This is a genomic window from Aeromonas bestiarum (assembly GCF_028751155.1).
GTDB lineage: Bacteria > Pseudomonadota > Gammaproteobacteria > Enterobacterales > Aeromonadaceae > Aeromonas > Aeromonas bestiarum.
In genome coordinates this window covers 387076-615341 of record NZ_CP064746.1, presented here as the reverse complement: position 1 = coordinate 615341, position 228266 = coordinate 387076, and the positions used below count along the sequence as shown (strand labels likewise).

Below are 228266 nucleotides of genomic sequence, written 5' to 3'. Positions count from 1 at the left end.
CCTGCGGCGGCGTATTGACCTTCACCCGCCGGATCCGGCCCATAAAAAAACAGCCCCGACCTGAGTCGAGGCTGTCTGTATGGTGCGCCCGGGAGGATTCGAACCTCCGACCACCTGGTTCGTAGCCAGGTACTCTATCCAGCTGAGCTACGGGCGCTCATCAACTTTTGGTACTGCTAAAATGGTGCGCCCGGGAGGATTCGAACCTCCGACCACCTGGTTCGTAGCCAGGTACTCTATCCAGCTGAGCTACGGGCGCTCACAAACTTTTGGTACTGCTCAAAATGGTGCGCCCGGGAGGATTCGAACCTCCGACCACCTGGTTCGTAGCCAGGTACTCTATCCAGCTGAGCTACGGGCGCTCATAAACTTGTATTGTTGCTTTAAATGGTGCGCCCGGGAGGATTCGAACCTCCGACCACCTGGTTCGTAGCCAGGTACTCTATCCAGCTGAGCTACGGGCGCCCTGATTTAAAACGATAAAAAAAGCTTACTTATCAGTAAGCCTTTTCCAAAGTGTCGACTTGCTGATGGTCAACACATGACTCTTGCTTGAGTCGTAATATGGTGCGCCCGGGAGGATTCGAACCTCCGACCACCTGGTTCGTAGCCAGGTACTCTATCCAGCTGAGCTACGGGCGCAAATGGCGGAGAAGGGGGGATTCGAACCCCCGATGCGGGTATAAGCCGCATACTCCCTTAGCAGGGGAGCGCCTTCAGCCTCTCGGCCACCTCTCCGTTTGCGGGGCTGATAATACTTCACAGGGATTTTTAGTCAAACACTTTTTTGGAGAAAAAAGCGTGTTCGCTCAGCATTTGGCCAAAGCGTGGAATATTCAAACAATATCGGTACTTATCCCGCAGTTTAGTGCCTTGCAGGGCGATTTCCGGGGCACGGAAAAACAAAAGGCGACACAGAGGTGTCGCCTTCAAGCAGCTATCGATGCGGCTTAGAAATTCGGTTGGCCCGGAACTTTCTCGGCCTGTATCCGCATGTAGATCTCTTCGCGGTGCACGGAGACCTCTTTCGGTGCGTTCACACCGATACGAACCTGATTGCCTTTAACGCCCAGTACGGTGACAGTCACTTCGTCACCAATCATCAGGGTTTCCCCTACACGACGAGTCAAAATAAGCATTCGCTTGCTCCTGTATCCTGTTTTGTATTTATATCGATATGCGACATTATCTTACAAAGATACCGATATGGTAAATGGTTGAAACTAAATCAATCAGGGATTGTTCCCCAAGGGCTGCTCATGAGGCTCATTATCCAGCCCGAAAGCGGCGTGCAACGCGCGCACCGCCAGCTCCAGGTACTTCTCGTCAATCACCACGGATATTTTGATTTCAGAGGTGGAAATCAACTGCATGTTGATCCCCTCCTCGCCCAATACCTTGAACATGGTGCGGGCGACGCCAGGATGATTCCACATGCCGACGCCGACGATGGACACCTTGGCTATCTCGCCATTGCCCTGCACGCAGGCGGCCCCCAGCTCGCTGGCAGTCTCCTCCAGCAGGGCGCGCGCCCGGCGATAGTCATCGCGATTCACCGTGAAGGTAAAATCGGCGGTGCCATCACCCAGGGTGTTCTGCACTATCATGTCGACATCAATGTTGGCATCGCTGATCGGATTCAGGATCTGCGCCGCCACCGTGGGCCGGTCCGGCACACCCAGAATAGTCAGGCTCGCCTCGTTGCGATTGAACGCAATCCCGGATACCAAGGGAGCTTCCATCCTCTCACCTCCATATGTGATTAAGGTTCCCTCTCCATCGACAAAGCTCGACAGCACCCTTAGTGGCACGCGGTACTTGCCCGCGAACTCCACCGAACGGATCTGCAGCACCTTGGCCCCCAGGCTCGCCATCTCCAGCATCTCCTCGAAGGTGATGGTGGAGAGACGACGGGCCTTGGGCTCGATGCGCGGATCCGTGGTATAGACCCCATCCACATCGGTAAAGATCTGGCATTCATCGGCCTTGATGGCAGCCGCCACCGCCACTGCCGTGGTATCCGACCCACCGCGCCCCAGCGTTGTGATGGCGTTGTGCGCATCACGGCCCTGGAATCCGGCGATCACCACCACCTTGCCCGCGCCCAGTTCAGCCTGAACCTGCTCGGTGTCTATGTGGCTGATGCGCGCCTTGCCATAGGCGGAGTCGGTATGAATGCGTACCTGATCGCCGGTCATCGAGACTGCGGGACAACCGCGTTTGTTCAACGCGATCGCCAGCAGCGCTATGGTGACCTGCTCACCGGTGGAAACCAGCACATCCATCTCGCGCCGGTTGGCATCCGGATCCAGCTGCTGGGCCATGCCCAGCAACCGGTTGGTTTCGCCCGACATGGCGGAGACAACCACCACCACATCGTGTCCCTGGGCGCGGGTCAGTTGAACCCGCTCAGCCACCGCCTCGATCCGCTCCAGCGTGCCGACCGAGGTGCCGCCGTACTTCTGTACATAGAGTGCCACAGATCACCTCGCCCGATTACAGGCGCTCTTCCAGCCAGGAGTGAACAGATTGCAGCGCCGCAGGCACGGCTTCCGGCTGGGTACCACCCGCCTGCGCCATGTCGGGACGACCACCGCCCTTGCCGCCCACCTGCTGGGCCACCAGATTGACCAGCTCACCGGCCTTGACCTTGCCGGTCAAATCGCTGGTCACACCGGCGATCAGGTTGACCTTGTCATCGCTGCTGGTTGCCAGCAGCACGACACCGGACTTCATCTGGTTCTTCAGCTCGTCCAGCATGCCGCGCAGTGACTTGGGATCGGCCCCTTCCAGCGCCGCGATCAGCACCTTCCGGCCATTGATCTCGATCACCTGACTCAGCAGGTCGCTGCCGGCCTGAGCCGCGAGCTTGGCCTTGAGCTGCTCCAGCTCACGCTCCATCATCTTGGACTTGTCCAGCATCTGGCGCACTTTGTCGGCGATGGAGAACTGATCCCCCTTCACCAGAGCCGCAGCCTCTTCGATCTGCTCACCCAGCTGGTGCATGAAATCGATGGCACCCTTACCGGTCACGGCTTCGATACGACGCACGCCGGCGGCAATGCCGCTCTCGGCGATGATCTTGAAGAAGCCGATGTCACCGGTGCGCTTGGCGTGAGTACCGCCACACAGCTCGGTGGAGTAGTCGCCCATGCGCACCACGCGCACGTCGTCTTCGTATTTTTCGCCAAACAGCGCCATGGCACCGGCCGACTTGGCCGTTTCCAGATCCATCACCTGGGTGTTGACGTCATGGTTGGCACGGATCTGGGCATTGACCAGCTCTTCGACCCGGCGAATGGTCGCCATGGTCAGGCCTTCGAAGTGGGAGAAGTCAAAGCGCATGCGCTCGGCGCCCACCAGAGACCCTTTCTGGGTCACGTGATCACCCAGCGCCTGACGCAGGGCGGCGTGCAGCAGGTGAGTCACCGAGTGGTTCAGAGCCACGGCCTGACGGCGCTCGCCATCGACCACGGCTTCGACCTCGGCGCCCTTCTCCAGGGTGCCCAGCTCCAGATATCCCTTGTGAATGATGGCCTTGCCCGCTTTCTGGGTATCGGTCACGGCAAAGATGCCGTCATCCACCTTGAGGATGCCGCTGTCACCCACCTGACCGCCGGACTCGGCGTAGAAGGGGGTTTCGGCCAGCACGACCACGGCTTCTTCACCTGAGATGAGGCCGTTCACTTCGACGCCATCCTTGTAGATGCCGACGACGGTCGTCTTCTGACTCAGCTGCTTGTACCCGGTGAACGGAGTCTCGAAGTCGAGCTTGAGCACCTCGTTGTAGTTCACACCGAAGCTGGAGGCCTCTTTCGCGCGGGCGCGCTGCTTCTCCATCTCGGCATTGAAGCCCTCTTCGTCGATACCGATCTCGCGCTCGCGCACCACATCGGCGGTGAGATCTGCCGGGAAGCCATAGGTGTCATACAGCTTGAACACCACCTCGCCCGGGATGATCTTGGCATCGCCCAGATTGGTCAGCACGTCTTCCAGCAGCAGCAGGCCGCGATCCAGGGTACGGACGAACTGCTCCTCCTCGATGCGCAGCACGCGCTCGACCAGCGGCAGCTGGGCGATCAGCTCGGCCGCCACGTCTTTCATCTGCACGGCCAGTTCGGCGGCCAGCTTGTAGAAGAAGACGTCGGTGGCACCCAGCTTGCGACCGTGGCGCACGGCGCGTCGAATGATGCGACGCAGCACATAGCCACGCCCTTCGTTGGATGGCATGACGCCGTCCGCCACCAGGAAGGCGCAGGAGCGAATGTGATCGGCGATGACCCGCAGGGACTGGTTGTTCAGATCCGTGGTGCCGACTATCTCGGCCGCTTTCTTGATCAACGCCTGGAAGATGTCGATTTCATAGTTGGAGTGCACACCCTGCATGATGGCGGAGATACGCTCCAGCCCCATGCCGGTATCCACGGACGGACGGGGCAGCGGTTCCATGGTGCCGTCGACCTGACGGTTGAACTGCATGAAGACCACGTTCCAGATCTCGATGAAACGGTCACCATCCTCTTCCGGTGAACCGGGAGGGCCACCCCAGAGGTGATCGCCGTGGTCATAGAAGATCTCGGTGCAGGGGCCGCACGGACCTGTATCACCCATCTGCCAGAAGTTATCGGAAGCAAACGGAGCGCCCTTGTTGTCGCCGATGCGCACTATGCGCTCGACCGGCACACCCATTTCCTTTGCCCAGATGTCGAAGGCTTCATCATCCGTTTCATACACGGTTACCAGCAAGCGCTCTTTGGGCAGCTTGAGGGTCCCGGTCAGGAATTCCCAGGCAAAACGGATGGCGTCCTGCTTGAAGTAGTCACCGAAGCTGAAGTTGCCCAGCATCTCGAAGAAGGTGTGGTGACGTGCGGTATAGCCGACGTTTTCCAGGTCATTGTGCTTGCCGCCAGCCCGCACGCAACGCTGGGCCGTGGTGGCGCGGTTGTAGGCACGCTTGTCGGCGCCAAGGAATACATCCTTGAACTGGTTCATGCCTGCGTTGGTGAACAACAGGGTCGGGTCGTTATGCGGCACCAGCGAGCTGGAGGAGACAACCTGGTGCCCCTGGGAGCGGAAATACTCGAGGAACGCTGAGCGTAACTCTGACGTGGACATATACATGGAAAATCCTGCTTGATTCGAATACGGACTTTTAACCGCATTAATGTAAGTTTTCTGCGGGGTAAAGTAAAACGTACCAGCCCGTGACGGGTGAAAAAGCGCGCATAACGCCGTGTTGGCAGACAAGGGAGGCAAACCTGCCGTTTTTAGCGGGGAAATGCGGTCAGCAGCGGGAGAATTTTCAGGCTTAAATCCGGGGGACTATCACCCGGTGGCATGTCGGCGATTTGGCCAGCCATGGCTAAATCGCAAGCGAATGACGCTAGGCGGCACGGCCGATGGCATTCATGGCCCTTGCGGGCCAGATCGCTGGCAAGGAGCCAGTGCAATGCAAACCCAGTAAAAGAAAAAGCGCTCACCTAGGGGCGTTCAGGAGAAGCGCTGGGCGGCGAAGGCCATGGGGCGGCAATCCTCTCCACCGCCAGAGTGGTGAAGCCAGGCGCGATGACCATGACAAAGAGCCGCTCAGACCCCCTCTTCAAGCCGTTTCCCTGGCGACCCATTCAACCGTCAGTGGCAAACGCCACGCTAGGCACTCTGCTCCATCATGGCTGCGATGGCATAACGGGCCTGATCCTGGTTGAATCCGCGACCCAGCAGATACTTGATCCACTTCATCCGCAGCTTGAAATCCCCCAGATCACTGACCCTGGCCCGTCGTTGCAGCAACGCAAATGCCAGCTCGAACCAGTCCAGCTCGGGCTGTTCGAAGGCGGCCTCTATCTGTGCATCACTCAGTCCCTTGCGGCGCAGATCGAAGCGGATCTTGATGGGCCCCTGCCCCTTGGTCGCACCGGCTCGTACCGCCATGGCGCCATAACGCTCGTCATCGACCCAGTTGTAGCCGCGACAGTAGTCGAGCACCGCCTCGATCACTTCATCATTGAAACCCTGCTTGCGCAGCCGGTTGGCCAGCTCGGACTCGGCACTCTCCCGGCGCGCCAGGCTGCGCATGGCAAAGGCGCGGGCCGCGGCAAACATCTCTTCGAATGAGGGTTCTTCTGGGGGGACTGGGGTATCGGCAGGTTCTGACATGGATTCATCGACCATAAATGACAAGGCCGGGGGTTAGCCCGGCCTTTCTGTTACTCGAGTTCTTCGCCTTCAGGCTCAAACTCGTCGGCCTCGATAGCGGCAGGCTTGTCGTCCACCGGGGCGGCGCCCGAGAGCAGCAGCTCACGCAGTCTGGCTTCGACCTCGGCCGCCATCGCCTTGTTCTCGGAGAAGAGCTTCATCACGTTGGCTTTGCCCTGACCGATCTTCTCGCCGTTGTAGCTGTACCAGGCACCGGCCTTGTCGATCAGCTTGTGCTTGACGCCCAGATCCACCAGCTCGCCCTCCTTGGAGATACCGACACCGTAGAAGATCTGGAATTCAGCCTGCTTGAAGGGAGGGGCAACCTTGTTCTTGACCACCTTGACGCGGGTCTCGTTACCGACCACTTCGTCACCTTCCTTGATGGCGCCGATGCGACGGATATCCAGACGCACGGAGGCGTAGAACTTGAGCGCGTTACCACCGGTAGTGGTTTCCGGGCTGCCGAACATGACGCCGATCTTCATCCGGATCTGGTTGATAAAGATGCACAGGCAGTTAGCGTTCTTGATGTTGGCGGTCAGTTTGCGCAGTGCCTGGGACATCAGACGAGCCTGCAGGCCGACGTGGGAATCCCCCATCTCGCCTTCGATTTCCGCTTTCGGGGTCAGGGCCGCCACCGAGTCGACTATGATGACGTCAACCGCGTTGGAGCGCACCAGCATGTCGCAGATTTCCAGCGCCTGCTCACCCGTATCCGGCTGGGAAATCAGCAGGTCATCGACGTTGACGCCCAGCTTGGCCGCATAGATGGGGTCGAGGGCGTGTTCCGCATCGATGAAGGCACAGACCTTGCCTTTCTTCTGGGCTTCCGCAATCACCTGCAAGGTGAGGGTGGTTTTACCGGAAGATTCCGGGCCGTAGATCTCGACGATACGACCACACGGCAGGCCGCCGATGCCCAGCGCCACGTCCAGAGAGAGGGAACCGGTAGAGATGGCTTCGATATCCATGGTCTTGCTGTCGCCCAGACGCATGATGGAACCTTTGCCGAACTGCTTTTCAATCTGACCCAGCGCAGCCGCCAGTGCCTTCTGTTTGTTCTGATCCATGCCAATCTCCGCTGGAAATCGTGAGTAAGAAGTGAAGTTGGGCTAAGTATACTGTCTATTCATACAGTATCAAGCCCAATTTATCTGAGCAGAGCCAACAGACCAGCCAGGGCCTGCCTGACCGCCTGCTGGCGTACCTGTCGCCGGTCCCCGTCGAACCGGGCCAGCAGGGAGTGATGGCGACCACTGCGATCCGCCCAGGCGAACCAGACGGTGCCGACCGGTTTGCCCTCTGTGGCGCCGCCGGGGCCCGCGATGCCGCTGATGGCCACGCTGATGGCAGCCGACGAGTTCGCCAGCGCGCCACGGGCCATCTCCAGCACCACGGCCTCGCTCACGGCGCCCTGTTCCCGCAGGCTCTGGTCGCTCACCCACAGCATCTGCTGCTTGGCCTCATTGGTATAGGTGACAAAACCGCGATCGAACCAGCCGGAGCTGCCGGCTATGTCGGTGATGGCCGTGGCCACCCCGCCACCGGTACAGGATTCGGCGGTAGCCGCCAGCCAGCCACGCTGGCTCAGGGCCAGGCCCAGCTCGGTGGCGATCTGCTCTATTTCGGCATCCAGTTTCATCCCGGCTCCTTCTGATCCGCTCAAGAGGCACATTATGCGATCCCGATCCTGTCGCCCGCAACCGCGGCAGGGCAGAACCCGACCGCCCCCGTCGCGGCACTGCTGTGCAACTCTGGGGCCCAGTGGTGCAGGCGCCGCCTGCAAGGGCTTGCCGACTGAACCCGGGCCATGCTGACAGCGCCATGGAAGCCATGCCTCCACTGCGGCGGCGCTTATGTGTAGAATGGCCTCCATTCGTTCAGAGCCCATCACCGCAGACCCAGGCCCGCAGAGGCCCCTTCTGGAATAGAACATGACAGCACAATACCAAGCCAGCGGCGCCAACCTGAGCGCCCACACGCCCATGATGCAGCAGTACCTTGGCCTCAAGGCCGAGAACCCGGAGATACTGCTGTTCTACCGGATGGGCGACTTCTACGAGCTGTTCTACGACGATGCCCGCAAGGCCTCCCAGTTGCTCGACATCTCCCTGACCAAGCGCGGCCAGTCGGCGGGCAACCCCATCCCCATGGCGGGGGTGCCCTATCACGCCATCGAGGGCTACCTGGCCAAGCTGATACAGCTCGGTGAATCCGCCGCCATCTGCGAACAGGTGGGGGATCCCGCCACCAGCAAGGGGCCGGTGGAACGCAAGGTCATTCGCATCATCACCCCAGGCACAGTCTCCGACGAGGCGCTGCTCTCGGAGCGACAGGATAACCTGATCGCCGCCGTCTATCACGATGGCCGCCGTTTCGGCTACGGCACCATGGACATAGGCTCGGGCCGCTTCTTCATCAACCAGTTCGACAAGGAAGAGACGCTGCTGGCGGAGCTGCAACGCACCAACCCGGCCGAGCTGCTCTATCCCGAATCCTTCGCGTTTTTGCAGCACGTCGAGGGTCGCCGTGGCCTGCGTCGTCGCCCCGAGTGGGAGTTCGAGATCGCTACAGCCCGCACCCTCTTGTGCCAGCAGTTCGGTACTCAGGATCTGGTGGGCTTTGGGGTCGACCAGAGCGAAACAGCCCTGTGCGCCGCCGGTTGCCTGATGCAGTACGTCAAGGACACCCAGCGTACCGCCCTGCCCCACATCCGCAGCGTGCGCCTCGAACAGCCCGATCACGCCGTCATCATGGATGCCGCCACCCGCCGCAACCTGGAGCTCACCCAGAATCTGGCTGGCGGCCATGAGAATACTCTGAGCGATGTGCTGGATCGCACCGCCACCCCCATGGGCAGTCGCCTGCTCAAGCGCTGGATCCACCAGCCGATCCGGGATCGGGTGATCCTCAAGGGGCGCCAGAGCACCATCAAGGAGTTGATCGAGCAGAACCTGTACGACGAGCTGGGCAACCTGCTGCGTCAGGTAGGCGACGTGGAACGCGTCTTGGCTCGCCTAGCCTTGCGTTCCGCCCGCCCGCGCGACCTCACCCGGCTGCGGCAGGCATTCGCCCAGCTGCCCGAGTTGCAGCGCCTGCTGGCGAACAACCAGCACGAGGCGGTGCAGCAACTGGCCGAGCGCGCCAGCACCTTCCCCGAATTGCTGAGCCTGCTGGAGCGCGCCGTGATGGAGGTGCCGCCGGTGCTGATCCGCGATGGCGGCGTCATCCGTGACGGCTTCAATCAGGAGCTGGACGAGTTGCGGGATCTGGCCAACGGCGCCACCGCCAGCCTGGCCCGCATCGAGGAGCGCGAGAAGCAGCTGACCGGCATCAACACCCTCAAGGTGGGCTACAACAGGGTGCACGGCTTCTATATCGAGGTGAGCCGGGCCAACAGCCATCTGGTGCCAGCCCACTACATACGCCGCCAGACCCTCAAGAACAACGAACGCTACATCATAGACGAACTGAAAAAGTACGAGGACAAGGTGCTCACCGCCCAGGCTCAGGCGCTGGCGCTGGAGAAACGGCTCTACGAGGAGCTGCTCGACACCCTGCTGCCCCATCTCGGCGATCTGCAGGAGTCGGCGTCCGCGCTGGCGGAGCTGGACGTGCTGGCCAACCTGGCGGAGCGGGCCGAGACCCTGGACTACCGTTGCCCCACCCTGATCGACGAGGATCAGATCATCATCGAAGGGGGCCGCCACCCCGTGGTGGAGCAGGTGATGAGCGATCCCTTTATCGCCAACCCCATCCGGCTTGAGCGGAAGCGCCGGATGCTGATCATCACGGGTCCCAACATGGGCGGTAAATCCACCTACATGCGCCAGACCGCACTGATCGTGTTGCTGGCCCATATCGGTGCCTTCGTGCCCGCCGACAGCGCCCGCATCGGCCCCATAGACCGCATCTTCACCCGTATCGGGGCGTCGGATGATCTCGCCTCCGGCCGTTCCACCTTTATGGTGGAGATGACAGAGACCGCCAATATCCTCAACAACGCCACCGCCCGCAGTCTGGTGCTGATGGACGAGATTGGCCGCGGCACCAGCACCTACGACGGCCTCTCTCTGGCCTGGGCCTGCGCCGAACAGCTGGCGAGCAAGATTGGCGCCTACACCCTGTTCGCCACCCACTACTTCGAGCTGACCCGGCTGCCGGAGCTGATCGAGGGGCTGGCCAACGTCCATCTGGACGCTGTTGAACATGGGGAGACTATCGCCTTTATGCACGCTGTGCAGGAGGGGGCGGCCAGCCGCTCCTACGGCCTGCAGGTCGCGGCGCTGGCGGGAGTGCCGAAATCGGTGATCCATCAGGCCCGCCACAAGCTGGCGGAGCTCGAAAGCGCCACGCCTCCGGCCGCAGGTGAAACACGCCCGACGCCGGTGACGCAGGCCCCCCAGTCCCATCCTGTGGTGGATGAGCTGGAGGCGGTGCGCCCGGATGAGCTCACCCCCCGTCAGGCGCTGGATCTGCTCTATCGCCTCAAGCAGATGCTGTGATCGGCCGCTGAGCACAGGAAAGAGTAATGAAAAAGGGGAACCTCGCGGTTCCCCTTTCGTTTTGCACTCTTTGCCACTGCATGGTCAGGCCGGGCCTATGCGATCCAGCAGGCTCAGGTTGACCGAGCCGGGATGACGCTTGAGCTTCTCCCGGTACTCGAACTGGTGCTGGCTCTCCTGCTTGAGCCCCAGCATCAGCGAGTAGCACATGGCCAGCATGATCAGCGAGAAGGGCAGCGCGGCTATGATGCTGGCCGCCTGCAGGGCCGCCAGTCCGCCGGAGACCAGCAGGATGGCCGCCACCAGCCCCTGCCCCAGACCCCAGATGGCGCGGTGCAGCACGGGGGGATCCTGATCGCCGATGGAGAGCAGGGTCGTGATGACGAGCGTGCCCGAGTCGCTGGAGGTGATGAAGTAGGTGCAGATCAGCAAGGTCAGCACCCCCTTGGCAATCCAGCCGAAGGTCTCCCAATGCAGTAGTTCCACCGTCTGGTAGAGCGCCAGAGTCACATCTTTATTGACCGCCGCCACCACGCCGCCGCCGCCAAACAGCTCCAGATTCATGGCCGTGCCGCCGAACACGGTCAGCCAGAACATGCCGAGCAGGGAGGGCACCAGCAGCACGCCGAGCACGAACTCACGTATAGTGCGCCCCTTGGAGATGCGGGCGATGAACATGCCGACAAACGGCGCCCAGGCGATCCACCAGCCCCAGTAAAACGCCGTCCAGCTCGATTGCCAGGCCGAGGTGCCGTTGGCCTCGGTGTTGGTCCAGAAGCTGAGTTTGACGATGTTTTGCAGGTAGTCGCCGATGTTCTGCACATAGGCGTTGAGGATATAGGTGGTCGGCCCCAGCACCAGGAAGAGGCCGAGCACGAACACGCTCAGCCAGATGTTGAGCTCGGAGAGCAGCTTGACCCCGCGCCCCACGCCTGAGACCGCCGACAGGGTCGCGATCAGGCTGATGCCGCCGATGAGCCAGAGCTGATTGGACTGCGACACTGCCATGCCGAACATCTGGTTGAGGCCGGTATTCATCTGGGAGACGCCGAGGCCGAGGGAGGTCGCCACCCCGAACACAGTGCCGAACACCGCCAGCACGTCGGCAGCATGGCCCCAGAAGCCGTAGATCCGCTCGCCGAGAATGGGATAGAGCACGGAGCGAATGGCCAGCGGCAACTTGCGGCGATAACTGAAGAAAGCCAGCGACAGGCCGACGATCACATAGATGGCCCAGGGGTGTAGGCCCCAGTGGAAGAAGGTGAGGCGCATGGCGATCTGGGCCGCCTCCGGGGTCATGCCTTCGGTGATGAAGGGATTGCCCTGCAGGTGGTTCATGGGCTCGGCTATGCTCCAGAACACCAGCCCTATGCCCATGCCGGCGCTGAACAGCATGGAGAACCAGGCAAAGTAGCCGAACTCCGGTACCTGGTCGTCGTCACCCAGCCGTATGCTGCCGAAACGGCTGAACATCAGATAGACGGCGAAGAACAGGAACAGGGCGACCACCAGAATGTAGTACCACTTGAACCCGGCGATGATCTGATCCTTGGCGCCGACGAACCAGGCGGCGGCCGTTTCGGGCACGAATACGCCGAACAGCAGGAACAGGGTGATGACGGTGAGCGCCGTCATGGCCATGGTCGGGTTGAGGCCTTTCAATAGCCCTTTGGTTGCTCTCATCGGGCCTCCTTAGTCGTTGTTGAAAAAGTCTTCGCCCACATGCTCACCGGCACCGCCGATGGCGCGATAAACCATGCGGCCCGCGGCCAGTTCACGATGGTCCACCAGGGTGACGGAAGGCTGGCCATTCACGGCGTGGCGCTTGCCGAGGAAGATGGCCATGGGCACACCCAGATTGGAGATGCCGCTGGTGATCCAGAGCCGGTTGAAGTCATAGGAACCACCGATGAACTCCAGCTGGGCCAGGCCGGTATCCAGACCGGTCAGGTAGAAGTTCATGGCGCTCTCGTCCGGGAAGAGGTGAACCAGCACATAGGCATAACGTAATTCGTTCACCAACTCCTTTAGGTTGAAAGCACCAGTCTCGCTGCAGGAGAGGGGAAGCTCACCATCATAGTGGTGCACCTTGAGGGTGTTGGGGTCTTCGTCATAGGCGGGCTGATAACGCACGAAAGCCGAGGTATCAGGCAGTTCGTAACGCACTCTGACCACCCGTAGCTCGGCAACCAGAGACTTGATGTCCAGATCGTTATTCATCATCTCGCTCCTCAAATATCGGGTTAAAATCCGGAAAACGGCGGACAACCTAACACAAAAACCATTAGAGCAGAAATCATTAGACCAAAAACCATATTGACCTGATGAGGAATTAGGCGGAGAATTTTGCGCCTCTCAACAGCCCCCCAATGACTCAGATCCCATGGAAAAACATGATGAAGTGCTGGTCGCACTGCGCCAGATTATTCGTGCCATCGATATGCACTCCAAGCGCTTGATCAAGGAAGCCGGGCTGACATCGCCGCAGCTCTTGCTGCTCAAGGGGATCAACGAGCTGGGGCAGATCTCCATGCGTCAGCTGGCGGATCACACCAACATGAGCCAGGCTACCGCGACCACCATCATGGACCGTCTCGAGAGCCGCCAGCTGGTGCAGCGCATTCGCAGTGAAACCGACAAGCGCAAGGTCCACGCGACACTCACTGACGCAGGCCGCGCCCTGCTGGCCCAGGCGCCGACCCCGCTGCAAGAGAGCTTCATCCAGCGTTTTCAGGCGCTGGAAATCTGGGAGCAAGGCCTGTTGCTCTCCTCCCTGCAGCGTATCTCGGCCATGATGAATGCCGATGGCATAGATGCCGCCCCCGTGCTGAGCGTCAGACCGCTCACCGAAGAACGGGCATGAGAAGGGAGCAGGCATAAAAAAAGCTCCCGCCGGGAGCTTTTTTCTATGGGGACTTTTTCGACAGATCCCGTGCGATGTCACTCGTCCAGGCTGATGCCTATGTTGGAAACACCGTCCTGGGCCGCAAATACCCTGATCGCCAGGATGCGGTCGCTGTCACGCTCGTGGGCCACCCGTTTGAGCAGCTCGACCTGAAACTCCAGCTCGGCCTCGATGTACTCGTGCTCGTAGAGTTCCTCTTCGGTCATGTCGCGCTCTTCCAGCATCTCGATGAAACCGGCCACGGTTCCCACTGAGGCATGGCTGGCGTCTTCGGCTTCTTCGCCGACCCGGCAGATCACCGAGTTGTAGGCACACCCCAGCGCCACGCAGGCGTCCAGCGCCGGATAGGCACCGTAGGATTCAAACTTGCCTGGCTCCGGAATGTAGACTTCAAACGCCTCCAGGATGGCCCCCAGATTGACGCGGGATCCCTTTACCGTCAGGTAGTTCCACATCTGATCCAGCGCGTTGCGAAACGCCTTGGCATCGCCGAAGCCGGATGCCTGGGCAAACAGCGCATAGTTGGGGTACATGCGCTCCGCCAGCGCCAGGGTGTAGACGGTCTGTTGCCAAGGCTGTAGCTCGGCCAGTCGCTTATAAAACTTGTCACCAAACACTGGAGTCGGATCCTTTGCAAAATGTGGGGCAGATTGTAGCCCACGAGGGGCCGCGCGAAAACGAATAAAGCGGCCCGGTCGACTATCTTGCCCGATCAACTCGGGTAAGATAAACACAGAGCGGCCTCTCTCCCGCGCCGCAAATCTGATAAGGAACAAGAGTATGAGTCAACGTACCCTTCTTTTGCTCAGCCAGGACAACGCGCACTACGAGCGCCTGCTCAAGGCGGCCCATCTCCCCCATTTGCGCATTCTGAGAGCCGACAGCCAGAGCGATGCCGAGAAACTGATCGGAGAGGCTCACATACTGATGGCCGAGCCGGCGCGGGCCAAGCCGCTGCTGGCCAGGGCCAACAAGCTGAGCTGGTTCCAGTCCACCTATGCCGGCGTCGACGTGCTGCTGGATGCCAGCTGCCGCCGCGATTATCAACTTACCAATGTACGCGGCATCTTCGGCCCGCTGATGAGCGAGTATGTATTCGGCCACCTGCTCAGCCTGATGCGCCAGCTGCCGCTCTACCGGGAGCAGCAGAAGCAGCGGCTGTGGCAGAGCCACCCGTATCAGGGGCTAAAGGGACGCACCCTGCTGATCCTGGGGACCGGCAGCATAGGCCAGCACCTGGCCCACACCGGCAAGCATTTTGGCATGAAGGTGCTCGGCGTCAGCCGCAGCGGCCGTGAGCGGGCCGGTTTCGATCAGGTGTATCAGCTGCCGGCGCTGAACAAGATGCTGGCCCAGGCCGACGTCATCGTCAGCGTCCTGCCCGCCACCCGCGAGACCCATCATCTGTTTACCGCCTCCCGTTTCGAACATTGCAAGCCGGGCGCCATCCTGTTCAACGTCGGTCGCGGCAATGCCATCAACGAAGGCGATCTGCTGACCGCCCTGCGTACCGGCAAGCTGGGCATGGCGGTGCTGGACGTGTTCGAGCAGGAACCTCTGCCCGCCGACAGTCCGCTCTGGGGCCAGCCCAACCTCATCATCACCCCGCACAACAGCGCCTACAGCTTCCCCGATGATGTGGCCCAGATCTTCGTGCGCAACTACATCCGCTTCATCGACGGTCAGCCGCTGGACGGCAAGATAGACTTCGACAAGGGTTACTGATCCGCCCATGGCGCCAACGAAAAGGCCCCGCCAATGTGGCGGGGCCTTTTTCTATTCGGCTGGAAACCGGCCTCAGCCTGCCTCCATCTCCTTGCGATAGCTCTTCACCTTGGCGAGGAACTGGCGCTTGGCCTTGCCGGAGAGCGGCTCCGCCATCGGCAGCTTGACCTTCATGGCATCGACCGGGCGGTTGTTGATCCGCACCTCGTAGTGCAGGTGGGCACCGGTGGAACGGCCCGTGTTGCCGGAGAGCGCAATCTTGTCGCCCATCTTCACCTTCTGGCCGGTTTTCACCAGCAACTTGCTCAGGTGCAGATAACGGGTCATCAGGGTACGACCGTGCTTGATCACCACATAGGTACCGGCCAGCGGGTGACTGGTGGCCTTGAGCACGACACCGTCACCGGTAGCCAATACAGGCGTGCCCACCGGCAGGGCAAAGTCGGTGCCCTCGTGAGGGCGAACCTGACCGGTAATCGGGTGGCGACGATTCGGGTTGAAGCTGGAGCTGACCCGATAACGGCTGTGGGTCGGATAGCGGCGGAAACCGCGCTCCAGGCTGTTGCCCTGGCCGTCATAATAGTTGCCATCTTCCGACAACCAGGCCGAGACGCCCTGCCCCTGATTGAACACCTCGACCCCCAGCAGCTGGGTGTTGCCCGTGCTCTTGCCCTCGACCGTCTCCTGACGGACCAGCACCTTGAACTTGTCGCCCTTTTTCAGATCCTTGGCGAAATTCAACCGCCACTGGAACAGGTTGGCAATCTTCTGGATGTGGTTGGCCGGGATCCCCGCATTGCGGGCACTGACATAGAAGCTGCCGTTGATGACGCCGTCATAACTCTTCTGCTGCCACTGCACCTCTTCATTGAGCATGCTGGCGCTGTAGGTGTCATCGGTGCGCTCCAGGATCAGGGTCTGCTTGATGTTCAGACGAATCTTCATCTGTTGCAGTATGTTGTCCTGATCGATCAGCAACTCTATGGTCTGACCGGGTTTGAGACGGGCCAGATTGTTTTTGCCATCCGCATCCAACACCTTGTAGAGGGTGGTGGTCGAGAGCCCCAGGTTGTTGAAGATGGTGGTCAGGTTTTCACCGTTGCGCACCCTGTAGTCCTGCCACTGGGGAGTGGCATCGGTCGGGATGTCATCTTCCGGGGTCGCGGCTTCCACCAGCTCATGATCCGGGATGTCGTTAAAATCCGTATTGTCTTCGTTGGTTGCCGTGCCGTTGGTGGCAATGGGCAACTCCAGACGCAATGGCCGCTCCAGGATGTCACCTGGTGCCGGCAATATGGCTACCGCTGACAGCGTCATGGCCGTGAGCAGTAACATGGCGTAAAAATGCTTGCGGGGAACCGGGGGTTCCCAATTGGCAGCCTGTGCTACCAAGGGACGGAGACGTTTCATCCGCTATCCTGTCATTAGATCCAAGGGTGTTAGTGGTCAGTCTGTTTGCTATAGAACCGTATAAAACTGATTGTTTGACCTAAATACTCACAATTAGTTCATAGCAATCTGCATGAACCTCACATTTTATGCATAACATTCCGCTATGGGCAGAAATGATCGTCTTTTTTAACCATTTTTTTCCTATTTTTAAGAACCGGGTCCGATTGTGTTTGACCCAAGGTTTCATGATGTTGCGATAACTTTTCCATGGAGTGGATATGTCGTTAGCAAAACTGTTAAACCGAATCATCCTGATCCTGTTCGTTATCGGTGCCGCCCTGTTGTTCATGCTGGAGGTCACCACGGTACGTCAGTCCATCCTCGACCAGATGTCGGCCAACCTGGAAACGGCCATCACGGCCCTCGGCCTGGTGCTGCAAGGCACCCTGCTCAACGATGACAAGGTGCTGGCCGAAACCATAGTCAACGCCATGTTCGACGGTGGCTTTGTCAGCTCGGTCACCCTGCTGGACCCCGACGGTCAACTGCTGTTCCAGAAGGTCTTTCACACAGCCCAGCAGAATGTGCCGAGCTGGCTCCCTTTCGTTATCGACATGCCGCCGGTCAAAATTGAGCAGGAGTTGACCGATGGCTGGCGCATGCTGGGCACCCTCACGCTCGAGGGACACAAAGGCTACGCCTATCAGCACCTGTGGAATGCCATCAGCCGCACCGGCCTGGCCCTGCTCGCCGGCCTGCTGGTGTTTACTCTGGTGATCTCCTGGGTATGCGGCCGCCTGCTGCGCCCCCTCGAACTCATCAACCAGCAACTGGTCAGGATCCGCAAACGCCAGTTCAGCGGCAATCTGGATTCTCCCTGGCTGCAGGATCTCAAGGAGCTGGTCATCTCGGTCAACCAGCTGGTCTCGGAGCGCAAGCGGGATCTGCTGCAACAGCGGCTCAAGATCACCCAGCTCGGCAAGCAGCAGACGACGACAGCCCCTCAGCCCCTGCAGGGCTTGACCGAGGGGGGAGACGGCCTGCAACAACAGCATTTCTTCTCCACCCAGGGCAGCATCCGCCTCTACAGCCGCCTCATCCCCACCCTCTCTCCCTCGCAGGAGAGCTCGCCGGACGAGCTCCAGCACCTGCTCGACCTCTGGCTGCATCATCCGGTGGAGGGACTGCAACTGCCCCTCAGCCTGCTCAATCATGCTGACTGGGCGCAATTCGCCCCGCTGCTTGCCAAGGGCAGAGGCAAGACCCTCGACTGGCGCTGGGATCTGGCAAACTTCCCGCCCCTCGGGGCAGAACGGCTCGCCACCTTGCAGGAGCAGGGCGTCGAGATGGCGTTCAGCGCCATTCCCATGACCAACGACACCTTCAATCAGCTCGACCCCATCAATCCCGTCTTCATCAGCTGCCAGCCAACCCAGGCTCCTCTTTACTGGAATCTGGTGGCCCAATGCCTGCACAGTGCGGGCTACACCCTGCTGGCAGAAGCCAGCGAGATCCAGGATATCGACACCCTGCGCAGCTGGGGCATAGACGGTTACGCCAGCAAGGAGATCTCATGAACAGACTCGGGTTGTTGCTCGCCCTGCTGTGGCCGCTGCCGCTGCTGGCCAGCCCCATGATCATCGCCACCGGCGGTGAGCAGGGGATCTATCATCAGGTCGCCAAAGAGTTCTGCCGGCTGGCCAACAAGAGTGACCCCGAGCTGCAATGCAAGCTGCAGGCCACCTCAGGTTCCATCGAGAATCTGCGCCAGTTGCAGGCAGGGCAGATACCCTATGCCCTGGTGCAATCGGACTGGCTCTATCAGGCCAGCCGAGGCCTGGGGCCTTATGCCAGTCGGCCGCAACCCGAACTGAGAGCCCTATTCGCCACCCACGCCGAGCCTTTCACCATAGTGGTGCGGGCGGATGGCGACATCACCACGCTGGCGCAGCTCAAGCTGGCGCCCATCGACATGGGGCTGAAGAGCTCGGGCACTCGCCAGACGGCCCTGGCCCTGTTCAACCTGTTGGGAGCAAAGGAGCAGGATCTCGATCTGAAGAGCGCAGGCAATCTGGCGGAGGCACTCTGCAGCAAACAGATAGATGCCTACGGTCTGGTGATGGGACACCCGAACCGGATAGTGCTCGATACCACCAAGCGCTGCGCCATCCGCTTTCTGCCCATCGAGGGAGAGATTCGGGACCAACTGCTCAAGGGGGTCAAGTACTACCAGCGCAGCCAGGTGCCTGCCCGCATCTATCCCGGCAATCTGAAGGCGACCCCCACCTTTGCCATCGCGGCCACCCTGGTGACCAATGCCGCCACGCCGGAGGCGGACGTCTACCGGCTGACCCGGGCCATGTTGACCCAGCAGACCAGCTTCAACGAGCAGACCTATGGTTATGCCAACCTGTTTCACAAGGCGCGCAACAAAACAGGCCCGGTGCTGAGCATCGAACAGCATCCGGGCGCGGCAAAATATTTCGCGGAGTTGAAAGCGGCGGGAAAACTATAGCTGGCGACGGGGGGAGCGCAGTTGCTCGCTGGAGAAACGGGTCTTCATCGATGTCCACTGCGCCAACCGATCGGCACTGCCCGCCAGCGTGCCTTCACGGCGCGACTTCATGATCCAGATGCTCTTGGCATCGAAGCTGTAAACGGGAATGAGATCGGTTCGCTGGCTGCCGGGCAGGATCCGGCTGTTGATGTTATCGAGCACCAGCGGATCGGATTTGGGCGTTGGAAAATAAAGCGTCACCATATGAAACTGGTTGTATTTCACCGCCTTGACGTAAGCCAGCCGCAGCTTTTTCTCATCCACCCCCAGCTCCATCAGGGTGTAGTACTTGGAGATGCTGTAATCCTCGCAATCCCCGCCCCGGGCACCGATAAACTCCAGCGGATTGGCCCAATAGTCCTCATCCCCCCACAGTCTGGGATCATCGCTGTAGGTCAGGTTGTTGAAGTAGGTGTTCACCAGCGTGATCTTCTGCTGATCCGTGGTGCCCGCCCGGGGCGTAAGCAGGCGGGAAAACGCCTCGGCCCGCTGGATCGCCCTGCCGCCATAGACCTCCTGCAACTTGGCCCTCAACTCGGGACTGGCGATGTATTCGGAGAGGCGAGAGGCCTGCACGCTGGCACAGAGCAGTGCCAACGTGCAGGTGGGAATGAGCAGCCATTTCATACTTAACCCTCCATGTCAGATGCTGGAGGTCAGTATAGTTGGCGCAGGCAACCCCATGGGATGAGCCAGGGGTGGCTCAGCGGCACTGGGCGAAGGCGTCGGCCAGCTGTTGCATGAACTGGGGATAACCATCCGGTCCGAGCGGCACCTGCTCGCCCACCTCGTCCAGCAGCAATACCTTGGCGCCGGTGTTGCGGGCCACCGACTCAATCACGGCAGGGGAGAATTGCGGCTCGGCGTAGATGCAGCTCGCCTGTTTCTCCTGCAGCGCCTTGCGGATCTCCACCAGCGTCTTGGCGCCGGGACGGCGTTCCGGGCTCACGGTAAAGTGCCCCTTGGAGCTCATGCCGTAGTGACGTTCCCAGTAGCCATAAGCCTCGTGAAACACGAAGTAGCCCTTCTGGTTCACCGCCTTCATCTGTTCGGCGATGAGCTTGTCCTTGGCATCCACCTTGGCCTTGAAGGTCAGCAGGTTGGCGCGATAACGTTCGGCATTGGCGGGATCCTGGGCACTCAGTGTCTCGCTCAGCGCATTGGCGATGACCAGTGCCTGGGTCGGCCCCAGCCAGATGTGCGGATCCACCCCTTCGTGATGATGCCCCTCGTGTCCATCGTGATCATGACCCTCATCGGCATGCTCTTCGTGCCCTGCCTGCTTGGCATAGTCGAACAGCGGCATCCCCTCAACCCGGGTAAGCGTCAGCACATGGGGATGCTTGGCCAGCGGCTTGGCCATGAAGCCTTCCAGCTCGGGACCGACCCATACCACCAGGTCGGCATCCTGAATACTGCGAATATCGGAGGGGCGCAGGGAGAAGTCGTGGGGAGAGGCGCCGGTCGGCAGCAACACCTTGGGTTCACTCACGCCATCGGTGATCGCGGCCGCGATAAAGCCGAGGGGCTTGATGGTGGTCAGCACCTCGAGGGCACGGACAGGCAGGCTCACTGCCAGCAGGGCAGTGATCAGTGTAAGAATTCGCATAGAGATCTCGTCAGGAAGTGAGTGTGTGATAATATAACAAACCAACACTGTTGTTATATTATAACTCTCACAGGCTGTAAACCCCGGAGCTGTCATGACCCAACTGGTGGAGCTGAAAGAGGTCTGTCTTTCGTTCGACGGACGACTCGTGCTCGACAAGGTCTCCTTTACCCTGAATAAAGGCAAAATCACTACCCTGGTCGGCCCCAACGGGGCGGGCAAGAGCACCCTGAGCAAGCTGGTGCTGGGCCTGCTCACCCCGGATACCGGCGAGATCCTGCGCCGTCGCGATCTGCGGGTCGGCTATGTGCCGCAACGCCTCTATCTGGATCCCACCCTGCCGCTGACTGTGCGCCGTTTCCTGCAGCTCGGCAAGAATGGCCGTCTCTCCATCGAGGAGGCGCTCAACCGGGTTGGCGCCCAGGGGCTGCTGGACAACCGGATGCAGAAGCTCTCCGGCGGCGAGATGCAGCGCGTGCTGCTGGCCCGCGCCCTGCTGGTCAAGCCCGAGCTGCTGGTGCTCGACGAGCCTGTGCAGGGGGTGGACATCAACGGTCAGATCGAGCTCTATGCCCTCATCAGCAAGCTGGCGGCCGAGTTCAACTGCGCCGTGCTGATGGTCTCCCACGACCTGCACCTGGTGATGGCCAGCACCCATGAGGTGATCTGCCTCAATCGTCACGTCTGCTGTCACGGCGAGCCGGAAAGCGTGGCACGCCACCCCGAATTTGCCCGCCTGTTCGGGCGCCCCGAGCAGGAGGTGCTGGCGGTCTATACCCACCATCATCACTGCGACGGCGAACACCATCATCACGATGAGCAGGCCCCCGTCATCCGCCTGCCGTCTCGCAATCAATAAGCGCAGCTAAGGACATTCAAGTGGACAGCTTTCTGTTATATGCCCTCGCGGCCGGCCTCGGCATAGCCCTGCTGGCCGGGCCCCTCGGCAGCTTCGTGGTGTGGCGCAAGATGGCCTATTTTGGCGACACCCTCTCCCACGCCTGCCTGTTCGGCATAGCACTCGGCATACTGCTGCAGGTGGATCTCACCCTGGCGGTGGTGGTCTGCTGCCTCGCCATGGCCATGCTGCTGGTGATCATGAGCCGCAACCAGCAGGTGGCGACCGATACCCTGCTCGGCATCCTGGCCCACAGCGCCCTGTCGCTCGGCCTGGTCACCTTGAGTTTTATGGATAACGTGCGGGTGGATCTGATGGCCTACCTGTTCGGTGACCTGCTCTCGGTCCAACCGGTGGATCTGCTCTGGATCTACGGCGGCGGCGCTCTGGTGCTGCTCACCCTGTGGCGCCTGTGGGATCCCCTGCTCTCCATGACCATCTCGGAAGAGCTGGCACGGGTGGAAGGGATCCGGGTCGATGTGCTGCGCTGCGTGCTGATGCTGCTGATCGGGCTGGTGATCGCCGTGGCCATGAAGTTTGTCGGCGCGCTGATCATCACCTCCTTGCTGATCATTCCGGCCGCCACCGCACGCCGCTTCAGCCAGACGCCGGAGCAGATGGCCGGCTTTGCCGCGCTGATCGGCTGTCTGGCGGTATTGGGCGGGCTCAGCCTCTCCTGGTATCAAGACACGCCGGCTGGCCCTTCCGTGGTGGTCTGTGCCACCAGCCTGTTTATCCTGAGCCAGTTCAAGAAAGCCTGATAGCCCAAGCGGTTATAGTGCCATGCTCTGGCGCGTCTCCATCATCAGCCATTGACGCAACCGGCTGATGGCGGGCTCATGGGCCCGGGAGCGCTTGCAGGTAAAGTAGAAGGCATCCCCCGTCTCCAGCTGGTGTACCGGCAAGGCCACCAGCTGGGGATCATCCGGCCGCAGCATGTAGTCGTTCACAAACGCCACCCCCTGATCCCAGGCCGCCGCCTCCATCGCCAGCAGCACATGACTGAAGTGGTGCATCCGCGCCTCGTCCGGAATGACCAGGCCGCCCGCCTTGGCCCAGCGCTGCCAATCCTCCCCCCGCGCCTTGTAGATGGACTGCACCGACAAGAGCGGCAGTTGCCAGATGGCCTGTGGCCACTCCCCCTCCAGCTGTTGCAGCAGCCGCCTACTGCAGACCGGGAACAGCCGCTCCCGGTAGATGAGATCGTGGCAATAACCTCGGCCGTGGGGCGAGACTGTGATGAAACAGTCAGCCACCCGATCGGAGAGCTCGGGATCTTCCGCCACCATCTCCAGGCTCAAATCCAGCTCGGGATAGAGCTGACGCAACCCCGCCAAACGCGGGATCAGCCACTTCACCGCGAACGAGCTGTAGACCGCGAGCCGCAGCCGCATCTCGCCACCGCCGCGCAGCTGCTCGCTGCTCTGGGCGATCTGGCCGAGCCCGGCCGCTATGCCTTCGAAGTAAACCTCCCCCTGGGCGGTCAGTGACAACAGCCGCCCCTGGCGCAGCAGCAAGCGCTCACCCAGAAAATCTTCCAGCAGGCGGATCTGGTGGCTGACCGCACTCTGGCTGACGTTCAGCTCGAGGGCCGCACGGGAAAAGCTGAGCAGGCGGGCGACCGCTTCGAAATATTGAACGGCGCGCAGGGGAGGCAGCTTCATTATCCAAAATTCTCATAGATGGTGATTTTTTATCATTTTACTGGATAACTGACCCCGCGCTACCCTGCCCTCATCTGATATGGGAGGTGATATGAATGCAGTCGGGATCGGTATCCTCTATCTGGTGCTGGGCAACATGGTGGCGGTCTTTTCCGATGCGCTGGTCAAGGTGCTGGAGCCGAGCCAGCCGGTGTTCCAGTTTGTCTTCTTTCGCCAGCTCTCCGCCGCCCTCTTGCTGATGCCCTGGCTGCTCTGGTCCTGGCGTCGCAACCCGCCGGTGGCGCTCAAGTGGCATCTGCTGCGGGCCCACATCTGGGCGGTCGGCGTCTGCCTGATGGTCATTGCCCTCACCCGCTTGCCGCTCGCCACCGCCAACGCCCTCTTCTATGCGGCCCCGCTGATGATGGTGCCGCTGGCGGTATGGATGGCGGGGGAAGCCATCTCCCGCCAGAAGGTGCTGACCGCGCTCATCGGTTTTATCGGGGTACTGATCGTGCTGCGGCCGACCGAGGTGAACTGGGCCGCGCTGGCGGCGCTCGGGGTGGCGCTCTCCATGGCGCTCAACAACTTGCTGATCAAGCGGATCCCGCTCAAGCAGCCCATAGCACAGACCCTGTTCTTCACCAACGTGCTGAGCATGCCCTTCATACTGGCGCTGGCCTGGTGGGAAGGGGGAGACTGGCAGTGGCAGATGTGGTGGCCCGCCTTCGGCTCATCGGCGTTGATCATGGTCTATGCCGGGCTGTGCGTGGTGGCCTATCGCAAGGCCGAGGCGAGCAAGATCGCCTCGGCGGAATACACGGGGCTCTTGATGGCGGTCGCCATCGGGGTCTGGTTGTTCGACGAGCAGCCGGGTCTGCCGCTGCTGCTGGGCTGCCTGTGCATCATAATCCCGCTGCTTGCCATGGCCCGCAGCAAACCAAAGCCGCTGACGGAACCTGCTGTCTGACGCAGAGGCCAGTATTAGGGTCGCACCAGCAAGGGGGCGACCCTTTGCTGCAGATGGGGGAGCACACCCTGCTCGAACCAGGGATTCTTCTTGAGCCAGAAGGTGTTGCGCGGGGACGGGTGCGGCAACGGCAGCCAGGCGGGACCATAGTCGGCCCAGCTACGCACCGTCTCGGTGAGCGAGCCTTTGCTGGCCTTGCCCAGATAGTACTGTTGAGAATACTGGCCGATGAGCAGGGTCAGCTCGATATTGGGCAGCAGCATCAACACCTTGTCGTGCCAGGTAGGCGCACACTCGGGTCTGGGTGGCAGATCCCCCGACTTGCCCTTGCCGGGGTAGCAGAGCCCCATCGGCATGATGGCGATGCGGGACTCGTCGTAGAAGGTCGTTTTATCCACGCCGAGCCAGTGACGCAGCCGATCGCCGGAGGGGTCATCCCAAGGGATGCCGCTGGCATGCACGCGGGTACCGGGTGCCTGGCCGATGATCAGCAAGCGGGCACTTTCGGCGCCACGGATCACCGGGCGTGGCCCCAGCGGCAAATGAGCCTCACATAACCGGCAGGCCCGGATCTGTTCAAACAGCGTATCGAGTCGGTTCATGGACCCGATAGTAACAGAATTTCCCCCTCCATCCTGCTTGTGAAAGCGTCAGCGGGTACTTATCATGCGACCACAAATGTTTAATTTAATAAACGGAAAGAGATGAAGAACTGGATGGGCACCGGCAGCGCGGCCCTCTCATTCGTGCTGTGGGGCATGCTGCCTCTCTATTACCAGTTCATGCCGGAGGTCAACATGTGGGAGCTGCTCTCCCATCGTGTCCTCTGGTCGGCGGTACTGCTGGGCACCCTCTTCGCCCTGCTCGGCTACCGGGTGCCCTGGGCGCGCCTGCGCAGTGAACCCCGTCAACTCGGCCTAATACTGCTGGCGGGCCCCATCATGTCCATCAGCTGGTGCATGTTCACCTGGTGCCTGACCACGGGTCAGGTGCTGGCCACCAGCCTCGCCTTCTTCATGACGCCGCTGTTCAATATCGTGTTCGCCGTGCTCTTCCTCAAGGAGCGGCTCACCCCGCAAAAGCATCTGGCGGTCGCCCTGGCGCTGGCGGGGCTGGCCTACATGCTGTTCTCCTACGGCCAGCTGCCCTGGTTCTCCCTCATCATGGGGGCCAACTTCGCCTTCTACGGCCTGCTTAAGAAGAAGGTGCACTACGACGCCGGCGTCAGCCTCTATCTCGAGGCCCTGGTCCAGCTGCCGGTCGCTTTGCTGATCATCGGCGCTCTGGCCCTGAGCGGCATGAGCCAGTTCATGGCCGGTGACTGGGCCGATCGGTTGCTGCTGATGGGCAGCGCCCCCGCCACCCTGCTGCCGGTGGGCCTGTTCTGCTACGCCGTGGCGCGCACCCGCATGAGCACAGTGGGATTGCTGCAATATATAGAACCCAGCCTCGCCTTCCTGCTCGCCCTCTTCTGGTTTGGCGAGACGGCGGATCCGGTAAAGTCGGTGGGATTTGCCTTTGTCTGGGCGGGTCTGCTGGTGAGCCTGCTGCCGCTGCACAAACTCAGGCGCAGGGCCGGCAACCCTGCTCAGGGTCTGCCACGATAGGATTCCAGGATGGCGTGCCACGCGGGATCCTGGTCCATCTGCTCGGCGATGTCGTTCAGCCGGGCATGCAGCTCGCTGCGGGATCTCGGCAGCAAGAGGTGACGGGTATAGCTGGATTGGGGAAAGGGCGAGACGAACAGCTTGCCCTCATAGGCATCATGAATGAAGAAAGAGAGTGCCGAACCCGGCACCAGCGTCACATCGATGCGGCCCCGCATCAGCAGGCTGAAATTGGTTTTGACCTTCTTGGCATCGTGGCGCACCAGCTCGCCCCGGGCCACAGCATCATCGATCCCCTGATAGCGATAGCCCTCTATGCCACCGAAGATCAGCCCCTTGAGGGAATCCGGGCTGCGATAGGTGATGGGTCTGGCCGCACTGGAGATGAGCTCGTTGGTGTCACGCATGATGGGAAAGGTCCACAGATAGCGCTCGCACTGGGGATCCCCCACCCAGGCGGGATTGACCCAGGCCACCAGGCCATCAAAGCCGGGATCCGACATCTCCAGCGCCAATCTGGCCCGATTTACCAGCCAGAGCTCAAGCCTGGGTTCTCCGCCGAGCCTTTCATTGAGATACTTGACCAGATCCCGGCTCAGCCCCGTCTTCTCCCCTGTCATGAAAGGGGGATGCTGATGGTAATCATAAACACGGATCGTCTCCCCCAGAGCCGGGACCGACAACAGGCACCACAACCAGAACCAGACTCGCATCGCACCTCCTTGGACTGCTCTTGAGTTTGGCACAGACAGATCGAATGAGAAAAGCAGCGATGGACACAGAACCGACCAGCTCACCCCCAACCAGCCAGTGGTCCCTCTATCTGGTACGCACCGCGACCGGCCTGCTCTATACGGGGATCAGCACGGATCCGATAAGGCGGTTGCGCCAGCACCAGAGCGGCAAGGGATCCCGCGCCCTGCGCGGCAAGGGACCGCTCACACTGGTCTGGCAGCAGATGGTGGGTGACAAGGGGGCGGCGCTGCGACTCGAATACCGCCTCAAGCAGCAGAGCAAGGCCTTCAAGGAGCGCCTGGTGCGGGAGCCGGATGGCTGGGTCGACTGGAGCCAGCCCTGGCTGGCAGCTGTCGAGCAGGCGATGAAGAGGCCACAAAAAAGGCCACTGCGAGCAGTGGCCAAGGCAGGATCCGATAGCAGGGAGGCTTAACGGTAGGTATTGGATTGCTTGCGCCGGTTGCTGATGAGCCAGCACACCACCAGCAGCACCAGCAACCAGGGCGCCAGCTTGATGATCAGAGCGAACATGCCGGCCAGGGCCCCAAACAGCACGAAGAGGCCGCTCACCAGCAGCATGGCCAGCACGGTAAACCCCGCCAGCGCCATGGCCACCAACACCAGCATCAAGACGATAAATTCCAGCATGTTCTGCTCCTCACAGGCTTCTCTTGCCGGCTGAAGGACCCTGTGGTCAGTCCAGCCAGCGCTTCAATTCACGACGGGGCGGCATGATCAGCACCGCCAGCAGATAGGCGGCCAGGGTCAGTGGCGGCATCAGGATCAGGGCGATCAGCGCCACTATCCGTACCGTCACCCTGGAGAACCCCAGCCCGTTGGCGATGCCGGCGCAGACCCCGGTCAACTTGCGATGGGCAAGGTCCTTCGGCCAGGGCGTCATCTTTATGCCTCCACCTTCTGACCCTTCAGCCGGGCCAGTTCGCGCTCAATCTCGTCGTTCAGCTCCAGCTCGCGGAACTGGGCCTCCAGCGAGGGATTCTGCCCCAGAGTCGCCGCCTCCAGCTGGGCTTCCAGCTGATCGACCCGCCCCTGAAAGCCGTCGAAACGGGCCATCAGCTCGTGCATGCGCTGGTTGTCGACCTGGGCGCGGGCACGGATGCGGCTGTGGGCGGTCTGCTCGCGCAGGGTCAGCATCTTCTGCTTCTCGCGGGCTTCGGTCAGCTTGGCGGCCAGCCGCTCGCTGTCGGCGGTGAGCTGGGCCAGCACCTCGGCCACCCGGGCCTTGTCCTGCTCCAGCTGGTCACATTTTTTGGCCTCGGCCAGCTTCTCGGTGAGGGCGGCACGGGCCAGATCCTCACGCCCCTTCTGGATGGCGAGCTCGGCCTTGGCCGACCACTCCAGGATCTGGTGTTGCAGCGCCTGCTGGTGGCGTTCCAGCTGCTTCTGCTCGGCGATGACGCGGGCGGCCTGGGTTCTCATCTCGACCTGGACCTGCTCCATCTCCTCGATCATCAGGCGCAGCATCTTCTCCGGCTCTTCGCTCTTGTCGAGCAGGCTGTGCAGGTTGGCATTGATCACGTCGGTCAGGCGGCTAAATACGCTCATGGTCTGGTTCCTTGTTCATGGGGATGGCTATCTCTTCCCATAGCATTACAAGAGCCATGCCAAGATAATTTATTGTTGCTTTACAAATAGATGGGGATTCATTCGCAAGATACAAGCCGGATTTGTTGGTTAAAATTGCCAACAAGGTGGTGATTTTAACCAACAAAAAAGGGAGCCAGCGGCTCCCTCTATGTCATCTTTCGTTCAGACTCAGGCGGCTTGATGGCGACCCAGCTTGCTGTCCAGCTCGACCAGCTTGGCTTCCATCCGGGCACGGCAGTTGTCAGACAGCTCGCGAATGCCGGCGGCGCCGTGCTCCTTGCTGCAGACAGGTGCCATGACTTCCAGCAACACCTCGCCATTGTCCCAGCGGTTCAGATCGATCTGGCCGAAGTAGCTGGAGCAGACGATGGGCACCACGGGCACCTCCGCCTGCACGGCGGTGTGGAAGGCGCCGGCCTTGAACGGCAGCAGGCCTCGCCCCTTGGAGCGGGTCCCTTCCGGGAACATCCAGATGGAGGTGCCGTGATGCTTGATGCGATCCACCACCTGGCCTATGGTGCCGATGGCACGGGAGCGGTTGGAGCGGTCGATCAGCACGTTGCCTGAGAGCCAGAAGAGGAGGCCGAAGAAGGGCAGCCACAGCAGGCTCTTCTTGCCCACCGCCACCACGCCGGGCATGACGGCACCTGTCACTGTGAAGATGTCGAAATTGCTCTGGTGGTTGCAGACGTATACCGCCGGGCCAACCGACTTGACCTCGTCCGGTATGATGACCTTGACCTTGAGGCCGAGCAGCGGGCAGATCGCATGGTACATGCGGGCGAAGACAAAGACGTTGTTGGGATGACGCGGACGCACCAGACAGAGCAACAGACCAAACACGAACCAGAAAACGAGCAGCAGGGTAAGCAGCAGCACACGGGCAAGTTTGAGCATCGAACACCTCGGATTTTAACTCGGCGCAGTATACTGGTCCCCCTTTTAGCGAACAAGCGTTCGCCAAACAGAACCGACCACCCCGATGTTGCATATGGTCGCATCGAATCCTGCTGACTTGCTCCTGTCATTATTGATCGATAGGATATGCACCATTCAACAGGGTAGGGCTAGCATGATTTTGCGACAACGCGTGGCGACAAGACTCCTGCTGCTGGTCTGCATTCTGGTGCTCAACTGCACGGCCCAGCCGCTGGCCCGGCTGGCTCAGCTCGATCAGGCCCTCAGTTGCCAGGTACAGCTCCTCCCCTCTTCCAGCGCCGATGCCGACGATGCACAACCAGCGACGCCCCAGCCGAGCAGTTGCCAGCTCAATGGCAAGTGGCTCAGTGCCGCCAGCCTGCTCTGCGTCGAACAGATCTTCTTTGCCATCGCCTTCGTGATTGCCCTGCTGGCGCCACTGTCGCGCCGCTCACCCGCCTTGCCTCCCCCTCGCAACATATCTCCGCCTGAACGGCGGCTTCACCTCACTTTATGTGTCTGGCGAGAATGAGTTAGTCGCGGTTTACACCACCCTAACTTCCATTTTCAAGAGACAAAAACATGTCAAACATGATCAAGACTGCCCTGTTGATGGGCGGCCTGCTGTGGCAATCCATGGGATTGGCCAGCGATACCGGCTGGCTTGTCAGCCCCCAGAACGATCACGCAAAAGTGCGGCTGCAAGCCGACGCCAGCAATCCCGCCCAAACTCGCGTGCTGCTCAGCCTGGCGCTCGAGTCCGGCTGGAAGACCTATTGGCAGAACCCGGGGGAAGGCGGCATAGCTCCTGAAATATTCTGGGATGCCCCTCAAGCCACCCAGCAGTGGCATTGGCCCGTGCCGGAGCGATTTGACGTCAGCGGCATCTCGACCCAGGGCTATCAGCAAGCCGTCAGCCTCCCCATCACGCTTGCCCACAGCAGCAGCGATGCACTGACGGGCACGCTGCGCCTTTCGACCTGCAGCAACGTCTGCATACTGACCGACTACCCCTTTACCCTGGCGCTGGATGGCACTACGCCGGAAGGGTTCGACTTTGCCTACGCCCAGGCGATGAGCAAGCTGCCACAAGCCATGCCTGGCACCGTCACCCTCAAGGCTGGCTACCGGCAAAACCAGTTGCAGCTGACCGCCGACAACCCGCAGGGCTGGCAGGAGCCGCAGATTTTCCTCCAGCGGCTGGAGGGCGCCGAATTTGGCAAACCCGAGCTGGAGGTGCAAGGCAACACCCTGATCGCCCGCATTCCGGTCAGCGATGGCTGGCAGGGCGATGCGCCCGACATACGTCGCCAGCAACTCGGGTTTGTACTGGCCAACGGTGAACAGGCCTGGCAGAGCGAGTTCCAGATAGGTGACCCGCTGACCCTGCCGAGTCAGGGCCACTCGCTGCTCTGGCTGCTGGGCGCCGCCCTGCTGGGTGGCCTTATCCTCAACCTGATGCCCTGCGTGCTGCCGGTGCTGGCACTCAAGCTGGGGTCGGTACTGCAGTTGGAAACCCGTGAGCGCCGCCCGGTTCGTTTGCAATTCCTGGCGGCCAGCGCCGGTATCCTGGTCTCCTTCTGGGCGCTGGCACTGATGAGCACGCTGCTGCGCGCCAGCCAGGGTGCGGTCGGCTGGGGCATCCAGTTCCAGAGCGTCTGGTTTATCGGCTTCATGGTGGTGGTGACGGCGCTGTTTTGCGCCAACTTGCTGGGGCTGTTCGAAATCAGGCTGCCGAGCAACCTCAATACCCGCCTCGCCACCACGGGCGGCAACAGCCTGGGCGGTCACTTCCTGCAGGGGTGTTTTGCCACCCTGTTGGCCACCCCCTGCTCGGCCCCCTTCCTCGGCACCGCGGTCGCCTTTGCGCTCGGGGCTCCGCTCGGTCAGCTCTGGCTCATCTTCACCGCGCTTGGCCTCGGCATGAGCCTGCCCTGGCTGCTGATCGCCGCCTTCCCCCGTCTCGCGCTCTGGCTGCCGAAGCCGGGCCGCTGGATGGGGCGCCTGCGCATTCTGCTCGGCCTGATGATGCTGGGCTCCAGCCTCTGGTTGCTCAGTCTGCTCGGCAACCATGTCGGCCAATTCTGGATGCTGATCCTGATGGCGCTGATGCTGGCCGCCCTGCTGTTGGCCGTGGTGTGGCGCCATGGCATGCGGGGCGTGACCCTGGGGCTGGCTCTCACCTGTCTACTGGGCGGGGCCCTGCTGCTGGGCGGCGCCTTCACCATGGAGGGCAAGCCCCAGCGGGACAGCGTCAACTGGCAGCCGCTCTCGGAGCAAGCCATCCAGGACGCGCTGGCGCAGAACAAGCGGGTCTTTGTCGATGTCACCGCCGACTGGTGCATTACCTGTAAAGCCAACAAATTCAATGTGCTGCTGCGAGATGACGTGCAAAAAGCGCTGAGCGCCCCCGATGTGGTGGCCCTGCGCGGGGACTGGAGCCGTCCCTCTGCCAGCATCGCCGACTTCTTGCGCCAGCGCGGCAGCGTGGCCATTCCCTTCAACCAGATCTACGGGCCCGGCCTGCAGGGTGGCGAGATCCTCTCGCCCCTGCTGGACCGTCCGACCCTGCTTGCCACCCTGGCGCAAGCAGGCATTGCCACTTCTCAAGGAGACACCAAATGAAACCGACCCTGCGTACCCTGACCCTGCTGGCCTCCCTCTCTGCCGCGCTGCTGGCCCCGGCCCTGCACGCCGCTCCCTTCACCCCGGAGCAGGAGGCCCGCATCAAGGAGCTGATCCGCGAAACCCTGGTGGCCAACCCCAAGATCCTCGACGAGGCTGCCGAATCCTGGGAGAAGCAGAACGCGGCGGATCAGGCCAGCCAGCTTGGCAACTTCATCAAGGGCAATCAGGATGTGCTGTTCAACAGCCCCACCAGCCCGCGCCTGGGTGCCAAGAATCCCAAGCTGACCCTGGTGTCGTTCACCGACTACAACTGCCCCTACTGCAAGCAGTTAGACCCTCATCTGGCCAGGTTGCTGAAGGCCTATCCAAATGATGTCGGGCTGGTGATCAAGCTGCTGCCGTTCAAGGGACAGAGCTCCGCCAAGGCGGCCCAGTACAGCCTGACCCTGTGGCAGCAGGATCCCGCCCGCTTCCTCACCCTGCACGACAAGCTGATGAGCAAGCAGGGCATGCTGACCGAGGCGGACATCAACAAGGCGCTGGCGGCCACCGACAACCTGGCCCTCAAGCCTGCGGCCAAGGCCACCGAGGAGCTGCGCAACAGCCTGCGCATCGGCACCTTGCTCGGCGTGCAGGGCACACCGGCCACCTTGATCGGCAACCAGCTGGTCTCCGGCGCCGTTCCCTATGAGGAGCTGGAGCAAATCGTCAAAGCCGAACTGGCCAAGCAGGGATAAACCATGACAGAGACTATCACCACCCAGCCCCGCTGGCGGCGCTGGGGCAAGGAGGCGCTCTGGCTGCTGCTGTTTGGCGTGGTCATCTCGACGGCGCTGGACCTCTGGCGCAGCCCGGCGCTGCCAGAAGACGGCCCGCTGCCCACCCTCACCCTGCAAGATGGCACCACCGCCGACCTGCAGGCCATGAGCCGGGACAGGCCGCTGCTGGTCTACTACTGGGCCAGCTGGTGTGCCGTCTGCCGCTTCACCACACCGACGGTGGAGCAGCTCTGGCAGGACGGTGAAAACGTGCTGACGGTGGCACTGCGCTCCGGCAACGCCCAGCAGTTGAGCAAGGGAATGGGCAAGAAGGGGCTGACCTTCCCGACCCATAACGATGAGCGGGGGGATCTCGCCGCCCGCTGGCAGGTGAGCGTTACTCCCAGCTTCCTCATCGTCAAGGACGGCAAGGTGGTGAGTACCACCACAGGCTGGAGTTCGGGTCTGGGGCTGAAACTGCGTCTGGCCTGGGCCCGCCTCCAATAACCGACAACGCCCGGCCTGCCGGGCGTTTTTTCACCCGCCATCACACATGCCCCGCCCTCTTGTTGCCAAAATGGCATCGATTGGAGCTTTTTCGCTATTGGCAACTTGCTTGCCATATCGCCTCCTATTCATGGCGGAGCTGGCCTGTTTCCGTTAAAATGACGGGTTTTTGCCGTGCCTGGTTTCTCAAGCTCCACCATCAGGCGCCCGCAGTGTGAATTCCAAGATGCCAGTGATGCAGGATCTGCCATGAACAACTACTTTCGGGTGCTGGGCGTCAAGTCCAACGCCAACGAAAATGACATCAAAAAAGCCTATCGCCGGCTGTCTAACCAGTACCACCCCGATAAGCTGTTAGGGGCGAGCGAAGAAGAGCGAGAGCTGGCAGCCATCAAGCTGCACCAGGTAAAGCAGGCCTATGAAGTGCTGTCAGACCCGAAACAGCGGGCCGCTTTCATCAAGGATTTCAACAACGTCATCGTGACCGATCCCGCTTCTGCCATGCAGGAGATGTGGGACCAATTCTACCCCTGAGGCGCTATGCAGAAAAAATGGGACCAGGCGCGGATCAAAGCGCTGATGAGTGATGCCAGCGAGAATATCGAATCCTACCGGGATCAGGACCAGCCCAAGGCACTTGAGCAGTTCACCGGCAAGATGAAGACACTGCTGCTGGCCGACATGAGCATGCTGGAGTTCATGCCCGAGTACCTGCCGCTGGCCCTCTATGGCCGGGTGCAGTTCCCAGCCAAGGCCAAACCCGAGTGGATCAAGTGGCTCGGCAGCGGCGTACAACCCTCATGGGACGAGTTCAAGGTGTCGGTGGCGTTCAACAATGCCGACCTGCCGCTGGTGAAAGCGGTGCGGGCCCAGAGCGAAGATCAGCTGATCGAAGCCTGCGCCGTGCTGTTCCAGCTCGACAACCCGCTGCCGCGCGGTAGCCGCCGTGCCGATGACGACTACGAGCTGCGTGACGACGAAGATGAAGACGGGGAAAACGCTGACGCCGACTACAACGGTGATGGTGACGACGACGGCGATCAAGACATGTACGACGAAGTACGTTTCTAACTTGAGGCAAAGCATGCACAGTCTGATAGAAATTACCGCCATCGAGATCAAAGAGCTGGCCGTGATCGAGCCGAAACAGGCCAGCGAAAAGTTCGAGCTGATCGCCAAGACAATGTCCGACGACCAGTTGGCCGAAGTCATTGAACAGATTGATATCGTCACCCTGACCCAGATCAACGGCCAGCACGACATGTCGTTCCCGTCCATCATCTCCGAGCTGATGACCCCGGAGCGGATCCGCGACATCGTCTGCCAGCAGCCCCTCTACTGGGAAGAGGCGATCAAGAACAACGCCGAAGAGCTGCAGCAGCACACCTTCGACTTCCTCAACTACCTGATCCGCACCCAGGACAGCGACGCCAAGCAGGCGGAGATCCTGGAGTGCATCGCCGAGGATCCGGCCGGTCTCTTCTACCTCGCCATCCCCTTCATCGAGTTCTATCGCGGTGAGCGCTTCGACGATGACGAGGGCTTCCACGACACGCTGCACGCCGAAGAGGAAGATCTGGAAGAGGCGCTCTCCTACAGCGACCGCCAGCAGAGTGAAAATGCCCACGACTACCCGCTGGATGACCCGCGCAGCCTCTTGATGCTGATCCGCGAGCTGACCCCCGAGGTGGAGAAAGCCATCAAGGCACTGCTGCGCAATGAGCACTCCTCCTGGGAGGGTATCATCAGCAAGTTCGCCAGCGAGCTGGTGATGCAGGCCAAAGAGAAGAACGACGCCTCCGACGAGTACGCCGAAGTCGACGACATGTTCAGCTTCCTGGATTGAGGAGCCCCGTCATGCAACTAGCCATACGCGATGTCAATCAGGGCCCCTTTCTCACCCAGGTGCTGCGCTTTGGTCGCGAGAGCGAACACTTGAGCGATCAGCAGCTTGGCCAGATCAAGGGCAAGGCGGTGCTGATGAGCCTGAAGTTCGCCGACAAGTACTACAACAAGTACAAGATGCACCTGCTGGAACAGGCCGCCCACGACGTGATCGGCGTGGTCAGCCTGGGGCTGCTGGAGCTGTCGCAACGGGATACGGCCAAGGCGCTGGCCCTGCTGCAGGCGCCGGAGGGGCCCATCAAGCCGTTCCAGAAGGGCTGGTCCATGCTGATCTCGGTCAGCGCCAAGCAGCCTGGTGGCAACAGCCTCTATGGCGACGTGGATGCGCGGCTCTTGGACAAGATCTCCAGCCCGCCGGACGTGGAGGAGTGGCAAGGCTGGCAGGAGTACGAGAAGGCGCTGGTGGAGCACAACAAGGCCCGTCTGATGAGCCTGATCGATCAGCACTTCTTCGCCTGCGAGAACGACCACCCCACCATGGAAGACAAGCTGGCCGAGGCCCTGCTCTATCGCATCCTCTGCGGCAATGGCAGCGGCGCGGCCCCCTTGAAGGTGAAGCAGGATCTCAAACGCCGTCTGGCACGAGACATAGTGCTGCAGGAAGCCTGGTACGACACCGACTATCTGGCCGCCCAGCTGGAACTGCTGCTGGCGGAGCTGCCAAGCGAGTTGATCGCCGGTCTGCGTCAGGAGCTCAGCAAGGGGTTTGTCGCCAACCTGCTGCATACCCTCGGCTTTGTGCGCCAGTACCAGCTGCTGCAACAAGAGAACGCCTCGCCGGAGAAGCTCGACAACGTCGAGATGCGCGCCGGTCTCAAGCACCCCCTGCTCGGCTGGCCGCTCTATCACGACTTCTAGGGCGCGTTTTCGCCGTCCACAGAGTTGTACCACAACGCCCGGCCCGCCGGGCGTTGTGGTATCTGGCCGGCGGACATCCTGGCCGGACTACCTCGTTAGCCTAATTGGCCCCATTTTTCTCAGGGATATAATGCATCCTTCCTACAGGCAGCAGGGGCCAGGCGTGAGCAGAAAACCCGACCGCATCACAGCGATGCAGCAGATCATCGATGCCGTGAAGCAAGAATTCCCGCTCTATCAACCGGATACCTTCAAATGCGGGCCGGACAACACCTGTATCGGCTGCCCCAAGAAGCTGATGGAGCTGGTGGATACGGATCTCAGCTACTGGCAATATCAGATCAACCGCGGCATCCCGCCCACCTTCGATGAGCTCTACCGTTTTGGCAAGATGTGCAAGAACATCTGCCGGGCGCTGGTGAAAAATGGCCGGATCCCTGCCTGATATTTTATAAACATCGGCATGGTTTCGATTTTACGGATTGCTTCATCTATCAGGACAAGGACTCCCCTATTGCGTGATGCGCCATCGACAATTTGCGATAAAACACGCTGGTCGCAGATTCCGGGTTACAGGTCTCTGCAGCGTCCAAACTGTTGCCACATCTCAGTTCAGGAGGAAACGCCATGACTCAGGAAAGGATCCAGACCCGCTACCCCCTCGGCGGCCCCTTCGCCAGCCAGAGTGAGCTCGAGCAGGCCATCACCCAGGCCATAGCGGCCCACAGACAGGATTTCTTCCCCCTGCTGGAGCGACTGGTCGATGAGGGCAATCCCGCGGTCAACCTCAGCCAGGAACATCCGCCCCGGGTGCTGCGCATCGAGCTCGCTCAAGACGGCGCCCATGGTCTGGCCCACCTCAGCTACGAATCCAACTTCTTCGAGTGCTGCCTGATCGTCAACGAATATGAGCAGCACCAGACCAGCCTGCCCTTTAGCCTCGAAGGAGGCGCGCTTGTCTTCGACCTTGAGCTGCCCATCAAGTGGAATTTCAATAACTGAGTGGTCAGCAGTGTGATGCAGCTTGGTTGCTACACCCGACCAGCTAGCTCCCCTCACCCTGGCCCTCTCCCAAGGGGAGAGGGAACTGTATCGAGCCAGCTTCAAGCCATGACAGCCACTCTATACCTCGGCGATTATTCCAAATAGCCGCTCGCCATCATCCTCGATAGCTACGGCCAGCCCATAGGTTGCCGTCATCCTGAATAGCTGCGACCTAAGCTCCCTTCTCCCCTTGCGGGAGAAGGGTCGGGGATGAGGGGGAACAAGCCATGACGGCAGAAGCAATCGACAAGCAACAGAAGGTTGAATCAAGCCGGGGCTAGTAGGGTCGATTAGCGAAGCCTAATCGGCCGCACCACAATCTCCGTAGCTATGGATGGGTATACAAAACAAATGGATTGCCAGCAGAATAGCGGCAACCTGTTTTCGCGAACGTCTGATGACATTTAGTAATGAGAACGACGAAACTGGCTTATCGTAAGCGGGTAATCTGGTTGTTTCCCGACGTTAACATACAACTTAATAGAATGTAGATCTCTGTCAAAAATATGGACATTATCATATTGTTTTCTAACGCTACATTCTGATAGCCTTTGTAAGATAATGTCTAGCTTCGCACATAAACCGCTAACCTTAAGTTTTCTCAAAATAGGATCTATATGAAAGCTACAGAGGTATTTACACCAGGGAAATTTCCAACATGGACCTTTGTGAGTGACCATCTTGAGGAAAAGGAACAACAACTACAAGATGTCTTAGAAAGTGGGTCAATGCTAATTTCTATCTCTGGACCATCAAAATCAGGAAAAACCGTATTTGTCGAACAAACACTAGGAAAGCAAGCATTAATTCAAGTTACCGGTGCAGGTGTAAGAAAATCAGAAGATATTTGGGTCAGGGTTTTTGATATAATCGGAACCCCAATTTCAACATCAAAAACGACTGGAAGCTCATCCTCTAGCAATATATCAGGAAAGATTGCAGGAGAAGTGGGGATTCCTTTATTAGCAAAAGGCAAAGGAGAGGCTGCAATAGGAACAGCCAGAACCTCTAGTCATTCTGATTCAGAGGTTTTTTCTACCGATTATCTACAGCTATTGATAAATGAAATCGGAAATACAGATTTCATTGTTTTTATTGACGACTTTCATTATATACCGAGAGATGTTCAAGGTGAAATCGCCAAGCAAATAAAAGAAGCCATGCGAAAAGGGTGCAAGTTTATTTGTGCATCAGTACCTTACCATTCAGATGATGTAATAAGAAGTAACCCAGACCTAAGAGGGAGAATTTTTTCAATTGATTTTGATTACTGGGGTGAAGATGTATTAAAGAAAATTGCGTATAAAGGTTTTGACAAGCTGAATATATCAGACTGTACTGCTATGGTAGAGCGATTAGCCTCTGAAGCTGCAGGTTCGCCGCAATTGATGCAATATCTTTGTTTGAACTCATGTTTCGAACTCAATGTAAGAGAAACATCAACTGAGCCATTCAAATTTCATGATGATCAAGAAATTTTAGAAAAAATATGTAAAAGAACCGTTTTATCCACAAACTATAGTTCTGTAACTGATAAAATGTTGGAAGGCCCAAAAACAAGAGGCTCTGATAGAAAGGTATATATATCAAAGGATGGATGGCAAGGTGATGTTTACACATTCATAGTTAAAGCGCTTTCATTGTCACCTCCTCAATTAACTTTTAGATATCAAAACCTTTTAGATAGAATAAGTTCTTTGTGCGCAAAAGACTGTCCTAGTGGCTCTAGTATAATAGGAGCTTGCTTACACTCCAGCAATATTGTCAATGGCGCAGCTGGAGACAATATTGTCGAATGGGATGAGGAGAGCGATGTCTTCGATATTCGAGACCCCTACTTCATATTTTATCTACGTTGGACAACTCTTGTAAGCTAGCAATCAATAAGTAGCCTAAGTTAGGCTAAATTTATAAATCTGAATATTAATTTCATGTAGCATGCGGTAAGAGCATTTTTATATAGAGTAATAGTTAAGAAGGGAGCTTCCGCTCCCTTCTGTTAATTACCCTTCCTGGTTTTCCCCGGCTGCCGGTTCGGTACCTGCGGTGGGTTCTATCTCTATCCTATCCACCCGCTGCAAACCGCGGGGCAGCTTGGCGCCACGGCGGCCGCGCTCGCCACGGTAGTAGTCAAGGTCAGATGGCTTGAGGGTCAGCTTGCGCTTGCCGGCAAACAGGGTGACATATTGCCCCTGCGGAATAATGGCGGCCATCACCATAAACTCTTCCCGCGCCTTGACCCGCGCCGACGGAATGCTGATGAGCTTGTTGCCCTTGCCCTTGCCGAGCACTGGCAGGGTGTTGAGCGGGAACAGCAGCATGCGCCCCTCGTTGGAGATGGCCATGCAGAGATCGGTCTCCGGCGAGCCAATCTTCTGGGGAGCCATCACCAGGCCACCTTCCGGCACCGTCAGCAACGCCTTGCCGTTCTTGTTCTTGCCGATGAGATCGTCATAGGTGCAGACGAAGCCGTAACCGGCATCCGAACAGATGAGATAGGGTTCCCCCTCGTTGCCCATCACCAGATGGCGTACCTCTTCGCCTGCGCCCAGCGCAAAGCGGCCGGTGAGCGGCTCGCCCTGACTGCGGGCCGATGGCAGCGTGTGAGCCTCCAGCGCATAGGTGCGTCCCAGGGTGGAGAGGAACACAGCCTGCTGGTTGCTGCGGCCGCAGGCGTGGGCCAGATAACCGTCCCCCGCCTTGTAGGAGAGGCCTTCCACGTCCACGTCGTGGCCCTTGGCGGCCCGTACCCAGCCTGCACCCGAGAGGATGACGGTGACCGGCTCGCTCGGGGTCAGTTCTTTCTCGGTCAAGGCTACCGCGCTGGCGCGCTCCACCAGCGGGGTGCGGCGATCGTCGCCGTACTTCTCGGCATCCGCCAGCAGCTCTTTCTTGAGCAATGTGTTGAGGCGGCGCTCCGAACCCAGCAGCAGTTCCAGCTTGTCGCGCTCTATGGCCAGTTCATCCTGCTCGGCGCGCAGCTTGAACTCTTCCAGCTTGGCCAGGTGGCGCAGTTTCAGCTCGAGGATCGCCTCGGCCTGGGTCTCGCTGATGTTGAAGCGCTCCACCATCACCTTGCCCGGCTCATCCTCGGTACGGATGATCTCGATCACCTCGTCGATGTTGAGGTAGGCCACCAGCAAGCCTTCGAGGATGTGCAGGCGAGCCAGCACCTTGTCGAGGCGATATTGCAGGCGACGGCGCACCGTCTCGCGGCGGAAGGTGATCCACTCGGAGAGGATCATCTTGAGGGTCTTCACCTGGGGACGGTTGTCCAGCCCCAGTATGTTGAGGTTGACGCGATAGTTCTTCTCCAGATCCGTGGTGGCGAACAGGTGGGCCATCAGCGCCTCCATATCCACCCGGTTGGAGCGGGGGATGATCACCAGACGGGTCGGGTTCTCGTGGTCCGATTCATCGCGCAGATCGGTGACCATGGGCAGCTTCTTGGCCACCATCTGGGCGGCGATCTGCTCCATGATCTTGGCGCCTGAGGCCTGATGGGGCAGCGCCGTGATGACGATGTCGCCATCCTCCTCGTTCCACACCGCCCGCTGCTTGATGGAGCCCTTGCCGGTCTCGTAGATTTTGCGGATGTCATCGCGCGGCGTGATGATCTCGGCGCTGGTCGGGTAGTCCGGCCCCTGAATGTGCGCCATCAGCGCATCCAGCCCCGCATTGGGGTTGTCCAGCAGCTCGGCACAGGCGTAGGCCACTTCCCGCGCGTTGTGGGGCGGGATATCCGTCGCCATGCCCACGGCTATGCCTGTGATGCCGTTGAGCAGTATGTGGGGCAGGCGGGCGGGCAGCACCACCGGCTCTTTCATGGTGCCGTCGAAGTTCGGCGTCCACTCCACCGTCCCCTGGCCGAGCTCGGAGAGCAGCAGCTCGGAGAAGCGCGACAGCCGCGCCTCGGTATAACGCATGGCGGCGAAGGATTTGGGATCGTCCGGCGCCCCCCAGTTGCCCTGACCATCCACCAGCGGGTAGCGGTAGGAGAAAGGCTGGGCCATCAGCACCATGGCCTCGTAGCAGGCGCTGTCGCCGTGGGGATGGTACTTGCCCAGCACGTCACCCACGGTACGGGCGGATTTCTTGTGCTTGGAGAGGGCCGACAGACCCAGCTCGCTCATGGCGTAGATGATGCGCCGCTGCACGGGTTTGAGGCCATCACCTATGTGGGGCAGGGCCCGGTCCATGATGACGTACATGGAGTAGTTCAAGTAAGCCTGTTCGGTAAAGGTGCGCATTGGCTGGCGCTCTACCCCATCCAGACTGAGCTCGATAGCATCACTCATGTGATAGTTCTCTTTCTGTTCGGGAGCCGCCACAGGGCGACTCCGGCTAAATGCTTGCTGGCCCGTACAGGGCCAGCCGACGGCTTAGATGATGGCGAGGTTGCCCTTCTCTTCCAGCCACTCGCGGCGATCCGGGGCACGCTTCTTGGCCAGCAACATGTCCATCAGTTGCAGGGTCTCGTCCCCCTCCTCCAGCTCGCCCATGGTGAGCTGCACCAGGCGGCGGGTATTGGGATCCATGGTGGTTTCCCGCAGCTGTTTCGGGTTCATCTCGCCCAGACCCTTGAATCGGGTCACCATCACCTTGCCTTTCTTCTTCTCGGCCTCGACCCGCTGCAGCACGCCGTTCTTCTCGTCCTCGTCTAGGGCGTAGAACACCTCCTTGCCGATGTCGATCCGGTAGAGCGGCGGCATGGCCACATAGACGTGGCCATGATTGACCAGGGTGCGGAAGTGCCTCACGAACAGTGCGCACAGCAGGGTGGCTATGTGCAGACCGTCCGAGTCCGCATCCGCCAGTATGCACACCTTGCCGTAGCGCAGGCCGGAGAGGTCTTCCGAGTCAGGATCCAGGCCGATGGCCACAGAGATGTCGTGCACTTCTTGCGAGGCGAGCACCTGACCGGCCTCCACCTCCCAGGTGTTCAGTATCTTGCCGCGCAGGGGCATGATGGCCTGGAATTCACGATCCCGCGCCTGCTTGGCGCTGCCGCCTGCCGAGTCACCTTCCACCAGGAAGAGTTCCCCCTGCATGGGGTCGGCGCAGTTGCAGTCGGTCAGCTTGCCGGGCAGGGCCGGGCCCTGAGTGATCTTCTTGCGCACCACAGTCTTGGCGGCACGCAACCGGCGCTGGGCGCTGGAGATGCAGATCTCGGCGATCTGCTCCGCCAGCTCGGTGTTGCTGTTGAGGAACAGGCTGAAGGCATCCTTCACCACCCCCGACACGAAGGCAGAGCTCTGGCGCGACGACAGCCGCTCCTTGGTCTGACCGGCAAACTGGGGATCCTGCATCTTGATGGAGAGGATGTAGGCGCAGCGATCCCAGATGTCTTCCGGGGTCAGCTTGACCCCGCGCGGCAGCAGGTTGCGGAACTCGCAGAACTCGCGCATGGCGTCGAGCAGACCCTGGCGCAGGCCGTTGACGTGAGTACCGCCCTGCGGCGTCGGGATCAGGTTCACATAGGATTCGGCGAGGCACTCGCCCCCTTCCGGCAACCAGCACAGCGCCCAGTCCACCGCGGACTGCTCTGTGCTGAAGGCGCCGACGAAGGGCTGCTCCGGCAGGCAGGTGAACTGCTTGACCGCATCGACCAGATAATCCTTGAGGCCATCTTCGTAGCACCACTCCAGCTTGATGCCGGTGTTCTTGTCGAGGAACTTGATGGTGAGGCCGGGGCAGAGCACGGCCTTGGCCTTGAGCAGGTGCTCCAGCTTGGTGACCGAGAAGCGGGGCGAGTCGAAATAGCTCGCCTGCGGCCAGAAGCGTACCCGGGTGCCCGTGTTGCGGCGCCCGCAGGTGCCGGTGATGGTCAGCTCCTGCACCTTGTCGCCGCGCTCGAAGGCGATGTCATAGACCTGGCCGTCGCGGCGCACCGTCACCTCGACCCGATCGGAGAGGGCGTTCACTACCGAGATGCCCACCCCGTGCAGACCGCCGGAGAACTGATAGTTCTTGTTGGAGAACTTGCCCCCCGCGTGCAGCTTGCAGAGGATCAGCTCCACACCGGATACCCCCTCCTCCGGGTGAATGTCGACCGGCATGCCGCGGCCGTCATCGATCACCTCGAGGGACTGGTCTTCAAACAGGGTCACCTCCAGGGTACGGGCATGGCCCGCCAGCGCCTCATCGACGCTGTTGTCGATGACCTCCTGGCCGAGGTGATTGGGCCGGGTGGTGTCTGTGTACATGCCGGGGCGACGACGCACCGGTTCGAGGCCATTGAGGACCTCAATGGCATCCGCATTGTATTGAGTGGACATGGAGGGCCTTGCGAATTGACGTTTGGGGAGAATCTTACTCGTTGGGAGGGCCTTGGACAAACCCGACTGCGGGAAAGGGTGATCCAGACAGGGGCCGGCCAGGCCCAAGTCCGGACTCAGGTCGCGGCTGACGCCACCGGCAGCGCCTGCTGCAGCTGGGAGAGAGAGCTGTGCAGCCGCCACACCATGCCAGCCAGATCCAGCGCCGCCGGATCCCGATGACGAGCCAGCCCCTGGCTGATGCGTTGCAGCTCGGCCAGCGTCCGCTCGAGGGAGTCATGCTGCACCCCCCGCTCGGTAAGGATCCCTCGCAGGCAGCGAATGCAGGCATCTCGCACCAGATAGAGCGGCTGATCGTCGCCACGCCACTGGCGCAATTGCCAGACGATGTGGCTGCAGTTGAGCAGCACCACACCCCAGCGCAGCACCCAGAGCCGGGCCGTCTGATCCTGGCTCTGGCTGAGCTGGCTGATGCCGTGATAGATGCGCGATTCGAACTGGCTCTCGCTCTGCTGTGGCCTGGGTGCCAGCTGGTCCATGAAGTCGTGGCGCAGGATACGCATGATGCGGCGACTCTTGCGCCGATCCGAGCTCGGCCGCAGGATCTGGAACGCCAGCCCGGCCGCCATCACCCCCAGCACCTGGCTGATGCTGGTATTGATGAACAACGAGTAGTCGTAGCTCGGCGGGTTGGTGATGGAGAGAAAGGAGCCGAGCAGCACTATGAGCTGACCCCACAGCACCGCCATCCTGGGCTTTTGCTGCTTGAACATCTGCATGGTGACCAGCACGGGAAACAGCAGGGCGCAGAACTGCCAGAAGTCGTCGATGCGGATCATCAGGCCGAACTTGACCGCGAAACAGACCAGGCTCAGCAGCAAAATAGCCTGCAGCATGGTGTTGACCCCCTTGGCCGGCGCCGGCGTCGCCGAGTAGAGCACGCAGCAGATAGAGAGCATGGTCAGCGCCGTGCCCCCCAGATCCCACTGGCTGTGGATCCAGAAGGCGCAACCCAGCAGCACGCAGAGGAAGGTGCGGCCACCGTTGTAGGCCGCCTCATAGCTGTCGATGTGGCTGGTGAGCGAGGTGTGGCGCGGCGGGGCCGGCCACTCCCGATCGTCATACTGTTCCAGCCGGCTCAGCCAGCGCTGGCACTCCAGATAGCTCCAGCAGAAGTGACGCAGCCGCAGCCAGAAGGTGCGGTGACGATAATCGCCCCCTGCAGTCGGCGCGAACGGAGCCAGCAGGCGGGCGATGCGATACTTGTCGCACGCCGGCTTGCCCAGCTCGGCCAGCAGGCTGGCCAGCAGCGCCTGAATGCCAGCCGGTTGCTCCGGCCAGTTGTGCAGCATGCGGCGCTGGCTGGAGATGAGGCTGATGATCCGCAGCTGGCGGTGCAGCAGGAAGTTGAGCAGCTTGTTGTGGCGGCGCAGCCGGTGGTGGCTCCAGACCGCCTGAATGCGCAGCACGTTCATGGTGAGGATCTGGCCTATCAACCCCTCGTGGGCACTGCGCACATCCGGGTTGGCCTCCCCCAGCCAGAGCAGCTGGGCATGTTCCAGCAGGCGGCTCTGGCTCTTGCGCAGCGATTGCAGCAGGGTCTCGCTGTCGGAGGTGCTGGGCAGGATCATCATCATCAGGCCACCGCAGAGGATGCCGATGATCACCTCGCTCACCCGGGCCTGGGCTATGTCGAAGATATGGTGCGGATCGACCACGTTGACGCAGGAGAAGGCGATGATGGCGGCCGTGTAACCCGCCAGGGCAAAGGCGTAGGAGACGTTGTTCTGATAGTGGTTGGAGATGTAGGTACAGAGCCCGAGCCAGAGGGCGATGAGAAAGCTGAACAACCAGGGGTCGCTGATGCCAAGGCCGGTGATCACCACGGCCGCCATGGCGCCAATCAGACTGCCGACCACCCGCCCCAGACTCTTGCTGATGACCCCGCCGACGGTGGGAAAACTCACCACGGCGGCCGAGGTCATGGCCCAGTAAGGGGCATCCAGCTGCAAGACAAACGCCAGCCAGAGCGACAGGCACATGGCCAGGCTGTTGCGCAGGGCATAACGCCACTGGCCACCGCTGGCCTTGCCCCAGGGGGTCCGGCGCCAGAGCGACCCGATTGCACTCACCTCATTCCCCTATGGTGATGGTGCAGGTGGTGCCCGCGATCAGGGCCAGCTCGGGCGGCACATCCAGCAGGCGGATCCGCACCGGCACCCGCTGGGCCAGCCGCACCCAGGGCACGTTCGGTTTGACGTCGAGCAGCAGGCTGCTGCCACCGTCCACGCTCTGATCGTGAATCGCGCGCCCTATGCTTTCCACCTCGCCGCGCAGGGTCTGATCCCCGCTGTATAGCACCACCTCGGCCGGCTTGCCCGGCGCTATGCGCCTGAGCTTGGTCTCTTCGAAATAACCCTGCACATAGAAGGAGTGGATATCCACCAGTGCCACCAGCGGCACCCCGGCGCTGGCATAGTTGCCGACCCGGGTCTGCAGGTTGGTGATGTAACCGTCGCTCGCGGCATGCACCTGGGTCTTGGCGAGGGCCCACTTGGCCTGCTCCAGATTGGCCTGGGCCACCTGATAGGCCGCCTTCATCGCCTGGGCATTGAGCCGTGCCTCGTCCCCGGCCTCCGCCGAGATGACGTTATTCGACAAGCCACGGCGACGCGTCGCCTCGTGCTCGGCCTTGTCGAGATCCGATTTGGCCTTGGCGAGCGCCGCGCTGGCGTTGTCGAGGGCAATCCGATAGGGCTCGGGATCCAGGGTGAAGACCAGCTCTCCCGTCTTCACCAGCTGGTTGTCCTTGACCGCTATCTTGATGATCTTGCCCGATACCTCGGGGGTGATGCTGACCAGCTCGGCCCGCACCTTGCCATCCCGGGTCCAGGGGCCCTGCATGTAGTAGTTCCACAGCCACCAGCCCGCCGCCAGCGCCAGGGCGCACACCAGCAGGGTGGAGAAGTATTTGAGGGTCGCGAGGGGTGATTTAGCCATGTAACAGGATCCAGAAAGCGCCACTGACGGCGAGGATAAACAGGGAGAGATCCATCAGCAGGGGATGCCAGACATCCCCGCCATAGAGCCAGTCACGCAGCAGATGATGCACAGGCAACCAGCCAAGCAGACCGAACAGCACGGCCTTGAACAGAGGTGGAAAGTAGAGAGAAGCGCCCAGTATCAGATCCGGCAGCGCTGAAGGGGTCGTCACAAGCGTGCTCCCTGTTGGCAGAGAAGGGCATAAAAGTCGGCCAGGGTCTGCACCAGAGCAGACCCGCCAAGGTTAACACAGCCATTTCCAGTGCTACAGGAGCAGATGGCTCCCTTGCGGTCAGACCACTCGGCCGGGTGGTTGACCCAGTCGCGCAGCGGCACTTCACCGGCTCGAACGGATTGATCCTTCAGAGACAGGCGAGGTTGTCATCCTGTTCTCAACGGGTTGGGCGATCCGCAGGGTGATGCACCCCGTCTCGCGTCGGCACCTCCCCCAGTTCGAACGGATTGACCCCCTCGAGACAGGCGAGGTTGTAGCCATACTCGGCCGGGTTGGAGCGACGCTGGTGATGGGTGTAGATGCCGCAGACGCTGCAGAAGTAGTGTTTCGCGGTGCGGGTGTTGAACTGGTAGCAGCGCAGCACCGCCTCTCCCTGCAGGATGCGGATGCCCGAGAGCGGCACCGAGGCGACGATGGCGCCACGCCGTCGGCAGAGGGAACAGTCGCAGCGGCGCGGATCCACCACCCCATCCGGCAGGCTGAGTTCCAGCACCACGGCCCCGCAGTGACAGCTGGCCTTGTGTTTCTCTTCAATGGGGGTGTTGCCGATGCGTTTTATCATGCAGCCTCCTTGCCGCCGGGCGCCGGGCCCTGTCGTCTCAATCGAACAGCGTCTCGCGCCGCCCCTGCTGCAGATGAGCATGCAGGGTACGCAGCTGGGATGCCAACACCCTGTGCAGGGAGAGCGGCGGCAGGGCATCGAGGGCGAAGTAAGCCGCGCCCCGGGTTTCGTCGGTCTCGGTGAGCAGTTGGCCCCCCGTCACCTCGCACAGGAAGAAGGCCTTGTGGGCGTGGGGCAACTGGGGCGGATGGGGGTGTTTGAGCTTGTCGAACAACGCCAACAGTTGCACGGCCCGACAGGCGAGCCCCGTCTCCTCGGCCACCTCGCGCACTACGGCACCGGCCGGCGAATCGCCGATGTCGCACCAGCCGCCCGGCAGGGTCCAGCAGCCGTCGCTGCGCTCCTGCACCAGCAGGATATGGCCGTCATCGTTTTGAATAAATGCCCGCACATCCAGCTTGGGGGTGGGATAACCGCTATCGAGGGCGATCCATGCTGAGATGGCGGCGGGATCCAGCTCACTCTGACTGGCAATCAGGGCGACCGTGGCCGCTCTGAGTGCCTCGAAACGGCCAATATCGAAGGGATCCCTGGAATAGGTGAGGCCGGCCTGCGCCGTGGCCAGCACCTGTTCCAGAAAGGCGGCCAACGGCGGTTGCATGGCTAGAGCCCGAGGAAACGAATGATCTGGGCGGGATAGCGCTCGAACCCGGTGAAGGCGTGATTGCCACCGCACTCCAGCGAGAGACGGGCAAAGCGGTATTCGGTCAGCGCCTTGCGATAGTCGAGCACCTCATCCTCCTGCTGTTGCAGGATCCAGAGCCGTTCGGGGGCGGTTACCGGCACCGCCAGCGCCCGCAGCTCGTCCATGTGGGCCGGCAGCAGCTCGTAGCGCTCGTCGGTATAGGGATTGGTCTGGGGGCCCAGATAGTCGCAGAGCAGCTCGTGAGGGCGCACCGCCGGGTTGATCAGGGCCGCGCGGCAGCCATACAACTCACTGACTCTCGTTGCCATAAAACCGCCGAGTGAGCTGCCCACGGCGCCAAGCTTGAGGCGGTTACCGTGACGGGCGCTGGCCGCTTCAATGGTCTGCGCTATGGCCGCCCAGGCCGCCGCCGGCGTATTGGGCTGGGCCGGGATAATCACCTCGATGTCGGGCCTGTGCGCCGCTACCCAGGCAGCCATCTGCTGCGCCTTGGCCGAGCCGGGTGATGAATTGAAACCGTGCAGATAAAGCAAAACGGAGGTCATGGAAGCGGCCTCCTCAATAACCGGTGGCATCGGGGTCGGGCACAAACTGCCCCACCGGCAGACGCCACACCTGGCTCGCGACCCGGCCATCCGGATGCAGGGTAAGATAGCGCCAGCCCGGACCTGACTCGTCCAGCGCGAAACCATCGCTAAGCGGCTTGAACTGGATGCAGGTGGAGGGACTGGCAATCAGCCGTACCCCACGATGCGTCTCGTCAAACTCCTGATGGACATGGCCAAACAAGATGGTTTTCTGCTGGGGATGACGGGCCAGCACGGCGAACAGGTCGTCGGCGTTCTTGAGATTGTGCTGATCCAGCCAGGCGCAACCCACAGGCACCGCCTGATGGTGCAGGGCTATCAGGGCATGGCGCTCGGGGTGCTGGCGCAGTGCACTGTCCAGCGCCGCCAGCTGGTGATCGCCGAGCACGCCGTGCGGTTTGCCGCGCACCTGGGTATCCAGCAGTATCACCTGCCAGTGCTCGCCCACCAGCTGCTTGGCCTCGCTGATACCGGCCGCATGCAGGTATTCGGTCATCAGGGGGCCGTCGTCATGGTTGCCGGGCAGCCAGTAGATGGGGCGTGCCAGCGGAGCCATCATGCTGGCAAAGCGCTGGTAGGATTCCGGACTGTGATCCTGCGACAGATCGCCGGTCGCCAGGATCAGATCAAACGGATGATCGTTGGCCTGCACCCGCTCCAGCACGGCAGCCAGGCTCTCCGCGGTGCGCACGGCCAATAGCCGCCCCTCGGCACTCGCGAAGAGGTGGGTGTCGGTAATTTGTAACAGGCGCACACTGCCGTCCTGCGCCTGGGGTAGCTCTGTTTCCAAAATCACGCTTCTTTTTATAAGTTCAACTAGAGGATGTTTATCAGGCTGGTACCATGTCTGAGACAAAATTTTAGCCAATCGGCCAGGAACAGATTTACCTGCTCCTTTTCATCCCGCTGGTGCATTTTTTTATTGGGATAATCATAACGTGGTTGCAACCTCGAAATCTGTTGCGCCGCACACACTTCCGCCATCCGCACATCATGATACAAACGAATCTCGATGCGAGCCTGCAAGTAGCTCGGCAATTCCGGGTTGTGCTGGGCCAGGATCACCTGGCTGGTGAAGCGGCTCTCCTCGCTGACGGTGAGCTGGAATTGCAGGCCGTTGCCCACCTGATAACGGCGTTCGGCCCCGACTGTGCCGCCCGGCGGCAACAGTTTCATCAAGGCCATATAATTCACCTCGCAGGTACGCTGCAAGGACATCAAATCAGGCACATAACGCCTGGCCTGGGTGTGAACGAGCGCCACCTCAGCGCCCCGCCAGCCAGCGAGCCCGCAGCTCGCCGTGATTGAGGGCCAGCCACTGCAGCGCTATGACGGAGGCCGCGTTGTCGATGCGCCCCTCTTTGAGCCAGGCATAGGCCTGCTCGCGGCTCACCACGTGCACCCGGATATCCTCGCCCTCCTCCGCCAGACCGTGGATCCCCTCGGCCTTGCTGGCATCCACCTCGCCCACATAGACCTCGATCCGCTCAGTGCTGCCACCCGGGCTCACCAGATAGCTGATGGCATGCTCACAGCGACCCACCTCGATCCCGGCCTCTTCCACCGCCTCGCGGCGCACCACGGCTTCGGCGGTTTCCCCTTCATCTATGATGCCGGCCACCAGCTCCAGCAGCCAGGGGGTGGGACTGGTCTCGATGGCGCCGATGCGAAACTGCTCCACCAGCACTATCTGGTCGCGCACAGGATCGTAGGGCAGCAGGGCACCGGCATGACCGCGCTCGAACAGCTCGCGCACTATGGGTTCGTTCCAGCCCCCCGCAAATAACCTGTGCTGCAGGCGATAGACGTTCACTTTGAAGAAGCCGTTATATCCCGATGATTTATCGATGATTTTTACGTCATCGGCAGAATAGTGACGGGTTTGGGGCAAGGCTTGCTGCGACATACGAGACTCCCGCCAGCTTGACTTGGCTCGGTTTGACCATAAAATCCGAGAACATGAATGAACATTCATTCACTCGTTCCCGACGGAGATGAGGGATGGATTTTAGCAGCCACAGGGTATTTGGCTAGGCACGAGGGGGAGAAAACTCCCCCTCGTGCTTGACGTTCCTGTCGCTGGAAAAGAGACAGTTATCATAAAATTTTGCTTATAGTAGAGTGATTAAGCTGAAATCAAGCTTGCTCAGTGACAATACCCCTCCTTCATCCAGCGACAGCTTTGGGTTAATACATAAGGTTAAAACGATCTATGAAAAGAACACTCTTGTCAGCCATGGTGTTGCTGGGCGTCAGCGCCGGCGCCCATGCCGAAAACCTGCTCGATATTTACCAACAGGCTCAGATCAAGGACACCCAACTGCTGGAATCCAAGGCCAAGCGTGATCAGGCTTTCGAGAAGATCAACGAATCCCGCGCAGCCCTCTTGCCCCAAATCAATCTGGGTGCCGGTTTGAACTACCTGCAGAACAAGGGTGACACCCAGACCAACAGCAATGCCACCGGCTCCCTCTCGCTGGATCAGTCCATCTACCGCCGCAGCAACTGGGTCAACCTGGATCTGACCGAGAAGAGCGCCACCCAGTCTGACGTGGCCTACAACCTCGAAGTCCAGAACCTGATGCTGCGTACCTCCCAGGCCTATTTCGACGTGCTCAAGGCGATGGACACCCTGGAATTCGTCCGCGCCAACAAGGCCGCGGTGGAACGCCAGCTGGAACAGACCCAGCAGCGCTTCGAAGTGGGCCTGACCGCCATCACGGACGTGCATGAGGCCGAGGCCGAGCGCGACCAGGCGCTGGCGGACGAGATCAATGCCGAAAACACCCTGGACAACAGCTACGAGAGCCTGCGTGAACTGACCGGCATCGACCACCGTCAGCTGGACGTGCTCAACACAGAGCGCTTCACCCCGCAGAAGACGCCGTTCAACTCTGACAAGTGGCTGGAGCTGGCGCTGGACAAGAACCTGCAACTGCACAGCGCCCGCATCGGCAAGGACATCGCCAAGGAGCAGATCGATCTGGCCAAGACGGGTCATGAGCCGACCGTGGATCTGGGCGCCGGTCTCTCCACCAGCTACAACGACTACAAGGACGAGATCCGCAACCCCGAGAGCAACAGCAATCAGGGCAACATAGGCCTGAACTTCAAGCTGCCGCTCTACACGGGTGGTGCGACCACCTCCCAGGTCAAGCAGTCACAGTTCAACTACGTGGCCGCCAGCGAGCAGCTGGAGCGCAGCTTCCGCTCTGTGCAGAGCACGGTTCGCTCCTCCTACAACAACGTGAACGCCAGCATAGGTTCGGTACGCGCCTACGGCCAGTCCGTCATCTCCGCCGACAGCGCCCTCAAGGCGACCGAGGCCGGTTATGAGGTCGGCACCCGCACCATAGTCGACGTGCTGGACTCCACCCGCAAGCTGTACCAAGCCAAGCAGAAGCTCTCCGAAGCCCGCTACAACTACATCCTCAGCATCCTCTCCCTCAAGCAGGCCGCCGGCACCCTTGAGCAGAAGGATCTGGAAGAGGTGAACCAGGGGCTGATGCCTGCCGCCAAGGTCACCAAGAAGTCCTGAGCCCCGCAGCTCATGTCATGAAAAAGGCGACCTCAGGGTCGCCTTTTCGTTATCTGCGCTTGCTGTTGCCCGCAGCGGCCGGTTGCTTTGCCGCAGACTGGTACCGCTAGGTGCCACTTCCGCGCTCTGACGCGCCAGACATAAAAAAACCCGGCCTGAGCCGGGTTTTGACTCATCCGCGTTCGCGGATGGTCTTGATGATGTCGCTGGTGGAGCAGCCATCCTCGAAGTTGAGCACGCGCACCTCGCCACCGTTGGCGGTCACCTCGTCGTAACCGGCGATATCCTTCGGCTTGTAGTCACCGCCCTTGACCAGCAGGTCGGGCAGCACTTCGGCGATCAGCCGCTGGGGCGTATCTTCGGCAAAGGGCACCACCCAGTCCACGGCGCCCAGCGCGGCCAGCACGGCCATGCGACGGTCGGTCGAATTGACCGGGCGACCCGGCCCCTTCAGGCGACGGACCGAGTCATCGGTATTGACCGCCACTATCAGGCGATCCCCCAGCTTGCCGGCATTGGCGAGGTAGGAGACGTGACCGGCGTGCAGTATGTCGAAGCAGCCGTTGGTCATCACCACCTTCTCGCCACGCAGGCGGGCAGCCTGCACGGCAACCTTGAGCTGAGCCTCGGACATGACGCCAAAGCCGGTCTCCTGCTCGGTGTAGAGGGCATTGGCCAGCTCGACCGGGCTGACGGTGGAGGTACCCAGCTTGCCGACCACGATACCGGCCGCCGTGTTGGCCAGGGCACAGGCCTCGTCCAGGCTCATGCCGGCGGCCAGCGAGGTGGCCAGGGTGGAGATGACGGTATCACCGGCACCTGTCACGTCGTAGACCTCGTGGGCCTGGGCCGGCAGGTGCAGCTCTGGCTGACCTTCGCGGATCAGGGTCATGCCATTTTCGGAACGGGTGACCAGCAGGGCCTCCAGCTCGAAACGCTTGACCAGCTCCAGTCCCTTGGCGACCAGATCCTCTTCACCCTTCACCTTGCCCACCACGGCCTCGAACTCGGACATGTTGGGGGTCAGCAGGGTAGCGCCGCGATACTTCTCGAACTCGGTCCCCTTGGGGTCGACCAGTACGGGAATGCCGGCGGCGCGGGCACGCTGGATCATGCCGGGTACGTCGTTGAGGGCACCCTTGCCGTAGTCGGAGAGGATCATCACGTCGCTGTTCGGCAGCGCCTGCTCCACCTTGTTCATCAGCAGAGTGGCATCGACATCGTGGAACGCTTCCTCGAAGTCCAGACGCAGCAACTGCTGGTTGCGGGACAACACCCGCAGCTTGGTGATGGTCGGATAGTCGGCCAGACGAACGAAATCACAGGCGACCTTGACGCCAGCCATCTGGCCAGCCAGCGCATCGGCGGCCTCATCCTGACCGGTCAGGCCCAGCAGCACGGCGTGGGCGCCCAGGGCGGCAGAGTTGAGGGCCACGTTGGCGGCGCCACCCGGGCGCTCCTCAATGTGCTCAACCTTGACCACGGGCACCGGGGCCTCGGGCGAGATCCGGCCGGTGGGGCCATGCCAATAGCGGTCCAACATGACATCGCCAACGACCAGAACGCGGGCTTTTTCAAACTCGGGCAGGGTGATCTTCATCTGTATCGACTCTCAAAACCTGAAAAATTCAGTCGCCGATTTTATCACACTCTTTTCTACGGTGTAGAAAAAGCAAACCTGTGGTTTCCATTTAAGGAAACTCATAGTTACAGTCCGCGCCACGCGGATCAGAGGCAAGCAGCCCCTCTGACCAGCACATAGCCATTCGCCCCCGACCCCGCTTTTCGGCTAGAATCCCCCGATTGCGAGTAAAACTATCCGCTCAGGATACCCACGTGCCTTTATCGCCTCCCCTTATTCGACCGGGCTTGCCCCGGTGCATGGCGATTGCGAACAAGAGACTTTTCATGGCCCACGATAATGCACCCCGCCTCGACCCCCATCTGTTCCACCCCCGCTACTGGGGCAGCTGGTTCGGCCTCAGCTTGCTCTGGCTGCTGGTGCTGCTGCCCTGGCGCAGCCAGATGTGGCTGGGCCGTCAACTGGGTCGTCTCGCCCGCAAGCTGCTGAAATCCCGCGTCAAAATTGCCCGCCGCAACCTGGAACTGGCGATGCCCGAGCTGACCAAGGATGAGCGGGAGAAGCTGCTCAAGGCCAACTTCGAGAGCGTAGGCTGCGCCATCTTCGAGGTGGGCATGGCCTGGTTCTGGCCGGATTGGCGGATGCGCAACCTGATGAAGGTGGAAGGGGAAGAACACGTCATCGCCGCCATGGAGAAGAAGCAGGGCATGCTGCTGCTCTCCTGCCACTTCCTGACGCTGGAGCTGAACGCCCGCTGCTTCGGCCTGGTGCGCCCCGGGGTCGGCGTCTACCGCCCCAACACCAATCCGGTGCTGGAGTATGCCCAGTACCACGGTCGCTGCGCCTCCAACAAGTATCTGGTGGACCGCATGGACGTGAAGGGGATGATCAAGGCGCTGCGCAACGGCGACGCCCTCTGGTACGCGCCGGATCACGACTACGGCAGCCACGCCAGCGTGTTCGTGCCCTACTTCGCGGTCGAACAGGCCGCCACCATCACGGGCACAGCCACCCTGGCGCGGGTGAAAAATACCGTCACCCTGCCCTGCTACAACATCCGCACCCAAGAGGGTTATACCCTGCATATCGGGGCGCCGCTCGCCGATTACCCCAGTGGTGACGACCTGGCCGACGCCACCCGCGCCAACAGGGAGATAGAAGCGGCGGTTCGCAAGGCCCCCGAGCAGTACATGTGGCTGCACCGTCGTTTCAAGACCCGGCCCAATCCGGATGACGCTGGCTACTACTGAGTCAAAAAGGGATGAAAAAACCGCCGCGAGGCGGTTTTTTATGGCCTGCAGCCCGGAAAGGGTTTTCATTCGTGGCTGGATATTTTATTAATGGCAGTGCCGAGCGGCGGGCCGGGCCCCGCCAGGAACAATAAAACGAACGAAGGGAAGCGAACATGAAAGCCACTCTTTTAGTGGGCGCCCTGTGCGCATTGACAGGTTGCAGTCACCAGACCCAGAGCGTGCACCTCACCTCTCTCCCCCTGAGCAAGATCACGGATGTGAATGCCCAGTGGAGCCCTCTCAGCAGGAACGAATCCCGCTACCCCAAGGAAGCCATACTGGCCGAGAAGATGGGGTGTACCTCGCTCGAGTACGTGATCAATGAAGCGGGCCGGGCCGAACAGATCCGCGTGCTGGCCCGCAGTGATGACACATTCAGCGAAGCCGCCATGGAGACGCTGCAGCAGTGGCAATGGCAGGCAACCGCTGCCAATCCGGGCCATCTTCCCGTCAAGTCCCAGACCCGGTTCGAATTCTGTATCGAGCATAACGGCCAGCCCTGTGACACCAGCGGGCTGGCGCAGCTCTGCCAGGGGGAGGACATGGTTCGCAGCACGGGGCAGGTCTACACCCAGGTCTGAGCACAGCCCCGCCTGGCTAGGCATCCCACATGAAAAAGGTGAGCCCAGGCTCACCTTTTTCGTTATCACAGTTGTTTATCGCCGCCGCGCCCTGCAAGGCACGGATGTCATGTCCCAGCGTGCAGCCAGGCGGCGATGGCCAGTTGCAGCCGCACATAGTCGGCGCGATGGAACAGTGTCGACAGGGTCGCTTGCCACCCGGCGTCGGCCGGAGCCTGGGCCAACAAGGCCAGATGAGTCGACAAATCGGTCAGCACAGCCAGCCACACTGGCGCCCGCGTAGCGGCAGCATCGACGATGAGCGCAACCCCTTGCCGGATCTCTTGCAGCGCCAGGCGTCGCTGTTCGGGGTCCGCCTGCTCCAGCCAGTACTGCTCGTGATGTTGCCAATGTTGCAGACCCGCGGTGATGCGCATGGCGGCGTCGGTCCCATTGATCGCCGGCAAGGATTGCAGCGCCAGCGGCTTGCCGAGCCCCGCCAGCCGATAGCCGCGCTGCGCCTTGGATTGCGCCCCCAGCCTGACCCCGCCGAGCCCGGCCAGCTGCTCCGCCAACCCGAACAGGGCGCGGGCGTCGCCGGACTTGAGTTCCAGCTCCAGCTCATCGATACAGGTCTTGCCCAGCGAACCGACGATCTCACCCTGATCCCAGGCCAGCTCGATCTCGGCCCCCTCGAAGGCGACCAGCCAGTGGCGGCGCAGGAAGTCGGTCCTGAACTGGGCCACCAGCCTGGCCTGGATGTCGTCGCGCACCACCAGACTCGGCCAAAGCTCGGCTGGAAAAGCCGCAAGCAGGGGCACATCGCCATGTACGGGGGCATTATATTCGGGCCTGGCATGCAATCCCCCCACCACCTGGCCCCGACATTTAATCGTCTGCTCGGCAAAATCATCGCTGCGACGAATCCGCAATCCCATTTCCAGCCGACGTAAATCCAGAGTCGGCGTATCAAAATAGACATTGCCGAGCTCGACCTGGGAGCTTGATATAATTTCAAGTGAATTCAGAAGCTTGGATAGTGGCTGTTGAATATCTTGTGAGACAAAAAACTTTATCTCGATCTCAGTTTGCATAGTCATTCCGGGCTGGCAGGCAACTTTGGGGGGCATGATGTGGAGCGCGAGGATATAATGCCTGCGATACATCAGGATTAATTCACGGTTTTATTGATGGCGCAGTTCGGTTACCATGCGCCCCTCATAAAATCGTATCGAGTGTTTTTTCACCGACACAGGTTTGGCCATGCCAGTAAATACTATTTTGGGGCTTTTTGCCAAGTCCCCCATCAAGCCGCTGCAGAAGCATATCGTCAAGGTTCACGTGTGCTGCGAGCAGCTCATTCCCTTCTTTGACGCCGTTGCCGAAGACCGTTGGGAAGATGCCGAGAAGATCCGGCAGCAGATAGCCCAGCTGGAAAAAGAGGCGGACATCCTCAAGCGTGAAATTCGTCTGAAACTGCCTCGCGGCCTGTTCCTGCCGGTCGCCCGTACCGACCTGCTGGAGCTGCTGACCCAGCAAGACAAGATTGCCAACCGTGCCAAGGATATCTCCGGCCGCATGCTTGGTCGTCGAATGGAATTCCCTGCCGAGATGCGTGCCGATTTCATGGCCTATCTCAAACGTTGTATCGATGCGACCGCCCAAGCCGAAAAAGCCATCGGAGAACTCGATGAGCTGCTCGAAACCGGCTTCAAAGGACGTGAAGTTGAAATGGTTGCCGAGATGATCCATCAGCTGGATCTTATCGAGGACGATACTGACACCATGCAGATCGGGCTGCGCCAACAGCTGCAAGCCGTTGAGCAGAAATACAATCCGATCGACGTTATGTTCCTCTACAAGATCCTCGAATGGGTAGGTGACCTGGCAGATCAGGCCGAGCGCGTTGGCGCCCGTCTGGAACTGATGCTGGCTCGTTCGTAATCGACTGACTGGGTAAACACTATTAATGGACATTATCGCGAATTACGGCACTACTCTGGTGCTCGTGGCGGCCTTGTTCGGCTTTTTGATGGCCTGGGGGATAGGCGCGAATGACGTGGCCAACGCCATGGGCACATCGGTCGGCACCAAATCCCTGACCATACGTCAGGCGATCATCATCGCCATGATCTTCGAATTTGCCGGTGCCTATCTGGCCGGCGGCGAAGTGACAGCCACCATACGCAACGGCATCATAGATACCAACGCCTTTGCCGACACCCCGGATCTGCTGGTGCTCGGCATGATCGCCTCCCTGCTGGCGGCCGGCGCCTGGTTGATCCTGGCCTCCTACTTCGGCTGGCCCGTCTCCACCACCCACTCCATCATAGGTGCCATCGTCGGCTTCGCCGTGGTGAGCATAGGTCCGGAAGCTGTGCAGTGGAGCAAGTTCGGCGGCATAGTCGGCTCCTGGATCATCACCCCGGCCATCTCGGGCATCATCGCCTACTTCATGTTCATCAGCGTGCAGAAGCTCATCTTCAACACAGATGATCCCCTGGCCAATGCCAAGCGCTACGTGCCTTTCTACATGTTCCTGACCGCCCTGGTGATCTGCCTGGTGACCATCAAGAAGGGGCTGACCCACGTCGGTCTGCACCTGAGCGACGGCGAAGGGATCCTGCTCTCCATCGTCATCTCCATCGCGGTGGCATTTGCCGGCTGGCTCTATATTCGCGGCCAGCAATACAACCCGCAGGATGACAGCAAGATGCACTTCGCCAACGTGGAGAAGGTATTCGGCATCCTGATGGTGATCACCGCCTGTGCCATGGCTTTTGCCCACGGATCCAACGACGTGGCCAACGCCATAGGCCCGCTCTCCGCCGTGGTCTCCATCGTCGACAGCGCCGGTCAGATCGCCGGTCAGTCCACCATCGCCTGGTGGATCCTGCCGCTCGGCGGCATAGGCATAGTCATCGGCCTCGCCACCATGGGCGAGAAGGTGATGGCCACCGTCGGTACCGGCATCACCCATCTAACCCCGAGCCGTGGCTTCGCCGCCCAGCTGGCCACCGCCGCGACCGTGGTGATCGCCTCCGGCACGGGTCTGCCCATCTCCACCACCCAGACCCTGGTGGGTGCTGTTATGGGTGTCGGTCTGGCCCGTGGCATAGCCGCCCTGAACCTGGGCGTGCTGCGCAACATAGTGGTCTCCTGGATCATCACCCTGCCCGCAGGTGCCATCCTGGCCATCGCCATCTTCTACGTGCTGCAAGCCTGTTTCTCCTGATACGCGCAGCCGCAAACAGCCCGGGTCACTGACCCGGGCTTTTTCATATCTGGCGCATGGGAAGCAAGGGTTCGGCGGCGGTCAACAAGGCCCAGGCACTGTCTCTATTCACAATGTCGGACGTGCCACCTCCTGCCGCTGCGACCGGCTTGCATCCCCTGCTTGGCAGGCGCAGACTGTTTGGCCTTGTTTTTATGCGATTCGATTCAAGGCAACCATCATGACTCCTGCCATCAACCTGCTGAAAAAGCTCAAGATCCCCCACAAACTCTATCCCTACGAGTGCGAAGCTCACGACGATTTCGGCAAACATGCCGCGACCCAGCTCGGCCTGCCGGAGGCCCAGGTGTTCAAGACCCTGGTCGCCCATCACGACAAGCAGGCGGTAGTCGCCATAGTGCCCTCGTCGGGCATGTGCAGCCTCAAGCAGCTGGCCAAGGCCACAGGCTTGAAGAAGGTGGAGATGATGAAACCGGCCGAGGCCGAGAAGCTGACCGGCTACAAGGTCGGCGGCATCAGCCCGCTGGCCCAGAAGAAACTGCTGCCCACAGTGCTCGACGACTCCGCCATGGCGTTTGACGAGATTCTGGTGAGCGGCGGCAAGCGCGGCCTCTCGGTCGGGGTGGCGCCACAGGACATGCTGACCCTGCTGAAGTGGATCGCCGCTCCCATCGGCGAGCACCATGAGTAACGCCTGAAACGACAGAGGCCCCGCTGACGGGGCCTCTGTTATGTTGCCGGGTCAGTCGTTATTGGCTCGACAAGCGGCGGTCAGCTCGGATAGCCGCAACCGCTGCCTGCCGGCCTCATCGAAGTTCTCCTCCGCCAGCCAGCGCGCAAAGCAGGCCTGCAACGCCGGCCACTCGCCGTCGATCACCGAGAACCAGGCGGTATCCCGTGCCCGCCCCTTGTCCACCCGGCTCTGGCGAAAGGTTCCCTCGTAGCTGAAACCGAGCCGCAGTGCCGCCTGCCAGGAGGGTCGGTTGAAGGCATTGCACTTCCATTCGTAACGCCGGTAGCCGAGGGCAAAGGCGTTGGCCATCATCAGCGCCATGGCCGCCGTCGCCAGCCGCGAGCGCTGCAGAGCCGGCGAGAAGTGCAGCCAGCCCACCTCTATGCTGCCCGCCAGGGGATCGATGCGCAGGTAGCTGGCCAGCCCCAGAGGCTGTTCACCATGCTCATCGAAGATGGTGTAGAACTGGGGATCTGTCTTGGCGGCGCACTCTCGCAGCCAGGCCAGCATATCCGCTTCCTCTGCGTAGGGGCCCGTGGTCAGGTAGGTCCACATGGCCCCGCTGTCGGCGCTGAAGGCCTGCCACAGGCCGGGGCCGTGACGCTCGGGATCCAGCGGTTCCAGCCGGCAGCCCCAGCCGCTGAGAGGGCGACGGGGCGGAAACTCGGCACCCCGCCAATCGGGCAGCGGCGCACCGACCGGCTGGCCGAACTCGTTCAGATGGATATCAGCAGCCACAGGCGACCCCTCCCGTTTGCAGCACGCCCGCCTCGTTGCCGGTGGCGACGGCAAAGCCGTCCTGGCGCCACCAGTGCAGGCCGCCGATCAGCTCCTTGACCTGAAACCCCAGCGCCGCCAGCTTGCAGGCGCCGCGGGTCGAGCCGTTGCAGCCGATGCCGTCGCAATAGCAGACATAGACCTTGTCCCGTGCCAATGCGGCCGTGGTCGCCGGGTTCATGGTGGCGTGGGGGAAGCTGATGGCACCGGGAATGTGTCCCTCGGCATAGTGGCCGGCGGAGCGGGTGTCGATGACGACGATGCGCGCCTCGCCCGCCAGCAGATCCGCAGCCAGATCGGCCGGGTCGGTGCGATAGGCCAGCTGGGCCTCGAAGAAGGCGCTGGCCTCTGCCGCACTGGCCAGCCCGCTGCTCAATACCTGACTCATGATAAACCTCCTTGTGACCAGACCCGAGTCCGGGTGGTGACGACTGTGTTGACCGGACTGACCAAGCCGGTACCCAATACATGGCTCATTGCTAAGTCTCCCGTGACCACTGCACTATCTTGGTGATCACTGTGGTCCTGACCGAGTTGGCGATGAAGCACTCCTCATGGGCCTGATGGTGCAGTTGCTCCAGCTCGGCCAGGGTGGGTTGCCGCTCGCCGGCAAACTGCACCAGCGGCTGCAATGTGACCCGGGTAATGGACTGGCGACCCCTGTCGTCCGCCTCCATGATGCCCACCGCCTCGTCCCGGTAGCTCTCCACCCGATAACCCGCCCTGGCCACCAGCCAGAGGAAGGTGAGCATGTGGCAACTGGAGAGGGCCGCGACGAAGGCCTCCTCCGGATCGACATGCTCGGCCACCGACCAAGGCAAGGGCACTACGTGCGGGGAGGAGGAGGCGGGCACCCTGACGCCGCCATCAAACTCCCACCAGTGGGCCCGACTGTAGCGCTGATCGACGAAGGGCTCGCCGGCCCTGCACTGCCAGCTGATGGTGGCGCCGTATTCCGACATGCAGACTCCTTTCATTGCCAATATCTGTTGATCCCGAACCTTGAGCCTCAATGTAGCGACATAATGGCCTTGCCACGCCGACCAATTTTGCCAATATGGGCAGACCAATTGTCTGCCTGGAAATAACCATGCCCGCCCTGCCAACCCTGTTCGCCACTCAGCAACCCAGCGAGCTGCCGCTGCACGAACAGCTGGTGCGCATGTTGCGAGGCGCCATTCTGGCCGGCCATCTGCCCCAGCACAGCCGGCTGCCCGCAAGTCGCATGCTGGCCGGCGATCTCGGCATCTCCCGCAGCACGGTAGAGCTGGCCTATGGCCGGCTGGAGGCGGAGGGCTATCTGGTGCGCAAGGTGGGGGCCGGCAGCTTCGTGGCGCTGGCGGCCGTGTGCCCGGCGCCACGTCAGCCCCAGTCGGCGGCCGGACTCTCCCGCCGTGGCCAGGAGATGGCGGCGGGGGGCGCCTGTCACGACACGCCGCACGTCGGCGCCTCCTTTGCCTCCAGCCAACCGGATCCCCGCCTCTTCCCCCACGGGCTCTGGGGCCGGCTGATGCAGCAACAGTGGCGCCAGCAGGGGGAGCGCTGGATGAACTACGGCGACCCGCAGGGGTTGCCCGAGCTGCGCAGCGCCATCAGCAGCTATCTGGTGCAGTCCCGCGGCGTGGTGTGCGAGCCGGAGCAGATCCTGATCCTCACCAGCTCCCAGCAGGGGATACTGCTGGCGACCCAGCTGCTCATCGATGCCGGCGACACCGTCTGGGTGGAAGATCCCGGCTATCCTGGGGCCCGCACCGCCATGGAGAGCGCCGGTGCCAGGGTCCACCCCGTGCCCGTGGATGGGGAAGGGCTCAATCCACTGGGACAACATCCGGCGCCGCGCCTCATCTACACCACGCCGGCCCACCAGTATCCCCTGGGCGTGCCCATGAGCCTGCCTCGCCGGATGGCGCTGCTGCGCGAGGCCGAGCGTCACGGCGCCTGGATCCTGGAGGACGATTACGACGGCGAGTATCAGTACGATCAGCGGCCGCTCCCCGCCCTGCAGGGGCTGGATGGCCAGGGGCGGGTCATCTATGTGGGTACCTTCAGCAAGGTGCTGTTCGGCTCGCTTCGACTCGCCTATCTGGTGCTGCCAAGGCCGCTGATGGATGCCTTCTGCCGGGCCAGGGCAGCCTTCGATGGCCACAGCAACCAACTGCAGCAGGCGGTCACCGCAGATTTCATCCGCGCCGGTCACTTCGCCACCCACCTGCGCCAGAGCCGGCTCATCTACCAGAGCCGGCGCGACCTGCTGCTGAGCGAGCTCGCCAGTCACTGCCCCGCCCTCACCCCGGTTCACAGCGGCGCCGGTTTGCAGTGCGCCGTGCTGCTGCCCGCCGGCGGCGAGGCGCACTGGACCAAAAGTGCCAATGACATGGGTATTGGCCTGCGCCCGCTCGGCCAGTTCTATCTAGGCGAGCCGGGTCTGGAGGGCTGGCTGCTCGGCTTTGGCGCCCTCGACAACCAGACCCTGCGCCGGCTCTGTCGCCAGCTGGGCAGCCTGATGGCGTCGTCCTGACGGGCTCATTCTGGTAGCGAGGCAAGCCAGCCCGGGGGCAGGGCGCAGCCCCGGGCGCCGGACTATAATGGATGGACCAAAGTCGTAGAGCCTAGCCGAGATGTATAGACTCCTGTTGCTGATCCTCTGCCTTTTCCTCTCCTCCCCCCCGATGGCGGCCACCCGCTTTACCCTGCTCAGCCCCGAAAACGGGCAGGATGCGCGGATGCGCTACTACCGGGAGGTGATGCAGCTGGCGCTGGAGAAGACCCGCCCCGACTATGGCGACTATGAGCTGCTCGACTCGCTGCCGATGAACAAGGCACGGATGCGGATCGAGGTGCAGGAACCCGGGGCCAACGCTCTCTTCATCATCGACAGCTGGCCCCTGCAGTCCCCCGGCGATCGCGTCACTGCCATCCCCTTCCCCATCGATCTCGGCATTCTCGGTTATCGGGTCTGCTTCGTCGGCGCTTCCCGGGCGGATGAACTGGCCAGGGTCGGCACACTGGCCCAGTTGCAAGGTTTCAACCAGGGCACGGGCAGCGGCTGGCAGGATGCCGATATCTTGCGCCACAACGGCTTTCAGGTGCAGGAGGTGGAAAAGTACGAGTCGCTGTTTCGCATGGTGGCCCGTGGCCGCGTCGCACTCTTCTGCCGCGGTGCCAACGAGATACTCCCCGAGTGGAAAACCCATCAAGCCGGACTGCCCGGGCTGGTGGTCGATCGCCATGTCGCGCTCTTCTATCCGCTGATCCATGTGATCTACAGCCACGCCCAATACAGCAAGGAGCGGCAACGCATCGAGCGCGGCCTGCAACTGGCCTGGCAGGATGGTTCGCTGAAACGGCTCTGGCGCCACCATTTCCAAGCCTCCCTGGTGTTCGCCAATCTGGGGCCGCGCCAGATTTTCAGGCTGACCAACCCCTTGTTGCCCAAGGAGGGGTTCGACTATCGGCCCTATCTTTATGACCCGGTACGCGATGACTTTGGCATTGACCCCTGATGGGGCTCACAGGCCGCCGGCATGGCCAGGCGTGGCGCCAAGCCGGGGAGTCACTCACCCCACTGGCGGGCAGCCCGTGATGCATGCCCTGTTTGCCTGGCGTGGACGCCAGCTGCGGCCCGCCAATCACCAGACGGCGCAGCCCGTGCGTGCAGGCAACCTGCCGCTCCCCCTTGTCGCCCTCATGAAGATCAGCAGACGGGCGACTCTGCTGGTCATGACGCTGCTGTGTCTCCTGTCGATGGGGGCTCAGGCGGCCACCCGCTTCACCTACATCAGCCCGGAGAGCGAGCGGGATCCGCGCATGACCTATGACAGGGAGCTGCTGCGTCTCGCCCTCGACAAGACCCGCGACACCTTCGGCGACTATGAGCTGGTGCCCGCCCCGGCCATGACCAAGGCCAGGGTGCGGCTCAGCCTGCAGCTCAACAGTTTCACCAACCTGTTTGCCATGGACAGCTACAGCAGCACGCGCGATGGCAAAGGGCTGGCGTATGTCCGCTTCCCCATTCATCTCGGCATCGTCAGCTATCGCATCTGCTTCGTCAGCCCCCAACGGCAGGCGGCCCTGGCGGAGGTAAATGACCTGGCAGGATTGCGCCGTTTCACGTTCGGCCAGGGCAAGGGCTGGCTGGATGTGGAGATACTGCGCCACGCCGGTCTCAAGGTGGTGGAGGTGGATGGCTACGAAATGCTGTTCAAGATGGTGGCGCGCGGCCGGTTCGATCTCTTGTGCCGCGGGGCGAGCGAACTGCGCAGCGAGCTGCTGACCCACAAGGACATAGGGGGTCTGAAGATGGATCCCTACCTGCTGCTCTACTACCCGCTGCCCAGGGTCTTCTATACCAATGTGGCAAACGGCGAGGCCCTGAAACGAGTGGAGACGGGGCTGCGGCAGGCCTGGCAGGACGGTTCGCTGCAGGCCTTGTGGCGCCACAGCTTCGGCCCCGCCATCGCCTTTGCCGGGCTCAAGCAGAGGCGCATGCTGCGACTGGAGAACCCCTTCCTTGAAGGCATCAACTTCGACTACCGCCCCTACTTCTACAACCCCATGACGGATCGCTTCGGCGAGCCCTGATGAGGCTCAGCCCTGTTCGCGGCAGAGCGCCAGCCAGGCCTCTGCGGTGCGGGAGAGATAGCGTTCGCTCGGCCAGATCACCCCGAGTCGCCAGCTGAGCTCGGGCAGGAGCGGCCGCAACACCAGCCCGTCCGGGGTCAGCCGACGGCAGATGGGCTCAGGCAGAAAGGCGGCCCCCATGCCGCTGCGCACCATGGCGGTGAGAAAGTCCCACTGGCTGCTGCGAGCCGCCACCTGGGGCACGAAGCCCGCCTGCTGGCACGCCTGTTCCAGCCGCTCGCTCAGGGTGAAGGCCTGGGTGTAGAGCAGGAAGGGCTCATCGCGCAGATCCTCCAGCCGGATCTCGCGGCACGCGCGCCAGCGCGGCAAGTCAGGCAACACCACCTGGATGGGATACTGATCCAGCTCCAGCGCGCTCAGGGCGCCCCCCTCTTTGGTCGGCAGCATGGTGATGGCGAGATCCAGCTCCCCTTCCAATACCGCCTGCTCGATGCGCCGGCCACCGTACTCGACGATGGAGAGCTCTACTTTGGGATAGCGGCTGCGATAGGTGCGGATGAGATCCGCATAGACGTGGCCCACCATGGGCGGGATGCCAAGGGCCAACCGGCCAAATTGCAGGCTCTGCAGATCGGCGAGTTCCGCCTCCAGCTGCTGCATCTCGGCCAATATGGTCTGGGCCCGGTTGAACAGCACCTGGCCGCTGTCGGTCAGGGTGAAGCGGCGCCCCTCCCGGTTGAGCAACGGCTGACCCAGCTCCTCCTCCATGTTGCGGATCATCTTGCTGATGGTGGGCTGGGTGACGAACAGCTTCTCGGAGGCGCGGGTGAAGCTCTGCTCCCGCACCAGTTCGACAAAGTAACGCAGGGCTCGGATATCCATGGTGCTCTCTCACGGGCGGCAAGCCTTAATCATGCCTCTTTGGCATGAATTTGATAATTTAAATTCATTTTTTGCAGGTTTTGCTTGTCTCTATACTGTGAGCCAGTTCACAGAAAGACACCCATCATGAAAGCCCTCTGCATTCGCTGGTTCCAGACGCCCTTCCAAATCGCCCTGCTGGCCGCCATCTGGCTGCTGGCCGATGCGGCGGTACGCACCTTCCATCTGCCGCTGCCCGCCAACCTCACCGGCATGCTGGCGCTGCTGGTCCTGATCCTGCTCGGCGTGGTCAAGACCCAGTGGTTCAGCGCCGGCGCCCGCTGGCTGCTGGCCGAGATGCTGCTGTTCTTCGTGCCGGCCGTGGTGGCCGTGGTCAACTATCAGGACCTGCTGTTGCAGGAGGGGTGGCGCATCATGCTGGTCTTGCTGATCAGCACCACCCTGGTGCTGGGTACCACGGCGCTGGTGGTGGACAGAGTCTATCGCCTCGAGCTGAAGCTGGCCCGCCGGAGTCGCCGTCATGTCTGATACCCTGCTTGGCCTGCTCTGCTTCGCCCTGACCCTGCTGTTCTACTACGCCAGCAAGTGGCTCTATGGCCGCAAGCGCATACTACCCCTGATGCCGCTGCTGCTGGCCCCCACCCTGCTGGTGGCCGTGGTGCTGCTGTTTCACATCCCCTATCAGGACTACATGGCCCAGTCCCACTGGCTGCTCTGGCTGCTGGGCCCGGCCACCGTCGCCTTCGCCGTGCCCGTCTATGAGAACCGCCAGCTGATCCACCGTCACTGGCTCTCCCTCTCGGTCGGGGTCGTCGCCTCCGTCATCATGGCGGTGGGCAGTACCGTGCTGCTGGCGCGCTGGCTGCACCTCTCCGACATGTTGCAGCGCAGCCTGGCGATGCGCTCCATCACCACACCGTTCGCGGTGGAGGCGACCCGCGCCATCGGCGGCCAGACAGATCTCACCGCCCTGTTTGTGGTGCTGACCGGGGTGATCGGCATGGCGGTGGGAGAGAGCGTGCTCACCCTGCTCGCCATCCGCAGCCGCCTCGGCAAGGGGGCCGGTTTCGGCGCCTCGGCCCATGGCGCCGGCACCGCCAAGGCGTACCAGATGGGTAACGAGGAGGGCGTCGTCTCCAGCATGGTGATGATGATCGCCGGCATGGTGACTGTGCTGCTCGCCCCCCTGCTCGGCCAGATGTTCTGGTAATCCGGCCTGCCGCCAGGCGAGGTCAATTTCCCCCTGCCATGGACGGCAAGCCTCCCCCGCCAGCCGCTACACTGAACTCAATGTGATGGCGGTGAGCGGTATGATGAACCACAGAGTGATCCCCCTCGGGTTGCTGATATGCAGCCTGCTCTTCTCCCCCTTCTTGCAGGCCGTGGACATAGTGACCCACGTCAGCCCGGAAAGTGATCGGGATCTGCGCACCCTCTACGGCCAGCAACTGCTGCAACTGGCACTGGAGAAGACCCGCGACAGCTTCGGCGATTACGAGCTACGCCCGGCCCCGCCCATGAGCCGGACACGGCTGCGCCAGGTACTGCAATACAACCTCTACCCCAACCTGCTCGCCATCGACAGCTTCCCGCCGCCTGGAGACCCTCATGATCTGGACTATGTCCGTTTCCCGGTGGATCTCGGCATCCTGGGGTATCGCATCTGCTTCGTCAGCCCGGCGCGGCAGCAGGCGGTGGCACAAGTGCGCACCCTGGCCGATCTGCAGCAATTCACCCATGGTCAGGGCCGTGGCTGGCAGGATGCCGACATCTTGCGTCATGCCGGTTTCAAGGTGCAGGAGGTGGAAGGGTACGAGCGGCTGTTCAAGCTGGTGGCCAGGGGCAGGCTGGATCTGTTCTGCCGGGGAGCCAACGAGCTGTTTACCGAGCTGGAAACCCACCGGGATCTGGCCCGGCTCACGGTCGATCAGCACCTGGCCCTCTACTACCCCTTCATCCACCTCTTCTACAGCCACAAGGATAACCAGCACGCCCTGCACCGCATCCGCGCCGGCCTGCAACTGGCCTGGCAGGACGGATCGCTGCAGGCGCTCTGGCTCAAGACCTTCAAACCGGCGCTGGATTTTGCCAGACTGGACCAGCGTCTGCTGTTCAGGCTGGACAACCCTTTGCTCCGGCAGATGGATTTTGACTATCGCCCCTATCTCTACGACCCCCTCAGCCACAGCTTCGGGCCCGGCGAAGCCGCGAGCCATAAGCAGCAGGGCGAGGCGAGCCCGACCCACTAGCAAGGGCGCAACCACTACACTCATGGGAGTCTCTTTCTCCGACAGGAGGTCACGATGCGCTGGATCCCGCTGCTTGCCCTGTTTCTCGCCCTGCCCGTGCCGGCGGCGGCACCGACTGTGTTCACCTACATGAGCCCGGAGAGCGAACAGGATCCCAGGGTCACCTATGACCGTGAGCTGCTGCGGCTGGTGCTGGAGAAGACCCGCGCCAGCCATGGCGACTATCGCCTGCAAGCCGCCCCGCCCATGACATTGGCCAGGATGTGGATCAGCCTGCGCTTCGATCACTATCCCAACCTGTTTGCCATGGACAGCTACCACTCGGACCGTGACATGACGGGGGTCGACTATGTGCGTTTTCCCATCCATCTCGGCATCGTCAGCTACCGCATCTGCTTCGTCAGCCCCCAGCAGAAGGAGGCCGTCGCCAGGGTCACCAGCCTGGAGCAGCTGAAAAAGTTCGACCTGGGCCAGGGCAAGGGCTGGCTCGATGTGAAGATCCTGCAGCAAGCCGGGTTCAGGGTGCAGGAGATAGAGGGTTACGAGCAGTTGTTCAAGATGGTGGCGCGTGGCCGTTTCGATCTCTTCTGCCGCGGGATCAACGAGTTGCCTCAGGAGAAGCTGAACCACAAGGGGATAAAAGGGCTGGTCATGGATGAGAACATAGCCCTCTACTACCCCCTGCCCCGCGTCTTCTTCACCCACAATGCCAATCGGCAGGCGATCCAGCGGGTACAGGCCGGGCTCAAGGCCGCCTGGCGAGACGGCTCGCTGCAGGCGCACTGGTTCAAGACCTTCAAGCCCTCCCTCACCTTCGCCCACCTCAACACCCGCCGCCTGTTCCGGCTGGAGAACCCCTTCATCAAGGACATAGACTTCGACTATCAGGCCTATTTCTACGACCCCGTCCACGGCCGTTTCGGCCCGGGCGAACCCTAGCAAAAAGGCACCAATACGGCGCCTTTTTGCTTTTCGGTTCGGCGGCTTGTAACAAAGCCCGCCCATGCGACTTAGAGTGCCGCGCAGATCTGCCAGAGGTCGTACTGGATGGCGGCGGCCGTCACTTCCCGGCCAGCGCCCGGCCCCTGGATGACCAGCGGGTTGGTACGATAGCTGTCGCTCTCGATGGCGAAGATATTGTCGCACGGCAGCAGGTTGGCGAACGGGTGGTGGGGCTCCAGCGCCTCCAGCCCGACCCGCGCCTTGCCATCGTGCTCGAAGCGGGCGACGTAACGCAGCACCTTGCCGAGGCGCTTGGCTCCCTCGAAGGCGCTCTGGATCGGGCCGTCCAGCTCTTTCAGCCTGTCCATGAACTGATCCGTACTCACCTTGCGCAAGGGTACTGGCACCAGGTTCTCCAGCTCGATGTCGGCGGAGTCGAGCTCGAAGCCCGCCTCTCGCGCCAGGATCAGCAGCTTGCGGCGCACATCCTGGCCGGAGAGATCCTCGCGGGGATCCGGTTCGGTCAGGCCGTGCTGCCACGCCTCGTCCACCAGCTCGGAGAAGGGGCGGCTGCCGTCATACTGCTGGAACAGCCAGGAGAGGGTGCCGGAGAAGATGCCGGAGACCCCCTGAATGCGGTCGCCGCTCTGACGCAGCATCTGGATGCTGGACTGGATCGGCAGCCCGGCGCCCACGGTGGCGTTGTAGCGCCACTGCACCTGATGGTCGCGGCAGCTCTGCTTGATGCGCTGGTAGAACTCGCTGTCGGCGGCACCGGCAAACTTGTTGGCCGCTATGATGTGGATGCCGAGCTGGGCGAAGTCCGGGTAGTAGCGGCTCACCGTCTCGCTGGCGGTCATGTCCAGCGCAATCAGGGTATCGAAACTGTGCTGCTCCAGCTGGGCCAGCAGCTCGGGCCAGATCAGCGGTTTGGGGTTGAACTTGTCCTGCACCTTGAGGGGATCCAGCCCCTCTTCGTCCAGCAGGCCCCCTTCCGAGCTGAACACCCCGTAGAGGGTGAGCGCCAGATTGAGTTCATGTTCGAGGCGCGCCTTCTCGCGGCCATAGAGGCTCAGCCAGTGACCACCTATATTGCCCTTGCCGAACACCACCAGCCCGACCCGGGTCGGGCGGCTGAACAGGGCGCTGTGCAGGGCGATCAGCAGCGGCTCCAGCACCACCTGACGCACGACGGCCACCAGACTCAGGCCATCTCTGGCCACCTGCACGAACTCCAGCGGCTGATCCGCCAGCAACTGATAGAAGCGGTGACACTGCTCGGCGTTGTCGGTGACACCGGCGCCCACCAGGGCCACCAGACTGAACCCCTCTTTCTGGATCAGGCCGGTGAAGCTGCCCTGCAGCTGGAAGTCGCGCAGCAGCTCGAACGCCCCTTCCGCCACTTCCAGGGTGTAGGCCAGACGCAGCACCCGCCGATCCGGCTGGCGCTGCAGGGTGAGCGGGTTGAGGCGGTGGCGGGCCAGATGGGCTTCGATGGCCGCCACCGTTTGCTCATAATGGGTCTGCGGCAGCACTTTCAGCTCGATCAGGGCAATCTGGTCCACCGAGGAGACGATGCGGGCGCCACCGGAGCGCGGCGCCCGGCGCAGAATATGGGTGCAGCCCTCGTCCGGGTTGTAGCTGCAGCGCAGGGTAAGGCGCTGGCGGCTGTCGGCCACGGGTTGCAGGGTGCGCGAATGCAGTACCGAGGAGCCGAGGCGGGCCAGCTCGTTGGCTTCGGCCAGACTCAGGCGCTCCAGCAGGCGAGCCTCCTTGACCCGACGCGGGTCGGCGCTGTAGACACCGGCCACGTCGCTCCAGATGGTGGTGGATTCGCCGTCCGCCAGCAGGGCCAGCAGGCTGGCGCTGTAGTCGGAGCCGTTGCGACCGAGCAGCAGGGAGCGCCCCTCCATGTCGGCGGCGATGAAACCTGTCACCACGATACGGCCGGCATGTTCGGCCAGCCGTGCCTTGAGCAGTTCGCTGGAGAGGGCGGTATCCACCTTGACCAGGGCACCGTCCTCGGCGCGCAGGAAGCTGCGGGCATCGAGCCAGATGGCCTTGTCGCCGCGGCTGGTGAGCAGGGCCGCCAACAGGCGCGCCGACCACACCTCGCCGAAGGCGAGCAGGCCGTTGCGCTCGAAGCGATCGAACTGCCCCTCCAGGGTTTTGGCGATCAGTTGCATGTCGTCGGCCAGTTGCTGGCTCAAGTCGAGCTGCAGCTCCCCCTCCAGCAGACCGTCGATCAGGCTCTGCTGATAGGCGTGCAGGGCCGTGATGGCTTCACCGGCGGCCTCGTCCCCCGCCTCGGCCAGCTCCACCAGCTGGATCAACCGGTTGGTGGTCTTGCCGGCGGCAGAGACCACGATCAGTTCATCTCCGCCAACCTGCTGCTCGACGATAGCCGCGACCCGGCGATAGCAGACCGGATCCGCCAGACTGCTGCCACCAAACTTGTGCACATGGCGCCGCTTCAATCCTGCTTCTGTTGCCACCGCGATCTCTCCTTGTTGCTGCTGTTCCATTACTTCGCTACCTGCTCTGCCTGCTGCGCCTGTTCAAAAGCCTGAGCCAGATCGGCCACCAGGTCTTCACCGTGTTCAATGCCGACCGACAGCCGCAACAGCTGGGCGCTGATGCCCGCCGCCTGCTGCGCCGCCGGTGTCATGGCCCTGTGGGTCATGCTGGCCGGATGGGCCACCAGACTCTCCACCCCGCCGAGGGACTCGGCCACCGAGAAGAGGGTGAGGGCCGCGAGGAAGGTGCGCAATCCGGCCTCGCTGCAATCGAGTTCAAAACTTAGCATGGCGCCGAAGCCGGACTGTTGACGGCGCGCAATATCGTGGCCCGGATGGGTCGGCAGGCTGGGGTGATAGATTTTTTTGACCAGCGGCTGTTGCTGCAGGAAGGCGAGGATGCGATCCGTGTTCTCCTGATGGGCACGCAATCTGGGAGCCAGGGTGCGCAGGCCACGCAGGGTGAGGTAGGAGTCGAACGCCCCGGAGGTGAGCCCCAGGCAGTTGGCCCACCATACCAGCGACTCGGCCAGTGGCTGCTCCTTGGCAATGGCCACGCCGCCCACCACGTCTGAGTGGCCGTTGATGTACTTGGTGGTGGAGTGCACCACCAGGTCGGCACCGAGTGCCAGCGGCTGTTGCAGCAGCGGCGAGAGGAAGGTGTTGTCCACCACCACCTGGGCCCCCACTTCATGGGAGGCGGCGGCGATGGCGGCTATGTCCACCACCCGCAGCAGTGGGTTGGAGGGGGTCTCCACCCACACCAGTGCCGGCTTCTGCGCCAGGGCCTCGGCCAGCGCGGCTTCATCCCCCTGATCGACGAACTGCACCCGGTAGTGGCCCTTGGCCGCCAGATACTCGAACAGGCGCCAGGTGCCGCCGTAACAGTCATGGGGGGCGATCAGCAGATCCCCCGCCTTGAGCAGGGCCGTCGTCACCAGATGGATGGCCCCCATGCCGGTGCCGGTCACCACGGCACCGGCGCCCCCTTCCAGCGCCGCCAGCGCATCCGCCAGATTGGTGCGGGTCGGGTTGCCGGATCGGGCATAATCGTATTGACGGGGCTCGCCAAAGTCGGCAAAGGTGTAGTTGCTGGAGAGGTAGATGGGCGGCACCACGGCACCGTGCTGTGTGTCTGTCTCAATCCCGGTGCGTACCGCCTGGGTGGCCTTGTGGGTCATGTCACTCTCTCCTTGAACTGTCGCTGGGCGATGGCCGTTCTGCCTCTGCCACGGCTATCCTGCCATTGCTGGCCTATGGTGAACCACCTTACGCCAGCATAAAAAAGCCGTCAACACTTCCAGACGTCTAAATGGCTTTGCTGTTGGATTGCCATTAATTTCCACAAGGGTTAAAATCCGCGCTCACGGCCAAACGAGAACAGGTGGATCATGGGTACAGAGTGGAACGGCGACTACGTCAGCCCCTACGCGGAACACGGTAAGAAGAGCGAACAGGTCAAGAAGATTACCGTCTCGATCCCGCTCAAGGTGTTGAAGGTGTTGACCGACGAGCGCACCCGTCGCCAGGTGAACAACCTGCGTCATGCGACCAACAGTGAGCTGCTCTGTGAAGCCTTCCTGCACGCGTTCACCGGCCAGCCGCTGCCCTGCGACGACGATCTGCGCAAGGATCATCCGGACAGCGTCCCCGCCGAGGTGCGCGCCATCATGGAAGCGCTGGGCAAAGAGATCGAAGATTTCGACGCAGAGTAATACCTGCGACCTATGCCAAACAGCAAACCCCCTTCGATGACGCGGCCCAGTGCCGCGTCATTGCTATCCGCAACCTCCCCCTTCAGCCTGCGCCGCTACCAGAGTGACATCTGCAGCCACAGCCACGACTTCGCCCAGCTGGTGATCCCTCTCGGTGGTCCCATTGAGATCGAGGTGCAGGGCCAGGGGCGTCGCCTCGCCCCCGGTTTTGTCTGCGTGATAGCCCCGGGCGAGCGGCACGACTACGCCGCCGACCCGGCCCTCTCATTTCTGGTGCAGGAGAGCGACTGGCTCCCCGGCGATCTGGCGGCCCACCCCTTTATCGAACTGGACGAGCCCCAGCGCCACTACCTCGCCTTCCTGCACCGCATGGTGGCCGAGGGGCGCCAGGTGGCGGGCATGGAGCAGGTGTGGCTCTCCCTGCTGGCACAAGGGCAAGGAGTGCACTCCTCTGCTCCCCCTCGTCTTGCCACCCGTATCCTCAAGGTGCAGCGCCATATCGAGGCCCACCTCGCCGAGCCCCTCGGCAATGAGCGGCTCGCCGCCATCGCCTGCCTCGGTCAGAGCCAGTTCAAGCACGCCTTTCGCCAGCAGCTGGGGATGAGCGTCTCCCACTACATACGGGCACGGCGCATGACGCTGGCACGCACCCTGCTTGCCCACACCCAACTGCCCATAGGCGAGATCGCCAGTCGCTGCGGCTACCAGAATCAGGGGGCCTTCGCCGAGCGCTTCCTGACCGAGAGCGGGCTGACCCCTTCCCTCTGGCGCCAGCAAAACGGCCTTCTGCCGTAACAGGGCGGCCAGTCACCGAAGACAGCCAGCGCCGTTTCGAGGCATGCTGAGGCCAATGCAAGGTGTGTGAAACGAGGAGCCAAGATGCAGACCATTAGCTGGCAGGATTTCGAGATGGTAGAGCTGAGAGTGGGCACCCTGGTGCGGGTCGAGCCCTTCCCCGAAGCGCGCCGGCCCGCCTACAAGGTGTGGGCGGATTTCGGCCCCGAGCTCGGGGTGCGCAAGAGCAGCGCCCAGATAACGGATCTCTATCGCCCGGAGGATCTGGTGGGACGCCAAATCGTCGCCGTGGTGAACTTTCCCCCCAAACAGATAGGCCCCATCCAGTCGGAGTTTCTGCTGACCGGTTTCTACCGGGCCGATGGCGCCGTGGTGATGGCCATTCCGGAACAAGTGGTGGAGAACGGCGCCAAGCTGGGCTGATGCCCTTGGCCCCATGAAAAAAGAGAGGCGACCCCGGGGTCGCCTCTCTCATTTTTTGCCGCAGCGCGCTGTTACTTCAACAGGCTGAAGATCAGCGCCGAGACCGCGAGCGACCCGGTCAGCAGGATGAAGCCGTTGGTCCAGCCCTGACGGAAGCGGGCCAGCGCCTCCACCTTGTAGATGGCCACCACCGGCATGATGAAGAGGATCATGGCGATGACGGGGCCGGAGAGGGTCTCCATCAGCCCCAGGATGCCCGGGTTGATGACGGCGGCGCCCCAGATGGCGAAGAACATCAGGACTATGCCGAGCCGGTCCGCCTTCGCCAGCGGCAGGCCGGTGGGCTTGGCGATCAGGCTTTTCAGGCTCTCGCGGGCACCGAGGAAGTGACCGAGGAAGGAGGTGCTGATGGCGATGAAGGCGATGAGCGGCCCCAGCGTCACTATCACAGGGTTGTCTGTGATGTTGGCGAGATAGGAGAGCACGGAGACGTTCTGCGCCTTGGCCTCGGCCAGCTGGGCCGGGGAGAGGCTCAGCACGCAGGAGAAGACGAAGAAGAGCACGAAACCCACCAGCATGATGGTGGTATTGCGCAGGATCAGGCCGCTCTTGGCCTCGGCCTGCTCGCCATATTCCCGCCGCTGCACGTTGGCAAAGCCCGAGATGGCGGCGGCATGGCTGAAGGCGAACACCGTGACCGGCAGCGCCAACCAGACGGTGTTGAGGAAGCTGCCGCCCTCAAAGGCGGTCATTTGTGGCCACTGCCACTGGGGAATGAGATAGCAGGAAAGCGCCGCCAGAATGGCCGCCAGCGGATAGACCATGAAGGCAAACGCCCGCAACATCGCCTTCTCTCCCGCCATCATCACGGCGATCATGGCGAACACCAGCAGGCCGGAGAGCATCACCCGGTTCGGGGTGGCCATGCCGAGCTGGTTGACCATGAAGCTCTCCACCGTGTTGGTCAGCCCCACCCCGTAGATGAGCAGGATCGGGAAGATGGAGAGGAAGTAGAGCGCCGAGATGAGGCGACCGGCCATCTTGCCGAAGTGCTCCTCGGCTACCTCGGTGAAATCGGCGTGAGGGCGGGAGGAGGAGAGCACGAAGCGCGCCAGCCCGCGGTGAGCCAGAAAGGTCATGGGACCCGCCAGCACGGCGACTATGACCAGGGGCCAGATCCCGCCCAGACCCAGGTTGATGGGCAAAAACAGTATGCCGGCGCCGACGGCGGTACCAAACAGGCTGATCGCCCAGTGGGTGTCATGGCGACGCCAGCGGCTGGTGCTGGCAACGGCGGGCTGGGAACCGGACAAATCCTTTACGACGTCTACAGATAAACTCATTACTAATCCACATTTTGTCAGTATTTTAATCTGAGCTTATTGTGGTTTATCAGGATTTAATTCTCAAAAAGCGGGACTGAAACATATCACTACCATAACGGGCTTCAGCCAGTGAGATTGGGAATCCAATCGGGATCACATAATCGAGTAAAACTACAAAACTCAATTTAAATGAAATATAAAACCAAATTCCTATTAATACTCACTTTTTTATTTTGCCCAATGGATCGTTTGCAGAATTACCTGAAAAAATCATGCCAATTACTCAAGAAGGATTGTGATCATCCACTGTCATTCTCGTGCTTTGCCAGCGGATATCCCTGCTCATCTGCGATAAAACCAGCGGATCACACCAAGCAAACAGGCGGCCCTGAGGCCGCCTGTTTGTGTCGTCTGACGACAGAGCATCCATCCGTCTGGTGGACGGCGACAGAGGATCAACCCGCCTGATGGGCCAGGATCTTGCCCCAGGCTAGATCCGGATCCCCCATGACGATGAAGTCCGGGTTCTCCAGCGACTCGGTTTCGTTGTAACTGAGCGGCTGCAGCGCCAGGCTGAGGATGCGGCCACCCGCCGCCTCGACGATGCACTGGGCAGCGGCGGTATCCCACTCGCCGGTGGGGCCGAGCCGCACGTAGCAGTCGGCCGCCCCTTCCGCTACCAGACAGGATTTGAGGGAGCTGGAGCCGAGCGGGATCAGCTCGTAGTTGATGGCCGGATTGAGACGACGGGTCAGGTTCTCCAGCTTCTGGCGACGGCTGATGGCCACCACCAGCGAATCGGGCTGATCGTGTTCGTGGTGCATGGCGCTGATGGGCAAGGTCTCGCCATTCACCTCCTTGAAGGCGCCGTGGCCGCGCACCGCCCAGTAGAGTACGTCGGATTCGGGTGCATAGATGACACCGAGCACGGGCACATTGTCCCGCACCAGGGCGATCAGGGTGGCGAAGTCGCCGCTGCCGGCGATGAACTCACCTGTGCCGTCGAGGGGATCCACCAGCCAGTACTGCCGCCAGTTGGCTCGCAGACTGAAGGGCACATCGGCCGCCTCTTCGGTCAGCACGGGCACATGGGGGGTGAGCGCCGACAGCGCCTGTTTGAGGTAGGCATCGGCAGCAAGATCGGCACTGGTGACCGGGGTCGCATCCTCCTTCAGCTGACGCTCGAACTGACCGCCGTGATAGATTTCGTGAAGGATACGCCCCGCTTCGCGGGCGATCTCCTTGACCCCAGGAACCCAGGCCAACAACTCCTGCATCTTGTTATCCTCTGTTTTTATTTATTGCCTTTGCCCACGCTTGGGCTAGTTTTCCTGCTCCGCCAGCCACTTCTGGGCCAGCAGCAGGGCACTGATGCTGCGCGACTCGCTGAAGTCGGGTCGTGCCAGCAATTCATCGATACGGTTGAGGGGCCAGGGGATCACCTCCAAGGGCTCGGGCTCATCGCCGATCCGTTGCTCCGGGAAGAGATCCCGCGCCAGCAGTATGTCCATCCGGCTGGAGAAGTAACCGGGCGCCAGCGATACCTGCTTGAGGGGGATCAGGCTGTTGGCGCCGAAGCCCGCCTCCTCCATCAGTTCCCGGTTGCCCGCCTCGAAGGCATTCTCGCCCGGGTCGATCAGCCCTTTGGGGAAGCCCAGCTCGTAAGAGTGGGTGCCCGCCGCGTACTCGCGCACCAGCAGCAGGGTGTGGGCATCGAACAGGGGCACCACCATGACGGCGCCCCGGTTGCCACCGCGCATCCGCTCGTAGACCCGCTCCTCCCCATTGCTGAATTTCAGATGCAGGGATTCCACCTTGAACAGCCGGCTCTCGGCCACTATCTCGGCCTTGAGGATCTCCGGCTTGCTCTTGTCATGCGCCATCTTCTCGACACTGAGGTATTCGGGCTTGCTCTTGTGGTGGTCACTCATCTGGCGCTGGCTGCTCGTTAAAAAATCGTGCTTCAAGAGTAAACGACTCCCCGAGCGAACACCACGGGGCAAAGCGGCGAAAGCGGACGGAAAAATCCGTTATAATGCCGCCCCGTTTTCTCCACCCTCATTGACCGCGAGAAGCCCCATGCCGACCCCCTTGCCCTGGCACCAGATAGATACAGTCCTGCTCGATATGGATGGCACCCTGATCGATCTGCATTTTGACAACCACCTCTGGCAGCAACTGGTGCCGGAACGTTACGCCGAGCGCCTCGGCTTGCCACTGGTGGAGGCCAAGGCGCGGATCGATCGGCACTATCACGCCGTCAGCGGCACCCTCGACTGGTACTGCGTGGATTACTGGAGCCAGACTCTGGGGCTGGACATACGCGCCCTCAAGCAGGAGCTGCTGGAGAAGATCCGGTGGCGGCCCAACGCAATCCCTTTTCTGGCCGAGCTGCGGGCGGCAGGCAAGCGGCTGGTGCTCTTCACCAACGCCCACCCCGCCAGCCTGTCGGTGAAGGATGCGCAGCTGGGGCTGTCTGATCATCTGGATCTGATGGTGAGCACTCACGAGCTGGGCTGGTCCAAGGAGAGTCAGCACTGCTGGCAGGCGCTGGCGGAACGGCTGGCGTTCGAGCCGGCCCGCACCCTGTTTGTGGATGACAGCGAGCGGATCCTGCGCGCCGCCGCCGACTACGGCATCGGCTATCAGCTCGCCATCCAGAACCCTGACAGCCGTCAGCCCGAGCAGCACATCACCGCCTTCCCGGCGATCCGTGACTATGCCGAACTGCTGCCGCTAGTCCTCTGAACATCAAAAAATAAGCCGCTAATCGTCTTCTCCGTGATGCCGGGCAACTGCTGCTGACAGAGCTAACCTGCTGACTGCCGCACAATGGAAAGGGCTGCCCGGGCAGCCCTTTCTCGTTGCTATGGCGCGGCAGGCTAATCTGCCCACGCCACCAGCTGGTACTGCTTCTTGCCCCGGCGCAGCAGCAGGTAGCGCTCAAACAGCCGATCCTCTGCACTCAGCTGCTCATCCTGCTTGATGGCGCCATTGAGGCTGATGGCCCCCGCCGCCAGCAGTTCGCGGGCGATGCGCTTCGAGTTCGCCAGACCGCAGCTGACCAGCAGAGTGACCAGATCCGTCTCGCCACCGACGGTGCAGCTCGGCATGCCGTCTTGCGCCAGCTGGGCGAGATCGCTCTCGCCAAGGCGTGTCACCTCGCCGCTGAACAGCAGCTCGCTGATGCGACGCGCCGCCGCCAGCGCCGCCTTGCCGTGCACCAGTTCGGTCAGCTCGTCCGCCAACACCTGCTGCGCCCGCTTGCGCCCCTGCCGCTGGGCATCTTCCGCTTCCAGTTCGGCAATCTCGGCCAGCGACATAAAGCTGTAGTAGCGCAGGAAGCGGTAGACATCTTCATCCGCGGTGCCGAGCCAGAACTGATGGAAGGCGTAGGGCGAGGTGAGCGCAGGATCCAGCCAGACCGCGCCCCCTTCTGTCTTGCCGAACTTGGTACCGTCCGCCTTGGTGATGAGCGGCAACGTCATGCCGTACACCTGGGCCTGATGCAGACGGCGGGTGAGATCCATGCCGCTGGTGATATTGCCCCACTGATCGTTGCCACCGATCTGCAGGGTGCAGCCGAGCATCTGGTGCAGCACCGCAAAATCCTGGGATTGCAGCAGGGTGTAGGAGAACTCGGTAAAGGAGATGCCCTGATCCGGGCGGGCCAGCCGCTGGCGTACCGATTCCCGCGCCAGCATGGCGTTGACCGAGAAGTGCTTGCCGATGTCGCGCAGAAAATCGAGGGCCGACATCTGCCCCATCCAGTCGCCGTTGTTGACCAGCACAGGGGCCGACAGGCCGTCGTCGGCGGGCAGCAGCGCCTTGATCTGGGACGACAGGCTGGCGACCCAGCCCTGCACGGTTTCGCTGCTGTTGAGGCTGCGCTCGGTCGCCTTGAAGCTGGGATCGCCAATAAGACCTGTGGCCCCGCCCACCAGGGCCACCGGGGTGTGGCCCGCCAACTGGAAGCGGCGCAGCATCAGGAGCGGCACCAGATGACCTATGTGCAGGCTGCCGGCGGTGGGATCGAATCCGCAGTAGAGGGTACGCGGCGTGGCGAGATGATCGGCCAGTGCCGCCGGGTCGGAATTCTGGGCCACAAGGCCGCGCTCGATCAGCTCATCGAGCAGGTGGGGGTTGATCATGGGTGCTCCAGCAGCAGGGGAAAAGTGGCCATACTCGCCGCTCTGGTGCGCTGCGGATATGTCCCCTGGGGGACAGTTTTGCCACTCTCGTGCTAGCATCCTGTCATAGTGGGGAGCGGCTCCCCACCCCCGGGAGCCCACCACCATGATTCAACGACCATGACCCAGCCATTCGCCACAGATGCTCTGACCCGCATGACCGAGGTGGTCGATGCCCTGCACGGCAGTGCCTTTCCGGCGGCGCTGGTGCGTCTGATCCAGCAGCAGGTGGCGTTCGATTGCGCCCTGCTGCTCGGGGTCGGGCAGCGCCCCGTCTACCTCTACGACAACCTGAGCCACCAGCGGGCCCTGCTGTTTGACCGCTACCTCACCAGCCACTTCAGTCAGGATCCCTTTATGCTGGCGCTGGAACAGGGTCTGGAGGCCGGGGTCTGGACCCTGGCGCAGGTCTCGCGGGGACGGCTGGATCCCGAGTATCGCCACCACTTCTATCAGGCCACCGGCTGGCAGGAAGAGGTGGGGCTTATTCTGCCGGTGCGGGACGGACTGACGCTGATGCTGTTTCTCGGCCGCCTCGACAAGCGCAGCTCCCTGAGCCAGAACGAGCTGGCGAGGCTGGAGCAGCTGTTTCCACTGGTGCATTCGCTGTGTCGCCAGCAGTGGCAGCAGAGCCAGCCGCTGCTGGCGGAAAGCCCGGCGCTGCCTGACAGTGCCAGCCTGAAGGCGGCGGTGGCGCAGGCCATCGCCAGCGTGGGCGGGGATCTGCTCACCCGCCGGGAGCAGCAGGTAGCGGGGTTGCTGCTGCAGGGGCTGGATACCGAGGCGATCGCCACCGAGCTGGGGATTGGCAGCGGCACTGTGAAGAATCACCGCAAGCATCTTTACGGCAAGCTGCGGCTCGGCTCGCGCGCCGAGCTGTTCAGCTTCTTTCTGAACCATCTCATCACGGCGCCGAGCGGCGAGACTGGAGCCCCATAACGACAGGACCCCGCCGAAGCGGGGTCCTGTTCATCCTTTTTCCAGACCGGCGGACGATGTCGTCAGATGCGGCCCTGATAGCGCAGCGGGAAGCGCCCCTGGCCGTCGGGCTGACCGAGGAAGGGCAGTCCCTGCTTCATCTGATCCGGCAGTTCCGGGCCCGGTTTGAGGGTGCCCTGGAACAGGTACTGGCGATTGGGCTGCAGCTCCAGCTTGCCCAGCACCTGCACCGCCTCCGAGCCCTGCTTGAGCTCGGCCACCAGCCGGGAGTCGATGCAGGTCAGCTTGAGTTCGGGATCCCCCAGCGGCAGCTTGCCGGCCGGAGTATCGGCATCGGCACCATACCAATGGAGGTTGCCGTAGAGGTTGTCACACCAGGGATTGCCCTGGGCAAACTGATCGACCTTGAGCTGCAGCTGGCCCGCCACCGTCAGCGGGAACGGCAGCCGCATGGGCACCCGATCCAGCACCCAGGGCGCGGGTACGTTGAGGGTGATGTCGCGACCAAAGGCGGCGCCGTTCCAGCCGACCACGCCCTGGCCGTTGAGGCCGCTGCGATCACCGAAACGCAGGGAGACCTCGGGGGCGAAGCGCAGCAGCGACCAGCCGTTGAGCTCCCAGCGCAGCTGGGTCAGCGACTCGCTGGCGTATTGCAACCGGGCGACCTGGCCGCTCCAGAGGGTGCCGCTCACCCCTTCCAGCTGCACCAGGTTGGGCGGCAGCGGCAGATGGCGCACCACCAGGGTGGCTGGCAGTTTCACCAGCAGAAAACCGAGATAGGCCACCAGGAACAGGGCGGCGATCAGTACTTTTTGCTTCATAGAAAACGACTCGATTGCAAATATCTGGCCTTGGCCAGGCCCGGCACCATACCGGGACGAGATGCCGGAAACCGGACTGCGCTAGGCACGCCTGGCGTCATTGGGGACGGCTCAACTGCAGGCGCCTGACCTTGACCAGACCCGGTGCCAGATTCTCGCGGGCCACCTCGATCACCTGCACCTGGACGCCGTGCTGATCGGCCAGGCTCGCCAGCCAGATCAGCAGATCATCGAACTGGACCGTATCGATCCACACCTGCAGCTCCTGACCCTGGGGTTGCAGACGGGCAATCTTGATCTTCTGGTTGAAGGCGGTGCGGTTCACCACCCCTTCCAGGGTACCGCTGGTGTCGATCTGACGGCCCTGACCGCCCTGCATCGCCAGCACCTCTTCCCCCTTCTCTTTCAGCCAGGCGAGCGTCTGTTGCTGGCTCAGCACCTGCCGCTCGCGCTCGGCGATGCGGTTGGCGATGGGTTGCCAGACGATCCAGTAGCAGAACCCGATCAGCAGGCAGCTGCCCCCCACGGCCACCAGCCGCTGCTCGCGGGCGCTGATGCTGCGCCACCAGCCTTGTAGTTTGTCCATCATGATGATTTACCCTTCAGCACCAGTGCCCCTTCAACCTTGCCCTCTGTGCTGCGCACCTCGCCCTGCTGCACCTCGAAGCGCTTGCCCGCCAGTTCGCGAAAGCGCTCTATCTCGGCGAAACCGGGCGCCGTCACCTGCAATCTCAGCTCGCCCCGAGCGGCGTCGAAACGCAACACCTGCGGCTTGAGGCCCGGCACCTCGGCAAAGGTCGGGGCCAGTTCGGTCAGCAGCAAGAGCACGCCATCCTGCGGGGTCTGCCCCAGCAACTTGAGGTGCTGTGCCATCTGGCTGCGTACGTTGACGATGCGGTTCTCCCCCGGGAAGATGCGGGTGTAGACCTGCCGGATCTCGGCCTTGAGGGCCTTGTCCTGCTCCGCCAGCTGATAAAGATGCATACCGCGCTGGGTCAGCGCCACCAGCAGCAAGAGCCCGGCCACCACGGCCACCTTGCGCCACTGCAGCCAGTAGCGGGAGTATTCGGTCTGCGGCCGGTAGGGGCCCTGCAACAGGTTGGCCTGGCAGTTCAGCGCCCCTTTGGCCAGCAACAGCATGGGCAGTTCGGGATCCGCCGCCAGCCAGTTGGCCGCCGGGATCGCCGGCAAGGGGGTATGGCTGTGGATGGTGACGGGGTCGGCCTCGGCCGCCAGCAACATGGCCAGCAGCGACTCGTCGGCCACTATGCCCTGACAGGGGCCCTGACGCAGCAGCCACTCCTTGCCAAGTTGCAGGGCAGACCAGCCGTCGGCAGCCGGCGGCAGGGCCAGCACGTCCGGCAACAGCTGCTGGCTCTTGAGGCCCGCCTGCTGCAGCCAGCCCAGCCAGATCTGCATCTTCTCCTTGTCGACCGCCATCAGGTCCACCTCGTGGCCCTCGTGGCCCAGCACCACCAGATGCAGCTCATCCACGTCGGATGCGATCTGCTCCTCCAGCAGGTAGGGCAAGGCGGCCGCGGCCTGGCGACTGTATTTGCCCGGCAGGCTCACCCGCCGGAAGATAAGATCGCTGCCCGGTACCAGGGTCACCACGGGGCGGCCACCGGCACGCTCCCGCAACTCGCCGAGGGCATGGGCCGAGGCCAGGATGCCGGAGGCAATGATCTCCTCCTCCTTGGCCGACCACACCAGCCACTCGACCGGTTGCTGCGCATTGGTCCCCAGACGGATGACCAGACTCTCGCTCACAAATATCTCTCCTGCCATTCCCGTCCGCATCCCTCTGGATGGGCGGGAGCGCAGCCCTCGGCTGCTGTCCAATACGGGGTCAGGGCGGGTACGGCCAGCGGCCGCCACCCACACCTGTCTGTCATTCGGCGCCGCCGTTGAGGCGGCGCAGCATCACCAGCTTGTTGTCCTTGCCACGCACGAAGACGCTCTCCAGCCTGGCCCGGGTATCACCCACCTCGGCGATCAGCCTGGCCTCGAAGTAGCTGCTCTTGACGTCCAGTACGGCATCCAGCCCGGGGATGGTGCTCAGCGGTACCGGCATCTGATCCGTCATCGCCTTCTTCTCCTTCCACCCCTTCTGGGGGCGGCTGGTCAGCACCCGCTTGGCGTCATCGAGCCCCACCTTGTCCAGATAGAGGGCCACCAGCAGCGCCGCCTGTTCCGGCTTGATGGTGTTGATGTTCACCAGCAGCTTGTCGCTCGGCAGGGCGCAGACATAAGGCGCAAGCCGGGCATACAGCCTGGCGCTCACACCGCGCACCGCCCTCAGCTCGTCCGTGCTGAGCATCCACTGGTTCGCGGTCAGATAAGGGGGCGTCAGCCCCTCGTAATAGGCATCCTCGGCGCCGTAGCTGGAGACCAGTGCCGTGTCCTTGTCGGTCCAGTCGCGGATGGCATCGGTCAGCTGCACCGCCTCGTAATCCTCGACCTCGAGCTGCTTGAGCAGGGCGCGAAACGCCTTGACCGGATAAGGCTGCTTCTCGAGGTCGTCGCCGCTGATCCCGTCTTTCAGGGGCACGCTCAGGCTGTTGAGGTTGAAGCAGGATTGCAGATCCCGCACCCGGCCGGTCAGCTTGCCGTCATCCACCGGGAAGACAGCATCCTGCCTGGCCCAGTTCTGCCCCAGGTTCACCACATTGGGGTCATCCTTGAAATCCTGAACCAGCACCTTGCTCACCAGGGCTTCCGCCGACATGGCATACCACCAGGCCTGCTTGCCGGCGGTGAGGTTGCCGGTACGGCGCAACTCCAGCTGCAGGCGACCACTCATGTTGCTGGCGATGATCACCATCACCGACAAGATGAGCAGCACCACCAGCAGGGCCATGCCCCCCTGGCGACGACAAGACGGCATGCTGCCGGTCCGCTTAGTTCGCATTTTCAGCTCGCTGGCCACCGGCCCCGATGAGGAACTGGCGGCGAAGGGTGCCGTAATCTTCCAGATCCAGCTCCACCGCCAGGCCGTAAGGCAGCACGTTGCGCTGGGTCCACTCCTCCTTCCAGGCCCCCTTGTCGTAAAAATAGAGCCGCAGCGCCGTCACCCGATCCAGCATGGGCTGGATGCGCGGCTCAGTGCCTATCACGGGATCCGGATAGAGATAGCTCAGCCGCTCCAGCTTGTGATCCTTGAGCCGCCAGCCGACCCGCTGCAAACCGGAACGTGGCAGCATGCCATCCGGGTTGAGCCAGCCACCGCGGATAAAGGCCATGCCCCAGTCATCGCTCTGCTGGCCGAAGCGGGATGCCGCCAGCAGCACCTTGTTGTTCTCGCCGTCGATACGGCCGCTGCGGGGCACCATCTGGGTGATGTCCCGCTCCATCAGGGTGAAGGCCAGCTGCAACTCGGAGAGGCGGGCCTCCTTCTTCTTGGCCACCTCGTCGCTGGTGAGCACCCCTTGCAGCACCTGATAGGCGCCCATGCTGAGGCTGGCGAAGATGGCGATGGCCACCAGCATTTCCAGCAGGGTGAAGCCGCCCTGACGCATGCAATGCCGAACTCGCGGCCTTGGTACTGGCGATGGCCGCATCGACGCCTCCAGCAGGGTGAAGCCGCTCTGACGCATACAATGCCGAACTCGTGGCCTTGGTACTGGCGATGGCCGCATCGACGCCTCCAGCAGGGTGAAGCCGCTCTGACGGGACTTCATTTGGGTGTCGTTGGCGGTTGTCATCGGCTGATATAGGTCCGGATGAAGGCCACTGGGCTCTCCGCCTTGGGCGCGGTACGCACTTCCATATCCAGCGCCTTGAAGTTGTTGTCGGCGGTGGCGACGCCGCGATAGCGCCAGTACCAGGTCTGGCCCGCCATCTGCTCGTCCCCCTCCACCCAGCTGTCACCGGGCCACTTGGCCTCCAGCTTCTGCTGCACCAGCTGATTCTCCACCACCCAGGTCGCCAGCGTCTTCTCTTCCAGATAATTGAGCGCAGAGAGGTGCTCGCTGGCGGTTTTCATCACGGCGAGACCCGCGATGGCAAACACCGCCAGTGCGACCATGACTTCCAGCAATGTCATGCCACGGGCGTTCATTCCTCTTCCTCCTCGTCCTGCAGCAGTCGCAAGCGGCCGAATTCATCCGCTTTGACCGTACGCAGGTAGCGCACATCCTCATCCTGCTGGGTCAGAGTCAGCACGAAGGGGCTGAGCTCGCCACCGGGGAAGATCAGCACCTGGGGCGTGCGCTCCTTCTCATCCCGACCCCGCTCGGTTTTCTCGTCGGACTCGGTTCGCCAGCTGAACCCTTCGAGTTCGATGGCCAGCAGCATGGTGTCGGGTAGTTGTACCTGTCCCAGGATCTTGTCGCCGGTCAGCGCCTGCCACTTGCGATCCTTGGCGGCACGCTGCATGAACTGCCAGCCGTGATCCTCGATGCGAAGCCCCACCAGCCGGCCATCCATCACCGAATACTCCTGCGCCTGTTGCAGGGTCGCCATGAAGCGGCGCGCCTGCTTGTCGAGCTCGCGATCGCCTCTGGCCCCTCCCATGCTGAGGGTGACGGCGGTGGCCACCAGCCCCATCAGCATGGCCACCAGCAATACCTCCAGCAGGGTGAAACCCGACTGGCGATGACGCCTCATTGGACCCCCCCCACCAAGGTGACGACAGCAGACTCCCGCCTCATCGGCATGGCGCCACTCAACATCACCTCCAGCAGGGGGAAATCGGCTTGGTGATGACGAGACGACGAGCCCCTCACGGCAGCCTCATCCACAGCAGCTTGATGGCAGCGCAATCAATCACTTATTGGAAATCCTTCAGATTCCAGTTGCCGATGTCGTCATCGGTACCGGCTTCGCCATCCAGCCCCATGGAGAAGATGTCGATCTTGCCAAACTGGCCCGGGCTCAGCATCTGGTACGGGTTGCCCCAGGGATCCTGCGGCAGGCGCTTGATGTAGCCGCCGTCACGGTAGCTGCGCGGCTCGGGAGCGGCGGTCGGCTTGTTGACCAGCGCGTCCAGGCCCTGCTCGGTGGTCGGGTAACGGTTGTTGTCCAGCTTGTACATGTCGAGGGCATTTTCCAGCGCCACTATATCGGAGACGGCTTTCTGCTGGTCAGCCTTCTCCTTGTTGCCCATCAGGTTGGGCACCACCAGGCTGGCCAGGATCCCGAGGATCACTATGACCACCATGACTTCCAGCAGGGTAAAACCGGATTGACGACGCTTTTGCATGACTTACTCCCTAACGAAATGAGATGGCATGAACCATCAACGATTAACTGTTAAACCGCGATCGTTCGATTACGCCTGCCGGCTAATCGAACCTGCGAGTTCGATTGGATTTGTAGGTTCGAATAGCGAAGCGTATTCGGACACCCGAACCTTACAGATTCACCATGTTGTTGAGCTCGAGGATCGGCTGCAGGATCGACATCACGATAAACAGCACGACCCCGGCCATGGAGACCACCAGCAGGGGCTCGAACACGCCGAGAGCGATGTTCACCTGGGTTTCAAATTCCCTGTCCTGGTTGTCAGCCGCCCGCTCCAGCATGCTGTCGAGCTCGCCGCTCTGCTCGCCGGAGGCGATCATGTGCAGCATCATGGGCGGGAAAATCTTGGTTTCATCCAGTGCCTTGCGCAGGCTGGTCCCCTCCCGCACCCGTTCGGTGGCCTCACCGATGCGAGTACGGGCGAAGTCATTGGAGAGCACCTCGCCGGCGATCTTCATCCCCTCCAGCAGGGGCACGGCGCTGGCGTTGAGTATGCTGAGGGTGCGGGCGAAGCGGGCGGTATTGAGACCACGGCTGACCCGGCCTATGACCGGCAGGCGCAGCACCACCTGATGCCAGTGACGGCGACGCTTCTCGTCGGTCAGCCACCAGCGCCAGACAAAACCACCGATAAACAGCAGCAGCAGGAACCAGAGGCCGTAGTGCTGCATCATCTCGCTGGTGCCGATGAGGAAACGGGTCGTCGCAGGCAGTTGCTGGCCCATGTGTTCAAACTGGGCCACCACCTTGGGCACGACTGCGGTGAGCAGGATCGAGATGACCCCGACCGCCACCAGGGTGAGGACTATGGGGTAGATCATCGCCTGCAGCAGCTTGGTGCGCATGTGCTGGCGCTGCTCCGTGTAGTCGGCGAGCCGGTTCAGCACCTTCTCCAGATGGCCCGACTTTTCACCGGCCGCCACCATGGAGCGAAACAGCTGATCGAACACGTGAGGGAAGGCCCCCAGCGAATCAGCCAGCGAGTAACCTTCTACCACCTTGCTGCGTACCGTCGCCACCAGGCTGCGCAGATGGGCCTTCTCGCACTGCTCGGCCACCGCCCGCAGCGCCTCTTCGATGGTCAGCCCTGCGCCCACCAGGGTCGCCAGCTGACGGGTGATGAGGGCCAGCTCTGAGGTGGAGGCGCCACGGCGAAACAGCACGAAGCGATTCGCTTCCCGCTTTGCCTTCTCTGTGGTCTCGTTCACCTCGAGCGGAGTCAGCCCCTGCTCACGCAGTTGCTGGCGCACCTGACGGGCCGAGTCACCCTCGGTCACCCCCTGCTTCTGGCGCCCCTTGCTGTCGAGGGCTTTGTATTCAAATGCTGACAATACTCTTGCTCCTCTGCCCTAGCACTGTGACGTCTCGTTATCCCGATTCAAATCGCTTGCCTGACCAAACATCAATCTTCCCGGGTCACCCGCAGCACCTCTTCGAGGCTGGTCTGCCCCTTGAGCACCTTGTCGATGCCGTCGCGGCGTATGCTGGGGGTATGGTCCCGGATCAGCCGCTCTATGGCCAGTTCACCGCTGGCGCTGTGGATCGCCTCGCGCACCGCCTCGTCGATCACCACCAGCTCGTGAATGCCGGTCCGGCCGCGATAGCCGGTGTGGTTGCACTGCTCGCAGCCCACCGGCCGCCACACCTGCTGATCCGGCGCCAGTTCCATGCCCATGGCCAGACGCTCCTGCTCGGTGATGGGGCGCGGGGCGCGGCAATCCGGGCAGAGGGTGCGCACCAGCCGCTGGGCCAGTACCGCCAACAGGGACGAGGAGAGCAGGAAGGGCTCTATCCCCATGTCCCGCATCCGGGTGATGGCACCTATGGCGGTGTTGGTGTGCAGGGTCGACATCACCAGGTGACCGGTCAGCGACGCCTGCACCGCTATCTGGGCGGTCTCGAGGTCGCGAATTTCCCCCACCATTACCACGTCCGGATCCTGACGCAGAATGGCGCGCAGGCCGCGGGCGAAGGTCATGTCCACCTTGGTGTTGACCTGGGTCTGACCCACACCCTCCAGGTCATATTCGATAGGGTCTTCCACCGTGAGAATGTTGCGATCCCGCGAGTTGATCTCGGAGAGCGCCGCATACAGGGTGGTGGACTTGCCCGAACCGGTCGGGCCCGTCACCAATATGATGCCGTGGGGCTTGCGAATGAGTTCGCTGATGATGTTGCGGTTGGCCAGCGTCATGCCGAGCTGCTTGAGCTCGAGGCGCACGTTGTTCTTGTCGAGCAGACGCAATACCACCCGCTCGCCGTAGCTGGACGGCATGGTCGACACCCGCACGTCCACCGCCCGGCCACCGATACGCAGCGAGATGCGGCCATCCTGGGGCACCCGCTTCTCGGCTATGTCCATCCGCGACATGACCTTGATGCGCGACACCAGCAGGGAGGCCAGCTTGCGATGAGGGCGCAGTATCTCCCGCAGCACGCCATCGATGCGGAAGCGAATGACCAGCACCCGCTCGAAGGTCTCGATATGGATGTCAGACGCCTCCTCTTTTATCGCCTCGCTCAACATGGCGTTGATGAGGCGAATGATGGGGGCGTCGTCATCGGCGTCCAGCAGATCCTCGCTTTGCGGCAGCTCCTCGGCCAGGGCGAAGAAGTCCATCTCGTTGCCGAGATCTTCCATCAGCTGACGCGCCTCGGAAGAGTCGCGCTGGTAGTGCGCCATCAGCAACTCTTCAAACTCGTCACTGCCGAGCTGCTCCACCTCGAAGGCGCAGCCCGCCACCCGCCGCACCTCCAGCAGGGTTTGCGGCGCCACCCCAGGACGACACAGCAGCAGGGGGGTCCCCTGCCGCTCGGTCAGGACGACACCGAAGTTGCGGGCAAAGGCGAACGGCAGCTCGGGCAGGGCCGCAGGCAGACTCGTGTCATCGAGCTGGTACGCTGCCATTACTTGTTACCCACGAATGGCTGAGCTCCGTCGGCCGTCGCCTGCTGGCGCGCCTTCATCAGCTCGATCTGCTTCTGTACCTCGGGCGACTGGGTCACATCCTGGCCATATTCAGGCAGCACCTGGCGTTTGGGCGAGGTGAGGTAGTTCTCCTGAGCCGCAGCCTCGATCTGCTCGGCCCGGAACATGGTGTACTTGTTGCTGGAGATGCCGGAGTAGACGTTGGCATCCCGCAATATGGTCGGCCGGATAAAGACCATCAGGTTGCGCTTGGAGGTGGTGTTGTTGGTGGCGCGGAACAGATAGCCGAGCACAGGGATGTCGCCCAGCAATGGCACCTTGGAAACCTTCTCCTGAGTCTGCTCATCCATCAGGCCACCCAGCACCACAGTCTCGCCGCTTTTCACCAGCACGGCGTTCTTGATGGTACGGGTATCGAAGGTGGGGCCCAGATCGGCAGTACCGGTCGCCTGTTTCTGCGCCACGCTGGAGACCTCCTGCTCGATATTGAGCAGCACGGAATCCCCTTCGTTGATCTGCGGCGTCACCACCAGCTTGGTGCCCACCGTCTTGCGCTCTATGGTGTTGAACACCTGATCGCTGGTGGTGGAACTCTGGGAGCCGCTCTGCACCGGTACTTCCTGACCGACGTTGAAGGAGGCTTCCTTGTTGTCCATGGTGACGATACTCGGGGTGGAGAGAATATCGCTCTTGGTGTTGGTGGAGAGCGCCGTTACCAGCGCGGCCCAGTTGCCGGTGTAGAAACCGGCCGCCATGCCGTTGAAGTCTTTCGCCAAGGCAGCCAGGCCCGTGGTAGTGCCGTTATCCTGGTAATCCTTGGCGGCGATGGCCACCGAGCCGATGGGCAGACCGGTATCGGAAAACTGGGTGCCGCCGCCGTTGGTATTGGCCCACTGCACCCCGAGGTTGAGGCCGTCGCCGTCGGCGATCTCGACTATGATCGCCTCCACCAGCACCTGGGCGCGGCGGATATCCAGCTTGGCGACCACCTGCTCCAGCTCGGCCATCACATCCGGCTGGGCCGTGATGACCAGGGCATTGGTGGTCTCGTCGGCAGAGATGGCCAGCTTGCCACCCCCTATGCTGGCGCCGCCACCCGCTGTCGTGGTGGTGCCGCCGCCCTTCTTGTCCGCTTCTATGCTGGAGCTGACGCCCTTGAGCACCTCCACCATGTCCTTGGCCTTGCCATATTTCAGGTAGAAGACCCGGGTGTTGCCCTGGCTCTGCAGATCCCGGTCGAGCTGGCGCACCATCTGTATGATGCGGGCCCGCGCCTTGGGTTCGCCACTGACCACCACAGAGTTGGTACGCTCGTCGGCCACCACCTTGGGGGCCAGCAGCAGGGAGGTGTTGCCGCCCTGACTGTTGCCATCCTTGTTGAGGTTGGTCACCAGCCGCACCATCTCGCCGGCGGAGGCATATTTCAGCTTGATGATGTCCACTTCCTGATCGCCCGCCTTGTCGACCCGGCGAACCACTTCCACCAGACGGTTGACCACGGCGGCACGGCCCGTGATGAGCAGCACGTTGGAGGGATCGTAATGGACCACGTTGCCGCCACCGGCGTTGTCATTGAGCTGTCGCAGCAGGGGCGCCAGTTCGCGCACCGAAACGTTGCGCACCGGCACTACCCGGGTCACCATCTCGTCGCCTATGCCCGGGTTGGTCTCATCCACCACCGGGATGGCCGAGGTCTTGGCGTCCTTGGAGCGCACCACCTTGAGCACACCGTTATCCATGGGCACCACGGCGAAGCCATAGACGTCGAGCACGCTCAGGAAGAACTGGTAGTACTGCTCCTCGTTGAGCAGGTCGTAACTGCGGACGTTGATCTTGCCGCGCACCGAAGGCTCTATGATGATGGTCTTGCTCAGGTTCTTGCCGACCGTGTTGATGAACTCTTCGATGTCGGCATTCTTGAAGCTGGCAGAATACTCGGTGGCCCAGGCGGAGCCCGCCATCATCAGCGCCGCCGCAACCGTGGCCAGACGCCAGCCCTTCCCTTTATTTATCATTCTTGGTGCTACTCCAAATCATTATTCTGACAAGCCGACATAAACGTCGTAGAGCTGTCCTTGCCGCTCGACGGTGACGGTCATTTCCGTGGCGCCAGCCACCTGCTGCATTGCCTGCATGGCCTGAGCATTATCCCGCAAATCCAGGCCATTGATGCTGACCGCCATGTCGTTGGCGACCAGACCGAGTTGATTGAACAGCTCTGGATTGCTGCCCGGATTGAGGCGATAGCCGACCATGCGGCCATCTACCCGCACCGGGGAAATATTGAGGTAATCGGTGATCTTGCCTGGGTTGCCCAGCAGTTCGCTGCGCACCGAGGAGAGCTTGTCATCCTGATTGCCCGGTTTGGGCAGGGGCTTGCCGTACTCTTCCCCGTCCAGCATCAGGGTCTCGTCCCGCCCGTCCCGCTCTATGATGACGCGATCGGCAAACACCTGACGGATCTTGGCCTGGGTGCCATCGATGAAATCACCGATGCCATAGGAGTTCTGCACGCCGTTGTGGGCGATGATGGCGATGGATTTGGCCGGATCTGAACTCGCCAGCACACCGTTGAGCTGGGCGTTGAGCTGAGTCTTTGGGGCATCGGCTGCGACAGCATCGGCCGCCTGGGCCTGTTGCTTCGCCTTGCCGAACAGCGACAGCCGGCTGATGCCGCCGAGATCGAGCCGGGCCGAGCCTTGGCCCTGACTGGCGACCATGGCCGGCTGCCAGGGTTGGCTGGCCTGCTGGCTGCCGAGATCCAGCAGACGCCAGGTGAGACCGGCGCACTGGTGGGCCAGCAACAGCAGCAGAAGCCAGAACAGGGGCTGGCTGAAACGGGAGAGCGGCACGGTTTTGCAACGGGCCAGAAGGGAGCTCAACAAGTCATCCCTGAACGGTAGCGTCATGTTTATCAATATATTCTGGCATCCAAATCGGTTGGCTATTGTGTACGGCAATGGACCCAGAGACAACCGACCGGATGGGATGAAGCTGCGAAAATTGACATTCCGTCACACCATAAGCCCCCCGTTTCTATCCCGAGGCCTGCCTCTGGTATAATCAGGCTCCCCTTTCAGCCATCCCGGAGTCGATTCATGCCGAATCCCGCAGAAACTACAACCCAGGTCCGCCTCGACAAATGGTTGTGGGCGGCGCGTTTTTACAAGACCCGCAGCCTGGCCCGTGAGCAGATTGAAGGGGGCAAGGTGCACTACAACGGCCAGCGCAGCAAGCCGGGCAAGGCCGTCGAAGCCGGTGCCCTCATCCGTGTCTGGCAAGGCCAGGACGAACGGGAGGTGCGGGTGCTGCAAGTGAGCGAACAGCGCAAATCCGCCCCGCTGGCCCAGCTGCTCTATGAAGAGACGGAAGCCAGCCTGAAAAAACGGGCCGAGAACAGCGAGGCGCGCCGCTTCAACAGCCAGTTTGCCCCGAGCCCCGAGCGTCGTCCCGACAAGCAGGAGCGGCGCCAGCTGATCAAGGTCAAGCAATACTGACTCGCCAACGTGGCCCTTTTATGACGACAGGAAACGGGATTAGTTCCTAACCACCTGTTTAATAATGTTTTTATCTATTTATCTCACCTAAGAACCCAGGAATGCATGATGAGTAACCAAGATCTCCTGTATCGCTATCTGTTTGAAGAGTACGAAGTCCGGGGTGAGCTGGTCCAGCTGGACCATACCTACCGCCACGTGGTGGAAGCCCAGAACTATCCGGTGCAGGTGCAAAAACTCCTGGGTGAGCTGCTGGTTGCCACCAGCCTGCTGACCGCCACCCTCAAGTTTGAAGGCTCCATCACAGTGCAGTTGCAGGGCGATGGCCCGGTGCGCCTCGCCGTCATCAACGGTGACAACAACCAGCAACTGCGCGGCGTGGCCCGTTTTGAGGGCGAGCTGCCGAGCGATGGCAAGCTGCAGAGCCTGATCGGCGAAGGCCAGCTGATCATCACCATCACCCCGGAGCAGGGCGAGCGCTACCAGGGCATCATAGCGCTGGACGCCGACACCCTGGCAGGCTGCCTGGAGCACTACTTCGCCCAGTCTGAACAGCTGGCCACCAAGCTGTGGATCCGTACCGGCTACCACCAGGGTGAGCCCCGCGCCGCCGGCATACTGCTGCAGGCGCTGCCAGCCCAGAGCGAGGATCACAGCGCAGATTTCGATCACCTGACCCAGCTCACCGCCACCATCAAGGATGAAGAGCTGTTCGGCCTGGAAGCGGAAGAGATCCTCTACCGCCTCTACCACCAGGACAAGGTGCGGGTGTTCGATCCGCAGGCGGTCGAGTTCCGCTGCACCTGCTCCCGCGCACGCTGCGAAGGGGCCCTGCTGCAGATAGAAAAGGAAGAGGTGATGGAGATGGTGCAGGAGCTCGGCAAGATCGACATGCATTGTGATTATTGCGGCGCCCAGTACCAATTCGACGGGATCGACGTCGAAACCCTGTTCAGCAGGGCTCCCGATAATGATGCAAACAAGTTACACTAATTGAAGGCGGGCAAAACCCGCCTTTAACTTAAATAACAAAAAAATACCCTATTTTATAAAGTTTGATGGCGATCGCTAAACTCTACCACCTAAGTGATAGGATGAACGCCAGATAGAACCCTACAAACCTCTGAACCCAGGAGAATACAATGACAATCGTGGCAGAACCCACCCTGGCCCAACAATTAGGACTGGACCAGTACGGTATCAAAAACAGCCAAGAAATCGTTCGCAACCCCTCTTACGATCAGCTTTTCGCGGAAGAGACACGTTCTGACCTGGAAGGGTTCGAGCGCGGCGTGGTGACCGAGCTGGGCGCCGTCAACGTAAACACCGGCATCTTCACCGGCCGCTCCCCGAAAGATAAATATATCGTCAAAGACGCTACTACCCAGAATACTGTGTGGTGGTCTGACCAGGGTAAAAACGATAACAAAGCTATTACCCCGGAAGTGTGGTCACATCTGAAATCCCTGGTGACCAAACAGCTCTCCGGCAAGCGCCTGTTTGTGGTTGACGGCTTCTGCGGTGCCAACCCGGATACCCGTCTGGCCGTGCGCGTCATCACAGAGGTGGCCTGGCAGGCTCACTTCGTCAAGAACATGTTCATTCGCCCAAGCGATGAAGAGCTGAAAGCCTTCAAACCTGACTTCGTGGTGATGAACGGTGCCAAGTGCACCAACCCGAACTGGAAGGAGCAGGGTCTCAACTCCGAGAACTTCGTCGCCTTCAACCTGACCGAGAAGATCCAGCTCATCGGCGGCACCTGGTACGGTGGCGAGATGAAGAAGGGCATGTTCTCCATGATGAACTACTTCCTGCCCCTGCGCGGCATTGCCTCCATGCACTGCTCCGCCAACGTGGGTCAGGACGGCGACGTGGCCATCTTCTTCGGCCTCTCCGGCACCGGCAAGACCACCCTCTCCACCGATCCCAAGCGTCAGCTGATCGGCGATGACGAGCACGGCTGGGACGACGACGGCGTGTTCAACTTCGAAGGGGGTTGCTATGCCAAGACCATCAAGCTCTCCAAGGAAGCCGAGCCGGACATCTTCAACGCCATCCGTCGCGATGCGCTGCTGGAGAACGTGACCGTTGCCGCCGATGGCACCATCGACTTCGATGATGGCTCCAAGACCGAGAACACCCGTGTCTCCTACCCCATCTATCACATCGAGAACATCGTCAAGCCGGTCTCCAAGGCGGGTCATGCCAACAAGGTGATCTTCCTGACCGCCGATGCCTTCGGCGTGCTGCCCCCTGTTTCCAAGCTGACCAAGGAGCAGACCAAGTACCACTTCCTGTCCGGCTTCACCGCCAAACTGGCCGGTACCGAGCGTGGCATCACAGAACCGACCCCGACCTTCTCCTCCTGCTTCGGTGCTGCCTTCCTCAGCCTGCACCCGACCAAGTACGGTCAGGAGCTGGTGAAACGGATGGAAGCGGCCGGCGCAGAAGCCTACCTGGTCAACACCGGCTGGAACGGCACCGGCAAGCGCATCTCCATCAAGGATACCCGCGCCATCATAGACGCCATCCTGGACGGTTCCATCGAGAAGGCCGAGACCAAGGTGCTGCCGATCTTCAATCTGGAAGTGCCGACCGCGCTGCACGACGTGAACCCGGCGATCCTCGACCCGCGCGACACTTACGCCAACAAGGCCGAGTGGGATGCCAAGGCCCAGGATCTGGCCCAGCGCTTTATCAAGAACTTCGAGCGCTTCACCGACAACGAAGAGGGCAAGCGCCTGGTTGCTGCGGGTCCGCAGCTGTAACACCAGCCTCCCTTCTCTTGCCGACATCCATACCGGTCAGCCCTGCTGACCGGTATTTTTTTAACCAGAGGACGGCGTTTGATCCCCGCCAAACCTTGCCTTGTGGGCGGTTGCGCGTTAGATTCAGCCCAACTTTATACAATATACAATTTTGTAACGAATCCCCTGTGACCCGACCATGACCCCACCCTACAAGACCCGAACCCAGATGGTGATGGAAAATCTCCGTGGCCGGATCCTGCGTGGCGAATTCCCCGCCGGCGCCCCCCTGCGTCAGGATGCCATCGCCAAGGAGCTGGCGGTGAGCCGCATTCCGGTGCGTGAAGCCCTGATGCAGCTGGAGGCCCAGGGGCTGGTGAAGTTCGAGGCCCACCGCGGCGCCGTGGTCACCATGCTGGACGCCTCGGCCATCGAGGAGCTCTTTTATTTGCGAGCCCTGCTGGAAGCCGATACCCTGTTTCACGCCGTGGATATGATGACGGAGGAGACCTTCGTCAAGGCACAGGCCATCCTCGCCCAGTTTGATCAGGCGCTCGAGTCAGGCACCCAGATCGAACACTGGGCCGAATTGAACCACAGTTTTCACGCCACCCTCTATCAGGCTGCCGGCCGCCCCCAGGCGCTGGAGCTGATCGCCCAGATCAATCTGAGCTGTGACCGCTATGTGCGCTTCGAGCTGCTGTTTGCCAGCGACGGAGTGGACAAGGCGGAGCGTGAACACGCCCAATTGCTGGAACTGTGCCGCGCCCGTCGCAAACACGAGGCCGTGGTGCTGCTCAAGCAACATATCGAGGCGGCTGGCCAGTCAGTCAAGCGGATCCTGGACAGCGGCCACCACCAATGAACACTCACATCACAACAATCTGGCATTAACGACATGAATCATTTCGAGATTATTGAAACCCGCGTCGCCCAGGTCAGGGCCACACTGGCCACACAAGAGCTGGACGCCTTCATAGTCCCCCACGATGACGAGCACCTGGGCGAGTACATCCCCGCCTACGCCGAGCGTCTGGACTGGATCACGGGTTTCAACGGCTCCGCCGGGCTCGCCATCATAATGGCGCAGCGGGCGGCCCTGTTCATCGACGGTCGTTACACGGTGCAGGCCCGCATGCAGGCACCGGCCGAGCTGTTTGAGTTTCTCCATCTTAACGAAGATCCCCACGTCCAGTGGCTGGCGGATCAGCTGCCGTCCGGCTCCCGGGTCGGCTTCGACGCCCGCCTGCACAGCCTGGCCTGGTATCAAAACGCCAGGGCCGTGCTGACCGAGCGCGGTATCGAGCTGGTACGCGTGGAGCAGAACCCCATAGACCTGCACTGGAGCGATCGCCCCGCCCCCACCAAGACCCCAGTCATCCTCTACAGCGAGGAGCTGGCGGGCCAGTCAAGCCAGGCCAAGCGTGAACTGCTGGCGAGCGATCTGCGCAAGCGCGGGCTGGATGCGGTACTGCTGACCCAGGCCGAGCCCATCAACTGGCTGCTCAACCTGCGCGGTCGCGACGTGGAGCGGCTGCCGGTGGTATTGGGCTTTGCCGTGCTCTACGCCAACACCAGCATGGATTTTTTCGTCGACACCGACAAGATCGACTGCTTCGCCTTCAGCCAGCACGTGGGACAAGATGTCTCCGTCTACCCCATCGACAAGCTGGGTGACGTGCTGCAACGCATAGGGGAAGACCAGCAAAAAGTGCTGGCCGACCCCAACACGGCCAACGCCTGGACCCAGCTCATCATGGAAGAGGCAGGCGCCATCCTGGTGGCCGGTCAGGATCCAACCATGCTGCCGAAGGCGTGCAAGAACGCCGTTGAGCTGGCCGGCATGCAGCGTGCCCACCTGCGCGATGGCGTCGCCGTCACCCGCTTCCTCGCCTGGCTGGATCGGCTGATCGCCGCCGGCGAGTTTGAAGGGGTGGACGAAGGCACACTGGCGGACCAGCTGGAAGCCTTCCGCCACGAGCAGGAGCACTACGTCGAGCCGAGCTTCGATACCATCTCGGCACTGGGCCCCAACGCCGCCATGTGCCACTACCGTCACACCAACGGCACACCGCGCGCCTTCGGCCAGGACAGCATCTATCTGGTGGACTCCGGCGCCCAGTATCTGGACGGCACCACCGACATCACCCGCACCGTCAAGGTGGGTGAGGTCACCGACGAGCACAAGGCCATGTTCACCCGGGTGCTGCAGGGTCATATCGCGCTGGATCAGGCCCGCTTCCCGCGCGGTACCGCCGGCATCCAGCTCGACGTGCTGGCCCGCATGCCGCTGTGGCAGGCCGGTTATAACTATGACCACGGCACAGGCCACGGCGTCGGCCACTTCCTGAGCGTGCACGAAGGCCCGCAGCGCATCGCCCCCAAGGGCAGCCTGGTGGCCCTGCAGCCGGGCATGGTGCTCTCCAACGAGCCGGGTTACTACCGGGAAGATGCGTTCGGCATCCGCTGCGAGAACCTGGTGGTGGTGACCGAGCAGGAACAGATCGGCGAGCTGTCGATGCTGGGCTTCGAGCGGCTGACTTACGTGCCGTTCGATACCCGCCTCATCGAGCGCAGCCTGCTGAGCCCGGCCGAGTTCCGCTGGATCAACGAATACCATGTCGAGGTGTTCCGCCGCCTGAGCCCGCTGCTGGAGGGTGAGGATCTCGCCTGGCTGGAACAGGCAACCAGCCTCATCTAAGTGCAGACAAGCAGAGTTGTCTGATGAGACAGGGCCCGCGGGCCCTGTTTTTTTGCCCCCCGGCTTGACCTGTATCAAGACCCCGCCGGGGCAGGTCAGGACAATGACCCCCATGAAAACCCATCACCCCGATCCCGTGCGCCAGCCCCGTGCCCGCAAGACACCCGAGCACCCCAGGCTCAAGCGGGAGCAGCAGACGGTCAGCGCCATGATCCGCCTCTACTGCGACCACCATCATCAGGATCCCGCCTGCCGCCACTGCCAGCAGTTGCAAGCCTTCGCCCACCAGCGCCTGCGGCGCTGCCGCTATGGCCACGGCCACAAACCCACCTGTGCCAACTGCAACATCCACTGCTACGCCCCGGCCATGCGCAAACAGATACAGCTGATCATGAAGTGGAGCGGCCCGCGCATGCTGTGGCATCACCCCTGGCTAGCCCTGCGCCACCTGCTGGACAGCCGCCGCAAGGCCCCCAGATTGCCCAGCAACCGGCCCCTGCCGCCCTGAACCGGGCAAGCTGCGACGCCCGCCCCCATCACCAGACCCGCTTGCATCAGCCCGGATGGCCCACTAACCTGTGACTCCTTTTTGACTGCCGCACGGCAGCACGCACGCAATGACAGGAGCCCGGATGCATCAGCCCCCCGTTTTGAGAGTGGCCCGCCACGCCGACATGCACGCCATCTGGCAGATAGACGTCGACGTCTTCGGAGAGGATGTCTACCCCGGTTTCTTCTTCCGTCAGGCCATGGATCTCTGGCCCGATCTGCTGCTGGTGGCCGAGCTGGACGGCAAACTGCTGGGCTATGCCCTGGGCGGGCTGGGACAGGATCGGTCGCAGGGCTGGCTGCTCTCCCTGGCTGTGTTGCCCGAGGCGCGCGGCTTCGGCCTGGCCGAACGCATGATGCTGCAGGTGGAGCAGGGACTGCTGAAACTGGAGATCGATCGGATCAAACTGACGGTGGATCCCGCCAATCCGGCCCAGCGCCTCTACTTTCGACTCGGTTATCAGCAACTGGCCGAGGAGCGCGACTATTTCGGCCCGGGCGAGGATCGCCTGCTGCTGGAAAAACGGCTCGGCTGAGCCACTGCTGACGGGATTTGCGACGCCCGGGTCTTATAATTGGTTACACTTTGCTGGTTTCATGCCCAATCCGGTTGGCGTAAAGTTGAACTCACTGACCGAATTAACCAGATCAGATGCCAGCCCAGGAGGCCCATCATGTTGAAACGTATCACCCTTATCGCCTTGTTGGCCGCCACCACAGCCACCACCCTCAGCGGCTGTGCCAACAGCGACGTCTACTCCGGTGATGTCTACACCAAGGATCGTGCCAAGCAGGTCCAGACCGTCAGCTACGGCACCATACTCTCCACCCGCCCGGTCAAGATCCAGGCCGATGAGAACTCCCTGGTCGGCACCATAGGCGGCGCCGTGGTCGGCGGCCTGCTCGGCAGCACCATAGGGGGCGGTCGCGGCAGCGACATCGCCGCCGCCGGTGGCGCCATCGCGGGTGCGGCAGCCGGCAAGGCCGCCGGTGACAAGTTCAATCAAGTCGATGGCGTCGAGCTCGAGATCAAGAAAGAGAACGGCGAATCCATCGTAGTGGTGCAAAAAGCCAGCCCCACCTTCGTGCCGGGCGCCCGGGTACGCATGACCCAGGGCAACGGCAGCATCAACGTGGCCGTGGTGAACTAAGCACAGGCAGCAGCCACCCACGAAAAAGCCCTCGCACTGCGAGGGCTTTTTTTATCGCCGGTGTCAGTCAGGCATTACTGACGGATCAGGCGGAAGATGGCGTAGCCGGGGTGCTTGGCGTCGTCCATCGGCAGGGTGGACTTGTACTCCAGATCCGCGCCGGCCAGCTGCCTGGCCTCTTCGCGGGGGGAGGAGTAGAGCCGCACGTCCACGTTGGCCGGCAGTGCCTTCATGTGCCAGTTGTTGTTGGCCGCCGGGCTGAAACCACCCGGGTTGTCGGCAGACTGGGCCTTCAGGTACTGGGCTATGATCTCCCGCGTCTCGGAGGGATCTTCATGCACTATGTTGCTGCTGTCTATGCCCGGGAAGTGGCCGCCACCGCTGGCGCGGTAGTTGTTGGTCACCACGTAGAACTTCTGGGCCGGATCCATGGGCTGACCGTTGAAGGTGAGCCCGCTGATGCGCTGACCATCGCTGACCTTGGCCCCTTCCTTGCTGTAACGGGCCGGCTGGGTGATATCCACCTCGTAGTTCACCCCGTCGATCACGTCGAAGTTGTAGGTGGGGAACTTCTCGTTCACCAGCCACTGCACCTCTGTCTTGCCGGTATCTATCTGGTTGAACTGACCGGCGCTCATCTCCAGCCACTCCTTGACGGTGGCCCCGTTCACCTCGACCACCTGCAGGGTGTTCGGGTAGATGTAGAGGTCGGAGACGTTGCGCAGGGAGATGTCGCCCTGGGCCACATAGGTGAAGTCGTTGATGCCGTTGCGACCGCCACGGAAGGGCGCCGCCACAGACAGTATGGGGTAGGCCTCCTTGAGCAGACCGTCCTGTTGCAGCTGTTCGGCGTAGCGGCGCTGGGCATCGCTCACCAGTTGCACCGAAGGGTCATCCTGTACCAGGGCGAAGAAGCTGTGGATGGAGGAGGTGATCTTGCCGAGCGGCTCGTCCAGCCACTGGTTGGTGGCGTCGTGATCGGCCTGCACCAGGTCCACCACCCGCTGATCCACGGCGCTGCCCTCGCTGGAGTCGATCTTGCGCAGACTGGCCTGGCTCTGTTTCACCTGCCACTTGCCGTCTACCTGCTGCAGGGTGAGGTCTATGATACCGAGGTGGTTGCCCCAGTAGCCGGGCATCACAGTCGGCACGCCGCTCAGGGTACCGGCCTGATTGTCCACCTCCGGCAGATCCGGGAAGTCGCCCGGGAAGTTCTTGTGGGCGTGGCCCAGCATCAGGGCATCCACCCCTTTCACCTTGGCCAGATGCCAGGCGGAGTTCTCCATCATGGCCTCGTAGCTGCTGGCGTTGATGCCGGTATGGGCCACTACCACCACTATATCGGCGCCCTTGGCGCGCAGCTCGGGCACATAGTGGTTGGCGGTCTCGACCATGTCGGCCACCACCACCTTGCCCTCCAGATGACGCTTGTCCCACTGCAGTACCTGCGGCGGGGTCAGTCCCAGTATGCCCACCTTGACGGTCTGCAGCTGGCCCTTGTCATCCTTCACCTTGCGCTCCAGCAGCAGGTAAGGCTTGAACTTGTTGCCGCTCCAGTCGATCTGCCCCTTGGCATCGCGCTTGAAGGCGCCCGCCTCGAACACGTTGGCGTTCACATAGGGGAACTTGGCGCCCTGCAGTGTCTTGGTGAGGTAATCCAGCCCGTAGTTGAACTCGTGGTTGCCCAGGTTGCCGGCGTCATAGCCGATCTCGTTCATGGCCTTGAACACAGGATGGGCCTGCTTGTCGAGGTAGCCGGCACCGGATTGCTCGAAGATGTAATCCGCCAGCGGCGTGCCCTGGATCAGGTCACCGTTGTCGAGCAGCAGGTTGTTGGGGTTTTCGGCGCGGGCCGCGCGGATCAGCAGCGCGGTGCGGGAGAAGCCAAACTTGCGATCCTCCTTGTTCTGGTAGTAGTCATACCCCAGCACGTTGGAGTGGATATCGGAGGTCTGGATCAGACGCAGGGCAACCGCTCCCGGTTGCGCCTTGCTGTCGTTTTCGTTGCTACAGGCAGACAACAGCACGATGGCTGCAATAGCACCCAGCTTCATGGTTTTATTCACTGTCTTGTCCCTTTTATTATGAGTGTCGCTTTACCAGCGACGGGAATTTAACAGACGAATATGTCAGGGCATGAAGCCGGGATTAATTTTTATGAGGTACGGCACAAAAATAGCCTTATGAGGCCAGCGAAGCCCCGCTCGCCAGTTGCAACGCCAACCCCAGCATGATGAAACCAACAATAGTATCAATAGCTTGCTGAACCCTGCCGCGGGCAAGCCAGGGCGAGAGCGCAGCCGCGCCGAACGCCAGGCTGTAGAACCAGACCAGGGAGGCCAGCATGGCCCCGGCCGCAAAGGCCGGTCGCAACTCCTCGGCAAACTGACTGCCGAAGGAGCCGAGCAGCATCAGGGTATCCAGATAGACGTGAGGATTGAGCAGGGTCACCCCGAGCGTCATGGCCAGCACGCTCTTGACCCCCATCAACTGCGGCGAGTCCGCAAGCTTGGCCCCCTGCCCGCGCCAGGCGCTGCGCAGGGAACGGATGCCGAACCAGCCGAGAAACAGCACGCCGCCCCAAGTCAGCAGCGCCAGTCCGATAGGGCTGGCCGCCAGCAGGTTGGCCCCGCCGAACACCCCGATCCCGATCAGCACGAGATCGCACAGGCAGCAGAGCGTCGCCGCCAGCAGATGGTGGTTGCGGTGTATGCCCCGGCTCAGCACGAAGGCGTTCTGGGCACCGATGGGAATGATCATGGCAAGGCCGAGGGTGAAGCCTTGCAGGCTAGTTGCGAACATGGATTGAACGTCCAGAAGAGGGATTGGACGGCACTATAAAGGTCGGCGGGGTGTTCAGAGAAATTCATAAATCTGCTGATGGATTCATTTTCCTAATCAGCCGGATTTCTGAGGGCAGGGATGAATTCCATCCGGCACCAACTGTCAATTGCATGATCTGACAATTGTGAGCCTGTCGCTCTGCCCCGAGAATCATTGGGTTTTATTGCATCAGCTTGGGGAAGTTGGTGACAACGACCTGCTCCAGATTGGGCAGCAAAATGCCACTGCTCACCCCCTTGGCGATGGCCTGGTAGCGATTCATCGACCCCGTTTTACGGGTGACCTGATTGAGGTGGTAGTTCACGGTGCGTTCCGTGATCCCCAGGATGCAGGCAATTTCACCCGACGTTTTCCCTTCACTGGCCCAGAACAGGCATTCCGTCTCCCGGTCAGTCAGGGCCTCCTGAGGGTCATCTTCCCGCAGACTGACCCGCACAATCCGGATCGCCGCCTCGAAGATGTAGTTGGACATCCAGGAGAGGATGGGCGAGGACTCCAGCAGCAGATCGCTCGACGCCCGCTCGGCGGTGATGAACGACAGTATGCCGTTTTCCCCCGCCGCACCGTGCAGCGGAAACGAAATGCCGTTGCGCAGCCCGAACTCCGCCGCCAACCCCATCACATCCAGACTGCCCTCTTGCAGAAAACGCGCCCGTCCTTCCAGCCGGTTCCAATAAATGGGCAAAGTCTGCTTGCGGGCCAGCTGAATGATGGGATCACAGGCCAGCATATGGTTGGCCGTATAGGCCTGCACCCAGGAGTCGGGGCACTGATTGAACAGCACCACCTTGGGCCTTTGCATCGACATGGGAATGATCAGCGCGAACCGGTAGTAGTCATAGCCCATACCGAGCGTGAACCGACCGATCAACTCGGCCAAACGATCCCCGTCCGTTACCGAAGTGAAATGTTCGAGGTACTCAAGCAGTTGGTCTTGTTTCATATGCTAGCCCCCCTGGCCAGGGCCTCGATTATAGCGCCGAACACTGAAATGGAGACATCTGAATGCTTGTTTTCAAAGGAAAATTAAAAGAACACCCCAGATGGGAGGTAGAAAACGAGCTTTATCGCTTCCGTAATCGCGTCTTCTCCGATCGCCTCGGCTGGGATGTGGAGTCCCACCGTGGTCTGGAGCAGGACAGCTTCGATACCCCGGACACCCACTGGGTGCTGATCGAAGACGAAGAGGGCCTGTGTGGCTGCATCCGGCTGCTCAGTTGCGCCCAGGATTACATGCTGCCCAGCATATTCCCCAGCGCCCTCGCCGGTGAGGCGCCACCGCGCAGCAACGACGTCTGGGAACTGACCCGCCTCGCCATCGATGCCAACCGGGCGCCGCGCATGGGCAACGGGGTGAGCGAGCTGACCTGCATCATCTTCCGCGAGGTCTATGCCTTCGCCAGGGCGAAGGGGATCCGGGAACTGGTCGCCGTGGTCAGCCTGCCGGTGGAGCGCATCTTCCGCCGTCTCGGCCTGCCCATCGAGCGGCTCGGCCACCGTCAGGCGGTGGATCTGGGCGCCGTGCGCGGGGTCGGTATCCGCTTCCACCTGGATGAGCGCTTCGCCCGTGCCGTCGGCCAGCCCATGCAGGGCGAGTATGCCGATGCCCGCGAGCTGGTCACTGAGTGAGAGTCGCCATAAAAAAATCCCGGGATAAGACCCGGGATTAAAAGTTCTCGCTATGGCCCGTTTCCACCCCATGCAAAAACGGACGCAAAAGAGTATCCACTGAATATCTTTTGACCACCACTGTCACATCTCACAGTGACAAACCCGCTTTCACCCCGCACACCACGCCAGCCGGGCCTGTCGGCGATCCGGCCAGCGCAGCGTTGTCCTGCGGTCGCCACTCCAGTAGCATCCCTTCTCAATACCTGTACGGATAAGGAATGCTGATGAAGGCCTTGGACTACAAGCTGCTGCTGGCGCTGGATGCCGTGATGCAGGAACAGAACTTCGAGCGGGCCGCCCAGCGCCTGCACATCACCCAGTCCGCCATCTCCCAGCGCATCAAGCAGCTGGAGCAGCAATTCGCCGAGCCGCTGCTCATTCGCAGCCAGCCGCTGCAGGCGACCCCCCTCGGCCAGAAGCTGCTGGCCCACTATCGCCAGGTGCGTCAGCTGGAGCTGGAGCTGGCCGGCGAGATAGCGCCCGACGAACCCCAGGCCCCGATCCGGGTCAGCATAGCGGTCAACGCCGACAGTCTGGCGACCTGGTTCCTGCCAGCCCTCGCACCTCTGCTGGAGCAGCACCCCATAGAGCTGAACCTGCTGGTGGATGACGAGTGCCGCACCCTGGACAGGGTGCGCGAGGGGCAGGCCTTCGGCGCCGTCAGCCTGCACGGCCAGCCACTGGCGGGCTGCTGCGTCGACGAGCTCGGCGAGATGCACTACCTGCTCACCGCCAGTCCCGCCTTCGTCGCCCGCCATTTTCCAAATGGCATGACCCGGGCAGCGCTGGCCAAGGCGCCGGCGGTGGCGTTTGATCAGCGTGACGACATGCACGTCAGCTTCATGGCGCGCCACTTCGGGCTGGAGCCCGGCGGCTATCCCTGCCACACGGTGCGCTCGTCGGAGGCCTTCGTCGCCATGGCCGAGCAGGGGCTCGCCTATTGCCTCATCCCCGAACTGCAGATCCGCCAGCAGCTGGCCCAGGGCAGCCTGCTCGATCTCAGCCCGCAGCATCACCTGGTCGAGCGCCTCTACTGGCACCGCTGGGTGCTGGAGCGGGGGCTGCACAAACAGATCTCCCAGCGCCTGATCAATCAGGGGAGCCACGCACTGCACAGGGGCTGACGGGGCCATTCACCTTGGCTTTGGAGGGGTAAAAACGTATAGTGCTGGGCGATCCTTCATCAGGTCTCCACCCAGGTTTTCCACTTCAGGTTCCTCACTTATGTTCCAAGACAATCCGCTGCTGGCCCAGCTCAAGCAACAAATCCGCGAAAACATCCCCAAGAAAGAGGGTGTGATCCGCGCCTCGGACCGGGGCTTCGGCTTTCTGGAAGTCGATGAGAAGACCAGCTATTTCGTGCCGCCTCCCTACATGAAGAAGGTGATGCACGGTGACCGGGTGAGCGCCCTGATCCGTACCGAAAAAGAGAAGGAAGTGGCCGAGCCGGATGCCCTGCTGGAGCAGGCGGTGACCCGCTTCGTCGGTCGCGTGAAGATGTTCCGCGATCGCCTCAACGTGGTGCCGGATCATCCGCTGATCAAGGACGCCATCAAGGCCCGCGCCAAGAAGGGTCTGGATGAGAAGTCCTTCAAGGAAGGGGACTGGGTGGTAGCGACCCTCAAGCGCCACGCCCTGAGTGATGGCAACTTCTCCGCCGAGATCAGCCACAAGATCGCCGATCAGGAAGACCACAACGTACCCTGGTGGGTGGTGCTGGCGCGCCACAACCTGGCCCAGATTGAACCGGCCGACCTGCCCGAGTGGAACGTCATCGAAGAGGAAGAGCTGCCGCGCACCGACCTGACCGCGACCCCCTTCTTCACCATAGATGGCGCCAAGACCAAGGACATGGATGACGCCCTGGCCATCCGCAAGCTGGACAACGGCTGGGAACTGCTGGTCGCCATCGCCGATCCGACCGCCTATGTGGCCGAAGGCAGCGAGCTGGACAAGGAAGCCGCCCAGCGCGCCTTCACCGTCTACATGCCGGGCCGCAACGTGCCCATGATCCCGCGCACCCTCTCGGACGAGCTCTGCTCCCTGAAAGAGGGCGAGGAGCGCAACACCCTGTGCGCCCGCCTGCTGATCGCCGAAGACGGCCTGCTGCTGGAAGAGACCGAATTCTTCGCCGCCCGCATCTGCTCCCACGCCCGCCTCAACTATGACGAGGTCTCCGACTGGGCCGAGCATGGCAAGGCACTGGACATAGACGCAGACGTCATGGCCCAGCTGCCGCTGATGAAGGCGATGACGGAGGCACGCATCGCATGGCGCACCGAGCACGCCCTGGTGTTCCCGGACAGACCCGACTACGACTTCGAGCTGGGTGAGAACGGCGCCGTGCTGGCCATCCACGTGGAGCCGCGCCGCATCGCCAACCGCATGATCGAAGAGTCGATGATCGCCGCCAACATCTGCGCCGGTCGCGTGCTGGGCAAGAGCGTCGGCTACGGCGTCTTCAACGTCCACACAGGGTTCGATGAAGAGTCCCTCGACGGCGCCATCGACCTGCTGAAAAGCGCCGAGGCCCCGTTCGAGAAGGAAGAGATCGCCAGCCTGTCCGGCTTCTGCGCCCTGCGCCGCTGGATCGACAGCCTGGACACCCGCTGGCTGGACGGCAAGATCCGCCGCTTCCAGAGCTATGCGCTGATGTCCGCCGAGCCGGGTGCCCACTACGGCCTGGGGCTGGATGCCTACGCTACCTGGACTTCACCTATTCGCAAGTACGGCGACATGGTCAACCATCGCCTGCTCAAGGCCGTCATCGCCGGCAAGACCCCGGGTGAGCGCCCAAGCCAGGAGCTGACCGAGCACCTGACCGAGTGCCGCCGCCTGCACCGCAGGGTGGAGCGCGATATCGGCGACTGGCTCTATGTCCGTTACCTCAAGGCCGATGCCGGCACCGACAAGGTGTTCAACGCCGAGATCATCGACGTGATGCGTGCCGGTCTCAAACTGCGCCTGCAGGAGAACGGCGCCGTGGTCTTCATGCCCGCCCGCCACATCCTGGACAACAAGGAGCGGCTGGAGTGCAACTGGGACAACGGCCGCGTCTACCTGGACAAGACCGAAGTGGTCTATGAGCTGGGCCAGATCATCGAGGTCAAGCTGACCGAGGCGGTGGAAGATACCCGCTCCCTCATCGCCAAACCGGCGGTGGATCTGGTGCCGGGTCCGGCACCGGAAGCCCCTGTGGCCGACAGCGCAGTGACCGAGAGCACTGCAGCCGAGAGCCCTGACGCTCCTGCAGAGGCCGCCCCCAAGGCGGAATAAGCCCGGCGTCAGCAACTGGATATCCATAAAGCCCGCAACCCTGCGGGCTTTTTTATGGCCGTTGTTCACGGCCAGCAGAAAGAGGATGCCCCCGCCCGCAACCAGCCCTCTCCATGGCCCCCTTGAGCCAACAGGCGAGTGCTGAGCAGGCGGCCCTATGAGGCGATGGTCAGGGGAGCGCTCATCCTCCCAGTCACGGCGCTGACCGGCTTGAAGGCTGGGTTATTCGGGGCTGCTCGGCGGACGCATGGCTTGCCCCTGAGCCTGCCGACCGAGGAGATGCGTCCTCTTGGCCACCTGTGGCTTGCTTATTTTTCACACCGGGGATAAGGTGAACACCATAAATGAACGAACGTTCGCTCACAATATGTAGACCAGCAGAGGGGAAACCGGCCATGTCCATCAATCACAACCGCCTGGAGCAGCGGCGGGAGCAGATCATCCAGGCCGCCCTCGGCTGCTTCATCGAGCGGGGCTTCCACCAGACCGGAATGCGTGACATAGCCGCCGCCGCCGGGGTGAGTCTGGGCAACCTCTACAACCACTTCGCCCGCAAGGAGGAGCTGATCGCCCTGATCGCTTCGCTGGAGGCGGCCGAGCTGCAACCCCTGCTGGATGAGCTGACCCGGGGACCGGCCCGCGCGGCGCTGGCCCGTTTCGCCGCCGGCTACCTGGCCTGGTCGCTGACCCCGGAGAACCTGCTGCTCGGCACCGAGATCCTGGCCGAGCTGACCCGCCACCCCGAGATGGCGGCCACCTTTGCCAGCAACCAGCGCCAGCTGTGTGATGCCCTGGCCGCTGCGGTGCGCCGTGGCCAGCAGGCGGGGGAGCTGGCTGCCCGCCTGGTGCCGGATCTCACGGCCCAGCTGCTGCTGGACGCACTGGAGGGGCAGGCCCTGCGCCACGCCCTGGCCCTGCACCCGGAGCAGGCGCCGGTCGTACAACGACTGCCCCAGCTGCTGGACCAGCTGCTGGGCCCGGCCAGCTGATCACCCCAAGGAGTCGCCATCATGAGCACCTCGCTCAATCGACTGGAAGGACTGGATCTGGCCCGCGCCCTGGCCCTGCTCGGCATGGTGCTGGTGAACTTTCGCATCGCCATGGGGGTGCTGACGGGCGGGCCTGACTGGCTCAAAGCCCTGCTGGATGCGTTGGAGGGGCGCTCCGCCGCCAGCTTCGTGGTGCTGGCAGGCATAGGCCTGGGTCTGTCGACCCGCAAGCTGAGCTGGCCGGCAGCCATGCACCACACCGCCAGGCGGGCTCTGTTCCTGCTGATCCTGGGGCTGCTCAACTACCTGGTGTTTCCGGCCGACATCATTCACTACTACGCCGTCTACTTCCTGCTGGGGGCCTGCTGTCTGCGGCTTCCCTCCCTCTGGCTGCTCGCCCTGATCCCCCTGCTGGCGGCAGGTTTCGTCAGCCTGCTGTTTCACTTCAATTACGATCAGGGCTGGCAGTGGCACAGCTTCAGCTATCCCGAGTTCTGGACCCTGCACGGCTTCGTCCGCAATCTGCTGTTCAATGGCTGGCACCCCGTGGTGCCCTGGCTGGGCTTTCTGCTCTACGGCCTCTGGTTGAGCCGCCAGGCCCTCGCGAGTGCAACCGTACAGCGCAGGCTGCTGGTCGGCGGGCTGAGTGCCATGGGGCTGGCCAAGGGGCTGTCGCTCTGGTTGCTGACACTGTTTCCCCAGCCTGAGCTGGCGCCTCTGCTGGCGACCAAACCCATACCTCCGGCCCCGCTCTACCTGCTGTTCGGCATGGGAGCGGCCAGCACCCTGATCGCGCTCTGTCTCTGGCTCGGCCGCGCCCTGCCCCATGCGCGCTGGTGGCGGGTCTGGCTGCCGGTCGGACGGCAGACGCTGACCCTCTATATTGCCCACATCATGATCGGCATGGGCGTGCTGGAGGCGCTGGGCTGGCTGCAGGGGCAGGATCTGCCCGAGGTGGTGCTGGCCGCCGCCCTCTTCGCCCTGGCGGCACTGCTGTTTGCCAATTTGTGGAATCAGCGCTTCGATCGAGGTCTGCTGGAGGGGGTGATGCGCCGGCTGTGCGGCTGAGGGAGCTGAGTGGAAAGCTGAAAGTGGGTTACAAAATAATTGATTCATTGGTGATTAATGACATAAAGCGAAGGATTCATCGTCCTGACTCGCTGATTGAGGGTCACTGCGATCGCCCCATTTGAATACAAATAATGCATTTGTGACTCACATCACATTGACGGCCGATTTGCGCAAACCACATAAGGTGATCTTTATCACATTAAATCTGTGTGCTTAGCAGGAAAGATCGAAATGTAGCCGAACTACAGCGCCTGAATGTGATCGGCGTCACCATGAAGGGAGGGGGGTGGTCTGGGTATTTGAGAGGTGTGTCACAAGACACCCCGTTTTCAGCCTAATTTGATCACAAGCTGGTAGATTGAAGTTGCTTAGACGACTGGGATGGGGGTTCGGCAAAACCCGTCATCCCGACTACCACTTTTAATCAAACAGGCTTAAAACGGGGTCCCGACATGTTATCACCGGATACCAAAGTCAAGATACAGAATTTTGGACGCTTCCTGTCCAATATGGTCATGCCCAACATAGGCGCCTTCATCGCCTGGGGCTTCATTACCGCACTCTTCATCCCCACCGGCTGGCTGCCAAGCGAAACCTTGGCCAAGCTGGTCGGCCCCATGATCACCTACCTGCTGCCGCTGCTGATTGGCTATACCGGCGGCAAGCTGATGGGCGGTGAACGGGGCGGCGTGGTCGGTGCCATCACCACCATGGGCGTCATAGTGGGGACCGACATCCCCATGTTCATGGGTGCCATGATGGTCGGCCCGCTGGGTGGCTGGGCCATCAAGCGCTTCGACAAGGTGATGGAAGGCCGCGTCAAGAGCGGCTTCGAGATGCTGGTCAACAACTTCTCCGCCGGCCTCATCGGCATGTTGCTGGCAATCCTCGCCTTCTTCGTGATCGGCCCCTTCGTCAAGGTGCTCTCCGGCGTGCTGGCCGGTGGCGTTGGCTTCCTGGTGGACAACAACCTGCTGCCGCTCACCTCCATCTTCGTCGAGCCGGCCAAGATCCTGTTCCTCAACAACGCCATCAACCACGGCATCTTCTCGCCGCTGGGGATCCAGCAGGCGACCGAGCATGGCCAGTCCATCTTCTTCCTGATCGAAGCGAACCCGGGCCCGGGCATGGGCGTGCTGCTGGCCTACATGGTGTTCGGCCGTGGCGCCGCCAAGCAGTCCGCCGCCGGTGCCTCCATCATTCACTTCTTCGGTGGCATCCACGAGATCTACTTCCCCTACGTGCTGATGAACCCGCGCCTCATACTGGCGGTGATCGCCGGTGGCATGACAGGGGTCTTCACCCTGACCCTGTTCAACGCCGGACTGGTCTCCCCCGCCTCGCCGGGCTCCATCTTCGCCGTGCTCTTGATGACGCCGAAAGCCTCCCTGATCGGGGTTGCTCTCTCCATCATCTGCTCGACCCTGGTCTCCTTCCTGGTCGCCGCCGTGTTCGTGCGCGCCCAGCAACCGGAAGCCGACGAGGCCGATGCCCTGGGTGAAGCCACTCGCAAGATGAAAGCCATGAAGGGTGCCAAACCCGAAACCGCGGCGGCCAAGAAGCCGGGCGGTGAACTGATGGCGGTGCGCAATATCGTGGTTGCCTGCGATGCGGGCATGGGTTCCAGCGCCATGGGCGCCGGCATGCTGCGCAAGCGGGTGCAGGCCGCCGGGCTCGACATCAGCGTCACCAACCGCGCCATCGATCAGCTCGACGATCAGGTGGACTGGGTCATCACCCACAAGGATCTGACCGAGCGGGCCCGTCGCCATGCGCCGAACGCCCACCACATCTCGCTCACCAACTTCCTCGACAACGGCCTCTATCAGGAGCTGGTGCAGAGCCTGACCCAGGCCGCCAACGATGACGTCGCCAACCCGCAGCTGCTGGTGGCGGCCAACGACGACCACTACGAGCCGCAGGCCAGCGAGGTGTTCACCCTGAGCCGTCAGGACGTGCACCTGGGGCTCAAGGCCGACAACAAGGAGGCCGCCATCCGGGCTGCCGGCAAGCTGCTGGCGGATCGGGGCTATGTGGCACCCGACTACGTCAACGCCATGCTGGAGCGCGAGCAGCTGGTCTCCACCTACCTCGGCGAGTCCATCGCCGTGCCCCACGGCACCATAGCCGCCAAGGAGTTCGTGAAGCGTACCGGCATCGTCATCTGCCAGTATCCGGCCGGGGTCGCCTTCGGCGAGGCGGCCGATGAAGTGGCACGACTGGTGATCGGCATCGCCGCCCGCAACGACGAACACATGCAGGTGATAACCCGCCTGACCAATGCACTGGATGAACCCGGTCTCATCGACCGGCTGGCCAGCACCCAGGATCCCCAGGAGTTTCTGGATCTGCTGGGTGCCGAACAGGCTGCGTAATCGTCCTTCATCGTCTTTGGTTGTAGAGGTTAATATCATGAAAACATTGCATTTTGGTGCCGGCAATATAGGTCGTGGCTTCATTGGAAAACTGCTGGCGGACGCCAGCCACCAGGTCACCTTCGCCGACGTCAACGAGACCCTGATCGATCAGCTCAACCACCGCCAGGAGTACAAGGTGCACGTGGTGGGGGCGGATCAGAAGCTGGACGTGGTGCGCAACGTGGCGGCGGTCAGTTCCGCCGGTCACGAGGTGATCGCCCGCATCATCACCGCCGATCTGGTCACCACAGCGGTCGGCCCCAACATTCTGGACAAGATTGCCAGCACCCTGGCCAAGGGGCTGCAGGCCCGCTTCGATGCCGGCAACCTGACCCCGCTCAACGTCATCGCCTGCGAGAACATGGTGCGCGGCACCAGCCATCTCAAGCAGGAGGTACTCAAGTTCCTGCCGGTCGCGTATCATGCCACGCTCGAATCCTGCGTCGGCTTCGTCGACTCGGCGGTGGATCGCATAGTGCCACCGGCGGCGGCCAACGACGATCCGCTGGAAGTGACGGTGGAGAGCTTCAGCGAGTGGATCGTCGATCAGACCCAGTTTAAGGGCGAACTGCCGCAGGTGGCGGGCATGGAGCCCACCGACAACCTGATGGCCTTCGTCGAGCGCAAGCTGTTCACCCTCAACACGGGCCACATAGTCACCGCCTACCTCGGCAAGTTGCGGGGCTATCGCACCGTGCGCGAGGCGATTGAAGATCCTGTGATCCGCAGCAAGGTGCGCCGCGCCATGGAGGAGAGCGGGGCCGTGCTGGTGAAGCGTTACGGCTTCGATCCCCGTCTGCACGCCGCCTATATCGAGAAGATCCTGGCCCGCTTCGCCAACCCCTATCTGGTGGACGAGATTGACCGGGTCGGCCGTCAGCCGCTGCGCAAGCTGGCGGCGGGGGATCGGCTGGTGAAGCCGCTGCTCGGCACCCTGGAGTACGGACTGCCGAGCGATCACCTGCAAGAGGGGATAGCCGCGGCGCTGCACTATCGCAACACCGATGATCCCCAGGCGGTGGAGCTGCAGAGCCTGCTGGCAGAGCTTGGCCCGGCCCAGGCCCTGGCCCGGGTGACAGGCCTTGCCGCCGACAGCGAGATAGTGCGTGCCATCGTCGCCCGTTACGACACCTTGAAGTGACCCTGATGGGGCGCACTCACCGCCAAGCAGCCGCATCAACCGGTTGAATGGCATGGGAATTCGCCCCATATGATAAAAACCGGGAGAGAGACACTCTCTCTCCCAGTCAGCTGGACCCTAAGCACCTATGACCACACACCAGGAAGATGAAGTACTGGAACGACTGAACGAGCAGGATGGCCCCCGCGGCTTCTTTCTCGAAGTCGTGACCATCCTGGAAGAGGCGGTCGACTCCCTGATGCGGCGCGCGTTCCGCCAGGAGGAGTATGCCGTCAAATACGCCATCGAACCCCTGCTCAACCAGAGCGGCCCCCTCGGCCAGCTGGAGGTGCGCCTCAAGCTCATCTTCGCCCTCGGTCTCATCTCCCTCGAGCGCTATCAGGATCTGGAAGCCTACCTGAAGATCCGCGATTTTCTGGTGCGCGACCCCAAGGATTACCGCTTCAGCGACAAGCCGATCCGCGATCTGCTGAATCGTCTGCACGGTCTCAATCAGGGCAGCATGATGCCGCAGGATCCCCCGGCCAACGAGGAGGACTGGCCCTTCTACCAGATGCAGCTCAACCGGCTCGATCAGGTGGTGCGCTCGGCGCTGGTGCTGGCGGTGGCCGACTGCGTCACCGATCTCCACAAAGAGAGCCCCATCTAATCCGGCTGGTGACGTCGGGTCAGCAGCCTCCCCTTGCCCACCCCTTCTTCCCGACGGCCATGACGCCGGCTGTCGCGCCCATCCCCGCCGCCCTTGCCCCACCCTCCTAACGGTGTCAATCTGACCAGCTTCCCCGCTACACTTCCTCCTAGTCCATTAGCTGAGTCGAGGTCTGCATGACTGCTCTCTCCCTGGCCGGGATCGCCCTGGTCTCAGTGCTGGCCCAGTGGCTCGCCTGGTCGCTGCGAGTACCCGCCATCCTGTTTCTGCTGCTCACAGGCCTGACCCTGGGCCCGGTCAGCGGCCTGCTCGACCCCGATGCCCTGCTCGGCGACCTGCTGTTTCCGCTGGTCTCCCTGTCGGTGGCCATCATACTGTTCGAAGGGGCCCTGACCCTGCATCTGGCCGAGCTCAAGGGGATAGGCAAGGTGGTGCGCAACCTCTGCTCGGTGGGCATGCTGGCCAGCTTCGCCGTCATCGGCAGCGCCAGCTACTTCCTGCTGGGGCTGGACTGGCGGGTCGCCATGCTGCTCGGCGCCGTGCTGGTGGTGACGGGGCCGACCGTGGTCGCCCCCATGCTCAACGTGATCCGCCCCACCCGGGAAGTGGACCGCATCCTGCGCTGGGAAGGAATAGTAATAGACCCCATCGGTGCCCTGTTCGCCGTGCTGGTGTTCGAGGCGGTGCGCCTCGGCAGTCAGGGGGATCTCATCGGCCACACCCTGCTGGCACTGGCCAAAACTGTGGGGGTCGGCGCCCTGATCGGGGTGGCCGCCGGCTGGCTCACCACACTGCTCATTCGCAAGGACTGGCTGCCGGTCAGCCTGCACAAGTTCGGGGTGCTGGCGCTGGTGCTGGTCACCTTCAGCCTCTCCAACTGGCTCAGCCACGAATCCGGCCTGCTGGCGGTCACAGTATTCGGCATCTGGCTCGCCAATCAGGAGGGGCTGGATCTGGAGGAGGTGCTGGCCTTCAAGGAGGATCTCGCCGTCATCCTCATCTCCTCCCTGTTCATCCTGCTGGCGGCCCGCCTCGATCTGGCCCAGCTCTGGCAGCTCGGCCCCATGGTGCTGGCGCTGCTGTGCGTGGTGCAGTTCGTGGCGCGCCCGCTCTGCATCCTGGTCTCGACCTGGGGCTCGGATCTCTCCTGGCGGGCCCGCGCCCTGCTCAGCTGGATAGCGCCGCGGGGCATAGTGGCGGCGGCGGTCAGCGCCTCCTTCGCCATCAGCCTGCATCAGGCCGATATTCCTGATGCGGACAAGCTGGTGCCCCTGGTGTTCGCGGTGATCATCTCCACAGTGGTGCTGCAGAGCCTCACCTCGGCGCCGCTGGCGGGCCTGCTCAAGATGCGCCAGAGCGCACCCAACACCTGGCTCATCATAGGGGCCAACTCGGTGGCGCGGGCCATAGGCCGGGCGCTGGCGGAGCAGGGGGTGCCGGTGCAGCTCTGCGACCCGGCCTGGGAGTTTTGCCGCCAGGCGCGCATGAGCAACCTGCCCTGCTACTTCGGCAACCCCCAGTCCGAACATGCCGAGCTGCACCTGCCGCTCACCAGCATCAGCACTGTGCTGGCGCTCTCCCCCAACCGTCACAACAACGCCCTCGGCGTGCTGCACTTCGCTCATCTCTATGGCGAGGAGAAGGTCTACTCCCTGCGCTCCAGCGAACAGCACGGCAAGGCGAACCGGGAGAGCGCCACCTTCCGCGCCCGCCAGAACCTGTTCGGTCCCGAGGTCAACTATGCCCGCCTGAGCGGCCTGCTGAGCCGGGGCGGCCAGATCAAGGCGACCCGCCTGAGCGAGGCGTTTGACTGGGCGCAATACCAGGCGGCCAATCCCGGTGCCATCCCGCTGTTCGTGCTGGATGGCAAGGCCAGGCCCCGCATAGTCACAGGCCCTGTCACGCCGCTGGCGGGGGAGCTGCTGATCGCCCTGCAACCACCGAAGGAGGCAGTCAGCTCATGAGCGAGACGTCGCACCACCACAATCCGCTGCTCGCACCCCTGCTGGCCCTGCTGCAACAGGCCAGGGGCGGCTACAAGGTGCACGAGCTGCTGGCCGCCCTGCGCCGGCAGGGGGCGGTTCCAACGTTGGCGGAGGATGAGCAGCTGCAGCTGTTTCGGGTCAACTTCCTCATCATGAACGCCCTCTACCAGCTGCAGGCCGATCTCCATGACGAGGGCTGGTGGCTGGTGATCAGCACCCTGGATATCCGGCTAGAGCCCCTTGCCGGGGCAACAGATACTCGCCAGAGGCTGGCCCTCGGCCAGCCTCTGCGCAGTTACTACCTGGACTGGCAGGTGTTCTGGCAGACCGACAGGGAGGAGGTGGAGGCCCTGCTCACCCGCTTCTGGCTCGCTTATGACGGAACGGGACACAGGGCGGAGGCGCTGGCCCTGTTCGAGCTGACCGCAGATGCCAGCCAGGAGACGGTGCGCCGCCGCTGGCGGGAGCTGGCGCTGCAACACCACCCGGATCGCGGTGGCGATGCCGAGACCTTCATCCGCATTCGCTGGGCCTGGGAGTGCCTGAACACAACCAAATGAGCCGGGCCGCCCCCTGCCCCAGCCACTAGACTTGAAGAGGCGCCAAGAGTCACAGGAGGACGTCATGACAGTCAGTGAACTTCGCCTGCTCTACCAACAGCAAGCCTTCAAGGAAGCCGAGATCCTGCAGGATGCCATACTGCCGGGCTGGATCGTGGAGTTCAGGGGTCAGGATGGCAGGTTGTACGAGCTGACAGACACCCTGGGTTGCCCCCGCTATTTCGGCTCGATCGAGGAGGCCCGCCAGCACGTGCATCTGGTGGCGGACTGCCCGATCCAGGTCGAGCATCTCTACCGCTTCTTCGAACGCTGAGCGGCATTCAGGATCAAGAAAGGCTCCCGAGGGAGCCTTTTCTCATTCAGGTTGCAACGGTTCCGCCCCCTTGCCCTCCAGCCGCCTGACCGGTTTTTGCAGGATCAGGTTGGCCGGATAGGTGACCAGATCGCCGTTGTCATCGCGCACCCTCAGGTAGAACAGACCTATCTCGGTAATGACGCCGGTGACGGAATCGTCCTTGTCGAGGATGCGGATCCGGTCGCCAATCTTGTAGGGGAAGGCGAAGAAGATGGTGATGCTGGCGGTGATGTTGGAGAGGATCGACCACTGCGCCACCATGGCGACGCCCAGCACGGCGAAGAAGGAGGAGGCGAGCACCACCAGCCGGGAGAAGTCGAGCCCCCACACCCCTGCCAGGATCAGCAGGGTGGCGCAGCCGAGCAGGAAGTGGAACACGTGCTCCACGTAGAGCACCCGGTTCTCGCTCACCTGCCGGCTCTGGGCCAGCGCCAGCAGACTCTTGTGAATGAGGCTGCGGATCAGGGTGTGGCCCAGCAACAGCAGCAGGGTCACGCCAAAAGATTGCCACATGGTCATGACGGCTCCTTACCACCAGCGTCTGTGTTTGAGCCAGACGGCCAGCCCGGTGGCCAGTGCCACCAGGGAGCCGCAGAAGACCCAGAAGGCGGTCGGGCTCTCGGCCCCCGGGATCCCCCCCAGGTTGATGCCAAACAGACCGGTCAGGAAGCTGGCGGGCAGAAACAGCAGCGCCATCACCGACATCTGGTAGGCCCGGCGATTGGTCGCCTCCGCCATCAGGTTGTTGATCTCGTCCGCCAGCACGGCGGTGCGCGCCACCCCGGCATCCAGATCATCCAGCCAGCGCCGCAGCCGGTCGGCGATATCGAGCAGGCGCCGCCTGTCATCCTCGTCCAGCCAGCTGATCTTCTCGTTGGCGAGGCGAGCCACCAGATCCCGCTGGGGGGAGAGGTAGCGGCGGATCATGATGAGCTGCTTGCGGATCAGCGCCAGCCTGCCGTTGGCGGGCAGGTCGCGCATCAGCACCATCTCCTCCAGATCCAGGATCTTATCGTGCAACTCCTCGACAAACTCTCCCGCTCTGTCGGTCAGGGCATCACAGATCTCCACCAGCCAGTCGGCCGGGGTATCGGCACCGCCCCCCAGTTTCAGCTGGCCATACACGTCCTGCTCCGACAACAAGGCGCGACGACGGCTGCTGATGATGAGATCCGGGGTGATATAGATGCGCAGCGCCACCATCTCTTCGGGCCTGTGATCCTTGTTGTGGTTGATGCCGCGCAGGATCAGCAGCACGGTTTCCCCCATACGCACCAGCTTGGGCCTGTTGCTCTGGCCGAGCAGGGACTCGCGCGCCGCGTCATTGAGCAACGGGGTCTGCAGCAGCCAGCGGGCCGCTTCCGGATTGCCGTAATCCAGATGCAACCAGCCGGGTTTATCCCCCGGTATCTCACTCCCCGCCGCCAGCGGCTGCATGCCGCCCTTGCCATCCAGGGTCAGGCCATAAATCACGTCACTGGGCACCCGATCCATCTGCTCGTCCTTCTCGTTCCGATTCATCGGCCCAGCTTACACGAAAGCCGGGCCTGACTCAGCCCCGGGGCAGCCGCCCCGCGCCGGCCATGTTAAGATGCGGCCTCATTTCAGACACAGGAAGCCATGCCATGCCCATCTGGGTCGATGCCGATGCCTGCCCCCTCCCGGTCAAGGAGATCCTCTACCGCGCCGCCCACCGCGCCCAGGTCGTCACCACGCTGGTGGCCAATCAGGGGCTGCGCGTGCCCCCCTCCCCCTTCATCAAGACCCAGCAGGTGGAGAAGGGATTCGATGTGGCGGATCATGTGATCGCCCAGCAGGTCACGCCGGGGGATCTGGTGATCACGGGCGACATACCGCTCGCCTCCTGGGTGATAGATGCTGGTGGCGAGGCGCTCAACCCCCGCGGCGAGATCTACACCCGCGAGACCATCCAGGCGCGGCTCGGCATGCGCAACTTCATGGAGGAGCTGCGCTCGGCCGGGGTGCAGACCGGCGGCCCTGCCCCCTTCAACGCCGCCGACAAGCAGCGCTTCGCCAACGCCCTCGACAAGTGGCTGCTCAAGGGCAAGCTGAGCTGATTGCGGCCTCCCCGGCATCCAGCCGGGGATATTCATTCCTACCTCCTTGTGCTTAATTTTTCCTTAAGTTTGGTGCCCTAACCTTGTGGCTGTTTCACACCCACCCGCAAGGAGCACACATGAAACTGACCCCTCTGTTGTTACTGATCCCCCTGTTCAGCGGCGCCGTTCTGGCCGATCCCCAGTGTACCCAGACCGACAAGAGCCAATGGCTGAGCGAGGCGGATGCCCAGCAGCAGATCAAGGCGATGGGCTACGACATCAAGAAGTTCAAGGTGACCAAGACCCACTGCTACGAGATCTACGGTTGGGACAAGGACAAGCGCAAGGTCGAGATCTACTTCGACCCGACCGATCTGAAGAAAGTGAAAGAAGAGATAGACGAATAACCGAGCCATGGGCCGGTCTGTCGCCGGCCCCCTTGATGGAGCCTTGCCATGACAACCCCGTCTGAAGTGAAAGTCTGGGATCCCCTCATCCGGGTGTTTCACTGGGCGACCGTGATCCTCTGCCTGCTCAACTTCTTCGTACTGGAAGAGGGCAGCAAGAACCACAGATACGTCGGCTATACCCTGGCAGCCCTGCTGCTGATCCGGCTGCTGTGGGGACTGGTCGGCCCCCATTACGCCCGCTTCGGCCAGTGGTGGCCAACGCCGGCCCGCATTCGTTACTACCTGCGCCAGCTGGCGCAGGGCCGCCACCCCTATTATCTCGGCCACAACCCGCTCGGCGCCCTGATGATCTGGCTGTTGCTGCTGTCGCTGGTCGGCACCATAGCCACCGGCTGGTTCACCACCTGGGATGCCTTCTGGGGCGAAGACTGGATGGAAGAGCTGCACGGGGTCGTCGCCAACACCCTGATGGCCGCCGTCGGTGTCCATGCCGCCGTGGTGATCCTGACCGACCGCCTCACCCGCAGCGATCTGCTGCGCGCCATGGTGCTGGGCAAAAAACGGGTGCCCGCCGATGCCAAGGTGGAAGATCCGCGCAGTTAATGACCGGGCCGGTCCGCCGGCCCCGGTTTTTTGCTGCAATGGCCCGCGACACTGGTAAGATGCGCCGCCATTTCTCCATGCCGTAGCCACCATGACAGCCCAAGGGCACCTGCTGTTTTCCGTCACCTGCACCCTGCTCGCCCACAAGTTCCAGCTCACGCCGGCCCTGGCCGATGCCAGTCTGTGGCAGACCATACCCGCCGCACTGGCCAGCGCCCTGTTGCCGGATCTCGACCACCCCAAGTCCGTGCTGGGTCAGCGGCTGCCCTGGATCTCCAAGCCATTGTCACGGCTGTTCGGTCATCGCGGCTTCACCCACAGCCTGCTGGCGGTGGCCGTGGCCGTGTGGGGGCTGGATCAGAGCCTGGTGCCCGAACTGCTGCCCGCCGGGGTCAAGGATGCGCTCATTATCGGCTACCTCAGCCACCTGCTGGGGGACTGGCTCACCCCCGCCGGCATACCGCTGTTCTGGCCGCTCAAGCGGCGCTACCGGCTGCCGGGCTGGCCGCTCAAGAGCGGCGGGGCCGTCGAGACCGGCTTTTGCACCCTCACCCTGCTGGCCGCCGGTTACTGGAACCACTGGGCCGGTTGAGCGGGCCCAGACCCGACGCGACCGCGGATTGGCCGGAAGCTCTTTTGCTCCCCCCTGAAAAAAACAAACCCCTGCCGAGGCAGGGGTTTGTCATGGTGAGTGCGGGTGGATGAGTTACAGCATCACACCGGCAATCACGGCGGAGAGCAGGCTCACCAGGGTAGAACCGTACACCAGCTTCAGACCGAAGCGGGAGACCATGTTGCCCTTCTCTTCGTTCAGCGCTTTTACCGCACCGGCGATGATGCCGATGGAGCTGAAGTTGGCGAACGACACCATGAAGATGGAGAGGATGCCGACGGTGCGCGGAGAGAGCTCGGCAGCGATCTTGCCCAAGTCCATCATGGCCACGAACTCGTTGGTCACCAGCTTGGTCGCCATGATGGAGCCGGCTTGCAGGGCTTCACCACCCGGGATGCCCAGGATCCAGGCGATCGGATAGAAGAGGTAGCCCATGACGTACTGGAAGTTGACGCCAAACGCCAGCTCGAACAGGTAGTTGACCAGAGCGATCAGGGCGATGAAGCCCACCAGCATGGCAGCCACGATAACGGCCACGGAGAAACCGGCCATGATGTACTCGCCCAGCATCTCGAAGAAGTTCTCTTTCTTCGGGGTGTGGTGCTCGTCGCCCTCGGCGATGGCTTTCAGGTCGGTGACAGAGTTGTCCGGCTCATACGGGTTGATCAGGGACAGCACTATGAAGGTGCTGAACATGTTGAGCACCAGCGCGGCCACCACGTAACGCGGCTCGATCAGCTGCATGTAGGCACCGACGATGGACATGGAGACGGTGGACATGGCGGTCGCCGCCAGGGTGTACATCTGCTTCTCGTTCAGGTGGGGCAGCGTGTTCTTGAGCGCGATGAAGTTCTCGGACTGGCCGACGATCATGGAGCTGATGGCGTTGAAGGATTCCAGCTTGCCCATGCCGTTGATCTTGGCCAGCACTGTACCTATGCCACGAATGACGATGGGCAGCAGACGGATGTACTGCAGAATACCGATCAGCACGGAGATGAAGACGATGGGCATCAACACCATCAGGAAGAAGGAGAAGGCCCCTTCGTTGACCAAGCCACCGAACACGAAGTCGGTACCCTGTTTGGCAAACTCCATCAACTTGGTGAAGCCGGCTGCGAAGCCACCCACCACAGCCAGACCCACTTCGGAGTTCAGCATGAACCAGGCCAGCGCCAGTTCGACCACCAGCAGTTGGCCGATATAGCGCAGTTTGATCTGTTTCCAGTTGTGGCGGTTAGCCAGCAAAGCGAGAGCGAGGACCATCACGAGTCCGAGCACAAAGTGAACGTATTCCATACCAGTAGCACCTGAGTGAATTGTTATTTTTGACCGGCGCCATCATAGACATTTGCATATTTAAAAATCAGATAGCCATCACAATCTGCGGTAAAAATATGCATGTTGGATAATACAAACGTTTTTAAATTAATTAAACGCTCACTGCGGCATCCAATCATTGTTCAATAAATATAAAAACAGATAATAAACAGCCAGTTACAAATAAACACCTCAACCAGAAAGACCTATCACAACACAATATCAACATCTGCTTAAAACGCTGGCCGCCCCGTCGTAGCTGTCAGGTTAAATTTGAGACAAAAATATTTAATCAAACCAGAGTGACAAACGTTTATCTTATTTGCGATGAACGACGCCGGCTTAGTCGCACTATTTTTGACGCTGTTTTGCATTCTGTTCCGTGCACACAAACGGGAAAGCGCCCGCTTTTTCCTGCACGCGCCTCACCAGGCTCCTTTGCTCAGGCGTTCAAAAATCCGCCACACCCGAGGCCGCATTCTGGTACAATGCGCGGCCTTAGCGTTAGCGCATCCCCGTTTTCTCCGAAATAGAGTCCTTTTGTGAACAACAGCGAATTTAGCAGCCTCAACCTCTCCCCCGCCCTGCTCGAGAACCTCGCCAGTCTGGGTTATCTGCAGATGACCCCGATCCAGGCCCAGAGCCTGCCCCTGGTGCTCGATGGCAAAGATCTGATCGCCAAGGCAAAAACCGGCAGCGGCAAGACGGCCGCCTTCGCCCTGGGTCTGCTCTCCCGGCTCAACGTCAACCGCGTCGACGTGCAGGCGCTGGTGCTCTGCCCGACTCGCGAACTGGCGGATCAAGTGGCCCAGGAGATCCGTCGTCTGGCCCGCGCTCTGCCGAACGTCAAGCTGGTGACCCTGTGTGGTGGCACCCCGACCGCGCCTCAGTCCGCCACTCTGGGTTTCGGTGCCCACATAGCCGTCGGCACCCCTGGCCGCATTCTCAAGCACCTGGAACAGGGCACCCTGGAGCTGTCCAGCCTGGAGACGCTGGTGCTGGACGAAGCGGATCGCATGCTGGACATGGGCTTTGGCGAAGACATCAATAAAGTCATCAGCCATGCGCCTGAGCGCCGCCAGACCCTGCTCTTCTCCGCCACCTATCCGGAGGGCATAGCCCAGATGAGCCGCGGCGTGCAGCGCAACCCGGTCGAGGTGAGCGTGGAATCCCTGCACGAAGGCAGCGCCATCGAACAGAAGCTGTATGAAGTGCCGGCCGGCCAACGCCTCGACGCCCTCACCTGGCTGCTGAGCCACTACCAGCCGAGCTCCTGCGTGGTGTTCTGCAACACCAAGCGGGCCTGCAACGACGTGGCCGACCATCTGGCCGCCAAGGGCTTCTCGGCGCTGGCGCTGAACGGCGATCTGGAACAGCGCGAGCGGGATCAGGTACTGGTGCGCTTCGCCAACGGCAGCGCCACCATACTGGTCGCCACCGACGTGGCCGCCCGTGGTCTGGACATCAAGGAGCTGGGCGCCGTCATCAACTTCGAGCTGACCTATGACCCCGAGGTGCATGTGCATCGCATCGGTCGTACCGGTCGCGCCGGCCAGCAGGGTCTGGCCCTGAGCCTGTATCAGCCGAACGAGGCCCAGCGCGTCAACTTTATCGAGGAGTACCAGCAGGCTCCCATCCCGCAAGGGGATCTGGCCGAGATTGGCCGCGAGATCAAACCGATCGCGCCGCTGATGGCCACCCTCTCCATCGATGCGGGCCGCAAGACCAAGGTGCGGGCCGGTGACATCCTGGGCGCCCTGACCGGCGAAGGCGGCATTGCCGGGGCCGATGTTGGCAAGATCCAGATCTCCGAGCAGTACTCCTACGTGGCGGTGAAGCGCAGCGTGGCAAGCGCCGCCCTCAAGCGGTTGCAGGAAGGCAAGATCAAGGGGCGCACCTACCGCGCCCGCAAACTGGGTTAACGATGCAGCCGGGCGGCGCAGCTGCCCGACTCGTCACGAACCACAGCACGGGCGCCTTTACAGGCGCCTGTTTTTTATCGCACATGTGCCATTCCCATGGCATGGACAACACAGATGAACAGAGAACCCCAAGCCGACGTCAGCTGCCAGAACTGCGAAGCCTGCTGCTGCCGCCTCGAAGTCATGCTGTTTACCGATACCGGCGTGCCGGATCGCTACGTGGACGAGATAGAGGGACAGGTGCCCGTGATGCACCGGCTGGAAGATGGCTGGTGTGCGGCGCTGGATCGCAACACCATGATGTGCCGCATCTACGAGGTACGCCCTTTAATCTGTCGCGAGTTCGAAATGGGCGAACCCGACTGCATCGATGAACGGGACAAGTGGTTTATCAACCTGAGTTAACCAAGGGATCGCTCCTCTTTATGATGTGCCGCATCCATGAGGTGCGCCCCCTCATCTGCCGCGAGTTCGAGATGGGAGAACCCGACTGCATCGACGAGCGGGACACATGGTTTATCAAGCAGGAGTGAGCGGAACCGGATCGGCGGCCAGCCGCTGCTCCAGCCAGCACAGCGCCTCGTCGGTCTGCTCGAAGTAGCGGATCGCCTGAAATGGCAGCTCGCTGAAGATCTGATCGGCCAGGTATTGCTTGAAGCTCCCTGCCAGCACTACCGCCAGAAAGGCGCAGCCATTGACGGCGCACCAGCCGAACTGGCGACGAAAGCGGGCAAGCACCTCGGGTCCTGCCGCCTCAAACTCGGTCGCCACCTCGACGATCCCCCAGGGCGCATCGCGCAATTCCGCTATCTGCCGGCTGAAGGCGGCCTCATAGGCCATGGCCCCCGCCAGGTTGAAGGGGCCGCTCGGCTGACAGATCAGCACCTGTCCGCGCCGCTGCATCTCAAAATGGCCGTGTGGTTGCAACTTCACGCCAGTCTCCTTCCTTGGATCCTTTCCCACTGCACCAAAACGGTGGCATGTTGCAACAAGGTAAGGATTTATCTACACAAAGTCCATGCCACTGCGCATGGCCAACCCCTTGTCCCACCGCCAGCCAGCCCCTGGCCGGCGCAGATGCCCAGGCAATATGGAGCGGCCTCCCCTCCCGTCATGTTCTGTTGCAGTTAACAAAACGTTGCTGCTATCATCCGCGCCGCCATGAACATTCCACCAGCGGAAACGTTGGTCATCAACGCAAGGATCAGAGATGAAAAACCGGGACTCGAGTCACTACCAGCGGATCTGGCGCTGGCACTTCTACGCCGGCCTCTTCGTCGCCCCCTTCCTGATCCTGCTCTCCCTCACCGGCATTGTGTACCTGTTCAAGCCCCAGCTCGACAATCTCATGTATCCCGAGCTGATGAAGGTGACACCTGCCAGCCAGACCCTGAGCGCCGATCAGTTGCTGGTCAAGGCGATGGTGGCCATGCCGGACGCCAACCTGAGCAAGTACCTGCCGCCGGTCAGCCCGGATGCCAGCGCCCAGTTCATCGTCCGCCAGGGCGGCCGCGAGCTGACCCTGTTCCTCGATCCCGCCAGCGGCGCCCTGCTCGGCACCCTGGACAACCAATGGAATCTGCAGGCGGTGGCCCGCGCCCTGCACGCCGAGCTGCTGCTCGGCACCACAGGGGATAGATTGATCGAGCTGGCCGCCGGCTGGGGAATAGTGCTGCTCATCAGCGGCCTCTATCTGTGGTGGCCACGCAAGGGGCCGGGCGTGGGCGGCATCCTCTGGCCCAGAATGAACCAGCGTGGACGCCTCTGGTGGCGCGATCTGCACGCCGTGGTCGGCTTCTGGGGCGCGGGCTTCCTGCTGCTGTTGCTGCTGAGCGGCATGACCTGGACCGGTTTCTGGGGCGATCAGTTCGCCAACGTCTGGAACCGCTTCCCCGCCGCCATGTGGAACCAGGTGCCCGCATCCGCACCGCTTGCCCGCAGCCTGAACCAGGCCCACGCTCAAACTGTGCCCTGGGCGATGGAGAGCACCCCCATGCCGAGCTCGGCCACGCCCGATGAGATGGGCTCCATGGCGATGGCGGACACGGCCATGCCGCAGAGTGCGGAAGGCCACGATCACAGCGCCATGAACCATGGCGGGGAACACGAGGGGATGGTGATGGCCGAGCACCGCATCCCGCTGCAGCAGGTGGTGGAGATTGCCAACGAGCGCCGGGTCACCCCGGGCTACAGCATCACGCCGCCGGCCGGCAAGAGCGGCGTCTACACCATAGCCCTGTTCGCCGATGATCCGCGCAACGATGCCACCCTGCACATAGATCAGTACAGCGGCAAGGTGCTGGCCGACGTGCGCTGGCAGGATTACGGCCTGGTCGCCAAGACGGTGGAAACCGGCGTCATGCTGCACACCGGCAAGCTCTACGGCTGGCCCCATCAGCTGGCCATGCTGCTCATCTGCCTGATGGTGTTGCTGAGCGCCGTGAGCGGCCTCTGGATCTGGTGGAGCCGCCGTCCGCAGGGTCGTCTCGCGGCGCCGCCGCTGCCGGCCAAACTGCCCCCCATGCGCGGCGCCATCGCCGTGCTGGTGCTGCTCGGCATCTGCTTCCCCCTGGTCGGCGCCTCCATGGTCGTCATCTGGCTGCTGGACAGCCTGATCTTCTCCCGCCGCGCGGCTGGACTGACGCAAGCCGGCTGAGGCCGCTCGCCCACCATGGCGGCAAGCAAGAAGGGCTCCTCATCAGGAGCCCTTCTTGTTTCATTCTCCCCTATTATTCCATCGCCTCGACAAGCGCTATGATCTTCCGCGCCTTCTCGAAATGGTCGAGCCTCTGGGTCTGGATCCACCAGGTCGCCGCCTCCATCAACAACTCGGGGTCGTCATTGCGGTTGGCAAAAAACGCATAGAAGGAGACGCCCACCGCCTCCCCCTTCTGCGCAATTTTCTGGTGGCAGACCTGGATGATTTTCTTTTTCAATGATCCGCGCATGTGCTTTTTCCCCTCATGCTTGCGTCCGGGCAAATCCCTCCCGCAGTGCCTCGACGGGCAGGTAGCGGCCGATGATCACCAGCCGAGATTGAGGTGGCGTATCCTCCCAGGGAGAGCCGTAATCGAACCCAGCCACCCTGTGCACCCCCTGCACTATCAGGCGGCGCGGCTCCCCGGCGATGGCCAGCACTCCCTTGTAGCGCAGCATGTCATTGCCATGCAACTCGATGCACTGCTCCATGAAGGCGCCGATTTGCTTCAAATCCAGCTCGCCCCCTTCGAACAGCTGGGCCGAGATGGCATCCTGCCAGGAACGCGGCCGGGCCGAAAGCGGGCGAAACGCCTCGAAGCCCTGCTGCCCTGCCCGCACAATGCGAAGGCCTGAACTCAGCGCCAGCTCGTCGCTCAGGCTGAAGGCATCCAGATCCAGCCAGCACTCGGCCGGGCACTCACCCTGCACTATGTCGAGGATCTGCGCCCTGGGGTTGATGCCATGGACTCGCGCTATGGCCGCCTCCCGCGTCGCCCCGTCCACCCTGTCTGTCTTGGTGAGCAGGATGCGATCGGCAAAACCTATCTGGGCCGCCGCCACCGGATGCTCGTCCAGCTGGCGGCCTATGTGTTCACAATCGACCAGGGTGATGACGGCATCCAGGCGCAAGGCATTGCGCAACTCTTCTTCGACGAAGAAGGTCTGGATGATGGGGGCCGGATCGGCGAGCCCCGTGGTCTCGACGATCAGCCGCTCGAACCTCAGCTCCCCCGCGGCCCGCCGGGCCAGCAGGTCGCTCAGGGCGGCTCGAAACTCACCGCGCACGCTGCAACAGACGCAACCGTTGCTGAGCTCGACCACGCTTATCCCCTCACCTCCCTCCAGCAGGGCGCCGTCTATGTTGGCGGCGCCGAACTCGTTCTCCAGGATCGCCACGGAGGCGTCGGCGTGGTGGCGCAGAAAGTGGTTGAGCAAGGTGGTCTTGCCGGCGCCGAGAAAACCGGTCAGCAGGGTGACCTTCGTCATGATGGGAGTCCTGTGGTGAGGGGGCTAGTCGCAGTGTCCGCTATATCCGGCCAGAGCCGAGAAAACCGTTCAATCAAGGGTGGCCGCTACAGCATTCGTCATGATGGGCTCCGGTGATGGATGTATGAGGGGCCATTGAGGTTTCATCGCGACAAGCGCCGAAACCTCAACGTCTCCTAACAGCAGCGCCCGCCATTCTTGCCGCCGTAGCGGGCATCCTGGCGTTCGCGAAAGAACTCGTCGTGGCTCATGGGGGTCTGCTCGGGATGAGTCAGCCGCATGTGCTGCACGTAGTTGTCGTAATCGGGGACACCCACCATGAGTCTGGCGGTCTGCCCCAGATACTTGCCCGCCTTGGCCAGGGTATCGAACATGCAAACTCCTTAAAGGCCGTCGATGAGGCGCCGGCACCCGCGGGTGCCGGCCTGCTGACTTACTTGAGGCTGGGGGCCAGCTCGCCGTCGTCAGCATCGTCGTCAGACCTGGGCCGGGCTGCGCCTGGTTGTTTCGGCATAGCCTGATACGGCGTCTCGTTGGCGGTCGGCTGCGGATTTTTCAGCGCCTTGAGGGCCGTCTTCAAGGAGAAGCCGGCCAGCACCACCACCACCAGCATGAAGAACACCGTCAGCCCTGCATCCAGCCGGTTGTTGAACACCAGCTGGGTCAGCTGGGATTCGGTGTACTGGGCCGGGATGGTGCCGCTGTCGATCATGGCCTGGAACTTGTTGGCTATGGCCAGGAAGCCGAGCTTGGGATTGTCGCTGAAGGTCTTCTCCCAACCCGCAGACAGGGTGCAGATCAGCAGCCAGCTGGTGGGCAGCAGCGCCACCCAGGCATAGGCCTGACGCTTCATCTTGAACAGCACCACGGCGCACAGCATCAGCGCCATGCCCGCCAGCATCTGGTTGGCTATGCCAAACAGCGGCCACAGGGTGTTGATGCCACCGAGGGGATCCACCACCCCCTGATGCAGGAAGTAACCCCAGGCCAGCACGCACAGGGCGGTGGCGAGCAGGTTGGCCGGCAGGGAGTCGGTGCGCTTGAGGGAGGGGGAGATGACTCCCAGCAGATCTTGCAGCATGAAGCGCGCCGCCCTGGTCCCCGCATCCACGGCAGTGAGGATGAACAGGGCCTCGAACAGGATGGCGAAGTGATACCAGAAGGCGACGTTCATCAGGCCGCCGAGGGCACCGTGCAGTATGTAGGCCATGCCGACCGCCAGGGTCGGAGCACCGCCAGCACGGGAGATGATGCTCTGCTCACCCACCTCGCTGGCGATGCGGGTCAGGGTCTCGGGGGTGATCTGGAAGCCCCAGTTGCTCACCACGGCGGCGGCGGAGACCACCACGTCTGTGGTGCCTGCCGGCGCCAGCACAGCCATGGGGCTGTTCATGGCGAAGTAGACACCCGGATCTATGACGCAGGCGGCCACCAGCGCCATGATGGCGACGAAGGACTCCATCAGCATGCCGCCGTAACCGATGAAGCAGGCCTGATTCTCGTTGGCCAGCATCTTGGGGGTGGTGCCGGACGAGATGAGCGCGTGAAAGCCTGAAACGGCGCCACAGGCGATGGTGATGAACAGGAAGGGGAAGAGATCCCCGGCCCAGACCGGGCCTGTGCCGTCGATGAACTGGGTCAGCGCCGGCATCTGCAGGGTCGGCTGGGTCACCAGTATGCCGATGGCAAGGCCCACTATGGTACCGATCTTGAGGAAGGTGGAGAGGTAATCACGGGGTGCCAGCAGCAGCCAGACCGGCAGCACGGAGGCGACGAAGCCATAGCCCACCAGCATCCAGGTCAGCTGCACGCCGTCGAAGTCGAAATAGGGTGCCCAGGTCTCGCTCTCGGCCACCCAGCCACCGGAGATGATGGCAAAGATGAGACACACCAAACCGATCACAGACACCTCGCCGATGCGGCCCGGCCTCAGGTAGCGGATGTAGATCCCCATGAAGATGGCGAGGGGGATGGTGAAGGCCACAGTGTAGGTGCCCCATGGGCTGTGGGCGAGCGCCTTGACCACTATCATCGCCAGCACCGCCAGTATGATCACCATGATCATGAAGGTGGCGACCAGGGCGATGACACCCGCCGTGGGCCCCATCTCAGCCCTGACCAGCTCACCGAGGGAGCGACCATCCCGCCGGGTGGAGACGAACAGCACCATGAAATCCTGCACAGCCCCCGCCAGCACCACCCCGGCCAGCAGCCAGAGCATGCCGGGCAGATAGCCCATCTGGGCCGCCAGCACGGGACCGACCAGGGGGCCGGCGCCGGCGATGGCGGCGAAATGGTGGCCAAACAAGACCTTCTTGTCGGTCGGCACATAGTCCAGACCGTCGTTGTGACGCACCGCCGGTGTCATGCGCGTGCTGTCGACCGCCAGCACGCGCTTGGCGATGAACAGGCCGTAATAGCGATAGGCAATCAGATAGACGCACACAGCCGCGACCACGATCCAGAGTGCGTTTATCTGTTCGCCCCGGTTGAGGGCGATATAGCCGAGCGAACTGGCGCCCACCAGTGCCATCAGCCCCCATCCCAGGTGTTTCCCTAACTTGTCCATCAGTCTGCTCCCGCCATCGATTTTTACATATGCAACCAGATACGGTTACATCTCTATAGCAATCGCTCTGGCGCTACAATCGGGGCCCGTCACAACTCAACTCGCTGGCCGGAGAATTTCTCAATATTGCCGACCGGATCACGGCAGTTTGGGAAATGGCGATCTTGATGAGACTGAAATGATTGGAAAAACCGGCGGGGATGCCCACAAAAAAGGCCCCTGTTCGGAGCCTTTCATGCATCATCATCCCATCAGGAGAGTGCCAGCCCGATGGAGAGCAGCAGGCTGAACAGGAAGGCGCTGATGGCGGTCTTCTTGAGGGCGCCGGTCAGTACCTCGCCATCGAAACTCGTGCGCAATGTCTTGGCGGCGTCCGTGAGCGGCTTCATGGCAGGCAGGAAGATCCAGGGCCAGAAGCTGGCGGGCTGGGTCAGCAGGAAGGCGATGGTACTGATCAGCGCCGCCCCCAGCAACAGCCAGTGATAGGCGATGGCACGGTTGCGACCGAGCCGCACCGCCAGGGTGATCTTGCCGCTGACCGCGTCCGTCTCTATGTCCCGCACATTGTTGATGTTGAGTACGGCGGTGGCCAGCAGGCCGCAGGCGGTGGCTGGCAGCAGCAGATCCCACTGCAGCGTCTTGGTGAACAGGTAGTAAGAGCCGAGCACCCCCAGCAGGCCGAAGAACAGGAACACCGAGATATCGCCGAAACCGCGGTAGCCGTAAGGGGTCTTGCCCACCGTGTAGGTGATGGCCGCGACTATGGCCGCGCCGCCCAGCACCACGAAGGTGAGGATCTGCAGCCACTGATCACCGAAGGCGCAGCCCAGCAGGGCGAGGCCGCTCACCACGGCGGCCAGGGCGGTCAACGCCATGGCCATGCACATCTGCTTTTGGGTGATGAGGCCCGAGACCACGGCGCGCTGGGGACCGATCCGTTCGCCATTGTCGGCACCGGAGACAGCATCCCCGTAATCGTTGGCCAGGTTGGAGAGGATCTGCAGCAGTATGGCGGTCAGCAGGGAGAGCACCATGATAGTGCCATCGAAGGCGCCACGGCTGGCCGCCAGCCCGGATCCCAGCAAGATGGAGGAGCACGCGAGCGGCAGTGTTCGCAAACGCGCCGCCAGCAACCAGATAGAGAAGGTATTTGTCATATTGTGATGGCCAAACAATCAGATATTGATCGTGTTAAGGGTTATCGAACCGGATTTCGGTATACTTGGCCCCTCGGGAGTCAGCTCCCCGGGCGATTTACATGGACGAATGGGCAGATAATATATAGGAATAATCGCTCCTTTGGCATAAACCAACGGCATCCTTCTGCAGGATTGACCGTCACTATCGGCTCATAGACGAAATCCATGTTGGCTCAGACCCATATCAAGCAACAACTGGACGCCCTGCGTCACGGCAACGCCAGCGGCTTCGTGCGGCTGCGCGTGGCGATCGAGGTCGACTCCTTTTTGGGCTGGCTCGCGGCGCAGACCCTCTATCCCCGTATCTATTGGCATGCCAGAGGGCACGACAAGCCCGAATACGTGGCGCTGGGCTGCATTCGCGAGCTGACCCGGCCGCAGGACATACAGCAAGTCTGCGCGCACACGGGCCAGCCCCACGACGACAGCCCGCGCTACTACGGCGGGCTGGCGTTCGATCCCGCTCAGCCCGGCTGGCAGGGTTTTGGCCCCTGCCGCTTCGTGCTGCCCCGCATCGAGCTGGTGCGCCGGGGCGAGTGTGTCAGCCTCTGCCTCAATCTCTGGCTGACCGACGGCAATCTGGATGCCGAGCTGCAGGCGGCCGAGGCGGCCCTCGCGGCCCTGCAACCGGAAGCGCCCCTGCCTATGTTGCAACCCCACGTCTGGCAGCGCCAGGATTGCCCGGGCCCAGCCCAGTGGCAGACGCTGGTCGAGCGGGTGACGGCGCCCGATTTTCAGGCGCACACCCCCAAGGTGGTACTGTCGCGGGAGAGCCGGCTCTCCCGCCAGCGGCACGACGATGACCTCTGCCCCTGGTCCCTGCTGGCGCAGTGGGCACAGCACGCCCAGGACTGCTTCCACTTCGGCTTTCAGTTTTCCCCCGAGCAGAGCTTCATCTCCTGCTCCCCCGAGCGGCTCTACCGCCGGGAAGGGCGCCACCTCTTCACCGAGGCGCTGGCGGGCACCATACGCCGCTCCGGCGACGAGACGACCGACGCGGCCCTGGCCGCCGAGCTGCTGGCCGACAGCAAGAACCGACTGGAAAACCGGCTGGTGCACGCCGACATCCTCAGCCGACTGGCACCGCTCACCACGGGCGCCAGCCTGACCGAGCCGCGCATTCTGAAACTGCGGCTGCTGCAACACCTCAAGTGCGACATAGAGGCCGAACTCAGCCCCGGGGTCTGTGACTGGCAACTGCTGGACGCCCTGCACCCCACCCCTGCGGTGGGCGGCGCCCCGCGCGAAGCCGCACTGGCCTTCATTCGCGAGTTCGAGCCCCATGATCGCGGCTGGTATGCCGGCGCCTGCGGCATGCTGAGCCGGGAGACCTCGGAATTCTCGGTCGCCATCCGCAGCGCCCGCATCACGGCGCAGACCATCACACTGTTCGCCGGGGCCGGCATAGTGGCGGGATCCGAGCCCGCCGCCGAGTGGGCCGAACTCGACAACAAGATCGCCAACGTGCTCTCCCTGCTGGGATAGCGTTTTCCCATCGACCCTCATTCAGCGAGAGCCCCATGTTTGCGAGCCCCGTGTTTGCCAGTCAACATGCCACCTTCAATCACGTCTGGTCTTCCCTCTTGCTGGAAGAGCTCCATCGCCTCGGCGTGCGAGACATAGCGCTGGCCTCCGGCTCACGTTCGGCGCCGCTCACCATGGCTGCCGCCGCCCACCCCGGTTTTCGCCGTCACCTGCATTTTGACGAGCGGGGCTTGGGGTTCATGGCGCTGGGGCTGGCCAAGGGCAGCGGCCGACCGGTGGCGGTGATCATGACCTCGGGCACGGCGGTGGCCAACCTCTGGCCGGCGGTGGCGGAAGCCCAGCTGACCGGTGTGCCGCTCATCATTCTTTCGGCCGATCGACCGCCCGAGCTTATCGACAACGGCGCCAACCAAGCGATCGATCAGCAGGGGATCTTCGGTCGCTACCCCGTCTATCAGCAGAACCTGCCGAGCCCCACCCCGACCATACCGGCGGCCTTCGTGCTGAGTTCGGTGGATCAGGCGCTGGCCCAGCAGGCGCTGACGCCGGGGCCTGTGCACTTCAACTGCATGTACCCGGAACCGCTCTACCCCGGCGACGCATATCAAGACTTCAGCGACTATCTGGCCCCCCTCGGTGACTGGCTCCATTCCAGCGAGCCCTGGAGCCCCTGGCAGCAGAACGAGCAGATCTGCCCTCGCCAGCCGGATTGGGCGGCCTTGCAGGGCAAGCGTGGCGTCATAGTCGCGGGCCGCATTCAGGATCCCGCCCAGGCGCAGCTGGTGGCCGAGCTGGCCGAGCGCCTCGGCTGGCCGCTGCTGGCGGATCTGCAGAGCCAGATCCGCTTCGATGCCCGCAACCTCATCCACATGGATCTCGCCCTGCAAAACAGCTGCTTCGTGGCCGAACTGGCTCGCGCCGAAGTGTTGCTGCAATTCGGTGCCCGTCTCATCTCCAAGCGGCTCGGCCAGTTCATCAAGCAGCACCCCTGGCAGGATTACTGGCTGGTGGACCCGCAGCCGGCGCGGCTCGATCCCGATTACCGGCTGCGCCGCCGTCTGGTGTGCGAGCCCGCCGCCTTCACCGCGACCCACAAGGTGAGCACTCGCCACCTGCCCTGGCACCGGCTGGCGGAGCGCCAGCAGAGTGCCACCCGCCAGATCCGCAGCGCCTGCGATCGCTTCTCCGAGCTCGGCGTCTGCCATCGGCTGGGCGCCCTGATCCAAGGCCAGCTGTTCGTCGGCAACAGCATGCCGGCCCGGCTGATGGACATGCTCGGCGAAGCAGGCAAGGGACCGAGCCGGGTAATGACCAACCGCGGCGCCTCCGGCATCGACGGCCTGATCGCCAGCGCCTATGGCTTCGCCCAGTCGAGCGAGCAGCCGACGACCCTGCTGATCGGCGATCTCAGCGCCCTGCACGATCTCAACAGCCTGGCCCTGCTCGGCAAGTCGAGCCGGCCGCTGGTGGTGATCCTGCTCAACAACGATGGCGGCAGCATCTTTCGCATGTTGCCTGTGCCCACCGGCGATCGGCTGCTGGAGACCTACTACTGCCTGCCCCACGGCCTGCACTTCGAGCATGCCGCCGCCATGTTCGGCCTCCACTATCGGGCACCGACCACGCTGGCTGAATTCGAGCAGGCCTACGGCGCAGCCCTGACAAACCCGGCGTTGGAAAAGAAAGTAACCCTGATTGAAATCAAGGTACCGAGCAGCGAGGTCGCCGAAGATCTGAAAGCCTTGGGAACCCTTATCCGTGGCATCTAGCACTGACCAGCCAACCCTGGTGCTGCTGCACGGTCTGCTCGGCGATGCCAACGACTGGCAGCCGGTGATCGAAGCCTTGCCTGGGATGGATTGCCACGCGCTGGATCTGCCGGGCCACGGCCACAACCAGCATCTGCGGGTGAGCGGCTTCGAAGAAGCCCATGAGTGGCTCTGCGATGCGCTCAAGGCTCGCGGCATCGAGCAGTACCGACTGGCCGGCTATTCGCTGGGCGGGCGGCTCGCCCTCTATCACGCCAGCCGATCCCCCGCCGGCTTGCAGGCCCTGCTGCTGGAAAACTGCCATCCCGGCCTGCCGCTGGCCGAACGGGCCGCTCGCATCGAACACGACGAGCGCTGGGCCCGGCGCTTCGAGCGCGAACCGCTGACAGAAGTGCTGGCCGACTGGTATCGGCAGGGGGTGTTCGCCGATCTCGATGAGGCGGCCCGCGCCCGCCAGGCAGCTCGTCGCCTTGGCAACGAGGGCACAGCCGTCGCTAGCATGCTGCGCGCCACCTCGCTGGGCCAGCAGCCGGATCTCGCCCCCTGGCTAAGAGCAGAACCGCTGGCCGGTACCCGCTTGCCGGTGACCTGGCTCTCCGGCAGCAGGGATCACAAATTCCATCAGCTGGCTTGCCAGTTGGTGAAGCAGGGCTGCAATATCAATCACTTGACCCTGGATGGCGGCCACAATCTGCACGCCAGCCAGCCCGAGACGTTTGCCCAACTCCTGCGGGAGTGGGTTGTGAACACGCCATAAAACGGCATGACACCATTTACCTGAGCCGGCGTTGCGGGCTTATCACCAACAAGAAAAAGAGAGTGCACATGATTGAAGCAATGACGGAAGCGGAGCTGTACGCACCTGTTTCGGATGACGCGATTGCTCACTGTGCACTACAACAGAAGGAAAAATAGATGATTGAGGCAATGACGGAAGCAGAACTGTATGCACCGATAGAGTGGCGCGATTGCTCCACCGGTTACGAGGATATCCTCTATCACAAGTCCGGCGATGGCATTGCCAAGATCACCATCAATCGTCCCCAGGTGCGCAACGCCTTCCGTCCCCGCACCGTCAAAGAGATGCTGCAGGCGCTGGCCGATGCCCGCTATGACGACCATATCGGCACCATCATACTCACCGGCTTCGGCGAGAAGGCGTTCTGCGCCGGTGGCGACCAGAAGATCCGGGGCGACTACGGCGGATACCGGGATGACGAAGGCACCCATCACCTCAACGTACTCGACTTCCAGCGCGACATCCGCACCTGTCCGAAACCCGTGGTCGCCATGGTGGCCGGCTACGCGGTCGGTGGCGGCCACGTGCTGCACATGATGTGCGATCTGACCATAGCGGCGGACAACGCCCAGTTCGGCCAGACAGGCCCGAAAGTCGGCTCCTTCGACGGCGGCTGGGGCGCCTCCTACATGGCTCGCATCGTCGGCCAGAAGAAGGCTCGCGAGATCTGGTTCCTGTGTCGCATGTACGATGCCCAGCAAGCCCTCGACATGGGGCTGGTCAACACAGTCGTGCCGCTGGCCGAGCTGGAGCACGAAACCGTGCGCTGGTGCCGCGAGATGCTGCAGAACAGCCCGATGGCGCTGCGTTGCCTGAAAGCGGCCCTCAACGCCGACTGCGACGGCCAGGCCGGCTTGCAGGAGCTGGCGGGGAATGCCACCATGCTGTTCTACATGACCGAAGAGGGTCAGGAAGGGCGCAACGCGTTCAACGAGAAACGCCGTCCCGACTTCTCCAAATACAAGCGGAATCCCTGATGAAACTCGCTCTCTATCGCTACCAACTGCCTTTTACCCAGCCCCTGACCTTTCACGGCAAGGTGGAGGTGGCGCGAGAGGGCCTGCTGGTTCGCATCGACAAGGGCTGGGGGGAGATAGCCCCCCTGCCCGGTTTCTCCAGAGAGACCCTGGCCGAGGCGCAAGCCGAAGCGCTCGGCTGTCTGGAGCAGCTGGCTCAGGGGCAGCCCATAGCGCCCCTGTTGCCCTCGGTGCAATTTGGTCTGGACTGTGCGCGGCGGGTCTGGCCCGAACAGACGGCCACCCTGCCCGAGCCCTATCCCCTCATTCAAGGCTCCCCCCAGGAGCTGCTCAAACACTGGAAGGACTGGCTGCATCAGACGCCCACCAAGGCCAAGCTGAAGGTGGCCCGTTATCCCATGCGCGACGAGCTGGCACTGATCCGCCTGCTGTGCGACCGCATCCCCACCCTCAAGCTGGTGCTGGACGCCAACCAGGGCTGGACCCGCGAGGAGGCCTGGGCCTTCTGCGGTCACCTGGACTCGAACCGGATCGAGTATCTGGAAGACCCTTGCGCCAACTTTGACGACATCGCCTTCGTGGCAAACCGCACCGGCATGCCGGTGGCCATCGACGAGCTGCTGGCACAAGGCAAACCCTGGGAACCCATCCCGCAGCTGAGAGCCCTGGTGCTCAAACCCATGCTGCTTGGCTCGCTGGCCAACAGCGAGGCCCTGGTGGCCCGCGCCCGCGAGCTGCGCCTGAAAGTGATCGTCTCCTCCTGCTTCGAGTCCGGAGTCGGCCTCGGCCAGCTCGCCCGTCTCGCGGGTGAGTGGGCGCCGGATCAGGCGCCGGGCCTGGACACCAGACGCTGGCTGGCAAGCGATCTGCTGGACAAGCAAGGCAAACCCGATCCTGGCCTGCTGGAGCCCCTGTTTCACCGTGACTGAAGGGGCCTTAATGCTGCCTACATCTGACCATCACTCCCCCCTGGAACCCTGCCCGGTGCGTCACTGGGCACATATATCTCCCCGGCGCATCGCCATCCACACAGACAAGCCCCTCAGCTATCAGCAGCTGGATGCACGGCTCAACAGCCTCTGCCGGCAGCTGGCGCTGGCTGGCCTGAAAGCCGGCGACCGGCTGGCTGCCGTGGTACGCGGCGCCCTGCCGGACGTCCTGCTGGCCTGGGCCTGCGTGCGCAGCGGCATCGTCTTCTGCCCGCTCAATCCCGCCTTTCCTGCGGCCAGACAGGCCGAACTGGCGCAGCAGCTGGACGTGGCCGCCTGCTGGTCGGCCGACGACATTCAGGCGGGAAGTGGGTGCCCACTGCGGCTGGATTTCGACACTGAACTGGCGGCGGCCGATCAGCTCTGGCCGCTCGCGCCTGCCCAGTTGAACAACATGATCCTCACCTCCGGCTCCAGCGGCACCCCGAAAGCCGTGGTGCATCGCCTCGCCAACCACCTGGCCTCGGCGCGGGGCTCGGCGTCTTTGATCCTGCTCGATGAAGAGTGCGGCTGGCTGCTCTCCCTGCCACTGTTTCACGTCGGCGGCTACGCCATCCTGTTTAGGGTCTTTCTGGCAGGCGCCAGCCTGGTGCTGGACGATCGCAGTCAGCCCCTCAAGGCGCGCCTCGAACACCAGCCCATCACCCACCTCTCGCTGGTGCCGACCCAGCTCTGGCGGCTGCTGGCAGAGGGCTTCGACCCAGCTCGCACCCGCTTGCGCGAGCTGCTGCTCGGCGGCGCCGCCATCCCCGAGCCACTGGTGAGCCGCCTCAAGGCCATGGGGCTCACCCCCAAGGTGAGTTACGGCCTCTCCGAGATGGGCAGCCAGGTCTGCACCGGCCAGCCATCCGCCGCTGGCGTGGTTGGCAAACCGCTGCCGGGGCGGGAAGTCTGCATCCAGCAAGATGAGATCTGCGTGCGCGGTGACACCCTGTTTGCCGGTTATTTCAAGGAGGGCGTACTGGAGCGGCCGCTCGACGAGGCTGGCTGGTTTCACACCCGCGACAAGGGGCATGTCACCGCCGACGGCGAGCTGGTGGTGGAGGGGCGGCTCGACAATCTGTTCATCTCGGGGGGCGAGAACATACAGCCCGAAGCCATAGAGCAGCGGCTGGTGGATCATCCCGCCGTGGCGCAGGCACTGGTGGTACCCATGCCGAGCGACGAGTGGGGACAACGCCCCGCCGCCTTCATAGACTGGCACGGCGAGCCTGTACCCTATCCGGAGCTGGCCGCCTGGATCCGCGCCACCCTGCCCGGCTTCATGGTGCCCGACCTCTGGCAACCCTGGCCCGACATGGGCGGGGCGCTCAAGCCACAGCGAAAGCTGCATCAGCCATCTATCTTCAAGCAATAAGGCGTCATACGACAGTTTCCGACACGGCAGGAGCCGTCTGTATGCACCTTATTCAAGAGAAACCCCGCTCAAGGCCAACATTATCCCTCCATCGTCATCCTGAGTGAGAACGATTACATCATTGGTCATCTTTTTGAGCATTTTTTGAACCAAATTAATCGACTGTAGTACCATGTCCCTCGCCCAGTATCTCGATGGAAATATAATCGATTGATAGTAAAGGAAATTGTTAATTTGGCGTTATTTGAACAACTGCGACATGGTGGTAAAATGCACTCCTTGGCAGTAAGGCGAGTCACACATGAGTAACAAAATTTATAAAATTGCAGAGGAGATATTTTTCTCCGCGGCAATATTCCGACTCTCTAAGGGAGAAAAGGACATCAAGCTCAGCAACAAAGAAGCCGAGCTGCTCGAAATGCTGTGTGATGAGGCAGGCAGTGTCATTCCCAGAAACATACTGCAGGAAGCCTTGTGGCCAAATCAGGATAATACCGACACCAACCTTAATCGACAGATCCTCTCCCTGAGGAGAAAACTGGAATCATTTGGCTTGCTGAACTCAATTGATACCATCCCCAGGGTAGGTTATATCTTCTGTGCACCCATTGAGGTCACCGGGGAGGCTGAAAATACGGAGGCAAGGGCAGAAACACCCGCAGCCTCACCGCGGGCCAGACGCCAATACTCTCGCAGAAAATACGATCGCTATTTCAACCCAAAGCGCATCATGCTGTTTGCACTGCTGATTGTGGTAGTCTCCTCGCTGGCCGCGTTTATTTATCATTACAGCAATGAAAATACCCTTAGAACGATTAACCTCGGCCATGTTTCTCTGTATACGACCAGCGAAACAGAAAATGCATTGAAATTGAAGATTGATACGCTGGCACCACTTGTCAAAAGAGTGCCGCATTATGAAGACGAACGTGTTTCCATTCTCATCGGAAAGGAAGCTATCAGCTACTTTTCCATTGATAATAAAAACAAAGAGTTGTCAGAAAATGTATTCCTGCTGAGAGCCGGCCATTCCATTGCGGAGGAACTGCAATGCGTCATGACGACCATAGCATTGCAGGGCAAGAACGTTTCCCATAATTACTATAACTATCCGAATGCCACCGTCAGATATCACAGCACTTGTCAGGCACCGGATAACTGGGTCGAAATCACCAACAAAAGCAAGATTATAGTGACCATGAACAGAGAAATTGTCGTGGCCACAGTGATAGCAACAGACCATCAGGGGCAAACCCTGTTCAATCTGGATTCCGTTGGTGATATAGAGCGGGATCAGGATGATATTGCGATCGAAATGAAGAATACCATAGTCAACTTTATCGACCAGAAGGCACTGATCAGCAACAGTATGGTCGCCACCCTGGTGGCTGCCCTGACCCCACCCAAACAGAAGTCGCTGTTTATTCAGCTGCCAGGCGGGATATATCTCTCCAGCTATATGGGCGGTGTTATCTCCTGGCCCAGCAGAGAGAATTTAAAGGTCATCCAGCGTAATGACCTTTGAGGTTATTCATAGGAGACGATGAAGTTGGCCACGGCGGTATAATCCCCAGGTGTGATACTCTTGGCGGCGATCGCATCCGGGTGGCCCTCAACCCGAGCGGAAAACAGCAGTTCATTTTCCGTTGAACCACCCAGGACATAGCCGCGAGAAGCAGTGCCCAAATCCAGCTGGGTCTGAGTGGCATCATATAGCCTGATCCCGGCCCCCTTGGCTGAACCGGCAGAAAAGGCCAGGGCACCGCTCATCTGCTGGTCCGCAGCACCGCTGAAGGTCACCTTGGCCATGCGGAAGATACCGGGTTTGCAGTTGGTCAGGCGGATGACGAATGGCACCTGAGCCCCGGTACCGGCCGAGTAGAGCTCCCTGACGTCAACCACCCCCATATCGACCGACTGATCGGCCGATTCGGGAGATATCACGCACGGTTGATCTATGATCCGGCCATGCAGGTGCACAGTGTTGCCCAGCAGCTCCAGGTCATCGCCGGCACGGGGAGCCGCCGTCACCGCCAACACCGGGCACAGCGCCAAGCCTATCCACAATGTCCGCAACATATGACAGCTCCTCACTGGAATTCGGCAACAATGGTGGCGGTGGCGTAGAAGTCACCCGCAGGGATATCAGCACCTACCGGCGTTATCGGCGCCGCAATAAAGCCCCAGTCACCGATATTGCCCTGCATGGAAACAGGATAAAATTCATTCAGCCTCAATGGGGAACCATCCAGCTGTTTGAACTTGATCCCCAGATCAGGGATAACTGTTCCCCCCTGATAGCCATCTTTGGTGGTTCGCAAATACTCTTGATTGAACGATGCAGGTCTCCCAGAAATACCAAGGTTGATTTTCAACGCATTTCCTTCAAATGCACCACCTTTGCATTGGAAGGTCAATGGCAGCACTTTTTCAAAGTTATTTCCATCCAGCCCACTACCAGGCAGATCACCAAATTCAACCTCGATGGTCTGGCCACCATTGATCACACACTCTTCTGGCACATAGAGAATGGATGACTGAATTACGATTCGCGACATTACATCGCCACTGAAGCCAGAGTCGGTCATTCCCAACCGCCCAAACATTTCCACTATTTGGTGGTCAGCAATATGAACCCCATTGATAATGGGTTTTCTTACCCGAAAGGTAACCTGACCATGGCTACCACTCTCGAACTGAAATTTAATATGGCCACCCTTATAGCAAGGACCATAACGCCCCCTATTGCTCTCATTATTAAATGGCGCAGTAACAAGCTCCCTTCTATCTCCAGCGATAAAAACCTCAACCTTCATATCCAAGAATTCGTTGAGTTTTACAAAACCATTACCAACCGGTGGCAAACTATCACTTATCACTGCACGGTAGTAAATAGGTGATGTGGGGATAGTTGTCTCTGGGCAATATACAGTGCCACCATAAGTGTTACCGAGTGCCCATTCGAACGGCTTTGTTGTAGCTCCTGGCTTATTGACAATGTCTGCCTTATCAAGATTTATATTATATGTTTGAGTTGCATCTGGCACTACTGCGCCATTGACCGCCAATGCTGGCGCAGCAAGAGCCATCATTCCGGCACAGATAATGAAACGATACATAACGTTACTCGCTCTTGATGGCTTTACAGGCATTGCCTGCGCACTGGTATTTGATATCCATATATCCGCCGTAGTCATTGACGTAGCTGATCACAAATTGGTTGCCCAACGCTTCCGGGATGGTGACCGTCTGCTCTGACTTGGGTTCAACCATAAAGGCGGAGAAACCCTTGATGGTGGTCCGCTCCTTGCCCTGCGGATGGCCGAGGCCAACGTAGGTGATGTAGTAAGGGGTCGGGTTGTTGACCTTCAGGGTCGTGCCCTGCTTGGTGATCAACACCTGATCCTGCCAGACGGCGCCGCGCTCCGGGATGATGGCCTCGGGGCGGTAGAACAACTTGATCTTGGACTGCACGGCAATCTGCATCACGTTGCTCTTCTCGCTCTTGGGCGGGATCTCGCGCAGGTTGAAGTAGTAGATCGACTCGCGATCCTTGGGCAGGCTGTCGATGGCTGGCACGCTGGCGATGCGCACTATGGACTTCTGGTTGGCATCCACCCTTTGTACCGGCGGCAATATCACGAAGGGAGAAGATATCTTCTGGCCATGGGTGTCTTCAATCCAGGCCTGCGCCAGGTAGGGCAGCTTCTGGTTCTCGTTCTTGATGTTGAGGCTGATGGATTTGGCACCGCCCGGATACACGACGCGGGTACGATCCAGCACTATGGCAGCACTGACGTTGAGCGAGGTCATGCCCAGCACGGCCAGACAGGTATAAGAGAGCAGCTTTTTCATCGGTATCCCATTACTTGCAAGTGAGAGTCTTCATCGACAGATCGGTTACTTCTTGCGGTGCCACTATCTGGCACTGGCGAGCCCCGCCCCAGGAGAGTTCAAACGCTTCATTCGGTTTCACCCCGGTCAGATAGACCAGGCCATCCTCATCCACCACCGAGAGCACCCGGCCGGAATCCTTGACGACTGTGGCGCCAAACGGCGGTACTGAGCCATCGGGCAGTTTGACATTGGCCAGCAACTTGAATCCTTCGGCCATTTCGAAGGCATTATATCCAATTGCACCTTCGGTCAGGGTCCCCTGCTTGATGGCATTCATGACATCTATGTCATCGCCCAGCTGATCCACGTCTATCCGGGTGTCGCTCTTGCGATAGTCGGTCATGTCGCTGATCACAGCGACGCCAAAGCGGTTGGTCACGGCGCGGCCGTTGTTGAAAGAGACGCCGGAGGTCTTGTCGGTGTCCACCATCATGCGGGTACCGCCGCGGCGAGTAGCCTGGTGCAGCGCCGCCCCATGCTCGGTCGCCGTCAGACCGCCGCGCAGGCTGGCTCCGACCGAGGTGTACTCGCTCTGCACGCTGTAGGCGTTGAGGCTGACGGCACCTACATCGCCGTTGTGGTTGTAGTAGCCGCGCGCCACGGCGTGGCCGTTGCTCTGTACCCCGGCCCCCAGCTGATAGGTATCATCCGGTCGGCTGTAATCCTGATAGGTGGCCAGATGGGTAACCTTGCCGTTGGAGGACTGCACGCTGTATCCCGCGCTCTTCCTGTCCCCGATCGGCATGCTCAGGGTCAGCATGACGCTCTTGTCATCCTCGTAGTTCTCGGTCTTGGTCTTGTAGGCCGATACATAGACGGAGACATCCTTGAAGCTGCCGATGCTCACGTTCTTGTTGATGGAGAGGCCGTAGCGATCCTCGGCATCGTGAGCCCAGTAAGTTCTGTGGGTGTAGTCCAGATAGATTGTCAGAGCCTTGGCCGTATCATCCGCCCAGAAGGTCTTGTTGGCAGTGATGGTATATAGCTCCTTGTCACCCCAGGTGTTGTAGTCATCGCTCGAGGTTGTATTGTTGTTCTCCAGCCGATCCTTGTTGCTCAAGAATTGCGACATGGTCATGAAGTTATGCTGGGAGAAGCGATAACCCGCGAAGGTGATGGCGCTGTTGTATTCATCGAACTGCTTGGCGTAGTTCACGCGCACCGACTGGCCAATCTTGGTGGACAGGCCCGGCAGCTTCGCAATGGACTGGGTCAGGTCGGCGGAGATGGCGCCGAAGGCATACAGGTCGCGACCTATACCCAGCCCCATGGAGTTGTACTCGCCAGCGATCAGGCTGCCGCCGTAAAGTGACCAGGAGTTCGCCACCCCCCAGGAGAAATCGCCGGTGACAAACGCCGGGCCATGCACGTCGTGGGCGGAATCCCCCAGCTCGGAGGGGGCACCGACGGCCAGATTGTATCTGACATAGCCGGGACGAGTCAGGTAGGGGATGGTCGCTGTGTCTACCTGGAACGAGCTGACGCTGCCATCCTGCTCTTCTACCCGCACATCGAGCCGACCGCGCACCGAGCTGTCCAGCCCCTGAATACGAAACGGGCCGGCTGGCACGTTGGTCTCATAAATGATGCGGCCGGACTGGGAAATGGTGACCTTGGCGTTGGTCTTGGCGATGCCGCTCACCTCGGGCGCATAACCCTGCAGGCTCGGCGGCAGCATGCGCTCGTCATTGGCCAGATTCACGCCGGTATAGCGAAAGCCGTCGATCAGCTGGGAGTTGAGCTGCTGCTCGCCCACCGTCAGCTTGGCCGCCATGTCGGTCAAGGGGCGATAGGCATAGATACGATTCAGCTCGGCTGACGACCGCTCATCATCACCCCAATAAGAGCTGGCCTGATAGTCACCACGCAGGCGCCAGGCGCCATAGTTGGCCCCCAGGGTGCCATAGCTGCTGATATTGCTATTGGAGTAGTCACTCCCTTCATTGACCTGGGCGTTGATGTTGTAATCCAGCATCAGGCCGGTAATACCCACATCCCACTGCTCAGGTGGAATCCAGTTGGGGTCGCTGTATTTCATCCACGCCTGGGGCACGGCAATCCTGAGCAGGCCATTGCCGATGTCGTTCGAGATCACGACCCCGTCCAGCGCCAGCAGGTTGGCACACTGGCCATCGTGCCAGGTATCGATCTTGGCGATGGCCTCATCGGTCAGCGCCAGCTTGGGGATCACCTCTTGCGGCAGACAGGCAACCCCGCCTTTGCCCTTGCCGGCATTGGTCTCGTAGAAAGGGATCTTCTGCAGAGGCAGCTTGTTCTTGTTGACCTCGATCTCGAGGTAGTAGTCACCGGGCAGGATGTAGCCTTCGTCGGCAAACTGGGAGAGGTCGATCTTGGTCCGTTCGTCCAGATCGAGCGCATCAATATTAAACTCCGTTTCTGCCCATGCGTGGTTTGCCACCGCCATCAGGCCGGGCACGCATAGCATAAAAGCCATTTTTGAATAATGTTTTCTTCTTGCAGAGTTTGATGTTGAAACGCTCATAAATTTACTCTAGGGATGGCATAACGGTCTCACATTAATGAGGTATCTACACTAAGCAATGGACTTGCTTACATATAATCGAGCTCAAACAACGTCGTTTTATCTGAAACAAACAGCTGGTTGCCGTTTATTTTCAAATTGAATTCCAGATCGCTGTTGACAATATCCGAGACAATAAAGCGTTCGCCGGATACCTTGTAATATTGACCATTGCTGATGATGCTCAATTCATCGTTCATGGCACTGCGCACGGACATGGCAATAAAAGGCAGTGATGTGCCTTCAGCCTGACACCCGCTGATTTTCAGCGTGCCCTGGTGTTGTTCTTGCTGGGGGATGCTGTGTAAAACATCCAGAGTACACCCAGATTCAGCCAGGCCATCCGTGATCTCATTGGCAAGAACAGGCCCCGCCATCATCACCATCTGCAGCACTACCGGCACCATCATTGAAGTTTTCATGATCAAGGTTCGATACGAGGAAACAGAATGTGTGAGGTTGTGGTGGTTCGCACCACCACAACCCTTGTCACACGTTAAGGCAGCCAATTACTCGTAGGAGAGAGTAAAGTTGGTCACTGCAGTGAAAGCACCGGCCTGCAGCGGGTTGGCGGTCTGATCGGAATAACCTTTCAGCACGGCGCTGAAGGGCAGCTCGTTGTCACCGTTTACCAGGTTGAAGGCTGCAGTCGGGGTACCCAGCACGATGGCAGAACCACCCGGCGCACTCATCTTGATACCAGCACCGGCAGCTTGACCACCACCGATCACCAGCAGGCCATCATGCTCGGAGGCACCGCTGAAGGTCACCTTGACGGCATCTTCCTTGTCGGAGATTTCGCAGTTCAGCAGCTTGATGCTGAACGGCTTGGAGTTGGACTCACCACCATTGACCAGCTCTTTGGTGCTGACCTGGCCCATCTCTACAACCTGATCAACAGACTCGGGAGCAACGGAGCAAGGAGCGTTGATGATTTCACCGTTGAAGGTGACTTTGCCTGAACCAGCGCCACCGGCAGCAACGGCGGAGCCGCACAGCAGAATGGAACCAACACCCATAGCAACCAAGATTTTATTAGCGTTCATTCGTATATACCTACATTAACGTGTGTTGTTATGCGGCATCATCTGGATCAAGCTGGAGTCATGATTTTCGATGATGCCGCGATATTATTGCTCAGCAACTGTCAGCAGACCGACACCTCATTAATGAGATATGGCTACTGGTGCAATTATCTGTGCATATCAAACAAGCAAAGGTGTTTGCAGTATTAGAGGCAGTTCCCGCCACCTCCCATTTGCACGACTACATACATCCATGTCATCTGCACAAAAAACCGAATTCAACTTTTGCTTGGTGGATAAATTAACGACACGTTTGATGCACATCAAATACATTTTGATTTTTATAAATTCCTTTATAAACACTTTTAAATCATAAACTTACAATCGCTCATGACATTTCAAAACAATGAGAGACAATTAACCACTATATATATCACTCGACTGACAATAGTGAGTTTCACAACCCACTCACATCACAAACCAAATTAACAAAAAACCAACATCAACCACTAAAAACGAACACCACTGACCAAGCAAATTGCCGCCATCATCTTTGCCAAGTAATCAATCAGGTAATCAGGTAATCAGGTAATCAGGTAATCAGGTAATCAGGTAATCAGGTAATCAGGTAATCAGGTAATCAGGTAATCAGGTAATCAGGTAATCAGGTAATCAGGTAATCAGGTAATCAGGTAATCAGGTAATCAGGTAATCAGGTAATCAGGTAATCATAATGACAGCCCATGGCATACAAGCAGTAAATGGCCGCTGTTCCGTGCCTGGGATGAATAACCTGCTTATTAAATCCCGACATGGCTCAATAGATGAGGGTGTTTTCACTGTCGCGCTGTGTTATGGCGATGATGTTGACACTCAACAACGCCATTCCCGCTGTAGGTCAACAATATATATCCCACGTAGATATTTATTATTCCTGCTATCTGTGACCCATATCTCATGCTTTTTTATGCTGATTGATTTCTCAAAGTAGGGTGTTATCATCTAAACATAGAGTAAAGGGCAAACCGGTCGAAAGGTCGGGACGCAAAGCCACCGGTCTAAGGGTTTAAATACCTAAGACAGCGGAGCTGCCATCTGAGAAGAGCGATGTCATCAGTTGTATCTGTGTCATTCTCTTTGATTGCGTTGCCCTTTTCGTACAACGACATGTGACGAAAAGGACATAAAAATGAACACTTCCACCGCTTCCATTCGCAACAGCGCCATCCGTTTTGCCTCTTCTGCCGCCGCAGCTATGCTGTTGGGCATCGCTCTGTTGCCGGCAACAGCCTCTGCCTACGATGGCAGCGTGACCTTCACCGGAACCATCTACGAAGCCCCCTGCGACTTCGCTGACAACAGCGTGACCTGCTATTCGGGCACCCAGCGCCAGACCCTGGATCTGACCAGCCTGCAGCAAACCGGCAGCCTCAATACCATCAGCAGCACCATGCAGTACAAGCTGTCTGCCGGCAGCAGCAAGATGGCCATAGTGACCGTCAGCTACCTCTGATCGAGTTAGCCATCCCATCAGCCCGGGGTTGTTCATTGCCTCGGGCGGATTTGCTCGCCTCCCCTGAGCAAGTGGAGCCCACGCCGAACACAGCGCTTGTTTAGCATCCAACCTTCGCCCTCTGCCGGCACCAGCCCCTCTCGCATTTCCTCTCTTGCAAAGTCCTCTCAGGATCCGGCTCACCACACAGCCATAGCGTCGGCTCGGTTTTCCACTTCATCGCCTTCTTAGTACTGTCGCAACAACACCCAGCCAACGCATCTCAAACGAGACCTTGATCACACTTGTCAGCCGAAGGCTGAGATACCCCCCAGATGGCAGATGAGTCCTTGCTATCAGCTGAGCCCCCAATGGCACTCACTTTGTTTTGATTCAATCTAAATAAATGATTTATATGGCCTGACTGGTGAGTTGATACCCCTTTGGAACTTAGTACATTGCCCGCGATAACCACGCAGACTCTCATCCAAAGGGATAAAAATGAACAATCTGGGTACAAGGTTGCTGCTGCTGGCAGCACCGGGCCTGCTCGCCACCTCGGCGCTGGCCAACTACTCCCCCGCCGACTGGCAACAGTACCGGCTGAACGGTGAATCCAGCCGCCAGCTGAGCGATCGCGTCACCGAAGTCACCTACGAGCTCAGCGCCCGCGATGACGATGCCCCCTATCAGCAACTGCGGGTCTACCGCCGCTTCGACTGGAGAGATGCCAATCTGACCGCACAGGCAGAGCAGCAGTGCGGCGAGCCGCAGCTCAAGATCGAGCAGGGCTGGCAGATCCGCTACCTCAGCTGCGAGCAGGTGGTGCCGGCAGGCAAGGCCATCCCGGCCAGCAGCTATGACTTTGGCTACGGCCTGAAACAGGGCCGCTGGGAACCGCTGACGGGCACCCCGACCGCCCCGCGTCAGGATCGTCTGCCGCTGGCCGAGCGCATCATACTGGGTCACAGCGAGCAGGAGCTGGATCGCTGCGAGCTCAATGCCCAGGGGCGCTGCGCCGAACAGGTTTGGCAATACCAGCCGCAAAACTGGCAACAGCTGAGCGTGCTGGAAGAGACCCCCAACGAGCGGGACGGCCGCCTCGAGCAGATCTTCTTCCGCCTGCAACCCGTGGCGGGCAGTCAGGCCGCCAGCCAGGTGAGCGAGATCCATGTCTGGCGCCAGTACAGCTGGCAGCTGGACGAGACCAAGACACAGCAGGAGTGCGATGAGCCCCAGACCCGCCAGGAAGGGGACAAGACCATCAGCTACCGGGTTTGCCGCCAGACCCTGCCCGCCGGCAGCGAGGTACAGGTGGTACTGAAAGACACCGGCTATCAATACCCGGTCGGTGGCAGCGAATGGCAGACACTGCCGGAAACCGACGAGTGGCAGGAGAGTCGGGTGCTCAATCGCCCCATAGTGCTGGCCAGCAAGGAGGAGCAGCTCGACTGCCGCCGCGCCGATGGTCGCGCCTGCTCCGAGCCGGAACAACCGGGCACGGATCTGCTGGATGCCGACGCCGCCAGGATAGTGCAGGATGCCAGCGGCCAGCCCGCTCCCGTCTGGCAGGAGAACTATGGCCACGATGACACCAAGCTGCTGGCCGTGTCCCGCGGTATCCAGAGCCTGCTGGCGGCCAATCAGCCCGCCCATCCGGCCATGAAGCTGTTGCTGGAATACGTGCGCGCCCACAACTATCACAACTACGGCAAACACAAGGAAGACGGCCCGGCCGCCGCCGAGGCACTGGCCGAGGCGCTGACCGCGCTCGGCGCCCATCCGCTGCTCTACCCGGAGCAGGCCAGCGATGAAGTGGGAGCCGTCATGGGCGCCTGGAGCATAGCCCTGCATGGCCAGTTCAAGAGCCCGGCGGTGCAGAGCCGGTTTGGCACCTTGCTCGGCCAGTTCAACCAGATGCTGGCCTACAGCACCCGGCATGCCAGCGAGATCAATGGTCAGCATGCCTGGGCAACCGGTCTGTTCGATCTGCTCAACTTCCTCGACTTCGCCAGCGACCATAGCGACGCCTTCGCCGCCGATTTCCGCCAGCAGGATGGCGAGCTGCGCAAACAGCTGCACGCCCTCGGCATGAGCGAGCTGTCGCTGTGGCAAGGACGGGATGGCAAGGATCTGTTCCTGCTCAACAACGTGCTGGATGCCTATACCCGCCTCTACCGGGTCGCCCGTTATACCCGTCCCGACGAGAGCGAAGGCTATCGCAAGCTGCTGGATGGCTCAGTCATCGAGCTCATCCGTCATCACGGCCTGATCCCCGGCGGTCAACAGAGTCAGGATCTGCTGGAAGACATGTCACTGACCCTCTCCACCTACTATCTGACCTACACGGATCGCACCAGCGAGGCCTGTATCAGCGGTGACTTTGCCGGACTCTGCACCCCGATCCGAATGGAAGACGTGCTGCCGTTCGAGCACACCTGCTCGCCGACCCTGCGCCTGCGGGCCCAGGAGCTGAGCCAGGATCAGGCCGACGGCATCTGCCGCGAGCTGGGCGCCGAGGAGCAGCAGTTCCATCAGCAGATGGAAACAGGCTGGCAGCCGGTGAGTGATGACAACAACGAGGCGCTGGAGCTGGTGATCTTCAACTCCTCCGCCGATTGGAAGCGCTACGGCAGCGCCCTGTTTGGTGGCGTCTCCACCGACAACGGCGGCATCTACATCGAAGGGGATCCGGCGCGTCCCGGCAACCAGGCCCGCTTCTTCGCCTATGAGGCGGAGTGGAAACGCCCGGCCTTCCAGGTGTGGAACCTGCGCCACGAGTACGTGCACTACCTGGATGGACGCTTCAACCAGTACGGCAGCTTCGGTCACTACCCGCTCAACCGCACCACCTGGTGGTCGGAAGGGCTGGCGGAGTTCATCGCCCACGGTCAGTGTTTCGCCCGTGGCATGGACAACGTCTCGGGTCGCCCGGCGGCCGAGCGACCGAGCCTGGCCGACATACTGCACCTGGATTACGACAAGGGTGGCGAGATGGTCTACTCCTGGTCCTATACGGTGCATCGCTTCCTGAACGAGACCGGTCGCGGCGCCAGCTGGCTGGCCATGGCCCAGGCCCTGCGCAACCCGGATCAGCAGCAGGCGATGAGCGCCTTCGAAGCCGAGCTGGATCAGCTGATCGCCAATGACAGCGAGGCCTACCAGAGCTGGCTGAGCCGCGATCTGCTGCCCTGGTGGGAAGCCAACAAGGAGTCTGACGAGTGCAAGGCGAACGACTCCTCCCACTGAGGATGAGACGCTAGCGACAAGGGGCAGCCACGGCTGCCCCTTGTTTTTATACGAAAGGTTTTTATCGGTGCCGGATCAAACGGTTAGCCAGCCACAGTATGCGACAGCCTTTGCCCGAGTGACGCCATCGGCCGCTATCAAGCCTGACGCGCAGCGGCAACTTGTAATAGAATGACCCTCTGTCACCTCTTACTTCAGACCCGAACCGCACCGCGCATGAAGAAGTTTGCCAAGATCCTCCTCGCCTGCTTTTGCCTGTTGCTGGCATCTGCCGCCATGCTGCTGGGCTACAGCGAGTGGACCGTCTCGGACGCCCGTCATTACACCTATGACGACGTCGATGCAGTCCCCTACAACCGGGTCGCCCTGGTGCTAGGCACCTCCAAGTACCTGATCGGGGGCAGTCCGAACCACTACTTCAAGTACAGGATCAAGGCCGCTGCCGAGCTCTACAACAACGGCAAGGTGGACTACATACTGGTGTCCGGTGACAACGCGACCGTGCAATACAACGAGCCGCGCCAGATGCGGCGGGCCCTGATCCAGGCCGGCATCCCGGCCAAGGCCATCTACAGCGACTACGCCGGCTTTCGTACCCTGGACTCCATAGTCCGCGCCAAGGAGGTGTTTGGTCAGGCCCACTTCACCGTGGTGTCGCAGGCCTTTCACAACGAGCGCGCCATCTTCATCGCCCGCCACTTCGGCATCGAGGCCGTCGGCTTCAACGCCAAGGATCCCAGCGCCTATCAGGGCATCAAGACCCGGGTACGCGAGGTATTCGCCCGCCTGATGGGGCTGCTCGACCTCTACGTGCTGGACAAGGGGCCCAAGTTCCTCGGCGAGCCCATCGTCATCGGTGGCCCCACCCCCTGTCAGGCCCTGAGCACCATAGGCGCAAGCCAACCCTGCCTGCCCATCCCGCCCGTGACCCACAAGCCGCCGGTTGCACCTGCCGCCAGCTCGGCCACGGCGACCAGTGCAGCCACCGCCACTGACGCCGCGCTCACCGCCAGTTCCGCCATATCGACCAGCGCGGCCACCGCAAGCAAGGAGGCGGATACAGCCAAGGCTGCCAGCGCTGCCGCTGCAACCAGTGCGGCGCTCTCGATCAGCCCGGCAACCAGTAGCGCCGCCTCCGCTTCGACCCCCTGACAAGAGAGAAACAAGAGACCCGCCATCAGGCGGGTCTCTTTCATTTGGCCGAGTGCACTATCCTGCCGGCGGTCATGCCAGCGCGGCACGATAGCGGCGTTCCACCTCGTCCCAGTCGATCACCTTGTAAAACGCGGCTATGTAGTCGGGTCGCTTGTTCTGGTACTTGAGGTAATAGGCGTGCTCCCACACGTCCAGCCCCAGTATGGGCACCTGGCCCTGCATCAGGGGACTGTCCTGGTTGGCGCTGCTCTCCACTCGCAATCTTCCCTCCTCGTCCACCACCAGCCAGGCCCAGCCGCTGCCAAACCGGCTCAGCGCCGCCTGGGTAAAGGCCTGCCTGAAGGCATCCAGTCCGCCCAGCTCCCGTGCGATCGCCGCCGCCAGCTCGCCGCCCGGTTCACCGCCCCCTTGCGGGCTCATCACCTGCCAGAACAGGCTGTGGTTGGCGTGGCCGCCGCCGTGATTGCGCACCGCCCCCTGCACGTGCGCCGGCAGGCTGTCGAAACGGGCAAGCAGCGCATCCACCGGCAGGACCGCCAGCTCGGGGAGCTCGGCCAGGGCCGCGTTGAGATTGGTGATATAGGTCTGATGGTGACGGCTGTGATGGATCTCCATGGTCAGCGCGTCCAGGTGGGGTTCCAGCGCATCGTAGCCGTAGGCAAGGGCTGGCAGGGTATGGCTCATGATCACCTCTTTTTATTGTGATTAATGCAGTTGATGGGCGGGCTCGGTCTGGCACAGACACTGGCCGAGGCAGCGCTGAATGGCATCCTGGGTGCCGTGCTTGCGCACGAAGGCGAGCAGCTCGGTGCGGGTGCTGCGGGTGTGGCGCAGGGCGGCATCCCGCAAGGGGACAGGGCTGGCGGGGGACTGGCTGGTGGCGAGCAGGCAGTCGTGGATATGGCACAGCAGATCGGCGGCACGCTCCGGCAGCGTCATGGCCACCAGCAGATCCGCCAGATTGTGGTGAGCCACCACCAGCGCGGCCACCGCCTCGTCCGCATCGTGCCAGCAGGCAAACTGCTGGCGCGCCAGCCACAATGCCTGCTGGTAATAGGAGAGCGCCTTGGCGTGCTCGCCGGCATCGAAGTGGCGATTGCCACTCAGGGTCTGCACTTTCCAGTGCACCATGCTGCTGTCCGCGTCGCTCGTGCCGACCCATCCCTTCACCCAGATTCCCGTCATGATCCCGATCACTCAAATGATAATAATTATTATTTAACTTATGTAGGGGCCGAACACAAGGGATACTTGTGCCAGCACCGCCAACAGCCCTGCCCATATGGGTAGGGCTTTTTTGAATCTGTCCGTTTGGTGATCATTTGCACAGATGCAAAGGTCCCGCTCCGTCATGCTGGTCGGTACTGGCATGAGGCCGGTGGTTGCCGCTGTGGCAACCTTATTCACAAGGATGGACAAGATGAAAAGATGGCTATTGGTGCTGCTGTGCGCCCTGCCCATGCTGGGCCAGGCGGCAGGTTATACCCAGACCCGCTACCCCATAGTGCTGGTGCACGGGCTGTTCGGCTTCGACAGGTTGCTCGGGGTCGATTACTTCTACGGGATCCCCCAGGCGCTGACCCGGGATGGCGCCCGGGTCTACGTGGCGCAGGTCTCCGCCACCGAGAGCTCGGAGCTGCGCGGTGAGCAGTTGCTCAAGCAGGTACAGCAGGTGCTGGCCATCACGGGGGCCGACAAGGTCAACCTCATCGGCCACTCCCACGGCGGCCCCACCATACGCTACGTCGCCTCGGTCGCCCCCGAGCTGGTCGCCTCCGCCACCAGCGTGGGCGGGGTCAACTATGGCTCGGAGATCGCCGATCTGGTGCGCGCCAAGGTGGCACCTGGCTCGGTGGCCGAGAAGCTGGCGGTGGCCGCCGCCTCGGCCCTGTCCGGCGTCATCTCGCTGCTCTCCGGCGGCAGCCAGCTGCCGCAGGATCCCCTCGCCGCCCTCGATGCCCTGACCAGTTCGGGAGCCCAGCGCTTCAACCAGCGCTACCCAGAGGGATTGCCCGGCCAATATTGCGGTGACGGGCCGCTGCAGGCCGCCAACGGGGTCTACTACTTCTCCTGGAGCGGGCGCGGCAACATGACCAACATACTGGATCCGGTGGATCCCGCGCTGGCCCTCACCGGCACCTTCTTCAGCGAACCCAACGACGGTCTGGTCGGGGTGTGCAGCAGCCACCTCGGCAAGGTGATCGGCACCGGCTACCGGATGAACCATCTGGACGAGGTGAACCAGTCGTTCGGCATCCACCACCTGTTTGAAACCGATCCTGTCACCCTCTATCGCCAGCATGCCAATCGCTTGCAGGGGCTGGGGCTATGAAAAGATCCCTGCGGATCGCCGAGCCTCTGGGGTCGGCCCTGCTGCTGGGGGCCGTCCTGTTCTGGCCCGACTCGCCGCCAGATCTGACGGCAGCCCCCGAACAGGGGGCCCTGCGCCATCAGCTGGCCCAGCGTCTGGAACAGGGAGAAACGAACGCGGAGGATGAACTGCTGGCCCGCTACCAGAGCTTTCTGGCGGCGGAGGGCAGCCTGACGGTGCCGGCGGATCCGGGCCTCGCCAGTCTGCAGGTGTTGTTTGACGAGCGCGAGCAGCTGCGCCAGCAGAGCTTCACCCCGGCCGAGCAGGAGCAGCTGTTTGCCGAGGACAGGTTGATGGAGCAGTGGACCCTGCGCCGCAAGGCGCTGGCAGAGACGAGCGAGGCCGACAAAAAGATGCTGGCCGATGAGCTCGAACTCTGGCTGGCGGAACAGCCCCAGTGGTTCAGGGAGGCCGAGGCCAACAGCCGCCTGCTCGGCGATCTGCAGGCGCTGGAGCCACTGGCGCCCGCCGAGCGCGACGCCGTGCTGCTGGAGAGGCTGGGGCCTGAGGCGGTGGATCGGCTGCATCAGCTGGAGCAGGGCCAACAAGGGTTCGAACGACAGCTGGTGGGCTATCTGGCCGAACTCAAGCCCCTGCCCACCCTGGATCGGGCCGAGCAACAGCAGGAGATACTGGCGCGCTGGTTTCCCGCCGAGCAATGGCGACGGGTGGAAGCTCTCACCCGGCTCAAGCTGAGCGAGTCGTCGCCGCAATGAAAAGGGGGCCCCGATGGCCCCCTTGTTTCATGCTGCAACCGAGATCATTGCGGCTTGTTGGCTCCCGGCAGCGGCTGCCAGGTGAGGCGGGTCACTTGCGTGCCCTGCACCTCGCACTTGAGGCAGAGATCCTGCCACCCCTTGTCCTGACGCAGGGACACTTCCCCCTCCACGCCCTGTTCGGCAATCTTCAGCTTTGCCTGCTCGAAGATCACCTTGTCCCCTCTGGCGAGATCCATCAGCTTGCCATTGCAGAGCCAGTGGGCGAGATCCGCCCCCTTCAGCTTGACGCCCCCCTTGGCCGCCTTCTGCTCGGCCGGGCTCTGGGCAAACAGTTTGGCCAGCTCGGCGGCCCGCTTGGTGAGCCAGGCCTCGCGCTGCTGCATGCTCATCTTGCTGACGAACTCGGCCGGCTGGCCCTTGTCATCCAGCCACTGGGTGAGCGTCCCCTTGTCATCAAAGGCAAACTGGGCCGCAGGCTCCTTCACCCCGAACAGCTTGCCGCCCTTGAAGTAGTAGCGGCTCTCCCCTTCCAGCTTGCCCTGCTCGTTCATGATGGGCACGGCTATGATGACGGGGGAACCATCGATCCAGGCCTTGATGTCGACGCCATCGTGGCTGAACAGGCGAGTGTCGAGGGCGCTCTCGGCCCCCCGCTCCATCAGGGTGAACTGCTCTGCGAGGGAAGCAGCCACGGAAGGCAGGGAACAGAGCCCCAGCCCCAAGCCGAGGCTCAGGGCGATCACGGTATTGCGCATAAGTGTCCTGTGATTGGCCGAAAGGCCAAGGTTAACTCTCTATCAACCAGGCCCGCAGCCCCTCCCTGTGCTTGTCGCTCAGGGGCAGGGACTGGCGGGTCTGGTAGTCAAAATGGATCAGGGTCGTCTCGGCGGTCACCGCCAGCTCGCCGCCCTGCCAGGCTTCCTGCCAGAGCGTGAAGGAGCTGGAGCCGATGCGACGCACCCCGGTTTTGATCGATACCTGCTGGCCATAAAACAGCTCCCGTTTGAACTGCACCGTATAGCCCGCGATGATCAGGTGCCAGTTGTGCACATCCAGCTCGGGGGAGAAGATGCGAAACAGGGGATCCCGGGCCGCTTCGAACCAGACCGCCGGCACCGTATTGTTGATGTGGCCTAGGGCATCAGTCTCTTGAAAACGGGGTTGGATCTGCATTTCCAGCATGAATATCGACTCCTTGTCGTTGGACCGCGCTCAGGCTAACGCGGCCCGCGTCAGGACTCAAGCTCCCCTGTCTCGGGGCGGGAGCTGCCGCCCGCTTTGCCCGCCTCGCTCCCGGCCAGCTCGGGCCTCAGCCAGGCACTGCGAAAATCGAACCAGCCGAGCGCCGTCATGCGCACCCCGTGCACGCCGACCCGACTCTCCAGTTCCAGCCAGTGGTGGAACAGGGGCACGAACCAGCCCTGTTGCTGCACCCGGGCCAGCAGGGCGCGCGGGCCCGGCTCTTCACCGCTGGCACGCCACTGCGTCAGACCCTGCCACAGGGACCGCTGGCTTGCCCACACCTGACGCAGCAGCGGCGTGCCCAGCAGCCAGGCGTAGGGGGCGAAGGCGTGCTCGTGCTCCAGGTTGAGGGTGCCGAGCCAGAGATCCACGTCTTCATCCGCCCCGCTCACCCAGCGGCCGTAATCCAGGGTGCGCACCTCCAGCCGTATCCCCTGTTCCGCCAGCAGGCTGCTCATGGCCCCGGCGCACTCGTTGAACTCCAGATGCTGGTTGAAACAGGCGAGCACCAGTGTCGTCGGCAACTGCGCCGACTTTGGCAACGGCGCGGGCAAGGCCTCGCGCCAGTGAGGCAGCAGGCCGAGGGCGCTGGTCCAGCCCCGCTGCAACTCGGGGGCGACCCGCGCCATCAGGGCTATGGGGTTGAGCAGGTGGGCCAGCCACTGGCGCAGGGCGGGATCCTGCAAGGATCCGGATCTGTCGTCCTGCAGCAGGAAGTAGCAGCCCGACTCCAGCTCGGACTCACCGCGCATGGTGCCGAGCTCGGGGCTGTCGCGTCCCAGCTGCAGGTGGCTCTCCAGCCGATCCGCCAGCTCAGGCAGCATCCAGATGTCGATCTCGTCGAGCAGGGCGCGCAAGCCGAAGTAGTCGTCGAAGGCCGCCAGACAGAGGTGCAGGGGATCGTTGGCAGCCACCTTGTAGGGGCCAGTGCCCACGGGTTGCAGGGCAAAACCCGCCTCTCCCTTGAGTTCACGCGGCAAAATGGCGGCCACCGGCTCGGCCAGCAGATGGGGCAGCAGAGGATCCGGACTGTCGAGATACATATCCAGGGTGCGCGGCCAATGGCTCTCCAGCCGGGCAAGATGGGCGAACAGTGGGCGATCACGCAGGCCGAGCAGGCTCTCCATCACATCCTCCACCGCCAGTTCGCGGCCGTGGTGAAAACGCACGGCCGGCCTCAGATAGAAGCGCCAGTGACAGGGGCCGAGCCGCTCCCAATGGTGGGCCAAATCCCCCTCGATTTCCCCATTTTCCTCATTTCGTCGGGTCAGGCCGTTGAAGATCTGCCGGCTCAGGTGAATTTCGGAGCGACGCAGCGGATCCGTGGGCAACAGCTGGGGCAGCGGACGATAGTAGGGCACCCGCAGGATCTGGCGCCCCTCCCGGGTGGCCTGGCCGAGCTGCTCGATCAGCAGCGGGGTGAGCAGATCCAGCCGCCCCTCCGCCAGCCGTACCGCCTGCGCCAGCTGGCCCTGACTCAGTAGATCCCGCAGCCGGCGCCGGGTCAGGCTCTCCTGGCTGTCGAGCAGCACCAGCCGGGAGCGCCGCCCCCGCCCCGCTTCGGCCGACCAGCTGAGCCAGCCCTGATCCTGCATGCGGCGCAGCAGCAGGCGCGCGTTGCGCGGGGTGCAGCAGAGCAGATCCGCCACCTCGGCGAGGCTTGTCTCCCGCTCATCGCAGCCAAGCTGCTGGGCGAGTCGTTGAAACTGCTGGTAGAGGCGACCGGTCGGCATAAAAGAGGAAATCCTGTTGCTGTAAGTCATCAGTTTTTACTTCCGCATTTTAGCTCAATACTGCTGACGAACGTGAGAACCACAGCACAGGAGCACAATGATGAGCCAAGCCAACCCCCTCAAACCGAACCGGATCCAGCAGACCCTGCGTCGTTACTTCAAGCGGATCCTGCCCAGGCCGCTGACCCTGATCGAGGATCCCATGAGCCAGCTCAACCGCCTGATGCAGTGGGACATGCACCAGACAGACGATCGGGAGTATCGTCGCCGTCTCTGAGTGCCATCCCTAGCACGGAGCGCTCAAGGGAGACGCACATCGTCAGCGGGCGCAATTGCTTTGCCGGATTGGGTGGTTTACATCAGCGCTGGGCCTGATAGATTGGACGTCTATCCATCTATAACTGCTATCCAGCAACATCCAACAAGGAGTGTGTGATGAAAGATGCGACCCTGGCCCTGCACCACGGCTTTTCCCACGACCCCACCACCAAGGCCGTCGCCGTGCCCATCTACCAGACGGTGGCCTATGAGTTCGACAGCGCCCAGCACGGGGCGGACCTGTTCAATCTGGCGGTGCCTGGCAACATCTATACCCGCATCATGAACCCCACCAACGACGTGCTGGAACAGCGGATGGCCGCGCTGGAGGGGGGCATTGCCGGTCTGGTGGTCTCGGCGGGTTCCGCCGCCATCACCTACGCCATCCAGGCGCTGACCGCCGCCGGTGACAACATAGTCTCCACGCCCCAGCTCTATGGCGGCACCTACACACTGTTCGCCCACATGCTGCCGAGCTTCGGGGTCGAGGTGCGCTTCGCCAGGGATGACAGCGCCGAGGCCATCGCAGCCCTCATCGACGACAAGACCAAGGCGGTCTACTGCGAGAGCATTGGCAACCCGGCGGGCAACATAGTCGACCTGGCCGCCTTCGCCAAGGTGGCCCACGCCCGTGGCGTGCCCCTCATCGTCGACAACACGGTCGCCACCCCAGTGCTCTGCAAACCCATAGAGCACGGCGCCGACATAGTGGTGCACAGCCTCACCAAGTACGTGGGTGGCCACGGCAACTCGCTGGGAGGCGTCATCGTCGACTCGGGCAAGTTCCCCTGGGCGGATAACGCCGAACGCTTCCCCCAGCTCACCCAGCCCGAGCCCTCCTACCACGGGGTGGTCTACACCGACGCCTTCGGCCCCGCCGCCTTCATCGGCCGGGTGCGCACTGTGCCGCTGCGCAATACAGGTGCGGCGCTGGCCCCCATGAACGCCTTCCTGCTGCTGCAGGGGCTGGAGACCCTGAGCCTGCGCATGGAGCGTCACGTGGACAACGCCCTGCGGGTCGCCCACCACCTCAAGCATCACCCCAAGGTGGCCTGGGTCAGCTATGCCGGACTGCCGGGCCACCCCCACTACCTGCTGGCGGAGAAGTACATGGCCGGTCGCCCCTCGGCCATCCTCTCGTTCGGCCTGAAGGAGGGTTACGAGGCCGGGGTGCGTTTCTACGATGCGCTCAAGATCTTCAAGCGGCTGGTCAACATAGGCGACGCCAAGTCGCTGGCCTGCCACCCCGCCTCCACCACCCATCGCCAGCTGAGCGAAGCCGAGCAGGCCAGGGCCGGGGTCAAGCCGGAAATGATCCGCTTGTCGGTGGGGATAGAAGCGATCGAGGACATATTGGCGGATCTGGATCAGGCGCTGGAAGCCTGAGTCAGCTAACAGAAGAGCGGGCATCTGCCCGCTCTTTTTTATCCGCCGGTGAACCGGCCGCCTCGCCGAGGCGTATACCGACTCCTGCCACCGAATCGAGGTTCCCATGATAGTCCTGCACCACCTGAACAAGTCCCGCTCCCAACGCATCATCTGGCTGCTCGAAGAGCTGGGGCTGCCTTACCAGATCAAGGCCTACCAGCGCGACGCCACCAGCTTTCTGGCGCCGCCAGAGCTCAAGGCCATTCACCCCCTCGGCAAGTCGCCCGTCATCGAGTTGGAAGGCCGCGTGCTGGCAGAGTCCGGCGCCATTACCGAGTACCTGATTGCCCGATACGCGGCCGACAGGCTGGCGCCGGCCCCCGATAGCCCCGACTACCCCGACTACCTGCAGTGGCTCCACTTTGCCGAGAGCTCAGGCATATTGCCGCTGCTGCTGGACATGTTCGTGCGCAAGGATGGCAGCCCGATGCGCTTCCTGCCGGACTACGCCAAGGCGGAGTGTGCCAAGGTGCTGGGCTACCTCAATGAGGTGCTGGCGACCCGCAGTTATCTGGTAGGGGATCGCCTCTCCGGCGCCGACATCATGAACTCCTTCCTGGTGGATCTGCTGGCCCAGGGCGGTCAGCTGGCCCAGTTCCCGCACCTGCAGGCCTACTGGCAGCGACTCAACACCCATCCGGCCCGCCAGAAGGCGGCGGCACTCGAGCGCGAGCTGGATCTGGGCGCCTGATCCTCTACCCTCAGCGCCTCAGCCCGGAATGCAAAACGCCCCGACAATCGGGGCGTTTTCTTTTCAGCTCGTCAACCAGATGATCAGAGCGCGTGGGAAAGGATCCTGGCCGCACTTATTGTCAGGATCGCCCCTTGACCAAGGACCTCAGGCCTAGAGGGCGTGAGAAAGGATCCGCGCCACTCTGATTGCGAGGCGCAAGGTCCCCCTGACTTAAAGCGCGTGGGACAGGATCCTGGCTACCTTGTCGGGATCTATGTCCTGCTGCTCCCCCAGCGCGGTCAGGCCGAAGCGCTTGAGGTTGGAGCAGATTCCTGGGATGCAGCTCTCGCTCAGACCGTAGTCGGCGAGACGGGTGCCCACCCCCATCTGCCGGAAGAATTGCTCGGTGCGGATGATGGCCTCCTCGATGCGCAGCGCCTTGTCCTCCCGGCTCGAATGCCAGACCCGCTCGGCGAACTGGGCCAGCTTCTCCTGCTTCTGGGCCGATTGCTCACGCAACAGGGAGGGCAGCACCACAGCCAGGCTCTGGGCATGATCCAGCCCGTGCAGCGCGGTGAGCTGGTGACCGATGGCGTGGGTGGACCAGTCCTGCGGCACGCCGCGGCCGATGAGACCATTGAGCGCCAGACTGGCGGCCCACATCAGGTTGGCACGCACCTGGTAGTTGGTGGGCTCCGCCAGCGCCTTGGGGCCGTTATCCACCAGCACCTGCAGCAAGCCTTCCGCCAGCCGGTCCTGTACCTCGCCCCCCACCGGGAAGGTGAGGTACTGCTCTATGATGTGGACGAAGGCATCCACCACCCCGTTGCCGATCTGACGGGTGGGCAGGCTGTAGGTGGTGGCGGGATCCAGCACCGCAAACACGGGCTGCACCAGCGGATTCATGAAGGAGAGCTTGGCCTCCCCCCGGCTCACCACGGCGGCGGGATTGCTCTCCGAGCCGGTGGCGGGCAGGGTCAGCACGCAGCCCAGGGGCAGCGCCGCCTTGACGGGTGCCTTGTGCAGCAATATCTCCCAGGGATCCGCCCCCTCGAAGCAGGCCGCGGCGGCCACGAACTTGGTGCCATCCACCACGGATCCGCCGCCGACCGCCAGCAGGAAGTCGATGCGCTCGCGCTTGACCAGATCCACCGCCTCCATCAGCTGATCGTACTGGGGGTTGGCGCCGATACCGGGGAACTCCTGCCAATCCCTCCCCGCCAATGCCTGGGTCAGTTGCTCATAGACGCCGTTCTGCTTGATGCTGCCGCCGCCGTAGAGCACCAGCAGGCGGCTGCCCGCCGGGATCAGATCGGGCAGGCTGGCTATCTGGCCTTCACCGAAACAGACGCGGGTAGGATTGGCATATTGGAAGTTGTACACGGCAGAGCCCTCGCTTGAATGCATGCAGGGAATTGTGCGCCTGTGGCGCCATGAGGTCAAAAAACGGGAGCTGGCTATCAAAACACGCATTTCGTTCGAGTCCGGCGGGGTGGCCAGGCGCGGCTCTGCTATGGTCTGTCAGGAAGTCGGTGTCATGCCCCATCAGGACCCACATGCCCACCTCCTCTCATCCTCATTTTCCCGTCATAAGGTCTGAAACATGAAACTGAAGCATGCATGGATTGCCGGTCTGCTCTCCCTCTCGACCTGTCTGGTGCAAGCCGCCGAGGTGGTCACCGAAGTCGCAACCGCCCCGGGCAAGGCCAATCTGGTGGAAGCCGTGACCGCCCAGGCGACGGTGACCGCCATCGACATGGCGAGCCGCAAGGTCAGCCTGACGAATGCCGCCGGTGAGGCGTTCGACATAGTCGCAGGTGAGCAGGTCACCAACCTGCAAAACCTCAAGGTCGGCGACGTGGTGGCGCTGAAATACCTGCAGATGCTGGATCTGGAACTGCTCAAGGGCACGGCAGGCGTCAGACAGCGCGTCGTCGAGGTGGATGCGGACAAGGCCGCCGCGGGCCAGAAGCCGGGGGCCGGGGTTGGCGTCAAGGTCACACTGTACGGGGATGTCATCGCCGTCGACAAGGCGCAGCAGACGGTCACGGTCAAGGGGGTGGATCACACCCTGGAGCTCAAGGTGCACAACCCGGCGCAGTTTGCCCTGATCGCCAAGGGGGATCAGATCAAGGCCGTCCAGACCCAGGCGGTGGGCATCGGCATAGTGCCCGAGAAAAAATAGTACCCGAGAAAAAATAAGCAGCGAATCCCCTGCCGGCGCAGCTTGGGCCGCACTGGCAGGCTCAGCCCGATCAAAAAGGGAGCGGCATCCGCCCTCCCTTTTTTGCTGCCTCTTTTGTGGCGCCAGCCTGCCCATACGTTGTCAGGTCATCAACCCGGCCATGACGCCCAGACAGGGGCAACGGCTTGCCCCCGACGACCAGGGATTGCCGTTCGAGTCATGCCGGCCATCACTCAGGCGCTCTTGGTCTCTTCCTTTGACTCGATCTTCTTGCCGGTGAGGCGATCCATGGCATCCTGCAGCATGGCGTCCCGCTGCTCGTTCAAGGCCTTGCTCTGCTGCTCGCGCTCCTCGGCAGAGAGCTGCTTGTTGTCGGCTATCTCCTTGAGCTTGTCTTCTATCTCGTTGAATTTTTTGCGATCAAACCCCAGCGCCTTGTCCACCAGTTGTTGCATCATGCCCCCCTTGTCTGAACTGATGTCCAGCGCCGGCGGCAGCTTGCTGTTCTTGGCCAGGTGCTCATAGGTGAGCGTCTGCTGGGCCTTGCTGGTCAGCCGCTGGGAGGAGAGGTTGACCAGATCTTCCCAGCCGCCCCCCTGACCCCCTTCGGCACCGCTGAGGGTGGCGAGGGCGCGGGAATTGGACGCACTCTGGGCAAGCTGCTGGCTGTAGGGTTTGATATCCATGGGGGCTCCAGTCTGCATACCGATCCGGCATGACGAGGTCGCTGATTCGATGGCATGAGGCGCCAGGCCCCATCATTGGCAATAAAACCAGCAAGTTGCAGGCCAACTTGCCAAATTGGTGCAGATCCCGGCCCGCACGGGCTCGCAGGCTTACTGATGGCCATCCCGACGTCAGAATCATGACGCTGCGCTGTCCAATCGGCAGGTTATGGTGCATATCGCTGCCATTTTCATGCTTTACCAGACAAAGCAAAGGAACGACTCATAGATCACAAAACAAACAACCAGCGAGGCATACAATTTCGGCGCACAAAACGACCAGCAAGCAGTGTTATGGATGAAATGTTTGCGTCATCGACCATGAGCAGCACGATCCCCCGGCAGCGTATCGGCGGCTGATCGCACTGCGGCAGACCTGCATCCCACCGCCTGGCTTTCACTCACAGTTACGCTTCGGGCAATGCCATGAAAAAACACACCTTGAGTCTTCTCTCCGCCACCCTGCTCACCCTGCTTGGCACCAGTGCCGACGCCTGTACCGGCCTCATCGTCGGCAAGGGCGCCAGTGCCGACGGCAGCGTGATGATCGCCAGAAACGAGGATTTTGGCGTCAACAACTGGAACAAGTATTTGGCCTTCCGACCCGCCCAGCAAAACGAGGGCAAGGTCTGGAAGCTGGGCAACGGGCTGGAAGTGCCCATGCCCAAGGCCTTCCTCGCCTACTCAGCCATTCGCGACTGGGACGCCGCCACCAGCGACCCGGCAGGCAAATATTATGAAGAGCGCGGCATCAACGAGCTCAACGTCGCCCTCTCGGCCACCACCAGCGCCGAGGTCAACGACAAGGCCCTGAAAGCCGATCCCCTGATCGAGAAAGGGATCATAGAAGCCATCATCCCCACCCTGATCCTGCCGCAGGCCAGGACCGCCAAGGAGGGGGTCGAGCTGCTCGGCCGCTATGTGGAGCAATATGGCGCCGGCGAGGGCAACAGCCTCTATCTGGCGGATGTGAACGAGGCCTGGCTGATGGAGATAGGCTCGGGCCACCACTGGATCGCGGTACGGGTGCCTGACGACAGCTACGCCATGGTGGCCAACGGCCTGCGCATCCACGGCGTCAATCTCGACAGCGCCGATGTGCTGCACTCCCCCAGGCTGCTGGAGTTTGTACAACAGCACAAGCTGCTCGACCAGGCCGACCCCAAGGATTTCAACTTCGCCAAGGCATTCGGGGTGATTGCCGACCCCTACAACGTGGATCGGGAGTGGCTCGGCCAACACATGCTGACCGCCTCCCACCCGCAGGCGACCCGGCAGGCGCAATACCCGCTGTTCATGAAGCCGGACGCCCCCATAGCCGTGCCGGACGTGGCCCGGCTGCTGAGCGCCACCTATGAGGGCACGCCGCTGGCGGGCAAGGCGGAGCGGCCGATCCGCATCGATCGCCAGCTGGAATCCCACGTCATCCAGCTGCGCAAGGAGATGCCCAAGGAGCTGCAAGGGCTCATCTGGCAGAGCTACGGCGTGCTGGCCGAATCCGTGATGGTGCCGCTCTACAACACCCTGGAAAACTATCCCCTGCCCTATCGCAGCGGCAGCGACAGCTACTCCGACGATTCCGCCTACTGGCAGTTCCGCAGCCTGACCGCGCTGGCCAACACCAACCCGGACAAGTACCTGCCGCTGCTGAGGGGAGTCTGGAGCAAGGAGAGCGCCAAGCTCTACAAGGAGGTCGCCGTCCTCGACAAGACCCTCAAGCAGAGCTATGCCAGCGACAAGGCGACGGCGCTCGGGCTGGCCGCCGACTACTCCTACGGCCAGCTGGAGCAGACCTACCAGATGGCCAAGGACCTGCGCTACAAGCTGATGACGGATCTCACCAAGAGCAGCGAGAAGAAGTATTCAGAGGAGGAGTTCAAGAAGATCATGAGCCTCTGACCGGCTCTGCAAAGCAAAGAGGCACCCTGAGGTGCCTCTTCTCATTTCGTCAAACGGGAAGCTCAGCGACGGCTGATATGGAGCGGGCCGAAGGTCTGGGCCACCGGCATGATCTCGATACTGTTGATGTTAACGTGGGCGGGCTGCTGGCTGACCCAGAGCACCGTATTGGCGATGTCTTCCGGCTGAATGGCCTGCACCCCCTGATAGACGGTGGCCGCCTTGGCGTCGTCGCCGTGGAAGCGCACGTTGGAGAACTCGGTACCACCGCACAGGCCTGGCTCCACGTTGGTAACGCGGATGGCGGTGCCCGCCAGATCGGCGCGCAGGTTGAGGCTGAACTGTTTCACGAACGCCTTGGTGGCGCCGTAGACGTTGCCACCCGGATAGGGATAGGTGCCGGCGATGGAGCCGATATTGACCACGTGGCCGCGATTGCGCGCCACCATGCCCGGCAGCAGCAAGCGGGTGAGCAGGGTCAGACCGCTGATGTTGGTGGCTATCATCTGCTCCCAGTCTTCCAGATCCGCCTTGTGGGCCGGCTCCAGCCCCAGCGCCAGCCCGGCGTTGTTGACCAGCAGGTCCACCTCGCTCCAAGCAGCCGGCAGGCCAGCGATGGCGGCGCGGGTAGCCGCCTTGTCCTGCACATCGAACACCAGCGGCAGGAACTGCTCGCCCAGCTCATCGGCCAGGGCGGCCAGCCGCTCGGCACGGCGACCCGTGCCTATCACTTTGTAGCCCGCCTGCACCAGCTGACGGCTGATGGACTCACCAAAGCCGGACGAGGCGCCCGTTACCATTGCTATCATCTGAACCTCCATATCTACACCGATATTGTTATTTATGTATTTGAATCCAATCTGATTCATTCATCGCTCAATTCACGCCCGGTCACCTTGCGCCAGAAAAATACCAGCAGATGGAGCAGAAACAGGCCCGAGCCCCCCAACGCAAACAGCAGGCCGGTGAGGGCATTGACCGAGGTATCGGCGCCAAACCACCACCACGCCAGCCAACCGAGCATGCCGATGACGAAGGTCTGGCCGGCACAGATCGGGCAGCGCCCCAGCTTGGCCTTGATGGCGGTGGCCAGACAGTCATCACAGCTCATGCCGGTCCTCCGGATCCATGGCCGCTCAAGGCGCGGGCTTGGCGGCACAGGGCGGCTTGTACACTGCGGCGCTGGCGCCTGAGGGTGCGAACCTCGTCGCTCACCAGCGGCAACACCAGCCGGTGGGCATGCTGGTCGCGGCCATAATAGTCCGGCAACCTTTGCTGAGCCTTGAATCCCAGCGCCTGATAGAGGGCCAGCGCCTCTTCATTGGCATCACCCACCTCGAGGCGCACAGCCCCCCAGCCAGCCTCGCGCCCCTCCCGGATCACCTGCTCCAGCAGGCGACGGGCCCAGCCCTGGCGACGGATGGTCCAGCGGATGGCGAGAGTCTGGATCACCAGTCGATCCCAGCCCCTGTGCTCCAGCAGACTGAGATAACCCATCAGCTGATCCTTCTCATCCAGCACCAGCAGGGTGCGTCCCTTGGCGTGGGTAAGCAGATAGTGCCAGCGGCTGCGGCCAAAGGCGACTTCGGGGGGGAAACAGTAGCGTTCCAGCTTAACGATGGCGCCCAAATCATCGGTTCGGGCCGCTCGTACGGTCAACACGGGGAGTCCTTGTTCGGTTATTTATCTTCAGCACCAGAAATGCGACTTGTATCACAAGTTACCAAAGCAGAATATTAGGCACTGTAACCTCTTGTTTCCCCTCGCGCCATTGTCGTGCTTGTCGGTGCATCGAAGCCCACTGGGGATCCTGCCATTCAAGGCAGTCTGATCTGTGGAGCCGAAAATATGAGTACCTACGTCATAGTCGAAGAGCCGGGCGACTGGCCTTGCCATGCCGATTATCTGCTGACCGCCCGCACCTATCTGCAACACGGCGTGCCGACCACAGGCGGCCGACCCCGCATCATCAACCTCTGCCGCAACCTGGAGCACCTGAGCGCGGGCTACTACTGCTCCCTGCTGGCCCAGGCACGTGGCCACCACTGCCTGCCGGGATTGCAGGCCATCAGCGTGCTGCAACCCCAGCAGCCGCCGGCCAAGCTGTGGCGCAAGGTACAGGGCTGGCTGGCCCAGCAGAGCGAGGATCGCATTCGGGTGCGCGCCATCTTCGGCCAGAGTGAACAGAGCGAGCTGGCTGGGCTGGCCCGCTACTACTACGGCCTGAGCCAGCTGCCGCTGCAGGAGCTGACCCTCAAACGCGGCCGCCACGGTTGGTCGGTGCGCCAGCAGCAGAGCCTGTCGCCCCTGGAGTTGAGCCCAAGCGAGAAGGCGCTGATGCTGCACCACGCCCAGGCGCTGGTCGGTGCCGGCGACGAGGAGCAGGCGGCCCCGCTCTACCAGCTCGCCATCCTGGTGGATCCCGATGACGGCCGCGCCAGCAGCGATGCCCTGGCGCTGGATCGCTTCATCCGGGCCGCCGCCGCCCAGGGGATCCAGGCCGAGAGGCTGGCGCCGTCCGCCATCGAGCGATTGCCGGAGTTCGATACTCTCTGGCTGCGTTCCGAAACGGCCGTCGGCCACTACACCTTCGAATTTGCCCGCCGCGCCGAGCAGCTCAAGATGCCGGTCATCGACAGCTCCCGCGCCATCCTCGCCTGCAGCAACAAGCTCTACCTCTACGAGCTGATGGTGCGCAGCGGCGTACCCATGCCGCCCACCATGGTGGTGACCCGTCGTGGCCGCCATCAGGTGGACGAGCTGGTGCAGCGGCTCGGCCTGCCGCTGATGGTGAAGATACCCGACGGCGCCCAGGGGCGGGATCTCGCCATGGCCAGCGACGCTCAGCAGCTCGCCCGCCTGCTGGACGAGGGGCTGGGCCGCTCCGCCCTGCTGCTGGTGCAGAGCCGGATCCCCGCCGAATTCGACTGGCGCATCGGCTTTCTCGACGGCTCGCCACTGTTCGCCTGTCGCCGCTACCGGCCCGAGCCGGGCAACCGCATCCGCCGCCGCAAGCATCCCCTCGACATGAGCCGGATCGAGGCACTGCCGCTCACCGAAGTGCCGGAGCGGGTGCTGCAAACCGCCCGCCGCGCCGTGCACCAGCTCGGCAATGGCCTGTTCGGGGTGGATCTGCGCCAGCAGGATCGGGACTGCGTGCTGCTGGAAATCATCGACAATCCCTGGATACGTGGCGATATTGAGGACAGGGAGGCAAAGGACCTCTACGAGCGCCTGGCCAGGGCCTTCCGGCAACGGCTGGAAAACCGGGGGCAGAGCGCGGCAGGATAACAAGCATCGACAGCAGAGGTGGATATGATGACAACGGATTGGTGGGACATAGCGCCCCTTGGCTGGGAGAACATCCTGGCCTGCCTGGTGTGTGGCACGCTCGTGGGGCTGGAGCGGCAACTGCGCGGCAAGCCGGTCGGCATCCGCACCTCCTCGCTCATCATACTCGGCACCTACTGCTTTCTCGCCATAGGTGCCGCCGTCAGCCCGGAGAGTGCCGATCGGGCGCGAGTGCTGGGCCAGCTCATCACCGGCATCGGCTTTCTCGGCGCCGGCGTCATGATGACCCGGGATGGTCAGGTATTGGGGGTGACTTCGGCCGCCACCGTCTGGATGCTGGCGGCCCTCGGCGCCCTCATCGGCATGCAGATGCTGCACCAGGCCGTGCTGCTCACCGGCGTCACCCTGGCCATACTGGTGGGGGTGGATTATCTCGAAACCAGCTTCAAGAGCCTGCGCCGCGGCGTGCACAACCGGCTGGAGAGCTGGCGCCACGGCAATGGCCACGCCCCCGCCCCCAACGCCCATCAGGAAGAGCTGGGCAGCGGCATCGAGAAGTAACCCGCCACAATGAACAAGGGCTCCAGGTTGGAGCCCTTGTTGTTACTCACCAGCCTTATTGCAACAGCAGGAAGCGACCGCTCAGCGGCGGCAAGTCCACCGTCACGCTGCTGCCGCCTATGGCCAGACTCTCGCCGCTCTGCAGATCCAGCAGGGCGTTGCCGCTGCGCAGCTTGCCGACCGGCAGGGCATAGCTCTGGGGCGTGCTGGAGACGTTGAGCAGGTAGACTATCTGCTCCGCCGCCGTCTGCTTGATGTCGCCATAGACGCTGCCATCGGCCACCAGCTTGACCCGCTCACCCTGATAGAGGGCGGGATGCTTGGCACGCACGGCCAGCAGCTGGCTCAGCCACTGTTTGAGCTCGGCCTGCTCGCCGCTTGGCACGAAACCGGTGGCAACCGGCACCTTGCCATCGCTGCGGGCAACGTGATCGTCACAGAGCCCCTGCGCCGCACAGTCGCCGCTCACCTGCGCCGCAAAGCCCGGCACCTCGTCGCCAAACTCCTCGCCGTAGTAGAGGGTGATGGGGCCGGAGCGGGCCGCCAGGAAGCTGAAGGCCGCCTTGTGGCGCTGCCAGTAGTCCGCCGGATTGAAGTTGCCGCGATCCAGCAGATCGCCGAAGCGCACCAGATCGTGGTTGCCCAGCATCAGGTTCGGCATGGCGTGATCCGGGTAGTTCTCCACCTTGTTCCAGCTGGCGTCGAGCACGCTGGCGCCCTGGCCACCCTTGCCGGACTCCTCCACCGCCAGCGCCTGCACCAGGCCGTAACGCAGCGGGAAGTCGAACGCCGAGGAGAGCGCCGGATTGTCGCTCGGGCCATAAGCCTCTGCCCGGATCTCGTCGGCCCCCTTCCACACCTCCCCCACCAGGTAGCCGAGCGTGCCCCACTGCTGGCCTGCCGCCTTGCGTGCCGCACTGGCCTGCTCGACCTCGGAGCGAATGGCGCGCCACTCGTCCAGCCCCAGCTGGTAGGCCTGATCGAGACGCCAGCCGTCGATGCCGTACTGCTCGACCCAATAACGCGCCACCTCCTTGAAGTAGGCCAGGCTTTGGGGCTGGCTGTAATCCACCAGCTGGCCCGGATAACCGGCACCGCCGCTCTTGAGGGCGGGCAGGCGCCCCTCGGGCGAAGGCTTGCTCACCCCCACCTTGTTGACATGACCGAATACGCCGTCGAGGAAGACGTAGAGGCCGCGCTGGTGCGCCGCCTCCACCAGTTTTTTGAGCTGGGCATTGCTGCCGAAGTTGGGATCCACGGTGAAGAAGTCGCAGGCGAAGTAGCCGGTGGCATCCAGTTTGTCATCCCCGCCCTGACCGGCGCAGGAGTCGAATACCGGGGTCAGCCAGATGGCGTTGACGTTGAGACTCTTGATGTGATCCAGGCTGTCGATGATCCCCTGCAGATCGCCGTTGTGCCGGGAGGGGCCGTAGCCGACGCCGTAGTTGGCGGCGCTGTCGCCATCGACGAAGGACTCCACCATCACCTGATAGGTGCGCAGGTTGCAGGCGGGCTGATCATTGCCGTAGCAGGCGCGGCTGGCGGTGGCAGGCGGCGGATTGACCACGGGGGGCTGGGGTTCGCTGCTGGATCCCCCGCCTCCGCTGCCGCAAGCCGTCAGTAACAGGGCGGCCCCGATCAGGCCGCCATAGCGCAACGTTCCTTGTTTCATTGTTATGTTCCCGCTGTGGTGGTATCGGCGCACAAGGCGCCACTCCGGGGCCATGATAGCGGCCCCGCCAGCACGGGTCTGTGACTGAAAACGTTACCCGGTTCAGTCGGTTGGTGCGCCTGCCTAGAGCACGCCGGCGGAGGCGAAACGGTAGTTGAGGGAGAGCCAGACGGCGCGGCCCGGCTCCGGAATGCGACCCACCTGTTCATAGCCCAGCCCCGCCTGACTGGCGTGCACCGACTTGGAGAGGTGCTCGTAGTAGAAGGTGTCGAACAGGTTGTCCACCCCAGCCGACAGCTGCCACCCCTCTGCAAACTGCCAGGCACCGCTCAGGTTCAGGGTGAAGAAGCCGGGGGTCTCCCCCTGATCCTGACCGGCGACTGTGCCGGACCCCACGTCCACCCGATCCTGGGCGGCCACGGCGCGGCCCAGCAGGGTCATGTTCCACGCCTCGGCCGGCTGCCAGCCCAGCGCCAGCTTGCCATCGAGCGGCGGCATCTGGGCCAGCGGCTGGTTGTCGCTCTGGTTTTCGCCATAGACCAGTGCCAGGCCGCCATCGAGGCGCCACTGCTCGGCAAACTGCCAGCGCCCTTCCAGCTCGCCGCCCCGGGTCCGGGCATCTATGTTGCGCACCTTGTTCGACTTGTTGTTATAGAGCAGGTAGTCCTGGATGTCGGCGCTGAACAGGGAGAGGGTCAAGTCCAGCTCACGGCTGCGCAGGGCCAGCCCCGCATCCCACTGACGGCTGCGCTCCGGGTTGAGGGTGAAGGGGACGCTGTCCTTGCTGCGCTCCCAGTAATCCGGTGCCCGCTTGGCCTGACCCCAGGCCAGGTAGCTCGACCAGGCCGGCGACCACTGGTATTCGTAGCGGCCAAAGCCGCTGTCCAGGGTCAGGGTATCGCTATAGAGGGTTTGATCCCCAGCGCCATAACGGGTGGTCTCGACTCTGTCTTGCCGGTAACCCCCCTTGTAGCCGTGTGCCCCCTGCTGACGGCCCAGCTCGACGAAGCCCCCCTGCTGCTCGAAACGCAGGGTGCGCTGACGCGGCTGGCTGGCGTAATCCACCCCGCTGCGGGCCCTGTGCTGATCCCGGTTGGCATCGAGCCCGGCGGTCAGCAGCCAGTCGGCCGGCAGGACCAGGTCGTTGGCCCAACGCCCGCCTGTGTTGCGCCGATCCGGGTTGGAGAGCATCTTCATGCCGCTGCTTTGTCGCAGGCTGAAGTTGTCCATGATGTGGTCTATGTCGTTGTCCCACAGGGTCAGCTCGCTGCGCTGCCAGTGGCTGCTGATCTGCTCCTGCCTGAGCTTGAGGCCGAAGGACTCCCGATCGAACATGGGGCCGTCCATGGTGCGATCCGCATAGGCGGCGCGGGCGTTGCTGCGCTCGGCGGTGAGTTCGAGCCAGGTGTGCTCCCCCGGCGTCCAGCCCAGCTGGGCTGTGCCGTTCTCCCGGCGATAGAAGGAACGCACCCTGTCGCCGTGGCCATCTCTATAGTCATCGCTGTCGGAGTGGGTGAACTGGCCGCGCAGATACCCCTCGGGGGCACCGACTGTGGCGTCCAGCATCTGGTCGTCGCGCCCGAAGCTGCCATAGAGCGCCGAGGCCTCGGCCTTGACGCCGGGGGCGGTAAACTCGGGTCTGTCCCTCTCGAACAGCACTGTGCCCGCCAGGGCCGCGCCCTGCTCGAGGGATTGCGGCCCCTTCAGCACCCGGATCCGGTCGAAGGATTGGGGAAACACATAGGCGGTGGGTGGATCCATGCGGCCGCCGCAGCCGCCGGCCAGCATGCCGCCATCCATCTGCACGTTGAGGCGGGACATCCCCATACCCCGCAGCACGGGGTCGCCCCCCAGTCCGCCCTTGCGCACCATGCTCATGCCGGTAACGTTCTTCAGATAACCGGCGCCGTCGGCGGCGGGCATGGGAGAGCCCGGTTTATTGGGATCCAGAGTCACTTCCAGGGTACTGGCGGGGCGGCTGGCGACCACCACCATGGGCTCCAGCTGCTGGACTTTTTCCTGACCGGCGGCGCCGTGGCAAGCGAGACCGCCCACCAGCAGGGCGAGCGGGGTGCGCATATGACAAGCCATGTTTATTCCTTATCTCTTTGTTTATTTTGTTTTTCTCATCTCACCCAACAAACCTTTCAGCTGGGGAAAGGTTTGTCATCCGGCCACAAAAAAGGCCTGCGGCGGGAGGCTGCAAGCCTTGACGGGCAAAGCTGGGAGAGGGGTTGGCAAAATGTTGCGCAGGTTTTACCCAAGTTGGGTAGAGAAGGCAAATGAACAAACATTCCAGTTACAGGAATCTGGGGATGGCTCACAAAAACAGGGGGTTAACTGAAGGCCTCCCGCTCGTTGATGGGTCTGATCAGGTGATAGACCTCGTGGGCCGACAGGGTGCAGCCGGCAGGCCACTCCAGCTGGTGGTGACGATTGATGAAGACCCGGGCGCAACGCCGCTCCGAATCCAGCGCCGCAAACAGGGGCTGCGCGCGCCAGGGGGTCAGGTCCAGCGCCCCCGTGGTGCCGTCGGAGAGCACCACGAACAGGCGCCATCCCTGCAAATATTCCACATCGATAAAGACCGGCATCCCTTCGGCTCCGATTGAGAAAATTCGGCGTCATTATAGGGAAGCGGCCTGCACGGCTTTGCAGGGGGGATCACAGTTTTCCCAGCCGTTTATGCTGTCTTGGATCCCTGCGCGCCCTCACATAAAAATCATAAATCGTGCCAAAACATCCTTTTAAACGGCACCTACACGCAACCTTTCCCCGGACCCGCTGTCATAACCCTGCAATATAAAAACAATGTGCCCGAGGACGGGTGCAAACAGGCTTGTAGGAACAACAATGACCACTATCAGACAATGGCTGGGACCGTTTTGGCCCATCGCCGTTTTTTCATTGATCGCGCTCGTCTCTCTCTCCGTCAGCCGACTCGGCCTCGGCTTCTGGCAACTGGAACGGGTCGACGCCGTCGCCGGCTGGCAGGAGATGCTGCTGCAAGGGCTGAGGGTCGATTTCGCCACTCTCTGCTGGCTGTGGGGCGTGCCCGCCATGCTGACCCTGCTGCTGGCGGGGCCCCACCCGATCGGTCGGGCCTGGCTGCAGATCATCCGGGTCTGGCTGACCCTGGGGCTCTGGCTGATGCTCTTCCTGGAGATCTCCACCCCCTCCTTCGTGACCGAATACGGGGTCAGGCCCAACCGCCTCTATGTGGAGTACCTCATCTATCCGAAGGAGGTGCTCTCCATGCTGTGGGCCGGCCGCAAGGGAGAGCTGCTGGCCGCCGTGCTGTTCAGCCTGCTGACCCTGGGCGGTGGCTGGTGGCTGAGCGGGCGCCTGCTGCGCGATCTCACCTTCCCGCGTTGGTACTGGCGGCCCGCCTTCGCCCTGCTCATTCTGGCCATAGGTTTTCTCGGCGCCCGTTCCAGCCTGGGCCATCGCGCTCTGAACCCGGCCATGGTGGCGTTTGCCAGCGATCCCCTGATCAATGCGCTGACCGTCAACTCCTCCTACTCCCTCTTCTTCGCCATCAAGCAGATGGGGGCCGAAGAGGATGCCAGCCAGTTCTACGGCAAGCTGCCCCAGGCGCGCATCCTGGAGCTCATTCGCCAGGAGAGTGGCCGCGAGTCCCACGAATTCAGCTCGGAAACCTTGCCCAGCCAGACCTTCAACGAAGCCAGCTATATCGGCAAGCCGAAGAACCTGGTGATCCTGCTGCAGGAGAGCCTCGGCGCCCAGTTCGTCGGCTCCCTCGGCGGCCTGCCGCTCACCCCCAATCTGGATGCACTCGCGCAGCAGGGCTGGGCCTTCGAGCAGCTCTACGCCACCGGCACCCGCTCGGTGCGCGGCATAGAAGCCGTGCTGACCGGCTTCACCCCAACCCCGGCCCAGGCCGTGGTCAAGCTTGGCAAGAGCCAGACCAACTTCTTCACCATCGCGGATCTGCTCAAACAGCGGGGTTATGACACCAGCTTCATCTATGGCGGCGAGAGTCACTTCGACAACATGCGCAGCTTCTTCCTCGGCAACGGCTTCACCACCATAGTCGAGCAGAAGGACTTCAAGAACCCGGTGTTCAAGGGGTCCTGGGGTGCCTCGGACGAGGATCTGATGGCCAAGGCGGACGAGACCTTCAAGGCGCTGCACAAGGAGGGCAAGCCCTTCTTCAGCTTGGTGTTCAGCTCCAGCAACCACGATCCGTTCGAATTCCCGGACAATCGCATCGCCCTCTATGAGCAGCCCAAGCAGACCCGCAACAACGCGGCCAAGTACGCCGACTACGCCATCGGTGAATTCTTCAAGAAGGCGAAGCAGTCTGCGTACTGGAAGGACACCCTGTTCCTGGTCATCGCCGATCACGACAGCCGGGTCGGCGGCGCCAGCCTGGTGCCCATCCCCCGCTTCCACATTCCCGGCGTCATCGTCGGTGACGGCATAGCCCCGAAGCAGGATCCGCGCATCGTCAGCCAGATCGACATGGCGCCGACCCTGCTCTCCCTGATGGGGATAAGCGCCGACTACCCCATGCTGGGCAAGGATCTGACCCGGATGCCCGCCGACTGGCCGGGGCGCGCCATCATGCAGTACGACAAGAACTTCGCCCTGATGCGGGGCAAGGACGTGGTGATACTGCAACCCGAGCGCCCGGCGGAAGGCTTCATCTACGAGGATGCCACCGAAACCCTCACCCCGGCGGCGCAGCCGGATGCCATGAAGGATGCCACGCTCGGGCTGGCGCTGTGGGGCAGCCTGGCTTATCAGAAAGGGCTCTACCAGACGGCGCCGGATACCCAGACTGCACTGAACTGAGCCCGCCGCCGCAATAACATAAAACCCGCCGATTGGCGGGTTTTATGTTGGGCACAACAGGGGATCAGGTGTTGAGGAAACAGGGCAGCGAGCGGCTGAACCTGTGTTCGAACACCAGCGAGGTCTCGAGGTGCACCACCTCCTCCCGGGAGGTGAAGTGATCGAACACGAAGTTGCGCAGGTGCTCGGTATCGGCGACGCAGAGGTGCACCAGGAAATCATCCTTGCCACCCATGTGAAACAGGCTGATCACCTCGGGCAGCGCCAGTATGGCGTCGCGGAAGGCATCGATGATCTGGCGGCTGTGACGCGCCAGTTGCAGCGAGACCATGGCCTGGATATGGCCACCGAGCGCCTGGTGATCCACTTCGCAATGGGCGCCCTTGAGCACCCCGTCCTGTTGCAGCTTGCGCACCCGCTCCAGGCAGGTGGACGGCGCCACGCCGACCAGGGCAGCCAGATCCTTGTTGGTCATGCCCGCATCGCGAAACAGATGGGCCAGGATATCCAAATCCAGTTGATCCAGGTTTCTCATCTTAACTCCTTGAACCGATCAATTTTTTAGACTCTGCCCGTAAACCGGGCCGAACACAACGCAGATTGACATCGGGGCCGCGCCCCCTATGCTTTGGCGCACTCAGAAACCGGCCATGCCGGCTCGCCTCGCCCTTGATGGCCTCATAAGGACCTTTATGCACCCGTCTCACCCCTTCTGGAGCCAGGAAGTGCCCCGCGTCGATGGCCAGCTGCTGCTGACCCCCTGCCCCGGCACCCAGCAGGTGGCTCTGCCACTGGCACTGGATCAGCTCAGGCTGGCGGGAGCCCACGGCGTGCTGACCCTGATGACGGAGGCCGAACTGGCCCGGCTCGCACTGAGCCGGCTTGGCCCCCAGGTCGAGGCGAGCGGCATGCGCTGGTTCCACCTGCCCATCGAAGACGATCAGGCCCCCGATGCCGCCTTCGAACAGGCCTGGCAACAGGCTCTGCCGCAACTGACCGGCCTGCTGCGCGAGGGCAAACACCTGGTCATCCACTGCAAGGGGGGCAGCGGCCGCACCGGTCTGGTCGCGGCCGCACTGCTTGTCTCCCTCGGCCAGCCACAGCAGGAGGCCATGGCCGCCATCCGGGCCCACAGGCCCAAAGCCTTCACCCTGGCGGTGCATCGCCAGTGGCTCGACGCCCTGACCGCACGACGGGAGCAGGCCGACTGAGCCTGCCACTCTGATCCTTACTTGGGCTGCTGGTAGGTAAACACCTTGCCTATGTCCTCCACCCGATAGCTGGTGAGCTGATAGACGTAGTAGTTGAGCCAGTTTGAGAACAGCAGGTGGCCGTGACTGCGCCAGCTGGCGCGCGGGGTCTGGCCGGGATCGTTGGCCGGGTAATAGTTGACCGGGATGACGGGCTCGAGCCCGGCCGCCAGATCCCGCCGATACTCCCCATCCAGGGTCAGCACATCGTATTCAGGGTGACCGGTGACGAACACCTGGCGGCAATCCTTGGTCGCCGCCAGATAGACCCCGGCTTCCTCCGACTCGGCAAAGATCTGCAGGTCGGTGTGGGCGCGGATAAGATCCCCGTCAAACGCCGCATAGCGGGAGTGGGGCGCCACGAATTCATCGTCGAAGCCGCGCAGCAGCGGCTCGTGCTCATCGAGCCTGTGGTGGCGATAGATGCCGGAGAGCTTCTCGCCGTGGGTCTGTTTTTCCATGCCATACAAGGCTTTCAGCGCCGCCTGCACCGCCCAGCAGAGAAACAGGGTCGAGGTCACGTGCTGATGGGACCACTCTATGATCTCGACGATGCGCGGCCAGTAGACCACCTCCTCGAACTCCACCAGCCCGAGCGGCGCCCCCGTGATGATCATGCCGTCGTAGTTGTTGGCCCGCACCTGTTCGAAGTCGTGATAGAAGTTCTCCAGGTGTGCCTGGGGCGTGTTCTTCGACTCCCGATCGTCGATGCGCAGCAGATCCACGTCCACCTGCAACGGCGAGTTGGAGAGCATCCGCATCAGCTGGATCTCGGTTTCAATCTTCTTGGGCATCAGGTTGAGGATCAACACTCGCAACGGGCGTATGTTCTGGGTGACGGCCCTGGATTCCGTCATCACGAAGATGTTCTCCTGCCCCAGCACTTCGGCGGCGGGTAACTGATCCGGGATCTTGATCGGCATGCTTACTCCCTGTACTGCATCGGTAAATATGTCTGGACATCCAGAAGCCTATAATAAAGCGTCTACCCTGTCATCAGATACCTTTTGTATTCACCTCCGCCTTTGACTAGCATACGGCTCATGTGTCTCTCGCAGCCAAGACAATGACAGGTATCAAGATTTCCGTAGACCGACTGCAAGTCGGCAATTTCGTCTCTCTGCCACTGGGTTGGCGCGAACACCCCTTCCTGTTTTCCAGCTTCAAGCTCAAGACTGAAGAGGAGATAGAGCTGATCCGCCGGCTCGGCCTAAAGCTCGTTACCATCATCCCCGACAAGAGCGATGCGCCGCCAAAGCCGCTGAGCCAGATCCAGCCGCAACCGACCGAGGCGCCGGACACCTCCCAGCGCCAGGCCGAGATGCAGCTGGAAAAAGAGCGCCGCATCGAGCAATTGCAGCAGTATCGCCGCGACTTGCAGCAGTGCGAGAAGCAGTTCCAGCAGTCACTGGCGCAGGTGCGCAGCGTGATGAGCAAGATCCAGTCCCGCCCCCTCAACGCCATCGGCGAGGCGCAGGAGCTGATCAACGCCATGACCGAGCAGCTGCTGTCGGTGGACGAGATGGTGCTGCACCTGGTCTCCGACAGCGAGGATGGCAACAACCTCTACTTCCACTCCCTCAACGTCAGCGTGCTCAGCATGCTGCTGGCCAAGGAGTGCAACATGTCGGCCGACGAGATCCGCCAGGTCGGCATGGGCGCCCTGTTCCACGACATCGGCAAGCTGAAGATCCCGAGCCAGATACTGCGCAAGACGGAGCCGCTGACCAAGCCGGAGCAGAACCTGATGGCCCAGCACCCGCGCTACGGCCTGGATCTGCTCAATCTGGCCAAGGATTTTCCGGCCGGGGCCAAGGGAATCGTGCTGCATCACCACGAATACCTGGATGGCAGCGGGCCCGAGGGGCTCAAGAAGGGGCAGCTCGACCCCCTCACCCAGATGGTGTCGCTGATCAACGAATACGACAACCTCTGCCACCTGCAGGCCAAGGTGCCCTACTCGGCCCTGAGCGGCCTCTACAAGCAGCGCAAGGCCCAGTTCAACCCTGAATACCTCAGCATGCTGATCCGGCTGATGGGCATATACCCGCCCGGCAGCGTGGTGCAGCTCTCCAACGGTCAGGTGGGGCTGGTGATGTCGGTGAATGCCTCCCGCCTGCTCTATCCCTCTGTGCTGGTGTACGATCCCCGCATCCCGCGCCAGGAGGCGGCCATCATAGATCTGCAACAGGCCGAGCTCTCCATCGCCAAGGTGATCCACCCCAAACGACTGCCCCCGGCGGTGTTCGAGTACCTCAATCCACGTACCCGGATCAGCTACTACTTCGAACACGCCAAGCCCTGATTGTCCCGGCCATGGTTCATGGCCGTCCCAGTTCAGGTCCCCAGCCCAAGGAGCCCCCATGCGTATCGAGATCATCAGCACCGGAGACGAGATAGTGACGGGTCTGGTGGTGGATACCAATGCCGCCTGGCTCAGCGCCCTGCTGCTGGAGCAGGGCTGGCAGGTGCGCCGCCGCGTCACAGTGGGGGACAACCTCGCCGATCTGAAAACCGTGCTGCAGGAGAGCGCCAGCCGCGCCGAGGTGGTGCTGGTGTGCGGCGGCCTGGGCCCCACCGCCGATGATCTCACCGCCCAGGCGGCGGGCGAGGCGTTCGGCCAGCCCCTGGCTCTGTTCCCGGACTGGCTCGCCACCATAGCGGCCCGCTACGCCAGCCGGGGCCGCGTCATGCCCGCCAGCAACGCCAAGCAGGCCTGGCTGCCGCAAGATTGCGAGATCCTGGACAACCCGGTCGGCACCGCCTGCGGCTTCCTAGTCCGGCATCAGGCCAGTCACGGCCTGAGCCAGCTCTTCTTCACCCCGGGCGTGCCGTTCGAATTCAAGCAGATGGTGCACGAGCAGATCTTGCCGCGCCTCAAGCAGCTGGCGGGCGCGCAGACCGATACCGAACTGCGCCGCTTCTACAGCTTCGGCATCTCGGAGTCGGCCCTCTCCGACATGCTGGATGCGGCCCCCTGGCCCGCCGGCATAGAGCTGGGCTACCGCTCCTCCATGCCGCTGATCGAGCTGAAACTCATAGGCCACGGCGCCAGCGCCGCCGACATGGATGCCGCCGAGGCGCGACTGCTCGCGGCGATCCAGCCCTGGCTGGTGGGACGAGGGGATGAGGAGCCTGCGCGGCAGATCCTGGCCCTGCTGGGGGAGAGGCCGCTGACCCTGCTGGAGGGGGAGAGCCGGGGTGCCCTGCTGGCCATGTGTCACCCTCATCCGGCCCTGACGGCCAGCTTCAGCCACGCCCTGGCCAGCGATCTGGCGCAACTGGCGGCGCCCCCGGCCCCCCTCAGCCTGACCATAGGCTGCTCGGGCCCGGACGGCGTGCCGTTGCTGCTCTGCGTCGACGGGCAACTGCACGGCCAGACCCTCAAGGTCAGTCACCCGGATCCCGACAGCGCCCGCCGGATCCTCGCCTTCGCCGCCCTCGACATGCTGCGCCGCCAGCTGCAAGGCTTGCCTGTGCTCGGCGACTACCTCACCCTGGCCAGAACGGTGCAGCGCGGCAGCTAGGCATCAAACGCCGGTACCCGCAAAATCGGGCACAGGCAAACGCCTCAATCCAGGCTCTTCTTGAACCTGTGGGCGGCCAGGATCAGCACCAGCAGGGTGAAACCGGCCAGCCAGAGCACGTCCGGCAGCAACTCAGACAACTCACCGCCCCGCAGCACTATGCCCCGGATCAGCCGCATGAAGTGGGTGGCCGGCAATACCTCGGCAATCCACTGGGCCGGCACAGGCATCCCCTCGTAGGGGAACATGAAACCCGACAACAGGATGGAGGGCAGCAGGATGAACACCGTCATCTGCATCGCCTGCAGCTGGGTCTGTGCCAGGGTGGAGATGAGCAGCCCCAGGGTCAGGCTGGCGGCGATGAACAGCAGGGTCGCCAGCAGCACCTGACTCAGGGCGCCGTTGACGGGCACATCGAAGATGAGGTGGCCGAGGCCGAGTATGATGGCCACCTGGACCAGCCCCACCCCGATATAGGGCAAAATCTTGCCCAGCATCAACTCCATCGAGCTGACCGGGGTGGTGATGAGCAGCTCCAGATTGCCGCGCTCGCGCTCGCGCACTATGGCCGCCGAGGTGAACATGATCATGGTCATGGTGAGGATCACCCCGAGCAAACCGGGCACTATGTTGACCGCCGAGCGGCGGGCCGGGTTGAAGTAGAGCACAGTCTCGAAGGTGGGCGGCGCGGATTCAAGCCCAGGTTTCAGATCCGACAGCGGCATATTGCGCAGCCCCAGCAGGGCCCCGGCTATCATGGTGTCCGAGCCGTCCACCAGCCACTGACCCGCCGTCTCGCCGGCGCTGAGCCGGCGGCTCAAGTCGGGGGGCAGTACCAGCACGGCGCGCACCTCGCCCCGGGTCAACGCCGCCTCGGCCTGCTGCACCCCGACGTATTGCTGCTTGATGTGCACCACCTGGCTCGCCTTCACCGCCTCAACCAGCAGCCGGCCCGGCACGCTCTGGCTCATCTCCACAAGCCCCACAGGTATGTGGCGCACATCCGTGTTGATGGCGTAGCCAAACAGCAGCAGCTGGATCAGGGGGATCATGACCACCATGCCAAAGGTCAGCCTGTCCCGCGCCAGCTGCCTGAGTTCTTTCTGGGTGATAGCCCAGAGCCGTCGCAGACTGTTCATGCCCTTGGCTCCTGCCCGGTGCAGCTGACGAACACATCCTCCAGACTGGGTCTGACCAGCGCCAGACTGGCCCCGGCCAGCGCCGGGCAGGCCTGCTGCAGCCAGGCCACCGGCTCCGCCAGCTCCTTGTCCACCAGCACCCGCAAGCGCTGACCGAGCTGGGCCGCGGAGCGCACCGGCGCCAGCTGCACCAGCTGCTGCTTGAGCAGCCGCAGATCAGCGGCCAGCACCTCCACCACCCGGGTGCTCATGGCATCCATCAGCGCCTGTGGCGCCCCCTGGGCGCGTACCCGGCCCGCCTCCATGATAGCGAGCTGATGGCAGCGCTCCGCCTCGTCCATGTAGTGGGTGGTCACCAGTATGGTGGTGCCCCCTTCGCTCAGATCGAACAGCTTCTCCCAGAAATCGCGCCGGTTCTGCGGATCCACCGCCGAGGTGGGTTCGTCCAGCAGCAGCAACGCCGGCCGGTGGATCACCGCCGCCGCCAGCGCCAGCCGCTGCTTCTGGCCGCCGCTCATGGCGCCGGCCCGCTGCCGGGCCAGCGGCGCCAGCTCATAGGTGGCCAGCAGCTCGTGCAGACGGGCAGCCAGCACGGTGCCCCCCATGCCGTGGATCCGGCCCATGAATTCCAGGTTCTCCCAGGCCGTCAGCTCGTCATAGAGGGAAAACTTCTGGGTCATGTAGCCGATCCGCCGGCGCAGGGTCTCAGCCTCGCGCGGGATATGCAGTCCCAGCACCTCCACCTCTCCTGCCGAGGGGGTGAGCAGGCCGGTCAGCATGCGCAGTGTGGTGGATTTGCCGCAGCCGTTGGGGCCGAGAAAGCCGTGGATCTGCCCCTTGGGCACGCAGAGATCCAGCCCGTCCACCGCCAGAAAATCGCCGAAGCGGCGGCTCACCCCCAGCGCCCGGATCGCCAGCTCACTCATGGCCCTCTCCCCCCGCGGCGGGTTCGGCTTGCAGCGGCAGGCCGCTCGGCAGATCCTGCGCCCCCGCTGGCAGATCGATCTCGGCCAGATAGACCAGCCGGGCCCTGTCCTGCTCGTTGAGGGCGTAGTAAGGAGTAAAGGCGGGCTCTTTCGAGATCCAGCGCAGCCGGCCGGTGAGGGGCTCCGCCACCCCGTCCACCTGCACCCGCACCGGCTGGCCGAGGCGGTAGCTGGCGAGGGAGGGCTCGGGCACATAGACCCGGGCGTAAGGCGCCTCGTCTGCCTGGATGGCAGCCAGCACGGCGCCGACCGCGACGCGCTCGCCGAGGTGATAGGGCAGGCTGTCGAGCCGGCCGCTGCGAGTGGCGACGATGGAGAGATCCGCCAGCTCCCGCTCGGCCAGCGCCACTTCGGCCCTGGCGGCCTGCAGGGCCGCATCCGCTTCGTCTATGTCTTCGCTGCGCACGCCTCGGGTCAGCTTGTCGAGCTGCTGGCGGGCCCCGTCCTGTTCGGCCAGGGCGCCGTCACGCAGGGCGCGGGCCTTGTCGAGATCGGCCGGGCTCACCAGCTTCTGGCGCACCAGTCGATCGATGCGCTCGAAGTTGCGTTCGCTCTCCCTGACATTGGCCTGCGCCTTGTCGAGGCTGGCCCGGGCGGCGGCTATGTCTTCCGGCCGTTCGCCATTGGTCATGCGGGCGAGGGCCGCGCGCGCTTGCGCCTCTTGGGCCCGGGCACGGGCCAGCACCGCCTGCTGGCGGCGATCGTCGAGCCGGGCCAGCAGGGCCCCCTCAGCCACCTGACTCCCCTGGGCCACCGGCAGGGCGCGAATGATCTCGCTGGCGGTGGCGGTCAGCAGCACCCGATCCCGCTCCAGGGTGCCGAGTGCAATGGTGGACACCTGCGGCTGGCAGGCGGTGAGCAGGCCCGTCAGGGCCAGGGGCAGCAGACAATGACGCAACATCGATACTCCTCTCGCGGCGGGCCAGACTTACCGATGCAAACCACCACCGGGTTCAGGGCCGGCACGTCTCTCGCAGACCTGCGGGCTTCTCGTGCCGTCAGCATACCCGCTGTCATCCCTGATTTCCTCGTCCCAGCTCACCCATTTGTGCTTAGTTCGTTGACCAAAAAGGAGAAATACCCGAATACTGCAGACCGGAACCATCTTGATGACTCGCGTTTTTAACAAAAAGCCGATTAAATGGAAGTAAGAAGCGATCTCGATATGGATGCAGACGAGGGAAGGGAACCGGGTGTTAAGCAAAGAGTGGTTACTGTTATCAACCGATATGGAGTACGCCTGCCTGCGCATAGTGCCCGGGCTGACCAAACCCGTCTCGGAGAGCGATATCCAGACGCTGCTGCTGGCTTCCAACTGTCGCCGCTACCAGCCGCTGACGGAGGGGATCAAGCAGGCCATCAGTTTGCTCAATACCCTGTTGAGCAACCCGGCCGCCCCCCTGCCCGGCAATCCGGTCCCCGTCGCCCAGCGCCACGATGCCCGCGTCACCCTGGTGGTGGAGAAAGACCGGATGAGCGCCGTCGCCCAGATCACCGCCGACTGGGGTGGCAAGTATCTCACCACTGAACAGCTGGAGCAGGCGGTGCAGGCCAGCGAGATCAGCCAGGGAGTACAGGCGCCCCTCATAGCCGCCGCCATTCTGGCCGCCAAGGAGGCGACGCCGGGGGCCCTGCTCAAGCTGCCGGTGGCGCTGGGCAAGGCCGCCGTCAACGGCCAGGACACCCGCTTCGAGCGGCTGGTGGAAACCCCGGCCGAGCGGATCCTCAAGCCCCAGGAGCTGGATCATGGCCGGGTCGACATGCGCGACCTCGGCACCCTGCTCACCGTCAAGGCGGGCGCCCAGCTGATGCGCCGCCACCCCGCCACCCAGGGCGTGCCCGGCTTTACCGTCACCGGCCAGGAGCTGCCCGCCAAACACGGCAAGGACAGCCCCATGGTCGCCGGCGAGGGCACCTTCGCCTCGCCGGACGATGTGGATCTGCTGCTGGCCGGCCGCCCCGGTCTGCCCCGCCAGGAGAAAAACGGCATGAAGGTGGACGACGTGCTGAGCGTCAAGCAGGTCGACATCCGCCACGGCCACGTCATCTTCGAGGGGGCCCTGATAGTGGCGGGGGATGTCACCCCCGGCATGAAGATAAAGACCAGCGGCGACGTGGTGATCGGCGGCTTCGTCGAGGGGGGCTATATAGAATCGAGCGGCACCATTACGGTGCGCAGCGGCATCATAGGCCGCAAGAGCGAGCAGAGTGACGAGTACCTCTGCCACCTCAATGCCCAGGGCGAGATCCACGCCAGCTATGCCCAGTACGCCAAGCTGGAGGCCGGCGGCGACATCCAGATCCAGAGCCAGCTCAGCCACTGTTACAGCCGCAGCGGGCAAGACATCAAGGTGGGCGACAGCGGCATGCGCAAGGGCCACCTGCTGGGGGGTATCAGCATCGCCAATCGCCTCATCATGGCTCCCATACTGGGGGCTTCGGCCTACAACCAGACCCGGTTGCAGATCCTCGGCGGCTACTTCACCCACAAGGAGCAGGAGCAGGCCCTGCGCCAGCGCAAGCAGGAGTGCCGGGATCAGCTGGACAAGCTGCAGGATCTGCTGCTCAAGCTGTTGCAGCTGCCGGGGGACAAGCGCAATCCCCAGACAGTGCAGAAGATAAAATTGATCCGCACCCAGCATATCGACGAGAGCAAGCTGCTGGATGAACAGCTGGAGGCGGCGCAGGAAGAGCTGCAAAAACTGATGACGGAGATGGACATCATAGCCACCCAGCGCGTCTTCCCCGGGGTCGAGGTAGAGATGGCCCACCACCACTACAGGGTCGACATAGAGCACGGCCCCATCCACTTCGCCATCCACGAAGATCAGTTGCAGCTGACCCCTTACGAACCCCACAAGTGACGGCCTGCGGGCCCTGCGGCTCGCTACTCCCCGGCAAGCTCCCCCCTGCTGGCGCAGCCTCTCGCCGCCAACCCGTGATCCTGGCGGCGAATTTCGCTACACTCGGCCTCCCATTGGCCCCATAGGGCGGGCCAGCCAGACTTCAGGTAGTGAGAGATGTACAAGCTGATCGCATTGGATATGGATGGCACCCTGTTGAACTCCCAGGGCCAGATTTCACCCCGCACCCACGCCGCCATTCAGGCCGCCCGCGCCAGGGGCGTGACTGTGGTGCTGGCCTCGGGCCGCCCGCTGGAGGGGATGAGCCGCTACCTGGTCGAGCTCGGCCTCACCGGTCAGGATGACTACGTCATCTGCTACAACGGCGCCCTGGTGCAACAGGTGGCCGATCAGCGCATCATCCGCAGCCAGCTGCTGACCGGCAGCGACGCCAGCGCCATCGCCAGGCTGGCAAACGAGCTGGAAGTGAACGTACACGGCTTCTCTGTCACCCGTGGCCTCATCAGCCCCAGGGTCAGTACCTATACCGAGCACGAATCCCGCCTCATCGGCATGCCCATCAATCTGATCGATTTCGCCACCCTGCCCGCCGACGAGCAGATCATGAAGGTGATGATGATCGACGAGCAGCCCCAGCTCTCCCGCGCCATCGAACGCCTGCCCGCCGAGCTTTATGAGCGCTACACAGTGGTGCGCAGCGCCCCCTACTTCCTCGAGTTCATGCACAAGCAGAGCAACAAGGGGACCGGCGTCGCCGCCCTGGCCGAGCATCTGGGGCTGGACGCCGCCCAGGTGATCGCCGTGGGGGATGCGGGCAACGATCACCACATGATCGAATACGCCGGGCTGGGAGTCGCCATGGGCAATGCCACCGACGAGATCAAGGCGCTGGCCCAGCACACCACGGCGCGCAACGATGAAGACGGGGTCGCCCAGATCATCGAACGATTCGTGCTGAACGCCTGAGTCGACAAAGGGGCCTGCGGGCCCCTTCTGCTATCCGGTTACCCCGGCCAGATGTTTAATATATCCACCACAGACCATATCCCTCATCTCACCAACACCCCCGCAGGCCCCTTCAAAAGGGACTCAAGGCAGCTCCTCGCTTAAAACAGTTAACATCTCAGCATCATTTCGTTTGACATATTGAACGGCCTTGGCAGACTGGGATCAGGATCCAGGCTGTCATTGCCCAGGCTGACCGACGATTCTGGTACTGCGGCACGACCCTGATCCCATGACCATGCCTTGAGGCATGCCCTTGCCCTTTCAGCGGCAGCAAGGGCCTTCCCAAGGCGCAGGACCGCAAAGGATAGCAAGGTGAATCATGACAGCTCGCAACCCCCACACCCCGCGTAAACCCGTCGTACTCATGACCATGGGCGCCCAGCCCCGCAATGGTCACCCCTATCAGGTGATGACCCACAAATACATAATGCCGCTGGTGGAGATCAGCGACTGCGTGCCGCTGCTGGTGCCGACCTGCTGCGGCACAGAGGATCTGGCGCAGTATCTGGATTTGGCGGATGGCGTCTATCTGAGCGGCGCTGGATCCAACATAGATCCCGCCCTCTACGGCCAGGAGAATCTGACCCCGGAGAAGCAGCAGGACAGAGACAGGGATCTGTTCGACATCCCGCTGGTGCGCGCCGCCCTCGATCGCGGCCTGCCGATCCTCGGGATCTGCCGCGGCATGCAGGAGATCAACGTGGCCCTTGGCGGCGACATTCATCAGAAGGTCTACAACGAGCCGGGTTATGACGATCACAGGGAAGATTCGGACGATCCGGTCGACGAGCAGTATGGCGAGAGTCATCAGGTCGAGCTGGTGCCCGGCAGCTGGTTTGTCGAGCTGATGGAACAGCCGTCGATCCCGGTCAATTCGCTGCATGGGCAGGGGATCAAGACGCTGGCCAAGGGGCTTGAGCCGCTGGCCCACGCCGAGGATGGGCTGATCGAGGCGCTCCATGCCCCTACCCTCGCCTCCTTCCTGCTGGCGGTGCAGTGGCACCCGGAGTGGAAGGCAAGCGAGAATCCCCACTCCATCAAGATTTTCGAGGCCTTCGGCGACGCCTGCCGGGCCCGTGCCAGCAAGGGCTGACTAGTCGCCAAACCCCCGCGCCTTGAGCTTGGGCAAACCACCCCGCTCGGGGCGCAGGGTGCGGCATATCTCCATCCCCTTGAGCCCGCGCTGGATGTGATCCGGCGTGTGGCCGAACACCATGCCGTTGCTGCGATAGAGGGCATCGTCATCCAGCTCGAACAGCTCACCGCCGATCAGCAACTGCTCGCGGCCATTGACCGTCTTGCCCCGCTTGAGCGGCAGCGTCATGTCGCTCAGCACCTCGCCGGTGGCGCAGCCCTCGCGCCAGCGGGCCTCGTCGGAGAAGGGGGTAATGGCGATCTCGCGCCAGGAACCATCGCGAAACTCGACTCTATACTTGTCGGCCAGCTGATCGCAGCCCGTCAGCAACCAGGCCCCCGCGATACAGACCAGCTTGTTCAACTTGCGCACACTCGCCACTCCCCTGCCACATTGGCGCCCAGCATAAATAAATTGCCCTCACCCCGCACCCATTTAGCGGTTCGAAAGCAACTATGCTGGAAATAACCAATGATAAGGGGCTGTTATGTTTAGCGATCATCTCATTGCGCTACCTACCCTGCTGTGGATTGGTGAGCACCCGTTCTGGACCCTGCTGACCCTGTCTCTACTCGCTACCCATTTCTGGCGCTCCCCTGGCCGGCGGCGGGAGCTGGTCGCCGAGCTCGGCTTCGTCATGCTGAGTACTGTCACCATACTGTTGATCCAGTTCGAGGGCGGCTGGTTCCGCCTGCCCCTGCCCCACCACTGGCTGGTGGAGATCTCCAGCCTGCTGGCCGGCCTGGTGCTGGTGAAGGTCTGGGGGATACTGCTGTTCCAGTTTCTGCTGCCCCTGTGCCAGATCCGCATCCCGCGCATCATAGCCGACATCGTCATCACGGTCGGCTACATCGGCTGGTGTCTGTTCCGGCTCTACGCCTCCGGCATGGCGCTCGGCGAGATAGTCACCACCTCGGCCGTCATCACGGCCGTCATCGCCTTCTCCATGCAGGACACCCTGGGCAATCTGCTGGCCGGTGTCTCCATCCAGCTCGACAACTCCATCGCCATCGGCGACTGGCTGCAGGTGGAGACTACCCAGGGCCGGGTGGTGGAGATCAACTGGCGCGCCACCACCATAGAAACCCGCAACTGGGAAACCGTGGTGATCCCCAACAGCCACCTGCTCAAACAGCGCTTCACAGTGCTGGGACGGCGACAGAACGCCCCCCTGCAGTGGCGGCGCTGGGTCTGGTTCGACATCACCCTGGACACGTTGCCGACCCAGATCATAGCGCTGGTGGAACACTCCCTGCGGGAGACCCGCCTCCGCCACGTCTCCGCCAGCCCGATGCCCGACTGCCTGCTGATGAACGTGGAGAACGGCGTCGCCCGCTACGCGGTGCGCTACTGGCTCACCGATCTGGCGGTGGACGATCCCACCGACTCTGCGGTGCGCACCCTGATCGATGCCGCCCTGCGCCGCAACGACCGCCGCCTCACGCCCCCCATCTTCAACGTCTTCATGACCACGGATCAGGATCACAAGGATCAGCGCCACAAACGGCATACCGCAGAGCGCACCGCCACCCTGCGCCGCTTGCCGCTGTTCGCCATGCTGCAGGAGGAGGAGCTGCTGCAACTGGCGGATCAGGTCAAGTTCGCCCCCTTCGTCAACGGCGATCGCATGCTCACCCAGGGCGAGATCTCGGGCTGGCTGTTCGTGCTGGTAAAAGGGGATGCGGAGATGCTGGTGGAGGTGGAAGGGCGCGAACTGCTGCTCGGCACCCTCAGCGCCGGCGACTTCTTCGGCGAGCTGAGCCTGCTCACCGGCGAGCCCAGCCCGTTCACTGTGCGGGCGCTCGGCACCGTCGAAACCTATCGCATCAATCAGGCCATGTTCCAGGAGCTGGTCATGCAGCGCGAGTCGCTGGTCGAACCGCTCTACCGGGTGCTGAGCGCCAGGCAGCAGGAGCAGCAGGCCCTGCTGGTACGGGAGGCGGAATCCTTGAGACAGGTCACGCCGCCGCGGGATCTGCTGGATAAACTGAAGGCGCTGTTTGGCGGCCTATGACGTAGCATGGAGGCCCGAGCTTTCAACAAGAGACCGACTCCATGCTGCTGACCGCCCTGGCCCTGAGTGCCACCCTGCAATTTGACTGCCCACCCGGAATCGAGACCCGCCAGCAACTGTTGACCACACCAGAGGGCTGGCAGGGTCTGAGCCGGGATCCGGAAGGAAAACCGGGTCAGACCCTGAGCCACCGGCTGGCAAACCTGGCGCTGTTTGATGGTGAGCCGGGTGAGCTGGTTCAGCTCAAACCGGACAATGGCGACAGCGACGAGATCCACTACTGGAGCCTGCTCGGCAGCAGCCTGCGTCCCCTCTATCTGGTCTGCCACTATCAGGATACCGCCCTCACCCTGCAGCAGGCGCTGCCCCTCGGCATCAGCTACTGCCGGGTCAATCAGGGCGACCCTTACGAGCTGCGTGGGCTGATCTGCCGCAAATAACGCAGTGAAGGGTAGCCAGCCATCGCCGTCAGAGCAGCAAGTCGGCCAGCTCGCCCAGCGCCGTCAGCTCCACATCCGGCAACAGTTGCAACCCCTGCCAGGGCTGCTGGCGATCGTTGAGCCAGGCGGCCCGAAAACCGTGCAGGCGGGCGCCCAGCACATCCGTCTCCGGGTGGTCCCCCACATGCAGGATCTGGCCGGGTGCCAGCTTGAGGGCTCTCTGCGCCTGCACAAACATGTCCGGCGCCGGTTTCATCCTGGCGCCCGCGCCCGCCTTGCAGACCAGGGTGAAATAATCCGCCAGCCCGGCCCGGGTCAGATCCAAATTGCCGTTGGTGATGACCACCAAGGGGTAGCGTCCGGCCAATCGCGCCAGCAAATCGTGGGTCGCGGCGCTCACCGTTATCCTGGATCGCTCGGCGAGAAAGGCGGCGAATACCTGTTCGGCCTCCCGTCTGGCGGTGGCGGCCATCATGCCGCCCTGCACCATGGCCTCATGAATGGTGCGCTGACGCGCCAGGCTGACATCCTGGCGCAACTCGGGATGGGCAAGCAGGATGGCGCGCTTGAGTTCCAGCCAGCGTGGCTTGTCCAGCATGGCGGTGGCCAGGTATTCGCTGCGCAGATGGGCCAGCATCCACTGCTCGGCCCGTTCAATGGCGGGGCCGTTGTCGTAGAGGGTGTCATCGAGGTCGAACGAGATGGCGGCCACCGGCTGCCAGCGGCGATAAAAATGCATTCATGCTCCTTCACTGCGGGGTAAGCAGACCCCGTTATTCATCTTCCGGGGTGGCAGGATCCCGCCTGGCCCTGGGATGGGCGTTGTCGTACACCTTGGCCAGATGCTGAAAATCGAGGTGGGTATAGATCTGGGTGGTGGAGAGATCCGCGTGCCCCAGCAGCTCCTGCACCGCCCGCAGATCGCCGGACGACTCCAGCATGTGGGTGGCGAAGCTGTGGCGCAGCTTGTGGGGATGGATGTGGGCATTGAGCGCCTGCTTGTTGCCCCAGCCATCGAGCCGCTCCTGCACCGAGCGGGCCGACAGCCGCCGCTTGCGCTGCGAGACGAACAGCGCCTCGGCCTCGTCCCCCGCCAGCAGGGGGCGCACCTTGAGCCACTTCTGCAACCACTCCACCGCCATCCGCCCCATGGGCAGCACCCGCTCCCGCGCGCCCTTGCCGGTCACCTTGAGCTGGCGATCATCGAGCTTGATGTCCGTCAGATTGAGCCCCACCAGCTCGGCGAGGCGCAGGCCGGAAGAGTACATCAGCTCCATGATGGCGCGATCCCGCACCGCCAGCGGATCCTGCTCGTCTGTGATGTTGAGCAGCTGGTACATCTCGTCCACATCCAGGTTCTTGGGCAGGGGTCGCCCCTGCTTGGGGGTCGCTATGCCGCGGGCCGGGTTGGCGCTGAGCCGCCCCTGGCGCACCTGCCAGTCGCAGAAACTGCGCAGAGCCGAGAGCTTGGTGGCGAGAGAGCTGGGCACCAGTCCGGCCTTGTGCATCCGGGTCACCAGGCTGCGCACCTGGCTCGCCTCGAGCCGGGTCCAGTCGCTCAGGCCAAGCCTGACCAGCTCGGCTGTCATGATCTCCAGGTGAGAGCGGTAGTTGCTGCGGGTATGAGGGCTGAGCTGGCGCTCGACCCTCAGGTATTCGATGAAGGCCGCCAACTCATCGGCCAGGCTGGCCGGCAGAGGCTCGGCGGCAGGAGACTGTGCCTTAGCCACGAACCAGCTCGGGCAGGCGCAGTTGCAGCAAGCAGCCCAGCTGACCCAGCAGCAGGGTGTCGTTGTGGGGGCTGAAGTGGCTGGGATCCGAGCTGGCGAAGGCCAGCACGCCGAGATCGCCGAGCCGCATCAGGGCGACGGAGTTGACCAGCACATCGTGGCCAAACAGCGCCTGCTTCTCGCTCTGATTGAGTCGACCGAAGTAGTAATCCTGCCCCGGCAGGCGCTGGCCCAGCAGCTGCTCGAGCTGTCTGCCCTCCGCCATGAACTTCTGCTCGGGGCCGCTCAACTGGAATTTCTTCGGGCTGAGCCAGAGCCGCAGGCCGGTCAGCCGCAGTCGCTGCACGAAGGCCTTGCCCATCACGGCACTCACCTCGAACAGGGTCTGGCAGCCGTAGAGCTCGCCGTAGAGATCGGCGTAGACCCGGAAGATCCGCTCATTCTCGCTGGCGATCCCCATCAGCTCGGTGATCTCCTGCTCCAGCTGCTCGATACGCTCGCGCTGCCGGTCCATCTGGCGTTCGACCAGCGAGACCGTGCCTTTGCGCTCGTGGGGAATGCGGATCCGATCCAGCATGGCCGCGTGGCGCTGGAAAAACTCGGGATAACGGGCCAGGTACTCCAGCACTGTGGCTTCATCCACCAGTGATTCCTGCCGTTTGAGTTCGCTCATAACTTGGTTGGTCCATCCGAAAAAGGGGCACAAGGCCCCGACATTAGCGCTTGGCAGAGCGGAGTCATCTCCGCCCCATGCCTACAACTCTATCTGGCCGTCGAACACATGCTCGGCCGGGCCCGTCATATAGACCGGCTGACCCGGTCCCTTCCAGGCGATGGTCAGCTTGCCACCCGGCAGACTGACGGTGACCCGCTCCTTGAGCTTGCCCTGACTGATGCCGATCACAGCCGCCGCACAGGCGCCGGTGCCGCAGGCGAGCGTCTCGCCCACCCCGCGCTCGAACACCCGCAGCTTGATCTCGGTGGCGTTGACCATCTCCATGAAGCCGACGTTAACCCGCTCGGGGAAACGCTCGTGCCGCTCCATGATGGCGCCCAGTGTCTCGACCGGCGCTTCGGCCACCGATGGCACCTCGATGACGCAGTGAGGGTTGCCCATGGAGACGACACCACACATCACAGTATGCTCTTGCGCCCGCAACAGATAGGTTTTTTCCGCCTTCTGGGCCCGAAACGGGATCTTGCCCGGCTCAAACTGGGGGACACCCATGTTGACCGTGACCTGATTCTCCCCTTCCAGCTGCAGGATAATGCGGCCACGGGCCGTGCTGACCGCAATGCGATCCCGGTTGATCAGCCCCTTGAGGCGCACGAAACGGGCGAAACAGCGGGCACCGTTGCCGCACTGCTCCACCTCGCTGCCATCGGCATTGAAGATACGGTAGTGAAAGTCGAGTTCAGGGTCATAGGGCGGCTCCACCAGCAGCAGCTGGTCGAAGCCGATCCCGAAGTGGCGATCCGCCAGCTTCTTGATGACGTCATTGCTGAAAAACACCTTCTGGGTGACGCCATCCACCACCATGAAGTCATTGCCCAGCCCGTGCATCTTGGAAAAATCTATCAACATCGTGCGTTCCTGTACCCTTTAGGCAGTAAATGCTCGCGACACCGGCGATCGGTCAACTGCTCGCGCGTTCAACGCACACAGAGACGCGTCTGGACCATCCCATCGCCATGGTGCCTTCCTGTTTTCAGGGCAGTAGATGCTCACCGCGCCAGAGATCGGCCAACTGCTCGCGCTCTCTGATGAGGAAGGATTGCGTGCCATCCACCAGCACCTCGGCCGCGCGCGGACGGGTGTTGTAGTTGGATGACATGGTAAAGCCATAGGCACCGGCGGAGCGAACCGCCAGCAGGGAACCCTCGCCTATGGCCAGGGTGCGCTCCTTGCCGAGGAAGTCACCCGTCTCGCACACCGGGCCCACCACGTCGTACAGCGCCGGCTCATGGGCCGTGCGGCTGTCCACCTCTATGATGTTCATCCAGGCGCCGTAGAGGGAGGGGCGCAGCAGATCGTTCATGCCGGCGTCGATCAGCGCGAAGTTGCGGGTCTCGCCAGGCTTGAGGAACTCGACACGGGTCAGCAGCACGCCTGCGTTGGCGACGATGGCACGGCCCGGCTCGAACAGCAGGGTCAGATCCCGGCCCGCCAGCTTCTGCTTGAGCGCCTCGGCATATTCGGTGGGGTGCGGCGGCTGCTCGGCGCCATAGTTGACCCCCAGCCCGCCGCCCACATCCAGGTGGTGAATGTGGATGCCTTCCGCCGCCAGTTCGTCGATCAGCCGCAGCAGCTTGTCGGCCGCCTCCATGAAGGGCGTCAACTCGGTGAGCTGGGAGCCGATATGGCAATCCACCCCCTTGATCTCTATGTTGGCCATGGCCGCCGCCTTGCGATAGATGGCGGGCGCCTGCTCGATGGGAATGCCGAATTTGTTCTGCTTGAGGCCGGTGGATATGTAGGGATGAGTCCCGGCATCGATGTCGGGGTTGACCCGCACCGAAACCCGGGCCTTCTTGCCCATGCTGCCCGCCACCCGGTTCAGACGCTCCAGTTCGGCTTCCGACTCCAGGTTGAAACAGAGGATCTCTTTATCCAGCGCCAGGCGCATCTCGGCTTCGCTCTTGGCCACGCCGGAGAAGACCACCTTGGCCGGATCGCCGCCCGCCGCCAGTACCCGCGACAGCTCGCCGCCGGAGACGATGTCAAACCCCGAGCCCAGGCGGGCCAGCAGGTTGAGCAGCGCCAGGTTGGAGTTGGCCTTGACCGCATAGCAGATCAGATGGGGAATATCGCCTGCGGCCTGATCGAAGGCATGCCAGTGGCGTTCAAGGGTAGCGCGGGAGTAAACGTACAGCGGAGTGCCGTACTGCTCGGCAAGGTATTGCAGCGAGGTGTGTTCGGCCTGAAGCTGGCCGTCGGCGTCGTAGTTAAAGTGATCCAAGGGGCGGTTCCTTCCTGAATTATTGCGGCGCGGCCTCTGGGGCGGCTTCGGCGGTCGCAGGCGTCTGTGCTTGCGGTGTACTCTGGGTCTGGGGCTGCTCGGGGGGCGGCATGTAAAGCGGCCCCGTCAGGCCACACGCGGCCAAACCAAGAGACAGAAGAGTGGCAAGCAGACACTTGGTAAGCTGGGTAATCATAATGGTTCGCTGCGAAAAAATTTTTGGCCCTCTATAATCGCACTCACATTGTTAAAAGCAACAGGATAAACCGATGAAGGATCACGAGTATCACGCCCTGACCGACGCCTTTTTCCAATATGTGGAAGACACTGTCGACGCAGGATATCCGGATATTGATTGTGAACGCGCCGGCGGGGTCTTGACCCTGTCGTTCGAGAACAAGACCAAGGTCATCATCAACAAGCAGGAACCCCTGCACCAGATCTGGGTCGCCACCCGCGAGAACGGTTTCCACTTCGAGCTGCAAGGGGAAACCTGGATCGACAACCGCTTCGGCCATGAGCTCAAGGCCCTGCTGACCAAGGCCTGCACCACCCAGGCGGGTGAGGCTGTGGTATTCCCATGATCGACCTACATCCGCAGGACGCCCGCCACGCCGTGATCTGGCTGCACGGGCTGGGGGATTCCGGCGCCGGGCTCGCACCACTGGTGGATGCGCTGGACTTGCCTGCCGACCTGCCGGTGCGCCATCTGCTGCCCGATGCCCCCGAGCGCGCCATCACCATCAACATGGGCTACAAGATGCGCGGCTGGTACGACATCAAGAGCTTCGACGATCCGGCGGACCGCGCCGTGGAGTCCCATGTGCGTGAATCGGCCGACCAGATTGCCGCCTTGCTCAATCAGCTGGTGGCCGAAGGCTTTGCTCCCGAGCGCATCCTGCTGGCCGGTTTTTCCCAGGGTGGCGTCATCGCCTCCTTCACCGCCCTGCGCCATCCGGCACGGCTGGCCGGGCTGCTCTGCATGTCCACCTATCTGGCGGCGCCCGACGCCCTGTTGGCGGAGATGAGCGAGGCCGCCCGCAGCCTGCCCATCAGCTACATGCACGGCATCTATGACGACGTGGTGAGTCTCTCCATGGGCTGGGACGCCAAGAACCGGCTGGAAGCGGCAGGGCTGACGCTCGAGTGGCACGAGTACCCCATGCGCCACGAGATCTGCCGCCCCCAGCTTGCCGACATCCGCAACTGGCTGCTGGCCCGCCTCGCGGACTGAGCCGGCTCCGGATAGCCAAACGGCCTGCATCTGCAGGCCGTTTTTATTTGGCAGGTTCGAGGAGCCGCGTCAGCAAGAGGGCCTCGTCGGCCACCCCATGCCCGACCCCTGGTGCTACCCCGTCGCCGAACCCAGTTCACGGGCCTGGCCTGCGCCGTCACGAAGCGGCCCCTGGCTGCGGTAGGGGATCACCTCCAGCTCGCCGTTGACCTGTACTATCTCGTAGTACTGGGGCAGGTTGAAGTTGCTGAACTGGCCCGCATCGCTGAAACGCTCGTGGCTGGAGGTGTAGAAACGGTTCACCCCCTGCACCAGCTCATCCTTGTTGCCGGCGAAATGCTGGTAGATCTCCACCCGGTTCGCCTCATCCAGGATATAGATGTTGGTCCCCGCATCCCGGGTATCGAAGAAGAACTGCACCAGCCCTTCGCTGGCGTAGGAGTCGACGATACCGGGCAGGTGCTGGCTGTGGGTCTTGTCGAGCCGCAGCGGCAGGTGATCCAGCTTGTTGTGGGAGATGTGACGGTAGAAGTCGATGGCGTTTTCCAGCTTTTTGACCGACACCCCGCGCCGCTCGAAGAAGATGCCGTACTTCTCCTTGCCGAGGGCCAGCGTCTTGACCAGCTGCTGCTTGTCACGGGCGAGGCGCAGCTCGATGCACTCGGCCACCAGTTGCTGGAAACGGGTCCGCACCAGGGAGCGGAAATGCTGGCTGTAGCAGAACACCTCTATCATCTCGGGGGCGGCGGCATCCTGGTGCATCTTGCCGAGTATGGTGGTGAGGGCATCGACTACCGCTTCGTCACCCTGGAAGTGCAGGGTGCGGATCTCGCTCCAGGAGTTGCGATAGACCAGATCCACCGACCCCACCAGACACTCCAGATTGCGGCCGAACGAGAAGACGTCGGCGGCATTGGCGTCGAATTCGATCACCTGACCCACCCAGTGGCTGGTCGGATCCGTCTCCAGGTTGAGGAAGATGGAGAGCTGACGGATCTCGCACGGACGGCTGAGGGCCAGGTTGGTGGCGCGGGGATACTTGACCGGGAAGGTGCCGGACAGGTCACGACAGAACTGGTGCAGGTTGTCGATGTGCAGATCCGAGCCCTGATTGAACAGGTGCACCCGGGACTGGGGCGTCAGCAGGCCGTTGAAGTAGGCCCAGGAGACCAGCTTGCTGATGTAACCGTTATATTCGAGCGGTGCCCGGCCTATGATGTCCGCCGGCTCCAGCGAATGTTTGTAGAGATACCAGCCGGCGCGATTCAGCCGGCCGTGGGGCACCTGCACCAGGCTGAGATCCGGTTCGCTCAGATCCGGCGCTATGGTCAGGTTGATGCGCTGTACCTTGCCCGGCAGGCTCTCGAACGCGGCATAGAGCTTGCGCGACAGTATGCCGATGTCTTCCGGGTTGATGGACTCGCTGATGTTGTTGCGCCGGGCAAACTGGATCAGGTTGCGATAGCTCTGCATCAGGGCTTCCAGCAGCTCGGCGTGAGCCACCTTGACGTCTTCGACCTTCCACTCCTGGCGGTGATCCAGATGATGCAGCCGCTCCGGGCTCCAGCCCCAGTAGGCCACCAGCTGGGTCATCTGCTCGCGGCGCCAGGCCGGGGAGTGATCCTCCTTCGGATGGCTGAGGCCGTCACACACTTTCAGATAGAAGCAGCGTCGCACCAGATCCAGCCGCTGCATGTCGCCGATGGACTTGAGGTAGTTGGTCACCTTGTCCAGCATCAGGCAGTAGTTGTCGAGCCGGTAGTGCATGCCCTCGTTGTGCTGGAACCAGTCGCGGCTGGTGACAGACAACAGGCGGGTGTTGGGATACTCGTGGGAGTAAGCCTCCATCAGCACCGACTTGAGCACGGCTTTGTAAGGGGAGTCGATGCCCTTATAGAGCTGCCACAAGGCGGAGCCAAAATACTCCTCGGCGGGAATGCGGTTGAAGCCGCCGAGATCGAGCCAGTCGTCCTGGCTCAGCTTGCCGTGGGCAAACAGGCCGTTCACATACTCGTCGTAGCGATCGTCATACTCGGCAGGCACCAGATACCAGAGCAGGCGCTTGCCGGCGATCAGCATGGCGCTGCGGTAGAACTCGTCGAGCAGCAGCAGGTGCTGGGCGCTGCCGCAGCTCTCCCCCTGCATCTGGGCATCGTTGCGCTGACGGAACTTGTCCTCGGGGATCAGGAAGAAGTTGAGATCGACGCCTCGCTGCTCGGCCCACTTGGAGAGTTGCTGGCACTTGAGATCCAGCAGCTCGAGCCGCTCCTGCGACAAGCCAGCCACGTGGCAGACCCAGATATCGAGATCCGAGTGGCAGCACTGGCCGATGGACGAGGTGCTGCCCATGGAGTAGAGCCCCTGGATCGACTTGTCGTGGGTAGTGAGGCCGTTCTGGCAGTTGGCGTTCTGGCACAGATCCTGGATGAAGGCCTGCTGGGCCTCGTTGGCGGTAAAACTCCAGATGCCGTGGGGCACATCACCTGCCACATAACCGGGCAACAGGGGATGATTGAAGTGCAGCATGACGGGCAGCAGCTGGAAGACCTGCTGCCCATAGCGACTCATGAGACCTAACGCCCGTTGCGTCTTGAGACGATTGAGTTCGTCGTAGCGCGCCACCAGCGTATCGAGTTTTACCAGCAATGCCCTGCCTATACCGAGGTAAGAAATGACGCACCAAAACGGGGAGACGTCAAAAAAGTGTGATCATGTTAACAATGCAAACAGCGGTGGTAAACAAGCCCGCACTGAATCACCGGATTATTTATGACTGGCAGCTGAACAGTATCAATGGAAAGCAATAAAAATTAGTAGATTCAATGAATTAATAAATTAATTCAACTTAATGAAAATCATTTTCAGCCCCCCTTTTTGAGCTTGGCCCCGCTTTTGCTGGCTGCGCCATGAAAGCCCCTGCAAAGGGTGGTAAGATCGTTTTCCTTCTAAAGATGAAACAACTGATTGATATGGCAGCCCGAACCCTGAAAATTGCCACTCGCAAGAGCCCATTGGCCCTGTGGCAGGCCAACTTCGTCAAAGACCGGCTGGAAGCCCTGTACCCCGAGTTGCAGGTCGAGCTGGTACCCATGAGCACTCAGGGTGACAAGATCCTGGATACCCCTCTCGCCAAGGTGGGCGGCAAGGGGTTGTTCGTCAAGGAACTGGAGACCGCCATGCTGGAAGGACGCGCCGACATCGCCGTTCACTCCATGAAGGATGTGCCGGTGGAGTTCCCCGAGGGGCTCGGCCTGCACACCATCTGCGAGCGCGAAGATCCGCGCGATGCCTTCGTGTCCAACCGTTTCAGCCAGATAGAGGCGCTGCCGCAAGGTGCCGTGGTCGGCACCTCCAGCCTGCGCCGTCAATGCCAGCTGCGTGCCGCCCGCCCGGATCTGGTGATCCGCGACCTGCGCGGCAACGTCAATACCCGTCTCGCCAAGCTGGATGCCGGTGAATATGACGCCATCATACTCGCCGCCGCCGGCCTGAAACGGCTGGAGATGGCACATCGCATCACCGCCTTCATCGAGCCGGAACAGAGCCTGCCCGCCAACGGTCAGGGAGCGGTCGGCATCGAGTGCCGGCTCGACGATGAGGAGCTGCATGCCCTGCTGGCCCCGCTCGAACACGCGGAGACCCGGATCCGGGTACTGACCGAGCGCGCCATGAACCGCGCCCTGCAAGGGGGCTGTCAGGTGCCCATCGGTGCCTATGCCCTGGTGCAGGGGGATGAGGTCTGGTTGCGCGGCCTGGTGGGCAGCCCGGATGGCCGTCAGGTGGTCCGCGACGAGATCCGCGGCCCGCTGGCCGATGGCGAGGCGCTCGGTCACACCCTGGCCCAGCGCCTGCTGGCGGCGGGCGCCGACGTCATCCTGGCCGAGGTCTACCGGGCATGAGTGCGGGCCGGGCCGGATCATGGCCACAACCATTGAGCGCTGCCTGATGATCCCCCTGGTGGTGCGCCCGGCCGCCCAGGCCGCCGAGCTGGTGCAGCTGTTGCGCCGGCACGGCCACGCACCGCTCTGCTGTCCGCTGCTGGAAACCGTGGCGGGCAGCGAACTCTCTCGCCTGTCCGAACTGCTGCCCCAGGCAGACATAGTCATAGCCGTCAGCATGCATGCAGTTCATTTTACTCACCATTTTCTGTTGCAAACTGGTCAGACCTGGCCACATATTGACTACTTTGCAGTCGGTCAGGCCAGCGCGGACGCCTTCGCCGATGCAGGCATAGCGGCGAGCTGCCCGGACGATCCGCGCAGCGAAGGGCTGCTGGCCCTGCCCGCCCTGCAACAGGTGAGCGGCAAGCGGGTGCTGATCCTGCGCGGCAATGGCGGTCGGGATCTCATCGCCCGGACGCTGGCCTCACGCGGTGCTCTGGTGCACTATTGTGCGGCCTATGAGCGCCACTACCCCGAGCTCGACGGGGACGCATTGACTCGCCACTGGCAGGCGGCCGGGCTCGACAGCCTGCTCATCACCAGTGGCGAACTGTTGCAGCGGTTGCTGGAACTGGTGCCAAGCCAGCAGCAACCCTGGCTTTATGACCGCCTGTTGGTGGTGCCCAGCCCCCGCGTGGCCGAGATGGCCGAGGCGGCGGGCTTTACCCGAATCACGATTGCCCAAGGTGCATCCAACCAGGCCCTGACGGCCGCTCTGGAACTGAGGAAGATGGAATGACTGAACAACAAGAAACCCAGGTCAAGCCCCAGCCGACCGCCGTGGTCAACGGCGGCAAGAGCCGTTCCGGCGCCCTGCTGGGCGGCGTGGCCATATTGCTGGCCCTAGGCCTGACCGGCGGTCTCTACCTGCACGGCCACAAGAGTGCGGTGGCCCAGCAGGGGGAACTGGATCAGCTCAAGCTGCAGCTGGCCGAGGCCATGAGCAAACTGGATCAGAGCAACAGCAAGGAGAGTGAGCAGCTGGCCGCCTTCGGCAAGCAGCAGCAACTGCTGCAAGACGAGCTCAAGGGCCTGCAGAACCGGGTGCTGGATCTCAACGACAAGCGCCCCAACGACTGGATGCTGGCCGAATCCGAATACCTGGTGCGCATGGCGGGCCGCAAGCTGTGGCTGGAGCATGACCTCATCTCCGCCATCACCTTGCTCGGCAATGCCGATGAGCGGATCAAGGCGCTCAACGACCCCAGCCTGATGCCCATCCGCAAGGCGCTGGCGGCAGACATAGCCCAGCTCAAGGGGATGCCCAGAGTCGATCGCGAGGGGCTGACCCTGAAGCTGGCCGCCCTCTCCGATCAGATAGAGCTGCTGCCGCTCTCCACCGTCAGCATGCCGGAAGCGAAAATCGAACCGGATCAGGCCGTCAGCACCAACCCGGACGAGTGGGAAAGCAACCTGAAGAAGAACTGGGTCAAGTTCACCGAGAACTTCATCACCATACGTCGCCGCGATGGCGCCGTGGAGGCCCTGCTCTCCCCGCAGCAGGAGATTTTCCTGCGCGAGAACCTCAAGACCAAGCTGCTGCAAGCCCAGCTCGCAGTCTACCGCGAGCAGCAGGCCCTGTATGACGACAGCCTGGAGAAGGCACAGCGCTGGCTGACCCAGTATTTCGATACCGACAACAGCGCGACCCACTACATGCAGTCCGAACTGGACAAGCTCAAGGGTGAGCAGATCCAGTTCGACTATCCGGATCGCTTCAAGACCCAAGCCATGCTGGAAGAGGTGCTGACCGAGCGCCTGCAACGCATTCTGGCCAGCAACTGAGGAGGGCACCATGATTCGTCTGATTGTTCTGGTGGCCGTGATGGTGGCGGGGCTGATATTCGGCCCGCAAGCCTCCGGCAACAAGGGGTATGTGCTGATCGCCCTGGGTAACTACACGGTGGAGTCCTCGGTCACCAGCGCCGTGATCCTGGCCGTGCTCTTCTATGGCGCCCTGCTCATCGTCGAGTGGGTGCTGGGCCGGGTGTTCGGCCTGCGTCGCAAGACGCTGGGCTGGTACGGCTCGCGTCGACGCCGCAAGGCCAACCAGCAGACCGTGGCCGCCACCCTGGCCATGGCCGAAGGTCACTACAGCCAGGCCGAGAAGCTGATGCTCAAGGGCGCCAGCAACAGCGACACACCGCTGCTCAACTACCTGAGCGCCGCCAAGGCCGCCCAGGCCCGTGGCGATGACGTGCGCCGGGATCAATACCTGCAAAAAGCGCAGGAGGAGAACCCCAAGGCCGAACTGGCGCTGACCCTGACCCAGACCCAGCTGCAGATAGAGCAGGGTCAGTACGATACGGCGCTGGCCATGCTGGAATCCGTCTATGCCCTCAACCCGCGCCACCCCATGGTGCTGGATCAGCTGCGTCAGGTACACCTGGCACGCGAGGACTGGACGGCCCTCATCGACCTCATCCCCGCCCTGCACAAGGTGGGCAAGCTGACCCCCAAACAGGAAGAGGATCTGCTGCATCAGGCCTGGCGTGGCCGGCTCAAAGCCGCCAGCGACGCCCTCGATACTCTGCGCCCTGTCTGGCAGGATCTGCCGCGCAAGCTGCGCCAGGATCCGGATCTGCTGGCCTGCTATGGGGATCGGCTGCGTCAGCTCGGTGCCGACAACGAAGCCGCCGAGCTTTGGCTGGATGCGCTGCGCAAGCAGGTCTCCCCCCAGTTGCTGGCCCGCCTGCCCAGGCTCAAGCTCGACAACTACCAGCCCATGCTGACCCTGTTGCAGAAGATCCAGGATCAGCCGGGTGTCGACGCCGCACTGGCCCAGACCTATCTGCTGGCCGGCCAGCTGGACGACGCCCAGCGACTGCTGGAGCAGGCTGTGGCCAAGGCACCGAGTGCCGCCGTCTACCACGCCCTCGGCCAGGTAATGGACAAGCGCCGCCTCACCAACAAGGCCAACGAGTACTATCGGCAGGCCCTGCAACTGGCCGACGTCTGATCCTGGTCCCTGCGCCAGAAGCACCAACAAGAGAGGCCGCAATTGCGGCCTCTCTTTTGTCTGTTCTGCTCTGATTGTACGCCGCAGCCCGCTTATGCCGTCAGCCGCTCCAGCTCACCTATGAGCCAGATGGCCTCCTCCCTGTGATAGCCGCACACATCCGGCATGGGTCTAAAACCGCTGCACACCAGAGGGCGATCCGGCTGGTCGAAGATCTTGCAGCCCAGCCGCACATCGAGCTGGACGCAGGGCACCCCGGCCGGTTTGCCGGCGGGCATGCCCGGAATGGCACTGCTGATACTGGGGGCAATGCAACAGGCTCCACAACCTTGACGACATTCCATGTAACGCTTTCCTGTGCGTGGCGAACCAGTCTATCAAAGGGCCGCGATTCCCCTTAGCCTTATCCCCCGCGCCCGTGAAATAGTGGCCAGTCAGGGGACTGTGTCAGCCCGCAGACAACAAAAAGCCCGACAGAGTCGGGCTTTGGTCGTTCAACGGCAGGTCGGACGCATCAGAGGATGATGTCGCGCACCACGCTGTCTTTGCGATCCAGGAAGTGGATCGACTTGATGCGACGAATGGTGCGTGACTTGCCACGGATCAGCAGGGTTTCCGTGGTCGCCATGACGCCATCGCTGGTGATGCCATCCAGCAGATCACCCTTGGTGATGCCGGTGGCCGAGAAGATGACGTTGTCATTCTTGGCCAGGTCTTCCAGCTTGAGCACCTTGCTCAGGTCTATGCCGAGCGCCTCGCAGCGGGCAATTTCCTGCTCGCCCAAGGCACGCACTTCCGGGCTGTCGCCCTTGACCTTGTGACGGGGTATCAGGCGAGCCTGCATGTCACCATCCAGCGCACGGATCACCGCCGCCGAGATCACCCCTTCCGGCGCGCCGCCGATGCCATACAGCATGTCGACTTCGCTGTCCGGCAAACAGGTGAGGATGGAGGCGGCCACGTCACCATCGGGAATGGCAAACACCCGCACGCCCAGTCCCTGCATCTCCTTGATAGCCTTGTCGTGACGCGGCTTGGCCAGGGTGATCACGGTCAGGCGGGAGAGCGGCTTGCCCAGCGCCTTGGCCACGGCCTTGAGGTTCAGCTCGAGGGCCTGATCCAGGTCGATGGCACCCTTGGCCTTGGGACCCACGATCAGTTTTTCCATGTACATGTCGGGCGCCTTGAGGAAGGAGCCCTTGTCGCCGACTGCCAGCACGGCCAAGGCGTTGGCCTGGCCCATGGCGGTCATGCGGGTACCTTCGATCGGGTCGACCGCGATATCCACGGCGTCGCCCAGACCCGTGCCCACCTTCTCGCCTATATAGAGCATGGGGGCTTCGTCAATTTCACCTTCGCCGATCACAATCTCACCATCGATCTGGATCTGATTGAGGATATGGCGCATGGCCGCTACGGCCGCCCCATCGGCGATATTCTTGTCACCACGTCCGAGCCACTTGTAGCCAGCCAGTGCAGCCGCTTCCGTCACTCGGGAAAACTCGATTGCCAGTTCACGTCTCATCGCATATCCAACCTTTGGAGCTCGAAAACGGGCGGCATTCTATCACAAGGGCAAACCTTTGCGCGCAAAAGTGGCGGATCGCCACACAAATCACGGCCCTTCACCAAACTGACATCAAATCGCCACCGACACGTCACTTGAGTGTCACCCCGCTGTCATCCCCCTCGCCTAGCATGGCCCCGTCTTTAAAACAAAAGCTTGCAACACAAGGGATTAAGATGAAAAAGCTGACTGTAGTGGCACTGGCTCTCACCGCGGCCTTCCAGGCACAAGCCGTTGAAGTTTATAAAAATGACACCACCACCCTGGATCTGTACGGCCGCATCTATGCCGGCCAGTTCTTCGGTGACAAGAAGGAAGGGGTCGACACCACCCATCCGAACGGCACCCAGGAGTACAGCGACAAGCAGGGCGCCAACCAGTTTGTCCGCTTCGGCGCCAAGGTGGATAGCCAGATCAACAGCCAACTGAAGGCGCTGGCCCAGTACGAAGTGCAGATGTACATCAACGACAGCGAGAAGACCATCAGCGAGAACTCCGACAACCTGCGCACCCGTCTGGCGTTCGCCGGTGTCGGCGCCGACTGGGGCAACATCACCTTCGGTCGCCAGAAGGGGGCCCCCGGCTTCCTGGCCGACTGGACTGACGTCTCCCTCTCCGATGGCTACGGCAACGAAGCCCTCGGCGCCAAGACAGATACCTTCGCCACCAACCGCGCCGGTTCAGTGCTGAAATACTCGGGTCTGTTCAACGGCTTCCAGGTCGACACCAGCTACAAGTTCGATGGCGGTGACACCGAAGAGACCACCAGCAAGGACAGCGATGCCGCCTACGGCGCCGCCGTGGCCTACACCTTCCCGTTCAACCTGGCGCTGGGCACCGCCTACAACGTGGGTATCCGCGACAAGAACGGGGAAGAGGATGCCAAGCTGTGGCTGCTCTCCGCCAAGTACGACAACAAGGCCGTCTATGCCGCCCTGAGCTATGCGGACGGCACCGACTTCCTGGCCACCGGCAAGGATCACACCGGCTGGGAAGGGGCACTCGGTTACAACTTCGAGAACGGCTTCGGCCTGATGGCGCTGTGGAACAAGCAGAAGGTGGAGCAGGACGGCAAGAGCGATTACGACTCCATCGACTACTACACCCTGGGCGCCCAGTACAAGTTCAACAAGAACCTGCGGGTCATCGGCGAGTACCGCATCAACAACCTGGACAGCCAGGAGAGCGGCAAGCTCAACGTCAAGGATGACTTCCAGCTGGCAGCCCGTTACGACTTCTAATCTCGGCTCTCAGTCAGAAAACAGCGCGCCGGCTTATGCCGGCGCGCTTTTTGTTGGCCCGCAAAGGGATGCAGGCCAGCCGCCGTCCGGCTCATGATCTAGGCTCAACAGAACCACGAAGAGGAGATCATCATGCCGTTACGCCTGCTCATCTGCTGCTGCCTGCTGCTCGCCCTTCCCGTTCAGGCGCTGACCATCGCCATGGTGCTGTGGCGCGGCGAAACGGATGCCGAGCGGGGCTTTCGTGCCGAGCTGATCCGGCTCGGCCATCAACCCACCTTCGTCACCTTCAACGCCAACCAGGATCGCGCCGCCTTCGCGACCCAGCTGCGCCAGCAACTGCTGCCCTCCCTCGCCGACTACGACTACATCTACTGCTTCGGCACCACGGCCACCACCATGGTCAGGAGCCTGATAGGCGATCGCAAGCCGCTGATCTTCAACATAGTGTCTGACCCCGTCGGGGCCGGGATCCTGTCGGAAGACAAGGCGGACAACCGTATGGTGGCCGGCACCAGCAACCTGGTGCCCATGGCGCTCCAGCTCGCCAACGCCCGCCAGCACCTGCCCACCGACAAGGGACTGCTGCTGCCCTTCAACCCCCGCGAGCAGAACACCCTGCTGACCGGTGAACTGCTGCTGCGCGAAGCCAAGCGCTATCAATGGGATCTCACCACCTGGCGCATAGCGCCTGACAAGCGGCGGCTGGCCGGCGAGCTCAAGCGTCTGCAACAGGATGCCCGCCAGCGCATCGTCTTCCTCGCTGCCGACAGCTATCTGCTCTCCATCGCCCCCGAACTGCTGGCCGCCCTCAACGAGGCGGGCATCCCCACCATCTGCAGCGCCGAGCTGTTTGTCGAGCACGGCTGCACCGTCGGCACCATCAGCAGCTATGAAACCCTGGGCCGGATGACGGCCAACATCATCCACCGCAACCTGCAGGGCACGCCGCTGCAAGACATTCCGCTGCAGACGGATCCGGCCCCCCGGCTGGTGCTGGGCAAGCAACTGACATCCGCCGACAACCAGGGCCCCCAGGGCCGCTGACCACCCGGCCTTCTCCATGGGCCCCAAACCGCCCCTGACACCCAGTGGCACGGCGCTGCCGGCCGCTGCGTTCCATCCGATCCCCTTGCCAATACTCATTACATCTTTATGTTGCAGAGCTAATGAAAATCAATATCATTAGCATCCTCTCGCAAGAGAGAAACCAATAATTATAAATAAATCAATAAGTTCAGACCATCAGGTCGCTTCCTCAAGAGTCAACACGCAACATGTACACACCCAATCACCCACGCGCCCTGCTGGGCGTCGCTCTGCTGGCCCTGAGTGCCGGCGCCCGTGCCGAAGACGAGACCATGACGGTCGTCGGCAAACGCAGCCAGCATGAAGAGGTCGCCACCGCGACCCGTACCAACACCCCGGCCAAGCTGGTGCCGCAGGCCATCGACAGCGTCAAGGCCAGCGAGCTGACCGCCTTCGGCCAGCCCACCCTGAGCGAGGTCCTGACCGGCATCCCCGGCGTCAACGCCAGCGGCGACACCCGCTTCGATGGCGTCAACATCCGCGGCTTCAGCGCCAGCAACGACTTCTATCTGGACGGTTTTCGCGATGACATGCAGTACACCCGCGACCTTGGCAACATAGAGCGGGTCGAGGTGCTCAAGGGCCCGGCCGCCGTGCTCTATGGCCGCGGCAGCACGGGTGGCATAGTCAACCGGGTCAGCAAGAAGCCGCAGAAGGGGCAGGAGTCCAGCGTCAGCGCACTGGTCGGCAGCTTCGACAACCGGCGGCTGGCCGCCGACCTCAACGGCGAGGCGGGTGAGCGGGTGCAGGTGCGCCTCAACCTGGCCCAGGAGGACAAAGACAGCTTCCGCGACGGCGTGACCAGCAAGCGCACCCTGCTGGCCCCCTCCGTCAACTGGGAGATCAACGACAGGCTGAACTGGCTGGTCCAGTACGAGCGCAACGAGCACGACCGCACCCCGGATCGCGGCATCCCCGGCGTCAATGGCCGCCCGGCCGACGTGCCGAAGGAGTACGTCTACAGCGACACCCGCCGCGACTTCATCGACGATGTGGCCCAGTCCACCCGCTCCCGCCTCTCCTGGGACATCAACGATCAGTGGCAGCTGCGCCAGCAGCTGGGCTACACCAGCCTCGACAGCCAGTTCGACAACACCTATGTCACCAGTGTCAAGGGCGACCAGGTGACCCGCTCCCGCTGGCAGCAGGATCTCAAGGCCAACAGCCTGATCAGCAACACCGAGGCCGAAGGCCAGCTGCAGACCGGCCCCATCGAGCATCGCCTGCTAATCGGCTTCGAGCAGAACTGGCAGGAGCGCACCCCCAAGCTCTACCAGAACGCCACCGCGATCCCGGCCGGCAACCTTTACGATCCTGGCTCCCTGCCCACCTATGATGGCGCCATGAAGCTCTCCAGCGACGCCAACCACAAGGTGCGCGGCTACGGTCTCTACCTGCAGGATCAGCTCAGCCTGGGCGACTGGCATCTGCTGGGCGGCCTGCGCCGCGACGACTTCACAGCCACCAGCCGCCGCAACGACCTCAACAAGGAGGAGACCGTCTCTGTCACCAGCCTGAGCCCGCGGCTGGGGCTGGTATGGAACCCCATCGAGGAACACGCCTTCTACACCTCCTACAGCAAGACCTTCACCCCGGTGGGCGGCGAGCTGATCGGCATCACTCCGGGTGACAAGAACAACAGTCTGGATCCCCAGAGCACCCGGCTGTACGAGGGCGGCGTGAAGAGCGACTGGCTGGATGGCCGGCTGGCGACCACCCTCTCCGTCTACCGGCTGGAGATGTACAACAAGCGCAGCAAGGATCCGCTGGATCCCACCAAGGTGATCCTCACCGGCCTGCAACGTACCGAAGGCATAGAGCTGAGCGCCCGCGCCCAGCTGACCGACGAGATCTACCTGCGCGGCGGCATCGCCATCCAGGACGCCGAGCAGGTCAAGGCGGATGCGGATCTGCAGGGCAAGCGGCCGATGAACGTCTCCCGCCAGAACGGCCAGCTGTTCGCCGGCTACCAGAGCGGCAAGCAGGGCTGGTTCGGCGAGACAGGGGTGACTGCGGTGGGCGATCGCTTCGCCGACAACGCCAACACCACCACGCTGCCCGGCTATGCCCGTTTCGATGCCCGCGCCGGCTACCGCTGGCAACAGTGGGAAACCCAGTTGAGCGTGGAGAACCTGACCGACCACGACTACTTCGTCAGCGCCACCAGCGCCTCCCAGATCATGCCGGGCACGCCCCGTCAGCTGAATCTGAGCGCCGCCTACCGCTTCTGATCCCACCCTCTTCCCCGATCTCTCTGGCCAGCCCTCGCTGGCCAGATTTTTATGAAGCGCAACCGATGAAACGCAGAAGACTCCCCCTTCACAACAACAAGTGGGTGCGCCGCATCCACGCCTGGGCCGGCTTTGCCACCCTCACCCTGATGCTGCTCTACGGCCTGACCGGCCTCTGGCTGCAACACAGGGCCGTGCTGCCAATTCCCGGCCCCCACACCGACAAATCGAGCGAGGAGATAGGGCTGGACGCGCCGCTGGCCAGCCCGGACGAGCTGAAAACCCTGTTGCAGCAACGCTACCCGGACAGTTTCGAGGAAGGGCGCGCCATGATCACCCCGGCGCAGACCCTGCCCACCCCGGCGGGCCCCCTCACACTGCCGGCCCGCTGGGAGATGCGCGGCGTCACCCTCAGCCAGAGCCTGGCCGCCAGCTATGTGGAGGGCACACTGCTGGTGCGCACCGAGCGGCAGCAGGCCAACTTCGCCGCCAGCCTCAACCGGCTGCATCGCGGCATGGGCACAGGCCTCTCCTGGCAGCTGTTCGGCGATCTGGCGGCACTGGCCATGTTGTTGCTGGCTCTCACCAGTTTGCTGATGTGGAACAAGCTGCACGGCCCGGCCGGTCGCGGCATAGCCCTGCTGCTGCTCGGGGCCCTCGCCACTGTGCTGATTGCCCTGCTCTAGCGCGTTTACCGACACCAAAACGGGATCTGGCGCCCACGGGGGGTAACCTTGCCCGCACCCGAGGTAACAAAAGGTAAGCGGGTGCCGATGGGGGTCACACTTGTCGGCGCCATGACTGGATGGGGGCCGCTCGCGGCTGTTAGGGTGCGGCCAGAATTCCTGGCGCCAAGAGGTATCATGCGCATCTCCAGCATAGAGTGCGGGCGAGTAGTGGCCATCATGGCCGTGATGACCATTCACCTCTCCCCCTTCAGCAATCCGTTCGATCCCGCCCTGTGGGACGGCACCCTCTACTTCTGGCTGGGGGGCGTCATCAACCAGCTGTGCCGTTTCGCGGTGCCGCTCTTCTTCCTGTGCGCCGGCTACTTTCTGCAACCCGCCCTCGCCGCAGGCAACCCCATGGCGGTGGCGCTGCGCTACTGCCGCCCCCTGCTGGGGCTCTGGCTGGCGTGGAGCCTGCTCTATCTGCTGATCCCCTTCAACCCGCCGGCGGCACTGAGCGACGGCTATCTGCCGGCCATGGCGAGCCAGTGGCAGATGCAGCTGGGGGATCCCCTCAACGCCTGGTGGGTGGGTGGCATGATCCATCTCTGGTTCCTGCCGGCCCTGATGCTGGCTGTCTTGCTGCAGGCACTGTGTCATCGGATTGGGCTGCCCCGGCTGGCGCTGGTGCTCGGTGTGCTGCTCTACCTGCTGGCCCTGCTCGGCGGCTCCTATGGCCAGCCGCTGCTCGGGGGCGAGTGGGCCCTGCTGACCCGCAACGGCCCCTTCTTCTCGCTGCTGTTCGTGGCGCTGGGCGCCGAGCTGCGCTTTCGCGCCTGGCAGCCGGATGCCAAGCGCAGCGCCCTGCTGCTGATCGTGGGGATGGCACTCTACGCCCTGGAAGCCTGGGGCCTGCTGCACTGGGCCTCGGTGCCCCTCAGCCGCCACGACTTCCTGCTCGGCTCGCTGCTCTGGGGCCTGGGCCTGTTCGGCCTGCTGCTGGCCAACCCGGGCTGGGGCCAAGGCAGCTGGCTGGAACGCCAGGCTCCGAAAGTGCTCGGCCTCTACTGCCTGCACATGATGCTGGTGGTATGGCTGATGATCTTTGGCCCGCAGGGTAAGTTGCTCTGGTGGGAATTGCTGAAAGTACCGGCCTTGCTCGCCCTCTCCCTGCTCGCTTATCGGCTGCTGGCGGCAACCCCGGCCAGCCGTCGCTTGCTGCGCGCCCGCTGACGAGAGACATCTGAGATTGAGGGAGAGGAGACGGGAGCAATGCCGATCCCTCCCTGCTCGTGGCTGAACGGTTGGTTCAATTTTTATTCATCGCGGATAGATAAACTCCGGGTCTCCTTAAACGCGAACCCAGGAGTCATCATCCCATGACGTTGTTCACCAAAACGCTGTTCACCAAGAAATCCGGCCTTGTCCTCGTTCTGCTCGCCGCCAGCGGCTCCCTCAGCGCCGCCGAGATCGCCAACAACAACATCACCGAGGCCGAGATCAAGGCCGCGCAGGATGCCTGGGGCAAGGCCCTGATCCAGATCAGCGATGACTACCGCAGCGGTGGCATAGCGAAGGCCAAAACGACGGCCACTGCCGTGCTCGACAGTGCCTACGGCTACAACAATGGCCCTGTCCTGTTCAAGCCCACCCTGGCCGGGGGCGAACAGACCTTCCGCCTCAACCAGGAGGGGGCGCTGGCCTACTTCGTCGGCAACAATCAGGCCTACCCCGCCGACACCGGCTTCGCCCTCAAGAACTGGAAAAGTTACAACTACGACAACGCCGCCGTCTACATCAACGGCGACATGGCCCTCACCATGGGCAAGGTTCACCTGATAGACAGGGACAACAAGGAGACCACGGTCGACAAGACCTGGGGCTTCAAGAAGGGGGACGACGGCAAGGTGCGCATAGTGCTGCACCACTCCTCCCTCCCCTACGCCGGTTAAGCGGCAACAGGCGACCCGCGGGTCGCCTTTTTTGTTATGGGGGCGCCACTTTGGCCAACCGCCGGGTGACGGCCAGGCTGGCGCTGTTACCATACCCCTCTTGTGACGAATCCAGACGAGACACCCATGCAGATCCGCTCCTTCACCCCGGCCGACACCGAGGCCGTCCTCGCCATCTGGCTGGAAGCCTCTTTGCAGGCCCACCACTTCATCGACCCGGCTTACTGGCACGCCAACCTGGCGCCGATGCGGGAGACCTACCTGCCCGCCGCCGACTCTTATATGCTCTGGCAAGATGGCTCTGCGCTGGGGTTTTATTCCCTGTATGAAGAGACCCTGGCCGCCATCTTCGTTGCCCCGCAGCAGCAGGGACGCGGCTATGGCAAGGCCCTGCTGGCCCACGCCAAACGGCAGCGGCCGGCCCTGCGACTGCAGGTGTACCGGCAGAACCTGGCCGCTTGCGACTTCTATCTATCTCAAGGCTTTCAGATCGAGAGTGAACAACGGGATCCCCACACCGGCTGCGCCGAGTGGGTGATGGTCTGGTCGGCGCCAGACTAACCCCGTTCGATGGCGGCTGAGTGTGGCTCGCTCGCCGGGCCATCCCCGGCCCGCACCAACAGGTCGGCGTGGCTCAGCGCGAAGTCGTGAATCTGCTGGAGCAGGGGCAGCAGGGCGACGCCAAGCGGGCTCAGGGCGTACTCCACCCGGGGCGGCACATCGGGATGGAGGGTGCGAATGATGACGCCGTCGCTCTCCAGCTCCTTGAGCTGGGCGGTGAGCACCTTCTGGCTCACCTCGGGCAGGCAGCGGCGCAGGTCGCCAAAACGCAGGGTCTGGCTGCGCAGATGAAACAGGATGGCCGGTTTCCATTTACCGGTCAGCAGCCGCAGCACCTGGTAGGCGGGGCAAGGGAGTGGGGACACGTGATGGCTCGCGAGTGGTTACTTTGCGGTAACTATGCCACGAAAAGGTGCCTTCTTGCGGACAAGATGCCGGCTTCCTATGATGCGGACTCTGTCACTCCATCCGCACGAGAGGTGCATCATGCCCAGTTTGCTGCAAATCCATTTCAATTTCCCCGCCGAGCAGATGGGGCCGGCACTGACAGCCGCCGCCATGCCGCTGGCCGAGTCCATCAGCCGGGAGCCCGGCTTCATCTCCAAGATCTGGACCGAGAACCCGCGCACCGGCGAGGCGGGCGGCATCTATCTGTTCGAGGATGAGGCCAGCGCCCTCGCCTACGCGACAATGCACGAGCAGCGGGTGCTCACCATGGGCGCCAGCGCGGTGCAGTACAAGCTGTTCGACATCAACGAGCCCCTTAGCCGGATCACCCGCGGCATCCCGTGATCACATCAGCCAGCCTCCGCTGGTAATGGGTATCCCGCTGCCAGACAAAGCCCAGCCGCCGAAACAGCCGCTGGCTGGGCAGATTGTCCGGTTCGATATCCGCCAGCAGAGTGGCGATGCCCAGCTGCCCGGCATACTCCATCAGGCAGTTCAGTGCCTCGCCCATCAGGCCCCGTCCCCAATGGCTGCGGGCCAGCATGCAGCCCAGCTCGGCCTGACAGAAAGCAGCCTCGAAACTGTGCAAGCCGCAGGTACCGATCAGGCGGCCGCGGTCGCGTGCTACCAGCCCCCACTCCAGAGATGCCCCCGTTGCCAGCAAGCGCTCTACGCTTGCCAACATCTGCGCCACTGTGGCGAGTTCAGGGAAAGGCGGCTCCCCGACGAAACGCATCACAGCAGGATCCCCGTAGATGGCGAACAGATCCGCGCTGTCTTGCTCGCCGAGCGGACGCAGCAATAGCCGCGGAGTCCGCAGGATGGGGAGTTCGCGGGGCAGTGGTTGCAACACATTCAAGGCGCCTGCTCCTGTGGGACGAGCCGCCCCATAATGGGACTCAAAACCTCAGAGTCAGGCCGATATTGGCCTGCCACTGGGTCACCAGCTCGCCGCGCACCTTGAACACGCAGTTATCCGGGTTGCAGAGGAACTGGCTGTTGTCGTTGACCAGGGTGCCGTAGCCGCGCACCTCGGCCCGCAGCGCCAGACGCTCGGTCAGACGCGGCTGTACCCCGAGCGCCAGCGACATTGAGGGAGCCACCTCGCTGTCGTAGGCGGCGAAGCGCGTCGCCCCTATGCCGGCGCCTATGTAGGGGGCCATCAGGTTGTCCGACAGGGTGAGGGCCCCGGCGAAGTGCAGCGTGTCCACCGTCAGCCGCTCCGACTGATCCGGGGAGAGGCGGGTGGATTGGTGGCTGTAGAGCAGCTCTATCATGCCGGGGTCATCCACCTCCTTGCTGATGAACAAGCCCCAACTGCCGGAGCTCTCCCCCTGCAAGGATTGCAGCTGGGTGGAGACTGGCATGGGCTGCGGGTCATCGTTTGCCTCGAAGTCGATGGACGAGCTGTAGCCGAAAAACGGCGTCACCTGCCAGCCAAGCCCAGCCTCACCGTCGGCGCTCCAGGCCTGCCCCAGCGGCAGCAAGAGCCCCATCATCATGATCCCTGCTCGTTTCATCAGAGTTCCTCTGCTTGTGCACCAGTGCCCACCAAGCATATCAGAGCCCCCTGACCCCCATCCTAAACCTGGCCTGTATCAACCCATTTTCGCAGGGAGGATCACACTCTGTTGCCGCGACCATCTCCCGCCACCACCCCGCTCACCACCGCGGCCGTTATTCATCGGGGATTAACCTCTGCCACGTATGCTGGCGCGCAACCGGCTCATGGTGAGCCGGTTCAAGTCACCAGAAGGACATACGGGAATGGTTGCCGCGCAACTCAAAGACCCACAACACAAGCTCTCCGACACCCTGCGGGCGACCGCCCACGCCATCGAGGAGAGCCATATCAGCCTGCGCCAGATGCTGGCCCTGGTGGGTGAGCAGGGCATGCTGCTGTTTTGCGTGCTGCTCACTGTGCCCTTCCTGCTGCCTGTTTCCATCCCGGGCGTCAGCACCCCGTTTGGCCTGCTGATCCTGTTTATCGGCATCGGCATCACCCTCAACCGGGTGCCCTGGCTGCCCGCCATCCTGATGGAGCGCCGCTTCGCCGCCGATCAGCTCAAGCCGACCCTGCACAAGGGCGCCGACCTGCTGGCCCGCATCGATCGCTTCATTCGCCCGCGCTTCCTGCTGCTGACCGGCAGCGGCACCATCAACCGCTGCAACGGCCTGCTGCTCATGCTGGCGGCCCTGCTGCTGATGCTGCCGCTCGGGGCCATTCCCTTCACCAATGCCATGCCCGCCTGGGCCATCTTGCTGCTGGCCATCGGCATGTTGCAGCGGGACGGCTTGTTCGTCGCCAGCGGCTACCTGCTGGTCAGTGCGACCCTGGTCTGGTTCAGTGCGCTGGCCATAGGTCTGCTGATGGCGGGGCAGAGCGTCTCGACCCTGCTGAGCTGACGACGCGGGCATGAAAAAGGGGCGACCAAATGGTCGCCCCTGTTGTTTTGCGCCGTCTCTCGCTCGTCAGAGCAGATCGTAGATGAGGGCCGAGATGGCGAGCAGCCCCACCACCATCACGAACAGTGTGCTGGGCCCGCGATAGCGCGCGAGCGCCGGCAGGCGATAGATGGAGTAGGCCGGCAGCAGGAACAGGATCACTGCGATCAGCGGTCCGCTCACCTTCTCTATGATGTCCAGCACATTGGGGTTCAGATAGGTGATGATCCCGGTCACGACAAACAGGATGACGGATGAGACCCGGGCTATGGTGACCTCCCTGAGGGAGAGCCCCAGCCCCTGACAGGCGCCGCTCACCATGCTCACCGTCCCCTCGCTCACCCCCATGGAGGTGCCGAGGAAGGATTTGGACATGGCCAGAATGGCGATGAGCGGACCCACATAGGCGATCAGCGGATTGGAAAACTTGTTCGCCAGCGCCGACAGCACGGAAATATTGTCGGTGCGGGCCAGCGCCATTTCCGCCTGACTCAGGCTCATCACGCAGCTGATGACAAAAAACAGCACGCTGCCGCAGATCAGCAGACTGCTGCACTTGATGATGCGCTTGCTGCGCACGTCGGCGCTCACATGGCAGCGCTTCTTCTGGGCGGCAGTAAAGGAGGAGATGATGGGGGCATGGCTGAACGAGAAAACCATCACAGGCACTATCAGCCAGAGAGATTTCCAGAAGGCGGGATCGCGCCACTCCACCGCCTGACTCTCGGTGAAATAGGAGAGGCTCCACTGGGGCAGCAGATAAACGGAGATGCCGAGCAGGAAGGCGACCATGGGCAGCGCCAGCACGCTGATGGCCGACACCACCACCTGTTTGCCGGTCAGCAGAATAAGATGCAGACCCAGCATCACCGCCAGCACCAGCCAACCACGGCTCAGCACGGCGCCCCCCAACTGATGCACCATGAAGCTCTCGATGGCATTGGTGATGGAGATGCTGTAGACCAGAATGATGGGGTAGAAGGCCATCAAATAGACCAGCATCAGCAGCTTGCCCGCCTTGGCACCGAAGTGCTCCTCCACCACATGGGTAATATCCCCTTCCCGATGGGAGCTGGATAATACCAGGCGACTCAGCGCTCGGTGGGAATAATAAGAGAGTGGGAATGCCATCAATAATATAAACAGCAAAATAACCGGGGAATTACTGCCCACGGTAATAGGGAGAAAGAGTGTACCGGCACCGACTGCAGTGGCATATAAGCCCATGGTCCATACCGAATCACTTTTCTCCCATTTCAACTTTGAAGCTGGGTTCTTCTTTTCAGCAATAGCAATACTCATTGCGATATACACCTTATTTGTCTGTCATCTTTGTTATTTTATTAGCCCGTGTAATAGGCGGGTGATATGTCTGTGCACATCAACCAGATTGTAGAAAAAGCAAACCCGCCAGCGGTCAATAAGACAGCCAATATGAAACGGGAATGTCACGCTACCATCGTTGAAATCGCCATAAAGGTCAAGGTTAATAATTCATGACTGTTTGAATAGAATTGTTTCAAAAGACAATGAGATGTATCATTTTGGTCTCAATATGACCAGTTCATTCCCGGCTGATAACATAAGACAAAACCTCTGCCCGTTGTCCAACAACATGAATAAAATCAGCAATCAGGCCGATAATATTAACACCATCAAGCCGGGAATATCAGCGGAATAAGCGAGTCATATTTCGACCCAATTGACATCGGTGTCATTGATGGATTTTACCGATATAAATCAACTTGTTTCATGCAACAAGTACAGTCCCCGTCATCAGGTTGCCGGGCAATGAGCAACCCGGTTGCGCCCCGCCCGTTTGGCCCGATACAACCACTCATCGGCACGCGCCAATGCCAGGTTGATCTCTTCCCCCGGCGTCACCAGAGTCGTGCCCAGACTGACGGTGAAGGCCACTGGATCAGGCGCCAGTGCCTCCACGGCGGCACGGATCCGCTCCGCTATCATGCATAGCTCTGACTCACCCAGCCTTGGCAACAGGATCAGGAATTCTTCGCCACCACTGCGCACAAACAGGTCTTCGCTCCGCAACTGGGCCGCCACGCACTCGCAGAAACGCTGCAACGCCCTGTCACCCTGCTGATGGCCGAAGCGATCGTTGATCTGCTTGAAGTGATCTATATCCAGCATGATGAGGCCACTGCTCTCGGGGTTCACCCTTTGCTGCTGGCAGTGTTCAAAGAAGAAGCGGCGGTTGTAGAGGCCGGTGAGCTGGTCGGTCTCGCTCTGCAGCTTGAGCCGCCGCTGCAGCTCGTACTGGCGGGTGATGCTGCGGGTCACCCAGGCCACCGCCCGCTTGCCATCGTAACGAGATGGCAGCGGGGCTATCTTGCCCTCGAACCTCTGCTCCCCCTGCGGCCCCACAGAGGAATCGATCCCCACCACCTCCACCGCCGCCAGGCCGTATTCCACCACCTGCACCTGGCCCGAGCTCAGGGCCAGGGCAACTTGCTCCATCACCCACTGCGCCATGTCGGCGGGCAGCACATCGGCCAGCCGCTTGCCCGCCAGCGGATTGCCATCCTGATAGGATTGCTGCTCCACGCCGCCTATGTATTCGATGTAGTAGCCATCCTCGCTCAGGATGAAGACAGGATCAGGCAGCTGGGCCATCACTTCGTATAGTTGTTTGACCGAGAGAGCCATACCATTTCCTTAATCCGATTGCCGAGAGGCGAGCGCCAGACTTGCCACCTGATCCCGATTATCGTACCCAGGCTGGCTCTGGGCCAATAACGGATCCTGTCATTGATGGATATTAATCAATACATTCAAGAAAATAAGATGCGCAGTCAGCTTGGGTCGGATGAGAAACAGGTAACAAGCCAGACTCGTCGGCTGCGGCACGTGGATATTCAAGCCACCTCACAGGCCGTGCGTGCGCAGATTGTTTCCCGCCCTCGCTTCCATTAGGCTGGCCTTCCTGAGTCTGTCTTTGCTGTCTGTCCAGACTCACCATTTCATGCTCATCGCCTTTGCGAAACAGGATTGTGGGCAAGCGGAGAAAGGATATCCAGATGAAGAAGAGCATAGTGACCGCCAAGTTCGAGGCCGTGAGCATCGAAGGCGAGCAAGTAACCCTGAAAATGGCGATCAAGGCGCCGGAGCCGGACCCCAAATCCGCCAGTGGCGACTGGCGCTGCAAGGTGAAGCTGGAGGGGCTGAGCGACAAGACCTTCATCTATGGCGTCGATGCCCTGCAGGCCCTGAGCCTGGCCCTGAAATTCGTCGAAAACGAGCTGCGTGCCTTCTCCGACGCCGGCTGGCAATTCTACCTCCCCGGTTGCCCCGATCAGCCCGTGGATATCGCCGCCTGCTATTTCCCCGAGATTTGACGAACCCCCGGTAGCAACGCCTTTATCTATCTGCTCATCGAAACAGGTCACAGGGCAATGGCGGATGTCCGGTTCCGTGGTCAGAGGGCTTGACTAGCTTGAGTCCAAGCCATTATTTATTGAGGCTATTTTCATGGACCTGGAGCCAATATGCGACTGACCCCACCCCTACCGCCGCAGGATGAGGAGCTCGATGCCCTGCGGATCGGCCTGTCTGGCTACAACACGGACAAGGCGGGCACACACCTGCGCGAGCGGATCGCCAGCTTTATCAAGGATGAACAGGGCAAGGTGCTGGGCGGCATCCTCGCCGATATCAAGTGGGGCTGGCTGCACGTGGACTGGCTCTGGATCGACGAGCGCATCCGCCAGGATGGCTGGGGCGCCCGCCTGCTCGGCGCCATGGAGCAATATGCCCGCGACCAGGGCATCACCCACTTTCATCTGGAAACCACCAGTTTCCAGGCGCTGCCCTTCTACCAGAAACAGGGCTACACCGTCTTTGGCGAACTGCCGGATATGCCGCCGGGGCATATCACCTATTTTCTGAAGAAGCAGGCATGAAGTCACTGTCCCCGCTCACCACTGAGGGCAAGTCAAAACCCAAGCTCATCAGCTGGACCGTGGGTGCACTGTGCCTGTTGCTGACAACAGGCCAAGGTGTCATGGCCCTGTCGCTGCACGATCTGGATCCGGCGTTTGAACGATGTGAGGCGAGCAAGGCCCGGCACAAGCCCGCGTTGCCACCCAAAGAGGATCGTTTCTGGTCGTTGGAGAGGGAACAACAGGCGACCGTGCTTATCTATCTGCATGAGAAGAGCATGGAACGCTGCACCGCCGCAGCGGTGGATGACTTGGCGCTCAAGGCGTTCCATCAGGCTGTCGCGGGAGACCGCACCTTGCTAGATACCTTGATCAAGACAAGCGCCACGACACTCGCGCCTGCCCAGCAGGCACAACTCCAGCAAGTAGGACAGATAGAGCTGGACAGGCTGGCCGCGATGACTGGCTTTGCACATCCCTTCTCGCTGCTCGATTACCTTAACCAGCTTGCACCGGCCAAAGAGTGAAGGGCTGACAAACTTGCCAGCCCTTCGGCATCGTCAGTGGCTGGCGGAGCGGCTGCCGTTCCAGAGCAGCTCGCCACTGCGCAGCTCCATCAGGCTCATGGTGAGCCGATAGCGACTCCCCTCGGACACCAGATCCCCATAGAGCATGTAACCCGCCCCTGTCTGGCGGCCGAGCCGCACCAGGGATGCCGGGTTCATGCCCCCCTGCTGATACTCGAGCTGCCCCGTGATGGCGGCGACCTGACCGGGATCGACGAAGCGAAAACCGCTTTTGGACTGGATCCGCTTGCTCATGGCCGCCGCCATGGTGCGGGTATCGAGCTCGTCATTGGTGCCGTCTCGGGGCGGGGTGAGCAGCAGCACGGGATTGCCGCTCTTCACCAGCTCCCGCACCTCGGGGGCCTGCACGAAGGCATCCGCCATGGCCAGCGCCAGCCCGGTCGGGGCCACCGGCTTGGGCAGGGGCGCCCCGGCATCCGGCTTGGTAACAGGTTTGTCCGGCTGGCTCACTGGCTGGTCCGGTTCACTGACCGGGGCCTGAGTGCCGTCGTAGGGATTGACCGCACAGCCGCCCAGCAGCAGGGCGCTCAGCATGAGCAGGTGACGCATCTTCATCTTGTTCTCTCCGCCAAAAGTCCGTAGGACGGACTTCACCAAAAGCCCGTGGCGGAGCCCTTGCCCCGCATCGGCTCCATGCTAGAGACAAACCCGCCCCGGGTCGATACGCCAGATGACACGGGACGACAGAGCCTGGCCAACCCGCACCCGGCCGGTGCTGCACCACAAAAAGGTGGTAGACCGCCATCAACTTCCTTTACGGTATTGTGCTGACAGATTCGAAAGGAGAGCACCTTGCACGGACCCGATCCCGCCAACCCCCACCCCATGAAGGGCTTCCCCCAGGTGTGCTTTATCAAGAACACCATCAAGGGGCCCAATATCGAAGTGGGCGATTACAGCTATTACGACGACCCGGAAGACTCGGCAGGCTTTGAGCGCAACGTCCTCTATCACTTCCCCTTCATCGGCGACAAACTGGTCATCGGCAAGTTCTGCGCCATCGCCCGCGGGGTCAAGTTCATCATGAACGGTGCCAACCACCAGACCTCCGGCTTCTCCACCTACCCCTTCTTTATCTTCGGCAACGGCTGGGAGAGCGCAGCCCCCGCACCGGGCACGCTTCCTTACAAGGGGGATACGGTGATTGGCAACGATGTCTGGATAGGCTATGACGCGCTTATCATGCCGGGCGTCAAGGTCGGCAACGGCGCCATCATCGCCGCCCGCTCCGTGGTCACCGGCGACGTACCCGCCTACGCCGTTGTCGGCGGCAACCCAGCCAGGGTGATCCGCTACCGCTTCGACGACGACACCATAGCCCGCCTCAACACCCTCGCCTGGTGGAATTGGCCGGTGGAGCAGATCAGCCAGAATTTGCAGTTGATTGGCGGCGGGGATATTTACGCTTTAGAGCATGTGGGTTAATCAAAGGAAAATTAATTTCAATTTAAAAATCACCCTTAAAAAACTGAACTAAACATATCTATGAAAAGAGCATTTTGAACTCTATCACAGATCAAAGAAATTACAGTTTATAATGTAATCCTCCTTCGCTATCCTTTCCCTTGGCTTATGGGCAGATTTTTGACTTTGTTTCGGAGTCTGTGAAAAAAATGTCCGTTGGACTGCCCCCTAAGCGATATCAGCACCACGCTGAGATGTCGCGCGCTTGCGTAGGAGTGCCCATAAGCCACTATCTACGGAGGAATCTGTGTCCATCCTAATAAATCTACAAAATGCTCAAACAAAAAAAGATTTGGCAGACATTTTAGATATAAACACTTCAACACTTACCAACGCTTTATATAGGAAGAAAGTTTCAAGTTTATATGCAAAATTTAAAATACCCAAAAAAAAAGGTGGTGAAAGGACTATTTGCGCACCTCAAAGAGAATTAAAGATAATACAAAAAAAGCTATCTTTAATGTTGCAAGACTGTCTAGAACAAATAACAAAACAACATGAGCACAGTTCTAATCTCTCCCATGGATTTATGAGAGAAAAATCTATATATACAAATGCGACATGTCATAAAAACAAAAATAACGTATTAAATATAGACTTGAAGGATTTTTTTGATTGCTTTAACTTTGGCAGAGTTAGAGGTTTCTTTATTAAAAATAGAAACTTTGATCTTCATCCAGATATTGCGACAGTAATAGCGCAAATAGCTTGCCACAACAATTCGTTACCTCAAGGTAGTCCTTGCTCACCAATTATAAGTAACCTAATCACACATTCCTTAGATATTAGACTTTCTCAATTAGCGAGTAGACATTCATGTTTTTATACTCGATATGCTGACGATATTACATTTTCAACAAGAGAGTGTATCTTTCCAACATCGCTGGCTAGAATTGAGAACGATGAATACGTAATAGGAAAAAAACTAAGACAAGAAATTCTCCGTTCTGGCTTTGAGATAAATTCAACCAAAACCAGAATTCAATATCGTTCATCACGTCAAGATGTCACTGGCCTGATAGTGAACAAGAAGGTTAATGTAAAAAAAGAATATTGGAAAAGCGTTAGATCAAAATGTGAATCTCTTTTTAGAACAGGATCTTACTACATACTTGATGACAGTGAAGAAGAAAAAAAAGGTACATTATCGCAACTGTATGGCCAACTAAACTTTATTGATCAAATTGATTACTTAAACAAAATAAAAAAACCGATACAAACAAATCCATTATATGTATTGGCAAGGCATGGAAACAATAAGGCGCCACTGTTCAGTAGCAGGGAAAAAACCTTCAGCAGATTTCTATTTTACAAGAGTTTTTATGGTAATGAGAAGACAACAGTCGTCTGTGAAGGAAAAACCGACATCATATACCTTCGCTGCGCGATAAAATCATTACATAAATCATATCCATCGCTAGTAGACAAAGATGGTTTAGCTAATTTTGAATTTTTCAAATACACAAGGAGAACAAAATATCTTCTATCACTACATGGAGGAACTCCATATTTATCTGATTTTATAAAAAACTATCGAGAAAATTACTCTAGCTATCAAGCACCTGGGCCAAAACAACCAACGATAATCATACTTGATAACGATGATGGTCTTCCAAAAATCATCGGTAGTCTTCAAAAGGAAGGTCAATGCCGACTAGTAACTTCAGATGGTGAAACCACTTTAAATGGTATATCTTCATTAAAAAAATCACTCTATGCACACGTCTGTTGTAACTTATATCTTCTTATAGTCCCAAATATAAAGAAAGATGATGCATCTATAGAAGATCTATTTGACGACTCTGTACTTGATGTCAAACTTGGCGGAAAAAGCTTTACCACTAAAAATGAGTACTCACATGACAAACACTATGGAAAGAACATATTCGCAACAGCAGTTGTCGAAAAAAAACAAAGAAAGTATAGATTTCTCCGGTTTTAACCATGTTTTTGAGACCATAGAGAAAATTAAAACGGATTACTCGAATATTTGTAGGGCCGATAGTGTGAAAAAACTAAAAATAAAAACTACTTAACGTTTTTTGGTTATCAGCATTTAAATTTTTTCACAGTTCTGACTAGAGTCAATATTGGGGCACATGTAGTTGAGCCGAACAGCATAGGCTCCGATGACATACGTTGATTCGAAAGATTGGGCGGGCACGATATTGGTTCCCCCTCCAATCCGCCGAGGGGAAGGGGCAAGGTCAGGAGCGCCATCAGGGATGATGGCGCAGACGCAGCCGGCACAGGGATGTGCCGTCTGCGGCGGTCCGTCCGACCTTGCGCCTGACCCGAGGGCAACCGCGTAGCGGTCGGATTGGCGGGGGAGAAGACCTTTGGTGACTTTGGGTCTTTCCAAAGTCACTCGCCCCGGCCCGAAGGGCGGGCGAAACCCCTTCGAGGCCAATGGCCTCGCGTCCTGCACGGTAACACCATGCCCTCTTGCCACAGGCGCGGAGTTTGGCCGAACTCCCTCCCCTATCCCTATCGGCCCAAAAACGATTCCCAGTCCTTGAACACCGGCTGCAACCCCGCCTGCCTGACGGCGGCGGCTACCTCACCCAGCGGGCGAGCATCGTGAATGGCGAACGGCTCCAGTGCCGTAGGGTGCAATGAACGAAGTGAATTGCACCTCAATACACCCAACCACAATATGCCAAAAATGGTGCAATGCGCTCCGCTTATTGCACCCTACGTTAACGCTGTTTATTTATTGTCGTGTGGTACTTCATATTCTGGCATGGCGGTATCTCCCCACGATAATGGATACCTGCCCTGCTGAACCCAGCGATGGAAGGTGGAATAAGGCCAATCTCGCGGGGCTGTCACCAATCCATGTTTGACGGGGTTGATATGTATGTAATCGAGGTGATGATTGAAATCTTCTTGATCCCGGATCAAATGTTCCCAATAACGCCTCTGCCAAATACCCCGCTCACCACGATTCCAACGAGATTCTGAGCGAGCCTCTGAATTGGGGATTGCTCGCGAAAACTTGCTCTTGATTCGGCGCCAGCGTAGCGGAAAGTTGGTATCCCCTTGCGGCAGCTCCAGCAAGGCATGTAGATGTTCAGGCAAGACAACCCAGCCGTGGATCCGGAATGGATGGCGCTCTTGCACCTCTCTGACAACCTGTCTGAGCAGATCAATCCGCTCGGTCAGCAGATGGTTATTATGGCGATCGGCCAAGACCACCGTAAAAAACCAGGTTCCCCCCGGTTGCCATGCCCGCCTGTAATCTGCCATCCAGCCCCCCTATCATCAGCCATGGAGATAAATGTGGCTCAAATAACAGGAATCTGTAGGGTGCAATGAACAACGTGAATTGCACCGCTTACCATGGCAAGCTTGTTGGCGGTGCAATGCGCTTCGCTTATTGCACCCTACAATTGCCCTGATGTTATGGCGGGCGCGGTCTTGGTTCCCCCTCCAATCCGCCGAGGGGAAGGGGCAAGGTCAGGAGCGCCATCAGGGATGATGGTGCAGACGCAGCCGGCACAGGGATGTGCCGTCTGCGGCGGTCCGTCCGACCTTGCACCTGACCCGAGGGCAACCGCGTAGCGGTCGGATTGGCGGGGGTGGCCTTTCTTTTGGTGACTTTTCTTTGGCCACGCAAAGAAAAGTTACTCGCCCAAGCCCGAAGGGCGGGCGAAACCCCTTCGAGGCCAGCGGCCTCGCGTCCTGCACGGCAAGGCCGTGCCATTTCCCCCGTAACTCGGAACGGACGATTACGCCTGACGGCTAATCGACCCTACGACGGCACGGCGACGCCGTGCCATCAGGCTTGCCACAGGCAGCGGAATCCAGCCGCCATGCCGGGCAGCTACCCAGCCAAGGGGGGCCTGGCCGCCCCTATCGGCCCAAAAACGCCTCCCAGTCCTTGAACACCGGCTGCAACCCAGCCTGCCTGACGGCATCGGCTACCTCACCGAGGGATCTGTCGTCGTGGATGGCAAACTGCTCCAGCTCCTCCTTGTCCCCTTCCGCATAACCGCCCGGCTGGGTGCGCGATTCCGCCGACATCTGGGTGATGCCGAGGCGCAGGGCGCCGTTGCGAAACGCAGGGGATTCCCGGGTCGACAGCGACAACTCCAGAGTTGGCGAGAAGAGGCGCCAGGCGCAGATGAGCTGCACCAGTTGCCTGTCCGACATCACCACCTCGGGCTGCAGGCCGCCGGTGCAGGGACGCAGGCGCGGGAAGGAGAGCGAATAGCGGCTCTGCCAGTGGTGGCGCTCAAGCCAGCTCAGGTGCTCGGCCACGAAATAGCTGTCGATGCGCCAATCAGATGAGAGGCCGATCAGCGCCCCCAACCCTATCTTGTCGATGCCGGCCCTGCCCAGCCGCTCCGGGGTGGCGAGCCGCCACTCTATGTCCTGCTTGTTGCCGCGCAGGTGATGGCGGGCGTAACTGGGGGCGTGATAGGTCTCCTGATAGACCATGACGGCATCCAGCCCCAGGGTCTTGAGCTCGGCGTAATCGGCCTGCGACAGGGGCTGCACCTCCATCGCCAACGCGCTGAAATGGCGGCGGATCTGCGGCAGCTGCTCACGAAAATAGGCCATGCCCACCTTGCTCTCGTGCTCGCCTGTCACCAGCAGCACGCTGTCGAAGCCGCGCGCCTTGATGGCCAGACATTCCCGCTCAATCTCATCGCTATTCAAGGTCTTGCGCTTCAAGCGATTGCTCATGGAGAAGCCGCAGTAGGAGCAGTCGTTGGCACAGAGGTTCGACAGATAGAGGGGCACATAGAAGCCCACCGTATTGCCGAAACGCTGGCGGGTGAGGCGCTCCGCCAGCTCCGCCATCCGGGGCAGGAAGGGCTCGGCGGCCGGGGAGATCAGCGCCATAAAGTCCTGCAGGGTGCGGCGCGGATTGGCCAGCGCCAGCTCGACATCCCGGGTCGTCTTGGCACGGATCTGCATGCCGATATCGTCCCACTCCAGCTCGCGCCAGCGCTCGACAAAGCTTGCTTCCTTTGTCTCAGCTGCGGCCCTCACCCCCTCTCCCACAGGCAGAGGGGAGCGGATCCCATCCATCTCGGGAATCGGGGCGAGAGAGGCCATCACCACCGAGTCTTGCCCAGTGCTCAGGCTCATAAGGCCTCCAGAAAATCGGTAAGCGGGCTGGAGGCGCTGGCTTGCAGACCGCGCGCGCCGAGGCCCGCCTCATAGGCGCTGCGACCGGCCTCGCAGGCGAGCGCGAAGGCGCGGCCCATGGCGACCGGATCCCGGCTCACGGCGATGGCGGTGTTGACCAGCACGGCGTCGGCACCCAGCTCAAAGGCGGCGGCGGCGTGGCTCGGCGCACCTATCCCCGCATCCACCACCACGGGCACCCGCGCCTGTTCGATGATGATGGCGAGGAAATCCCGGGTCACCAGCCCCTGATTGGAGCCGATGGGGGCGCCGAGCGGCATGACGGCGGCGCAGCCCACCTCTTCGAGCCGCTTGCAGAGCACGGGATCGGCCCCGCAGTAGGGCAGCACCACGAAACCCTCTTTCACCAGCTGTTCGGCCGCCTTGAGGGTCTCTATGGGATCGGGCAGCAGATATTTGGGATCGGGGTGGATCTCGAGTTTCAGCCAGTTTGTACCGAGCGCCTCCCGGGCCAGATGGGCGGCAAACACCGCCTCGGCGGCCGTCTTGGCGCCCGAGGTGTTGGGCAGCAGCTTGACCCCGAGTTTGAGCAGCGGGGTGAGGATATCGTCGTGGCGCTTGCCGGGTTCGAGGCGCTTGATGGCCATGGTCACCAGCCGGGAGCCGCTTGCTTCGATGGCGGCCGCCATCAGATCCGGGCGGGCAAACTTGCCTGTGCCGGTAAAGAGACGGGACGAAAATTCATGGTCGGCTATGGTCAGCATCTCAGCCTCCGGCGATGGCAGTGAAAAGGTGGATCTGGTCCCCGTCATTGAGTCGGGTGTCTGGCCAGCGGCTGCGGGGCAGCACGGCGCCGTTGAGGGCCACCGCCACCCCTTGCGGGGCTACCTCGCGGGCCGCCAGCAGCTCGGCCACGCTGATCTGGTTATCCGGGCTGGTCGTCAGCACCAGCTCGCTGTCGTTCAATCGGATCTTCATTGCGCATCCTCCATGGGCTGGGCAAGGGTGACGCTGCCGCACACAGGGCAGGCGGGATCGGGGGACAACCCCAGGGTCTGCCACTCGTGGGTCAGGGCATCGAAACGGCGCAGGGTTCCCGCAACCGGGCTGGGTTTGCCCAGCAGCAGACGCAGGGCTTCCAGCGCCTGCAAGGCGCCCATCACCCCCACCAAGGGGCCTGTGACGCCGCTGCTCTGGCAGCTCTCCGTGATGCGGGTATCCAGCGGATAGAGGCAGGCGTAGCAGGCCTGTTCGGGGGTGGCTCGCACCATCAGCTGACCCTGCCAGCCGACGGCGGCGGCCGAGATCCAGGGCTTGTTATGAGCCACGCAGACGGCGTTGATGGCGTGACGGCTGGCCAGGTTGTCGCAGCAGTCGACAACCAGATCCACCTCGGCCACGAAGGCTGGCAGGCTCTGCTCATCGAGCCGCTGATTGATGGCAATCAGCTCCACATGGGGGTTGTGGGTCGCCAACCGCTCGCGGGCCAGCTCGGCCTTGGAGCGATTGACCGCCTCGGAATCGAACAGGATCTGGCGCGGCAG

225 protein-coding genes, 6 tRNA genes and 1 riboswitch (1 of these 232 running past the window's edge) are annotated in these 228266 nt (G+C 61.9%); of the genes, 114 read left to right on the top strand and 117 right to left on the bottom strand.

Annotation, left to right across the window (positions count from 1 at the left end; translation table 11 throughout):
* Positions 1-80: 80 nt before the first annotated feature.
* From IU367_RS02995 to IU367_RS02940, 12 genes are all read right to left on the bottom strand, one after another.
* Positions 81-157: transfer RNA gene (locus IU367_RS02995), tRNA-Arg, on the bottom strand.
* Positions 158-182: 25 nt separating this feature from the next.
* Positions 183-259, bottom strand: a tRNA-Arg gene (locus tag IU367_RS02990).
* 26 nt (positions 260-285) lie between these two features.
* Positions 286-362, bottom strand: a tRNA-Arg gene (locus IU367_RS02985).
* A 26-nt stretch (positions 363-388) separates the two neighbouring features.
* Positions 389-465: transfer RNA gene (locus tag IU367_RS02980), tRNA-Arg, on the bottom strand.
* Positions 466-565: 100 nt separating this feature from the next.
* Positions 566-642 (bottom strand) — tRNA-Arg (locus IU367_RS02975).
* 3 nt (positions 643-645) lie between these two features.
* Positions 646-738 (bottom strand) — tRNA-Ser (locus tag IU367_RS02970).
* Between the two features lie 212 nt (positions 739-950).
* Entirely contained in the window at positions 951-1139 is a 189-nt protein-coding gene (gene csrA / locus IU367_RS02965) for a carbon storage regulator CsrA (protein WP_005315760.1), read from the bottom strand.
* Positions 1140-1232: 93 nt separating this feature from the next.
* The gene (locus IU367_RS02960; protein ID WP_042866547.1) at positions 1233-2480 is read right to left on the bottom strand and encodes an aspartate kinase; all 1248 of its coding nucleotides are present in this window, start codon (positions 2478-2480) and stop codon (positions 1233-1235) included.
* A gap of 16 nt (positions 2481-2496) precedes the next feature.
* A complete protein-coding gene (gene alaS, locus IU367_RS02955; protein WP_098982140.1) occupies positions 2497-5121 on the bottom strand; it encodes an alanine--tRNA ligase in 2625 nt (874 codons plus the stop codon).
* Positions 5122-5649: 528 nt separating this feature from the next.
* Complete coding sequence (locus IU367_RS02950) at positions 5650-6171, bottom strand: regulatory protein RecX (protein WP_274453407.1); 522 nt, start codon at positions 6169-6171, stop codon at positions 5650-5652.
* A 35-nt stretch (positions 6172-6206) separates the two neighbouring features.
* Positions 6207-7268 (bottom strand): recombinase RecA, encoded by a 1062-nt coding sequence (recA, locus tag IU367_RS02945; RefSeq protein WP_043139881.1) that lies wholly within the window; start codon positions 7266-7268, stop codon positions 6207-6209.
* Between the two features lie 80 nt (positions 7269-7348).
* A complete protein-coding gene (locus IU367_RS02940; RefSeq protein ID WP_274453406.1) occupies positions 7349-7840 on the bottom strand; it encodes a CinA family protein in 492 nt (163 codons plus the stop codon).
* A gap of 292 nt (positions 7841-8132) precedes the next feature.
* Here IU367_RS02940 and mutS point away from each other — a divergent pair, with 292 nt between their 5' ends.
* Positions 8133-10703, top strand: a complete 2571-nt coding sequence (mutS, locus tag IU367_RS02935; protein WP_274453405.1) for a DNA mismatch repair protein MutS — start codon at positions 8133-8135, stop codon at positions 10701-10703.
* A gap of 84 nt (positions 10704-10787) precedes the next feature.
* Here the strand turns inward: mutS and IU367_RS02930 are convergent, their stop codons facing one another.
* Positions 10788-12386: a BCCT family transporter gene (locus tag IU367_RS02930; protein WP_274453404.1), complete on the bottom strand. Its 1599-nt coding sequence runs from the start codon at positions 12384-12386 to the stop codon at positions 10788-10790.
* Positions 12387-12395: 9 nt separating this feature from the next.
* Complete coding sequence (locus IU367_RS02925; RefSeq protein WP_043141064.1) at positions 12396-12923, bottom strand: hypothetical protein; 528 nt, start codon at positions 12921-12923, stop codon at positions 12396-12398.
* 163 nt (positions 12924-13086) lie between these two features.
* Here IU367_RS02925 and IU367_RS02920 point away from each other — a divergent pair, with 163 nt between their 5' ends.
* Positions 13087-13566, top strand: coding sequence for a MarR family winged helix-turn-helix transcriptional regulator (locus IU367_RS02920; RefSeq protein ID WP_042866558.1), 480 nt, complete (start codon positions 13087-13089; stop codon positions 13564-13566).
* 77 nt (positions 13567-13643) lie between these two features.
* Here IU367_RS02920 and IU367_RS02915 read toward each other — a convergent pair whose 3' ends face one another.
* Entirely contained in the window at positions 13644-14225 is a 582-nt protein-coding gene (locus IU367_RS02915; protein WP_241325525.1) for a YjaG family protein, read from the bottom strand.
* A 163-nt stretch (positions 14226-14388) separates the two neighbouring features.
* Between IU367_RS02915 and IU367_RS02910 the strand changes: the two genes are divergently transcribed.
* Positions 14389-15333 (top strand): D-2-hydroxyacid dehydrogenase, encoded by a 945-nt coding sequence (locus tag IU367_RS02910; protein ID WP_274453403.1) that lies wholly within the window; start codon positions 14389-14391, stop codon positions 15331-15333.
* Positions 15334-15405: 72 nt separating this feature from the next.
* On the opposite strand, the gene mepM is transcribed toward IU367_RS02910, so the two are convergent.
* Positions 15406-16743: a murein DD-endopeptidase MepM gene (gene mepM, locus IU367_RS02905; RefSeq protein ID WP_043140372.1), complete on the bottom strand. Its 1338-nt coding sequence runs from the start codon at positions 16741-16743 to the stop codon at positions 15406-15408.
* A 260-nt stretch (positions 16744-17003) separates the two neighbouring features.
* Here mepM and IU367_RS02900 point away from each other — a divergent pair, with 260 nt between their 5' ends.
* Both IU367_RS02900 and IU367_RS02895 read left to right on the top strand, forming a co-directional pair.
* On the top strand, positions 17004-18302 hold the full coding sequence (locus IU367_RS02900) for a LapD/MoxY N-terminal periplasmic domain-containing protein (protein WP_274453402.1): 1299 nt from the start codon (positions 17004-17006) through the stop codon (positions 18300-18302).
* Positions 18299-19240 (top strand): TAXI family TRAP transporter solute-binding subunit, encoded by a 942-nt coding sequence (locus IU367_RS02895; protein ID WP_274453401.1) that lies wholly within the window; start codon positions 18299-18301, stop codon positions 19238-19240. The genes IU367_RS02900 and IU367_RS02895 overlap by 4 nt, the downstream gene beginning before the upstream one ends.
* Here IU367_RS02895 and IU367_RS02890 read toward each other — a convergent pair.
* Both IU367_RS02890 and znuA read right to left on the bottom strand, forming a co-directional pair.
* Entirely contained in the window at positions 19235-19909 is a 675-nt protein-coding gene (locus IU367_RS02890) for a transglutaminase-like cysteine peptidase (protein WP_043140381.1), read from the bottom strand. The two genes, IU367_RS02895 and IU367_RS02890, sit on opposite strands and share 6 nt — an antisense overlap.
* Positions 19910-19985: 76 nt before the next feature.
* Positions 19986-20891, bottom strand: a complete 906-nt coding sequence (znuA, locus tag IU367_RS02885; protein ID WP_274453400.1) for a zinc ABC transporter substrate-binding protein ZnuA — start codon at positions 20889-20891, stop codon at positions 19986-19988.
* A gap of 94 nt (positions 20892-20985) precedes the next feature.
* Here znuA and znuC point away from each other — a divergent pair, with 94 nt between their 5' ends.
* Positions 20986-21750, top strand: a complete 765-nt coding sequence (znuC, locus tag IU367_RS02880; protein WP_042868263.1) for a zinc ABC transporter ATP-binding protein ZnuC — start codon at positions 20986-20988, stop codon at positions 21748-21750.
* A gap of 20 nt (positions 21751-21770) precedes the next feature.
* On the top strand, positions 21771-22550 hold the full coding sequence (gene znuB / locus IU367_RS02875; RefSeq protein WP_098982118.1) for a zinc ABC transporter permease subunit ZnuB: 780 nt from the start codon (positions 21771-21773) through the stop codon (positions 22548-22550).
* Between the two features lie 12 nt (positions 22551-22562).
* Here znuB and IU367_RS02870 read toward each other — a convergent pair whose 3' ends face one another.
* Positions 22563-23453: a LysR substrate-binding domain-containing protein gene (locus tag IU367_RS02870; RefSeq protein ID WP_043140387.1), complete on the bottom strand. Its 891-nt coding sequence runs from the start codon at positions 23451-23453 to the stop codon at positions 22563-22565.
* 91 nt (positions 23454-23544) lie between these two features.
* Here IU367_RS02870 and IU367_RS02865 point away from each other — a divergent pair, with 91 nt between their 5' ends.
* A complete protein-coding gene (locus IU367_RS02865) occupies positions 23545-24402 on the top strand; it encodes a DMT family transporter (protein WP_043140389.1) in 858 nt (285 codons plus the stop codon).
* 14 nt (positions 24403-24416) lie between these two features.
* On the opposite strand, the gene IU367_RS02860 is transcribed toward IU367_RS02865, so the two are convergent.
* Positions 24417-25004 carry a uracil-DNA glycosylase family protein gene (locus tag IU367_RS02860; RefSeq protein ID WP_274453399.1) on the bottom strand — a complete coding sequence of 196 codons (588 nt, stop codon included), beginning with the start codon at positions 25002-25004 and terminating at the stop codon, positions 24417-24419.
* Positions 25005-25106: 102 nt separating this feature from the next.
* On the opposite strand from IU367_RS02860, the gene rarD reads away from it, so the two are divergent.
* Positions 25107-26009 carry an EamA family transporter RarD gene (rarD, locus tag IU367_RS02855; RefSeq protein WP_274453398.1) on the top strand — a complete coding sequence of 301 codons (903 nt, stop codon included), beginning with the start codon at positions 25107-25109 and terminating at the stop codon, positions 26007-26009.
* Here rarD and IU367_RS02850 read toward each other — a convergent pair.
* Positions 25991-26722 (bottom strand): substrate-binding periplasmic protein, encoded by a 732-nt coding sequence (locus IU367_RS02850; RefSeq protein ID WP_274453397.1) that lies wholly within the window; start codon positions 26720-26722, stop codon positions 25991-25993. The genes rarD and IU367_RS02850 overlap by 19 nt on opposite strands.
* Before the next feature lie 44 nt (positions 26723-26766).
* On the opposite strand from IU367_RS02850, the gene IU367_RS02845 reads away from it, so the two are divergent.
* Positions 26767-27177, top strand: a complete 411-nt coding sequence (locus IU367_RS02845; protein ID WP_274453396.1) for a GIY-YIG nuclease family protein — start codon at positions 26767-26769, stop codon at positions 27175-27177.
* Here the strand turns inward: IU367_RS02845 and pspG are convergent.
* The 4 genes from pspG to IU367_RS02825 form a co-directional block, all read right to left on the bottom strand.
* Positions 27174-27392, bottom strand: a complete 219-nt coding sequence (gene pspG, locus IU367_RS02840; RefSeq protein ID WP_043140399.1) for an envelope stress response protein PspG — start codon at positions 27390-27392, stop codon at positions 27174-27176. The two genes, IU367_RS02845 and pspG, sit on opposite strands and share 4 nt — an antisense overlap.
* Before the next feature lie 46 nt (positions 27393-27438).
* Complete coding sequence (locus IU367_RS02835; protein WP_241280675.1) at positions 27439-27645, bottom strand: PspC domain-containing protein; 207 nt, start codon at positions 27643-27645, stop codon at positions 27439-27441.
* A gap of 2 nt (positions 27646-27647) precedes the next feature.
* A complete protein-coding gene (pspA, locus tag IU367_RS02830) occupies positions 27648-28310 on the bottom strand; it encodes a phage shock protein PspA (protein ID WP_043554461.1) in 663 nt (220 codons plus the stop codon).
* A 210-nt stretch (positions 28311-28520) separates the two neighbouring features.
* Entirely contained in the window at positions 28521-29249 is a 729-nt protein-coding gene (locus tag IU367_RS02825; protein ID WP_043554460.1) for a 1-acylglycerol-3-phosphate O-acyltransferase, read from the bottom strand.
* Positions 29250-29424: 175 nt separating this feature from the next.
* On the opposite strand from IU367_RS02825, the gene IU367_RS02820 reads away from it, so the two are divergent.
* From IU367_RS02820 to IU367_RS02770, 11 genes are all read left to right on the top strand, one after another.
* Positions 29425-29802, top strand: a complete 378-nt coding sequence (locus IU367_RS02820) for a hypothetical protein (protein ID WP_274453395.1) — start codon at positions 29425-29427, stop codon at positions 29800-29802.
* A 50-nt stretch (positions 29803-29852) separates the two neighbouring features.
* Positions 29853-31895, top strand: coding sequence for a protein-disulfide reductase DsbD family protein (locus IU367_RS02815; RefSeq protein WP_274453394.1), 2043 nt, complete (start codon positions 29853-29855; stop codon positions 31893-31895).
* Positions 31892-32635 (top strand): DsbA family protein, encoded by a 744-nt coding sequence (locus IU367_RS02810; protein ID WP_274453393.1) that lies wholly within the window; start codon positions 31892-31894, stop codon positions 32633-32635. Before IU367_RS02815 ends, IU367_RS02810 begins: the two co-directional genes overlap by 4 nt.
* A 3-nt stretch (positions 32636-32638) precedes the next feature.
* Positions 32639-33163: a protein disulfide oxidoreductase gene (locus IU367_RS02805; RefSeq protein ID WP_274453392.1), complete on the top strand. Its 525-nt coding sequence runs from the start codon at positions 32639-32641 to the stop codon at positions 33161-33163.
* Positions 33164-33412: 249 nt separating this feature from the next.
* The gene (gene atcJ / locus IU367_RS02800; protein ID WP_096119877.1) at positions 33413-33697 is read left to right on the top strand and encodes a cold adaptation protein ActJcold adaptation protein ActJ; all 285 of its coding nucleotides are present in this window, start codon (positions 33413-33415) and stop codon (positions 33695-33697) included.
* Positions 33698-33703: 6 nt separating this feature from the next.
* Positions 33704-34234: a cold adaptation protein AtcA gene (atcA, locus tag IU367_RS02795; protein ID WP_274453390.1), complete on the top strand. Its 531-nt coding sequence runs from the start codon at positions 33704-33706 to the stop codon at positions 34232-34234.
* A 13-nt stretch (positions 34235-34247) separates the two neighbouring features.
* Entirely contained in the window at positions 34248-35009 is a 762-nt protein-coding gene (atcB, locus tag IU367_RS02790) for a cold adaptation protein AtcB (RefSeq protein ID WP_270686604.1), read from the top strand.
* Between the two features lie 11 nt (positions 35010-35020).
* A complete protein-coding gene (gene atcC, locus IU367_RS02785; protein WP_274453389.1) occupies positions 35021-35926 on the top strand; it encodes a cold adaptation protein AtcC in 906 nt (301 codons plus the stop codon).
* A gap of 193 nt (positions 35927-36119) precedes the next feature.
* Positions 36120-36371: a hypothetical protein gene (locus tag IU367_RS02780; protein WP_337999344.1), complete on the top strand. Its 252-nt coding sequence runs from the start codon at positions 36120-36122 to the stop codon at positions 36369-36371.
* A gap of 182 nt (positions 36372-36553) precedes the next feature.
* Positions 36554-36928 (top strand): hypothetical protein, encoded by a 375-nt coding sequence (locus tag IU367_RS02775; protein WP_274453387.1) that lies wholly within the window; start codon positions 36554-36556, stop codon positions 36926-36928.
* Positions 36929-37587: 659 nt separating this feature from the next.
* The gene (locus IU367_RS02770) at positions 37588-38847 is read left to right on the top strand and encodes a hypothetical protein (RefSeq protein WP_274453386.1); all 1260 of its coding nucleotides are present in this window, start codon (positions 37588-37590) and stop codon (positions 38845-38847) included.
* Between the two features lie 126 nt (positions 38848-38973).
* Here the strand turns inward: IU367_RS02770 and parC are convergent, their stop codons facing one another.
* The 11 genes from parC to nudF all read right to left on the bottom strand — a co-directional run bounded on the left by parC (position 38974) and on the right by nudF (position 50286).
* Positions 38974-41268: a DNA topoisomerase IV subunit A gene (parC, locus tag IU367_RS02765; RefSeq protein ID WP_274453385.1), complete on the bottom strand. Its 2295-nt coding sequence runs from the start codon at positions 41266-41268 to the stop codon at positions 38974-38976.
* Between the two features lie 84 nt (positions 41269-41352).
* Entirely contained in the window at positions 41353-43248 is a 1896-nt protein-coding gene (gene parE / locus IU367_RS02760) for a DNA topoisomerase IV subunit B (protein ID WP_103472158.1), read from the bottom strand.
* 116 nt (positions 43249-43364) lie between these two features.
* Positions 43365-45380 carry an FUSC family protein gene (locus IU367_RS02755; RefSeq protein ID WP_274453384.1) on the bottom strand — a complete coding sequence of 672 codons (2016 nt, stop codon included), beginning with the start codon at positions 45378-45380 and terminating at the stop codon, positions 43365-43367.
* A 1-nt stretch (position 45381) separates the two neighbouring features.
* A complete protein-coding gene (locus IU367_RS02750; RefSeq protein ID WP_274453383.1) occupies positions 45382-46248 on the bottom strand; it encodes an efflux RND transporter periplasmic adaptor subunit in 867 nt (288 codons plus the stop codon).
* The gene (locus tag IU367_RS02745; RefSeq protein WP_043137108.1) at positions 46241-46483 is read right to left on the bottom strand and encodes a DUF1656 domain-containing protein; all 243 of its coding nucleotides are present in this window, start codon (positions 46481-46483) and stop codon (positions 46241-46243) included. The genes IU367_RS02750 and IU367_RS02745 overlap by 8 nt, the downstream gene beginning before the upstream one ends.
* A 199-nt stretch (positions 46484-46682) precedes the next feature.
* Positions 46683-47087 (bottom strand): GFA family protein, encoded by a 405-nt coding sequence (locus tag IU367_RS02740; protein ID WP_043137111.1) that lies wholly within the window; start codon positions 47085-47087, stop codon positions 46683-46685.
* A 37-nt stretch (positions 47088-47124) separates the two neighbouring features.
* Positions 47125-47748: an NUDIX hydrolase gene (locus IU367_RS02735; protein ID WP_103472156.1), complete on the bottom strand. Its 624-nt coding sequence runs from the start codon at positions 47746-47748 to the stop codon at positions 47125-47127.
* A gap of 2 nt (positions 47749-47750) precedes the next feature.
* On the bottom strand, positions 47751-48338 hold the full coding sequence (locus IU367_RS02730; protein ID WP_241279668.1) for a YqiA/YcfP family alpha/beta fold hydrolase: 588 nt from the start codon (positions 48336-48338) through the stop codon (positions 47751-47753).
* 13 nt (positions 48339-48351) lie between these two features.
* On the bottom strand, positions 48352-49170 hold the full coding sequence (cpdA, locus tag IU367_RS02725) for a 3',5'-cyclic-AMP phosphodiesterase (RefSeq protein ID WP_274453382.1): 819 nt from the start codon (positions 49168-49170) through the stop codon (positions 48352-48354).
* A 26-nt stretch (positions 49171-49196) separates the two neighbouring features.
* Entirely contained in the window at positions 49197-49643 is a 447-nt protein-coding gene (locus IU367_RS02720) for a DUF1249 domain-containing protein (RefSeq protein ID WP_043137119.1), read from the bottom strand.
* Position 49644: 1 nt separating this feature from the next.
* Entirely contained in the window at positions 49645-50286 is a 642-nt protein-coding gene (nudF, locus tag IU367_RS02715; RefSeq protein ID WP_043554440.1) for an ADP-ribose diphosphatase, read from the bottom strand.
* 306 nt (positions 50287-50592) lie between these two features.
* Here nudF and tolC point away from each other — a divergent pair, with 306 nt between their 5' ends.
* Entirely contained in the window at positions 50593-51918 is a 1326-nt protein-coding gene (tolC, locus tag IU367_RS02710) for an outer membrane channel protein TolC (RefSeq protein ID WP_098982054.1), read from the top strand.
* A 172-nt stretch (positions 51919-52090) separates the two neighbouring features.
* On the opposite strand, the gene hldE is transcribed toward tolC, so the two are convergent.
* A complete protein-coding gene (gene hldE, locus IU367_RS02705) occupies positions 52091-53518 on the bottom strand; it encodes a bifunctional D-glycero-beta-D-manno-heptose-7-phosphate kinase/D-glycero-beta-D-manno-heptose 1-phosphate adenylyltransferase HldE (protein ID WP_103472152.1) in 1428 nt (475 codons plus the stop codon).
* Positions 53519-53826: 308 nt separating this feature from the next.
* On the opposite strand from hldE, the gene lpxL reads away from it, so the two are divergent.
* Entirely contained in the window at positions 53827-54750 is a 924-nt protein-coding gene (gene lpxL / locus IU367_RS02700; RefSeq protein ID WP_274453380.1) for an LpxL/LpxP family Kdo(2)-lipid IV(A) lauroyl/palmitoleoyl acyltransferase, read from the top strand.
* Between the two features lie 155 nt (positions 54751-54905).
* Entirely contained in the window at positions 54906-55373 is a 468-nt protein-coding gene (locus IU367_RS02695) for an energy transducer TonB (RefSeq protein WP_043137134.1), read from the top strand.
* Between the two features lie 107 nt (positions 55374-55480).
* Here IU367_RS02695 and IU367_RS02690 read toward each other — a convergent pair whose 3' ends face one another.
* Positions 55481-56446 (bottom strand): CYTH domain-containing protein, encoded by a 966-nt coding sequence (locus IU367_RS02690; protein WP_274453379.1) that lies wholly within the window; start codon positions 56444-56446, stop codon positions 55481-55483.
* A 169-nt stretch (positions 56447-56615) separates the two neighbouring features.
* On the opposite strand from IU367_RS02690, the gene IU367_RS02685 reads away from it, so the two are divergent.
* The 3 genes from IU367_RS02685 to ybaK all read left to right on the top strand — a co-directional run bounded on the left by IU367_RS02685 (position 56616) and on the right by ybaK (position 59278).
* Complete coding sequence (locus tag IU367_RS02685; protein ID WP_042653142.1) at positions 56616-57296, top strand: TIGR00153 family protein; 681 nt, start codon at positions 56616-56618, stop codon at positions 57294-57296.
* Between the two features lie 25 nt (positions 57297-57321).
* Entirely contained in the window at positions 57322-58587 is a 1266-nt protein-coding gene (locus IU367_RS02680; protein ID WP_042868184.1) for an inorganic phosphate transporter, read from the top strand.
* Between the two features lie 220 nt (positions 58588-58807).
* On the top strand, positions 58808-59278 hold the full coding sequence (gene ybaK, locus IU367_RS02675) for a Cys-tRNA(Pro) deacylase (protein WP_042868183.1): 471 nt from the start codon (positions 58808-58810) through the stop codon (positions 59276-59278).
* Positions 59279-59329: 51 nt separating this feature from the next.
* On the opposite strand, the gene IU367_RS02670 is transcribed toward ybaK, so the two are convergent.
* From IU367_RS02670 to IU367_RS02660, 3 genes are all read right to left on the bottom strand, one after another.
* Entirely contained in the window at positions 59330-60058 is a 729-nt protein-coding gene (locus IU367_RS02670; protein WP_274453378.1) for a GNAT family N-acetyltransferase, read from the bottom strand.
* Entirely contained in the window at positions 60048-60485 is a 438-nt protein-coding gene (locus tag IU367_RS02665; RefSeq protein ID WP_274453377.1) for a rhodanese-like domain-containing protein, read from the bottom strand. Before IU367_RS02665 ends, IU367_RS02670 begins: the two co-directional genes overlap by 11 nt.
* A 91-nt stretch (positions 60486-60576) precedes the next feature.
* Complete coding sequence (locus IU367_RS02660) at positions 60577-61059, bottom strand: OsmC family protein (RefSeq protein WP_274453376.1); 483 nt, start codon at positions 61057-61059, stop codon at positions 60577-60579.
* 128 nt (positions 61060-61187) lie between these two features.
* Between IU367_RS02660 and pdxR the strand changes: the two genes are divergently transcribed.
* The 3 genes from pdxR (at position 61188) to IU367_RS02645 (ending at position 64678) form a co-directional block, all read left to right on the top strand.
* The gene (gene pdxR, locus IU367_RS02655; RefSeq protein WP_274453375.1) at positions 61188-62615 is read left to right on the top strand and encodes a MocR-like pyridoxine biosynthesis transcription factor PdxR; all 1428 of its coding nucleotides are present in this window, start codon (positions 61188-61190) and stop codon (positions 62613-62615) included.
* 100 nt (positions 62616-62715) lie between these two features.
* Entirely contained in the window at positions 62716-63600 is an 885-nt protein-coding gene (locus IU367_RS02650; RefSeq protein WP_274453374.1) for a hypothetical protein, read from the top strand.
* A 217-nt stretch (positions 63601-63817) separates the two neighbouring features.
* Positions 63818-64678 (top strand): hypothetical protein, encoded by an 861-nt coding sequence (locus IU367_RS02645; protein WP_274454340.1) that lies wholly within the window; start codon positions 63818-63820, stop codon positions 64676-64678.
* 6 nt (positions 64679-64684) lie between these two features.
* Here IU367_RS02645 and IU367_RS02640 read toward each other — a convergent pair whose 3' ends face one another.
* Entirely contained in the window at positions 64685-65560 is an 876-nt protein-coding gene (locus IU367_RS02640) for a LysR family transcriptional regulator (protein WP_274453373.1), read from the bottom strand.
* Between the two features lie 126 nt (positions 65561-65686).
* Between IU367_RS02640 and IU367_RS02635 the strand changes: the two genes are divergently transcribed.
* From IU367_RS02635 to IU367_RS02620, 4 genes are all read left to right on the top strand, one after another.
* Complete coding sequence (locus IU367_RS02635) at positions 65687-66088, top strand: CidA/LrgA family protein (protein ID WP_017412989.1); 402 nt, start codon at positions 65687-65689, stop codon at positions 66086-66088.
* A complete protein-coding gene (locus IU367_RS02630) occupies positions 66081-66770 on the top strand; it encodes an LrgB family protein (protein WP_103472145.1) in 690 nt (229 codons plus the stop codon). Before IU367_RS02635 ends, IU367_RS02630 begins: the two co-directional genes overlap by 8 nt.
* Before the next feature lie 100 nt (positions 66771-66870).
* Positions 66871-67809, top strand: coding sequence for a hypothetical protein (locus IU367_RS02625; RefSeq protein WP_274453372.1), 939 nt, complete (start codon positions 66871-66873; stop codon positions 67807-67809).
* Between the two features lie 54 nt (positions 67810-67863).
* Positions 67864-68748, top strand: coding sequence for a type 2 periplasmic-binding domain-containing protein (locus tag IU367_RS02620; protein WP_274453371.1), 885 nt, complete (start codon positions 67864-67866; stop codon positions 68746-68748).
* A 71-nt stretch (positions 68749-68819) separates the two neighbouring features.
* On the opposite strand, the gene IU367_RS02615 is transcribed toward IU367_RS02620, so the two are convergent.
* Both IU367_RS02615 and metB read right to left on the bottom strand, forming a co-directional pair.
* Positions 68820-71276 (bottom strand): bifunctional aspartate kinase/homoserine dehydrogenase II, encoded by a 2457-nt coding sequence (locus IU367_RS02615; RefSeq protein ID WP_274453370.1) that lies wholly within the window; start codon positions 71274-71276, stop codon positions 68820-68822.
* Complete coding sequence (gene metB, locus IU367_RS02610; protein ID WP_098980839.1) at positions 71276-72448, bottom strand: cystathionine gamma-synthase; 1173 nt, start codon at positions 72446-72448, stop codon at positions 71276-71278. Before metB ends, IU367_RS02615 begins: the two co-directional genes overlap by 1 nt.
* 210 nt (positions 72449-72658) lie before the next feature.
* On the opposite strand from metB, the gene metJ reads away from it, so the two are divergent.
* From metJ to IU367_RS02595, 3 genes are all read left to right on the top strand, one after another.
* Entirely contained in the window at positions 72659-72982 is a 324-nt protein-coding gene (metJ, locus tag IU367_RS02605) for a met regulon transcriptional regulator MetJ (RefSeq protein WP_005315809.1), read from the top strand.
* A 36-nt stretch (positions 72983-73018) separates the two neighbouring features.
* Positions 73019-73777, top strand: coding sequence for an AraC family transcriptional regulator (locus IU367_RS02600; RefSeq protein WP_241325699.1), 759 nt, complete (start codon positions 73019-73021; stop codon positions 73775-73777).
* Between the two features lie 84 nt (positions 73778-73861).
* Positions 73862-74200, top strand: a complete 339-nt coding sequence (locus IU367_RS02595; protein WP_241325698.1) for a tRNA-binding protein — start codon at positions 73862-73864, stop codon at positions 74198-74200.
* 71 nt (positions 74201-74271) lie between these two features.
* Here IU367_RS02595 and IU367_RS02590 read toward each other — a convergent pair whose 3' ends face one another.
* From IU367_RS02590 to nudE, 3 genes are all read right to left on the bottom strand, one after another.
* Entirely contained in the window at positions 74272-75543 is a 1272-nt protein-coding gene (locus IU367_RS02590; RefSeq protein ID WP_043557446.1) for an aromatic amino acid transport family protein, read from the bottom strand.
* Between the two features lie 437 nt (positions 75544-75980).
* Positions 75981-76802 (bottom strand): 3'(2'),5'-bisphosphate nucleotidase CysQ, encoded by an 822-nt coding sequence (gene cysQ, locus IU367_RS02585; protein ID WP_042868960.1) that lies wholly within the window; start codon positions 76800-76802, stop codon positions 75981-75983.
* A gap of 45 nt (positions 76803-76847) precedes the next feature.
* Positions 76848-77456 (bottom strand): ADP compounds hydrolase NudE, encoded by a 609-nt coding sequence (gene nudE / locus IU367_RS02580; RefSeq protein WP_241278894.1) that lies wholly within the window; start codon positions 77454-77456, stop codon positions 76848-76850.
* A 148-nt stretch (positions 77457-77604) separates the two neighbouring features.
* Between nudE and yrfG the strand changes: the two genes are divergently transcribed.
* Positions 77605-78273: a GMP/IMP nucleotidase gene (gene yrfG / locus IU367_RS02575; protein WP_274453369.1), complete on the top strand. Its 669-nt coding sequence runs from the start codon at positions 77605-77607 to the stop codon at positions 78271-78273.
* A gap of 134 nt (positions 78274-78407) precedes the next feature.
* Here the strand turns inward: yrfG and tyrS are convergent, their stop codons facing one another.
* Positions 78408-79676 carry a tyrosine--tRNA ligase gene (gene tyrS, locus IU367_RS02570; RefSeq protein ID WP_274453368.1) on the bottom strand — a complete coding sequence of 423 codons (1269 nt, stop codon included), beginning with the start codon at positions 79674-79676 and terminating at the stop codon, positions 78408-78410.
* A gap of 159 nt (positions 79677-79835) precedes the next feature.
* Between tyrS and IU367_RS02565 the strand changes: the two genes are divergently transcribed.
* Positions 79836-80654 (top strand): helix-turn-helix transcriptional regulator, encoded by an 819-nt coding sequence (locus IU367_RS02565; protein ID WP_274453367.1) that lies wholly within the window; start codon positions 79836-79838, stop codon positions 80652-80654.
* 62 nt (positions 80655-80716) lie between these two features.
* Here the strand turns inward: IU367_RS02565 and exeN are convergent, their stop codons facing one another.
* The 12 genes from exeN to exeC form a co-directional block, all read right to left on the bottom strand.
* A complete protein-coding gene (exeN, locus tag IU367_RS02560) occupies positions 80717-81475 on the bottom strand; it encodes a GspN family type II secretion system protein ExeN (RefSeq protein ID WP_043140799.1) in 759 nt (252 codons plus the stop codon).
* 97 nt (positions 81476-81572) lie between these two features.
* Positions 81573-82064, bottom strand: coding sequence for a GspM family type II secretion system protein ExeM (exeM, locus tag IU367_RS02555; protein WP_043557439.1), 492 nt, complete (start codon positions 82062-82064; stop codon positions 81573-81575).
* Complete coding sequence (gene exeL / locus IU367_RS02550; protein ID WP_274453365.1) at positions 82061-83245, bottom strand: GspL family type II secretion system protein ExeL; 1185 nt, start codon at positions 83243-83245, stop codon at positions 82061-82063. The genes exeM and exeL overlap by 4 nt, the downstream gene beginning before the upstream one ends.
* Positions 83246-83366: 121 nt before the next feature.
* Positions 83367-84362, bottom strand: coding sequence for a GspK family T2SS minor pseudopilin variant ExeK (exeK, locus tag IU367_RS02545; protein ID WP_043140787.1), 996 nt, complete (start codon positions 84360-84362; stop codon positions 83367-83369).
* A gap of 13 nt (positions 84363-84375) precedes the next feature.
* Entirely contained in the window at positions 84376-84993 is a 618-nt protein-coding gene (gene exeJ, locus IU367_RS02540) for a GspJ family T2SS minor pseudopilin variant ExeJ (protein WP_043557437.1), read from the bottom strand.
* A 182-nt stretch (positions 84994-85175) separates the two neighbouring features.
* Positions 85176-85535, bottom strand: a complete 360-nt coding sequence (exeI, locus tag IU367_RS02535) for a GspI family T2SS minor pseudopilin variant ExeI (RefSeq protein ID WP_043140785.1) — start codon at positions 85533-85535, stop codon at positions 85176-85178.
* Positions 85532-86083 (bottom strand): GspH family T2SS minor pseudopilin variant ExeH, encoded by a 552-nt coding sequence (gene exeH / locus IU367_RS02530; RefSeq protein WP_098980847.1) that lies wholly within the window; start codon positions 86081-86083, stop codon positions 85532-85534. The genes exeI and exeH overlap by 4 nt, the downstream gene beginning before the upstream one ends.
* Positions 86084-86246: 163 nt before the next feature.
* Positions 86247-86678 (bottom strand): GspG family T2SS major pseudopilin variant ExeG, encoded by a 432-nt coding sequence (gene exeG, locus IU367_RS02525; protein ID WP_042868940.1) that lies wholly within the window; start codon positions 86676-86678, stop codon positions 86247-86249.
* A 151-nt stretch (positions 86679-86829) separates the two neighbouring features.
* The gene (gene exeF, locus IU367_RS02520; RefSeq protein ID WP_274453364.1) at positions 86830-88050 is read right to left on the bottom strand and encodes a GspF family T2SS innner membrane protein variant ExeF; all 1221 of its coding nucleotides are present in this window, start codon (positions 88048-88050) and stop codon (positions 86830-86832) included.
* A gap of 71 nt (positions 88051-88121) precedes the next feature.
* Positions 88122-89627 (bottom strand): GspE family T2SS ATPase variant ExeE, encoded by a 1506-nt coding sequence (gene exeE / locus IU367_RS02515; protein ID WP_043557433.1) that lies wholly within the window; start codon positions 89625-89627, stop codon positions 88122-88124.
* On the bottom strand, positions 89627-91663 hold the full coding sequence (exeD, locus tag IU367_RS02510) for a GspD family T2SS secretin variant ExeD (RefSeq protein WP_274453363.1): 2037 nt from the start codon (positions 91661-91663) through the stop codon (positions 89627-89629). The genes exeE and exeD overlap by 1 nt, the downstream gene beginning before the upstream one ends.
* 21 nt (positions 91664-91684) lie before the next feature.
* Entirely contained in the window at positions 91685-92533 is an 849-nt protein-coding gene (gene exeC, locus IU367_RS02505) for a GspC family type II secretion system variant ExeC (protein WP_274453362.1), read from the bottom strand.
* Between the two features lie 213 nt (positions 92534-92746).
* On the opposite strand from exeC, the gene hslR reads away from it, so the two are divergent.
* The 8 genes from hslR (at position 92747) to IU367_RS02465 (ending at position 100293) form a co-directional block, all read left to right on the top strand.
* On the top strand, positions 92747-93145 hold the full coding sequence (gene hslR, locus IU367_RS02500; protein WP_043140769.1) for a ribosome-associated heat shock protein Hsp15: 399 nt from the start codon (positions 92747-92749) through the stop codon (positions 93143-93145).
* Positions 93146-93253: 108 nt separating this feature from the next.
* On the top strand, positions 93254-94138 hold the full coding sequence (hslO, locus tag IU367_RS02495; protein ID WP_043140765.1) for an Hsp33 family molecular chaperone HslO: 885 nt from the start codon (positions 93254-93256) through the stop codon (positions 94136-94138).
* Positions 94139-94287: 149 nt separating this feature from the next.
* Complete coding sequence (gene pckA, locus IU367_RS02490) at positions 94288-95913, top strand: phosphoenolpyruvate carboxykinase (ATP) (RefSeq protein WP_043140762.1); 1626 nt, start codon at positions 94288-94290, stop codon at positions 95911-95913.
* 178 nt (positions 95914-96091) lie between these two features.
* A complete protein-coding gene (locus IU367_RS02485; RefSeq protein WP_043140759.1) occupies positions 96092-96757 on the top strand; it encodes a GntR family transcriptional regulator in 666 nt (221 codons plus the stop codon).
* Positions 96758-96790: 33 nt separating this feature from the next.
* Complete coding sequence (locus tag IU367_RS02480) at positions 96791-98593, top strand: aminopeptidase P family protein (RefSeq protein ID WP_274453360.1); 1803 nt, start codon at positions 96791-96793, stop codon at positions 98591-98593.
* 112 nt (positions 98594-98705) lie between these two features.
* Entirely contained in the window at positions 98706-99101 is a 396-nt protein-coding gene (locus IU367_RS02475; RefSeq protein WP_274453359.1) for a nitrous oxide-stimulated promoter family protein, read from the top strand.
* A gap of 124 nt (positions 99102-99225) precedes the next feature.
* On the top strand, positions 99226-99678 hold the full coding sequence (locus tag IU367_RS02470; protein ID WP_043557428.1) for a GNAT family N-acetyltransferase: 453 nt from the start codon (positions 99226-99228) through the stop codon (positions 99676-99678).
* 138 nt (positions 99679-99816) lie between these two features.
* A complete protein-coding gene (locus IU367_RS02465; protein ID WP_043140749.1) occupies positions 99817-100293 on the top strand; it encodes an outer membrane lipoprotein in 477 nt (158 codons plus the stop codon).
* 74 nt (positions 100294-100367) lie between these two features.
* On the opposite strand, the gene IU367_RS02460 is transcribed toward IU367_RS02465, so the two are convergent.
* The 3 genes from IU367_RS02460 to IU367_RS02450 all read right to left on the bottom strand — a co-directional run bounded on the left by IU367_RS02460 (position 100368) and on the right by IU367_RS02450 (position 104080).
* Positions 100368-102347 (bottom strand): bifunctional 2',3'-cyclic-nucleotide 2'-phosphodiesterase/3'-nucleotidase, encoded by a 1980-nt coding sequence (locus tag IU367_RS02460; RefSeq protein ID WP_274454339.1) that lies wholly within the window; start codon positions 102345-102347, stop codon positions 100368-100370.
* 127 nt (positions 102348-102474) lie between these two features.
* Complete coding sequence (lysE, locus tag IU367_RS02455) at positions 102475-103095, bottom strand: L-lysine exporter (protein ID WP_274453358.1); 621 nt, start codon at positions 103093-103095, stop codon at positions 102475-102477.
* Between the two features lie 202 nt (positions 103096-103297).
* Entirely contained in the window at positions 103298-104080 is a 783-nt protein-coding gene (locus IU367_RS02450) for a LuxR family transcriptional regulator (protein WP_042868909.1), read from the bottom strand.
* Between the two features lie 62 nt (positions 104081-104142).
* Here IU367_RS02450 and IU367_RS02445 point away from each other — a divergent pair, with 62 nt between their 5' ends.
* From IU367_RS02445 to IU367_RS02395, 11 genes are all read left to right on the top strand, one after another.
* A complete protein-coding gene (locus tag IU367_RS02445) occupies positions 104143-104766 on the top strand; it encodes an acyl-homoserine-lactone synthase (protein ID WP_098980858.1) in 624 nt (207 codons plus the stop codon).
* 266 nt (positions 104767-105032) lie between these two features.
* The gene (locus IU367_RS02440) at positions 105033-105932 is read left to right on the top strand and encodes a LysR family transcriptional regulator ArgP (RefSeq protein WP_274453357.1); all 900 of its coding nucleotides are present in this window, start codon (positions 105033-105035) and stop codon (positions 105930-105932) included.
* Positions 105933-106032: 100 nt separating this feature from the next.
* The gene (locus tag IU367_RS02435) at positions 106033-108084 is read left to right on the top strand and encodes an exoribonuclease II (RefSeq protein WP_274453356.1); all 2052 of its coding nucleotides are present in this window, start codon (positions 106033-106035) and stop codon (positions 108082-108084) included.
* 395 nt (positions 108085-108479) lie between these two features.
* Positions 108480-109073, top strand: a complete 594-nt coding sequence (locus IU367_RS02430) for a TetR/AcrR family transcriptional regulator (protein WP_274453354.1) — start codon at positions 108480-108482, stop codon at positions 109071-109073.
* Between the two features lie 21 nt (positions 109074-109094).
* Positions 109095-110141, top strand: a complete 1047-nt coding sequence (locus tag IU367_RS02425) for a heparan-alpha-glucosaminide N-acetyltransferase domain-containing protein (RefSeq protein WP_274453353.1) — start codon at positions 109095-109097, stop codon at positions 110139-110141.
* A 455-nt stretch (positions 110142-110596) separates the two neighbouring features.
* A complete protein-coding gene (locus tag IU367_RS02420; protein ID WP_274453352.1) occupies positions 110597-112519 on the top strand; it encodes a PTS mannitol transporter subunit IICBA in 1923 nt (640 codons plus the stop codon).
* 37 nt (positions 112520-112556) lie between these two features.
* Positions 112557-113702 (top strand): mannitol-1-phosphate 5-dehydrogenase, encoded by a 1146-nt coding sequence (locus IU367_RS02415; protein WP_274453350.1) that lies wholly within the window; start codon positions 112557-112559, stop codon positions 113700-113702.
* 127 nt (positions 113703-113829) lie between these two features.
* Complete coding sequence (locus IU367_RS02410) at positions 113830-114351, top strand: MltR family transcriptional regulator (RefSeq protein ID WP_042868891.1); 522 nt, start codon at positions 113830-113832, stop codon at positions 114349-114351.
* Between the two features lie 176 nt (positions 114352-114527).
* Complete coding sequence (locus IU367_RS02405) at positions 114528-116315, top strand: cation:proton antiporter (protein ID WP_274453349.1); 1788 nt, start codon at positions 114528-114530, stop codon at positions 116313-116315.
* A complete protein-coding gene (locus IU367_RS02400) occupies positions 116312-116896 on the top strand; it encodes a DNA-J related domain-containing protein (RefSeq protein WP_274453348.1) in 585 nt (194 codons plus the stop codon). The genes IU367_RS02405 and IU367_RS02400 overlap by 4 nt, the downstream gene beginning before the upstream one ends.
* Positions 116897-116960: 64 nt before the next feature.
* Positions 116961-117209 (top strand): hypothetical protein, encoded by a 249-nt coding sequence (locus IU367_RS02395; RefSeq protein WP_098980867.1) that lies wholly within the window; start codon positions 116961-116963, stop codon positions 117207-117209.
* 42 nt (positions 117210-117251) lie between these two features.
* On the opposite strand, the gene IU367_RS02390 is transcribed toward IU367_RS02395, so the two are convergent.
* Together IU367_RS02390 and zntB are read right to left on the bottom strand one after the other, a co-directional pair.
* Positions 117252-117770, bottom strand: coding sequence for a mechanosensitive ion channel domain-containing protein (locus IU367_RS02390; protein ID WP_042868883.1), 519 nt, complete (start codon positions 117768-117770; stop codon positions 117252-117254).
* Positions 117771-117779: 9 nt separating this feature from the next.
* The gene (zntB, locus tag IU367_RS02385; protein ID WP_103471681.1) at positions 117780-118772 is read right to left on the bottom strand and encodes a zinc transporter ZntB; all 993 of its coding nucleotides are present in this window, start codon (positions 118770-118772) and stop codon (positions 117780-117782) included.
* A 104-nt stretch (positions 118773-118876) separates the two neighbouring features.
* Between zntB and IU367_RS02380 the strand changes: the two genes are divergently transcribed.
* From IU367_RS02380 to IU367_RS02365, 4 genes are all read left to right on the top strand, one after another.
* Complete coding sequence (locus IU367_RS02380) at positions 118877-119329, top strand: YaiI/YqxD family protein (RefSeq protein ID WP_042868879.1); 453 nt, start codon at positions 118877-118879, stop codon at positions 119327-119329.
* Between the two features lie 119 nt (positions 119330-119448).
* The gene (locus tag IU367_RS02375) at positions 119449-119718 is read left to right on the top strand and encodes a PepSY domain-containing protein (protein WP_042868877.1); all 270 of its coding nucleotides are present in this window, start codon (positions 119449-119451) and stop codon (positions 119716-119718) included.
* Between the two features lie 48 nt (positions 119719-119766).
* Positions 119767-120324, top strand: a complete 558-nt coding sequence (locus tag IU367_RS02370) for a cytochrome b/b6 domain-containing protein (RefSeq protein WP_043140523.1) — start codon at positions 119767-119769, stop codon at positions 120322-120324.
* A 91-nt stretch (positions 120325-120415) separates the two neighbouring features.
* Positions 120416-120916: a metal-dependent hydrolase gene (locus IU367_RS02365; protein ID WP_241325677.1), complete on the top strand. Its 501-nt coding sequence runs from the start codon at positions 120416-120418 to the stop codon at positions 120914-120916.
* A 114-nt stretch (positions 120917-121030) separates the two neighbouring features.
* On the opposite strand, the gene IU367_RS02360 is transcribed toward IU367_RS02365, so the two are convergent.
* Complete coding sequence (locus IU367_RS02360) at positions 121031-122236, bottom strand: NupC/NupG family nucleoside CNT transporter (RefSeq protein WP_043140518.1); 1206 nt, start codon at positions 122234-122236, stop codon at positions 121031-121033.
* Between the two features lie 563 nt (positions 122237-122799).
* On the opposite strand from IU367_RS02360, the gene dbpA reads away from it, so the two are divergent.
* Positions 122800-124179 carry an ATP-dependent RNA helicase DbpA gene (gene dbpA / locus IU367_RS02355; RefSeq protein ID WP_043140516.1) on the top strand — a complete coding sequence of 460 codons (1380 nt, stop codon included), beginning with the start codon at positions 122800-122802 and terminating at the stop codon, positions 124177-124179.
* Between the two features lie 114 nt (positions 124180-124293).
* Positions 124294-124584, top strand: coding sequence for a YkgJ family cysteine cluster protein (locus tag IU367_RS02350; protein WP_042868866.1), 291 nt, complete (start codon positions 124294-124296; stop codon positions 124582-124584).
* Positions 124585-124698: 114 nt separating this feature from the next.
* Here the strand turns inward: IU367_RS02350 and IU367_RS02345 are convergent, their stop codons facing one another.
* A complete protein-coding gene (locus IU367_RS02345) occupies positions 124699-125112 on the bottom strand; it encodes a hypothetical protein (protein WP_043556915.1) in 414 nt (137 codons plus the stop codon).
* A gap of 277 nt (positions 125113-125389) precedes the next feature.
* On the opposite strand from IU367_RS02345, the gene IU367_RS02340 reads away from it, so the two are divergent.
* Complete coding sequence (locus IU367_RS02340) at positions 125390-126835, top strand: PepSY-associated TM helix domain-containing protein (RefSeq protein WP_274453347.1); 1446 nt, start codon at positions 125390-125392, stop codon at positions 126833-126835.
* 73 nt (positions 126836-126908) lie between these two features.
* Here the strand turns inward: IU367_RS02340 and IU367_RS02335 are convergent, their stop codons facing one another.
* The 5 genes from IU367_RS02335 to IU367_RS02315 all read right to left on the bottom strand — a co-directional run bounded on the left by IU367_RS02335 (position 126909) and on the right by IU367_RS02315 (position 131871).
* Positions 126909-127127, bottom strand: coding sequence for a DUF6500 family protein (locus IU367_RS02335; protein WP_042868861.1), 219 nt, complete (start codon positions 127125-127127; stop codon positions 126909-126911).
* Positions 127128-127140: 13 nt separating this feature from the next.
* Complete coding sequence (locus IU367_RS02330) at positions 127141-128145, bottom strand: CobW family GTP-binding protein (protein ID WP_274453346.1); 1005 nt, start codon at positions 128143-128145, stop codon at positions 127141-127143.
* Positions 128146-128321: 176 nt separating this feature from the next.
* Positions 128322-128519: a YbdD/YjiX family protein gene (locus tag IU367_RS02325; RefSeq protein ID WP_025325546.1), complete on the bottom strand. Its 198-nt coding sequence runs from the start codon at positions 128517-128519 to the stop codon at positions 128322-128324.
* Between the two features lie 59 nt (positions 128520-128578).
* Entirely contained in the window at positions 128579-130714 is a 2136-nt protein-coding gene (gene cstA, locus IU367_RS02320) for a pyruvate/proton symporter CstA (protein ID WP_274453345.1), read from the bottom strand.
* Between the two features lie 251 nt (positions 130715-130965).
* Positions 130966-131871, bottom strand: a complete 906-nt coding sequence (locus IU367_RS02315) for a 1,4-dihydroxy-2-naphthoate polyprenyltransferase (protein WP_043557061.1) — start codon at positions 131869-131871, stop codon at positions 130966-130968.
* Positions 131872-132078: 207 nt separating this feature from the next.
* On the opposite strand from IU367_RS02315, the gene IU367_RS02310 reads away from it, so the two are divergent.
* From IU367_RS02310 to IU367_RS02280, 7 genes are all read left to right on the top strand, one after another.
* Positions 132079-133398 carry an isochorismate synthase gene (locus IU367_RS02310; protein ID WP_274453343.1) on the top strand — a complete coding sequence of 440 codons (1320 nt, stop codon included), beginning with the start codon at positions 132079-132081 and terminating at the stop codon, positions 133396-133398.
* Between the two features lie 50 nt (positions 133399-133448).
* Positions 133449-135167 (top strand): 2-succinyl-5-enolpyruvyl-6-hydroxy-3-cyclohexene-1-carboxylic-acid synthase, encoded by a 1719-nt coding sequence (gene menD / locus IU367_RS02305; protein ID WP_274454338.1) that lies wholly within the window; start codon positions 133449-133451, stop codon positions 135165-135167.
* Complete coding sequence (gene menH / locus IU367_RS02300) at positions 135157-135924, top strand: 2-succinyl-6-hydroxy-2,4-cyclohexadiene-1-carboxylate synthase (protein ID WP_274453342.1); 768 nt, start codon at positions 135157-135159, stop codon at positions 135922-135924. The genes menD and menH overlap by 11 nt, the downstream gene beginning before the upstream one ends.
* 158 nt (positions 135925-136082) lie before the next feature.
* On the top strand, positions 136083-136943 hold the full coding sequence (menB, locus tag IU367_RS02295) for a 1,4-dihydroxy-2-naphthoyl-CoA synthase (RefSeq protein ID WP_420796491.1): 861 nt from the start codon (positions 136083-136085) through the stop codon (positions 136941-136943).
* The gene (menC, locus tag IU367_RS02290; RefSeq protein WP_274453341.1) at positions 136943-137872 is read left to right on the top strand and encodes an o-succinylbenzoate synthase; all 930 of its coding nucleotides are present in this window, start codon (positions 136943-136945) and stop codon (positions 137870-137872) included. Before menB ends, menC begins: the two co-directional genes overlap by 1 nt.
* Positions 137873-137882: 10 nt before the next feature.
* The gene (locus tag IU367_RS02285; protein WP_274453340.1) at positions 137883-139289 is read left to right on the top strand and encodes an AMP-binding protein; all 1407 of its coding nucleotides are present in this window, start codon (positions 137883-137885) and stop codon (positions 139287-139289) included.
* A 301-nt stretch (positions 139290-139590) separates the two neighbouring features.
* Positions 139591-140814 (top strand): winged helix-turn-helix domain-containing protein, encoded by a 1224-nt coding sequence (locus IU367_RS02280; protein ID WP_274453339.1) that lies wholly within the window; start codon positions 139591-139593, stop codon positions 140812-140814.
* 2 nt (positions 140815-140816) lie between these two features.
* On the opposite strand, the gene IU367_RS02275 is transcribed toward IU367_RS02280, so the two are convergent.
* The 6 genes from IU367_RS02275 to IU367_RS02250 form a co-directional block, all read right to left on the bottom strand.
* Positions 140817-141368 (bottom strand): fimbrial protein, encoded by a 552-nt coding sequence (locus IU367_RS02275; RefSeq protein WP_241278860.1) that lies wholly within the window; start codon positions 141366-141368, stop codon positions 140817-140819.
* A gap of 11 nt (positions 141369-141379) precedes the next feature.
* Positions 141380-142408, bottom strand: a complete 1029-nt coding sequence (locus tag IU367_RS02270) for a fimbrial protein (protein ID WP_274453338.1) — start codon at positions 142406-142408, stop codon at positions 141380-141382.
* A gap of 4 nt (positions 142409-142412) precedes the next feature.
* Positions 142413-143144 (bottom strand): fimbrial biogenesis chaperone, encoded by a 732-nt coding sequence (locus IU367_RS02265; RefSeq protein WP_274453337.1) that lies wholly within the window; start codon positions 143142-143144, stop codon positions 142413-142415.
* A 10-nt stretch (positions 143145-143154) separates the two neighbouring features.
* Complete coding sequence (locus IU367_RS02260) at positions 143155-145689, bottom strand: fimbria/pilus outer membrane usher protein (protein ID WP_337999331.1); 2535 nt, start codon at positions 145687-145689, stop codon at positions 143155-143157.
* A 68-nt stretch (positions 145690-145757) separates the two neighbouring features.
* Positions 145758-146138, bottom strand: a complete 381-nt coding sequence (locus tag IU367_RS02255; RefSeq protein ID WP_337999343.1) for a hypothetical protein — start codon at positions 146136-146138, stop codon at positions 145758-145760.
* A 99-nt stretch (positions 146139-146237) separates the two neighbouring features.
* Positions 146238-146774 (bottom strand): fimbrial protein, encoded by a 537-nt coding sequence (locus tag IU367_RS02250; protein WP_065401982.1) that lies wholly within the window; start codon positions 146772-146774, stop codon positions 146238-146240.
* 988 nt (positions 146775-147762) lie between these two features.
* Positions 147763-147849: riboswitch (cyclic di-GMP riboswitch) on the top strand.
* Positions 147850-147942: 93 nt separating this feature from the next.
* Here IU367_RS02250 and IU367_RS02245 point away from each other — a divergent pair.
* From IU367_RS02245 to IU367_RS02235, 3 genes are all read left to right on the top strand, one after another.
* Complete coding sequence (locus tag IU367_RS02245) at positions 147943-148266, top strand: fimbrial protein (protein ID WP_274453334.1); 324 nt, start codon at positions 147943-147945, stop codon at positions 148264-148266.
* A 480-nt stretch (positions 148267-148746) separates the two neighbouring features.
* A complete protein-coding gene (locus tag IU367_RS02240) occupies positions 148747-151494 on the top strand; it encodes a collagenase (RefSeq protein WP_274453333.1) in 2748 nt (915 codons plus the stop codon).
* Between the two features lie 171 nt (positions 151495-151665).
* A complete protein-coding gene (locus IU367_RS02235; RefSeq protein ID WP_274453332.1) occupies positions 151666-152646 on the top strand; it encodes a SanA/YdcF family protein in 981 nt (326 codons plus the stop codon).
* 72 nt (positions 152647-152718) lie between these two features.
* Here the strand turns inward: IU367_RS02235 and IU367_RS02230 are convergent, their stop codons facing one another.
* Positions 152719-153333 carry a superoxide dismutase gene (locus tag IU367_RS02230; RefSeq protein ID WP_274453330.1) on the bottom strand — a complete coding sequence of 205 codons (615 nt, stop codon included), beginning with the start codon at positions 153331-153333 and terminating at the stop codon, positions 152719-152721.
* A gap of 21 nt (positions 153334-153354) precedes the next feature.
* Entirely contained in the window at positions 153355-153780 is a 426-nt protein-coding gene (locus IU367_RS02225) for a hypothetical protein (RefSeq protein ID WP_043140455.1), read from the bottom strand.
* A 289-nt stretch (positions 153781-154069) separates the two neighbouring features.
* Between IU367_RS02225 and IU367_RS02220 the strand changes: the two genes are divergently transcribed.
* A complete protein-coding gene (locus IU367_RS02220; RefSeq protein WP_274453329.1) occupies positions 154070-154981 on the top strand; it encodes a lipase family alpha/beta hydrolase in 912 nt (303 codons plus the stop codon).
* Positions 154978-155736: a lipase secretion chaperone gene (locus IU367_RS02215; RefSeq protein ID WP_274453328.1), complete on the top strand. Its 759-nt coding sequence runs from the start codon at positions 154978-154980 to the stop codon at positions 155734-155736. The genes IU367_RS02220 and IU367_RS02215 overlap by 4 nt, the downstream gene beginning before the upstream one ends.
* A 44-nt stretch (positions 155737-155780) precedes the next feature.
* Here the strand turns inward: IU367_RS02215 and IU367_RS02210 are convergent, their stop codons facing one another.
* The 3 genes from IU367_RS02210 to sgrR are packed head-to-tail and all read right to left on the bottom strand — an operon-like array spanning position 155781 to position 158714.
* Positions 155781-156494, bottom strand: coding sequence for a hypothetical protein (locus tag IU367_RS02210; protein WP_043140447.1), 714 nt, complete (start codon positions 156492-156494; stop codon positions 155781-155783).
* Between the two features lie 31 nt (positions 156495-156525).
* Positions 156526-156921, bottom strand: coding sequence for an acyl-CoA thioesterase (locus IU367_RS02205; protein WP_043140443.1), 396 nt, complete (start codon positions 156919-156921; stop codon positions 156526-156528).
* 50 nt (positions 156922-156971) lie between these two features.
* On the bottom strand, positions 156972-158714 hold the full coding sequence (sgrR, locus tag IU367_RS02200; protein WP_274453327.1) for an HTH-type transcriptional regulator SgrR: 1743 nt from the start codon (positions 158712-158714) through the stop codon (positions 156972-156974).
* Between the two features lie 100 nt (positions 158715-158814).
* Here sgrR and IU367_RS02195 point away from each other — a divergent pair, with 100 nt between their 5' ends.
* From IU367_RS02195 to IU367_RS02185, 3 genes are all read left to right on the top strand, one after another.
* Positions 158815-158991, top strand: a complete 177-nt coding sequence (locus IU367_RS02195; protein ID WP_274453326.1) for a hypothetical protein — start codon at positions 158815-158817, stop codon at positions 158989-158991.
* A gap of 158 nt (positions 158992-159149) precedes the next feature.
* Entirely contained in the window at positions 159150-160418 is a 1269-nt protein-coding gene (locus IU367_RS02190; RefSeq protein WP_241280238.1) for an O-acetylhomoserine aminocarboxypropyltransferase/cysteine synthase family protein, read from the top strand.
* A gap of 106 nt (positions 160419-160524) precedes the next feature.
* Positions 160525-161151 carry a glutathione S-transferase family protein gene (locus tag IU367_RS02185; RefSeq protein ID WP_241280237.1) on the top strand — a complete coding sequence of 209 codons (627 nt, stop codon included), beginning with the start codon at positions 160525-160527 and terminating at the stop codon, positions 161149-161151.
* A gap of 213 nt (positions 161152-161364) precedes the next feature.
* On the opposite strand, the gene IU367_RS02180 is transcribed toward IU367_RS02185, so the two are convergent.
* Positions 161365-162540, bottom strand: coding sequence for an iron-containing alcohol dehydrogenase (locus IU367_RS02180; protein WP_274453325.1), 1176 nt, complete (start codon positions 162538-162540; stop codon positions 161365-161367).
* Between the two features lie 196 nt (positions 162541-162736).
* On the opposite strand from IU367_RS02180, the gene IU367_RS02175 reads away from it, so the two are divergent.
* Positions 162737-163318 (top strand): hypothetical protein, encoded by a 582-nt coding sequence (locus IU367_RS02175; protein ID WP_274453324.1) that lies wholly within the window; start codon positions 162737-162739, stop codon positions 163316-163318.
* Between the two features lie 233 nt (positions 163319-163551).
* Here the strand turns inward: IU367_RS02175 and IU367_RS02170 are convergent, their stop codons facing one another.
* Entirely contained in the window at positions 163552-164004 is a 453-nt protein-coding gene (locus tag IU367_RS02170) for a hypothetical protein (protein ID WP_274453323.1), read from the bottom strand.
* Positions 164005-164469: 465 nt separating this feature from the next.
* Between IU367_RS02170 and IU367_RS02165 the strand changes: the two genes are divergently transcribed.
* Positions 164470-165942: a C69 family dipeptidase gene (locus IU367_RS02165; RefSeq protein ID WP_274453322.1), complete on the top strand. Its 1473-nt coding sequence runs from the start codon at positions 164470-164472 to the stop codon at positions 165940-165942.
* Positions 165943-166004: 62 nt separating this feature from the next.
* Here the strand turns inward: IU367_RS02165 and IU367_RS02160 are convergent, their stop codons facing one another.
* From IU367_RS02160 to IU367_RS02150, 3 genes are read right to left on the bottom strand one after another with little or no spacing between them, the layout of a single operon-like run.
* Positions 166005-166751, bottom strand: a complete 747-nt coding sequence (locus tag IU367_RS02160) for an SDR family oxidoreductase (protein ID WP_274453321.1) — start codon at positions 166749-166751, stop codon at positions 166005-166007.
* 56 nt (positions 166752-166807) lie between these two features.
* The gene (locus IU367_RS02155; RefSeq protein ID WP_274453319.1) at positions 166808-167053 is read right to left on the bottom strand and encodes a DUF3624 domain-containing protein; all 246 of its coding nucleotides are present in this window, start codon (positions 167051-167053) and stop codon (positions 166808-166810) included.
* Positions 167050-167604 (bottom strand): GNAT family N-acetyltransferase, encoded by a 555-nt coding sequence (locus IU367_RS02150; protein ID WP_274453318.1) that lies wholly within the window; start codon positions 167602-167604, stop codon positions 167050-167052. The genes IU367_RS02155 and IU367_RS02150 overlap by 4 nt, the downstream gene beginning before the upstream one ends.
* A 186-nt stretch (positions 167605-167790) precedes the next feature.
* On the opposite strand from IU367_RS02150, the gene IU367_RS02145 reads away from it, so the two are divergent.
* Both IU367_RS02145 and IU367_RS02140 read left to right on the top strand, forming a co-directional pair.
* Entirely contained in the window at positions 167791-169233 is a 1443-nt protein-coding gene (locus IU367_RS02145; RefSeq protein ID WP_043556943.1) for a RimK family protein, read from the top strand.
* 24 nt (positions 169234-169257) lie between these two features.
* A complete protein-coding gene (locus tag IU367_RS02140) occupies positions 169258-169794 on the top strand; it encodes an MgtC/SapB family protein (protein WP_043556944.1) in 537 nt (178 codons plus the stop codon).
* A 55-nt stretch (positions 169795-169849) separates the two neighbouring features.
* Here the strand turns inward: IU367_RS02140 and IU367_RS02135 are convergent, their stop codons facing one another.
* The gene (locus IU367_RS02135) at positions 169850-171466 is read right to left on the bottom strand and encodes an alpha-amylase family protein (RefSeq protein WP_274453317.1); all 1617 of its coding nucleotides are present in this window, start codon (positions 171464-171466) and stop codon (positions 169850-169852) included.
* Between the two features lie 123 nt (positions 171467-171589).
* Positions 171590-173557 carry a TonB-dependent copper receptor gene (locus tag IU367_RS02130; RefSeq protein WP_274453316.1) on the bottom strand — a complete coding sequence of 656 codons (1968 nt, stop codon included), beginning with the start codon at positions 173555-173557 and terminating at the stop codon, positions 171590-171592.
* Between IU367_RS02130 and IU367_RS02125 the strand changes: the two genes are divergently transcribed.
* A complete protein-coding gene (locus IU367_RS02125) occupies positions 173556-173810 on the top strand; it encodes a hypothetical protein (RefSeq protein WP_274453315.1) in 255 nt (84 codons plus the stop codon). The two genes, IU367_RS02130 and IU367_RS02125, sit on opposite strands and share 2 nt — an antisense overlap.
* Here the strand turns inward: IU367_RS02125 and IU367_RS02120 are convergent.
* Positions 173803-174060, bottom strand: coding sequence for a DUF2442 domain-containing protein (locus IU367_RS02120; protein WP_043556947.1), 258 nt, complete (start codon positions 174058-174060; stop codon positions 173803-173805). The genes IU367_RS02125 and IU367_RS02120 overlap by 8 nt on opposite strands.
* 259 nt (positions 174061-174319) lie before the next feature.
* Here IU367_RS02120 and IU367_RS02115 point away from each other — a divergent pair, with 259 nt between their 5' ends.
* Positions 174320-176284, top strand: coding sequence for an LTA synthase family protein (locus tag IU367_RS02115; RefSeq protein ID WP_274453314.1), 1965 nt, complete (start codon positions 174320-174322; stop codon positions 176282-176284).
* Positions 176285-176348: 64 nt separating this feature from the next.
* On the opposite strand, the gene IU367_RS02110 is transcribed toward IU367_RS02115, so the two are convergent.
* Entirely contained in the window at positions 176349-176819 is a 471-nt protein-coding gene (locus IU367_RS02110; protein WP_042868783.1) for an Lrp/AsnC family transcriptional regulator, read from the bottom strand.
* A gap of 157 nt (positions 176820-176976) precedes the next feature.
* Between IU367_RS02110 and IU367_RS02105 the strand changes: the two genes are divergently transcribed.
* Positions 176977-177495, top strand: a complete 519-nt coding sequence (locus IU367_RS02105; protein ID WP_274453313.1) for a cyclin-dependent kinase inhibitor 3 family protein — start codon at positions 176977-176979, stop codon at positions 177493-177495.
* A gap of 17 nt (positions 177496-177512) precedes the next feature.
* On the opposite strand, the gene metA is transcribed toward IU367_RS02105, so the two are convergent.
* Complete coding sequence (gene metA / locus IU367_RS02100) at positions 177513-178457, bottom strand: homoserine O-acetyltransferase MetA (protein WP_043134999.1); 945 nt, start codon at positions 178455-178457, stop codon at positions 177513-177515.
* Between the two features lie 143 nt (positions 178458-178600).
* On the opposite strand from metA, the gene IU367_RS02095 reads away from it, so the two are divergent.
* Positions 178601-179839 (top strand): cyclic di-GMP phosphodiesterase, encoded by a 1239-nt coding sequence (locus IU367_RS02095; RefSeq protein ID WP_043556950.1) that lies wholly within the window; start codon positions 178601-178603, stop codon positions 179837-179839.
* Between the two features lie 58 nt (positions 179840-179897).
* Positions 179898-181061 carry a competence/damage-inducible protein A gene (locus tag IU367_RS02090; protein ID WP_274453312.1) on the top strand — a complete coding sequence of 388 codons (1164 nt, stop codon included), beginning with the start codon at positions 179898-179900 and terminating at the stop codon, positions 181059-181061.
* A 44-nt stretch (positions 181062-181105) separates the two neighbouring features.
* Here the strand turns inward: IU367_RS02090 and IU367_RS02085 are convergent, their stop codons facing one another.
* The 3 genes from IU367_RS02085 to IU367_RS02075 are packed head-to-tail and all read right to left on the bottom strand — an operon-like array spanning position 181106 to position 184087.
* On the bottom strand, positions 181106-182200 hold the full coding sequence (locus tag IU367_RS02085; RefSeq protein ID WP_274453311.1) for an ABC transporter permease: 1095 nt from the start codon (positions 182198-182200) through the stop codon (positions 181106-181108).
* A complete protein-coding gene (locus tag IU367_RS02080; protein ID WP_011704458.1) occupies positions 182197-183126 on the bottom strand; it encodes an ABC transporter ATP-binding protein in 930 nt (309 codons plus the stop codon). The genes IU367_RS02085 and IU367_RS02080 overlap by 4 nt, the downstream gene beginning before the upstream one ends.
* On the bottom strand, positions 183119-184087 hold the full coding sequence (locus tag IU367_RS02075; RefSeq protein WP_274453310.1) for an HlyD family secretion protein: 969 nt from the start codon (positions 184085-184087) through the stop codon (positions 183119-183121). Before IU367_RS02075 ends, IU367_RS02080 begins: the two co-directional genes overlap by 8 nt.
* Positions 184088-184379: 292 nt before the next feature.
* On the opposite strand from IU367_RS02075, the gene IU367_RS02070 reads away from it, so the two are divergent.
* From IU367_RS02070 to IU367_RS02060, 3 genes are all read left to right on the top strand, one after another.
* Complete coding sequence (locus tag IU367_RS02070; protein WP_337999330.1) at positions 184380-186050, top strand: DUF342 domain-containing protein; 1671 nt, start codon at positions 184380-184382, stop codon at positions 186048-186050.
* A gap of 156 nt (positions 186051-186206) precedes the next feature.
* Positions 186207-187016, top strand: coding sequence for a sugar-phosphatase (gene yidA / locus IU367_RS02065; protein WP_098980914.1), 810 nt, complete (start codon positions 186207-186209; stop codon positions 187014-187016).
* A gap of 361 nt (positions 187017-187377) precedes the next feature.
* Positions 187378-188151, top strand: a complete 774-nt coding sequence (locus IU367_RS02060) for a gamma-glutamyl-gamma-aminobutyrate hydrolase family protein (RefSeq protein WP_274453309.1) — start codon at positions 187378-187380, stop codon at positions 188149-188151.
* Here the strand turns inward: IU367_RS02060 and IU367_RS02055 are convergent, their stop codons facing one another.
* Entirely contained in the window at positions 188152-188565 is a 414-nt protein-coding gene (locus tag IU367_RS02055; RefSeq protein ID WP_274453307.1) for a hypothetical protein, read from the bottom strand.
* A gap of 115 nt (positions 188566-188680) precedes the next feature.
* Between IU367_RS02055 and IU367_RS02050 the strand changes: the two genes are divergently transcribed.
* Both IU367_RS02050 and IU367_RS02045 read left to right on the top strand, forming a co-directional pair.
* Positions 188681-190207, top strand: coding sequence for a mechanosensitive ion channel family protein (locus IU367_RS02050; RefSeq protein ID WP_274453306.1), 1527 nt, complete (start codon positions 188681-188683; stop codon positions 190205-190207).
* Between the two features lie 41 nt (positions 190208-190248).
* On the top strand, positions 190249-190647 hold the full coding sequence (locus IU367_RS02045; protein WP_274453305.1) for an STY0301 family protein: 399 nt from the start codon (positions 190249-190251) through the stop codon (positions 190645-190647).
* Positions 190648-190675: 28 nt separating this feature from the next.
* Here the strand turns inward: IU367_RS02045 and IU367_RS02040 are convergent, their stop codons facing one another.
* From IU367_RS02040 to lptM, 6 genes are all read right to left on the bottom strand, one after another.
* Positions 190676-191386: an HAD-IA family hydrolase gene (locus tag IU367_RS02040; RefSeq protein WP_274453304.1), complete on the bottom strand. Its 711-nt coding sequence runs from the start codon at positions 191384-191386 to the stop codon at positions 190676-190678.
* Positions 191387-191420: 34 nt separating this feature from the next.
* Complete coding sequence (xerC, locus tag IU367_RS02035; protein WP_098980920.1) at positions 191421-192377, bottom strand: tyrosine recombinase XerC; 957 nt, start codon at positions 192375-192377, stop codon at positions 191421-191423.
* Entirely contained in the window at positions 192370-193050 is a 681-nt protein-coding gene (locus IU367_RS02030) for a DUF484 family protein (RefSeq protein WP_274453302.1), read from the bottom strand. The genes xerC and IU367_RS02030 overlap by 8 nt, the downstream gene beginning before the upstream one ends.
* Before the next feature lie 81 nt (positions 193051-193131).
* Positions 193132-193962, bottom strand: a complete 831-nt coding sequence (gene dapF, locus IU367_RS02025) for a diaminopimelate epimerase (RefSeq protein WP_042868747.1) — start codon at positions 193960-193962, stop codon at positions 193132-193134.
* A 124-nt stretch (positions 193963-194086) separates the two neighbouring features.
* Entirely contained in the window at positions 194087-195337 is a 1251-nt protein-coding gene (gene lysA / locus IU367_RS02020) for a diaminopimelate decarboxylase (RefSeq protein ID WP_043134977.1), read from the bottom strand.
* Positions 195338-195356: 19 nt separating this feature from the next.
* Entirely contained in the window at positions 195357-195533 is a 177-nt protein-coding gene (gene lptM / locus IU367_RS02015) for an LPS translocon maturation chaperone LptM (protein WP_017408874.1), read from the bottom strand.
* Positions 195534-195606: 73 nt separating this feature from the next.
* Here lptM and cyaY point away from each other — a divergent pair, with 73 nt between their 5' ends.
* Positions 195607-195921: an iron donor protein CyaY gene (cyaY, locus tag IU367_RS02010; RefSeq protein WP_042868743.1), complete on the top strand. Its 315-nt coding sequence runs from the start codon at positions 195607-195609 to the stop codon at positions 195919-195921.
* A complete protein-coding gene (locus IU367_RS02005; RefSeq protein ID WP_274453301.1) occupies positions 195918-196571 on the top strand; it encodes an alpha/beta hydrolase in 654 nt (217 codons plus the stop codon). The genes cyaY and IU367_RS02005 overlap by 4 nt, the downstream gene beginning before the upstream one ends.
* A gap of 114 nt (positions 196572-196685) precedes the next feature.
* Here the strand turns inward: IU367_RS02005 and IU367_RS02000 are convergent, their stop codons facing one another.
* Positions 196686-199217, bottom strand: a complete 2532-nt coding sequence (locus tag IU367_RS02000) for a class I adenylate cyclase (RefSeq protein ID WP_274453300.1) — start codon at positions 199215-199217, stop codon at positions 196686-196688.
* Between the two features lie 323 nt (positions 199218-199540).
* Here IU367_RS02000 and hemC point away from each other — a divergent pair, with 323 nt between their 5' ends.
* The 4 genes from hemC to IU367_RS01980 are packed head-to-tail and all read left to right on the top strand — an operon-like array spanning position 199541 to position 203471.
* Entirely contained in the window at positions 199541-200470 is a 930-nt protein-coding gene (gene hemC, locus IU367_RS01995) for a hydroxymethylbilane synthase (protein WP_156995051.1), read from the top strand.
* A 46-nt stretch (positions 200471-200516) separates the two neighbouring features.
* Complete coding sequence (locus IU367_RS01990) at positions 200517-201251, top strand: uroporphyrinogen-III synthase (RefSeq protein WP_274454336.1); 735 nt, start codon at positions 200517-200519, stop codon at positions 201249-201251.
* Positions 201248-202297, top strand: coding sequence for a uroporphyrinogen-III C-methyltransferase (locus IU367_RS01985; RefSeq protein WP_098980924.1), 1050 nt, complete (start codon positions 201248-201250; stop codon positions 202295-202297). Before IU367_RS01990 ends, IU367_RS01985 begins: the two co-directional genes overlap by 4 nt.
* 10 nt (positions 202298-202307) lie before the next feature.
* Positions 202308-203471 (top strand): heme biosynthesis HemY N-terminal domain-containing protein, encoded by a 1164-nt coding sequence (locus IU367_RS01980; protein WP_274453299.1) that lies wholly within the window; start codon positions 202308-202310, stop codon positions 203469-203471.
* A gap of 92 nt (positions 203472-203563) precedes the next feature.
* On the opposite strand, the gene IU367_RS01975 is transcribed toward IU367_RS01980, so the two are convergent.
* Both IU367_RS01975 and glpX read right to left on the bottom strand, forming a co-directional pair.
* Positions 203564-203815 (bottom strand): YkgJ family cysteine cluster protein, encoded by a 252-nt coding sequence (locus IU367_RS01975; protein ID WP_043556964.1) that lies wholly within the window; start codon positions 203813-203815, stop codon positions 203564-203566.
* Positions 203816-203985: 170 nt separating this feature from the next.
* Positions 203986-204996 (bottom strand): class II fructose-bisphosphatase, encoded by a 1011-nt coding sequence (gene glpX / locus IU367_RS01970; protein WP_043134967.1) that lies wholly within the window; start codon positions 204994-204996, stop codon positions 203986-203988.
* Between the two features lie 218 nt (positions 204997-205214).
* On the opposite strand from glpX, the gene IU367_RS01965 reads away from it, so the two are divergent.
* The 7 genes from IU367_RS01965 (at position 205215) to IU367_RS01935 (ending at position 212780) form a co-directional block, all read left to right on the top strand.
* Complete coding sequence (locus IU367_RS01965; RefSeq protein WP_043134966.1) at positions 205215-206279, top strand: porin; 1065 nt, start codon at positions 205215-205217, stop codon at positions 206277-206279.
* A gap of 132 nt (positions 206280-206411) precedes the next feature.
* A complete protein-coding gene (locus IU367_RS01960) occupies positions 206412-207326 on the top strand; it encodes an ABC transporter substrate-binding protein (protein ID WP_274453298.1) in 915 nt (304 codons plus the stop codon).
* Between the two features lie 230 nt (positions 207327-207556).
* Positions 207557-209599, top strand: a complete 2043-nt coding sequence (locus IU367_RS01955; RefSeq protein ID WP_274453297.1) for a TonB-dependent receptor — start codon at positions 207557-207559, stop codon at positions 209597-209599.
* Between the two features lie 65 nt (positions 209600-209664).
* Positions 209665-210285, top strand: coding sequence for a PepSY-associated TM helix domain-containing protein (locus IU367_RS01950; protein WP_098980927.1), 621 nt, complete (start codon positions 209665-209667; stop codon positions 210283-210285).
* 177 nt (positions 210286-210462) lie between these two features.
* Positions 210463-211500, top strand: a complete 1038-nt coding sequence (locus tag IU367_RS01945) for an acyltransferase (RefSeq protein WP_274453296.1) — start codon at positions 210463-210465, stop codon at positions 211498-211500.
* 146 nt (positions 211501-211646) lie between these two features.
* Positions 211647-212219 (top strand): hypothetical protein, encoded by a 573-nt coding sequence (locus IU367_RS01940; RefSeq protein ID WP_043134959.1) that lies wholly within the window; start codon positions 211647-211649, stop codon positions 212217-212219.
* Between the two features lie 126 nt (positions 212220-212345).
* The gene (locus IU367_RS01935; protein ID WP_241280188.1) at positions 212346-212780 is read left to right on the top strand and encodes an N-acetyltransferase; all 435 of its coding nucleotides are present in this window, start codon (positions 212346-212348) and stop codon (positions 212778-212780) included.
* Here the strand turns inward: IU367_RS01935 and IU367_RS01930 are convergent.
* Complete coding sequence (locus IU367_RS01930) at positions 212777-213145, bottom strand: winged helix-turn-helix transcriptional regulator (RefSeq protein ID WP_241280186.1); 369 nt, start codon at positions 213143-213145, stop codon at positions 212777-212779. The two genes, IU367_RS01935 and IU367_RS01930, sit on opposite strands and share 4 nt — an antisense overlap.
* Positions 213146-213266: 121 nt before the next feature.
* Here IU367_RS01930 and IU367_RS01925 point away from each other — a divergent pair, with 121 nt between their 5' ends.
* Positions 213267-213572, top strand: a complete 306-nt coding sequence (locus IU367_RS01925) for a monooxygenase (protein ID WP_274453295.1) — start codon at positions 213267-213269, stop codon at positions 213570-213572.
* Here IU367_RS01925 and IU367_RS01920 read toward each other — a convergent pair.
* Both IU367_RS01920 and IU367_RS01915 read right to left on the bottom strand, forming a co-directional pair.
* A complete protein-coding gene (locus IU367_RS01920; protein ID WP_274453294.1) occupies positions 213553-214086 on the bottom strand; it encodes a GNAT family N-acetyltransferase in 534 nt (177 codons plus the stop codon). The two genes, IU367_RS01925 and IU367_RS01920, sit on opposite strands and share 20 nt — an antisense overlap.
* A 40-nt stretch (positions 214087-214126) precedes the next feature.
* Positions 214127-214747 carry an outer membrane beta-barrel protein gene (locus IU367_RS01915; protein WP_098980933.1) on the bottom strand — a complete coding sequence of 207 codons (621 nt, stop codon included), beginning with the start codon at positions 214745-214747 and terminating at the stop codon, positions 214127-214129.
* A gap of 247 nt (positions 214748-214994) precedes the next feature.
* On the opposite strand from IU367_RS01915, the gene IU367_RS01910 reads away from it, so the two are divergent.
* A complete protein-coding gene (locus IU367_RS01910; protein WP_274453293.1) occupies positions 214995-215633 on the top strand; it encodes an exopolysaccharide biosynthesis protein in 639 nt (212 codons plus the stop codon).
* 66 nt (positions 215634-215699) lie between these two features.
* Here the strand turns inward: IU367_RS01910 and IU367_RS01905 are convergent, their stop codons facing one another.
* Complete coding sequence (locus IU367_RS01905) at positions 215700-216716, bottom strand: amino acid permease (RefSeq protein WP_274453291.1); 1017 nt, start codon at positions 216714-216716, stop codon at positions 215700-215702.
* 732 nt (positions 216717-217448) lie between these two features.
* Positions 217449-218339, bottom strand: coding sequence for a sensor domain-containing diguanylate cyclase (locus tag IU367_RS01900; protein ID WP_274453290.1), 891 nt, complete (start codon positions 218337-218339; stop codon positions 217449-217451).
* Positions 218340-218710: 371 nt separating this feature from the next.
* Here IU367_RS01900 and IU367_RS01895 point away from each other — a divergent pair, with 371 nt between their 5' ends.
* From IU367_RS01895 to IU367_RS01885, 3 genes are all read left to right on the top strand, one after another.
* The gene (locus tag IU367_RS01895) at positions 218711-219028 is read left to right on the top strand and encodes a DUF6968 family protein (RefSeq protein ID WP_103471742.1); all 318 of its coding nucleotides are present in this window, start codon (positions 218711-218713) and stop codon (positions 219026-219028) included.
* 150 nt (positions 219029-219178) lie between these two features.
* Positions 219179-219592 (top strand): GNAT family N-acetyltransferase, encoded by a 414-nt coding sequence (locus IU367_RS01890; RefSeq protein ID WP_274453289.1) that lies wholly within the window; start codon positions 219179-219181, stop codon positions 219590-219592.
* A complete protein-coding gene (locus IU367_RS01885) occupies positions 219589-220098 on the top strand; it encodes a hypothetical protein (protein WP_274453288.1) in 510 nt (169 codons plus the stop codon). Before IU367_RS01890 ends, IU367_RS01885 begins: the two co-directional genes overlap by 4 nt.
* A 33-nt stretch (positions 220099-220131) precedes the next feature.
* On the opposite strand, the gene IU367_RS01880 is transcribed toward IU367_RS01885, so the two are convergent.
* Complete coding sequence (locus IU367_RS01880; RefSeq protein ID WP_274453287.1) at positions 220132-220713, bottom strand: penicillin-binding protein activator LpoB; 582 nt, start codon at positions 220711-220713, stop codon at positions 220132-220134.
* Positions 220714-220950: 237 nt separating this feature from the next.
* Here IU367_RS01880 and IU367_RS01875 point away from each other — a divergent pair, with 237 nt between their 5' ends.
* Positions 220951-221583, top strand: coding sequence for a Vat family streptogramin A O-acetyltransferase (locus tag IU367_RS01875; protein ID WP_274453286.1), 633 nt, complete (start codon positions 220951-220953; stop codon positions 221581-221583).
* 286 nt (positions 221584-221869) lie between these two features.
* Positions 221870-223564 carry a retron Ec67 family RNA-directed DNA polymerase/endonuclease gene (locus tag IU367_RS01870; protein WP_274453285.1) on the top strand — a complete coding sequence of 565 codons (1695 nt, stop codon included), beginning with the start codon at positions 221870-221872 and terminating at the stop codon, positions 223562-223564.
* A gap of 767 nt (positions 223565-224331) precedes the next feature.
* Here the strand turns inward: IU367_RS01870 and IU367_RS01865 are convergent.
* The 5 genes from IU367_RS01865 to IU367_RS01845 form a co-directional block, all read right to left on the bottom strand.
* On the bottom strand, positions 224332-224871 hold the full coding sequence (locus IU367_RS01865; protein WP_274453284.1) for an REP-associated tyrosine transposase: 540 nt from the start codon (positions 224869-224871) through the stop codon (positions 224332-224334).
* 606 nt (positions 224872-225477) lie between these two features.
* The gene (thiH, locus tag IU367_RS01860) at positions 225478-226662 is read right to left on the bottom strand and encodes a 2-iminoacetate synthase ThiH (RefSeq protein ID WP_420796500.1); all 1185 of its coding nucleotides are present in this window, start codon (positions 226660-226662) and stop codon (positions 225478-225480) included.
* A 56-nt stretch (positions 226663-226718) separates the two neighbouring features.
* Positions 226719-227486, bottom strand: coding sequence for a thiazole synthase (locus IU367_RS01855; RefSeq protein WP_131730211.1), 768 nt, complete (start codon positions 227484-227486; stop codon positions 226719-226721).
* A gap of 1 nt (position 227487) precedes the next feature.
* Complete coding sequence (gene thiS / locus IU367_RS01850) at positions 227488-227700, bottom strand: sulfur carrier protein ThiS (RefSeq protein WP_098980943.1); 213 nt, start codon at positions 227698-227700, stop codon at positions 227488-227490.
* Positions 227697-228266 carry the 3' portion of a HesA/MoeB/ThiF family protein gene (locus tag IU367_RS01845; RefSeq protein WP_274453283.1) on the bottom strand. Its footprint extends 204 nt past the window's final position, so 570 of the gene's 774 nt are visible here — the last part of the coding sequence; the start codon falls outside the window, past its right edge — the gene reads right to left on this strand; its stop codon occupies positions 227697-227699. The genes thiS and IU367_RS01845 overlap by 4 nt, the downstream gene beginning before the upstream one ends.

Coding starts and splice junctions, on each gene's coding strand:
- csrA (WP_005315760.1), bottom strand. CDS start 1,139: ATGCTTATTTTGACTCGTCGTGTAGGGGAAACCCTGATGATTGGTGAC.
- alaS (WP_098982140.1), bottom strand. CDS start 5,121: ATGTATATGTCCACGTCAGAGTTACGCTCAGCGTTCCTCGAGTATTTC.
- IU367_RS02950 (WP_274453407.1), bottom strand. CDS start 6,171: ATGGTCGATGAATCCATGTCAGAACCTGCCGATACCCCAGTCCCCCCA.
- recA (WP_043139881.1), bottom strand. CDS start 7,268: ATGGATCAGAACAAACAGAAGGCACTGGCGGCTGCGCTGGGTCAGATT.
- IU367_RS02940 (WP_274453406.1), bottom strand. CDS start 7,840: ATGAAACTGGATGCCGAAATAGAGCAGATCGCCACCGAGCTGGGCCTG.
- mutS (WP_274453405.1), top strand. CDS start 8,133: ATGACAGCACAATACCAAGCCAGCGGCGCCAACCTGAGCGCCCACACG.
- IU367_RS02930 (WP_274453404.1), bottom strand. CDS start 12,386: ATGAGAGCAACCAAAGGGCTATTGAAAGGCCTCAACCCGACCATGGCC.
- IU367_RS02925 (WP_043141064.1), bottom strand. CDS start 12,923: ATGAATAACGATCTGGACATCAAGTCTCTGGTTGCCGAGCTACGGGTG.
- IU367_RS02920 (WP_042866558.1), top strand. CDS start 13,087: ATGGAAAAACATGATGAAGTGCTGGTCGCACTGCGCCAGATTATTCGT.
- IU367_RS02910 (WP_274453403.1), top strand. CDS start 14,389: ATGAGTCAACGTACCCTTCTTTTGCTCAGCCAGGACAACGCGCACTAC.
- mepM (WP_043140372.1), bottom strand. CDS start 16,743: ATGAAACGTCTCCGTCCCTTGGTAGCACAGGCTGCCAATTGGGAACCC.
- IU367_RS02900 (WP_274453402.1), top strand. CDS start 17,004: ATGTCGTTAGCAAAACTGTTAAACCGAATCATCCTGATCCTGTTCGTT.
- IU367_RS02895 (WP_274453401.1), top strand. CDS start 18,299: ATGAACAGACTCGGGTTGTTGCTCGCCCTGCTGTGGCCGCTGCCGCTG.
- IU367_RS02890 (WP_043140381.1), bottom strand. CDS start 19,909: ATGAAATGGCTGCTCATTCCCACCTGCACGTTGGCACTGCTCTGTGCC.
- znuA (WP_274453400.1), bottom strand. CDS start 20,891: ATGCGAATTCTTACACTGATCACTGCCCTGCTGGCAGTGAGCCTGCCT.
- znuC (WP_042868263.1), top strand. CDS start 20,986: ATGACCCAACTGGTGGAGCTGAAAGAGGTCTGTCTTTCGTTCGACGGA.
- IU367_RS02870 (WP_043140387.1), bottom strand. CDS start 23,453: ATGAAGCTGCCTCCCCTGCGCGCCGTTCAATATTTCGAAGCGGTCGCC.
- IU367_RS02865 (WP_043140389.1), top strand. CDS start 23,545: ATGAATGCAGTCGGGATCGGTATCCTCTATCTGGTGCTGGGCAACATG.
- IU367_RS02860 (WP_274453399.1), bottom strand. CDS start 25,004: ATGAACCGACTCGATACGCTGTTTGAACAGATCCGGGCCTGCCGGTTA.
- rarD (WP_274453398.1), top strand. CDS start 25,107: ATGAAGAACTGGATGGGCACCGGCAGCGCGGCCCTCTCATTCGTGCTG.
- IU367_RS02850 (WP_274453397.1), bottom strand. CDS start 26,722: ATGCGAGTCTGGTTCTGGTTGTGGTGCCTGTTGTCGGTCCCGGCTCTG.
- IU367_RS02845 (WP_274453396.1), top strand. CDS start 26,767: ATGAGAAAAGCAGCGATGGACACAGAACCGACCAGCTCACCCCCAACC.
- pspG (WP_043140399.1), bottom strand. CDS start 27,392: ATGCTGGAATTTATCGTCTTGATGCTGGTGTTGGTGGCCATGGCGCTG.
- IU367_RS02835 (WP_241280675.1), bottom strand. CDS start 27,645: ATGACGCCCTGGCCGAAGGACCTTGCCCATCGCAAGTTGACCGGGGTC.
- pspA (WP_043554461.1), bottom strand. CDS start 28,310: ATGAGCGTATTTAGCCGCCTGACCGACGTGATCAATGCCAACCTGCAC.
- IU367_RS02825 (WP_043554460.1), bottom strand. CDS start 29,249: ATGCTCAAACTTGCCCGTGTGCTGCTGCTTACCCTGCTGCTCGTTTTC.
- IU367_RS02820 (WP_274453395.1), top strand. CDS start 29,425: ATGATTTTGCGACAACGCGTGGCGACAAGACTCCTGCTGCTGGTCTGC.
- IU367_RS02815 (WP_274453394.1), top strand. CDS start 29,853: ATGTCAAACATGATCAAGACTGCCCTGTTGATGGGCGGCCTGCTGTGG.
- IU367_RS02810 (WP_274453393.1), top strand. CDS start 31,892: ATGAAACCGACCCTGCGTACCCTGACCCTGCTGGCCTCCCTCTCTGCC.
- IU367_RS02805 (WP_274453392.1), top strand. CDS start 32,639: ATGACAGAGACTATCACCACCCAGCCCCGCTGGCGGCGCTGGGGCAAG.
- atcJ (WP_096119877.1), top strand. CDS start 33,413: ATGAACAACTACTTTCGGGTGCTGGGCGTCAAGTCCAACGCCAACGAA.
- atcA (WP_274453390.1), top strand. CDS start 33,704: ATGCAGAAAAAATGGGACCAGGCGCGGATCAAAGCGCTGATGAGTGAT.
- atcB (WP_270686604.1), top strand. CDS start 34,248: ATGCACAGTCTGATAGAAATTACCGCCATCGAGATCAAAGAGCTGGCC.
- atcC (WP_274453389.1), top strand. CDS start 35,021: ATGCAACTAGCCATACGCGATGTCAATCAGGGCCCCTTTCTCACCCAG.
- IU367_RS02780 (WP_337999344.1), top strand. CDS start 36,120: ATGCAGCAGATCATCGATGCCGTGAAGCAAGAATTCCCGCTCTATCAA.
- IU367_RS02775 (WP_274453387.1), top strand. CDS start 36,554: ATGACTCAGGAAAGGATCCAGACCCGCTACCCCCTCGGCGGCCCCTTC.
- IU367_RS02770 (WP_274453386.1), top strand. CDS start 37,588: ATGAAAGCTACAGAGGTATTTACACCAGGGAAATTTCCAACATGGACC.
- parC (WP_274453385.1), bottom strand. CDS start 41,268: ATGAGTGATGCTATCGAGCTCAGTCTGGATGGGGTAGAGCGCCAGCCA.
- parE (WP_103472158.1), bottom strand. CDS start 43,248: ATGTCCACTCAATACAATGCGGATGCCATTGAGGTCCTCAATGGCCTC.
- IU367_RS02750 (WP_274453383.1), bottom strand. CDS start 46,248: ATGGCTAAATCACCCCTCGCGACCCTCAAATACTTCTCCACCCTGCTG.
- IU367_RS02740 (WP_043137111.1), bottom strand. CDS start 47,087: ATGATAAAACGCATCGGCAACACCCCCATTGAAGAGAAACACAAGGCC.
- IU367_RS02735 (WP_103472156.1), bottom strand. CDS start 47,748: ATGCAACCGCCGTTGGCCGCCTTTCTGGAACAGGTGCTGGCCACGGCG.
- IU367_RS02730 (WP_241279668.1), bottom strand. CDS start 48,338: ATGACCTCCGTTTTGCTTTATCTGCACGGTTTCAATTCATCACCCGGC.
- nudF (WP_043554440.1), bottom strand. CDS start 50,286: ATGTCGCAGCAAGCCTTGCCCCAAACCCGTCACTATTCTGCCGATGAC.
- tolC (WP_098982054.1), top strand. CDS start 50,593: ATGAAAAGAACACTCTTGTCAGCCATGGTGTTGCTGGGCGTCAGCGCC.
- hldE (WP_103472152.1), bottom strand. CDS start 53,518: ATGAAGATCACCCTGCCCGAGTTTGAAAAAGCCCGCGTTCTGGTCGTT.
- lpxL (WP_274453380.1), top strand. CDS start 53,827: ATGGCCCACGATAATGCACCCCGCCTCGACCCCCATCTGTTCCACCCC.
- IU367_RS02695 (WP_043137134.1), top strand. CDS start 54,906: ATGAAAGCCACTCTTTTAGTGGGCGCCCTGTGCGCATTGACAGGTTGC.
- IU367_RS02690 (WP_274453379.1), bottom strand. CDS start 56,446: ATGCAAACTGAGATCGAGATAAAGTTTTTTGTCTCACAAGATATTCAA.
- IU367_RS02685 (WP_042653142.1), top strand. CDS start 56,616: ATGCCAGTAAATACTATTTTGGGGCTTTTTGCCAAGTCCCCCATCAAG.
- IU367_RS02680 (WP_042868184.1), top strand. CDS start 57,322: ATGGACATTATCGCGAATTACGGCACTACTCTGGTGCTCGTGGCGGCC.
- ybaK (WP_042868183.1), top strand. CDS start 58,808: ATGACTCCTGCCATCAACCTGCTGAAAAAGCTCAAGATCCCCCACAAA.
- IU367_RS02665 (WP_274453377.1), bottom strand. CDS start 60,485: ATGAGTCAGGTATTGAGCAGCGGGCTGGCCAGTGCGGCAGAGGCCAGC.
- IU367_RS02660 (WP_274453376.1), bottom strand. CDS start 61,059: ATGTCGGAATACGGCGCCACCATCAGCTGGCAGTGCAGGGCCGGCGAG.
- pdxR (WP_274453375.1), top strand. CDS start 61,188: ATGCCCGCCCTGCCAACCCTGTTCGCCACTCAGCAACCCAGCGAGCTG.
- IU367_RS02650 (WP_274453374.1), top strand. CDS start 62,716: ATGTATAGACTCCTGTTGCTGATCCTCTGCCTTTTCCTCTCCTCCCCC.
- IU367_RS02645 (WP_274454340.1), top strand. CDS start 63,818: ATGACGCTGCTGTGTCTCCTGTCGATGGGGGCTCAGGCGGCCACCCGC.
- IU367_RS02640 (WP_274453373.1), bottom strand. CDS start 65,560: ATGGATATCCGAGCCCTGCGTTACTTTGTCGAACTGGTGCGGGAGCAG.
- IU367_RS02635 (WP_017412989.1), top strand. CDS start 65,687: ATGAAAGCCCTCTGCATTCGCTGGTTCCAGACGCCCTTCCAAATCGCC.
- IU367_RS02630 (WP_103472145.1), top strand. CDS start 66,081: ATGTCTGATACCCTGCTTGGCCTGCTCTGCTTCGCCCTGACCCTGCTG.
- IU367_RS02625 (WP_274453372.1), top strand. CDS start 66,871: ATGATGAACCACAGAGTGATCCCCCTCGGGTTGCTGATATGCAGCCTG.
- IU367_RS02620 (WP_274453371.1), top strand. CDS start 67,864: ATGCGCTGGATCCCGCTGCTTGCCCTGTTTCTCGCCCTGCCCGTGCCG.
- IU367_RS02615 (WP_274453370.1), bottom strand. CDS start 71,276: ATGGAACAGCAGCAACAAGGAGAGATCGCGGTGGCAACAGAAGCAGGA.
- metB (WP_098980839.1), bottom strand. CDS start 72,448: ATGACCCACAAGGCCACCCAGGCGGTACGCACCGGGATTGAGACAGAC.
- metJ (WP_005315809.1), top strand. CDS start 72,659: ATGGGTACAGAGTGGAACGGCGACTACGTCAGCCCCTACGCGGAACAC.
- IU367_RS02600 (WP_241325699.1), top strand. CDS start 73,019: ATGACGCGGCCCAGTGCCGCGTCATTGCTATCCGCAACCTCCCCCTTC.
- IU367_RS02595 (WP_241325698.1), top strand. CDS start 73,862: ATGCAGACCATTAGCTGGCAGGATTTCGAGATGGTAGAGCTGAGAGTG.
- IU367_RS02590 (WP_043557446.1), bottom strand. CDS start 75,543: ATGAGTTTATCTGTAGACGTCGTAAAGGATTTGTCCGGTTCCCAGCCC.
- cysQ (WP_042868960.1), bottom strand. CDS start 76,802: ATGCAGGAGTTGTTGGCCTGGGTTCCTGGGGTCAAGGAGATCGCCCGC.
- nudE (WP_241278894.1), bottom strand. CDS start 77,456: ATGAGTGACCACCACAAGAGCAAGCCCGAATACCTCAGTGTCGAGAAG.
- yrfG (WP_274453369.1), top strand. CDS start 77,605: ATGCCGACCCCCTTGCCCTGGCACCAGATAGATACAGTCCTGCTCGAT.
- tyrS (WP_274453368.1), bottom strand. CDS start 79,676: ATGATCAACCCCCACCTGCTCGATGAGCTGATCGAGCGCGGCCTTGTG.
- IU367_RS02565 (WP_274453367.1), top strand. CDS start 79,836: ATGACCCAGCCATTCGCCACAGATGCTCTGACCCGCATGACCGAGGTG.
- exeN (WP_043140799.1), bottom strand. CDS start 81,475: ATGAAGCAAAAAGTACTGATCGCCGCCCTGTTCCTGGTGGCCTATCTC.
- exeM (WP_043557439.1), bottom strand. CDS start 82,064: ATGATGGACAAACTACAAGGCTGGTGGCGCAGCATCAGCGCCCGCGAG.
- exeK (WP_043140787.1), bottom strand. CDS start 84,362: ATGCCGTCTTGTCGTCGCCAGGGGGGCATGGCCCTGCTGGTGGTGCTG.
- exeJ (WP_043557437.1), bottom strand. CDS start 84,993: ATGCGTCAGGGCGGCTTCACCCTGCTGGAAATGCTGGTGGCCATCGCC.
- exeI (WP_043140785.1), bottom strand. CDS start 85,535: ATGAACGCCCGTGGCATGACATTGCTGGAAGTCATGGTCGCACTGGCG.
- exeH (WP_098980847.1), bottom strand. CDS start 86,083: ATGAGGCGTCATCGCCAGTCGGGTTTCACCCTGCTGGAGGTATTGCTG.
- exeG (WP_042868940.1), bottom strand. CDS start 86,678: ATGCAAAAGCGTCGTCAATCCGGTTTTACCCTGCTGGAAGTCATGGTG.
- exeE (WP_043557433.1), bottom strand. CDS start 89,627: ATGGCAGCGTACCAGCTCGATGACACGAGTCTGCCTGCGGCCCTGCCC.
- exeD (WP_274453363.1), bottom strand. CDS start 91,663: ATGATAAATAAAGGGAAGGGCTGGCGTCTGGCCACGGTTGCGGCGGCG.
- hslR (WP_043140769.1), top strand. CDS start 92,747: ATGCCGAATCCCGCAGAAACTACAACCCAGGTCCGCCTCGACAAATGG.
- hslO (WP_043140765.1), top strand. CDS start 93,254: ATGAGTAACCAAGATCTCCTGTATCGCTATCTGTTTGAAGAGTACGAA.
- pckA (WP_043140762.1), top strand. CDS start 94,288: ATGACAATCGTGGCAGAACCCACCCTGGCCCAACAATTAGGACTGGAC.
- IU367_RS02485 (WP_043140759.1), top strand. CDS start 96,092: ATGACCCCACCCTACAAGACCCGAACCCAGATGGTGATGGAAAATCTC.
- IU367_RS02480 (WP_274453360.1), top strand. CDS start 96,791: ATGAATCATTTCGAGATTATTGAAACCCGCGTCGCCCAGGTCAGGGCC.
- IU367_RS02475 (WP_274453359.1), top strand. CDS start 98,706: ATGAAAACCCATCACCCCGATCCCGTGCGCCAGCCCCGTGCCCGCAAG.
- IU367_RS02470 (WP_043557428.1), top strand. CDS start 99,226: ATGCATCAGCCCCCCGTTTTGAGAGTGGCCCGCCACGCCGACATGCAC.
- IU367_RS02465 (WP_043140749.1), top strand. CDS start 99,817: ATGTTGAAACGTATCACCCTTATCGCCTTGTTGGCCGCCACCACAGCC.
- IU367_RS02460 (WP_274454339.1), bottom strand. CDS start 102,347: ATGAAGCTGGGTGCTATTGCAGCCATCGTGCTGTTGTCTGCCTGTAGC.
- lysE (WP_274453358.1), bottom strand. CDS start 103,095: ATGTTCGCAACTAGCCTGCAAGGCTTCACCCTCGGCCTTGCCATGATC.
- IU367_RS02450 (WP_042868909.1), bottom strand. CDS start 104,080: ATGAAACAAGACCAACTGCTTGAGTACCTCGAACATTTCACTTCGGTA.
- IU367_RS02445 (WP_098980858.1), top strand. CDS start 104,143: ATGCTTGTTTTCAAAGGAAAATTAAAAGAACACCCCAGATGGGAGGTA.
- IU367_RS02440 (WP_274453357.1), top strand. CDS start 105,033: ATGAAGGCCTTGGACTACAAGCTGCTGCTGGCGCTGGATGCCGTGATG.
- IU367_RS02435 (WP_274453356.1), top strand. CDS start 106,033: ATGTTCCAAGACAATCCGCTGCTGGCCCAGCTCAAGCAACAAATCCGC.
- IU367_RS02430 (WP_274453354.1), top strand. CDS start 108,480: ATGTCCATCAATCACAACCGCCTGGAGCAGCGGCGGGAGCAGATCATC.
- IU367_RS02425 (WP_274453353.1), top strand. CDS start 109,095: ATGAGCACCTCGCTCAATCGACTGGAAGGACTGGATCTGGCCCGCGCC.
- IU367_RS02420 (WP_274453352.1), top strand. CDS start 110,597: ATGTTATCACCGGATACCAAAGTCAAGATACAGAATTTTGGACGCTTC.
- IU367_RS02415 (WP_274453350.1), top strand. CDS start 112,557: ATGAAAACATTGCATTTTGGTGCCGGCAATATAGGTCGTGGCTTCATT.
- IU367_RS02410 (WP_042868891.1), top strand. CDS start 113,830: ATGACCACACACCAGGAAGATGAAGTACTGGAACGACTGAACGAGCAG.
- IU367_RS02405 (WP_274453349.1), top strand. CDS start 114,528: ATGACTGCTCTCTCCCTGGCCGGGATCGCCCTGGTCTCAGTGCTGGCC.
- IU367_RS02400 (WP_274453348.1), top strand. CDS start 116,312: ATGAGCGAGACGTCGCACCACCACAATCCGCTGCTCGCACCCCTGCTG.
- IU367_RS02395 (WP_098980867.1), top strand. CDS start 116,961: ATGACAGTCAGTGAACTTCGCCTGCTCTACCAACAGCAAGCCTTCAAG.
- IU367_RS02390 (WP_042868883.1), bottom strand. CDS start 117,770: ATGACCATGTGGCAATCTTTTGGCGTGACCCTGCTGCTGTTGCTGGGC.
- zntB (WP_103471681.1), bottom strand. CDS start 118,772: ATGAATCGGAACGAGAAGGACGAGCAGATGGATCGGGTGCCCAGTGAC.
- IU367_RS02380 (WP_042868879.1), top strand. CDS start 118,877: ATGCCCATCTGGGTCGATGCCGATGCCTGCCCCCTCCCGGTCAAGGAG.
- IU367_RS02375 (WP_042868877.1), top strand. CDS start 119,449: ATGAAACTGACCCCTCTGTTGTTACTGATCCCCCTGTTCAGCGGCGCC.
- IU367_RS02370 (WP_043140523.1), top strand. CDS start 119,767: ATGACAACCCCGTCTGAAGTGAAAGTCTGGGATCCCCTCATCCGGGTG.
- IU367_RS02365 (WP_241325677.1), top strand. CDS start 120,416: ATGACAGCCCAAGGGCACCTGCTGTTTTCCGTCACCTGCACCCTGCTC.
- IU367_RS02360 (WP_043140518.1), bottom strand. CDS start 122,236: ATGGAATACGTTCACTTTGTGCTCGGACTCGTGATGGTCCTCGCTCTC.
- IU367_RS02350 (WP_042868866.1), top strand. CDS start 124,294: ATGAACAGAGAACCCCAAGCCGACGTCAGCTGCCAGAACTGCGAAGCC.
- IU367_RS02340 (WP_274453347.1), top strand. CDS start 125,390: ATGAAAAACCGGGACTCGAGTCACTACCAGCGGATCTGGCGCTGGCAC.
- IU367_RS02335 (WP_042868861.1), bottom strand. CDS start 127,127: ATGCGCGGATCATTGAAAAAGAAAATCATCCAGGTCTGCCACCAGAAA.
- IU367_RS02330 (WP_274453346.1), bottom strand. CDS start 128,145: ATGACGAAGGTCACCCTGCTGACCGGTTTTCTCGGCGCCGGCAAGACC.
- IU367_RS02325 (WP_025325546.1), bottom strand. CDS start 128,519: ATGTTCGATACCCTGGCCAAGGCGGGCAAGTATCTGGGGCAGACCGCC.
- cstA (WP_274453345.1), bottom strand. CDS start 130,714: ATGGACAAGTTAGGGAAACACCTGGGATGGGGGCTGATGGCACTGGTG.
- IU367_RS02315 (WP_043557061.1), bottom strand. CDS start 131,871: ATGACAAATACCTTCTCTATCTGGTTGCTGGCGGCGCGTTTGCGAACA.
- IU367_RS02310 (WP_274453343.1), top strand. CDS start 132,079: ATGTTGGCTCAGACCCATATCAAGCAACAACTGGACGCCCTGCGTCAC.
- menB (WP_420796491.1), top strand. CDS start 136,083: ATGATTGAGGCAATGACGGAAGCAGAACTGTATGCACCGATAGAGTGG.
- menC (WP_274453341.1), top strand. CDS start 136,943: ATGAAACTCGCTCTCTATCGCTACCAACTGCCTTTTACCCAGCCCCTG.
- IU367_RS02285 (WP_274453340.1), top strand. CDS start 137,883: ATGCTGCCTACATCTGACCATCACTCCCCCCTGGAACCCTGCCCGGTG.
- IU367_RS02280 (WP_274453339.1), top strand. CDS start 139,591: ATGAGTAACAAAATTTATAAAATTGCAGAGGAGATATTTTTCTCCGCG.
- IU367_RS02275 (WP_241278860.1), bottom strand. CDS start 141,368: ATGTTGCGGACATTGTGGATAGGCTTGGCGCTGTGCCCGGTGTTGGCG.
- IU367_RS02270 (WP_274453338.1), bottom strand. CDS start 142,408: ATGTATCGTTTCATTATCTGTGCCGGAATGATGGCTCTTGCTGCGCCA.
- IU367_RS02265 (WP_274453337.1), bottom strand. CDS start 143,144: ATGAAAAAGCTGCTCTCTTATACCTGTCTGGCCGTGCTGGGCATGACC.
- IU367_RS02260 (WP_337999331.1), bottom strand. CDS start 145,689: ATGAGCGTTTCAACATCAAACTCTGCAAGAAGAAAACATTATTCAAAA.
- IU367_RS02255 (WP_337999343.1), bottom strand. CDS start 146,138: ATGATGGTGCCGGTAGTGCTGCAGATGGTGATGATGGCGGGGCCTGTT.
- IU367_RS02250 (WP_065401982.1), bottom strand. CDS start 146,774: ATGAACGCTAATAAAATCTTGGTTGCTATGGGTGTTGGTTCCATTCTG.
- IU367_RS02245 (WP_274453334.1), top strand. CDS start 147,943: ATGAACACTTCCACCGCTTCCATTCGCAACAGCGCCATCCGTTTTGCC.
- IU367_RS02240 (WP_274453333.1), top strand. CDS start 148,747: ATGAACAATCTGGGTACAAGGTTGCTGCTGCTGGCAGCACCGGGCCTG.
- IU367_RS02235 (WP_274453332.1), top strand. CDS start 151,666: ATGACCCTCTGTCACCTCTTACTTCAGACCCGAACCGCACCGCGCATG.
- IU367_RS02230 (WP_274453330.1), bottom strand. CDS start 153,333: ATGAGCCATACCCTGCCAGCCCTTGCCTACGGCTACGATGCGCTGGAA.
- IU367_RS02225 (WP_043140455.1), bottom strand. CDS start 153,780: ATGGTGCACTGGAAAGTGCAGACCCTGAGTGGCAATCGCCACTTCGAT.
- IU367_RS02220 (WP_274453329.1), top strand. CDS start 154,070: ATGAAAAGATGGCTATTGGTGCTGCTGTGCGCCCTGCCCATGCTGGGC.
- IU367_RS02215 (WP_274453328.1), top strand. CDS start 154,978: ATGAAAAGATCCCTGCGGATCGCCGAGCCTCTGGGGTCGGCCCTGCTG.
- IU367_RS02210 (WP_043140447.1), bottom strand. CDS start 156,494: ATGCGCAATACCGTGATCGCCCTGAGCCTCGGCTTGGGGCTGGGGCTC.
- IU367_RS02205 (WP_043140443.1), bottom strand. CDS start 156,921: ATGCTGGAAATGCAGATCCAACCCCGTTTTCAAGAGACTGATGCCCTA.
- sgrR (WP_274453327.1), bottom strand. CDS start 158,714: ATGCCGACCGGTCGCCTCTACCAGCAGTTTCAACGACTCGCCCAGCAG.
- IU367_RS02195 (WP_274453326.1), top strand. CDS start 158,815: ATGAGCCAAGCCAACCCCCTCAAACCGAACCGGATCCAGCAGACCCTG.
- IU367_RS02190 (WP_241280238.1), top strand. CDS start 159,150: ATGAAAGATGCGACCCTGGCCCTGCACCACGGCTTTTCCCACGACCCC.
- IU367_RS02185 (WP_241280237.1), top strand. CDS start 160,525: ATGATAGTCCTGCACCACCTGAACAAGTCCCGCTCCCAACGCATCATC.
- IU367_RS02180 (WP_274453325.1), bottom strand. CDS start 162,540: ATGCATTCAAGCGAGGGCTCTGCCGTGTACAACTTCCAATATGCCAAT.
- IU367_RS02175 (WP_274453324.1), top strand. CDS start 162,737: ATGAAACTGAAGCATGCATGGATTGCCGGTCTGCTCTCCCTCTCGACC.
- IU367_RS02170 (WP_274453323.1), bottom strand. CDS start 164,004: ATGGATATCAAACCCTACAGCCAGCAGCTTGCCCAGAGTGCGTCCAAT.
- IU367_RS02165 (WP_274453322.1), top strand. CDS start 164,470: ATGAAAAAACACACCTTGAGTCTTCTCTCCGCCACCCTGCTCACCCTG.
- IU367_RS02160 (WP_274453321.1), bottom strand. CDS start 166,751: ATGATAGCAATGGTAACGGGCGCCTCGTCCGGCTTTGGTGAGTCCATC.
- IU367_RS02155 (WP_274453319.1), bottom strand. CDS start 167,053: ATGAGCTGTGATGACTGTCTGGCCACCGCCATCAAGGCCAAGCTGGGG.
- IU367_RS02145 (WP_043556943.1), top strand. CDS start 167,791: ATGAGTACCTACGTCATAGTCGAAGAGCCGGGCGACTGGCCTTGCCAT.
- IU367_RS02140 (WP_043556944.1), top strand. CDS start 169,258: ATGATGACAACGGATTGGTGGGACATAGCGCCCCTTGGCTGGGAGAAC.
- IU367_RS02135 (WP_274453317.1), bottom strand. CDS start 171,466: ATGAAACAAGGAACGTTGCGCTATGGCGGCCTGATCGGGGCCGCCCTG.
- IU367_RS02125 (WP_274453315.1), top strand. CDS start 173,556: ATGTTTATTCCTTATCTCTTTGTTTATTTTGTTTTTCTCATCTCACCC.
- IU367_RS02130 (WP_274453316.1), bottom strand. CDS start 173,557: ATGGCTTGTCATATGCGCACCCCGCTCGCCCTGCTGGTGGGCGGTCTC.
- IU367_RS02120 (WP_043556947.1), bottom strand. CDS start 174,060: ATGCCGGTCTTTATCGATGTGGAATATTTGCAGGGATGGCGCCTGTTC.
- IU367_RS02115 (WP_274453314.1), top strand. CDS start 174,320: ATGACCACTATCAGACAATGGCTGGGACCGTTTTGGCCCATCGCCGTT.
- IU367_RS02110 (WP_042868783.1), bottom strand. CDS start 176,819: ATGAGAAACCTGGATCAACTGGATTTGGATATCCTGGCCCATCTGTTT.
- IU367_RS02105 (WP_274453313.1), top strand. CDS start 176,977: ATGCACCCGTCTCACCCCTTCTGGAGCCAGGAAGTGCCCCGCGTCGAT.
- metA (WP_043134999.1), bottom strand. CDS start 178,457: ATGCCGATCAAGATCCCGGATCAGTTACCCGCCGCCGAAGTGCTGGGG.
- IU367_RS02095 (WP_043556950.1), top strand. CDS start 178,601: ATGACAGGTATCAAGATTTCCGTAGACCGACTGCAAGTCGGCAATTTC.
- IU367_RS02090 (WP_274453312.1), top strand. CDS start 179,898: ATGCGTATCGAGATCATCAGCACCGGAGACGAGATAGTGACGGGTCTG.
- IU367_RS02085 (WP_274453311.1), bottom strand. CDS start 182,200: ATGAACAGTCTGCGACGGCTCTGGGCTATCACCCAGAAAGAACTCAGG.
- IU367_RS02080 (WP_011704458.1), bottom strand. CDS start 183,126: ATGAGTGAGCTGGCGATCCGGGCGCTGGGGGTGAGCCGCCGCTTCGGC.
- IU367_RS02075 (WP_274453310.1), bottom strand. CDS start 184,087: ATGTTGCGTCATTGTCTGCTGCCCCTGGCCCTGACGGGCCTGCTCACC.
- yidA (WP_098980914.1), top strand. CDS start 186,207: ATGTACAAGCTGATCGCATTGGATATGGATGGCACCCTGTTGAACTCC.
- IU367_RS02060 (WP_274453309.1), top strand. CDS start 187,378: ATGACAGCTCGCAACCCCCACACCCCGCGTAAACCCGTCGTACTCATG.
- IU367_RS02050 (WP_274453306.1), top strand. CDS start 188,681: ATGTTTAGCGATCATCTCATTGCGCTACCTACCCTGCTGTGGATTGGT.
- IU367_RS02045 (WP_274453305.1), top strand. CDS start 190,249: ATGCTGCTGACCGCCCTGGCCCTGAGTGCCACCCTGCAATTTGACTGC.
- IU367_RS02040 (WP_274453304.1), bottom strand. CDS start 191,386: ATGCATTTTTATCGCCGCTGGCAGCCGGTGGCCGCCATCTCGTTCGAC.
- IU367_RS02030 (WP_274453302.1), bottom strand. CDS start 193,050: ATGAGCGAACTCAAACGGCAGGAATCACTGGTGGATGAAGCCACAGTG.
- dapF (WP_042868747.1), bottom strand. CDS start 193,962: ATGTTGATAGATTTTTCCAAGATGCACGGGCTGGGCAATGACTTCATG.
- lptM (WP_017408874.1), bottom strand. CDS start 195,533: ATGATTACCCAGCTTACCAAGTGTCTGCTTGCCACTCTTCTGTCTCTT.
- cyaY (WP_042868743.1), top strand. CDS start 195,607: ATGAAGGATCACGAGTATCACGCCCTGACCGACGCCTTTTTCCAATAT.
- IU367_RS02005 (WP_274453301.1), top strand. CDS start 195,918: ATGATCGACCTACATCCGCAGGACGCCCGCCACGCCGTGATCTGGCTG.
- hemC (WP_156995051.1), top strand. CDS start 199,541: ATGGCAGCCCGAACCCTGAAAATTGCCACTCGCAAGAGCCCATTGGCC.
- IU367_RS01990 (WP_274454336.1), top strand. CDS start 200,517: ATGATCCCCCTGGTGGTGCGCCCGGCCGCCCAGGCCGCCGAGCTGGTG.
- IU367_RS01985 (WP_098980924.1), top strand. CDS start 201,248: ATGACTGAACAACAAGAAACCCAGGTCAAGCCCCAGCCGACCGCCGTG.
- IU367_RS01980 (WP_274453299.1), top strand. CDS start 202,308: ATGATTCGTCTGATTGTTCTGGTGGCCGTGATGGTGGCGGGGCTGATA.
- IU367_RS01975 (WP_043556964.1), bottom strand. CDS start 203,815: ATGGAATGTCGTCAAGGTTGTGGAGCCTGTTGCATTGCCCCCAGTATC.
- glpX (WP_043134967.1), bottom strand. CDS start 204,996: ATGAGACGTGAACTGGCAATCGAGTTTTCCCGAGTGACGGAAGCGGCT.
- IU367_RS01965 (WP_043134966.1), top strand. CDS start 205,215: ATGAAAAAGCTGACTGTAGTGGCACTGGCTCTCACCGCGGCCTTCCAG.
- IU367_RS01960 (WP_274453298.1), top strand. CDS start 206,412: ATGCCGTTACGCCTGCTCATCTGCTGCTGCCTGCTGCTCGCCCTTCCC.
- IU367_RS01955 (WP_274453297.1), top strand. CDS start 207,557: ATGTACACACCCAATCACCCACGCGCCCTGCTGGGCGTCGCTCTGCTG.
- IU367_RS01950 (WP_098980927.1), top strand. CDS start 209,665: ATGAAACGCAGAAGACTCCCCCTTCACAACAACAAGTGGGTGCGCCGC.
- IU367_RS01945 (WP_274453296.1), top strand. CDS start 210,463: ATGCGCATCTCCAGCATAGAGTGCGGGCGAGTAGTGGCCATCATGGCC.
- IU367_RS01940 (WP_043134959.1), top strand. CDS start 211,647: ATGACGTTGTTCACCAAAACGCTGTTCACCAAGAAATCCGGCCTTGTC.
- IU367_RS01935 (WP_241280188.1), top strand. CDS start 212,346: ATGCAGATCCGCTCCTTCACCCCGGCCGACACCGAGGCCGTCCTCGCC.
- IU367_RS01925 (WP_274453295.1), top strand. CDS start 213,267: ATGCCCAGTTTGCTGCAAATCCATTTCAATTTCCCCGCCGAGCAGATG.
- IU367_RS01915 (WP_098980933.1), bottom strand. CDS start 214,747: ATGAAACGAGCAGGGATCATGATGATGGGGCTCTTGCTGCCGCTGGGG.
- IU367_RS01910 (WP_274453293.1), top strand. CDS start 214,995: ATGGTTGCCGCGCAACTCAAAGACCCACAACACAAGCTCTCCGACACC.
- IU367_RS01900 (WP_274453290.1), bottom strand. CDS start 218,339: ATGGCTCTCTCGGTCAAACAACTATACGAAGTGATGGCCCAGCTGCCT.
- IU367_RS01895 (WP_103471742.1), top strand. CDS start 218,711: ATGAAGAAGAGCATAGTGACCGCCAAGTTCGAGGCCGTGAGCATCGAA.
- IU367_RS01890 (WP_274453289.1), top strand. CDS start 219,179: ATGCGACTGACCCCACCCCTACCGCCGCAGGATGAGGAGCTCGATGCC.
- IU367_RS01885 (WP_274453288.1), top strand. CDS start 219,589: ATGAAGTCACTGTCCCCGCTCACCACTGAGGGCAAGTCAAAACCCAAG.
- IU367_RS01880 (WP_274453287.1), bottom strand. CDS start 220,713: ATGAAGATGCGTCACCTGCTCATGCTGAGCGCCCTGCTGCTGGGCGGC.
- IU367_RS01865 (WP_274453284.1), bottom strand. CDS start 224,871: ATGGCAGATTACAGGCGGGCATGGCAACCGGGGGGAACCTGGTTTTTT.
- thiH (WP_420796500.1), bottom strand. CDS start 226,662: ATGGATGGGATCCGCTCCCCTCTGCCTGTGGGAGAGGGGGTGAGGGCC.
- IU367_RS01855 (WP_131730211.1), bottom strand. CDS start 227,486: ATGCTGACCATAGCCGACCATGAATTTTCGTCCCGTCTCTTTACCGGC.
- thiS (WP_098980943.1), bottom strand. CDS start 227,700: ATGAAGATCCGATTGAACGACAGCGAGCTGGTGCTGACGACCAGCCCG.